Annotated in this window: 182 protein-coding genes and 1 pseudogene (1 of these 183 cut by a window edge); 156 read left to right on the top strand and 27 right to left on the bottom strand. The window is 46.1% G+C overall.

Going from position 1 to position 191,735, the window contains the following annotated elements; all coding sequences use genetic code 11:
• The 4 genes from ACYQ2E_RS01445 to ACYQ2E_RS01430 form a co-directional block, all read left to right on the top strand.
• Window positions 1-537 (top strand): hypothetical protein (locus tag ACYQ2E_RS01445; RefSeq protein ID WP_460016267.1); only part of this gene is annotated, 537 nt, incomplete at its 5' end.
• Complete coding sequence (locus tag ACYQ2E_RS01440; RefSeq protein WP_460016266.1) at window positions 534-1,979, top strand: hypothetical protein; 1,446 nt, start codon at window positions 534-536, stop codon at window positions 1,977-1,979. The genes ACYQ2E_RS01445 and ACYQ2E_RS01440, both read left to right, overlap by 4 nt.
• Before the next feature lie 860 nt (window positions 1,980-2,839).
• A complete protein-coding gene (locus ACYQ2E_RS01435) occupies window positions 2,840-3,223 on the top strand; it encodes a hypothetical protein (RefSeq protein ID WP_460016265.1) in 384 nt (127 codons plus the stop codon).
• Window positions 3,220-4,203 (top strand): type II TA system antitoxin MqsA family protein, encoded by a 984-nt coding sequence (locus ACYQ2E_RS01430; RefSeq protein ID WP_460016264.1) that lies wholly within the window; start codon window positions 3,220-3,222, stop codon window positions 4,201-4,203. Before ACYQ2E_RS01435 ends, ACYQ2E_RS01430 begins: the two co-directional genes overlap by 4 nt.
• Before the next feature lie 72 nt (window positions 4,204-4,275).
• On the opposite strand, the gene ACYQ2E_RS01425 is transcribed toward ACYQ2E_RS01430, so the two are convergent.
• Window positions 4,276-4,554 carry a type II toxin-antitoxin system RelE family toxin gene (locus tag ACYQ2E_RS01425; RefSeq protein ID WP_460016263.1) on the bottom strand — a complete coding sequence of 93 codons (279 nt, stop codon included), beginning with the start codon at window positions 4,552-4,554 and terminating at the stop codon, window positions 4,276-4,278.
• Window positions 4,551-4,769, bottom strand: a complete 219-nt coding sequence (gene relB, locus ACYQ2E_RS01420; RefSeq protein ID WP_460016262.1) for a type II toxin-antitoxin system RelB family antitoxin — start codon at window positions 4,767-4,769, stop codon at window positions 4,551-4,553. The genes ACYQ2E_RS01425 and relB overlap by 4 nt, the downstream gene beginning before the upstream one ends.
• Window positions 4,770-5,064: 295 nt before the next feature.
• On the opposite strand from relB, the gene ACYQ2E_RS01415 reads away from it, so the two are divergent.
• The 44 genes from ACYQ2E_RS01415 (at window position 5,065) to ACYQ2E_RS01200 (ending at window position 46,303) form a co-directional block, all read left to right on the top strand.
• On the top strand, window positions 5,065-6,450 hold the full coding sequence (locus tag ACYQ2E_RS01415; RefSeq protein ID WP_460016261.1) for an ATP-binding protein: 1,386 nt from the start codon (window positions 5,065-5,067) through the stop codon (window positions 6,448-6,450).
• A 315-nt stretch (window positions 6,451-6,765) separates the two neighbouring features.
• The gene (locus ACYQ2E_RS01410) at window positions 6,766-7,020 is read left to right on the top strand and encodes a type II toxin-antitoxin system RelE family toxin (protein ID WP_460016260.1); all 255 of its coding nucleotides are present in this window, start codon (window positions 6,766-6,768) and stop codon (window positions 7,018-7,020) included.
• A gap of 133 nt (window positions 7,021-7,153) precedes the next feature.
• Complete coding sequence (rlmD, locus tag ACYQ2E_RS01405; RefSeq protein ID WP_460016259.1) at window positions 7,154-8,602, top strand: 23S rRNA (uracil(1939)-C(5))-methyltransferase RlmD; 1,449 nt, start codon at window positions 7,154-7,156, stop codon at window positions 8,600-8,602.
• Between the two features lies 1 nt (window position 8,603).
• Complete coding sequence (locus tag ACYQ2E_RS01400) at window positions 8,604-9,308, top strand: B3/B4 domain-containing protein (RefSeq protein ID WP_460016258.1); 705 nt, start codon at window positions 8,604-8,606, stop codon at window positions 9,306-9,308.
• The gene (locus ACYQ2E_RS01395; protein ID WP_460016257.1) at window positions 9,305-9,808 is read left to right on the top strand and encodes an N-acetyltransferase family protein; all 504 of its coding nucleotides are present in this window, start codon (window positions 9,305-9,307) and stop codon (window positions 9,806-9,808) included. The genes ACYQ2E_RS01400 and ACYQ2E_RS01395 overlap by 4 nt, the downstream gene beginning before the upstream one ends.
• 1 nt (window position 9,809) lies before the next feature.
• Window positions 9,810-10,163 (top strand): MmcQ/YjbR family DNA-binding protein, encoded by a 354-nt coding sequence (locus ACYQ2E_RS01390; protein WP_460016256.1) that lies wholly within the window; start codon window positions 9,810-9,812, stop codon window positions 10,161-10,163.
• Window positions 10,163-10,405: a DUF1912 family protein gene (locus ACYQ2E_RS01385; RefSeq protein WP_460016255.1), complete on the top strand. Its 243-nt coding sequence runs from the start codon at window positions 10,163-10,165 to the stop codon at window positions 10,403-10,405. Before ACYQ2E_RS01390 ends, ACYQ2E_RS01385 begins: the two co-directional genes overlap by 1 nt.
• 134 nt (window positions 10,406-10,539) lie before the next feature.
• Window positions 10,540-11,475: a mevalonate kinase gene (mvk, locus tag ACYQ2E_RS01380; RefSeq protein WP_460016254.1), complete on the top strand. Its 936-nt coding sequence runs from the start codon at window positions 10,540-10,542 to the stop codon at window positions 11,473-11,475.
• A 144-nt stretch (window positions 11,476-11,619) separates the two neighbouring features.
• On the top strand, window positions 11,620-12,579 hold the full coding sequence (gene mvaD, locus ACYQ2E_RS01375) for a diphosphomevalonate decarboxylase (protein ID WP_460016253.1): 960 nt from the start codon (window positions 11,620-11,622) through the stop codon (window positions 12,577-12,579).
• Window positions 12,572-13,585, top strand: coding sequence for a mevalonate kinase family protein (locus ACYQ2E_RS01370; RefSeq protein WP_460016252.1), 1,014 nt, complete (start codon window positions 12,572-12,574; stop codon window positions 13,583-13,585). Before mvaD ends, ACYQ2E_RS01370 begins: the two co-directional genes overlap by 8 nt.
• A complete protein-coding gene (gene fni / locus ACYQ2E_RS01365; protein WP_460016251.1) occupies window positions 13,569-14,633 on the top strand; it encodes a type 2 isopentenyl-diphosphate Delta-isomerase in 1,065 nt (354 codons plus the stop codon). Before ACYQ2E_RS01370 ends, fni begins: the two co-directional genes overlap by 17 nt.
• Window positions 14,634-14,700: 67 nt before the next feature.
• On the top strand, window positions 14,701-14,892 hold the full coding sequence (locus tag ACYQ2E_RS01360; RefSeq protein WP_460016250.1) for a hypothetical protein: 192 nt from the start codon (window positions 14,701-14,703) through the stop codon (window positions 14,890-14,892).
• Entirely contained in the window at window positions 14,882-15,565 is a 684-nt protein-coding gene (locus ACYQ2E_RS01355; protein WP_460016249.1) for a hypothetical protein, read from the top strand. The genes ACYQ2E_RS01360 and ACYQ2E_RS01355 overlap by 11 nt, the downstream gene beginning before the upstream one ends.
• Before the next feature lie 68 nt (window positions 15,566-15,633).
• Window positions 15,634-16,251, top strand: a complete 618-nt coding sequence (locus ACYQ2E_RS01350) for a superoxide dismutase (protein ID WP_460016248.1) — start codon at window positions 15,634-15,636, stop codon at window positions 16,249-16,251.
• Between the two features lie 440 nt (window positions 16,252-16,691).
• Window positions 16,692-18,032 (top strand): DEAD/DEAH box helicase, encoded by a 1,341-nt coding sequence (locus tag ACYQ2E_RS01345; protein ID WP_460016247.1) that lies wholly within the window; start codon window positions 16,692-16,694, stop codon window positions 18,030-18,032.
• A gap of 40 nt (window positions 18,033-18,072) precedes the next feature.
• The gene (locus tag ACYQ2E_RS01340) at window positions 18,073-18,810 is read left to right on the top strand and encodes a MurR/RpiR family transcriptional regulator (RefSeq protein ID WP_460016246.1); all 738 of its coding nucleotides are present in this window, start codon (window positions 18,073-18,075) and stop codon (window positions 18,808-18,810) included.
• A 277-nt stretch (window positions 18,811-19,087) separates the two neighbouring features.
• Complete coding sequence (locus ACYQ2E_RS01335; protein ID WP_460016245.1) at window positions 19,088-20,752, top strand: ABC transporter substrate-binding protein; 1,665 nt, start codon at window positions 19,088-19,090, stop codon at window positions 20,750-20,752.
• A gap of 227 nt (window positions 20,753-20,979) precedes the next feature.
• Window positions 20,980-22,083, top strand: a complete 1,104-nt coding sequence (locus tag ACYQ2E_RS01330) for an ABC transporter ATP-binding protein (protein WP_460016244.1) — start codon at window positions 20,980-20,982, stop codon at window positions 22,081-22,083.
• Entirely contained in the window at window positions 22,080-23,060 is a 981-nt protein-coding gene (locus ACYQ2E_RS01325; protein WP_460016243.1) for an ABC transporter permease, read from the top strand. The genes ACYQ2E_RS01330 and ACYQ2E_RS01325 overlap by 4 nt, the downstream gene beginning before the upstream one ends.
• A 1-nt stretch (window position 23,061) precedes the next feature.
• On the top strand, window positions 23,062-24,081 hold the full coding sequence (locus ACYQ2E_RS01320) for an ABC transporter permease (RefSeq protein WP_460016242.1): 1,020 nt from the start codon (window positions 23,062-23,064) through the stop codon (window positions 24,079-24,081).
• Complete coding sequence (locus tag ACYQ2E_RS01315; protein ID WP_460016241.1) at window positions 24,078-25,136, top strand: ABC transporter ATP-binding protein; 1,059 nt, start codon at window positions 24,078-24,080, stop codon at window positions 25,134-25,136. The genes ACYQ2E_RS01320 and ACYQ2E_RS01315 overlap by 4 nt, the downstream gene beginning before the upstream one ends.
• A 31-nt stretch (window positions 25,137-25,167) precedes the next feature.
• On the top strand, window positions 25,168-27,291 hold the full coding sequence (locus tag ACYQ2E_RS01310) for a glycoside hydrolase family 3 N-terminal domain-containing protein (RefSeq protein WP_460016240.1): 2,124 nt from the start codon (window positions 25,168-25,170) through the stop codon (window positions 27,289-27,291).
• Window positions 27,288-28,742 (top strand): 6-phospho-beta-glucosidase, encoded by a 1,455-nt coding sequence (locus ACYQ2E_RS01305; RefSeq protein ID WP_460016239.1) that lies wholly within the window; start codon window positions 27,288-27,290, stop codon window positions 28,740-28,742. The genes ACYQ2E_RS01310 and ACYQ2E_RS01305 overlap by 4 nt, the downstream gene beginning before the upstream one ends.
• Before the next feature lie 17 nt (window positions 28,743-28,759).
• Window positions 28,760-29,689, top strand: coding sequence for an ROK family protein (locus ACYQ2E_RS01300; RefSeq protein ID WP_460016238.1), 930 nt, complete (start codon window positions 28,760-28,762; stop codon window positions 29,687-29,689).
• A 3-nt stretch (window positions 29,690-29,692) separates the two neighbouring features.
• Complete coding sequence (locus ACYQ2E_RS01295) at window positions 29,693-30,133, top strand: hypothetical protein (protein WP_460016237.1); 441 nt, start codon at window positions 29,693-29,695, stop codon at window positions 30,131-30,133.
• Between the two features lie 121 nt (window positions 30,134-30,254).
• The gene (locus tag ACYQ2E_RS01290) at window positions 30,255-31,010 is read left to right on the top strand and encodes a MurR/RpiR family transcriptional regulator (RefSeq protein WP_460016236.1); all 756 of its coding nucleotides are present in this window, start codon (window positions 30,255-30,257) and stop codon (window positions 31,008-31,010) included.
• A gap of 240 nt (window positions 31,011-31,250) precedes the next feature.
• A complete protein-coding gene (locus ACYQ2E_RS01285) occupies window positions 31,251-31,577 on the top strand; it encodes a PTS sugar transporter subunit IIB (protein WP_460016235.1) in 327 nt (108 codons plus the stop codon).
• Between the two features lies 1 nt (window position 31,578).
• Window positions 31,579-31,929, top strand: a complete 351-nt coding sequence (locus tag ACYQ2E_RS01280; protein WP_460016234.1) for a PTS lactose/cellobiose transporter subunit IIA — start codon at window positions 31,579-31,581, stop codon at window positions 31,927-31,929.
• A 2-nt stretch (window positions 31,930-31,931) separates the two neighbouring features.
• Window positions 31,932-33,020, top strand: coding sequence for a DUF871 domain-containing protein (locus ACYQ2E_RS01275; RefSeq protein ID WP_460016233.1), 1,089 nt, complete (start codon window positions 31,932-31,934; stop codon window positions 33,018-33,020).
• Between the two features lie 93 nt (window positions 33,021-33,113).
• The gene (locus ACYQ2E_RS01270; protein ID WP_460016232.1) at window positions 33,114-34,628 is read left to right on the top strand and encodes a PTS sugar transporter subunit IIC; all 1,515 of its coding nucleotides are present in this window, start codon (window positions 33,114-33,116) and stop codon (window positions 34,626-34,628) included.
• Between the two features lie 667 nt (window positions 34,629-35,295).
• Complete coding sequence (locus ACYQ2E_RS01265) at window positions 35,296-36,435, top strand: glycosyltransferase (RefSeq protein WP_460016231.1); 1,140 nt, start codon at window positions 35,296-35,298, stop codon at window positions 36,433-36,435.
• Window positions 36,425-38,494 carry a cysteine peptidase family C39 domain-containing protein gene (locus tag ACYQ2E_RS01260; protein WP_460016230.1) on the top strand — a complete coding sequence of 690 codons (2,070 nt, stop codon included), beginning with the start codon at window positions 36,425-36,427 and terminating at the stop codon, window positions 38,492-38,494. Before ACYQ2E_RS01265 ends, ACYQ2E_RS01260 begins: the two co-directional genes overlap by 11 nt.
• On the top strand, window positions 38,491-38,904 hold the full coding sequence (locus tag ACYQ2E_RS01255) for a thioredoxin family protein (RefSeq protein ID WP_460016229.1): 414 nt from the start codon (window positions 38,491-38,493) through the stop codon (window positions 38,902-38,904). Before ACYQ2E_RS01260 ends, ACYQ2E_RS01255 begins: the two co-directional genes overlap by 4 nt.
• The gene (locus ACYQ2E_RS01250) at window positions 38,901-39,434 is read left to right on the top strand and encodes a DUF6568 family protein (RefSeq protein WP_460016228.1); all 534 of its coding nucleotides are present in this window, start codon (window positions 38,901-38,903) and stop codon (window positions 39,432-39,434) included. Before ACYQ2E_RS01255 ends, ACYQ2E_RS01250 begins: the two co-directional genes overlap by 4 nt.
• Window positions 39,435-39,486: 52 nt before the next feature.
• A complete protein-coding gene (locus tag ACYQ2E_RS01245) occupies window positions 39,487-39,801 on the top strand; it encodes a hypothetical protein (RefSeq protein ID WP_460016227.1) in 315 nt (104 codons plus the stop codon).
• Window positions 39,802-40,044: 243 nt separating this feature from the next.
• Complete coding sequence (locus tag ACYQ2E_RS01240) at window positions 40,045-40,254, top strand: hypothetical protein (protein WP_460016226.1); 210 nt, start codon at window positions 40,045-40,047, stop codon at window positions 40,252-40,254.
• Window positions 40,251-40,424 (top strand): hypothetical protein, encoded by a 174-nt coding sequence (locus ACYQ2E_RS01235; RefSeq protein ID WP_460016225.1) that lies wholly within the window; start codon window positions 40,251-40,253, stop codon window positions 40,422-40,424. The genes ACYQ2E_RS01240 and ACYQ2E_RS01235 overlap by 4 nt, the downstream gene beginning before the upstream one ends.
• Window positions 40,390-40,821 carry a DUF3284 domain-containing protein gene (locus ACYQ2E_RS01230; RefSeq protein ID WP_460016224.1) on the top strand — a complete coding sequence of 144 codons (432 nt, stop codon included), beginning with the start codon at window positions 40,390-40,392 and terminating at the stop codon, window positions 40,819-40,821. The genes ACYQ2E_RS01235 and ACYQ2E_RS01230 overlap by 35 nt, the downstream gene beginning before the upstream one ends.
• Window positions 40,822-42,258 carry a glycoside hydrolase family 1 protein gene (locus ACYQ2E_RS01225; protein WP_460016223.1) on the top strand — a complete coding sequence of 479 codons (1,437 nt, stop codon included), beginning with the start codon at window positions 40,822-40,824 and terminating at the stop codon, window positions 42,256-42,258.
• A 298-nt stretch (window positions 42,259-42,556) separates the two neighbouring features.
• On the top strand, window positions 42,557-43,228 hold the full coding sequence (locus ACYQ2E_RS01220) for a CPBP family intramembrane glutamic endopeptidase (protein ID WP_460016222.1): 672 nt from the start codon (window positions 42,557-42,559) through the stop codon (window positions 43,226-43,228).
• A gap of 122 nt (window positions 43,229-43,350) precedes the next feature.
• On the top strand, window positions 43,351-43,656 hold the full coding sequence (locus tag ACYQ2E_RS01215) for a bacteriocin immunity protein (protein WP_460016221.1): 306 nt from the start codon (window positions 43,351-43,353) through the stop codon (window positions 43,654-43,656).
• 91 nt (window positions 43,657-43,747) lie between these two features.
• The gene (miaA, locus tag ACYQ2E_RS01210; RefSeq protein ID WP_460016220.1) at window positions 43,748-44,623 is read left to right on the top strand and encodes a tRNA (adenosine(37)-N6)-dimethylallyltransferase MiaA; all 876 of its coding nucleotides are present in this window, start codon (window positions 43,748-43,750) and stop codon (window positions 44,621-44,623) included.
• A gap of 46 nt (window positions 44,624-44,669) precedes the next feature.
• Entirely contained in the window at window positions 44,670-45,344 is a 675-nt protein-coding gene (locus tag ACYQ2E_RS01205) for a hypothetical protein (protein ID WP_460016219.1), read from the top strand.
• A 50-nt stretch (window positions 45,345-45,394) separates the two neighbouring features.
• On the top strand, window positions 45,395-46,303 hold the full coding sequence (locus ACYQ2E_RS01200; protein ID WP_460016218.1) for an SPFH domain-containing protein: 909 nt from the start codon (window positions 45,395-45,397) through the stop codon (window positions 46,301-46,303).
• Between the two features lie 97 nt (window positions 46,304-46,400).
• Here ACYQ2E_RS01200 and recF read toward each other — a convergent pair whose 3' ends face one another.
• Window positions 46,401-47,477 (bottom strand): DNA replication/repair protein RecF, encoded by a 1,077-nt coding sequence (recF, locus tag ACYQ2E_RS01195; RefSeq protein ID WP_460016217.1) that lies wholly within the window; start codon window positions 47,475-47,477, stop codon window positions 46,401-46,403.
• Complete coding sequence (gene yaaA / locus ACYQ2E_RS01190) at window positions 47,474-47,860, bottom strand: S4 domain-containing protein YaaA (protein WP_460016216.1); 387 nt, start codon at window positions 47,858-47,860, stop codon at window positions 47,474-47,476. Before yaaA ends, recF begins: the two co-directional genes overlap by 4 nt.
• A 47-nt stretch (window positions 47,861-47,907) precedes the next feature.
• On the opposite strand from yaaA, the gene yfmF reads away from it, so the two are divergent.
• The 9 genes from yfmF to ACYQ2E_RS01145 all read left to right on the top strand — a co-directional run bounded on the left by yfmF (window position 47,908) and on the right by ACYQ2E_RS01145 (window position 57,282).
• The gene (yfmF, locus tag ACYQ2E_RS01185; protein ID WP_460016215.1) at window positions 47,908-49,200 is read left to right on the top strand and encodes an EF-P 5-aminopentanol modification-associated protein YfmF; all 1,293 of its coding nucleotides are present in this window, start codon (window positions 47,908-47,910) and stop codon (window positions 49,198-49,200) included.
• Between the two features lie 30 nt (window positions 49,201-49,230).
• Window positions 49,231-50,493, top strand: coding sequence for an EF-P 5-aminopentanol modification-associated protein YfmH (gene yfmH / locus ACYQ2E_RS01180; protein ID WP_460016214.1), 1,263 nt, complete (start codon window positions 49,231-49,233; stop codon window positions 50,491-50,493).
• A 114-nt stretch (window positions 50,494-50,607) separates the two neighbouring features.
• Complete coding sequence (locus ACYQ2E_RS01175) at window positions 50,608-51,423, top strand: helix-turn-helix domain-containing protein (RefSeq protein WP_460016213.1); 816 nt, start codon at window positions 50,608-50,610, stop codon at window positions 51,421-51,423.
• Entirely contained in the window at window positions 51,424-51,999 is a 576-nt protein-coding gene (gene pgsA / locus ACYQ2E_RS01170) for a CDP-diacylglycerol--glycerol-3-phosphate 3-phosphatidyltransferase (RefSeq protein WP_460016212.1), read from the top strand.
• 100 nt (window positions 52,000-52,099) lie between these two features.
• Window positions 52,100-53,386 (top strand): histidine--tRNA ligase, encoded by a 1,287-nt coding sequence (gene hisS / locus ACYQ2E_RS01165; protein WP_460016211.1) that lies wholly within the window; start codon window positions 52,100-52,102, stop codon window positions 53,384-53,386.
• A gap of 28 nt (window positions 53,387-53,414) precedes the next feature.
• Window positions 53,415-55,172: an aspartate--tRNA ligase gene (gene aspS / locus ACYQ2E_RS01160; RefSeq protein ID WP_460016210.1), complete on the top strand. Its 1,758-nt coding sequence runs from the start codon at window positions 53,415-53,417 to the stop codon at window positions 55,170-55,172.
• Window positions 55,173-55,266: 94 nt separating this feature from the next.
• Complete coding sequence (locus ACYQ2E_RS01155) at window positions 55,267-56,160, top strand: YitT family protein (protein WP_460016209.1); 894 nt, start codon at window positions 55,267-55,269, stop codon at window positions 56,158-56,160.
• On the top strand, window positions 56,157-57,023 hold the full coding sequence (locus ACYQ2E_RS01150) for a YitT family protein (RefSeq protein WP_460016208.1): 867 nt from the start codon (window positions 56,157-56,159) through the stop codon (window positions 57,021-57,023). The genes ACYQ2E_RS01155 and ACYQ2E_RS01150 overlap by 4 nt, the downstream gene beginning before the upstream one ends.
• 52 nt (window positions 57,024-57,075) lie before the next feature.
• Complete coding sequence (locus ACYQ2E_RS01145) at window positions 57,076-57,282, top strand: hypothetical protein (RefSeq protein ID WP_460016207.1); 207 nt, start codon at window positions 57,076-57,078, stop codon at window positions 57,280-57,282.
• Window positions 57,283-57,299: 17 nt separating this feature from the next.
• On the opposite strand, the gene dusB is transcribed toward ACYQ2E_RS01145, so the two are convergent.
• Window positions 57,300-58,304 (bottom strand): tRNA dihydrouridine synthase DusB, encoded by a 1,005-nt coding sequence (gene dusB / locus ACYQ2E_RS01140; RefSeq protein WP_460016206.1) that lies wholly within the window; start codon window positions 58,302-58,304, stop codon window positions 57,300-57,302.
• 40 nt (window positions 58,305-58,344) lie between these two features.
• Window positions 58,345-59,217 (bottom strand): Hsp33 family molecular chaperone HslO, encoded by an 873-nt coding sequence (hslO, locus tag ACYQ2E_RS01135; RefSeq protein ID WP_460016205.1) that lies wholly within the window; start codon window positions 59,215-59,217, stop codon window positions 58,345-58,347.
• A 78-nt stretch (window positions 59,218-59,295) separates the two neighbouring features.
• On the opposite strand from hslO, the gene ACYQ2E_RS01130 reads away from it, so the two are divergent.
• From ACYQ2E_RS01130 to ACYQ2E_RS01105, 6 genes are all read left to right on the top strand, one after another.
• On the top strand, window positions 59,296-60,774 hold the full coding sequence (locus ACYQ2E_RS01130; protein ID WP_460016204.1) for an accessory Sec system protein Asp2: 1,479 nt from the start codon (window positions 59,296-59,298) through the stop codon (window positions 60,772-60,774).
• Window positions 60,775-60,850: 76 nt separating this feature from the next.
• Window positions 60,851-62,293 carry a hypothetical protein gene (locus ACYQ2E_RS01125; protein WP_460016203.1) on the top strand — a complete coding sequence of 481 codons (1,443 nt, stop codon included), beginning with the start codon at window positions 60,851-60,853 and terminating at the stop codon, window positions 62,291-62,293.
• Window positions 62,290-63,798, top strand: coding sequence for a glycosyltransferase (locus ACYQ2E_RS01120; RefSeq protein WP_460016202.1), 1,509 nt, complete (start codon window positions 62,290-62,292; stop codon window positions 63,796-63,798). Before ACYQ2E_RS01125 ends, ACYQ2E_RS01120 begins: the two co-directional genes overlap by 4 nt.
• Window positions 63,788-65,095 (top strand): hypothetical protein, encoded by a 1,308-nt coding sequence (locus ACYQ2E_RS01115; protein ID WP_460016201.1) that lies wholly within the window; start codon window positions 63,788-63,790, stop codon window positions 65,093-65,095. The genes ACYQ2E_RS01120 and ACYQ2E_RS01115 overlap by 11 nt, the downstream gene beginning before the upstream one ends.
• Window positions 65,095-65,802: a hypothetical protein gene (locus tag ACYQ2E_RS01110; RefSeq protein ID WP_460016200.1), complete on the top strand. Its 708-nt coding sequence runs from the start codon at window positions 65,095-65,097 to the stop codon at window positions 65,800-65,802. The genes ACYQ2E_RS01115 and ACYQ2E_RS01110 overlap by 1 nt, the downstream gene beginning before the upstream one ends.
• An 84-nt stretch (window positions 65,803-65,886) precedes the next feature.
• Window positions 65,887-66,357 (top strand): glutathione peroxidase, encoded by a 471-nt coding sequence (locus ACYQ2E_RS01105; RefSeq protein WP_460016199.1) that lies wholly within the window; start codon window positions 65,887-65,889, stop codon window positions 66,355-66,357.
• A gap of 136 nt (window positions 66,358-66,493) precedes the next feature.
• On the opposite strand, the gene ACYQ2E_RS01100 is transcribed toward ACYQ2E_RS01105, so the two are convergent.
• From ACYQ2E_RS01100 to ACYQ2E_RS01055, 10 genes are all read right to left on the bottom strand, one after another.
• Entirely contained in the window at window positions 66,494-67,423 is a 930-nt protein-coding gene (locus ACYQ2E_RS01100; RefSeq protein ID WP_460016276.1) for a class II fructose-bisphosphate aldolase, read from the bottom strand.
• Window positions 67,424-67,496: 73 nt separating this feature from the next.
• Window positions 67,497-68,525: a Gfo/Idh/MocA family protein gene (locus ACYQ2E_RS01095; RefSeq protein ID WP_460016198.1), complete on the bottom strand. Its 1,029-nt coding sequence runs from the start codon at window positions 68,523-68,525 to the stop codon at window positions 67,497-67,499.
• A gap of 12 nt (window positions 68,526-68,537) precedes the next feature.
• Window positions 68,538-69,530 (bottom strand): inositol 2-dehydrogenase, encoded by a 993-nt coding sequence (gene iolG / locus ACYQ2E_RS01090; RefSeq protein ID WP_460016197.1) that lies wholly within the window; start codon window positions 69,528-69,530, stop codon window positions 68,538-68,540.
• Between the two features lie 23 nt (window positions 69,531-69,553).
• A complete protein-coding gene (gene iolD, locus ACYQ2E_RS01085) occupies window positions 69,554-71,473 on the bottom strand; it encodes a 3D-(3,5/4)-trihydroxycyclohexane-1,2-dione acylhydrolase (decyclizing) (RefSeq protein ID WP_460016196.1) in 1,920 nt (639 codons plus the stop codon).
• Window positions 71,474-71,477: 4 nt separating this feature from the next.
• The gene (locus ACYQ2E_RS01080) at window positions 71,478-71,795 is read right to left on the bottom strand and encodes a PTS sugar transporter subunit IIB (protein WP_460016195.1); all 318 of its coding nucleotides are present in this window, start codon (window positions 71,793-71,795) and stop codon (window positions 71,478-71,480) included.
• A 34-nt stretch (window positions 71,796-71,829) separates the two neighbouring features.
• On the bottom strand, window positions 71,830-73,437 hold the full coding sequence (locus tag ACYQ2E_RS01075) for a solute:sodium symporter family transporter (RefSeq protein ID WP_460016194.1): 1,608 nt from the start codon (window positions 73,435-73,437) through the stop codon (window positions 71,830-71,832).
• Window positions 73,438-73,600: 163 nt separating this feature from the next.
• The gene (gene iolE, locus ACYQ2E_RS01070; protein ID WP_460016193.1) at window positions 73,601-74,488 is read right to left on the bottom strand and encodes a myo-inosose-2 dehydratase; all 888 of its coding nucleotides are present in this window, start codon (window positions 74,486-74,488) and stop codon (window positions 73,601-73,603) included.
• Window positions 74,489-74,557: 69 nt separating this feature from the next.
• Window positions 74,558-75,517, bottom strand: a complete 960-nt coding sequence (gene iolC / locus ACYQ2E_RS01065; protein ID WP_460016192.1) for a 5-dehydro-2-deoxygluconokinase — start codon at window positions 75,515-75,517, stop codon at window positions 74,558-74,560.
• 34 nt (window positions 75,518-75,551) lie between these two features.
• Window positions 75,552-76,373, bottom strand: a complete 822-nt coding sequence (gene iolB / locus ACYQ2E_RS01060) for a 5-deoxy-glucuronate isomerase (RefSeq protein WP_460016191.1) — start codon at window positions 76,371-76,373, stop codon at window positions 75,552-75,554.
• A 1-nt stretch (window position 76,374) separates the two neighbouring features.
• Entirely contained in the window at window positions 76,375-77,823 is a 1,449-nt protein-coding gene (locus ACYQ2E_RS01055; protein WP_460016190.1) for a CoA-acylating methylmalonate-semialdehyde dehydrogenase, read from the bottom strand.
• A gap of 172 nt (window positions 77,824-77,995) precedes the next feature.
• Here ACYQ2E_RS01055 and ACYQ2E_RS01050 point away from each other — a divergent pair, with 172 nt between their 5' ends.
• The 19 genes from ACYQ2E_RS01050 to ACYQ2E_RS00960 all read left to right on the top strand — a co-directional run bounded on the left by ACYQ2E_RS01050 (window position 77,996) and on the right by ACYQ2E_RS00960 (window position 101,055).
• The gene (locus ACYQ2E_RS01050) at window positions 77,996-78,748 is read left to right on the top strand and encodes a DeoR/GlpR family DNA-binding transcription regulator (RefSeq protein WP_460016189.1); all 753 of its coding nucleotides are present in this window, start codon (window positions 77,996-77,998) and stop codon (window positions 78,746-78,748) included.
• A gap of 308 nt (window positions 78,749-79,056) precedes the next feature.
• On the top strand, window positions 79,057-80,097 hold the full coding sequence (gene pheS / locus ACYQ2E_RS01045) for a phenylalanine--tRNA ligase subunit alpha (RefSeq protein ID WP_460016188.1): 1,041 nt from the start codon (window positions 79,057-79,059) through the stop codon (window positions 80,095-80,097).
• 5 nt (window positions 80,098-80,102) lie between these two features.
• A complete protein-coding gene (locus ACYQ2E_RS01040; RefSeq protein WP_460016187.1) occupies window positions 80,103-83,387 on the top strand; it encodes a rhamnan synthesis F family protein in 3,285 nt (1,094 codons plus the stop codon).
• Window positions 83,384-85,813, top strand: coding sequence for a phenylalanine--tRNA ligase subunit beta (gene pheT, locus ACYQ2E_RS01035; protein WP_460016186.1), 2,430 nt, complete (start codon window positions 83,384-83,386; stop codon window positions 85,811-85,813). Before ACYQ2E_RS01040 ends, pheT begins: the two co-directional genes overlap by 4 nt.
• Before the next feature lie 76 nt (window positions 85,814-85,889).
• A complete protein-coding gene (locus ACYQ2E_RS01030; RefSeq protein ID WP_460016185.1) occupies window positions 85,890-86,900 on the top strand; it encodes a hypothetical protein in 1,011 nt (336 codons plus the stop codon).
• Window positions 86,901-87,062: 162 nt separating this feature from the next.
• Complete coding sequence (locus tag ACYQ2E_RS01025; RefSeq protein WP_460016184.1) at window positions 87,063-87,815, top strand: MurR/RpiR family transcriptional regulator; 753 nt, start codon at window positions 87,063-87,065, stop codon at window positions 87,813-87,815.
• A gap of 153 nt (window positions 87,816-87,968) precedes the next feature.
• Window positions 87,969-89,333: a PTS sugar transporter subunit IIC gene (locus ACYQ2E_RS01020; RefSeq protein ID WP_460016183.1), complete on the top strand. Its 1,365-nt coding sequence runs from the start codon at window positions 87,969-87,971 to the stop codon at window positions 89,331-89,333.
• Between the two features lie 74 nt (window positions 89,334-89,407).
• Window positions 89,408-90,841, top strand: coding sequence for a 6-phospho-beta-glucosidase (locus ACYQ2E_RS01015; protein ID WP_460016182.1), 1,434 nt, complete (start codon window positions 89,408-89,410; stop codon window positions 90,839-90,841).
• A gap of 150 nt (window positions 90,842-90,991) precedes the next feature.
• Window positions 90,992-91,840 (top strand): ribosome small subunit-dependent GTPase A, encoded by an 849-nt coding sequence (rsgA, locus tag ACYQ2E_RS01010; RefSeq protein WP_460016181.1) that lies wholly within the window; start codon window positions 90,992-90,994, stop codon window positions 91,838-91,840.
• Window positions 91,815-92,021 (top strand): hypothetical protein, encoded by a 207-nt coding sequence (locus tag ACYQ2E_RS01005; RefSeq protein ID WP_460016180.1) that lies wholly within the window; start codon window positions 91,815-91,817, stop codon window positions 92,019-92,021. The genes rsgA and ACYQ2E_RS01005 overlap by 26 nt, the downstream gene beginning before the upstream one ends.
• A gap of 49 nt (window positions 92,022-92,070) precedes the next feature.
• Window positions 92,071-92,724 (top strand): ribulose-phosphate 3-epimerase, encoded by a 654-nt coding sequence (gene rpe, locus ACYQ2E_RS01000; protein ID WP_460016179.1) that lies wholly within the window; start codon window positions 92,071-92,073, stop codon window positions 92,722-92,724.
• The gene (locus ACYQ2E_RS00995; RefSeq protein WP_460016178.1) at window positions 92,724-93,959 is read left to right on the top strand and encodes a DNA recombination protein RmuC; all 1,236 of its coding nucleotides are present in this window, start codon (window positions 92,724-92,726) and stop codon (window positions 93,957-93,959) included. The genes rpe and ACYQ2E_RS00995 overlap by 1 nt, the downstream gene beginning before the upstream one ends.
• 78 nt (window positions 93,960-94,037) lie before the next feature.
• On the top strand, window positions 94,038-94,508 hold the full coding sequence (locus ACYQ2E_RS00990) for an NUDIX domain-containing protein (protein WP_460016177.1): 471 nt from the start codon (window positions 94,038-94,040) through the stop codon (window positions 94,506-94,508).
• Between the two features lie 76 nt (window positions 94,509-94,584).
• Window positions 94,585-95,532 carry a 3'-5' exoribonuclease YhaM family protein gene (locus ACYQ2E_RS00985; RefSeq protein ID WP_460016176.1) on the top strand — a complete coding sequence of 316 codons (948 nt, stop codon included), beginning with the start codon at window positions 94,585-94,587 and terminating at the stop codon, window positions 95,530-95,532.
• A 27-nt stretch (window positions 95,533-95,559) separates the two neighbouring features.
• Window positions 95,560-96,435: an aldose 1-epimerase family protein gene (locus ACYQ2E_RS00980; protein ID WP_460016175.1), complete on the top strand. Its 876-nt coding sequence runs from the start codon at window positions 95,560-95,562 to the stop codon at window positions 96,433-96,435.
• Between the two features lie 90 nt (window positions 96,436-96,525).
• Complete coding sequence (locus ACYQ2E_RS00975; protein ID WP_460016174.1) at window positions 96,526-97,614, top strand: NADH-dependent flavin oxidoreductase; 1,089 nt, start codon at window positions 96,526-96,528, stop codon at window positions 97,612-97,614.
• Between the two features lie 76 nt (window positions 97,615-97,690).
• Window positions 97,691-98,164 carry a GNAT family N-acetyltransferase gene (locus tag ACYQ2E_RS00970; RefSeq protein ID WP_460016173.1) on the top strand — a complete coding sequence of 158 codons (474 nt, stop codon included), beginning with the start codon at window positions 97,691-97,693 and terminating at the stop codon, window positions 98,162-98,164.
• A 48-nt stretch (window positions 98,165-98,212) separates the two neighbouring features.
• Window positions 98,213-98,842 (top strand): uracil phosphoribosyltransferase, encoded by a 630-nt coding sequence (gene upp, locus ACYQ2E_RS00965; RefSeq protein ID WP_460016172.1) that lies wholly within the window; start codon window positions 98,213-98,215, stop codon window positions 98,840-98,842.
• A gap of 194 nt (window positions 98,843-99,036) precedes the next feature.
• Window positions 99,037-101,055, top strand: a complete 2,019-nt coding sequence (locus ACYQ2E_RS00960; protein ID WP_460016171.1) for a KUP/HAK/KT family potassium transporter — start codon at window positions 99,037-99,039, stop codon at window positions 101,053-101,055.
• Between the two features lie 53 nt (window positions 101,056-101,108).
• Here the strand turns inward: ACYQ2E_RS00960 and ACYQ2E_RS00955 are convergent, their stop codons facing one another.
• Entirely contained in the window at window positions 101,109-101,288 is a 180-nt protein-coding gene (locus ACYQ2E_RS00955) for a hypothetical protein (RefSeq protein WP_460016170.1), read from the bottom strand.
• Between the two features lie 320 nt (window positions 101,289-101,608).
• Here ACYQ2E_RS00955 and tuf point away from each other — a divergent pair, with 320 nt between their 5' ends.
• Window positions 101,609-102,805 (top strand): elongation factor Tu, encoded by a 1,197-nt coding sequence (gene tuf, locus ACYQ2E_RS00950; RefSeq protein WP_460016169.1) that lies wholly within the window; start codon window positions 101,609-101,611, stop codon window positions 102,803-102,805.
• Between the two features lie 111 nt (window positions 102,806-102,916).
• Here tuf and ACYQ2E_RS00945 read toward each other — a convergent pair whose 3' ends face one another.
• Genes ACYQ2E_RS00945 through ACYQ2E_RS00935 form a run of 3 tightly spaced genes read right to left on the bottom strand, consistent with a single transcriptional unit; the run spans window position 102,917 to window position 105,383 of the window.
• A complete protein-coding gene (locus ACYQ2E_RS00945) occupies window positions 102,917-103,261 on the bottom strand; it encodes a DUF1831 domain-containing protein (protein WP_460016168.1) in 345 nt (114 codons plus the stop codon).
• A gap of 16 nt (window positions 103,262-103,277) precedes the next feature.
• Complete coding sequence (locus ACYQ2E_RS00940) at window positions 103,278-104,408, bottom strand: cysteine desulfurase family protein (protein WP_460016167.1); 1,131 nt, start codon at window positions 104,406-104,408, stop codon at window positions 103,278-103,280.
• A 6-nt stretch (window positions 104,409-104,414) separates the two neighbouring features.
• The gene (locus tag ACYQ2E_RS00935; RefSeq protein WP_460016166.1) at window positions 104,415-105,383 is read right to left on the bottom strand and encodes a ribose-phosphate diphosphokinase; all 969 of its coding nucleotides are present in this window, start codon (window positions 105,381-105,383) and stop codon (window positions 104,415-104,417) included.
• A gap of 331 nt (window positions 105,384-105,714) precedes the next feature.
• Between ACYQ2E_RS00935 and ACYQ2E_RS00930 the strand changes: the two genes are divergently transcribed.
• The 20 genes from ACYQ2E_RS00930 to ACYQ2E_RS00835 all read left to right on the top strand — a co-directional run bounded on the left by ACYQ2E_RS00930 (window position 105,715) and on the right by ACYQ2E_RS00835 (window position 129,820).
• Window positions 105,715-106,902, top strand: a complete 1,188-nt coding sequence (locus ACYQ2E_RS00930; protein ID WP_460016165.1) for a hypothetical protein — start codon at window positions 105,715-105,717, stop codon at window positions 106,900-106,902.
• Window positions 106,903-107,120: 218 nt separating this feature from the next.
• The gene (pnp, locus tag ACYQ2E_RS00925; RefSeq protein ID WP_460016164.1) at window positions 107,121-109,397 is read left to right on the top strand and encodes a polyribonucleotide nucleotidyltransferase; all 2,277 of its coding nucleotides are present in this window, start codon (window positions 107,121-107,123) and stop codon (window positions 109,395-109,397) included.
• 23 nt (window positions 109,398-109,420) lie between these two features.
• The gene (locus tag ACYQ2E_RS00920) at window positions 109,421-110,215 is read left to right on the top strand and encodes a hypothetical protein (RefSeq protein ID WP_460016163.1); all 795 of its coding nucleotides are present in this window, start codon (window positions 109,421-109,423) and stop codon (window positions 110,213-110,215) included.
• A gap of 138 nt (window positions 110,216-110,353) precedes the next feature.
• The gene (gene cysS / locus ACYQ2E_RS00915; protein ID WP_460016162.1) at window positions 110,354-111,721 is read left to right on the top strand and encodes a cysteine--tRNA ligase; all 1,368 of its coding nucleotides are present in this window, start codon (window positions 110,354-110,356) and stop codon (window positions 111,719-111,721) included.
• A 10-nt stretch (window positions 111,722-111,731) separates the two neighbouring features.
• The gene (locus ACYQ2E_RS00910; RefSeq protein ID WP_460016275.1) at window positions 111,732-112,121 is read left to right on the top strand and encodes a Mini-ribonuclease 3; all 390 of its coding nucleotides are present in this window, start codon (window positions 111,732-111,734) and stop codon (window positions 112,119-112,121) included.
• Between the two features lie 100 nt (window positions 112,122-112,221).
• A complete protein-coding gene (locus tag ACYQ2E_RS00905) occupies window positions 112,222-112,827 on the top strand; it encodes a nitroreductase family protein (protein ID WP_460016161.1) in 606 nt (201 codons plus the stop codon).
• A gap of 85 nt (window positions 112,828-112,912) precedes the next feature.
• Entirely contained in the window at window positions 112,913-114,157 is a 1,245-nt protein-coding gene (locus tag ACYQ2E_RS00900) for an Nramp family divalent metal transporter (RefSeq protein WP_460016160.1), read from the top strand.
• Window positions 114,158-114,376: 219 nt separating this feature from the next.
• A complete protein-coding gene (gene pepV, locus ACYQ2E_RS00895; RefSeq protein WP_460016159.1) occupies window positions 114,377-115,798 on the top strand; it encodes a dipeptidase PepV in 1,422 nt (473 codons plus the stop codon).
• 157 nt (window positions 115,799-115,955) lie between these two features.
• Window positions 115,956-117,908 (top strand): OPT family oligopeptide transporter, encoded by a 1,953-nt coding sequence (locus ACYQ2E_RS00890; protein ID WP_460016274.1) that lies wholly within the window; start codon window positions 115,956-115,958, stop codon window positions 117,906-117,908.
• Window positions 117,895-118,239, top strand: coding sequence for a PqqD family protein (locus ACYQ2E_RS00885; RefSeq protein WP_460016158.1), 345 nt, complete (start codon window positions 117,895-117,897; stop codon window positions 118,237-118,239). The genes ACYQ2E_RS00890 and ACYQ2E_RS00885 overlap by 14 nt, the downstream gene beginning before the upstream one ends.
• Window positions 118,240-118,294: 55 nt before the next feature.
• Entirely contained in the window at window positions 118,295-118,972 is a 678-nt protein-coding gene (gene sdaAB / locus ACYQ2E_RS00880; RefSeq protein WP_460016157.1) for an L-serine ammonia-lyase, iron-sulfur-dependent subunit beta, read from the top strand.
• Window positions 118,973-119,007: 35 nt separating this feature from the next.
• Window positions 119,008-119,874, top strand: coding sequence for an L-serine ammonia-lyase, iron-sulfur-dependent, subunit alpha (gene sdaAA / locus ACYQ2E_RS00875; RefSeq protein WP_460016156.1), 867 nt, complete (start codon window positions 119,008-119,010; stop codon window positions 119,872-119,874).
• Between the two features lie 429 nt (window positions 119,875-120,303).
• A complete protein-coding gene (gene thrS / locus ACYQ2E_RS00870; protein ID WP_460016155.1) occupies window positions 120,304-122,244 on the top strand; it encodes a threonine--tRNA ligase in 1,941 nt (646 codons plus the stop codon).
• A 155-nt stretch (window positions 122,245-122,399) separates the two neighbouring features.
• Window positions 122,400-122,645: a type B 50S ribosomal protein L31 gene (locus tag ACYQ2E_RS00865; RefSeq protein WP_460016154.1), complete on the top strand. Its 246-nt coding sequence runs from the start codon at window positions 122,400-122,402 to the stop codon at window positions 122,643-122,645.
• Between the two features lie 320 nt (window positions 122,646-122,965).
• Complete coding sequence (locus ACYQ2E_RS00860) at window positions 122,966-123,493, top strand: YceD family protein (protein WP_460016153.1); 528 nt, start codon at window positions 122,966-122,968, stop codon at window positions 123,491-123,493.
• Window positions 123,494-123,535: 42 nt separating this feature from the next.
• Entirely contained in the window at window positions 123,536-124,243 is a 708-nt protein-coding gene (locus tag ACYQ2E_RS00855) for a response regulator transcription factor (protein WP_460016152.1), read from the top strand.
• Window positions 124,244-124,692: 449 nt separating this feature from the next.
• Window positions 124,693-126,057: a HAMP domain-containing sensor histidine kinase gene (locus tag ACYQ2E_RS00850; protein ID WP_460016151.1), complete on the top strand. Its 1,365-nt coding sequence runs from the start codon at window positions 124,693-124,695 to the stop codon at window positions 126,055-126,057.
• 156 nt (window positions 126,058-126,213) lie between these two features.
• Entirely contained in the window at window positions 126,214-127,563 is a 1,350-nt protein-coding gene (murD, locus tag ACYQ2E_RS00845) for a UDP-N-acetylmuramoyl-L-alanine--D-glutamate ligase (protein WP_460016150.1), read from the top strand.
• Window positions 127,560-128,651 (top strand): undecaprenyldiphospho-muramoylpentapeptide beta-N-acetylglucosaminyltransferase, encoded by a 1,092-nt coding sequence (murG, locus tag ACYQ2E_RS00840; RefSeq protein WP_460016149.1) that lies wholly within the window; start codon window positions 127,560-127,562, stop codon window positions 128,649-128,651. Before murD ends, murG begins: the two co-directional genes overlap by 4 nt.
• A 5-nt stretch (window positions 128,652-128,656) precedes the next feature.
• Window positions 128,657-129,820 carry a cell division protein FtsQ/DivIB gene (locus ACYQ2E_RS00835; RefSeq protein ID WP_460016148.1) on the top strand — a complete coding sequence of 388 codons (1,164 nt, stop codon included), beginning with the start codon at window positions 128,657-128,659 and terminating at the stop codon, window positions 129,818-129,820.
• Window positions 129,821-129,943: 123 nt separating this feature from the next.
• Here the strand turns inward: ACYQ2E_RS00835 and ACYQ2E_RS00830 are convergent, their stop codons facing one another.
• The 3 genes from ACYQ2E_RS00830 to menB all read right to left on the bottom strand — a co-directional run bounded on the left by ACYQ2E_RS00830 (window position 129,944) and on the right by menB (window position 132,547).
• On the bottom strand, window positions 129,944-130,315 hold the full coding sequence (locus tag ACYQ2E_RS00830) for a PaaI family thioesterase (protein WP_460016147.1): 372 nt from the start codon (window positions 130,313-130,315) through the stop codon (window positions 129,944-129,946).
• Complete coding sequence (gene menE, locus ACYQ2E_RS00825) at window positions 130,315-131,640, bottom strand: o-succinylbenzoate--CoA ligase (RefSeq protein WP_460016146.1); 1,326 nt, start codon at window positions 131,638-131,640, stop codon at window positions 130,315-130,317. The genes ACYQ2E_RS00830 and menE overlap by 1 nt, the downstream gene beginning before the upstream one ends.
• Window positions 131,641-131,704: 64 nt before the next feature.
• Window positions 131,705-132,547, bottom strand: coding sequence for a 1,4-dihydroxy-2-naphthoyl-CoA synthase (gene menB / locus ACYQ2E_RS00820; protein ID WP_460016145.1), 843 nt, complete (start codon window positions 132,545-132,547; stop codon window positions 131,705-131,707).
• Between the two features lie 148 nt (window positions 132,548-132,695).
• On the opposite strand from menB, the gene ACYQ2E_RS00815 reads away from it, so the two are divergent.
• The 5 genes from ACYQ2E_RS00815 (at window position 132,696) to ACYQ2E_RS00795 (ending at window position 135,675) form a co-directional block, all read left to right on the top strand.
• On the top strand, window positions 132,696-133,670 hold the full coding sequence (locus ACYQ2E_RS00815) for a DMT family transporter (protein WP_460016144.1): 975 nt from the start codon (window positions 132,696-132,698) through the stop codon (window positions 133,668-133,670).
• A 12-nt stretch (window positions 133,671-133,682) separates the two neighbouring features.
• On the top strand, window positions 133,683-134,063 hold the full coding sequence (locus ACYQ2E_RS00810) for a nuclear transport factor 2 family protein (RefSeq protein ID WP_460016143.1): 381 nt from the start codon (window positions 133,683-133,685) through the stop codon (window positions 134,061-134,063).
• Window positions 134,064-134,141: 78 nt separating this feature from the next.
• Window positions 134,142-134,399, top strand: coding sequence for a hypothetical protein (locus tag ACYQ2E_RS00805; RefSeq protein ID WP_460016142.1), 258 nt, complete (start codon window positions 134,142-134,144; stop codon window positions 134,397-134,399).
• A complete protein-coding gene (locus ACYQ2E_RS00800) occupies window positions 134,396-134,719 on the top strand; it encodes a type II toxin-antitoxin system RelE/ParE family toxin (protein WP_460016141.1) in 324 nt (107 codons plus the stop codon). The genes ACYQ2E_RS00805 and ACYQ2E_RS00800 overlap by 4 nt, the downstream gene beginning before the upstream one ends.
• 38 nt (window positions 134,720-134,757) lie before the next feature.
• On the top strand, window positions 134,758-135,675 hold the full coding sequence (locus ACYQ2E_RS00795; RefSeq protein ID WP_460016140.1) for a choloylglycine hydrolase family protein: 918 nt from the start codon (window positions 134,758-134,760) through the stop codon (window positions 135,673-135,675).
• A gap of 242 nt (window positions 135,676-135,917) precedes the next feature.
• Here ACYQ2E_RS00795 and ACYQ2E_RS00790 read toward each other — a convergent pair whose 3' ends face one another.
• Window positions 135,918-136,361 carry a flavodoxin gene (locus tag ACYQ2E_RS00790; RefSeq protein ID WP_460016139.1) on the bottom strand — a complete coding sequence of 148 codons (444 nt, stop codon included), beginning with the start codon at window positions 136,359-136,361 and terminating at the stop codon, window positions 135,918-135,920.
• Window positions 136,362-136,511: 150 nt separating this feature from the next.
• Between ACYQ2E_RS00790 and ACYQ2E_RS00785 the strand changes: the two genes are divergently transcribed.
• The 3 genes from ACYQ2E_RS00785 (at window position 136,512) to ACYQ2E_RS00775 (ending at window position 147,460) form a co-directional block, all read left to right on the top strand.
• Window positions 136,512-137,366 (top strand): methionyl aminopeptidase, encoded by an 855-nt coding sequence (locus tag ACYQ2E_RS00785; protein ID WP_460016138.1) that lies wholly within the window; start codon window positions 136,512-136,514, stop codon window positions 137,364-137,366.
• 117 nt (window positions 137,367-137,483) lie between these two features.
• A complete protein-coding gene (locus ACYQ2E_RS00780; protein ID WP_460016137.1) occupies window positions 137,484-138,344 on the top strand; it encodes a YihY/virulence factor BrkB family protein in 861 nt (286 codons plus the stop codon).
• A gap of 533 nt (window positions 138,345-138,877) precedes the next feature.
• The gene (locus ACYQ2E_RS00775; protein ID WP_460016136.1) at window positions 138,878-147,460 is read left to right on the top strand and encodes a beta strand repeat-containing protein; all 8,583 of its coding nucleotides are present in this window, start codon (window positions 138,878-138,880) and stop codon (window positions 147,458-147,460) included.
• 105 nt (window positions 147,461-147,565) lie between these two features.
• On the opposite strand, the gene ACYQ2E_RS00770 is transcribed toward ACYQ2E_RS00775, so the two are convergent.
• On the bottom strand, window positions 147,566-148,003 hold the full coding sequence (locus ACYQ2E_RS00770; protein ID WP_460016135.1) for a GtrA family protein: 438 nt from the start codon (window positions 148,001-148,003) through the stop codon (window positions 147,566-147,568).
• Between the two features lie 77 nt (window positions 148,004-148,080).
• Here ACYQ2E_RS00770 and ACYQ2E_RS00765 point away from each other — a divergent pair, with 77 nt between their 5' ends.
• The 8 genes from ACYQ2E_RS00765 to ACYQ2E_RS00730 all read left to right on the top strand — a co-directional run bounded on the left by ACYQ2E_RS00765 (window position 148,081) and on the right by ACYQ2E_RS00730 (window position 154,547).
• On the top strand, window positions 148,081-148,260 hold the full coding sequence (locus tag ACYQ2E_RS00765) for a hypothetical protein (protein WP_460016134.1): 180 nt from the start codon (window positions 148,081-148,083) through the stop codon (window positions 148,258-148,260).
• Window positions 148,261-148,498: 238 nt separating this feature from the next.
• A complete protein-coding gene (locus ACYQ2E_RS00760) occupies window positions 148,499-149,299 on the top strand; it encodes an SDR family oxidoreductase (protein WP_460016133.1) in 801 nt (266 codons plus the stop codon).
• Between the two features lie 160 nt (window positions 149,300-149,459).
• Window positions 149,460-151,301, top strand: a complete 1,842-nt coding sequence (locus ACYQ2E_RS00755; protein WP_460016132.1) for a BglG family transcription antiterminator — start codon at window positions 149,460-149,462, stop codon at window positions 151,299-151,301.
• Entirely contained in the window at window positions 151,289-151,771 is a 483-nt protein-coding gene (locus ACYQ2E_RS00750) for a transcriptional regulator GutM (protein ID WP_460016131.1), read from the top strand. The genes ACYQ2E_RS00755 and ACYQ2E_RS00750 overlap by 13 nt, the downstream gene beginning before the upstream one ends.
• Window positions 151,772-151,856: 85 nt before the next feature.
• A complete protein-coding gene (srlA, locus tag ACYQ2E_RS00745) occupies window positions 151,857-152,408 on the top strand; it encodes a PTS glucitol/sorbitol transporter subunit IIC (RefSeq protein ID WP_460016130.1) in 552 nt (183 codons plus the stop codon).
• A gap of 10 nt (window positions 152,409-152,418) precedes the next feature.
• On the top strand, window positions 152,419-153,423 hold the full coding sequence (gene srlE / locus ACYQ2E_RS00740) for a PTS glucitol/sorbitol transporter subunit IIB (protein WP_460016129.1): 1,005 nt from the start codon (window positions 152,419-152,421) through the stop codon (window positions 153,421-153,423).
• Window positions 153,424-153,481: 58 nt separating this feature from the next.
• Window positions 153,482-153,853 carry a PTS glucitol/sorbitol transporter subunit IIA gene (locus ACYQ2E_RS00735; RefSeq protein WP_460016128.1) on the top strand — a complete coding sequence of 124 codons (372 nt, stop codon included), beginning with the start codon at window positions 153,482-153,484 and terminating at the stop codon, window positions 153,851-153,853.
• 10 nt (window positions 153,854-153,863) lie between these two features.
• Window positions 153,864-154,547 (top strand): fructose-6-phosphate aldolase, encoded by a 684-nt coding sequence (locus ACYQ2E_RS00730; protein WP_460016127.1) that lies wholly within the window; start codon window positions 153,864-153,866, stop codon window positions 154,545-154,547.
• A gap of 59 nt (window positions 154,548-154,606) precedes the next feature.
• Here the strand turns inward: ACYQ2E_RS00730 and ACYQ2E_RS00725 are convergent, their stop codons facing one another.
• Window positions 154,607-156,709, bottom strand: coding sequence for a Cna B-type domain-containing protein (locus tag ACYQ2E_RS00725; protein WP_460016126.1), 2,103 nt, complete (start codon window positions 156,707-156,709; stop codon window positions 154,607-154,609).
• A gap of 391 nt (window positions 156,710-157,100) precedes the next feature.
• On the opposite strand from ACYQ2E_RS00725, the gene ACYQ2E_RS00720 reads away from it, so the two are divergent.
• The 5 genes from ACYQ2E_RS00720 (at window position 157,101) to cydB (ending at window position 162,472) form a co-directional block, all read left to right on the top strand.
• The gene (locus ACYQ2E_RS00720) at window positions 157,101-158,300 is read left to right on the top strand and encodes a class I SAM-dependent methyltransferase (RefSeq protein WP_460016125.1); all 1,200 of its coding nucleotides are present in this window, start codon (window positions 157,101-157,103) and stop codon (window positions 158,298-158,300) included.
• Between the two features lie 85 nt (window positions 158,301-158,385).
• Window positions 158,386-158,541: a hypothetical protein gene (locus ACYQ2E_RS00715; RefSeq protein WP_460016124.1), complete on the top strand. Its 156-nt coding sequence runs from the start codon at window positions 158,386-158,388 to the stop codon at window positions 158,539-158,541.
• Between the two features lie 44 nt (window positions 158,542-158,585).
• Window positions 158,586-159,776 carry a methionine adenosyltransferase gene (gene metK, locus ACYQ2E_RS00710; protein ID WP_460016123.1) on the top strand — a complete coding sequence of 397 codons (1,191 nt, stop codon included), beginning with the start codon at window positions 158,586-158,588 and terminating at the stop codon, window positions 159,774-159,776.
• 237 nt (window positions 159,777-160,013) lie between these two features.
• Window positions 160,014-161,477 carry a cytochrome ubiquinol oxidase subunit I gene (locus tag ACYQ2E_RS00705; protein WP_460016122.1) on the top strand — a complete coding sequence of 488 codons (1,464 nt, stop codon included), beginning with the start codon at window positions 160,014-160,016 and terminating at the stop codon, window positions 161,475-161,477.
• Window positions 161,477-162,472: a cytochrome d ubiquinol oxidase subunit II gene (gene cydB, locus ACYQ2E_RS00700; RefSeq protein WP_460016121.1), complete on the top strand. Its 996-nt coding sequence runs from the start codon at window positions 161,477-161,479 to the stop codon at window positions 162,470-162,472. Before ACYQ2E_RS00705 ends, cydB begins: the two co-directional genes overlap by 1 nt.
• Window positions 162,473-162,617: 145 nt before the next feature.
• Here the strand turns inward: cydB and ACYQ2E_RS00695 are convergent, their stop codons facing one another.
• The gene (locus ACYQ2E_RS00695; protein ID WP_460016120.1) at window positions 162,618-162,827 is read right to left on the bottom strand and encodes a hypothetical protein; all 210 of its coding nucleotides are present in this window, start codon (window positions 162,825-162,827) and stop codon (window positions 162,618-162,620) included.
• Between the two features lie 249 nt (window positions 162,828-163,076).
• Here ACYQ2E_RS00695 and cydD point away from each other — a divergent pair, with 249 nt between their 5' ends.
• From cydD to ACYQ2E_RS00535, 32 genes and pseudogenes are all read left to right on the top strand, one after another.
• A complete protein-coding gene (cydD, locus tag ACYQ2E_RS00690; protein WP_460016119.1) occupies window positions 163,077-164,780 on the top strand; it encodes a thiol reductant ABC exporter subunit CydD in 1,704 nt (567 codons plus the stop codon).
• A complete protein-coding gene (cydC, locus tag ACYQ2E_RS00685) occupies window positions 164,777-166,483 on the top strand; it encodes a thiol reductant ABC exporter subunit CydC (RefSeq protein ID WP_460016118.1) in 1,707 nt (568 codons plus the stop codon). The genes cydD and cydC overlap by 4 nt, the downstream gene beginning before the upstream one ends.
• Window positions 166,484-166,523: 40 nt before the next feature.
• Entirely contained in the window at window positions 166,524-167,504 is a 981-nt protein-coding gene (locus ACYQ2E_RS00680; RefSeq protein ID WP_460016117.1) for a CAP domain-containing protein, read from the top strand.
• A 169-nt stretch (window positions 167,505-167,673) separates the two neighbouring features.
• Window positions 167,674-168,867: an ATP-binding protein gene (locus tag ACYQ2E_RS00675; RefSeq protein ID WP_460016116.1), complete on the top strand. Its 1,194-nt coding sequence runs from the start codon at window positions 167,674-167,676 to the stop codon at window positions 168,865-168,867.
• Window positions 168,868-168,937: 70 nt separating this feature from the next.
• Complete coding sequence (typA, locus tag ACYQ2E_RS00670; RefSeq protein ID WP_460016115.1) at window positions 168,938-170,788, top strand: translational GTPase TypA; 1,851 nt, start codon at window positions 168,938-168,940, stop codon at window positions 170,786-170,788.
• A gap of 85 nt (window positions 170,789-170,873) precedes the next feature.
• Window positions 170,874-171,110 carry a hypothetical protein gene (locus ACYQ2E_RS00665; protein ID WP_460016114.1) on the top strand — a complete coding sequence of 79 codons (237 nt, stop codon included), beginning with the start codon at window positions 170,874-170,876 and terminating at the stop codon, window positions 171,108-171,110.
• Entirely contained in the window at window positions 171,107-171,553 is a 447-nt protein-coding gene (tsaE, locus tag ACYQ2E_RS00660) for a tRNA (adenosine(37)-N6)-threonylcarbamoyltransferase complex ATPase subunit type 1 TsaE (protein WP_460016113.1), read from the top strand. The genes ACYQ2E_RS00665 and tsaE overlap by 4 nt, the downstream gene beginning before the upstream one ends.
• A 64-nt stretch (window positions 171,554-171,617) precedes the next feature.
• Window positions 171,618-172,316 carry a Bax inhibitor-1/YccA family protein gene (locus tag ACYQ2E_RS00655; RefSeq protein WP_460016112.1) on the top strand — a complete coding sequence of 233 codons (699 nt, stop codon included), beginning with the start codon at window positions 171,618-171,620 and terminating at the stop codon, window positions 172,314-172,316.
• A 99-nt stretch (window positions 172,317-172,415) separates the two neighbouring features.
• Complete coding sequence (locus ACYQ2E_RS00650) at window positions 172,416-172,745, top strand: metal-sulfur cluster assembly factor (protein WP_460016111.1); 330 nt, start codon at window positions 172,416-172,418, stop codon at window positions 172,743-172,745.
• A 70-nt stretch (window positions 172,746-172,815) separates the two neighbouring features.
• The gene (gene liaF / locus ACYQ2E_RS00645) at window positions 172,816-173,445 is read left to right on the top strand and encodes a cell wall-active antibiotics response protein LiaF (protein WP_460016110.1); all 630 of its coding nucleotides are present in this window, start codon (window positions 172,816-172,818) and stop codon (window positions 173,443-173,445) included.
• Complete coding sequence (locus tag ACYQ2E_RS00640) at window positions 173,445-174,404, top strand: sensor histidine kinase (RefSeq protein WP_460016109.1); 960 nt, start codon at window positions 173,445-173,447, stop codon at window positions 174,402-174,404. Before liaF ends, ACYQ2E_RS00640 begins: the two co-directional genes overlap by 1 nt.
• Before the next feature lie 76 nt (window positions 174,405-174,480).
• Window positions 174,481-175,131 (top strand): response regulator transcription factor, encoded by a 651-nt coding sequence (locus ACYQ2E_RS00635; RefSeq protein ID WP_460016108.1) that lies wholly within the window; start codon window positions 174,481-174,483, stop codon window positions 175,129-175,131.
• 25 nt (window positions 175,132-175,156) lie between these two features.
• Window positions 175,157-176,550 (top strand): annotated as a pseudogene (locus ACYQ2E_RS00630) (Cof-type HAD-IIB family hydrolase); the annotation flags it as partial.
• Between the two features lie 54 nt (window positions 176,551-176,604).
• Window positions 176,605-176,973, top strand: coding sequence for a CvfD/Ygs/GSP13 family RNA-binding post-transcriptional regulator (locus ACYQ2E_RS00625; RefSeq protein WP_460016273.1), 369 nt, complete (start codon window positions 176,605-176,607; stop codon window positions 176,971-176,973).
• 37 nt (window positions 176,974-177,010) lie between these two features.
• Window positions 177,011-177,625 (top strand): TVP38/TMEM64 family protein, encoded by a 615-nt coding sequence (locus ACYQ2E_RS00620; protein WP_460016107.1) that lies wholly within the window; start codon window positions 177,011-177,013, stop codon window positions 177,623-177,625.
• 4 nt (window positions 177,626-177,629) lie between these two features.
• Window positions 177,630-178,895 (top strand): FtsW/RodA/SpoVE family cell cycle protein, encoded by a 1,266-nt coding sequence (locus ACYQ2E_RS00615; protein WP_460016106.1) that lies wholly within the window; start codon window positions 177,630-177,632, stop codon window positions 178,893-178,895.
• Between the two features lie 248 nt (window positions 178,896-179,143).
• Window positions 179,144-180,634: a ribosomal protection-like ABC-F family protein gene (abc-f, locus tag ACYQ2E_RS00610; protein WP_460016105.1), complete on the top strand. Its 1,491-nt coding sequence runs from the start codon at window positions 179,144-179,146 to the stop codon at window positions 180,632-180,634.
• A gap of 49 nt (window positions 180,635-180,683) precedes the next feature.
• Window positions 180,684-180,851: a hypothetical protein gene (locus tag ACYQ2E_RS00605; RefSeq protein WP_460016104.1), complete on the top strand. Its 168-nt coding sequence runs from the start codon at window positions 180,684-180,686 to the stop codon at window positions 180,849-180,851.
• Between the two features lie 18 nt (window positions 180,852-180,869).
• Window positions 180,870-181,457, top strand: a complete 588-nt coding sequence (locus ACYQ2E_RS00600; RefSeq protein WP_460016103.1) for an HAD family hydrolase — start codon at window positions 180,870-180,872, stop codon at window positions 181,455-181,457.
• Window positions 181,458-181,503: 46 nt separating this feature from the next.
• Window positions 181,504-181,869 (top strand): hypothetical protein, encoded by a 366-nt coding sequence (locus ACYQ2E_RS00595; protein WP_460016102.1) that lies wholly within the window; start codon window positions 181,504-181,506, stop codon window positions 181,867-181,869.
• Window positions 181,870-181,962: 93 nt separating this feature from the next.
• A complete protein-coding gene (locus ACYQ2E_RS00590; protein WP_460016101.1) occupies window positions 181,963-182,421 on the top strand; it encodes an RNA pyrophosphohydrolase in 459 nt (152 codons plus the stop codon).
• Window positions 182,418-183,152 carry a YwaF family protein gene (locus ACYQ2E_RS00585; protein ID WP_460016100.1) on the top strand — a complete coding sequence of 245 codons (735 nt, stop codon included), beginning with the start codon at window positions 182,418-182,420 and terminating at the stop codon, window positions 183,150-183,152. The genes ACYQ2E_RS00590 and ACYQ2E_RS00585 overlap by 4 nt, the downstream gene beginning before the upstream one ends.
• Before the next feature lie 32 nt (window positions 183,153-183,184).
• Entirely contained in the window at window positions 183,185-185,263 is a 2,079-nt protein-coding gene (uvrB, locus tag ACYQ2E_RS00580; protein WP_460016099.1) for an excinuclease ABC subunit UvrB, read from the top strand.
• A gap of 423 nt (window positions 185,264-185,686) precedes the next feature.
• On the top strand, window positions 185,687-186,268 hold the full coding sequence (locus ACYQ2E_RS00575; RefSeq protein WP_460016098.1) for a TetR/AcrR family transcriptional regulator: 582 nt from the start codon (window positions 185,687-185,689) through the stop codon (window positions 186,266-186,268).
• A 247-nt stretch (window positions 186,269-186,515) separates the two neighbouring features.
• Window positions 186,516-187,169 carry a 3,4-dihydroxy-2-butanone-4-phosphate synthase gene (gene ribB, locus ACYQ2E_RS00570; RefSeq protein ID WP_460016097.1) on the top strand — a complete coding sequence of 218 codons (654 nt, stop codon included), beginning with the start codon at window positions 186,516-186,518 and terminating at the stop codon, window positions 187,167-187,169.
• Window positions 187,153-188,388, top strand: a complete 1,236-nt coding sequence (locus ACYQ2E_RS00565; protein WP_460016096.1) for a 1-acyl-sn-glycerol-3-phosphate acyltransferase — start codon at window positions 187,153-187,155, stop codon at window positions 188,386-188,388. The genes ribB and ACYQ2E_RS00565 overlap by 17 nt, the downstream gene beginning before the upstream one ends.
• On the top strand, window positions 188,378-188,803 hold the full coding sequence (locus ACYQ2E_RS00560; RefSeq protein WP_460016095.1) for an SRPBCC family protein: 426 nt from the start codon (window positions 188,378-188,380) through the stop codon (window positions 188,801-188,803). Before ACYQ2E_RS00565 ends, ACYQ2E_RS00560 begins: the two co-directional genes overlap by 11 nt.
• Window positions 188,800-189,696, top strand: a complete 897-nt coding sequence (locus ACYQ2E_RS00555; RefSeq protein WP_460016094.1) for a hypothetical protein — start codon at window positions 188,800-188,802, stop codon at window positions 189,694-189,696. Before ACYQ2E_RS00560 ends, ACYQ2E_RS00555 begins: the two co-directional genes overlap by 4 nt.
• A 118-nt stretch (window positions 189,697-189,814) precedes the next feature.
• Window positions 189,815-190,567 carry an enoyl-ACP reductase FabI gene (gene fabI / locus ACYQ2E_RS00550; RefSeq protein ID WP_460016093.1) on the top strand — a complete coding sequence of 251 codons (753 nt, stop codon included), beginning with the start codon at window positions 189,815-189,817 and terminating at the stop codon, window positions 190,565-190,567.
• Between the two features lie 130 nt (window positions 190,568-190,697).
• Complete coding sequence (gene fabZ / locus ACYQ2E_RS00545) at window positions 190,698-191,141, top strand: 3-hydroxyacyl-ACP dehydratase FabZ (RefSeq protein WP_460016092.1); 444 nt, start codon at window positions 190,698-190,700, stop codon at window positions 191,139-191,141.
• 23 nt (window positions 191,142-191,164) lie between these two features.
• Complete coding sequence (locus ACYQ2E_RS00540; RefSeq protein WP_460016272.1) at window positions 191,165-191,602, top strand: MarR family winged helix-turn-helix transcriptional regulator; 438 nt, start codon at window positions 191,165-191,167, stop codon at window positions 191,600-191,602.
• Window positions 191,599-191,735 carry the beginning of a beta-ketoacyl-ACP synthase III gene (locus ACYQ2E_RS00535; protein WP_460016091.1) on the top strand. It continues 805 nt past the right edge of the window, so only the first 137 of its 942 coding nucleotides appear in the window; it begins with the start codon at window positions 191,599-191,601; its stop codon lies off the right edge, out of view. Before ACYQ2E_RS00540 ends, ACYQ2E_RS00535 begins: the two co-directional genes overlap by 4 nt.

Genomic DNA, 191,735 nt, shown 5'->3' with positions numbered 1-191,735 from the left:
ATACTTGATATAAGTAATCAAAGGACCAAATATGAAGTGGTTTATCAGTATATAAAAGAATTTTTGGAAAAGGTAAACGATGGGAAGTATAAGAAGGAAATATTTGAACTTTGGACAGGTCAATTTCATAGGAACGCTTCTCAGAAACAGGTGATAAAAAAGAGTGACTTTATTTGGAAGATGATTATAAGACTTTCTGATATTCATGATACGGAAAGATTCAAAGATTTTTTTGATTATGAAGAGGATGAAATCGGAGAAATTGAAGAACGTTTTAGTGATGAAATTGAAAATCTAGCTGATGGATTTGAGCTTTCAAATTCGGTCGTTACAGCCTATACTGCCTATAGACAAAATCATTCTAAAAGTGAAGTGAGGGAGTTTGAATTCATAGAAGAATACTGGCAATCTTTTCAAGACAGAATTATTGAACTCCCTGACAAAGATTGTCAAAAAATTGTTTGTCAATTAGTTATTTGGGAAATGCTAAGAAATAAAACTTTAATAAAAAAAGCAAAGGAGGCTGCTGGATTATGAAATTTATAGAATTAAAAGCAACTTACGGTGAAGTGGAAAGAATCTTCGAATTTTCGGAAGGCACGACATTGATATATTCTAAGGAAAACTCGGTTGGTAAATCAACCCTGCTCAGAATGCTATTCTATTCTTTAGGTTATAACATTCCAAATACTCAAAAAGTTCGTTTTGAAAAAATAAAAACAGTATTAAAAGTGGTTATTGATGGGAGAAGTTTTCTGGTTAAGCGCTTTGATAAACAGCTGGAGGTAAATTATAAAAAAGAAAAACGTGAGTTTGTTCTACCAGAAGAACAAGATGAGCTGCTAGAATTTCTTTTTGCAAATAGTGATTTGAACGTATTGGAAAATATTTTGGGAGCAATTTATTTTGACCAAGATAAGGGATGGATATTGCTGAACAGAGGAGTTGTTATTGGAAATATTAAGTTCAACATTGAAAGATTAGTGGCGGGTTTAGCTAATATTGACATTACTGAGGAGCAAGAGGAACTAGGTATCTATAAAAAGCAATTAGCAAAATATAGAAGTTTGAGTGAAATAAATGTTTATCAGAAAAAATTTCTGCAAGCAGATACTGTGTCTAATCTTTTAGAGGTAGAGAAAATAAACGATAGAATTGCAGTTCTTTCTAGTCGAAAAAAGATTATTGATGTTAAAATTATTGAATTGAACCACACAGCTCAAGGAAATGAAGCATTAGTTTCTCAGCTAGAATCCCTAAGACTAAAAGTGAAGGTTCCTGATAGTGATGAGACTATACCTGTAAATAAAGAAACGATTGACGGGTATGATGATAATGTCGAGTTTATCAAAATGAGAAAGTGGTCTCTTAAGGAAGAGAGGGCAAAAGCAGAGAACGATATCAAGAGATTGCAGCAAAAAAAACTAGAGTTTCAAGGACAGCTTGATTTATTGGGGGACAAAGAGGGACTAGAAAAGGCTGATTTACAGCTCGAGACTATTAGGATTGATACAGCGGTTGTTTCCGCTAAGATAGAAGAATTAACAAGTAAAATCGAATCATTAAATGAGCAAATTTTAAAAAAACTTAGTTCTCGTTCAGCCATAGTTGATGAAATGAGCTTGCAGATTTTGAGCTACGCAAAAAGATTAAATGTAGCACAATATCTTTCTAGCAGATCTAATTTCCTTTTTCTGCACAGATTAGAAGATTTATCAGGGACAGTACTACATAAGCTTGTCTTGTCATTTAAATTAGCTTATATAAAAGCGCTGGAGAATAAGTTGAATGTCAGTTTGCCTATAGTTCTTGATTCGCCTAGTGGTCGAGAGGTGACAATAGATAATATATCTGAAATGATGGAAATACTTGAGCAAGATTTTCCTGAGAATCAAAAAATTATTGCTTCAATCTATGATGATAGAATAAGAGTTGATTCAAAAATAGAGTTGAATGGCAAGTCAAAACTGTTTATGTAAGTATTTATATTAAACTTAAGCAAAAGACATTATACTTCGTTTCCCAAAGAATCTGCATTGTATTGTATTATATACTGTAAAGTTACTTTTTTGAACGGAGGTTAGCTAACAGGAGAAGCGCACAAGACCTTCCATACTGCGAAGCCAAGACACAGAAGCAGCAATGCTCATTTCAAAAAGAAAAGTTACATTATACTTCCTAACTGAGTTAAGTAAACATTTTTGAGACAGAGGAATAGAAGAATTGGTGGACAAATCAGATAATCGGAAAAGAACAGGTAAAACAAATCGTTGATAAATATAACTAAAGCATCGCTGTTTTATCCGATAAAGCGACGGCGAAAGAATTTAAAACGGTAATGACAGGTAATGATATATGTGGTGAATCAACCCAATCTTATGCGCCGTAAACTTGCTGGGATGGAATACGTAATTTGCTTTCTCTGCCACACGAATTGAAAGGCCATAAAAAGAGCTCTGGATCTGAAAAAGGGCGAGCATTCTTCAGATCATTTGCTCCGCGCAAATGGTTTTTCTGTTATTTAGCATAAAAAACCTGAATTTTCGGACAAAATGAATCTCACCATTCTTTCATAGCACGTCTATAATCACAGCTAGAGTGACGATAGGAAACATTCGTCCCCTTCTGGTTTTGAGCAATGGTAGACAGCATTTTCTCGACTTTTCAACAGACCCATGCTGCATCTGGTTCAGATTTTGGAACGCAAATGCATACAAAACACGAAAATCTGTATTTTTTTGCAATCATTTGATTGCAATTTTAATTTTTCTATGCTAGAATAAGTCATCAGAAAAATCTGGCCGAGCGCCTTTGTGAATGTGATTAGAAGGAGAAATATGTGAACCTAGGCGCCGGCAGCGCAACAAAGCATGGAATCAATCAATTTCTTCAGGAGTTTCGCGATTGTCCAAATATCATTTTACTGAGCAATCGGCGAGATGGAAAAAATAAACGTTTATTGGACAAATTGGCAATCTCGACGAAGGATGCGATAGAAATTACTAAATTTTTGCGTGTATGCGATTATCATAAGGGGCCTAAGCCGGATTTTGACAGGGAGCGCCGAAAACGCGGGGAAACAATTTGGGAATTTAAGAAGTCGATTGAAGGGATTCTGGTCTACATCAAAATTCAAGTTCGGCTTCAGCCAAAAGGCCAAGCAGTCATTATCTCGTTTCATGAGGACGAGTATGAAGATGATGGAGGGGAGACAAAATCATGACGCAGTATTATTTTGACGACGGCGCAAATCCTGTTCCTGCAGAAGAAACCCAAGTGATTAAGCGCAAAGAAACACGGTATATGGGACTGGAAGAGCTTCCGATTACACTGGAAATCTCTGTCCGTGTTGATTCTCAGGAAAATCCAGTTGCTGATACAGACTTGGATGATGCACAAGATTGCAGGTTTATTGAAGCCTACCGTAAAGCGAGCGGCAGAATGACTCCCGACGAGATTCGGGCGCTCCGGAAAAGTTTAGGTCTGTCCCAGCGTGGTTTAGCAAACCTAGTCGGCTGGAGTCCGGCCACAGTTGAGCGTTATGAAAGGGGAAGTGCGCCTTCGGCTGCAAATGATAAGATATTGAAATCTCTGAAAGAGCCAAAGATTGTTAAAAACTATTTCGAGAGTTCGGAGAAAAGTAAATTCTCCAAAAAAGACTTTGCAGCCTTATCTCAGAGTTTTCCGGAAAAACAAGCTCGAGCTGAGTTTCTTACGGCAAAACCGATTGCTGACTGGTTTGTCGCTGAAAGCTTGAAAGAACAACTTGTTGATTCTGAAAATAATGATCCGATGACTCAGATGAAGCTGCACAAGCTGGTCTATTTTTCACAAGTGTATTATTTGGGAAGAAATCAGCGCTTGCTTTTTGAGGAAGACACAGAGGCTTTTCAATATGGACCTGTTTATGAATCCATCCGTGGGGGCTACAATTTTCGCGAGCAGCGTGAAATTCATTTGACAAAGAACGAACGACAAAAGATTCTCACAGGGCAAAGGAAAATCGAGAAAAATTCAGCAGTATTGGAAGTGCTCAATCAAGTTTGGCATAAGCTGTCAATCTACACAGCAGCCGGCTTGATGGACTTGACACATCGTGAAGACTCTTCTTGGGAAAAAAACTATGATGGGACGCGTTTCAAAGTTATTCCGAATTCAGAAATTGCAGCGGACTTTTCCATCTTCACTGATTTGTTTGACTAAAAAATCATAAAACCTCTAAAATAGTGAAATCAACTATTTTGGAGGTTTTATGTCTCAATGATTATTGCATGCTTACTTTCTTTTCTGATAAACATCATTTCGTTTACCAGCTTTAATGACTAAAACGAGAAACTCGCTATCACGAATATCGGCAACTATCCGATATTTACCAACCCGATAACGCCAAAGCGTTTTAAAATCCCCTTCTAGTGATTTTCCAAGAAGACGCGGATTCTCACTTCCCTCAATGTGTTGTTCAAGCCACTTTACAATTCTTTTTTGAACAGAAACATCAAATTTTTGAAATCTCTTAGCAAATTTTTTCTCAAAGCTCCAGCTAAATTTTCTCAAAGCATCTCCAAACGTTTCATGATTTCGCTGCGTGAAACACTCTCTCCATTGCTCTCACGCAAAACCTGTATCGCCTCCTGATAATCCTGTTCGTCCTCAAGCTGCTCCAGAATTGCATTCCTCATGAACGTTGTAGGTGTCAGGCCTTGAAAGTCAGCCAGCTCTTTGATTTGCTCATAGATGGCATCGTCAAACCGTAGTGTTGCAGTTGTCATTTGTTTTCTCCAATCTTTTTCTTTTACTTCATTATATCAAAGAACTCAATTGAGTTCAAGCGAATAGAATTCAAATGAATTCTTATACAAAAGTGAAAAAACAAGTATCAGTTCAAGAGAAGAACAGGTTTATATGAAGAACTTCGTGGAGGGATCAGCAGTGCTTGAGTCTGGTGATGTCTTTAATTTCAAGATTCCAGCAATCTGATTCCCTGGGATTTTTGATTTGAAACCTACGTGAATTTATGCTACACTTAACTCAAGTATAACTTAGTAAATTACAAGTGAGTAAAATATGTTTATAAGCAGAGAAAAAGAATTAGACCATCTCAACGAAGCCTATCAGTCTGACAAGTTTGAGTTCATCGTCATGTATGGCCGTCGTCGTGTCGGAAAAACAACACTGTTGAATGAATTTATGAAGGATAAGTGCGGCTTTTACTATATGGCAGTCAAAGAAAAGGACGGTTCAAATCTGGAGGGACTGAGTGCTGCGATTCTGGGAGAGGATTCGGGGCTTCATTTTGAAAATTATGAAAAGGCTCTGTTGAATGTTTACGAGCAGGGAAAAGAGGAACGACTTGTTCTTGTGATTGACGAATTTCCTTATCTTGCGGCGTCTGCACCGGAAATTTCATCTGTTCTGCAAAGAGTGATTGATCATCATTTTCTCAACTCAAAGGTCATGCTGATCCTTTGCGGCTCGTCAATGTCTTTTATGGAGCATCAGGTTCTGGGCTATGAGAGTCCGCTTTATGGACGGAGAACGTCCCAGATGAAGATTCTGCCGTTTACTTTCTTCCAATGCCGGCAGTTTTTCCCAAAAATGGACAAAAAAGAATTGATGGGGGTTTATGGTATCACGGGAGGCATTCCTCAGTATCTTTCTTTTATAGATGAAAAAAAATCTATAAAAGAAAATATCCAGAACACTTATCTCAAAACAACAGCGCCACTCTACGAGGAGCCGGGCAATCTCTTGCTTCAGGAACTCCGGGATCCCTCAAGCTATAATGCTGCACTTTTTGCCATTGCCCATGGTGCCAGCCGAATGAAAGAAATTTCAGATAAAATTAAAATGAGCACGAGTGCAACAACGGTATTGCTGGAAAACTTGATTGAGCTGGGAATTGTTGAGAAGAAAACTCCGATGTCGCAAAATAGAGCAGGTTCAAGGAAAACGATTTATCAAATTTCAGACTCGATGTTTCGTTTCTGGTATCGTTTTATCGGGAGAAACCAGAGTTTAATAGAGCGTGGACGAGGAGAACTGCTTTATGGCAGGATTGAAAAAGAGTTCAATGATTTTTTAGGTCCGATTTTTGAGAAAGTTTGCATTGACTGGATGTGGGATAATGTCCCTTACTCAAATTACTCGGAGGACTATTTTGAAGATTTGGGAGCCTGGTGGGGAACAGATAAGAATAAGAAAACAGAAGTCGAAATTGATATTTTAGGTTTTTCCCCAGAAACACAAGCGCTATTTATCGGTGAGTGCAAATGGCGGAATCAGCTTTCAGGGAGTGAGATATTGAATACGCTGAGTTATCGGGCACATCTTTTTCTGAACCCTCAGAAGTATTGTTTCCTTTTCTCAAAGAGCGGCTTCACTGAGAAATGTCGTGAGCAGGCAGAACAGATGAACGTAAATCTGATTTGCTTTGATGAGATGGCAATATAGGCTTATGGAAAATCAAATCCTACTCCAAGACAATGAGAAATTAGCTGCGGAAATTCAGAGGCGTTACGTGAAGAACTAAGATTTCAGAAAAGGATAAAGACAGAAAACTTGACGCCAACCTACAAATGTAGCAAAACAAACCTACATAAGTAGTCAGGAGGAAGCTAAAATGACTGTAACATCTGTAAGACTAAACGATGCAGAATATAAAGTAAAGAACAATTCGCCGATTTACACGGGAAATCACTGTCGACGATACCCAAAGAAGCCTTTGAGGCGCAAATTGAGGATGAGCTTGGACTTTGGCGTTATCGTGTGGGCAAATATCGTCTGATTGTTCAAATTCTTGATGGTGAATTGCTTATTCTGAGGATTTCGGTGGGTAAGCGCGGGGATATCCATCAGCGATATGGGCTTGTCAGGAATTTAGTTGCAGCAAAATCGGCTGGAGGAAAGAAATTGAATGACTGGTATGACTTGCTGTGTCGCGATGTTTTACTTTATTTGTTTGGACAAGAGCACAGTGATTTTGCAGGGGCAGTGGTTGAATTGAAAGCTCAAAGTGACTGAGACAATATATAGTGCCGCTTCTGAATGATTTAGCGAATCTCTTACTGCGAATTCATCGTGCAAAATTCTTTCTGATGAGAAGTTATTTCAAAACGGGCAGAGTTTTGCCTGTTTTTTATAGTATAATATATCCATGATAAACCTAAAAATCGGCGAAAAAATCCGCCTGCAGATTATGCGTCTCGGCATCAACGGCGAAGGAATCGGCTATTTCAAGCAGCGCTTGATTTTCGTGCCCTATGCCTTGCCTGAAGAAGAGGTGACAGTCGAAATCACGGAAAATGCGCCGCGCTTCAGCCGGGCGAAGCTGGTTAAGATTGACAAGCGCTCGAAATACCGCGTGCCGCCTGAGGATAAAGACTTTGCGGCACTGTCGAGCTCGCATATCATGCATCTGGCCTATCCGCAGCAGCTGGAGTTCAAGCGTGACCTGCTGCGGCAGGCGCTGGAAAAGTATAAGCCGGCGGGCTGGAAAGATTACGAGCTGCGCGAAACGCTGGGGCAGCCGGACTGGAAGGGCTATCGCAACAAGTTGACCTACCAGCTGCGGCGCCTGAAGTCGGGCACGGTCATCGCGGGCCTGTATGAAGAGAACTCGCATCGGCTGGTCAACCTTGAGCACTGCCTCGTGCAGGACCCGGTCACGCAAAAAGTGGCGAACCGGGCCTGTCAGCTCATGACCAAGTACAGGCTGCCGATTGAGGACGAGCGTCAAACCCGAGGCCTGCGCACCATCATGGTTCGGCGCAGCCAGATGACAGGCGAAATCCAGGTGATTCTGGTGACGTCGGCGCCAATCAAGCTAGATGGTCAGACTTGGCCGGTTTTGGGGGCAAAAGGTCCCAGAGGAAAAAATGCCGGCCAGCAGCAGAAGTTCGTCAAACTCGACCAGATGCTGTCTGACCTCACTAAAGATTTCGATGACATCGTCACTGTTGCTGTAAACTACCACCCGAAGAAATCAAGCGAGATTTACGGAGACATGACGCAAATCGTTTTCGGCGAGAAAGAGAAAATCACAGAAGGCTTGTTGGGCTACAGTTTCGAGCTCTCTCCGCGCGCATTCTTCCAGCTGAATACTAAGCAGGCGGAAGTTCTGTATGCTGAGGTGGTTAAAGCGCTGTCTCCGAAGCGGGATGACCGTGTGATTGACGCCTACTGCGGCGCGGGCACCATTGGCTTTGCCGTCGCTAAAAAAGTCAAATCGGTTCACGGAATGGACACTGTGCCTGAATCTGTCGCAGATGCGCGGGCAAATGCTGCGAGACTGGGCTTTAAGAACTGCCACTACGAAATCGGAAAGGCCGAGAAGGTCATGGCTAATATGTACAAGTCGGGGCAGCGCCCGACCGCTGTCATTGTAGACCCGCCGCGCACAGGGCTTGACGACGAATTGCTGAAGATGCTGGTGCATTACAAGCCGGAGCGCCTGGTCTATGTGTCCTGCAATGTTTCGACGCTGGCCAAGGATTTGAAAGTTCTGGCAGAGGCTTACGAAGTTGAATATATTCAATCCGTGGACATGTTCCCGCAGACGGCTCGCTGTGAGGCGGTTGTGAAATTGACAAAGAAAGGTGAATAGTATGTCTAAATTTGTCGTTACTGATGAATTCTGGGAACTCTTTCCAGATGCGCACTTCGGCGTCGTGCTTGCGAAAAATATCGACAATTCCGGCGAATCGTCTACCGCGATTAAGCATCTGCTTGCAGCTGCGGAAGAAGAGTCTGAGCAGTACACGGATGCGGCTGTTTTCAGCGAAAACCCAGCCATCGCTGTCTGGCGCGCCGCTTACCAGAAATTTAAGACCAAAAAAGGTGCGCGTGCTTCTGTGGAAAACCTGCTCAAGCGCGTCAGCAAAGGTAACTCAGTCCGAAGTATCAATCCGCTGGTCGACATTTACAACAGCATCAGCCTGAAATACGGTCTGCCCGCAGGCGGAGAGGACATTGACAGCTTTGTCGGCAACATGCGTCTGGCGCTTGCGGCAGGAGGTGAAGATTTCATCGGCATCGGCGAAGAATCATCTGAGCCTTGTCTGCCGGGCGAGCTAGCCTATCTTGACGATGCAGGCGCCGTCTGCCGCGGCTGGAACTGGCGTGACGGCCAGCGCACCATGTTGACAGAGCGGACAAAAAATGCCTTTCTGATTGTTGAATCCTGCGCGGCAGAGCAGGAAGAATCCGTCCGCAAAGGCACAGCTGAGCTGTCAGAGCTGATTAACCAGTATTTTGGATTGTCAACTGAGCCAATCATTGTTGACAGAGAGAATCCGGAGGTAACACTATGATTTATTTAAGGAAGGCTGAGATGTCGGATTTACCGGCCATCATGCCGATTATCCAGGAAGCACGTCATTTCCTGTCGGGCTTTGACACAGACCAGTGGCAGGGCGAATACCCCGCCGAGATTGACGTATTAAGATTCATCAGTGACGGTGCTGGCCGCGTGCTGATTGTCGACCGTGAAATCGCAGGCTTTGGCGCTGTTATTCCAGGCGAAGACGCGGCTTATACCAAAATCACTGACGGCAGCTGGACGAACGATGAATTCAACTATGTGGCTGTTCATTGCCTGGCCTTTTCCGACAAATACCGCGGACACGGGCTTGCGCGCTTCATGTTCTCAAACATTTTCACGATGGAAAATGCCCGCGGTTGTCATGATTTTCGTGTGGACACACATCCGGCAAACAAAATCATGCAGCGTGTATTCGAGCGTGAAGGATTCGTTTACCGCGGGAATGTCATTATCGAAGGTTTCCGCTGGGCATACCAGCTTGAGTTGTAACATGGCAGTGACGAAAAAAGAGTTACTGGAATTTTGTGAAACTCTGGGTCCAATCTATGAAAACACGCCATTTGCCAAGATGGAAAAAGACAAAAAGGAGCCAACTGTCGCAATTCGCCATCTCAGGAACAAGAAAATTTTCTGTTACTGGTCGCTAAAGGGCGACGGTGAATATAAAATCGCGCTCAAACTAGACCCGGAGCGGGGAGAAATGCTGCGCGAAGAGTTTGAGGCTGTGACTCCGGCTTACCACATGAATAAAACTCACTGGTCGGACATAAAACTGGACAGTGACTTAACAAATGACCAGATTTTTCAACTCATAGAAGAATCCTACGAATTAACCAAAAAATAATGACTAAAAAAACTTACGAACAACAATTTATCGAAGACTTTGCCGCCTGGCTGGAGCAGCAGATGCATATCAACCAGAAGGCAAAAGCTTACGCAGCCGAAGCAAACGAGCATGACGCGGAAATCCGTTACGAATCGCGGCTTGACGCTTATGAATTCTTGACAGGGAAAATTCAGAACTATCGGGAGCATAAGCCTTTCGAGGCCTTGCCGGATGGTATGATGACGATTGAAAAGTATTAGATTGGAATCTTTAGCAGTTTTTTACGCCCTTAATAATATATACGTAAAAAATCAGAGTTTGTTGCATTTTTATTTAGAAAAATTAATATTTTCGCTGCCTTGATTTTATCCGAGAAATCCAGTAAAATAAAGTAATGGAGAACAACCAGAAAATCGGTTTTGGCGAGGCGCATGCGAAACTTATCCTGATTGGGGAGCATGCGGTCGTTTACGGGCAGCCGGCAATTGCGCTGCCGGTCAATCTGCTGAAGATGCGGGTGACTTTTACGAGAAATAGTTATGGCCAGATTATTCAGGATGCTGAGATGCGTAATCGTCTGGACTTGATGGGAGATGATTTTGAGGGGATTCGGCAGCTGATTCTGCGGCTTTTGGCGAAGTTTGATTCTGAGCGGATGCCGTTTTCTCTGGAGATTGATAGTAATATTCCGCGCGGGCGCGGGCTGGGGGCTTCAGCGGCACTGGCTACGGCGATTACAAAGGCTTTTTTTGATTATTTTGATGCAGATTTGTCTGAGGGCGAATTGATTTATTTTGTCAATTTTTCTGAGGCGATTATTCACGGGCGGGCGTCAGGGATTGATGCGGCGACGGTGAATTCTGACAAGCCGCTCTGGTTTATCAAGAATCAGGTGATTGAGCCGATTGAGATTGAGCTGCCGGGGCTTCTAGTGATTGGTGACTCGGGGATTCATGGTTTGACGAGTCAGGCAATTGCGACGGTGCAGCAGAAGCTCGAGGACGAGAAAGAGGTCACGGAGGAGAATATTGCGCGTCTGGGCGATTATACGGCGCAGGCTAAGAAAATTCTTTCTTCGACCAAGATTTACGGTCTGGGGCCGATTTTGAACAGTTCTCAGGAGATTCTGCAGGAGCTGGGCGTGTCGCATCCGAAGCTGGATATGTTGATTGAAACGGCGCGCAATGCGGGGGCTCTGGGCGCGAAACTGACGGGTTCTGGGCTCGGCGGCGTCATGGTAGCGCTGGCGGCGAATGCAACGGATGCAATCCGGATTTCACAGTCTCTGGCAAAGCACGGCGCGCAGAATACTTGGATTTTTAGTTTATAACAAGTTGTTTTATCTCCCGTTTTGCTTCTGAAAGCTAACCTAGCTTTGCGTTTATTTACTCGGCCGTTAGGACGAGCGCCAAAGCGCAGTTAGGTGAAGAAGCAGGGAGACAAAACACGATTAATAACTTTAGAAAGGACTGAAATGCCGAATATCGTCACAGCCAGAGCCCACACCAACATTGCGCTGATTAAGTACTGGGGCAAGGAAAACGCGGAGCTGAACATCCCCACGACTTCGAGCCTCTCGATGACGCTGGACAAGTTTTTCACGACAACGTCGGTGGAATTTGACCAGGCGCTGGCGCAGGATACATTGATTTTGAACGGAAAAGAGGCGGATGCCGCGCGTGTCCACCGTTTTTTGAATATTTTCCGCTTGGAAATCGCAGATTTCGGCCCGGTTCTGATAACTTCTGAAAACCATGTGCCCACGGCCGCAGGCCTTGCTTCAAGCGCTTCCAGTTTCGCGGCTCTGACGGCTGCGATGAACGGCCTCTTGGAGTTGAATCTCATGCCGGAGCAGCTCTCCCGTTATGCTAGGCGCGGCTCTGGTTCTGCGACGCGCTCGATTTTCGGCAATTTTGCCGTGTGGAATAAGGGAGTAGACAATGACTCTTCCTATGCGGAAAGCTTCTTGGACGCGGATATCGGCCTGTCAATGATTGTTGCCGAGGTTTCGGGCAGCGCCAAGAAGGTTTCGTCGACCGAGGGCATGCAGCTCGCCCAAACTTCCCCTTTGTATGGGACTTGGGTCGAAAACTCGGAGCGGCAGCTTCAGGAAATGAAAACCGCCTTGAGCCGCGCGGATATTGAGCACGTGGGACTGATTGCTCAGGCGAATGCACTGGCCATGCACGAGCTGAATCGGACCTGCGCGCAGCCTTTTGACTACTTTGCCGAGGAAACCCGTGCGCTGATTGACTTCACAGAGAGTTGCCGCAAAGCAGGTCTGCTAGCCTTCGTGACGATTGATGCGGGGCCGAATGTCAAGATTATCACAAATCGTACAGATGAGCAGACTTTGTTGAAAAAGCTGCAGGAGAATTTCCCGGCTTTGAAATTTGAGCTGGCGCAGGCTGGGCCGGGGGTGCGCCTTGTTTAATGATTGGAACCATGTACAGCGTTTTGCGGGCGAGATTCGGCCGGTGAAAGTAAAAGTGCCCGGAAAACTGTTCGTTGCGGGTGAATATGCTGTGACGCGTCCGGGCTGTCAAGCTGTGGTTGCAGCGGTTGACAGCGATTTTGACGTGGCCGTCTGGGATTCAGAAGATACTCTGTGCACTTTGCAGACCAATGTCGGTTTGGAGACATTGGCTTTTAGTCCTTATGATTTGTTTAATCTGAAAAAAGCTGAATTTCAGTCTGACTGGGGATTTGCAATGGCTGCGGTAAAACGAGTGTTTGCGGAAGCCGGCGACAATTTCGAATCTAATGTAGATATCGTGATTCATTCAGCCCTCGGCTTCGGAGAAAATAAAAAGGGCTATGGCTCAAGCGCAGCAGTGGTTTGTGGGATTGTCAAAGCTTTGGATAAATTTTTCGGTCTGCACTGGTCTTTGAAGAAACAATTTAAAATTGCAGCGGCAGCGCATTACGAAGTCCAGGGCTCGGGCTCCAGTGGTGATATTGCGGCAATCATCTACGGCGGAGTGGTTTTTTATCGAAATTCGAATGTCATTTGGCAGTTTGATTCGTCAGACTGGGAGACTTATGTGGTGACCACCGGGGAATCCGTTAAGACGGGACAGAAGCTTGAAGAAGCGGCGCTTTCTGACGATTTTTTTGACAAATCAAACGATATTGTAGCGGAAGTATCAGATGCCTATCATTATGCCGATTTTGACAAGTTTAAGCAGGCATTACAAGAGAATCAGCAGCTGCTTCGGGAAAATATTCCTGAGGGCTATGTCACCGAAAAACTGGATTTTGCCTTGAAGGCTGTGAATTCGCATCCGCGTCTGGCCGGAAAGATTTCGGGCTCGGGCTTCGGCGAGAATATGATTGTGTTTTCGAACGGCGCGAGTCAGTCTGAGATGGATTTGCTGGCGCAGACGCTTGAGCAGCATGGAATGAAACTGGAGGTTCTGAAAATTGCCCCGAGGAACTGAAAAAATTAAACATCAGCATCGCAAAGACGAGCACCTGTCATTGGCTCAGAAGTACTGGCGTGATGGGCGCTCGGGCGGGAACGGACTGGAAGATGTCCGTCTGATTCCGAATAATCTGCCGGAAATTTCCATGGATGAAGTGGACATTTCGGCGGAACTTTTTGGACATCGTTTCGAGAAACCCTTTTACATTGAGGCGATGACGGGCGGCTCGCTGCGCGGCGACAAAATCAATGTGCAGCTGGCAGAAATTGCCAGGAACCAGCATATCGCGATGGCGGTAGGCTCGCAGTCGATTGCGCTGAAGTATCCGGATCTGGCGGCTGGCTTTGCCAAGGTGCGTGAGATTCATAAGGACGGCTTTCTCTTTGCCAATATCGGCGCGCATCATGGGCTGGAAGCTGCTAAGCGTGCAGTTGACATGATTGAGGCCAATGCGCTGGAGATTCATGTCAATGCAATTCAGGAGCTGGCAATGCCTGATAATGAAGGTGACCGCGACTTTTACTGGCTGGACAATATCAATGAAATTGCCTCAAAACTGGATGTTCCAGTTATTGTCAAAGAAGTCGGCTTCGGCATGAGTCAGAGGACATTTGAGCAGCTCGAGCAGACAGCTGTCAGCGCAATCAATGTGGGCGGCCGCGGCGGCACGAATTTTGCCTGGATTGAGAAGCACAGAGCAGCCCCATTTTCTCTGTTTCTGGATGAGCAGGGACTGACGCTGGCTGAAAGCCTGCTGGAGGCGAAATTCGCGCGTACCAGCAAGAGTCTGATTGCCACAGGCGGCATTCAATACGCGGACCAGCTTGTGAAAGCACAAATTCTCGGTGCCGGCTTGGTGTCTTCTGCCGGCAATATTCTGGCGAATTTGACGGAGAACGGGGCAGACTATGTGGAGCTGGTTCTCGAAGGATGGGCTTCGGATTTGACGCGCTTTTATACTTTACTTGGTGCGAGAAATTGGACAGAGCTGGAGAAATCTGAGCTGATTTATTCCGGGCAGCTGCTTGATTTTATTGAACAGAGAAGTAATATTTCGAAATAAATTTTATGGACATTGTCTCGAAATTAGTTTATAATAAATTAAGAATTTATATTTATTAGGAGCTAAGATGGATATCAGCCCAATTGTTGCATATATTCTCATGGGTATATGTTTGTATATTGTTATTTTCTTGATTACTGTTTTGATTGTTCGCTGGGTTTTTAGAGTCAATGATATTGCAAATGCTTTGCAAGAGCTTGCTTATTACAAAAAGATTGAGCTGAATGCGAGTCAGAATCAGGATTATTATGAGGAATGATTTAGGTTTTAGGAAGAAAACAAGTTTAACGCTGGTCATTACTATACTGGTTTGTCTATTTATTGCGCTTGTGTGCGGCGCTTTTCTTTTGTTTTGGTTGAACAATAAATTTGAAGAGCAGAAAGCGAATACGGTTTCTGAGCCGTCATCAAGTGTGAAAATTGCAAAAAGTAGTGTTTCAATTTCCAGGGCTTTATCATCATCAGCAGCAGCAGCAGCAGGTACAAGTGAGCAGAGCAGTTCAAATGCCGATTCTTATGATAGTAACACAAATACTGATTTTGTATCCAAATTTGGGTTGAAACTTATTTCTGCAGGTACTTCAGGTCTTGGTGAATATGATGCTGGAGTTTCTGGACTTGGTGGTGCCGGACCAGGACTGGATTATAGCTGGGTTCCAACTGAGGAAAATATACTTGAATATGGGAAGAGAACCATTGGAAGTCAAATCTACACATATTATTATGTAACTCCAAATAATCCAAATAACAAAGACTTGACTATTGATAGCCATGGTTTTTACAAAATAGGAGATTTTTTGCTTGCCAGGTCGGCCATAATCCCAGCAGGTACTGTTATCCACACTTATGCTGGAACGGTTATGGTTATTGATGGTTCAACAACAAATGATTTTCTGGATTTTGCAGTAGACCAAGCTTCTGTGGAAGAGTAAGCAGAACGCTACAGCTTTTCACACATTTGTATTATAATTAAATTATAAACAATTGGAGGAAAATAACTATGGCACACGTTTTACCAGAACTTCCCTACGCATATGATGCGCTCGAGCCCTTTTTCGACGAGGAGACGATGCACCTGCACCACGACAAGCATCATCAGACTTACGTCAACAATCTGAATGCGGCGCTTGAAAAGCACAACGAGTTCGAGAACTTCGGCACAGAACAGCTCTTGGAGGATTTGAACGTTCTTCCCGAGGATATTCGGACGGCGGTTCGCAACAATGCCGGCGGACATCTCAACCACAGTCTTTTCTGGAAATGGCTGGCGCCAAATGCCGGAGGAATTGCGACAGGAGAGATTGGCGACGCGATAAATGCAGAATTCGGCTCGTTTGAAGACTTCAAGATTCAATTCAAGGCCGCTGCGACTGGACGGTTCGGCTCTGGCTGGGCTTGGCTGGTTGTTGACAGAAACGGCAAGCTCAAGGTGACATCAACTGCAAACCAGGACAATCCTATCATGGAAGGCGAGAAAGCTGTTCTTGGGCTTGATGTCTGGGAGCATGCCTACTATCTGAAGTATCATAATGTGCGTCCTGACTATATTGAGGCTTTCTTCAACCTGATTAACTGGGACTTTGTGAATGAACTCTATGCAAAAGCAACAGAAAAATAAGGCGTAAAAAGCTGAAGTAAAAGGACATTGGCTCCTCCGATGTCCTTTTTCGTAAAAAAGTGAGTCAAAGTATTGACATCTTTAAAATTCGTGTTATAATAAGAGTTAAGAAGTCTAGCATAAAGACCATAGTTGATTCCAACAACTATGGTCTTTTTTTCACTCTAGAGAGCGTTATGAGGTCACCTTGGCCCTGATTACTTCTTCCTGTGTTTGACCCAATAAGCAAGAAGAGTGCTGACGACTACCGGAATTACTGCGAGTGCCAGCTGTTCTAAAAAGTCTAGCATGTTGACCTCCTTTCTAGACCTTAGGAAGCCAATAATTATTATATCAAAATTATGTGGATTTCATTAGTTTACCATGAGAAAATCTGTACTCAGACGATTCTAAGAATGGTTAATGGGGAATAAAGCGAGTTTTTCTGTTATAATCATTCTATGAACTTTCAAGACTTTAAATTCAAAAACTTTATCAACCAGACACTGGCGGCAATTAAATTTGAGGCGCCCACACCGACGCAGGAAAAGCTGATTCCGCCGATTTTGGCTGGGCGCGATTTGATTGGTGAAGCGGTGACGGGCTCGGGCAAGACGCATGCTTTTCTGCTGCCGATTATGCAGCGGCTGGATACTTCTAAAGCGGAGGTGCAGGCCGTGATTGTGGCGCCGTCGCGTGAGCTGGCAACGCAGATTTTCAAGGCCGCACAGGAATTCGCCAAGTTCGACACGGAGATGACGCTGTCAAATTTGGTGGGCGGCACGGATAAGGCGCGTCAGCTCGAAAAGCTCCAGCATGCGCAGCCGCAAATCGTCATCGGCACGCCGGGACGTGTGCTGGACATGATTAGCTCGCAGGCTCTGGACGTGCATACGGCCGAGACTTTTGTGGTGGACGAGGCGGACATGACGCTGGACATGGGCTTTCTCAAAGATGTCGACAAAATCGCGTCTAGTTTCGGGAAAAAGGTCCAGATGCTGGTGTTCTCCGCGACGATTCCGCAAAAATTGCAGCCTTTTTTGAAGAAGTATTTGCATCATCCCGTCCAAGAACAGATTCGCAGCCAGCTGCTGGTGCCCGAAAATATTGAAAATTGGCTGATTTCGGCGAATCATCGCAAGTCCGAGGTAACGTTGAATTTGCTTAAGACGCTGAATCCGTATCTGGCGCTGGTTTTTGTCAATACTAAGGCGCAGGCAGATAAGCTGCATGCTTTTCTGACGGCAGAAGGGCTGAAAGTCGCCAAGATTCACGGCGATATTGAGGCGCGCGAGCGTAAGCGCACGATGGAGCGCATCAACAAGCTGGAGTATCAGTATGTGGTGGCGACGGATTTGGCGGCCCGCGGGATTGACATTGAGGGCGTCAGTCATGTGATTAATGTGGAAATTCCGTCGGATTTGACTTTCTTTATTCACCGTATCGGCCGGACAGGGCGTGCCGGTTTGTCTGGAACGACGATTACGCTTTATGAGCCGTCAGACCAGGCTGCGCTTCAAGAACTCGAGAAAATGGGCCTGAAATTCCTGCCGAAAGCTGTGAAAAACGGCGAAATCGTTGACAGTTATGACCGTGACCGCCGCGAGAAGAGGAAGCCGGCCAAACAGGAGATTTCCAGTACCGCCCGCGGCATGCTGGCCAAGGGGAAGAAACATGTCAAGCCAGGTTACAAGCGCGCCGTCAAATGGGTCATGGCCGAGGAAAATAAGAAAAAACGCCGCACCGAGCAGAATAAGAAAGCGCGCAGCAAGCGCAATGCCCGCCGCGACAGCAACAAGTAAGAACGATTTATAGTATCCATTTTTAGTTCAAAGGAAAAATATGGCTTTTTTAGGAAAAACAAATTTTCAGGAATTGTCTGAAACAGAAAAAGCAATTTACGGCTATTTGCGCGATAATTTTGAAATAATTCCTTCGATTCATCTGAGAGAAATCGCTTTGAATGCTCATGCCGGGACTTCAAGTGTTATGCGCCTCATCCGGAAGCTGGGCTATCAGTCTTATTATGATTTCCAGAAGTTTGTCGAGCAGCAGATTAAAAAGACGGCCATGAACAGTGAGACTTATAAGCTCTTGTCGATTGACAACTATCCGCCCGAGCTTATGGAGAAATGCACAGAATTAGTTGAGGAAATCGCAGTTTCAAAAAAGGTTTTGTTTTTCGGGCTAGGCGCAAGCGGCTATATGTGCGAATATGCGGCGCGGCGTTTGTCAACGATTGGTGTCAATGCGTCGGCGCTGACTGATGCCACTTATCCCATTGAGTCCCAGTTGCCGGCGGGGCAGAAAAATCTTCTGGTCACATTGTCCATTTCGGGTGAAACCAGGGAAATTTCTGAGGTCCTGCAGTCAATTAAAGATAAGCGTCATGCAAAAATTGTGTCCATCACGCCGAACTGCAGCAGTACGATTGCGAATCTGAGCAGTCTGTCGATTAATTATAATGTTCAGGAAAAAAGGATTCATTTGTACGGGGACTTGACGAGTCAGCTGCCGGCGCTTTTTATTATTGAAACTTTGTCGGAGAAGCTGGAGAAAAAGTTCAAATTGGTACAATAATTGAAATTTTGGTACAGGTGTCCATAAATTGTGCGGTAAATCTGATTAAATTGTTTATTTAATCAGTTATCTTATAATAATCTTAAACAGAAAAATGGTAAGCGGTACCATTTTTTCTTTTTCCGTGCCATTTTACGCTGAAACTATTGACGCTGTGCCCTTGTCAGCAGTATAATGTAACCGTATTCAAAATACGAATAAATGTTTGATAGCTGAGCACAGCAGGTGAACGTTATGACTTAGCGTTTGTGCGAACGCTATTTAAGGAGGAAAAAACATGAAACTCTGGAGTAAAATTGCTCTCGGCAGCGCAACGGTATTAGCAGCAGCAAGTCTTGTGGCTTGCAGTTCCGGCGGTTCTGGAAAATCGTCTGGCACAGCTTCTGGCGGTCACGTCTTGACTTTTGGTAAACCTGACGGTCCGCAGACGAACAACTCAAATCCGTTCATGGGCACATCAGCAGCGTCAGTTCAAGGTTACCGCTATGCCATTTATGAAACGCTGGTGCAGTACAATGATGTGGATCCGACCCAGAAGCCTCAAGGCTGGCTGGCAACTGACTGGAAATGGAACACAGATTATACACAGGTTGTCTTCACTATTCGTGACGGTGTGAAATGGTCTGACGGCAAAGATTTGACTGCTGATGATGTGGCCTTTACTTTCAATCTGATGAAGAAGACACCGGCTTTGAACACGCAGTCTCTGCCATTTGGCGACATCACGGCTTCCGGCAATAAAGTCACTATCAACTTTACTTCGAATCAGTATGTTCACCAGTCAGCAGTTTATGGACAATTTATCGTTCCTGAACATATCTGGAAAGATCAGGACGCTGAAAAATGGACAAACCAGAAACCGGTCGGCACAGGCCCTTACACACTCAAGACCTGGTCAACGCAAGGCGTTACGCTTGAGGCCAACGAAGATTACTGGGGCGGAAAACTCAGCATTCCAACCATTCGCTACATCGAATATAACGACAATACTTCACTGTTGAGCGCAATGACCTCTGGTAAAGTTGACGATGGCTTTGTTTATATTGCCAACTACAAAACTGCCTGGCTAGATAAACACGAGGCCAACAAGGCCTGGTACCCATCAACTCTGGGCAATACAACACTTTTTGTCAATAATGAAAAAGGTGCCTTCAAAGATTTGAATTTCCGTAAAGCTGTTTCAGCAGTCATTGACCGTCAGCAATTGTCTGACCAAGGCACAACGGGTGCTTCCACGCCAATTAAGAGCGTAACGGGACTGCCAGAATCAGGCAAATCCTTTATCTCAGCAGATTATACTGACAAAGTCTTTAAGACCAGTCTTGATGATGCCAAGAAGATACTGACAGACGCAGGCTACACTGGCGTCGGCAGTGACGGTGCACTGAAAGACCCGGATGGACAAGCTGTTTCAGTTATGCTGACAGACCCTGCCGGCTGGTCAGACTATGATGCAGAACTTCAGCTAATCGGCTCAGAAATCCAGAGTCTGGGCGCCAAAGTGGAAGTGCAGAACCCGACTTATGACACCTGGAACGACCAGATTGCCAAGGGCAACTTTGATGCCGCGCTTCACTGGACAGACTCAGGCTTCACGCCTTACAACATTTATCTGGACACAATGGATGAGTCCTTCTACAAGCCAATCGGGGAAGCTGCCACCTATAACTTCGGACGCTTCAAGAGCGACGAAGCCAGTGCAGCTCTGAAAGATTACGCCAATGCAACAACGGATGACCAGCGTACAAAGGCGCTTGCGACTATCGAAAAAGTTTATGTTGAACAAGTGCCTGCCATTCCTGTTCTTGAAGTCCCTGTCTGGGGCAACTACACAGAGCGTTATTACACCGGCTGGCCAACTAAAGAGAATCCGTATACAAGTATCAATATGACAACTCCGTCTGAAACTTTAGTTTTGACTAAGCTGAAAGCTGTCAAGTGAGCAACATAGAGTAAGTAAAGAAGGGGCTTTAAAGCCCTTTCTTCGTTAATAGGCAGATTCGAGAAAATTTGTACAATTCTAGAAATTTGTCCTAGAAAACAGGAATTTTGTCAAAGTTATTTGTACAATTTTCCGAAAATGTCTAACTGTGATAGACAAATACACAAGTTGAATTTACTTTTATTAAGTTTAAATATTCAATATTAAAGAAGAGAAGAGGTGCAGAATTGTCTACAGAAAACACAAAATCTGAAGTGCCTGTCCTAAGTGCGAAGCACATTGTCAAGCATTTCCCGGTGGGCGGTTTTAAGCGCGGCAGGGTGGTTCATGCGACGGATGACGTCAGTATCGACTTGTATCCGGGCTATGTGATTGCGCTGGTCGGGGAGTCAGGCTCAGGCAAGTCAACGATTGCGAAGCTTTTGAGCCAGCTGATTCCGATTACGAGCGGGACGATTGAGTTGAACGGGAAAGTGGTCAATACACGCTCCAGGCACAATTTTAAAGAGTTTACGCACGAAGTGCAGATGATTTTTCAGGACCCTTTCGGTTCACTGAATTCGATTCATACGGTGCGCTATATTTTGGGACGTGCGCTGCAGATTCATAAAAAAGGCCTGCGCGGCGAGAAACTGGAAGCAGCTGTAATTGAGCTCCTGCAGCGGGTGAAGCTGACACCGGCGGAGCGCTACATTGATAAGTTTCCGCATGAGCTCTCCGGCGGTCAGCGCCAGCGTGTTTCGATTGCGCGGGCTTTGGCGGCAGAGCCGAAAGTTCTGCTGGCGGATGAGCCGATTTCGATGCTGGATGTTTCGATTCGTCTGGGAATTCTGAATTTGCTCAGAGATTTGCGGGATAATGACGGGATTGCGATTTTGTATATCACGCATGATGTGGCTTCGGCCCGTTACTTTGCGGATGAAACGCTGGTAATGTATGCGGGGCGCGTGATTGAGCGCGGGCAGTCAGAGATGGTGACGCAGCATCCGGCACATCCCTATACTGACCTGCTGGTCAATTCCGCACCAGACCCTGACCATTTCAATGCGCTGCGCGGTGAGGCCCATGGTGAGGCGCCGAGTCTGATTGACCCGCCGTCGGGCTGCCGTTTTCGTACGCGTTGCCCATTTGCCACAGAGCTTTGTGCGCAGGAAGTACCGCCGACGATGAGCGCAGCAACGGGGCAGGAAGTCTCCTGCTGGCTTTATACGGACAATCCGGGAGCCATGGTCAATATCGGCACGGAGGGCGAATTGGCCACAATTCATGATATGGATTTGTCCGAAGAGGTGCTGGCCAAAATTGAAAAAAATAAGGAGGCAATCCGATGAAATTTTTTCTACGAAGAGCAGCTTTTTATCTGGTGACGGCCTGGGCGGCTGTAACGCTGAATTTCTTCATTCCCAGGCTGATGCCTGGTGACCCTGTTCAGGCGCTGATTGCGCGTTATCAGGGGCAGATTTCAGTGGATGCGGTGGACTCTTTGCGTAAGTTGTTCGGTCTGCAGGAGAATGTGCCGCTTTGGCAGCAGTACTTTGAATACTGGGGAAAGCTGTTTCACGGGGACTTGGGTGTTTCGCTCCAGGCTTTTCCGACGCCCGTTTCAACCATTATCAAAGAATCTTTGCCTTGGACGATTGGTTTGGTCGGCGTGGCGACGATTATCGCCTTTGTGATTGGAACGATTATCGGAATTATTCTAGGCTGGCGACGCGGAACGAAGTGGGACGCTTTGATTCCGATTACGACTTTCTTCTCGTCAGTGCCCTATTTCTGGATTGGCCTGATTGCCATCGGCGTGTTTGCAACGGGTCTGGCCTGGTTCCCGCAGGGCGGCTCTTATTCGATTGATACGATTCCTGGCTTCAACTGGCCTTTTATCTCGTCGGTGGCCTACTACGGCTTCCTGCCGGCTCTGACGATTGTCTTGAGCTCAATGGCCGGCTGGATTCTGGGGATGCGCAATATGATGGTGACGGTTTCGTCGGAGGATTATGTGACGGTGGCCCATGCGAAGGGCTTGCGCGAATCTGTGGTCATGTTCCGTTATGCGTCGCGCAATGCGATTTTACCGCAGGTTTCCGGATTTGCCTTGTCGCTCGGCTTCGTCGTTTCCGGTACTTTGGTTATGGAACAGGTCTTTAACTATCAGGGAATCGGCTACCGTCTGCTGCAGGCGACGAATAATCATGATTACCCGCTGATGCAGGGAATTTTCCTGGTGATTACTTTATCGGTTCTGGTGGCGAATATTCTGGCAGATGTGGTTTATGCGCTGCTTGACCCGCGGACGCGGAAGGAGGGATAAGATGGCTGAGCAAAAAACTGAAATTACTGAAACAATTGAATCAACTGAGGAAGTCCAGATTGAAAAGAAGCAGCACATGGTCTTCCTGCGCAACAAGAAGTCAATTATCGGCTTAAGCATCTTTGCTTTCTTTGTCCTGGTGGCTATCTTCGGTCCGATTTTCGCGCCTTTTGACCCGAATGAAACTTCGACTTTGGCCAATGCGGCGCCGTCGGCTGCTCATTTTCTGGGCACGACCAATGTCGGGCAGGACATTTTCTCGCAGATTCTGGTGGGAACACGCGGTGTCATGGTGGTGAGTCTATCCGCGGGTGTGATTGCAACTTTTCTGGCGGCGATTATTGGCGTAACGGCCGGCTTCTTATCGGGCTGGGGCGATGAAATCATTTCTATGATTACCAATATTTTCCTGGTCATTCCTGGTCTGCCTTTGATTATCATCATCATGGGGACGATGCAGAATGCCGGGCTGGCTGCGATTGTGCTGGTCATTTCATTGACTGGCTGGGCCTGGGGGGCACGTGTGCTGCGCTCGCAGACAATGTCGCTGCGGACGCGTGATTTCATTGAAGCGGCGCGTGCGAGCGGCGAATCAAGCTGGCGGATTATCATTTTTGAGATTTTACCGAATTTGACGGCGATTTTAGCCTCGACTTTCATTGGAACGGTAACGGCGGCAATCATGTCGCTGGTCACGCTGTCTTATATCGGCATCATTCCGCCCTCGGACTGGTCTTGGGGCACGGTGCTCTATTATGCGCAGAATAACGGTGCTTTTACTTCCGGCCAATGGTGGTGGTATGCGCCTGCCGGTCTCTGTGTCGCCTTTCTAGGCATGAGTCTGGCACTTATCAATTTCGGCATTGATGAATTTGTCAATCCGCGTCTGAGAAATACTGGCATGAATGCCGGCTTGCTCAAGAAACGCGGGATTCGTCCGCGCGTCGGCTTTACACCGATTGCTAATACAAGCCATGACAGCAGCGGAAAAGTTATTAAGAAGCAGGAGGTCAAGTCATGACAGATTTTTCAAAAGCGGAAGTAATCCTGGAAATTAAAAATCTGAGTGTCGACTACGGATACACTGAAACTGCCGCTCACGTCCTGCGCGGTGTGAGTCTGACGCTCCATGAGGGCGAAGTGCTCGGTCTGGCCGGTGAATCAGGCTGCGGCAAATCCACTCTGGTTTACGGTGCCACTCGCCTGCTGCCGCCTCCAGGCCTGATTTCCGGCGGTGAAGTCTGGATAAAAGGCCGAGGCGGCGAGCGGCGGGATTTGCTGACGCTCAATGACAAAGAGCTGCGTGACCAGCGCTGGGTAGATGAGGCCGTTGTTTTTCAAGGTGCCATGAATTCGCTCAATCCAGTTTACAAAATCGGCCGTCAGATTAAAGACGGCATTCAGGCGCACCGTCCGGACTGGGACAAGAAACAGCTGCAGGAGCGGGCCGAAGAGCTGATGGACATGGTCGGCATTTCACCGGACCGTCTGGAGTCTTTTCCGCATCAGCTTTCCGGCGGCATGCGCCAGCGTGTCATGATAGCCATGGCTCTGGCGCTTGAGCCGAAAGTTCTGATTATGGACGAGCCCACAACCGCGCTGGATGTAGTCATGCAGCGGCAGATTGTCGAGCAGATTACTGAGTTACGTAAAAAACTCGGCTTTGCGGTCATTTTCATCACGCACGACATGTCGCTGCTGATTGAAATTGCCGACCGAATCGCCATCATGTATGCCGGTCAGATTATCGAAGACGGTCCTGCCATGGACTTGTACAGGCACTCGCGCCATCCATATACGCGCGGTTTGATTGATTCCTTCCCGCCTCTGCACGGTCCGCGCCGTGAACTCGGCGGAATCCCAGGCACACCGCCGGATATGGCAACTCTAGGTAAGGGCTGTCCCTTTGCTGAGCGCTGCCCATTTGTACAGGACGAGTGCTGGAGTTATGAAGTCAAACTGGAGCCGAGCGGTATTGCCGGAGATGAGGAAAATCATCAGGTAGGCTGTCTGCTCTATGAAGAGCTGAAAAATGGTAAACCATTGCCGGAAAAACTGGCAAAAGACTATAAATAATAAAACTGTCAGATGTTTTTGGAAAACGAGTATGAAAGAAAAAGATTTACATATTTTGTTCGAGTCAATGACTCTTGAGGAAAAACTCGGACAAATGACACAGACGACGGGCGAGCATTTTTTAGGCAAAAAATTCGCAGAAGAACTCGTCGTCACAGGCCCGACAATGGAAAATCTCGGCTTCAATTCCGAGACCATCCACATGATTGGCTCAGTGCTCGGCGTTTCAAGCGCCAAAGCTGTCAATGCAGTACAACGGGCCTACCTGGCCAAGAGCCGCCTGCAGATTCCGCTGATTTTCATGCATGATGCGATTCACGGCTATCGGACAATCTTCCCGATTCCGCTCGCTCTGGCAGGCACTTTTGAGCCAGAGCTTGTAAAAGAAGCAGGAGAATTGACCGCACGTGAAATGCGGGCCTCAGGCATTCAAGCCGACTTTTCGCCTATGACTGACCTCGTAAGGGATGCCCGCTGGGGCCGCGTCATGGAGAGTTTCGGAGAAGATGCGCTTCTCTCCGGCAGAATGGGTCAAGCCATGATTGAAGGCTACCAGGGCTCAGACAATGGACAGATTACAGATAACCATGTTGCCGCCTGCCTCAAGCACTTTGCCGCCTATGGCGCGCCGGATGCCGGCCGTGATTACGCCAGTGCCGACATGAGCAACAAGGAATTCTTCGGATTCTATGCCAGACCCTATGAGCTCGCTCTGCAAGCCCATCCGAAAATGGTAATGGCCTCATTTAACTCCATAAACGGAGAACCTGCAACCGCCAGCGAACAGCTGCTGAATGACATTTTAAGACAGCGCTTCGGATTTGACGGCCTGCTGATTTCCGATTGGGGCGCAGTGGCAGAGCTGCAGAATCACGGTGTGACCGCAGATGAAAAAGAAAGCGGCGAGCTGGCAATGAAAGCCGGCATTGAGATTGAAATGGTTTCAAACAGTTTTCTGAAATACGGCACAGAATTTGCAGAAAACTCACCCGAACTGCTGCAGAAAATTGACCAGGCTGTCTGGAAAATCCTGAGCCTGAAAAATGAGCTGGGACTATTTGAAAATCCTTATGTTGACGAAGCCGAAGAAAAAGTCGTCATCCGCTCAGAAGAAATCATCCGAAGCGACCAGAAAATCGCCGAAGCCTCCTGTGTGCTGCTGAAAAATGAAGACAAATTGCTGCCTTTGTCCAAAGACCAGATGCTCCTGATTATCGGCCCTTACGCGAAAAGCCAGGAACTGCTCGGCAACTGGAACTGTAAAGGCCGGACAGCTGAGACAGTTTCAGTTGAGCAGGGATTCAAAGCACTGTCAAACCAGGTTTATGCCTACGAGTATTTAGACGAAGTACCAGAAGATGTTCTAAAAGCAGTTTCCAGCGTCATCGTCACAATCGGCGAAGCCTGGGACAAATCAGGCGAAGGCCACTCTTCCGTCAATCTGGAGCTCGAAAACGCCCAGCAGTCGCTCATCTTTGACCTGAAAGCCCTCGGCAAAAAAGTCATCGGTCTCGCCTTTGCCGGGCGTCCCCTGGCCCTCGAATCCGTGATAGCCGACCTCGACGCCCTGCTCTGGACCTGGTACCTCGGCAGCGAAGCAGGAAATGCCATTTCCTCGCTTGTCTTAGGGGAGCAAACGCCGACAGGTCGGCTGGCCATGAGCTTTCCGCGCGTCACTGGCCAGACACCGCTTCGTTACAACGAACTGCGCTCGGGCCGCCCAGCCAATGCCAGCAGCTACAGCAGCCGTTACCAGGACTTGGAAATCGGCCCGCTCTTCCCATTCGGCTACGGCTTACGCTATGGCGCGGTCAAAATTGAAAATATTAGGACATCAAGTCCAATTATCAGTGATGATTCTCCCGTAGAACTCAGCCTTGAAGTCACAAATGAGAGTAAATACGAGACCTCAGAAACACTGATTCTATTCATGGAAGACCCGATTTCAAAACTTGTACGCCCTGTCCGGGAACTCATTGATTTTCAGAAAATTCCATTGAAAATCGGTGAAACAAAGACAGCAAAATTTGAAATCAAAACAGAAGATTTGGCCTACATTAACAATCAAGGGCAAAAAGCTCTGGAAAATGGCACCATTAACTTTTACATCAACGATTTGACACAAGTTCTGGCGACGATTGAGGTGAAAAATTGAAAAACGAGACAACATCAAACACAAAAAAGTTTCCTGAGAATTTCCTCTGGGGCGGCGCCGTCGCTGCCCATCAGATTGAGGGCGCCTACAACGAAGACGGCCGCGGCCTCTCCATCGCTGACGTCATGACCGCCGGCAGCAACGGCACCGAGCGCGAAATCACAGACGGCATCCAACCGGGAAAATATTATCCGAATCACGAAGCAATTGACTTCTACCACCGCTACAAAAGCGACATCCAGCTCTTCCGCCAGCTCGGCCTGAAAGCTTTCCGGACCTCCATTTCCTGGAGCCGGATATTCCCGAACGGCGACGATGAGCAGCCGAATGAAGCCGGCCTGAAATTTTACGACGACCTGTTTGACGACCTCCTTGCCAACGGCATCGAGCCCGTCATTACCCTGTCGCACTTTGAAATCCCCTACCACCTCTACGAAAAATACGGCGGTTTCCGCAATAAAAAGTTGATTGACTTTTTCGTCAAATATGCCGAAGTTGTCATGAAACGCTACAAAAACAAAGTCAAATACTGGATGACCTTCAACGAAATCAATAACCAGGCAGATGACCAGAACCCGCTGCACGTCTGGACCAATTCGGCCATGAAAATCTCCAGTGTCGAAGACAAGGAGGAAGTCGTTTTCCAGGCCGCTCTGAACGAGCTCATTGCGTCAGCCAAGGTTGTCAAGCTCGGGCATGCCATCAATCCCGACTTTCAAATCGGCTGCATGATGGCCTATGTGCCGGTCTACGCCTATTCCTGCGCCCCGCTAGACGCCATGGCCGCACTAAAAGTCATGGAGCGCCGCTATTTCTTTAGTGATGTCCATGTTCGGGGACATATTCCGCGTTATGCATTGAACAACTGGAAAAGAAAAGGCTTCCGGATTGACTACAGCGAAGAAGAGCTGAAAGCACTGGCTGAAGGGACGGTTGACTACATTGGTTTCTCTTACTACATGTCGACCACAGAAACCACGCTGTCTGAAATTGCCGGTCAGCCGATTCCTGATTTTCCAGAGGCTAAACTGGCCCGAAATCCTTACATAAAGGCCAGCGACTGGGGCTGGCAGATTGACCCGGTTGGTCTGCGCTACATTTTGAATGCAGTCTATGAGCGCTACGAAAAGCCGATGTTCATCGTCGAAAACGGCTTCGGCGCCTATGATAAGAAAGAAGCGGACGGCAGCGTCCATGACCAGTATCGGATTGATTACCTGAAAAGTCATATCGAGCAGATGGAAAAAGCCGTCAACGAAGACGGTGTCGACTTGATTGGCTATACACCCTGGGGAATCATTGATATAGTCAGCTTCGGCTCCGGCGAAATGGAGAAGCGTTATGGTATGATTTACGTAGATAAAGACAACCAGGGTCACGGCACACTTGAGCGCAGCCTGAAAGACTCTTTCGGCTGGTATCAGACGGTGATTCGGGAAAATGGGCTATAAAGACAGGAGAGGATTTTATGTACATTGCATTTGACATTGGCGGAACAAGCATTAAATATGGACTTGTCGGTGATGATGGCGAGATTTTAGAAAAGGATAAAGTACCGACACCACTGGAAGAAAAAACTTTTCTGGCCGCATTGACCGAAAAAGTCAAAGATTTTCAAGGAAAATATACGGATATCCGCGGCATCGGAATTTCGGCGCCAGGAGTGCCCTCAAAAGACGGTGTCATGACCCTTTTCGGTGCATTGACAGACTTATATGGCCTACCCTTGCAGGCACGCTTAAACGAACTGACAGGCCTCCCAGTGGCTATTGAAAACGACGCCAATGCAGCAGCTATCGCCGAGCACTGGCTGGGCGGCGCACAGGATTTGGCCGACTATATCACAATCGTTGTAGGAACCGGCCTAGGCGGCGGAATTGTCCAAAACGGACAAGTCTATCACGGCGCACACGGTGCAGCAGGCGAAGTCGGCTGGCCGCTCTACCACGGCCGCAACCGCGCCGGAAATCTGGAGTGGTGCTCTGAAACCTTCCGCTCGCCGACCGTGCTCGGCCTCATGCGCCGCTACAATAAGGCAATGGAGTCTCTCCATCAGGAGGAAACCGACGATACGCCTGCCGTGCTGGCACTGGCCGAATCGGGTGACACGACGGCTTTCAACATTTTTGACGAATTTGTCGGCGATTTAGCCCAGAACCTGCTCAATCTGACAGCCGTTTATGACCCAGAGGCCATTCTCATCGGCGGCGGCATTTCAGAAAATCCCTACTTTATGGACGCGCTGCAAAATAAATTCTCCGCTTTTATAGAGCGCCATGAAGCCCTGTCACGTCTGAAATCTTACGGTTTACTGGGAGAAATCCGCCGCGCCGAATTAGGCAACGACGCCGGCATGCTAGGCGCAGCTTACATCATCAAAACGAAGCTGGGCCAATAAGCAATGTACGAAGTCCAAGCAGATTCACGCGAAAGCTATTTTGCAGCGGCAGCCAAGCGGGAAACAGACTTACGCAAATTTGATAAATTTGTCCAGAAAGCCGCACCAGGACTGAAGCCCTATTTTCACCCAGGGACACCTGCCGGACAGCCAGGCATGCGCGTGAAACTGCTAGGCTACGGCGAAACATTTTACTCGGCCGCTGACGGAAGTCCGGTTGAATGGCCGGTAATCGCTGTGGCTCTGCAGAAAAACTATATCAGCGTCTATGTTTTCAGTGAAGTGAATATTTCAGAGTTTATCGGCAAACTCGGCGAGCATAAAGCCGGCAGGAGAAATAATTTCTCTTTCGTGAAATTCGATGATTTACAGCTTAATCCTCTTGAAAAATTACTCAAAAAAGCAGAATACATCTACACGAAATCACAAAAATCACAAACGTAACAAAGTGTTGCCAAATGCAGCACTTTTTGCTAAAATAAAATCATCAATTCATTGGAATCTGCTGTTTTACACGCCTTTTCAAAAGGTCTTATTATTTATAATTATCAATCAAAGAGAACATATGTTTGAAGCTAAAAATATCAGTCAGCTGAATGAGCTTGAAACCCAGGTATTCAATGCCCTGGTTAAAGACCCGAACCGTTTTTCTAAGTTGACGATTCGCCATTTCGCTGAAGAATTGCACCTGTCAACCTCGACCATTGTGCACACCTACAAAAAGCTCGGCTTCGACGGCTGGACTGAGCTTAAGTATTACCTCATAGCACAAGGGACACAGCGTACGCCTGAAGAGCAGCACTATGACAACATGCTGGAGTTTTCTTTTTTCCTCAAGCGCTTGAACAGCGAAGCTTATCAGGAGCGCATCAACCGCGCGGCTAAAATGATAGCGGCCGCTGACTACAGTGTCTTCTGCGGCGTCGGGACTTCCGGCTCACTCAGCGATTACGGCAGTAAATACTTCGTCAACATCGGCCTGTGCGCCTTTGCGATTCCAGACCCCTTTCAGGCGATACAAATCAATGGAAACAAAAATATTGTCGCCCTTGTCCTGTCCGAGTCCGGCAACACAGAGCAGGTGGTCAATAAAACCATTGAGTTTAAAAGCGCCGGCGCCAAAATCATCACCATCACGAACAACGAAAACAACAGTATTGCCAAATTGGCCGACATAAGATTATCTTATAATCTGGCCGATGAGTGGTCGAAGCAGTACCCGCTGGGAAATCTGACCACGCAGCTTCCCACATTGGCCATTGTTGAAGCACTCGCTCATAAGGCAATTATTACCCAAATTGAAGAAAATCTTAAGGAATAGACAGAAAATCTAATCTTTAATTTCTTATAATATATTAATTTTCTAATAAATTAATATTTCAAATATTCCCCCAAAAAGCGCTTAACTACGCGATTTAATCGAATTTAACTTGTTTCTAAACAGAGAAACAAGTTTTTTTTGATTTTTTAAACTTGCAAAATTTTAAAGAAAACGGTATCATTGGATTGTACCAATTTAAGAAAGGAAAGTTGACGGCAACAACGTCAATAAATGATTAATATGGCAGATAAAATTATCGCACTTGCCTGCTCCGCAGGTATGTCCACCTCACTCCTCGTATCCAAAATGCAAAAAGCAGCCGAGGCTGAGGGAAAAGATTATGAAATCTTTGCAAAATCAACATCTGAAGCAGAAGATATGCTTCATGCAACACCAAAACCAGACGTACTTCTCTTAGGCCCTCAAGTTGCCTACGAAAAGAAACGTATCGGCGCCATGGGTGCAGAACTGGGCGTTCCGGTTGACGTTATCAACATGCAGGACTACGGCCTCATGAAAGGCGAGAAAGTTTTGAAATTTGCTGAAGGCTTGATGGGAATTAAATAATATGGCAGATAAATACGAAAACCCGACCAGTGACGAATACATGGAAGTTGTCATGGGCATCATCATGGCAGGCGGCAACGCCAAAGGCTTGGCTTTCAATGCCATACAGCAGGCAAAAACAGGTGATTTCAAAGCGGCCGAAGAGTCATTGAAAGAAGCCAGCGATGCTTTGAAAGACGCACATGATGTTCAGACAGACCTTCTGACGCGTCTGGCCCGCGGCGAGCAAATCGGCTGGAACCTCTACATGGTTCACGCACAAGACCATCTAATGACAGCTATCACTTTCAAAGACATGGCTGTTGAAACAGTTGAGCTTGAAAAACGCCTATGGGCATTGGAGCATAAATAATCATGGGAAAACTCGGAATTTCTATTTATCCTGAGCGCTCAGACTATGAGGCAGATAAAGCTTATCTTGATTTGGCTCACAAATACGGATTCAAGCGTGTCTTTACAAGCCTTTTGGAAATAAAAGGCGACAAAGATGAAGTTCTCGCTGGCTTCCGCTTACCAATTGACTATGCCAACAGCCTCGGCATGGAAGTGATGATTGACATCAACCCAGCCCTGTTTGAACAATTGGGAGTCAGCTATGATGATTTAAGTTTCTTCAACGAGCTTGGTGCAGACGGCGTCAGACTTGACCTCGGATTCACAGGAGCAGAAGAAGCCAAGATGACGCGCAACCCCTACGGCCTCAATATTGAAATCAATATGAGCCAGGGCACAAGCTACGTCGATAACATCATGGACTTCAACCCAGACCGCAGCCACCTTTACGGCTCGCACAATTTCTACCCGCACCGCTATTCAGGACTTGAGTACAATCACTTCCTGCGCTGCACTGACAAGTTCAACAAATACCGTCTGAACACAATGGCTTTCATCAATTCACATGCAGCCACATTCGGCCCCTGGCCGACACAAGACGGCTTATGCTCATTGGAAGACCAGCGTGATTTACCGGTTGCCACCCAAGTCAAGTGGTACAAGCTGATGGACAACATTGACGATTTGACCATTGCCAATGCTTATGCCAGCGAAGAAGAACTCAAAGCCATGTCTGAAGCATTCTTTGCAGACATGCCTGAGATAAAAGTCGTGCCTCGCGAGACAATCACCGAGGACGAAGCGGCCTGCTTATTTGATAACATCCACAGCTACCGCGGCGACCGCTCAGCATACATGCTGCGCTCAACCCAGACACGTGTCAAATATAAAGACCTGCCGTTCCCGGCGCATGACTGCGAGCAAATCAGCCGCGGCGACGTCCTTATCGACAATGTCGGCTACGGCCAGTACAAAGGCGAGACACAAATCGCGCTGAAAGAAATGAAAAACGACGGCCGCGTCAACGTGGTCGGACGCATCTCAGATGACGAGCTTTTCCTGCTTGATTATCTGCAGCCTTGGAGCAGCTTTAAACTCATCAAGGCATAAAATTGTTTGTATATAATTCGGAATTAAAAAATACAGACATACTAACTTTTGGTAATAATTTATTATTATAAAAAAATTTTTTAGGAGGTTTCTATGAACGGAATTACCGCGTGGATGGAGAAATATCTCGTCCCCGTCGCAGCTAAAATCGGATCCCAAAAGCATCTGGTTGCACTGCGTGACTCATTCATCGGCATGCTGCCGTTGACACTGGCCGGTGCGTTTGCAACAATGATTAGCGCAATCATTGGTACATTCCCGCAAGCCATTCAACAGCTCAGTCTCGGAGGAGAAAAATTTCAGACTCTCTCGGCTGAGCATCCTGAACAGCTTTGGACATTGGCGAAAACACCGGTATTCGAGCAACTCAATGGAATTGCAGGGCTCGTAAATACAGGAACATTGACGATTATAGGTCTGATTTTCGCATTTTCTTGGGGGTTCAATCTTTCCAAAGCTTATAAAGTCAACGATCTTGCTGGTGGACTGCTTGGTGTTGCAACGTTATTTGCAGGTCTTCCTGATATGAATGCCAAGATTACAGCGGCACTCGGTACAAGTAAAGCTGGCGTAGCAGCAGCAGGTAAAGTTTCTACGATGCTTGGAAACGAAGGCTTTGCCTCATGGAAAATGCTCTTTGCTGGGGGACAACTTGACGCCGGTGCATATTTCACCGTCATGATTATGGTTGCCATTTCTGTCATTATCTATGCGAAACTGATGCTGGCTGACATCACAATCAAGATGCCTGATACAGTACCACCTGCAGTAGCTACAGCTTTCCTTACAATCATTCCTACCATCATTGGTCTGTTCGTATCATCCGTTATCTATTATATCTTTAACATAGCAACAGGTCATCCATTAGTTTATCTGATTGGTGAGTACATTGCAAAACCGTTCCAGGCTTTGTCACAAAATATTTTCTCTGTCTTGATTGTGTCACTGTTTGTTTCTATTCTTTGGTTCTTTGGTATCCATGGTCCAAACGTTCTTGCGCCAGCACTTGATGGTATCTGGGGTCCTCTTGGTCTCTGGAATAATCAGATTTATAAAGAGTTTGGTATCTCTGGTATTCACGATTTGATTTCCAAAGGAGCAACTTCAGCGTCTAAGGCTATTGATGGTAACTATGTCAATATGTGGGTGCGTGGTTCTTGGGATGCATTCTCTTGGTTCGGCGGTTCTGGCGGTACGATTACTTTGGTTATTGCAATCCTTGTCTTCTCGAAACGTCAGGACTACAAAGTTGTTGCACGTTTGGGACTCGCGCCAGGCCTTTTCAACATTAACGAGCCTGTCCTCTTCGGTCTTCCTATCGTGTTGAATCCTGTATTCGTGATTCCATTTACGATTGCTCCACTCATTTCTGTTATCATCGCTTATGGTGCGACGATGGCGCATTTAGTCAACCCAGTTGTACTGCAGACTGTATGGGTTACTCCGCCAATTTTGAACGCTTATATGGCAACCGGTTTTGACTGGCGTGCTATTATCCTAGCAGTTATTAACTTGGCTATTACTTTCTTCATTTGGGCACCATTTGTTATCTCCGCGAATAAGTTGGAGGAAGCAGAGCTTGAATCTGAAGAAGCAGTATTGGATTAATGATCTAACTCATAGTTGAGGTATATGAGTTGAAAAATTTGAGAATCAAGGAATGTATATTTCTTGATTCTTTTTTATATTTTAATTGATTGTTTTTATAAGTTTTTGTTCATAATTCGTTATATTGTTTAAAATCCAATTTTTAAAAGTGTCACTTTATTAGAGAAGTGATAGAATGAAATTAAGGGAGCAACCGCTTACAATGGCTGAAAATTTTTCGCCAGCGGTCTTTAATTTCAAATTTCCATTTAGAAAGAAAGTCACTGTCCCTTTCAGGAAATTTTATATTTAATTATCAATGATACTAAAAAATACTATCATAATCGGATGGTTGATAACACAACATAAACAAATAAAAATAAAAAGGAGAATTTAAAAACCATGAGTAATTTATTACACGAATTAACAGATGAGGAAGTTAAAGTGTCGTTATCAAACGGGGGATCAACTTGTAGCACTTATGCTAACGCCATAGCAGGCTTAATGATTTCTTGCCAGATGAGTCATCTATTTGGCGGAGATAGTCAATGTTCTGAGTTGAGAACTATGCAGAATTGGTACAATGCGCATTGCTGATAAACAGTAAAGCACAAAGAAGAGTAGTTACGTAAAAAACAGTATTTTTTAGCAAGTTATCAACTGTCCGTATTTTTAGGGGGTTATCTATATGTATCCTACATTTTCTCTAATTATTATTTGTAGAAATGAAGAAAGAGTGATCAAACGATGCCTGAATGCAATATCAAAGGAATTGGGGATTGATGACGAAATAGTTGTTGTTGACACAGGTTCAACGGATAAAACGTTAAATATTATTTCAGAATTCGGTAATACTGTCCATCTTTACCATTTCAAATGGATTGATGATTTTGCTGCTGCAAGAAATTTTGGAATAAATAAAGCAACTAAAGATTGGATTTTTTTCATAGATTCAGATGAGGTGCTGCGGAAAAATGGTCTTGGTCACTTAAGAGAGTATATCAAAAAAGTAGAGGAACGGTCACTTTCTAGCGAAGAGATTGTTTTTTCTCCCAAAATAGTAAATACTAACGATACTATAGGTTATAATTCACCAAGTATTATGAAGAATAATGGGAACGTGATATTTGAAGGTTGTGTTCATGAATATCCCATTTTATTAACTGATAGCAAGAAAATGGTACGTTTAAAGTTACCAGATGTCATTTTAGATCATGATGGTTACGAAGAATCAGTGGTCGAGGATAAGGACAAGGCGAAGAGAAACACAAAACTTATCAAATCCATTCTTGACAAGGATCCAAACAATGCGCGCTATTATTATTTTTATTACCGCGACGCTCGTCCCTTCCTCACAGATCAGGAGTATGAAAAGGGAATGGAAGATTTTTTTGAAAAATTCCCAAATGATCCGTATGGCAGTAAAATTGCAAAAGATTTTGCACTTTATTGGATTCAAAAAGGTGAGAACGAGGAAGCGGAAAAGTATATCAGATTTCTTCTAAAAAACACCAGCTCAGAAAATAAAGAGGATCATTTTTCTGCCCTATTACTTACTGGAGTCAATGAAATAGGGAAAGTCAAAGTTAAGCAAAAAGAAATATTACAGCTCCTTATAGTTTCACAAGAGAATATGTTGAAAGATGAACAGTCCATTTTTGAAAAAGGTTATGAATTTGATGCGCTCATTGGTTATTTGTTTTTTCAGTTAGAAAATTATCAAGAAGCAAAAAAAATATACAAAAAATTATCCGAAAATAATTATCGGTCTCATCTTGACGAGATGTTTGACAAACTTAAGGAATCGGGAGTGGCGGATGAAGTATAAAGTTATTCCACAAATAGGTAAGGAAGACTGTGGTGCTGCATGTGTTGCAATGATTTTAGAGAATTACTTTTCTCGGAAAGCCTCTATTTATGAAATAAAGCCCTTGATTAAAAGCACCCCCTTAGGAACCTCTTTTTACGATTTAAAAAGAGGGATAAAGAAGTTGGGGATTCAAAGCAAAATTTTCCAGGCAGAGAAACAAAAAGAAGTTTTTGATGAAATGACTTATCCCAGCATTACTCAAATTAGTACAGAGGCGGGAATACATTTCGTCGTTATTTTTGAAAAGAGGCACGGTTCTCTTATTGTTGGAGATTCCAGCGGTAATAAAATTCATAAATCTTCCATAAAAAAGTTTATGAAAGATTGGATACCCTATATTTTAGAAGTTGATTTGTCTGAATCACGACTTACATTAGAAATTGAACAAGAAGTCAGGGCAATTAGTGTGCCCAGGATTCTTTGGCTTGTGAAATTACCATTGATTTTTTCATTTCTGTTATCTATTATCATTTATGCTGCTGGAATAGTAATCGCAAATCTTTATACACTTTACTTTAATTTTTTGATTCCGCAAAAACTGATAGGACTTGTTTTTGGACTTATGGTTGCCTATCTTATCATTAATCTCGTGAATACCATTCTCTCGTTTGTCAATAATTTTCTTTATAATTTTATGTGCAAAAAGATTGATGCAACAATCATTTCTGCTTACTTTCAAGGTTTACTCGGTAAGCCTAATATGGCAATAGAATCTTACGATGTTGGAGAGTTGCTGACAAATCTTTCGAATATCTTATTGATTAGGCAAAGATTTCTGACCTATTTACAAATGGTTCCTATAAATGTTCTGACAATGGGAGCGAGCTTCTTTCTTTTGTTTGAATCTGACAATTGGTTAGCAAGTTTTGTTTTAATTGTCGTTTTTGTTTTAGGATTTATCATTTATTTGTCTCAGGAACGTTACCAGAAATTAAGCAAAACTTTGATTAAAACAACACAGGAATTTAATGCGATGGTCATTAATATTTTCAAAAATATACGCATTATTAAACAATTTAGTCTTGAAAATGAATTTTCTGAAAGAGGTATAAAAAAGCTATCCGGATATATAAATACACGGACCAAACTGTTTAACTTCGATTCTGTGCAAAATCAACTGAAAACATTTGTTTTATCCTCTTTCAATATTGTTTTATTTTCTTCCGGAGTTTATCTTATTATCAAAGGCAGTTTATCCTCGGGAGTTTTATTAACTTTTAATTCAATATTGTCCTATGTGACTAATCCAATACTAAACATTGCAAATCTTCAATCAACTTTGGTCCAGGGAAAAGTCGCGCAAGGTAAAGTTTATAACATTTTAGAGTCGAAAATCAAATTTTTTGGTGACAAAGACCTTGATTTAACAAAAAAAGCAGTAAATATTTCTTTTGAGAATGTCGCTTTTGATTACGATTCAAAAGCAACAGTTTTTGAAAACCTTTCTTTGGAAATATCTGGAAGTAGTATTGCAGTGGCAGGTGCGAATGGTTCCGGAAAGTCTACTTTCGGAAAAATGTTATCGCGTTTATGCATTCCTGATAAAGGGCTTATAAAAATTAATGGAATAGATTTAATGGATCTTTCTGATAAAGCAATAACCCAAAATATTATTTATGTTGACGGACGTGAAGGTTTATTTTCATCAGATGTTTTAGATAATATAAAGTTGGGGAGAGAGATAGGTGACGCTCAGATATTTGAAACTTTAGATCAGTTAGGTGCAATGTCAATTTTTCCAAATTTGGATTTCGAGAATATTGATGATACACAGCTTAGTTTGGGACAAATGCAAATAATAAAAATTCTGCGTTCAACTTTAGTAAAAAAGAAAATTTACATTTTTGATGAAATAACAAATGGACTTGATTCAGACCTTAAATCGAGGATTATCAAGTATCTCCAAGGCTTAGAGGGGATGAAGATTTTTATTACACATGATAAAGATGTAACTAGATTGTGCGAACAAGAATTTGTTGTTCAAAATAAAGATATTACAGTGAGGAGTTTGAAATGAAAAAGGTTATTATTGGTTTAATTGCACTACTATTAGCCGGTGGAATATTTGCATACGTTTATCACGGAATGACAACAGAAAAAACTTATTACAGCTTTATCAATTTTTCTGATGTTCCAAAAACTGTAAAAAACAATGAAGAATCGATTATATTTATGGTACAAGACGGTTGTCCTCATTGTAAAGAAGCAGAGCCTATTGTGAATCAGTATGCAAAAAATCATAAAAATATTGTCCATTCAGTTGTAATCAACAAACAGAAAAACTTAGATGAAGGAATGAAAAAGTACAATATCAAAGGTACTCCCACTCTAATCTATTACAAAGACGGCAAAGAAATTTATCGGACAGACGGCGGTTTCACTTCGGATGCTTTTGATAAAGTCATAAAAAAGGTAGGCTTTGAATGAAGAAAAATAAAATAGCTTTTCTTTCTGCCATTGCTGTATTTCTTGTGTTTGCAATTGTCCTCATGGTTCTACTTGTGAACAACAACTCACAGAAAAAGAAAATTGAAAATCTTGAAAATGAAAAGCAGATTTTAGTTAGTAATACAACAACTTTTGCTTTGCTTAATTCGCTCACAGTTGATTCTTTTGAAAAAAGGGTTAATTCTGGAGATTCACTATTTGTCTATATAGGTAATTCAGAATGTCCAGACTGTTCTTTCTTCTCAAAGACTTTGGAACACGAGGTAAAAACTTTCCCACTTGCAGATTCCCTTTATTTTGTCGACGGAAGAACATTACATCAGAGTGAAAAGAAATGGCTGGCTTTCAAAGAAAAATATCATTTTAACCAGACACCTGCTTTCTTGTTATTTTCGAAAGGGAAAGAAGTGAGCATTATTCAATGGGATGAAAAAAACGGGCTTAGTGAAGAGGATTTCCATAACTGGTTAATTGAAAATAAACAACTAATTGAACAAATTGGTCAGTAATTTAATTTGGCGGTACAATTTTAGAAAGAAAAACAAACGGAGGAGAAATGAAATGACGAAGTACTATCTCAAAAACACCGGCAATTACGGCTTCACAGGTGCTTATAACATCAATGCTGAAGACAAAGGCATGAAAGCCGTTTACCTGGAAGAGCTTTTCACAGAGCTAAAAGACAGCGACGGAGAAAACCAGGAAATTTACCTATCAAAGTTTATGAAGCCCTATGAGAAAACAATCAAAGATAAATACCCCAAGGCTCATGTCGAAGTGGCTGATCAATTTGACGAAAACACGAAACTCCATGATTGGTTCCCGGGTACTCAGCCTTTCAGAGATGTGCTGAAAAAAGAGAAAAATAAGCGGTAAACAATTTCGTAAATTTGTAACTTTAGTATGTCAAAAATTTGAGTTTTGTCAAATTTTGTGTGAATTTTCGGAAATGCCCAACTGATAATGATTACAATTTGACCGTCAGTTTTTTTAGCAGAAACAATGTAAATTTTCGGCATTTTTTCTGCTTTAAATTTATAGAATATTAGAAAAAATGGTATAATAGAAGTGGCTGATAAGCCAGTCTTATCTATATTTTAAGAAGGGAAAAACACTATTATGATTCGTATCAATCTCGCTCAAGAACAAGAAGAAATGAAAGCTGTCCTTGCAGAACACGGCTACACTTTCGTCAAAAAAGAGGGCATTCGCCTGTATTTTGAAACGCCGAACGGCGATGATGAAAAAGCACAGAAAGAGGCGAAGCAGATTATCAAAGCAACGCCGCACGGTGCTGTGCTCTATTTCAATGTTGAGATCGTAAAATGAAAGCATGGGGCTGGGGATTCATAAGTCTTGCGGCTCTTCTTCTGGTAGTATTAGGTTTTAAGAGCTGGCAATTCATCCTGCTCGTTCTTATCATCGGTATCGTAATGATTGTACGTGGAAAGGAGACGCCAAAAGATGGAGATTCAAAAGACGATAAAAGCGTCAAATGATTTTGTGTTTGATTGTATGATAGAGTCGGCGCTGAGCGACATCAAGAAGCAGACGCACCGCAATCCTGGTGCGACAAATCTGAATGGTTTTGAGTACACAAAGACTTTTGCGCAAAATCGTCGCGGCCGTATCAAATATGATGAAGTCACACGACCATCTGTTTATGCTTTTTCAACTTTCACAAATCGTGCGAGTTTTCATACCCGTTGGGATTTAACGGCTGTGGACGCTGAAACGACGCGTGTTAAAATTACTGAAAGTCAGGAGTCAAACGGCTTTTTCCAGAGATTGAATGACATGGCTGTGGGCTTTTTGCTCGGACGGACGAAGAAAAAACAGATGATTGCGGTTCTGAACGAAATGGAGCGGCTTTACGCTTCAAAAGAAAGAAAATAAATGGAACATAAAAAACTAAAAGATTTCCCTGCAGATTTTCTTTGGGGAAGCGCTTCCGCCGCCTATCAGATTGAGGGCGCACCGTTTGAAGACGGCAAAAAAGCCAGCGTCTGGGACAATTTTGTCCGCATTCCGGGCAAAACCTTCAAAGGCACAAACGGCGACATCGCGGTCGACCACTATCACCGCTACAAAGAAGACGTTCAGCTCATGAAAGCACAAGGCTTGAAGTCTTACCGCTTTTCCATAGCCTGGACGCGGATTCTGCCGGATGGTCGCGGAGAAGTCAATCAGGCTGGCCTGAAATTCTATGAAGACCTGGTAGATGACCTGATTGCCAACGGCATTGAGCCGATTATCACAATCTATCACTGGGATTTGCCGCAGGCCCTGCAGGACTTGTACGGCGGCTGGGAGTCGCGTGAAATCATCGCAGACTTTGTGAATTACGCGGAGGTCTTGTTCAACGCATTCAAAGGAAAAGTCAAGTACTGGGTGTCGCTGAACGAGCAGAACGTCTTTACCAACCAGGGCTGGGCCATTGCCACGCATCCGCCCGGAAAGACAGACCTGAAGCTCTTCTACCAGGTCAACCACATTGCCAACCTGGCAAACGCAGCAGTCATCAACAAATTCCACGACATGAAAATGCCGGGGCAGATTGGCCCGTCATTTGCCTACACGCCGCAATATCCTGAGGATTCGAATCCGATGAACGTGCTGGCAGCCGAAAACGCCGAAGAAATGCAGGCAAATTTCTGGATGGATGTTTACCTCTACGGCGAATATCCGATTGCGGCCATGTCTTACCTGCGGGAAAACGGCTTAGCGCCTGAGTTCGCTGACGGAGACGCTTCGCTGCTGAAGTCAGCACATCCGGACTTCCTAGGTATTAATTATTACCAAAGTGCCACAGACGCATGGAATCCAGTAGAAGGCGGCGTCGGCGCCGCCGAATTCAACACCAGCGGCAAAAAAGGCACCACCAAAGAGTCAGGAGTGCCTGGTCTCTACAAAAAGATTCCAAATCCATTCATTGACCGGACCAACTGGGACTGGGAAATTGACCCAGAAGGCCTGCGCATTGCCCTGCGCCGGATTACCAGCCGCTACCGCATTCCGGTCATGATTACCGAAAACGGACTCGGCGAGTACGACAAGGTCGAGAACGGCGAAATCCACGACGATTACCGGATTAAGTATCTGGAAAGCCATGTCAAAGCCATCAAAGAAGCAATCAGCGACGGCTGCCAGGTCATCGGCTACCACACATGGAGCTTCACAGACCTGCTGAGCTGGCTCAACGGCTACCAGAAACGCTACGGCTTCGTCTACGTCGACCAGGACGAGACCATGGAAGGCTCGCTGAAACGCACGCCGAAAGACAGCTATTACTGGTACCAGAAAGTCATTGCAAGCAATGGTCAGGAACTTTAAAACATTACAAATTCATTCTAACTCATTTTCATTTTATTTTGAAAATGAGTTTTATTTTTATATGAATAAATAAAATTTTCTAAAAACATGACAGTTTGTCTCGCAAAAATGAGAATGAAATGCTTAAAAATCGTGGTCTTATCATAAAGCGCTCAAAGAAAAAGGACAAATTACTTGACACGATGTCACGATTTCACCACTTGTAGGGATAATCACAAAGTGCTAGGATATGAATGATAAGTGAAAAGCGCCAGTTCATCCGAGATTTTCGAACTTATCCGTATGTATAAAGAGGAAAATGATGAAGCGAACTTTATTGAATATCCCGATACTACTAGGGTTAGTTGTAATTGACCTCATAACCCCAAATGTAGAGCGGGCTTTTACCAGAGGCGGTCATTCTTTATCTCCTTTACAAATTGTGATTGTTGCTGTCGTGTCCGTCTTGTCAATCGCTTACTTTGTGTATTGGGGGAAAACGCAGAAGTACGCCGAATGGTCGTTCAAAAACTTCTGGAAGAACAAAGGCAAAATTATTCTGGGCTTATTATCCGTCTACGCAGCTTTAATCGTCGTCGGGATAATAATGGCGGGATTAAAATTAGAGCATACCGTGTCTGCCAATCAGCAAACGCTCAATGGCCTTGTAAAACTGGAGCCGTTTCTGCTGATATGGTTTACAACAGCGATTGCCGCTCCGATCATGGAAGAGACAATTTTCCGGCTCGGTATTTTTAAACTGCTCTTTCCTGATAAAGACAAAATTGCACTGGTTGTCTCGGCGATTCTGTTTGCAGGCGCTCATATGACCACAGAAATCACTAATTTTACAGCCTGGCTGCCTTACCTCGCCGCAGGCCTTATTTTAGGCTTTCTCTACTACAAAACGAAGAAAATTGAGGTCACTGTGTCTGTTCATGTTCTGTGGAATACCCTTTCGATGATTTTTTCAGCATTATTAATGAGATGAGCGGAATGTAATGCAGGAGGATAATCAGAGGCCTATTAACAAATTATTAAAAAAGTTGTATAATTATTTTATACATAAATTTTACGCCGGCAGTTAAATCTGCCAGCTAGAAAGAGGGAAAAATGAAAAAATCAGCTCAGTTAGGACAAAAAGAAATTATGGACAATATTCATGAACTTGTCCAGGGAACAGACATTTCTGCAGAGGAAAGAGAAATTCTGCAGAAAGCGCTAACTGCAATTGAGAAAGGCGGAGGTTTTGAATCACACATGGTTGATTTGCGCAACTGGCTGCTGCCGCTCGTGGTAGGAAAGAAAATAACGCCGAAAACATTAGAGTTTTATAAAAAGTTGCGGGCGGATAGAAAAATCGGCATAGGACAAGGAGATTCATTGTTGACTGGGCTAGCTCAAGAACCGTTTTGTTAAGGAAAGCTCTGAAAACTCAGATTTTGAATTACTGTGATTGCCGGACTTTCGTCTGATTTTCTTTTAATTGATGTTATAGTATAATCTAGCTATGGAAAACAAAGTTTTAGTGGTGGTCGGGCCGACAGCCGTTGGAAAAACAGCCCTCGGCGTAAAGCTGGCACATGAATTCGACGGGGAAATCATCTCCGGCGATTCTCAGCAGGTTTACCGCGGACTTGACATTGGGACAGCCAAAGTTACGCCGCTTGAGATGGAGGGGGTAACGCACCATCTCATCGACATACGTGAGATAACAGAAAATTTTTCGGCGCATGATTTCGTCACTGCCGCAAACACCGCTATCACAGACATCACAGCGCGCGGTAAGCTTCCCATCATCGTCGGCGGCACCGGCCTCTATATTCAGGCGCTGATTGAGGGCTATCATTTAGGGGGCGAGGAAAATCACCAGCAAATGCAGCGTCTCCGTGAAACACTCGAAACCCTCACTAACGACGAGCTTCAGAGCCGTCTGAAGCAGCCCCTGCCGGAATTCAACCGCCGTCGAGCGATTCGCGCTCTAGAGCTAGAGACTTATGGTTCTGGGGAAAACAAGCCCACTGGCGATGAGTTCTGCCTCATCGGACTCACAACCAGCAGAGAACAGCTTTATGAGCGCATTAATTTGCGAGCAGAGAAGATGATTGATGCTGGCCTATTGACAGAAGCGGAGCTTCTGTACAAAAATTACCGAAGTGTCCAAGCCGCCAAGGCCATCGGCTACAAGGAGTTTTTTCCCTACTTTGCGGGTGATATCACGCTGGAAGAGGCAGTTGAGAGGCTCAAGCAGGATTCCAGACATTATGCAAAGCGTCAATTAACCTGGTTCCGCAACCGGATGAAAGTCGATTTTATTGACATCTTTTCGCCGAATTTCCCAGAAAATGCTATAATGATTGCAAAAGAATTTCTTAAAATTTCTTAATTGAAAAACAGACATTACCTGAGTAAAGCTGTTTTAATGAGGTACAATGATAGAAAAGACTGATTATATTGCACTGGCTCTTAAATACGGCGGTTATATGGAGACAGACCGGAACTTTCTGGAGAATCGCCTGGCAGCCATGACCGTAGAGCAGAAGTTAGAGTTGCTGCTGCCGGCACCGTCGGTGATTAACGCTTATTTTAGCGAGCTTTATCAAAAGCGTAATCCCAAAGAAGCAACCGATTATTTCTTCGGCATGTCCCAAGCTTTCGGCATGTATTTTGACAAGCCCAAATTCGGCGTAGAAGGTAAAAAAGGCTACGAGCTTTTTCGCTTCATTCGTTTAAATATCGACGGGAAAGCCTACGGCTACTGCTATACAAATAATTCAGAAGAGAGCATCGTTTTCTCTGAATTGCCGGAGAAATTCGACCAGAAATTCATGCTCAACATGGCGCGCATCTTCCCGCAATACGTCATTTTTGAGGTCAATCGCCAGATTCACATGAAACCGAAGAAATTTGAACGCTTTACGAATCAGCGCGATTTGACCCAATTGACATCGGCCGCAGAAAATACGACCTACATTAAATTTTACGGATATAACATTGATGAACTGATAGAAGAGGCAGAAAAAAGCTTCAGCTCAGAGACACTAATGCAGTATGACCCGTCACTTAAACAGTTCATTATATATCAAAATAAAGGCTCAGTTCTTTAGTTCAAAAAATGGGGATTGAAACAGGCAAATAAATTTCAAAGGAGATTTTTATGGCACCGCTTATTACACTTCTGGTTGTACTTCTGATTATCTTTATCGTTGTTATAGCCAGCATTTCATCACTTTTCTTCGTGGTGAAGCAGCAGACAGTGGCCGTTATCGAGCGTTTCGGAAAATTTCAGTCACTCGCCAATCCAGGTTTTCACATCAAAGCACCGTGGGGAATTGACCGCATTGCAGCGCGTATCCAGCTGCGTATGATTCAGGCAGATATGGTTGTTGAGACAAAGTCGAACGACAACGTCTTCGTGACAATGAACATTTCCACTCAGTACCGCGTCAACGAGCAGAACATCATGGATGCCTACTACAAACTGATGAATCCTGCCGAGCAGATTAAGGCCTACATCGAAGATTCACTGCGCTCAGCCGTACCAAAACTCTCGCTCGATGACCTCTTCGAGAAAAAGGACGAAATCGCCCTTGAAGTACAAAAACAAGTTGCCGAAGAAATGGCCACCTACGGCTACGTTATCGTCAAGACGCTGATTACCCGTGTCGAGCCGGACGCCGAAGTCAAGCAGTCTATGAATGAAATCAACGCCGCTCAGCGTAAGCAGGACGCCGCTCAAATGCTGGCCAATGCCAGCAAGATTCAAGTCGTCACAGCCGCCGAAGCCGAGGCCGAAAAAGACCGTCTGCACGGTGTTGGTTTAGCCGAGCAGCGTAAAGCCATCGTTGATGGACTGGCCCAGCAGATCAACGAAATGAAGTCGACAGGTGTCGGCCTCTCAGAAGAGTCAATTATGTCTATTCTGCTGATTAACCAGTATCTGGACACGCTGAACCAATTCGCGGGCAAAGGCAATTCTACATTGTTCCTGCCGGCTGGTGCTGAAGGAATCGAGGACCTGCGGACACAGATGTTAACAGCGCTGAAAGCTGCAAAAACTAATTAGTGACTAATTAGGAACGAATCAACGTGTAAAACGACAAGAGAAAATCCAACTTGAATTTCGGCTGGATTTTTTCGTCGTCTTACATCATCTTGTCTATTTATTCTGAGCCTACAATCTGCCCTGCCTCAACCGTAAATATCTTCAAATCCTCAGGCAGATTTTTCAAATGGTCAAGTGTCGTTGTCGTCAGGAAAGTCTGCGTTTTCCCGATGGAAGTCTCCAGAAGATTGAGCTGGCGCTCATTGTCAAGCTCGCTCATGACATCATCAAGCAGCAGAATCGGATACTCGCCGGTTTCAGCCTGAATCAGCTCAATTTCAGCCAGTTTCATTGAGAGGGTGACGGTGCGCTGCTGGCCCTGACTGCCGAAGCTGGCGGCGTTGATGTTATTGACGAGAAACTGCAGGTCGTCGCGGTGAGGGCCAATTGTGGTCTGGCGGCGGGCGATATCTTTCTGGCGCACGGCTTTTAATTCGGCCGCAAAATCTTCCTTGACGGACTTAACATACAAAATGTCCAAATTCTCAGTTTGATGCGTGAGCTGCAGATGAATCGCAGCCGCTGTCTTTGCCAGATTTTCGACAAATTTTGTCCTTGCGTCCATAACTTTACAGCCGAAGTTGACAAGCTGTTCATCCATAACATCAAGAAAAACAGGGTCAATTTTCTGGCTGAATTCTTTGAGATAGGCGTTCCGTTCACGCAGGGCACGGTTGTAGCGCATAGAGTCATAAAGATAAATGGCCTTGATTTGTCCAAGTTCCATGTCGATGAAGCGGCGGCGCTTGGCAGGTGCACCTTTGACCAGTTCAAGGTCTTCAGGGGCAAACATGACGACATTCAGCTGGCCAATGTAGTCCGCGATACGTTTCTCCGGAAGATGATTGACCTTAGCTCTACGCCCGTGTTTGTCCAGCTGGATTTCCAGCGGAATCTTACTGCCGCGCTTTTCGATTTCACCGCTGACACGCATTCCTTCGCTTCCCCATCTGATGAGCTCGGAATCGTGACTGGTTCTGTGACTGCGAGTGAGCGCCAAAAAATAAATGCTCTCTAGAATGTTGGTTTTACCCTGAGCATTTTGTCCGAGAAATATATTCAGATTCGGATGAAAATTCAGCATGAGATTTTCATAGTTTCTGAAATTTTTCAGTTGTATCTTATTGAGTTTCATTTGTGGAAGGGCGATTTCGGTTTTTTAGGCTGGCTCTGTTTTACTGAATTTAACTGTTCTCTGATTTTGAAATTTTTCTCGAGCTGCTTGATTTCTGCACGTTCGGCCAATTCTTCGGCGTCGGCCTGCTCAAATTTCACGGTAAGTTCGTACCCTGGCAACTCTAAACGGTCTCCTGCGTAGATTTTCTTGCCGCGGCGATTTTCAGCCTCACCGTTATAAAAAATCTCCCCGGCATTTTCCGCCAGAAAAAGCTTGGCCTGACCGCCGGTTTCAATGAGCCCGAGCTCCTTCAGCGCCTGCCCTAAGGTAATGTAGTCGTCATAAATTGTAATGGTTTCCATGGGAATGGAATCGGCCGATGCCAAGTCAATATTTCTCATAAGATGATTGTAGCAAAAAAGTCGTGAAATATGCTAAAATAGAGGCTATGATAGACGCTAAGACGAAAACTGTAAAATTAGCGGAAGGCGTGAATCTGCACCTCCTGCCGAGTGAGAAATTTAAAACTATTCACATGATGGTGCGCTTTCGCGAGCCGCTTTCACGGGAAACGCTGGCCGAGAGGGCATTGCTGTCAAATCTTTTGACGCTGGCGGACGCGAAGTATCCGAATCCTAAGGATTTTCAGGCGGCGCTGTCCATGAATTTCGGGATGCGCCTGGGCGCGGGCGTGACTTCAAAAGGACGACAGCACAATCTGACTTTCGGCGTGAATGTGGTCGAGCCGCGATTTGTCGGCGAAGATACGCTGAAAATCGGCTTAGAGCTGCTGCACGACGCGATTTTTGAGCCGCTGCTGGCTGACGGAAAATTCGAGCCGCAGCTTTTCGAGTTGGTCAAAACCAACGGCCTGCACGATTTGGAGTCGCTGAAAGATGATAATGCCTATGTGGCGGCCGTCAAGCTAGAGGAGCTGTTCTATGCGGATGAAAATATGTCAACGCCGTCTCACGGGACAGTTGAACTGTTTAAAAAAGTAGATGCTGTGCGGCTTTATGACTATTATTTGACCATGCTGGCGACGAATTCAGTGGATATTTTCGTGTTGGGGGATGTCGCAGAAGCAGAGCTTATCAGGGATTTTGAAAGCTGGAAATTTGCCGACCGGCCGGCACTGGATGAAAATAAGATTTTTTACAGTCAGGCAGTAACTGACGAAAAAGTTAGTATTGAAAGCAAGGAGGCCTACCAGTCACAGCTTATCATGGCCTGGTCAATGCCGATTCAATACGGCGACAGCGATTATGCGGCGCTGCAGGTCTTTAACGGGCTTTACGGCAGTCAGCCGAATTCCAAGCTCTTCAGTGTTGTCCGCGAGCAGGAAAGTCTGGCTTACGGGATTGGCTCACGTTTTGACAGCTTTACCGGCATGATGACCGTGACGGCCGGCGTGGATGCAGAAAATCTGGAGCATGTGCGCAATCTGACCTTGTCTCTGCTTGAAGAGATGAAAAGTGGCGATTTCAGCGCGGCAGACCTGGCACAAACCAAGGCACTCTTAAGAAACGGCTACATCGCAGGACAAGACAGTGCTGCGTCTCAGCTGGAGCTGGCCTTTGTCTCAAATATACTGCCCGAGCGCACGAAGTCGGCTGAAGACTGGCTGGCCAGCTTGGAAGCGGTCAGTGCTGAAGATGTTCAGCGGGTGGCGCAGAAACTGATTCTGCAGGCGACATACATGCTGAAAGCTCAGCTTGAGGAGGCTGAAGTCAATGAATAAATCTTGTGGAGAAAAAATCGGAGCTGGCAAATGATTGAAAAATATTATGAACATATCGATGAAACTTTGTTTACGGACAAGCTGTCCAATGGTCTGACGGTTTATTATCTGCCAAAACCAGGCAGGAGCAAGACCTACGGCATTTTCCGGACAAATTTCGGCTCTTTGGACATTTCTTTTGACGGCAAAACTTATCCGGCCGGCATTGCCCATTTTCTGGAGCATAAGCTTTTCGAGAAAGAAGAGGGCGATGTGATGCTGAAGTTCGGTGCGCTGGGTGCCCAGACGAACGCCTTTACAAGTTTTAGCCGGACGGCCTATCTTTTCATGGGCTCTGAAAATATTCCTGAAAATGTTGAATTACTGCTGAATTTTGTTCAAGAGCCGTACTTTACGGAGGCTTCTGTCCATAAAGAGCAGGGCATCATCACGCAGGAAATCCAGATGTATCAGGATGACCCGGACTGGAAGCTCTACGCGGGTCTGCTGGCCTCACTCTATCCGAATTCGCCGCTGGCCCAGGACATTGCGGGAACGCCGGAATCAATCGCCGAGATTACGCCGGAGATGCTCTATGAGAATTACCGGACCTTCTATCAGCCCTCCAATATGTCCCTATTTTTGACAGGGCCATTCGATGTCAATGAAATTTCTGCGCTGGTGCGTGAAAATCAGGCGGACAAGGAATTTTCGTCCGTGAAAATAGAGCGTGCGCCGCTGGCTTTTGAGCCTGCTGTTCCATTTTCAGAAATTTCCATGGAAGTTTCTGATACCAAACTCGGACTGGGCTTGCGCGGCAATAATGCGGTTGAAGATGAAGAAGCACTGGAATATCGCATCTCAATGCTGATTTTCTTCGCTATGATTTTCGGCCGGACAGGGGAATTTTTCGAAGAAGCCTACAAAAGCGGCCTACTTGATGACAGTTTCAACTATGAATTTGAGTACAGTCCGCAGTTTCAATGTCTGCTCATCACTCTTGACACAAAAAATCCTGAAAAGCTGTCGAAAATCTTGCAAGAACAATTGAAAAAGTATAAAATGAGAAGTGACACAAACTTGGCCCATTTTGAGCTGCTTCGCCGTCAAATGCTCGGAAACTACATTGAGTCACTGAACTCTTTAGAGCATATTGCCAATGAATTCGTGGCAATGCCTGCAGATTCAAGCAAAACTTTATTTGATGTTTTGGACGTCTTGTCAACTATCACTTTTGAAAAGACGCTGAAATTTGCAGAAAAGTTCCTGAAAGACGCTGAAACTTCAATATTTATTATTCGGCCAAAAAATTAAGACAGAATCGGCAATTTTGTCTGAGAATTTATCGGTGTTCAGAGAGCTTTACCAGCTTTTGCCAGGTAAAACTCAGACGCACACCGAAAGGTATTAAAAGACAAAGGAGGGAAAATGGTACAAAAAGCTATTGGTACATTGCTCAAAGAGCGACGAACCAAGCTGGACTGGAGCCTGGACAAGGCAGAAAAACAGACTTCAATCAAAAAAATTTATATCAGCGCGCTTGAAACAGACAATTACAGCGTTTTTCCCGGTCCTTTCTACGTACGCGCCTATCTTAAGCAGTATGCCCAGCGTCTGGAGCTCGATGTCGATGCGATTCTTGATGCGTTTGACAAAGGCATTCCAGTCGAAGTCGAAGGTCCTTTTGAAGACACGGGTAACTACCGCTTCATCCGCCCGGACGAGCGCGAGCTCCTTCCCAGCGAGGAGGATGAGCAGCCGCAGAACTGGTTTCAGCGCTACCTGCCGGTTATCTTGTTATCATCATTTGCAATTATTATTCTAATCGCGGTCACTGCCATTGTTTTAATCAATTTCCCGAAAGAGGCAAAGGTTCTACCTGAAAATTACAGCATGTCGCAAAGCTCTACCAGCTCGAGCTCCAGTCCCGCGACAGGCATCAGCCATTCCGCCGACGGTGCCAGCATCCAAGTCAAATCCGGCAAAAATCCGCTTGTCTTAACCTTTAGGCTCAATGGCGGCTTATCAGCCGCGACAGTCAATGTTTCAGGCACTGTGAGTCAGACAGCCAGTCTAACGGCTGCGGCGCCGAGTGCAACCATCACACTGGAAGAAAATGTGACCACAACGACTTTAACGCTTAGTGATTACAGGTCTCTCAGCATTCTGATTAACGAGCAGCCCCTCAGCCTCGCGGATGTTCCCAATCCGCCGAACACGCTTACTTTGGAAATAACTTACTAAATGAAAAAAGAAAAATTACCAAATCAGTTAACGATGATTCGAATCTTCATGATTCCGGTTTTCGTGATTCTCTTCTATCTCCCGCAGGGCAGCAGTTTTCAGGGAATTCTGTCTCACGGCCATAGCTCTGTCATTTGGGTCATCGCAGCCATTGTTTTCGCTCTGGCCTCCTTTACGGACTGGCTTGACGGACACTTGGCGCGCAAATGGCATGTGGTCAGCAACTTCGGCAAATTCGCCGACCCGCTGGCGGACAAAATGCTGAATATGGTGGCCTTTGTCGTCCTGGTGGCGGTGAATATCGTGCCCATCTGGGCGGTGGCAATCATTGTCTGCCGTGAACTGGCAGTGACGGGTCTGCGTTTGCTTCTAGTCGAGCAGGGCGGCGTTGTCATGGCAGCTGCGATGCCTGGAAAAATTAAGACAGCGACGCAGATGACCTCGGTGATTTTCCTTTTTCTGGGAAATCCCTTCTACATCGGGACTGTTCTCTTTTACATCTGTGTTTTCTTTACAATATATTCAGGCTATGACTACTTTGCAAAGAATATGTCAGTGTTTAAAAATCCAGACTGACGATAATGTTTCCCGCAGTGCTTACATTCTAACCGGTAACCACTGTCAAATCAGTTAATAGAATCGCCAGCGGCGATTTTAAATATAGAAGCAGGAATTTATGAAATTACAAAAACCCAAAGGCACACAGGATATTTTCGGAAAAAATGCAGAGCTGATGACGCAGATTAATGCGCTGGCTGCGGCAACTTTTGAGAATTATAATTTTAAGCAGATTGAAACGCCGGTTTTTGAGGACTATGAGCTTTTCAGCCGCTCCTCCGGCGAGACTTCGGATATTGTCACGAAGGAAATGTATGATTTTCAGGATAAGGGCGGCCGTCATATTGCGCTGCGCCCTGAGGGAACGGCTTCGGTTGTTCGGGCTTATCTGGAAAATAAGTTTTTTGCGCCCGAAATCCAAAAGCCGGTGAAACTCTGGTACTCTGGCCCGATGTTCCGTTATGAGCGTCCGCAGTCCGGGCGTTTGCGCGAGTTTCATCAAATCGGCGTGGAAGTTTTCGGCGCAAAAAATCCGGCAATTGATGCGGAGACAATTATCATGGCGGCCGATTTCTTTAACACACTAGGGCTCGCAAATTTGAAAATTCATCTGAATTCTATCGGCGACGGTGAATCCCGGGCGGCTTACCGCAAGGCGCTGGTTGATTATCTGGAGCCGTTTCGAGACCGGCTTTCGGCTGATTCTCAGCGTCGTCTGGACGAGAATCCTCTGCGCATTCTGGACAGCAAGGACAAAGAGGATAAGGTCTTCCTGGAAAAGGCACCGTCAGTGCTGGATTATCTGAATGAAAATTCGAAAAATCACTTTGATTCTGTCTGTGAGATTCTTGAGGCAGCAGATGTCGAGTATGTGATTGACAGTACGATGGTACGCGGGCTGGATTATTATACAGACACTGTTTTTGAAATCATGGCTGTGGCTGATGGACAGGAGATGGCAATCTGTGCAGGCGGGCGTTATGATAAGCTGGTTGAATATTTTGAGGGGCCAGATACGCCTGCCTTCGGTTTTGCACTGGGTGTTGAGCGCCTGCTTCTGATTCTGGACACGCAGGATGTTGACTTAGCGGCTGAGGCTGGTTTACATGCTTATGTGGCTGTGTTGGGCGATGGGGCGAATATTGAGGCGAGCAAGCTGGTTTCGTCGCTTCGGACGCAGGGCTATAGTGTCGACAGGGATTATCAGAACCGCAAACTGGCTGCACAGTACAAGTCGGCCGATGCTTATGGGGCGGATTTGATTATCACCCTAGGCGAAAATGAAGTGCTGAAAAGGGTTGCAAAGGTCAAGAATTCGCAAAATCGTGAGGAGCATGAGTATCCTTTGGCCGAGCTTTACTCAGACTTTGCCTCGATTTACGAGGCGCTGGTTATGGGCGAATAAAAATGAATAGAAATTCGGAGATTATTTTATGAAAAGAACATGTTATGCTGGCCAAGTCAAGCTGAGTCAGGTCGGACAGGAAATTACGCTGAAGGGCTGGGTCGACCGTCGCCGCGACCTCGGCGGCCTGATTTTTGCGGATTTGCGTGACCGTGAAGGGATTATGCAGATTGTTTTTAATCCGCGTCAGGTTTCGGAGGAAGTAATGGCGCAGGCCGAGAAGCTTCGGGCCGAGTTTGTGATTGAGGTGACAGGAACTGTTGTCAAGCGTGACCAGGTCAACGAAAAGCTGGCAACTGGTGAAGTCGAGCTGCACGTGTCAGAATTGACTGTTCTCGCTGCTTCGCAGACGCCGCCATTTGAAATAAAGGACGGCAATGAAGTCTCGGATGAATTGCGCATGCGCTACCGCTACCTTGATTTGCGCCGTCCGGACATGTTGTCGAATCTTCGTCTGCGCCATCATGTCACGCACGAAATCCGCAATTACATGGATGAATCCGGCTTTATTGACGTTGAGACGCCTATGCTGGCGAAGTCGACGCCGGAGGGGGCGCGTGACTATCTGGTGCCGTCCCGTGTCAATAATGGGCATTTCTACGCTCTGCCGCAAAGTCCGCAGATTACCAAGCAGCTTCTGATGGGCGCTGGTTTTGACCGTTATTATCAGATTGTCAAATGTTTCCGCGATGAGGATTTGCGCGGCGACCGTCAGCCGGAGTTCACGCAGGTCGACCTTGAGACCAGTTTTCTGGATGAAGATGAGATTCTGGAGCTTACCGAAGGACTTTTAGCACATGTGATGAAAAAGGTAATGGGTGTAGAATTGTCCTTGCCTCTGCCGCATATGACTTGGGCGCATGCGATGAATTTTTACGGCTCAGACAAGCCGGATACACGCTTTGAGATGCTTCTGACTGATTTGACCGAGGACCTGCATGGCTTGGACTTCAAAGTCTTCAGCGAAGCTGAAGCGGTCAAGGCAATTGTGGCTAAGAATCTGGCGGATAAATATTCTCGAAAAGACATTGATAAGCTGACAGAGCTGGTCAAGCAGAACGGCGCGCATGGTCTGGCCTGGGTCAAAGTCGAAAAGGGCGAATTGTCCGGCTCTGTGGCGAAGTTCCTGACTTTGTCGGATTTGGCAAAGCTGGACCTTGCTGACAATGACCTGGTCTTCTTCGTGGCGGATAAGCTGGATGTTGCCAACAATGCTCTAGGTGCGCTGCGCCTGCATATTGGACGGACGCAGGGCTTGATTGACCAGAGCAAGTTTAATTTCCTCTGGGTTGTGGACTGGCCGCTCTTTGAATGGTCAGACGAGGAAAACCGTTATATGTCAGCGCATCATCCATTTACGCTGCCGACGGAAGAAACGGTTGAATTTTTGACGGCAGATGGAAGCCGTCAGGATTCTGATTTGAGAAAAGTGCATGCGCATGCTTATGATATTGTTTTGAACGGCTATGAGCTGGGCGGCGGCTCGCTTCGTATTCACACGCGCGAGCTGCAGGAGAAGATGTTTACGGCGCTTGGATTCAGCAAGGAATCGGCTGAGGAGCAGTTCGGCTTCTTGATGGAAGCTTTTGACTTCGGATTTCCGCCGCATGGTGGTCTGGCGATGGGCCTTGACCGTTTTGTCATGCTGCTGGCCGGTAAGGACAACATCCGCGAGGTCATTGCCTTTCCGAAGAACAAGCGCGCGGTTGACCCGCTGACGCAGGCACCGAGTCCTGTGGCGGACAAGCAGCTTGATGAGCTTCATATTGAAGTGAAGACAGATTGATTTAATTTGTACAGATTTTGGCGGCGCTGTATGATGTAATGTGTTGTGCAGTGCGTTTACTCCTAAGAATTGGGCAAACTGATTTCTACAAAACATGAAAAATAAATTTCTAAATTCTGCTGATTTTGACCTTTCACGCTTTATTGACAGAACTTCAGCAGCTGTGGTTTACGGGATTGTATCGGCGATTGCACTGAATTTTTTCCTGCAGCCTGGTGATGTTTACTCCAGCGGCGTGACGGGTATTTCACAGATTGTTTATACTCTTCTGGTACGCGGTTTCGGCTCAGAGCCAATTCCGATTTCGCTGATTATCTGGCTTTTGAATTTGCCTCTCCTGATTTTGGCTTGGCTTATGCTGGGTAAAAAGTTTACACTTTACACCTTTATGTCAATTAGTCTGAGCTCGGTCTTTATTCAGCTGATTCCGAAAATGACGCTCACCACAGACCCGACGATTAATGCGATTTTCGGCGGTGTGCTGATGGGGCTTGGAGTGGGCTATGTCCTGCGAAACGGTATTTCCAGCGGCGGAACCGACATTGTCAGTTTGATTGTCAAGAAGAGAACGGGGATGACGGTCGGTTTTCTGAGTACGATTGTCAATGGTGTGATTATCATTACAGCAGGGGCGCTCTTTGGCTGGCCGCACATGTTTTATTCGCTTATTTATGTTTTTGTTAACGGCCGTCTTGTGGATGCAGTTTTCAATCGTCAGAAGAAGATGCAGGTGACGATTGTGACGAAGTATCCTGATGATGTACGTGACGCTATTTTTAATCATTTAAGCCGCGGTGTGACTTTTATCCGCGGTGCCGAGGGAGGCTACACGCATTCCCGTGAAACAGTGATGCTGACCGTGGTGACGAATTCTGAATATGCGGAATTCAAAGAGGCCATGAGAGAATCAGACCCGCAGGCGTTTGTGACGCTTGCTCAAAACATCCGAGTGCTCGGAAATTTCGACGAAGAAAAAAATACTGAATGAAAAATTTTATTTTAAAACATTTTGTGAATCTGCTCTGGATTACGCTGGGGACGGGGATTTATTCTTTTGGCTTTGTAAAGCTGAACATGGCGAATCACCTGGCCGAGGGCGGCGTTTCTGGTATTAGCCTGATTGCGCATTTTCTGGCTGGCATCAATCCGTCAATTACGACGCTGGTGCTCAATGTGCCGCTTTTAATCATCGGCTATCGCTTTTTAGGGCGCCGTTTATTTACTTTTACAGTCTACGGCATCGCGGTTCTGGCAATCTGGATTTGGCTCTGGCAGCTTGTGCCTTTTCAAATCAAAGTGGACGGCGATTTCCTGATTGCGGCTCTGCTGGCCGGTATTTTTTCCGGCATTGGTCTGGGACTTGTTTTCAGAAACGGCGGGACAACGGGCGGAACAGATATTATTGCCCGGCTGATTCAGGATAGGAATGGTGTGCCTTTGGGGCGGACAATGATGATTGCGGATTCCTTTGTCTTGGCGGCTTCGCTGAGTTATGTTGACTTAAAGCACATGATGTACACTTTGATTTGCAGCTTTGTGGCCAGCCAGGTGCTGGAATTAGTGCAGTCAGGCGGCTACACTGTGCGCGGCATGCTGATTGTGACACGCTTTCCGGAAGAACTGGCGAAAAAAATTCAGACAGATATGGGACGCGGTGTGACTTTTCTGAACGGTCAGGGCGGCTTTTCCCGTGAGGATATGAAAGTGATTTATGTCGTACTGAACCCGCGCGAAATTCAGGAGACCAAGCTGATGATTCAAAAGATTGATGACAAGGCCTTCACAACGATTATCAACGTGCACGAGGTAATGGGCGACTTTGTGCACTCAAACAGCCGCTATCGGGTGTGACAGCAGCTGGAGCGGCCCCTGCAATAAGAAAGGCTAGAGGTACTCTAAAATCATGGACATTTTACAAAATCAGAACAATGGTTCAAAAGTATTTGAAAAGTTAGGCGTTGAGCTTCCGCCGGAAAATTTGAAGCTGAAAAAGGTTGAATCTCCAGCAGTTTCAGAGAATAATCTGCGCCTGAAGAAGCCGCCTGTGGATTTGCCGGCTGAGGCTAAGATTGAGAAGAGACCAAAGGATAAAATAAAAAAGAAAAAGTAAAATAAAAAGAGCAGCCGTTAAATCTGCTCTTTTATAAAATCGTCAAAAATTTGATTGACTTGTTCAGGATTTTCCGCCTGATTGACTGCCACTTTAATCTTAGCGGCGCCTTTGGCGCCCTTTAAGTAGTAACTGGCCTGAGAGCGAAATTCGAGCGTCGCCAGGTGCTCGCCGTGGAGCTTGACGAGCCGCTCCAGATGAAGCTTCGCGGTTTCCAGCTTTTCTGTGAGCGGCGGCTCTGGAAGAAGTTCACCGCTTTCAAAATAGTGTGCTGTACGCCGGAGCATCCAGGGATTGCCCAGGGCAGCACGCCCAATCATGACGGCCGTAACGCCGGTCTCATCAATCATGCGTTTCGCATCTTCGGGCGTTTTTACGTCGCCGTTGCCGATGACGGGAATTTTCACAGCGTCTGTGAGTTTGGCCAGCCAGTGCCAGTTTTCCTGCGCACTGCCTTTGTAGGCCTGAGCCTTGGTGCGTGTGTGCATGGCGACAGCTGCGCCGCCCGCCGCCTCAATGGCTTTGGCGTTCTCGACAGCATAGAGGTGGTCAGCGTCCCAGCCGATGCGGATTTTCACGCTTAAAGGAATGGAGATGGCCTGGCTGACGGCGGAAACGACGCGATAAACCTTGTCCGGGTCAAGCAGTAAACGGCTGCCGGCCTCATTTTTCGTGACTTTCGGCACAGGACAGCCCATGTTAATGTCAATGATGTCAGCCGTTGTGTTGGCTTCAACAAATTTGGCCGCTTCAATCAGCGTGTCGGCTTCGCCGCCGAAAATCTGAATGCTGAGCGGATGCGGTACGCCTTCGAAATCAAGCATGTCGAGGGTTTTTTTATTACGAAATTCGATGCCTTTGTCAGAAATCATTTCTGAGACAACAAGACCAGCGCCGAATTCTTTCGCGGTGGTAAGAAAAGCTTTATTCGTAATCCCTGCCATCGGCGCGAGCACAATGCGGTTGGGAATCTCGACACTGCCGATTTTGTAGCTGCCGGTGTATTCTGTATTGCGAGTCATAAAAAATATTTTAGCATTTTCTTTGCAAAATGACGAGAAACTAGTTTTCAGTTCTGTTTTCATCAAGAATCAGGCCATTTAGTTCTTCCTCCGAGAAATCATAAGTCCGCCCGCAGAATTGGCAGACAACTTCAGCCCCGTGATTCTCTTCAATCATGGCAGTAATTTCAGCAGGGCCGAGCGAGCGGATGCCTTCACGGAAACGGGTCTTGCTGCAGTCACATTTGAAGGCCAGAGGGCTTTCTGTCAGAACTTTATATTTCATATCGCCGTAAATCGCCGGCAGGATTTGCTCAATCGTCAGATCTGACAAGGCCGGCATCGCTTTAATCTGTTTCTCCATGTTAGCAATTTCTTCGTCGCTCGCTTCCGGTAAGGCCTGTAGAAGAAAGCCGGCGGCTGATTTGACGGAGTCAGAATCTTCATTCAGTGTAACATTGACGCCGACAGAGCTTGGTGTCTGCTCAGACTGCAGAAAATACCAGGCCAAATCCTCACCGATTTCTGCAGAGATAAGGTCGACTTGACCAGTGTAGCTAGTGCGCAGCCCCATGTCCTTGCTGACAATCAGCTGGCCGTTGCCGATGAGCCCGCCCACCAGAATTTCACCCGTTGAAGTCCGCCGGTAATCAAGGTCAGGATTTTTGACATAGCCTTTGACATTGCCCGACGCATCAGCCACAGCCAGTGTATAGCCCATCGGCCCATCGCCGATGACTTTGACAGTAATCTTGGCATTGCCTTTTTCCAAAGCGCCTAAAATCTGCGCCGCAATCAATGTGCGCCCGAGTGCAACTGTCGATGAGGCCATTGTCTCGTGACGTCGCTGCGCTTCGGCGACAGTTTCTGTGGAATCTAGTGCAAAAGCACGGAAATGTCCATTTTCAGAGATTGATTTAATTATTTTGTCCATGTGTTTCCTTATTCTGATTTATCTTAAGCATAAGAGCATTATAACAAATTCGGCGGAACTTTGATATAATTAGTTAAAATGATGAAGTTTCTGCAAATTAATTTTGAGAAGTTTAACGGTATTGATTCGATTAGGGTTGATAGTTATTTGCAGTCACTGCCGTTTGCGAATTATTTGCTCATGGACTGCCGCAGTATCACATCTGCGGAGCTGTTGCAGTTGTTAAGGCAGGTGCGGACACGCTATATTATTTATGCTTACCCGAGTCAGCAGCAGTCGGCTGAATTAGAAGTTTTAGGGCATTTTGATTTGACGGAAATCTGGGAAGATTCTGATTTCATCGAACGTTTGACTTTTATGTTTGACGATTTGCTTCAAACGCAAGGATTTTCGGCTTTGCCGGATGAGGCTGCTCGTATAAGAGATGATTTTCCTGGGCGTATCGAGCGTCTGGGACGTTATGAAATGCTTGTTGAAGGCAGTTTTCCGGAGGAGACGGTTTTGCTGGATTTTCAGCGGATGGTCAGAAATTGGGGAAAAACTGTATTTGTGATGCCCTTCCGCCGTTTTTATAACGCACCTGGTCTGCATCGGCTGACCTTTGATTATGCGACGACTGGCGACTTGCAGATTATCTACATCATTTATACGCTGGACCATACTGGAAAATTACTGAAAACAGATAGAATTACAAGCAAAGAATACATTTTTGAAGCCATGAAAAATGTGGAATTTCGCGGGCAGATTTTGTTAAAAGGCACGGGAGAAGCGCGTTTGGGAAAGGTCTGGACTTATAAGGATAAGCTGAACCTGGGCTGGTTCCAGGCGGGTGACCAGCGCACGGAAACTGAGGACGGTGAATTTATTCATTCTTTATATTTGCCGGGGAAGCGGCGGGGAAAGCTGATTGTCGGCTTTTCGGGTAATTTATCTGAGCTGCCGCATTATGAACGGCAGTCGATGGCGAATTACGGCTTTCCAGTCCTGTTGTTCTGTGATTTGCGCGGGCGGGGCGGTGCCTTTCATATCGGGAAAATTGATGATAAGAGTTATGAGAAATCAGTCACTGGTTTGATTGATGCAGAACTCATCCGTCTGAAATTAACTCGTGGTGACTTGGTTATGGTTGGCTGGTCAATGGGCTCATTTCCGGCAATGTATTATGGTATGAAAATGCAGGCCGGTGATGTGATTGCGGCAAAACCTCTGCTTCATATCGGCAGCATTACTGAAAAAGTTGAAGTGGCTTTTCGGACCGAGCCGTCTATGATTGCGGCGCGTGAATATCTGAGCGGCCGTTATGTGCCTGAGGATACGGAGCAGCTAAATCAGATTATCGAGAGTTGTCTGGGTCAATCAGATTTATCGAAGATTAGATTTTATAGTTTTATCATGAAAAATGATGAACTTGATTATTGCAAGCCGTTTTTTGAAAAATTGCAGAAAACTGCAAAGTCTGTTGAGATTGTTGAGGAAGCAGGTTTTCATCCTGAAAAAATTCCGGAGATGAGTCGCTGGATTGATAGAATTCTGGATAATTTAACCGAGGGTTTGTGATATAATTATAGTTATACTTTGTGGAGCAGTGCCCTTAAGGAACTTATCTATCTAAAAAGCAGGACATGGAGGAAAAATGATTTTTATAATCGGGGAGTATGGGGTTTACAACCGTGATGCGGCGATTTTCGGAATAAAGTCGTTATTTGATAAAAAGGGAATTGACTGCCAGGTTATCACGCCTTCTATTGACATTAAGCAGCAGAAAAACCGGGCAGCGGCTCTCTCAAATTTTAAACAGGGAACGATCTGGTCAATTTATGATTGTTTTACCGGCCGTACGATGCTTGATGAGGAAAGGCTGACGCCGGCAGATTTTGAGGTGCCTGAGGGCTTTTTGGCTGAGACGGGCTTTGCTTCGCTGCGTTACCAGAAAAAAGGGGAAGCTCTGGAGCTGAAGCTGCGTGCGGACGGCAGTATTGAATCCGTCGAGCATTTTGAGCGGGGGGAGCTGGTCAGCCGGGATGTTTATGATGACGGCGGCCAACTTGTCGCTTATGAGTACCCCATGGGCGAGGACACTTTGTCAAAACTGCTGGACATGCGTGGCGACACTGTTTTTGAGCTTTATTTGACGGGGAAATACCGTAAGGTTACGAAAATCAGATATGTCCGTGAGAAATTGGATTTCTTGTCGGAAACGGCATTTTGGGAATGGGCATTTTTACAGCTTCTGAAAAATAAACAGGACAATGATTTGTTTTTCATCATGAATGAAAGCTTTAGAAAAGCGATTGTTACCAGCAATTTCAGTAAAATCGGAGTTTGTCTTCTGGTCACTCAGCCTCTGGATGAAAATAAACTCCAGGATATTCAGTTTGACCATTATGAGAAACTCATTTTCAACAGCCATGATGAACTGAATAAAATCGCAGTCAGATTTGATGAGAGCACCAGCAGTAAGCTTTATTGGAACAATTTCATTGCAACTGAGCTGCTGATGCCGAATTATGAGTTAGAAACTTTTCCTGTTTTTCTGAATTTGGGCAGTCCGTCCGATACTGTCAATTTTGAAGAAGTGGCGGAATCGCTCATCGAGATTCTTGAAACAGAAGCTAAAGTGAGCTTTACGATTGAGTTTTCACTGCTGCGAGACCAGGTCGATTTTTTAAATCTGCTTAAGAGCAAGGGCTTGACGGATGAGGAGATTAAAGCGCGCATCACTGCACTGACACGGCCTTTCCCTGAAAATCGTGCGACAGCGATGGCAGCTTCGATTCTTTATATTCATTATCAAAATTCTGAAATAATTTCTCAGCCTTTAATGCTGGCGATTGCAGGGGAGAAGCCAATTCTAGCTCTGAAGGGGGACCCGCTGCTGAATGATTATCTTGAAGATAATAACGGCAAGATGATTTCTGAAACCTCATTATCGCGCTTGATTAAGCAAATCGTTTATGATGTGGAATTTATCAAGTACGTGGCGCCGAATCCGGATTTAACGCGCGAGAAGTTTTCAGATAAGCCGACTATAGAACGCTGGCTTGAAATTTTTGATGACAAAGGACAAAAAATTTGACAGTTTATCATATCAATAAGGGCATTGGACCGTCATCGAGCGGCATTGAGTATGCCCAGAAATATCGTTTTGATTTGGTTAAGGATTTTCCGGAGCGTCAATTCTTTGTGTTCTGTGACTATATTTACAGCAACTATACTCGTTTTACGGATAATATCGGCATTGACATGGATTATACGCTGAATGCTTATAAGTTCTTGGCGGGACAGGAAAATCATCGTTCGAGCTATACTGTCGGGGATTTCGCGGCTGAGATTCCGGCTGATTTTGAGCGTGAGCAGGAAAATAATCTGTCTGTTACTTTCAAGAAAGGCAGTCTGCATTATAAGGTATGGCTGATTCCTGCTTTGGGCGAGGGTATCGTTGACCGGGTGGACACGATTGTAGGCGGGCGTCTGCTGCAGGTGGCGCATTATAGTGACCGTCTGACAAATATTGATTATTATAACGGCAAGGAGGTTTTCTGCCGTTATTTCTACAATGAAGCGGGCGAATTGACGCTGCGCCAGTTTTTACATGAGGGAAAAATTGTTCTGACTTTGCTTGATGACCTTGTTCTGCAGGGAATCAGTGAATTTTACAATGAATTTTTCCGCCGCCTGAACTTTGGCAGCCAGGATATTGTCATCATTGACCGCAGTACGGATTTAGGTGCTGAGCTGTTAATGAATAAAAATGAGGCCAAGTTTGTGGTGGTGGTACATGCGGAGCATTTCAATACGCGTATGAGTGATGAAAACTGGGTGCTTTGGAATAATTATTACGAGTATGTTTTTACAAATTATCAGTTTATTGATTATTTTGTCGTTTCGACGGATAAGCAGAAAGAGCGTTTGTCTGCTCAATTTGCCAGCTACGGCCATCCAGAGTCAAAAGTTCTGACGATTCCGGTGGGAACGGTGGCGGCTCTGTCGGACGGCACTCTGGTTGAAGCGAATAAATATAAATTTCTGACCGCAAGTCGTTTGGCGAATGAAAAACATATTGATGTGCTGGTAAAGGCAGTCGCGCAGGCGAAGAAGTTCCTGCCGGAGCTGGAGTTCCATGTCTACGGTGCAGGCGGTCTGCAGGGCAATTTGTCCGAGCTGATTAAACAGCTTGATGCTGGAGATTTTATCAAAATGGAGGGTCATCAGAAGATGACTGCGAAGCTTTACGAGCAGTACGGCGGTTATTTAACTGCTTCGGGCTCTGAAGGCTTCGGCTTGACCATTCTTGAAGCGGTCGGTGCCTGTCTGCCGATTATCGGTCTGAATGTGGATTACGGAAACACAGAGTTCATTGAAGATGGCGTCAATGGCTATCTGCTTGAGCGCGGCAGTGAGGAAGAACAAGTTCAGCTTTTTGCTGCATCGATGACGAAAATGGTCAATGAATTGGATTATTCCGCCGCCGTCAAATTTGACCAGGAAAAGGCAGCTCCTTATTTATCTGAAAATGTCAGCCGTGACTGGCGCAATTTATATGATTTATGCTTGAGTGGAGGCCATGCGAGTGATGAATAAAAAGACTGCAGCAAAATTAGTTCTGACTGACTTCTATCATCAGCCGACGCAGCGTTTTCTGGCAAGTTTGACATCGGCGGGAATCCCCTACAGGCATGTTAACATTAACTATGACGGTTTTATGCCGAATGAGCTGATGAATCCTTTTGCGCACCTTATTGGCGCTGAGGGTCTGCCTGACAAGGATTTGCACTATAATCAGGTCAAAGTGCCGGAATATGATGAAATTCGCAATCTTGACGGCAGCAAGGCTGAAATTCTTCGCGGCGACAGAGTTGTGGGCTATATCTATTATGCGCCGCACAGCTGGCGTTTAGTTCGGGAAGTGGTCTGGCTGAGCCGCTCGGGCAAGCCGACGATTGCCTATCGTTATAATCGTCAGGGCTTCAAGTTTGCTGAGCTGCTCTACGATTATGAGGGTAAAGAGGTGAAGACGCTCTATTTCAATGCTGAGGGCAAGCAGGTTCTGACGGTGGATACGGCGAGCCGGGTCATGCTTGGGGAAAATCAGATTTTTCCGACTTTGACCGACTTTGTCAAGGATTATCTGTCAAACTTTTTAGACGGAGTGGACGAAATTTTGATTAATTCAATGTCGACGCCTTTCTTTGCGGTGAATCAGCTGCCTGAAATCAATTCCAGCCTCTACTTTCAAGAAACTATTCACAAGGAAATTCCCGGAAACATGCAGCAGATATTGGCCGGTAAATCTTCAGTCAAACGGATTCTCTTTGAAAATGCCCGGGAAATGGCCAAAGTTCAGCATTTGTCGCCGGAAAATGCTGTCCGGATTGATTACTTGGGCGCAATTGAGAAATTCACACGCGAAAACAAATTCCGTCCGGCTGCACTGACCGTCACCCGCAGCGACCAGATTCTTTACGATGGGACAATTGCCAAAGTTCTGTCCGAAAACAACATCAAATGGACAATTGCGGCACCCTCTGAAATTTCAGACAAACTGCGGACTTTTGCCAGCCGGCACGAAAACGTTCATGTCCTTGAAGCAATCAGCAGTAAAGAGCTGTCGAAATTATTATCTGACAATGATATTTATCTCGACCTGAATCAGGGAGGAGACTGGGAAAATGCCGTGCAGCGCGCTTATCTTGAGGGCCTGCTGGTCATTACCGACCTGAAAACCGTCAAAAACGCCGGCTATGAGCTGATTCTCGAAAAAGAGCAGGAAATTGTCGACGTGCTCAAGCGTCCAGATAAAAACCGGGCCTTGCGCGTGCTCCGCGAGAAAAAAGGTAAAACAGCGACCGCAGCAGATTATCAGAGGCTTTTGAAATAATGGGAAACTTGCAGCGCGTCTATTGGCGTCAAAACTTCGTCAAATCCGAGCAGCTTTACTTGCTTGACGGCGCACGTGTCATCTATGACGAACAGCCGGGAATCCTTTATGAGCACTGGATGATACGTGATAACATGCCGATTTTAGTGAAGCCGCAGGCGCAATTTCAGAATCTGCCCATTGGCGAAACCGTTGAATTCACCCTAGATACAAAGGATGACGGCTTATTTAGTTTTCTGGAAATTCGTTTTTTTAAACAAATGAGCCTAGTTGCCAGTTTTGCCGAGACAAAACAAAAGTCCGTCAAATTTGTTGTTCCAGAATATGACGACCTGACTGTCAGAATCAGGGTGCGAGGAGCCGGCAGCACGAGACTGCTGAGCGTAACCGCGCGTGTTACAAGCCTTGACTGCTTGCTTTATGCAGGTGACCAAGCCCTGTCGGAAACTACCGGACTGCTGGAAATTAGCGGCAGCGGCGAAACATTGCTCGTCAGCTTTTCTAAGAAACAGCGCTACCTGGCAGCAGAATTTTTCAACGAAACAAAACCCCAAGTTCACTTTGCCAGCCTTGACGGAACCTTTGATGCTGACATTATCACAAAATTTCTTCGACAGAAAGAGCAAAAATGTCTGAAAGTCTTTCAGGCACCGGCCGACATTCTGTCCAATTTATCAGCTTATAAGACAATAACAATTCTTGAATGAGATTTCAGCTCAATTCAGTATTTTGAGCAAAGTTTGTTACTTTGTGTAAAATTTGTATTATAATTGCTTTATAAGGAGGAGATTATGGGATTTTATGATTACAAAGCCATGAAAATGAACGGACAAGAAGTCAGCATGAGCGATTATGCCGGAAAAGTCGTTTTAGTCGTCAATACAGCCTCAAAATGCGGCTTCACCCCTCAGTTTGCAGGGCTCGAGCTGTTATACAAAGATTATCGGGACAAAGGACTGGAGATTCTCGGTTTCCCCTGCAATCAATTTGCTCACCAGGATGCAGGCACCAACACTGAAATCGAAGAATTCTGCCAGCTCAACTACGGCGTGACTTTCACCATGTTCCAGAAAATTGAAGTCAACGGCGCAAACGCCCATCCTCTTTACAAATTCCTCAAAAAAGAGAAAGCCGGTATCGGCGGAGCCATCAAATGGAATTTCACGAAATTCCTGATTGACCGCGACGGCAATGTTGTTGCGCGCTTTGCACCTGCTGTGAAACCTGAGGAAATGAAAGCCGAAATTGAGAAGCTGCTCTGATTCACCACTTTCGATTAGACTTTGACTTTATACTGACAATTCCCCAATTTGTCACAAAGACAGTTAAAAAAATCTCCGAAATCATTTCCTATAAAGGATTTCGAAGATTTTTTGTTTTTATCTGATAAAGTCGGGATTATTGTGTGACAAATGCTTGTTTGCCGCGGACTTTTGCACTAGGTTCACAGAGGTATTTTGAGCTCTCAAAAACTTCGATTCGCTCTGAAATGGTTTTTTCGATTGCTTCAAAACCAGGCCTGAGAAAAGTTCTTAAATCGTAATATTTTTTATTGAGATATTCAGTTTTATGACGCTCAAAGTCGTGGACAGTGTCAATCGTTGCTTCAGCAAAAGCAAGATGGCATTCAGTGTTAACATTGATTTTGGCAACGCCGAGTGTGATTGCTTTTTTGATTTGTTCATCGGGAATTCCAGAGGCGCCGTGCAGGACAAATGGAAGGTTGGGAAGCAGCTGTTTTAGTTTCTTTAAATGTTCGAAATCCAATCCTTTCCAGTCTTTTGGATAAGGTCCATGGATATTTCCGATACCGATGGCTAAAAAGTCCACTCCGAGTGCTGCCATTTTCATTGCGTCTTCAATAGAGGCAAGTTTGCCCTCGCCGTAAATTCCATCTTCAGAGCCGCCGATAGCACCTATTTCACACTCGATAGAGACGCCTTCAGCGTGGGCAAGTTCAATGAGCTCGGCTGATTTGGAGAGATTTTCTTCGATGGGAAGCATTGAACCGTCAAACATAACTGAGCTGTAGCCGATTTTGATGCATTCTTTTACGGCTTCATAATTTCCATGATCAAGATGAAGCGCGACGGGAACGGTGATTCTCATGTCTTCAACAAGAGAAGTAATGAAGCGCTGACAAGTGCGGTACCCTCCCATATATTGAGCAGGTGCCATTGAAGTCTGCAGCAGAATCGGTGCTTGCTTTTTTTGGGCGGCGCGCAGGATGGCTTGGGTCCATTCTAGATTGATGGTATTGAATCCGCCGACTGCATACGCACCATCGTGTGCAGCTTGTACAAATTTTTTTGCTGATGTAATGGTCAGATTTATCTCCTTTCTTTCTGAACGATAAAGCAAGATGTTGAAATGCTTTAACTTAGCTTTTTGCGTGTGCTTATCATAAGTTAAGCTGGATAAGCTTTCCGCTTTCGGCAGATTGTTTGCAAGCTTTAGCGATTTTCAGCGTTGCAATTCCTGCGTCAACTCCTGCAGCGGTTTTTGACGGCGAGCCTGATTTAACAGCTTCGACAAATGCTTTTAACTCGGCAGTAAAAGCTTCTGCAAAGCGTTCAGGGAAGGATTGCATATAAGGTCTGACAATGCCCTGACTTGTGAATAAAGTGTTGTAATAAGGGTTGGCTTCTTGTCCTACACGAATCCAGCCTTTGCTTCCCATGATTTCAAACTCGACATGGTTGCCGTGAGCGGCTGAGCGGCCGCCGACCAGCGTTGCGACCATATTATTGTCAAACCGTAAGGTCGCAACACCTGTTTCGTATTCACCGATTTCAGCCAGCTTCGGCTCAACAATTGTATTACCGACTGCCCAGGCTTCTACCGGATTTTTACCGGCAAACCAGCGCACAAGGTCAATGTCGTGAATGCACATGTCAAGGAAAACCCCTCCGGAATCATTGTCGCTTGCAAATTTGACAAAACCGTCAAAGTTTTTAATCGGATCAATGCCATAACCGCGCATATAAATGATATCGCCTAACTCACCGTTCTCCACCATACGTTTGGCTTCCTGATAAGAAGAATCAAAGCGGCGCATGAAACCGAGCTGAAAAATTTGTTTGGGGTGCCGTCGAATGACTTCGGCCATTTTTTCAACTTCCGTCAAATCCAGACCCATCGGCTTTTCGCAAAAGACATGAAGCCCTGCTTCTAGAGCATAAATCGTCATTTCCGGGTGAAAACCTGTTGGAGAAGTGATGATGACTGCGTCTAAATCCTCTTTGTCAATCATTTCTTTCCAGTCTTTGTAAGTTGTCACTCCAAAATTTTCTTCAGCAAAATGCAGCTGATTGTCGTCGAGGGCAAAACTTGCTTTGAGTTCAATATCATTTACCATTGCGGCGAGATGTTCTGTGTGAACCATTCCTAATCTTCCAAGCCCGATGGTTGCCGTTTTCAGTTTTTTCATTTCAGTTTCCCTTTAAATTTTTTCAATTGTAATTGTTTTTCCTGATAAAAAGGCTTCTTTGGCTGCCTGTGCTATCTTGACAGCCATGATGCCGTCTTCCATCGTGCAGGCGACTGGTTTGCCTTCTAGAATACTTTCTGCAAAATAATTGAGTTCGGTGTTGTAAGAGTTCAGGTAACGTTCCAGAAAGAAGAATTGTGGTTTTTCAGAAAGGACGTTGTTTTTCCCTGAAAAGACGATGTTTGATTGTAGATGATTGGCATTTTGCAGCATACCTTCGGAGCCAAAAGCTTCCAGGCGCTGATCATAGCCGTAAACGGCCTGGCGGCTATTATCAATCACACCTAGTGCGCCATTTTCAAAAGTTAAGGTGGTGATAACGGTGTCAACGTCTTCGTACTGTGTAATCTCCGGATCAACCAGTCCTGCTCCCTGTACGGAAATTGTCTTGACTTCACCGAACATATACCGTGCCATATCAAAATCGTGAATTGCCATATCCATGAAAATTCCGCCGGAATTTTTTAGATAGGCAGCTGGCGGCATCTCAGGGTCACGCGATGTGATTTTCAAAATTTGCGGTGCTCCGATTTCCGAAAGCCGTGATTTAATGGCAAGGAAATCTTCGTCAAAACGGCGATTGAAGCCTACTTGCATGACAACACCTGATTTTTTCACGGCTTCATGAGCTTCTAAGATTTCTTTCATGTCTGAGCCTACAGGTTTTTCGCAGAAAATATGTTTTCCTGCTTCAGCTGCGGCTTTGATTTGAGCAGGGTGAAATGGTGTCGGTGTTCCAATCAGCACGGCATCGACTTCCGGATTTGCTAAGACTTCAGCGTAATCAGTGACGAATTGAATATCGGGAAAGTCTTCTTCAAAATGTTCTGCTTTTATGATGTCACAGACCATTTTCACCTCGAAATGAGGATTGATGAGTAAGTTTTTCATGTGAACTTTACCGATGCGGCCATAGCTGATGATTGCGATGTTAATTTTAGACATTTTTTTTGCCTTCTTTCTTTTAATTAATATGTTCGAGCGTTTTTACGCTCTTTGATTTTCTGCTGCGACATTTTCTGAATGGCCTCGATGCCTGAAATTTCCGAAATTCCGACATTCCACCAAGAGCCGACATTGTCAGCGGACATCGTTTTGGGAAGAACTTTTATGTCAAACAGTGTTGAAAGATTTTGCTGCTTTGCATCTTCCAGCGCTGCTGAGAGTTCTGCGCGTGTGTGAATGCGGTAGACCTTGGCGCCATAGCCTGCAGCAACTGCTGCGTAGTCAATATTCATGATTTGGCCGTCTTTATTTAGCCACTCGGTGCCGTCTGATTTCAGTCCATGCTCCATTTGCAGGTTGTTGATGCAGCCGTAGCCGGCATTGTCAAAGAGCATGACATTGATTTTTTTATCATATTGTAATGCTGTGACTAACTCAGTGTGCAGCATCAAAAATGAACCATCGCCGACCATGGCATAAACTTCCTGCTCTGGTGCGGCTAATTTTACCCCTAAGCTTCCAGCAATTTCATAACCCATCGTAGAATAACCGTATTCTAGATGGTTGGTGTTTTCAGATTTTGAGCGCCAGAGCCGCTGGAATTCTCCAGGGAGTGAACCTGCGGAGGTCACAACGATTGCATTGTCATCTACGAACTCATTGATTGCAAGAAAGACCTCAGTTTGGGTTAATCCGGTGTTTAATACTTCAGCATACTGAGCCAAGTGTTCTGATGAAAAATGTCCTGCAATTTCTGGGGCAAAATCCTGATTTTCATAATGAATGTTAGACAGACGAACACGTTCAGTATGCCATTCTTTCTTCCAGGTCAGGAACTCTTGTCCCCAGGTTGTCTGATAACCTTCAAGGATTGGTAATAGGTCTGAAAGAAACTCTTTTACATCTGCGACAACGGCTGCGGCATCTAATTTATAGGCTTGAAAGCGGCTGACATTTATATTTAAAAACTTGGCTTTATCGAAATTGTAGATGGTTTTTGAGGAAGTAATGAAATCATTGTAGCGTGTGCCGAGTCCGATGATTAAATCAGCTTCCATAACGGCTTTGTTTGCGGCAGAAGTTCCAAGGACGCCGCATCCTCCAAGGTTATATTTATAATCCGAAACTAAAGTGGATTGACCTGCATGTGTCATGACAAGAGGCGCATTGATTTTCTCGGCTAGAGTGCACAGTTCTTTTTGGGCTCCAGAGTATTTTGCTCCGCCGCCGACTATGATGACAGGTTTTGTACTGGCTTGAATTAATTCGACGGCCGCTGTGATTTCGCGTGCACTCGCTTTATGACGGTCTAAATAATGGACTCGCTTCTGGAAAAACTCCACCGGATAATCATAAGCCATCCCCTCGACATCTTGCGGCAGACAAATCGTTACAGGGCCTGTATTTTCCCAGGATGTCAAAACTTCAAAAGCCCGGATTAAAGCCGACATCAATTGTTCAGGGCGCTCAATCCTGTCCCAGTACTTTGAAAGCGGCTTGAAAGCATCATTAGTAGTGATTGCTGCACTCAAAGGATTTTCTACTTGCTGTAAAACCGGGTCTGGCTGACGTGTCGCCCAGGTGTCCGCTGCTAGGAGCAGAACAGGCAGGTTGTTAGCGTAAGCAGTTGCTGCAGCTGTTATCATGTTTGCGGAACCGGGTCCGGATGAGGCAGAGACTGCAAAAATTTTACGCCGCAATTTTTGTTTTGCAAAGGCGACTGCTGCTAAGGCCATGCCTTGTTCATTTTTTCCAGCATAATGTTTCAAGTGCCCAGGAGATTCTTCAAGAGCAGCACCGAGTCCAAGCACGATTCCATGTCCGTAAATATGGAAAATTCCTTCGACAAAAGCTGTTTCTTTCCCGTCAAGTGAAATATACTGCTGGTTTAAAAACTTAACGAGGGCCTGTGCAACAGTGAGACGGATTGTTTCGTTTTTCATCAATTTATACAACCTCCTTAATGACAGTTAAAATGTGAGGGACATTCATAAAATGGAAATCATCCTCTCCGATGGTAATGATTTTTGCGCTTGTCCCATGCTGGTCTAGGGCAGTTTTCAATTCGCTTTCATGGCGTGCTGCCTGCGGTGTGATGACGAGCAGGTCATATTTCTTTTTGCTCAATTTTTCTTTCAGTTGTCCAAAAGGTGCATAATCAATATCTAAATCAAGCTTTTGTTCATTGATTTCCTTTGAAAGATTAAAGAGAAGATTGCTGGCGGTAATCCCGCGTTCACTGATAATCAAGACTGATTTATTCATTGTTTTATTTTCGATTTCCTTTCATTTTTAGAACTTATAGTTTGCCGATTCCTAATGGAGAGAAGAAGGCGTAGACGAGGACCACTACAATAATACAAATTGCCCCGACCAATTTTGCGTGTTTCCAAGGTTTCATGTCAACTTTTGTATTGAAAGTCTCAAGTGAAAATTCGCCGTCAGGTTTGATTTTAGGGATAAGCCACATTGCAATTGCTTCAAGAACAAACAAAACACCAAGAACATAAAGGAAATTGATTTGCGGGAAGGCAAAGAGGGCAGTCACATAGAGGATGATATGGATGGGAATAATCAGTTTTGCTGAAAAAGTTGTGGCTTTTTTTGACCAGAAGGCAAAGAGTATAATCACCAGTAAGGGAACATTATAAAGCCCGTTGAACTGCTGGATGAACTGATAGAGGCCGGCCGGCGCATAAGTAATAAAAGGAGCAATTGCGATACAGATTATGCCGACAACGATTGTGGCAATCTTACCATTGCGCGCCACTTGTTCATCTGTGGCTTTTTTGTTAAACATTCCCCGATAAAAATCCAGTGAGAATAATGTGACCAGAGAATTTAGAGCACCAGAGAAACTTGAGAGAACAGAGCCTAAAATAATCGCACCATAAATCCCGGTAAGCACGCCGGGCATGACTTGGACGAGCAAGGCAGGGTATGAATTGTCCGGATTAGAGAGGAACTGATCACCAAAAATATTACGCGCGATAACGCCTGGAAAAACGAGAAACAAAGCACCGAAAATCTTGTAAGTTCCAAGAATCATTGTCCCTTTTTGAGCAGATTCAAGATTTTTCGCTGCAAAGGCTTTTTGGACAATCATTTGATTGGTGCACCAGAAATACAAGTTATTGACCAGCATACCGGAGAAGAGAGCCGGCCAGGGAACAAATTTGGAGTCAAGCGGACCGATTGAGTTCAGCATTCCTGAAACAGGTGAATGGTAAACCACGTGACTCACACCTCCGATGAAACTTCCATGACCAAGATAAATCAGACCAAGAAGAGGAATGAGCAGCCCGCCGAGCAGAAAACCGACAGAATAAATCGTATCCGAATGTGCCGTTAAAGCAAGGCCGCCCATGAGTAAGTAGCCGATGGCGACAAGTCCGACAATAATACAAATGGCAATGACAGCTACCAGCTGTGTGGTGTGAAAAACCTTATCCATATGGAAAATTTCATTGAAGACAAGTGAGCCGGAATAAAGTAAAACAGGAAGAAAAGAGGCAATATAAGTAAAGATGAAAAGGGCAGACATAATTCGCTTGATAGTTGTATCATAACGAATCTCGAGAAAGTCAGGAACCGTATCAATACCATATTTAAAGTATTTTGGAATGAAAATCAGACCCAGTGCAACGATTGCAATGGTAGCGGTCACTTCCCAGGCCATCACTTGCATGCCGACTTGATAAGATTGTGCGTTTTCTCCGACCATCTGGTCAGTAGAGAGATTCGTCAGAATAATTGCCCCGGCAACATTAAAAGCGCCAAGCGAGCGGCCGCCCATAAAGTAGCCTTCTGCAGTTTGAATATTGACTTTCTTTGACTGACGATAGGAATAAAACCAAATCCCCGCGACAATGACAAAAAAGCTTATGATTGTCCATGTTTCTTTCATAGAATGTACCTCGTAATTTTTCTATTTTCGATAAAAACGCTTACATTTCAAGGCGAGCTTTTTACTCTTGAACAAAATATTAGAGAAGCCGCAAAGTTCAGAAAGCGATGTGAATAGAGTAAGTATGATATTTGCCGGCTTCTCTAGAGGCTGTGTGATATTTTTATAAACCAGTAATTTCGTTGATGTAAGCACGGGCTTTCTTCGCATATACAAAGGGGTTAGCCTTAGCTGGATCCTGTTCGGCTTCAACCATTATCCAGCCCTCATAGTCAGAATTTTTGATGGCTTCCCAGATTGGCCGGTAATCTACCATCCCTTCCTCGTCGCCCGGAACAGTGAATACGCCTTCTTTTACGCCTGTCAAAAAACTCTTGTGTTTGGCGCGGACATCTTCCATGCGCTCTTTTCGAATATTTTTTAAATGAATATGTTTAATTCGCTCGGCATATTTGTTAAAGACGGCAATCGGGTCTTCACCTGAAAAAGTGAGGTGTCCGGAGTCAAAAAGGAGTTTCACCTTATCCGGGTCTGTTTCACTCATTAAACGGTCAATTTCGGCTGTGGTTTGAACGCCTGTCCCCATGTGGTGATGATAGACAATTTCCATTCCTTTTTCATGGGCAAGGTCTCCCAGTTTTTCGAGCCCGCGCTCCAGGAGTTCCCATTCTTCTTCGGTAAAAACTGGTTTATTGTCATAGACTGGCTCGTCTAAGCCTTGAATCGAGTGCCCTTGTTCAGCCACAACAATGACTTCTGCACCCATGGCATGAAGAAAATCACGATGTTTGATAAAAGCGTCTGCAGTTTCTTGAAAAGGTTTTGTGGTTAAAAAGGCTGAAAACCAGGCAGAGGCAATACTCATCCCTCTTGGTTCAAGGTATGATTTTAATTCCTCAGCATCTTTCGGATATTTATTTCCGATTTCAGTGCCAGTGAATCCGGCAAGTGCCATTTCACTGACTGCCTGCTGAAAGGTATTTTCTGCGCCAAGTTCTGGTAAGTCATCATTTGTCCATCCGATTGGACAGATTCCTAGTTTAATCGTCATAGTTAAGTTGTGAGTCCGGACGCTCTGAAATAGAGTGCGAACTCACCTCCTTTCAATATTTTATTTTTGTTAATTTTGTTGAGCGATGAGTGTTTTGATTTCATCAATAGTCGGCATGGCCTCAGAGGAAGAATGACGGCTGACGACAATTGCTGCAGAGGCTGCGCCATAGTTGAGAGCAGTCGGGATATCTAAGCCCTGTCGCAGTGCTGTGATAAATGCAGCAGCATAAGAATCGCCGGCGCCGAAAGTTTTAAGTACTTTCGCTTTATAAGATTTGCCGATTGTGACGGTTCCGTTTTTTTCATAAGCATAAGAGCCTTTTACCCCATGTTTGATGACAATGAGTTTTGGAGAGTGCTTGAAAAGTTTTGCTGCTGTCTCATCATCTTTACCGCCTTGGTGAAATTCAAGAACATCAAATTCATCACGTGTACCAATCACAATATCAGCCTGACGGGCAGTGAGCTGGTAATAAACGGCTGTTTCTTCGGGCGATTTCCAAGTATAATCACGGTAATCAAGCTCGAAAATGATTTTTACATCATTCGATTTTGCTATTAGAAGCGCTTTCAGAACAGCTTCGCGAGAAGGACTCTGTGCAAGCGCCGTTCCTGAAATAAGCAGATAGTGTGCTTGTCTGATGTAGTCTTCGGAGACTTCTTCCGGCTGGAGATAGAGGTCAGCAGCGCCTTGACGATACATTAGAATGCTGCATTCTTCAGGACTTAGAATCTCTGTAAAAGCAAGTCCTGTTCGATGTCCCTCCTGATCGATGACGATTCCCTCTGTGTTGACACCTGATAAGTCCAGGTAGTTTGTGATGAATCTTCCATGCTGATCGTCAGAAACTTTTCCGATAAAACCAGTTTTTAGTCCCATTTTGCTGGCACCGATGACAATATTGGCAGGTGAGCCCCCGACATATTTGCTGAAAGTTCTTGTTTCTTCCATCGGCCGGTTGTATTCTACAGCGTTAAGATCCAGAGCTGCCCTGCCAATCGCGATGACGTCAAATTTCTTTTCCAATTTTTATCCTTTCGTAAAATAAATATTTGCTGAATCATTTTCGGCTGATAATCCATTCATACTCAGGCGCATTGTGGAATTTCCAGAGCTTTACAGGACCTGCCATGATGTTCAGATAGTAGCTTTCATAGCCGTCAGGGACTGCAACAGGGTGATAGCCTCTGGGTACAAGCACCATTTCCTCGTTATAAACAGTCATGGTTTCATCAATTAGGCGGTCGTCCGTGTAGACGCGCTGAAAGACAAAACCGTTATCGGCATTCATTTCATGGTAGTAGGCCTCTTCAAGGAAAGATTCATCCGGAAGATTATCCTGATCGTGTTTATGAGGCGGATAACTTGACCAATTAGCCTGGCTGGTATAAACTTCGACAATCAGGAGCTTTTCAGAAATCGTACTTTGGTCATCTAAAATATTATGAACCTGCCGCTTGTTATTATATTTGCCTCTTTGCTCAATCGAATTACTGCCTGCCGGAATAAAAGTGGTTTTCCGATTTTCACTGCTTGCCGGCGCAAAACATAGAATAATTTTGCCGGCTTGAGTGCAAGTGATGGTAATCGTTTTGTTTGCAGGCACGTAAACACTGTCAGTCGGGACTTTTTCAAAGACAGATTGACGTGTGCCGACTTCATCAAATTTGACAGAGCCGTCAGAAATGCTGTACTTTCCAGTCAAGGCGACGGCACAGACTTCTTTTCCGTCCAAAGCAAGCGAGTAGCTGCCGCCAGCTTCCATTTGAAAAACTTGCGCTTCAATATAGTCAAACAGACTGTTTTCTTTTGTAATATGATGAAGCAGTTTGACTTTGTCAGTGACAGGAAACTGAATTTTTTCTCTTTTTAATTGAACCATTTTAAATATCTTCCTCCAGGTAACGGGCTGTTACGACTTTGCGGTGTGTGTAAAACTCGATGCTGTCTTTACCGTTGGCATGCAAATCACCGTAGAAGGAATCTTTCCAGCCGGAAAAAGTAAGAAAAGCAACGGGAGCAGGCACACCAAGATTAATGCCAATCATTCCCGCGTCAATATTTTCACGGAAGTAGCGGACGGCGCTGGCATTATTAGTGAAGAGACAGGCTCCGTTTGCCAGATTGTGCGAATTTGCTGTTGCAACAGCTTCTTGAAGATTCTTGATTTTCATCACTGAGAGAACCGGGGCAAAAATTTCATCTTTCCAAATACTCATGTCGGTGGTCACATTTTCAAAAATCGTTGGTGCGACAAAGTATCCTTTGTCAAATTTAATAGCACGGCCGTCAAGTGCCAGTGAGGCGCCTTCAGCAATTCCTTTTTCGATGTAGGAGAGCGTGCGTTCCTGATTTTCACGGCGAATGACTGGTCCTAAGAAAATATCTTTATCAAGGCCATTACCGATTTTGAGAGCTTTTGCCTCTTGGATAAGTTTCTGCATGAATTCATCGTAAATGTCTTCTTGAACTTCAAGCACAGCGCATGCCATGCAGCGTTCTCCGGCAGAGCCGAAAGCCGCCGAAATCACATTTTTTACAGTCAGCCCGATATTGGCATCTTTGAGAACAACTGTGTGATTTTTTGCACCGGTTAGCGCTTGTACACGTTTCAGATTAGCCGTCCCTTTTTTGTAAACATATTCACCGACTTCTTTTGAGCCGACAAATGAAATCGCTTTGACATCTTTATTTTCGAGCAAGCCGTTGACAACATCAGCAGCACCGTTGACAATATTAAACACACCATCAGGAAGACCAGCTTCTTTCAATAATTCGGCTAACTTTTGAGTAAGTAATGGTGTTTTTTCGGAAGGCTTGAGAACGAAAGTATTGCCGCAGACGATTGCCATCGGAAACATCCAGCAGGGCACCATCATCGGAAAATTGAAAGGGGCAATTCCTCCGACAACGCCAATCGGGTATTTGTAGTTCGCCGCTTCAACGCCGGTGCCCACAGCCTGGAGGACGTCTCCCATAATCAAACTTGGTGCAGCAGCAGCAAATTCAACATTTTCAATCCCGCGTCCAACTTCACCCAATGCTTCAGAAAGTGCTTTTCCATTCTCCATCGTAATGATTTTCGCCAGTTCGAGTTTATGTGCGATTAAAAGTTCATGGAAAGTAAACATGATTCGTGCACGTTTGATAACATCCACGTTTTTCCAAGACTGAAACGCTTTTTGTGCGATGCCGACGGCCGTGTCAAGTTCATCACGGCTAGATAACGGCACTTCCGCCAAAGTTTCTTCGGTTGCCGGATTATAGACAGGTTCGAACTGTGATGCCTGACTATCAACCCATTGACCGCCGATAAAGTTCTTTAATTTCATAATTTTTCGTCCTTCTTTTGTTTCTAGGCTCATTATAATTTTCTTAGAGAGAAAAGTCAAGGAAAATGGTTAAGTTTTGGACATATTATGAACATGTGATGATTTTCTATTGAAAACTTTTGACATTTTATCATCTTTTGTTTTATAATATAAGCAAAGAGGTGACTCAAACATGAAATCAAAAAGAATAGAAGAAATAGAAAATTACATTATAGAAACAGGAAACGTTTCATACGACGAACTTATCCAAAAGTACAAAGTTTCGCTCAACACTCTGAGGCGCGACATTAATGAATTAGTCAAAAAAGGAAACATTGAAAAAGTATACGGTGGCGTTCGCTCGGTGCAGGATGTTCTGGTTGACTATGAAATCCGCAACACAATAAATCAGGAATTGAAAAAGAAAATCGGGGCTTCCGCAGCTTTGCTGATTAATGAAGGCGACATTATATTTATTGACTCAGGAACGACCACAGTACAACTTTTACCTTTTCTAGACAAAAATATTCACTGCACCATCTTGACGAACAACTTTGATGTTGTTGATTTTTGCACACATTATCCGCAGTTTGATGTATTTATTGTCGGCACCCATTATAGGTTTTCCACCCGGTCATTCGTAGAAATTTCTAATCAGGACTTGGATTCAATCAATATTAATAAAGCTTTTATGGCAGCGACTGGGATTAGCATTCAAAACGGATTAACGAATTCGGATGTGCTTGAACAGCAAATTAAAAGAAAAATTTGCCAAAAGAGCCGGGAAATTTATCTTCTCGCCGATCATACGAAATTCGGCCATACAACACTGATGACCTACAGTTCACTCGAAAGTGTATACACCGTAATCTCTGATAAAAATCTTTCCGACGAATATTTACAGTTTTTCAAAGAACACAATATTCAGTTCTTAACTGGAGAATGATAGTCGTAAACATTAGAGCTGCCTTTTAGACTGAAAAATAAGAATTGCTAAAAGCGCAGGAATATGCTACAATAAAAACAATTGAATAAAGTCTCAGCAAGAAGAGTAAGCAGATAGAAATTTATAGGGAGCGCGAGTCACAGACTGGAAACTCGCACATGGAAAATCAGCTGAAGTTCACCTTGCGTATCATGAGACAAGTCAAATCAAGTAAAAAACGAGGATGGTACCGCGGTTTCGCTCCTTTTCTGTATAGGAAAAGAGCTAGAACTGCGGTTCTTTGTATTTTGAAAGTAGGTAACCAACGAATGACGTCATTAAAAGAAAAAATTGAAGAGCTGAGTGGGCATGCATTAGTAAAGCTGCCGGAGCTGCCGGATGAAGCGGCTTTGAATGATTTTCGCGTGTCAATGCTCGGCAAAAAAGGTCAGCTGACAGAAATTCTAAAAGGAATGAAAGACCTGTCAAATGAAGAACGCCCTAAAATCGGCGCACTGGCAAATGAATTCCGCGACAAAATCACGCTGCTGATTGAAGAGAAAAAGCAGGCGCTTGAAGCTGAGCACCTGCAGGCAGAGCTTACCAAAGAGACACTGGATGTGACGCTGCCTGGAAAAGTCCGCAAGAAAGGCATTCGCCACATTCTCACACAAACTCAGGAAGAGATTGAAGAAATTTTCCTGGGAATGGGCTATGAAGTCGCAGACGGCTACGAGGTCGAAACAGACCACTACAACTTTGAGCGCATGAATCTGCCGAAAGACCATCCGGCGCGCGACATGCAGGATACCTTTTATATCACGGAGGATACGCTGCTGCGTACGCACACTTCGCCCATGCAGGCGCGCGGCATGGATGCGCATGATTTCAGCAAAGGCGGTCTGCGCCTGATTGCACCGGGTCGAGTTTACCGCCGCGATACCGATGATGCCACTCACAGCCATCAATTCCACCAGATTGAGGGCATCGTGGTGGACAAAAACATTACCATGGCTGATCTCAAGGGCACACTTGACCATGTGATGAAAAAAATGTTCGGTCAGGAGCGCAAGCTGCGCTGGCGTCCAAGCTATTTCCCCTTCACCGAGCCCTCTGTCGAGGTTGACATCAGCTGCTTCAAATGCGGCGGCAAAGGCTGTAACGTCTGCAAACACACAGGCTGGATTGAAATCCTCGGTGCCGGCATGGTGCATCCGAATGTGCTGGAAATGAGCGGCCTTGATTCTGAAGTCTACAGCGGCTTTGCTTTCGGCTTAGGCCAGGAGCGTATTGCCATGCTGCGTTACGGCATCAATGATATTCGCGGATTTTATCAGGGCGATGTGCGCTTTCTTGAGCAGTTTGTGTAATGAAAATGAAAAAAACAATTTTATTTCTCTCTCCCACAGCGACGCTGGACAACGGAGCAGAGATTTCAATTTACAATTTCATGAAACTGCTGAGACAGCGCGGCCATGAAGTAATCAATGTGGCGCCTGACTTCTCGCACGCAGCGCGTTTCAGCTATGTTGCAGCTTTTGAAGCGCTGGGCATTAAAACCTTTCTGCTGCCCTCAATCAAATGGTGGTGGGCAGACGCACCAGGGCGTAAAGTTGACGAAAATGAACTGGCCTTCAACCATCGTGCACAGATTGCCAAATTGCGCCAGATTATTCAAGAAAATCGTGTAGATGTAGTTATTTCAAATACTGTCAATGTCTATCAAGGCAGTGTAGCCGCAGCAATAGAGAACATTCCGCATATTTGGCTGATTCACGAGTTCCCGGAGGACGAGTTTGAGTATTATCTGGAGAAAATTGATTACATTGACCAATATTCCACTGAAATCTTTTCGGTTCAGGGAAATTTAAATAAAGCCCTGCGCAGCTATTTTCCAAACCGCGAAGTCAAAACTTTCATCCCATTTTCAGAGCTTAAGGTAAATGGTTTGCAGCATGGTGAAAAGACACGCCTAGTCTGCATCGGCCGCCTATCTCCCCGCAAAAATCAGTTAGAATTAATCCGGGCGTTCCACAAATTGAATCGCCCAGACCTTGAATTAGTCCTAATCGGCGAAATTGAAGAAGACTACAAACCGCTGCTGGACAAGTATCTCAAAGATTATCAAGTCAAGAATGTCACTTTCACAGGCAACATGAAAGCCCCCTGGTCAATCGTAACCGACAAGGACATTTTTGTGACCACCTCCGGTAAAGAAACCTTCGGCCTAGTTGTCATTGAGGCGCTGCTCAACGGTGTACCAGTCATCATGTCTGACAACCCTGGATATGAAACAGTTTACGACATCTTCAAGCTCGGCAGGATGTACCATCTCGGGAATGTCAAACAGCTTAACGAGCAAATCACCGAAGTAATGCAGAATTTTGACGCGGAAAAAGCAGCAAGTCTGGCTGCGGCACCGTTTGTTCAAGAAAAATACCAAGTTGAGAATGCCTATGCAGAGCTGGTAAACACGGTTGAATCGGCCCTGACAGCAAAGCCCAATCCAGTGGCCACAATTGGCGGCCTGCTGAGCCTGAACGGCTATAAAGGTTACGTCAAACGCTCAACTAGAGTAAAATCTAAGATTTACGACACGCTGCACATAAACCCTGGAAAAGTAAAGAAAATCCTACGCCCGGCCTACCATGCCTTTAAAGACCCGAAAAAAGCTTTGAAACGCTTGACTTGGTACGCTAAACGTCCAATTTTCCTGGCCCGCAAAGCGATGTATCACAAAATGCGCGACAATTCACGCGCCAAATTGGCCAAGCCTGAACATCCGCGTCGTTTCTTAATTTACGTGATTTATGAAGACCAGCCGCGCATCCAGCAGTATAAAATTCTTTTTCTCGAAGCACTGTCCAAAATTGCTGAGCAGGTCATGATTGTGGTCAATGGACAAATTTCAGCCGAAGATCGGACGATTTTGTCTCAATACGGCACGATTGAAGCGCGTGAAAATCAGGGCTACGACGCAGCGGCCTTTCGCTATGGCATACTTAAAGCAGGAAAAGACACATTGTCTAAATTCGATGAACTAGTCATGGTAAACGACACGAACGTCGGTCCATTCATTGATTTGGCAGAAGTCTTCCAGAAGATGGATGAGAAAACACTTGATTTCTGGGGAATTTCCTACGGTGAAGAACAAGGGGATCCGCTGAAAATGAACCCTTACGGCATGATTCCAAAACACCTGCAGAGCTATTTTCTGGTCATCAAGAAAAATCTGCTGAATTATGACGGATTCTGGCGCTATTGGGAAAATTTACCAGACACAAATTCCCGTGAGCGCGCAATTCTCCTGCACGAAACAGTCTTTACACAAAAATTTGAAGACTTGGGCTTCCGCCATGATGCTGTCACAAATAATAACTATGACAGTGCAATTTACATCCACCCGCTGGAAATGGTGCTAGAAGGCGTACCGCTGGTCAAATACACAGCTTTCATGAATGACAGCGACGAGAAATATGAATGGCAGGGCATTGACCGGGCCTCCGAGATTCCAGAGCTGCTGCATTATATCAAAACTCAGACCAATTACCCAATGTCCGCGATTGATGAAGTATTTGCAGTCCAGAAAAAGAAACAAGAACGCCGCTACATCCTGATTATAGACGGTGTGGAAAATAAAATCCCGCAGTGCACGCGTTATCGTGTGCTTAACAAAGCTGAACAGCTGCGCAGTCTAGGCTTTGCGGTAAAAGTTGTCAATCAGTCTGAATTTAAACTTCCCGATGCTGAACTTTCCAGCCACATCATCATTTACCGTGCAGAATACAACATTGTTTTCAAAGAACTGCTGCGCCTGGCGCACAAGTACAATAAGCCAGTTTATTATGACATTGACGACCTCGTTATTGACCCTGTTTATACCAATCAGCTGTCCTATACACAGAGCCTGTCGCCGCGCGAGAAGAAAAACTATGACGCAACCGTGTTAGGCTACGGCAAACTGCTTAAACTCTGTGACGCAGCCATCACCACAACCGCAGTTCTCCAAGAAGAACTGCAGCATTACCAGCAAAGCGTCTTCCTGAACAGAAATCTGGCCAGTGCCGAGCTGGTCGAGTTGAGTGCCGAAGTGATGAAAGACTACAGTATAAAAAACAATGTCGTAAATATCGGCTATTTCTCAGGCTCAATCACTCATAACGAGAATTTTGAGCTGATTAAACCAGCAATTCTGGCAATTTTAGAAAAATATCCGCAAGTCAGGCTGAATCTGGTTGGACACTTAGACATCCCCAAAGAATTGGCCCCATACAGCAAACAATTAATCACGCATGATTATGTGGACTGGCAAGAACTGCCGAGTCTGCTGGCCAAAATGGACATCAACCTGGCTCCGCTAGTCGACAGCATCTTTAATCGTGCTAAATCTGAGATAAAATGGATTGAAGCCGCATTGGTAAAAGTGCCGACACTTGCCAGCAAAATAGGCGCTTTCGCAGAAATGGTGGAAGATGGCGTAACAGGATTATTAGCTGCCGAAAATGAATGGCAGACAGAATTAGAAAAACTGATTGAATCAGCAGATTTGCGTCAGCGTTTGGCTGAGCAGGCCTATTCAAAGGTCATAAAAGATTGTGTGACAGATAAGCACGCAGATGACCTTTCTCAGGCGCTGAATATTGAAGAGGTAAACAAATGAACGTAAGTTACAAATGGTTAAAAGAACTCGTGCCAGGCTTGGGTGAGCAGGCGAGTGCAAAAGAACTAGACAGCAAAATGTCGACCACCGGCATTGAAGTCGAAGGCGTGACAACACCAGCTGACGGCCTGTCCAAGCTCGTCGTGGGCGAAATCATCTCTCATGAAGACATCCCGGAAACACATCTGCATGTCTGCAAAGTCAATGTCGGCACGGAATCAGAAGAGCCGCTGCAAATCGTCTGCGGCGCGCCAAACGTCAAGGACGGCATGAAAGTCATCACAGCACTGGTCGGCGCTCGTATCGGCGGAAACACGAAAATTAAAAAAGGCAAAATGCGCGGCTACGAATCCCAAGGCATGCTCTGTGCATTGGATGAGCTCGGTGTACCGGCCGACATCAACCCGATGAAGCACGAAGAAGGAATCTATGAAATGCCTGTGGACGCGGCGCCTGGCGAGAGCATTTTCCCTTACCTCGACATGGATGACGAAATCCTTGAGCTGTCCATCACACCGAACCGTGCGGATGCACTGTCAATGCGAGGTGTCGCCTACGAAGCCGGCGCAATTTATGATTTACCGGTAAACCTGCACGAGCCGCACCTGCATGAAAGCCTGACAGAAACCGATAAACCCGCATCTGATGCAGTTTCCGTCAAAGTCGAGACAGACAAAGTCCCGACCTACAAGATCCGCATCATTGAAAATGTGAAAATCGCGAAATCACCGCTCTGGCTGCAGAACCGCCTGATGAACGCAGGCATCAAGCCAATCAATAACGTAGTCGACGTGACCAACTATGTCCTGATGTATTACGGACAGCCGCTTCACAGCTTTGATTTTGAAAAATTCGGCTCCAGCGAGATTCTAGTACGTCAAGCTGAAAACACGGAAAAAATCGTGACACTGAACGGGGATGAGCATGAACTGTCAGCAGACGACATCGTCATTACTGCAAACGGTGTGCCTGTCGGCCTCGCAGGTGTGATGGGAGGCTTAGACTCTGAGATTACCAATAGCACGACAACCGTCGCGTTAGAATCAGCCTTGTTTGACGGCAAGTCCATCCGGAAAACCTCACAAAAGTTCAATCTCCGCTCTGAAGCCTCTTCCCGTTTTGAAAAAGGCATCAACCAGGGAACCGTCCGTGAGGCGCTGGACTTCGCAGCCGCCATGATTGTCGAGCTCGCAGGCGGCCAAGTCCTCAAAGGCGTCGTCGAATCCAACGATTTTCAGCCAGTTTTACCGAAAGTCTCAATCACACTGAGCCGCTTGAACGCAGCCCTAGGTGTCCAGCTGCCGTCAGAAACCGTCAAAAACATCTTTGAAGCACTGGGCTTTGGCCTAGAGATAGACGGCGAGAAATTCACCTGTGAAATCCCCTCACGCCGCTGGGACATCAGCATCGAAGCAGACCTCGTCGAAGAAGTGGCGCGCCTCTACGGCTACGACAAACTTCCGGCGACACTCCCAGCTAGTCAAAACGCAGGCGAGCGCACGCCGATGCAGAACTTCCGCCGCAAAATCAGAAACCGGCTCGAAGCAGCCGGACTCAGCGAAGTCATCGGCTACAGCCTGACCACGCCTGAAAAAGCCGTGCAATTCACAGAAAATTCAGCCCTTACACCAGTCAAGCTAATGATGCCCATGTCCGAAGACCGCAGCACACTGCGCCTCAACGTAATTTCAAGCCTGCTTGACATCGTCAACTACAACCAGAACCGCAAGAACGCCAACCTGTCAATTTACGAAATAGGCACAGTTTTCCTGCCCGCAGCCAGCGAGGACGGCCGTCCAACGGAGATTCCAACCCTGGGCTTTGCCATTTCAGGCAGTGTGACGGACAAAACCTACGCCCAGAAAGCAGTTCCGGCGGATTTCTTTGCTGCGAAAGGCATCGTTGAAAGTCTTCTCATGGCTTACAAAAACGTCGAATTCGAGGCCTACAGCGAGATTCCCGAGATGCACCCGGGCCGGACTGCCAGGATTCTGCTCAATGGCCGACAAGTCGGCTTCGTGGGACAGGTCCATCCAGCAACGGCTAAGGCTTATGACATCAAAGAAACCTACGTCGGAACGCTTGATTTAGCCGCGTTACTAGAGCTTTCCCCCGCACAGGCAGTCTTCACAGAAATTCCGAAAATCCAGCCCGTCACCCGCGACATTGCCATGCTGGTCAGCGATAAAACTACCAATGCGGAAATCGTTGCAGCGGTTAAAAACAGCGGTGTCAAGCGTCTGACAAAGATTGAGCTCTTTGATGTCTTTGATGAAGCCGCCAAACTGGGTGCAGGCGTCAAGTCAATGGCCTATACGCTGACCTTCCAGGCGCAGGAGCAGTCCCTCACAGACGAGGAAATCACAGCTGCTATGTCTAAAATCGTCAAAAATCTGACTGAAAAACTCGGTGCAGAAATCCGTTAAATCAGTTTTCACAGCAACTTTGCCAAAATCCGAAAACTATGGTAAAATTTGCAGGAAGATTTACAAAAATTATAAAATGAGTAAAACGAGCCAAAAAACATCGAAACTGATGCTTTTAACCCTGGGAACACTAATGTTTTCAGGATTTTTGGCGAATATCCCGGTTAACGCCGACAGCAGTTCCACCGCGCAGCAGATTGATGACTACAAGAAAAAACTGAACGATTTAGCCGCCGAACTGACTCAGAACACGATAGATTCAGCCAAGCTAGAAACTGACCTATCAGCCCGCAAGCTGATTGTAGCCGACCAGATGCGCAGCGTACAGCTGAATTCGCAATATGCGAACACGAATATTCTTTATCAGATTTTCTTTAATCATCTGTCGCTTGAGCAGGCAGTTGCCATGTCTCGCGTCGTCAACCAGTCGATTGACAACGTTGAGCGCCTGAAAAAAGACGAAGCCAGACTAGCTCAGGAAAAAAAGGACATCACAGACCAGGAAGCCCAGATTCAAGTCGTCCTGGACACCCTATATTCGAAATACAATCAGGAACTTGCCGATGCCGAAGCAGCCAAACAGGCCACGCTTGCCGCACAGGCCGAATCAGCTAAAATAGCAGCACCAGCCGCAACAGCTGCCAACACAATTGCAGTCTCTGTTCCGGCACAGACCTCTTCTGCCAGCGCTGCCAGCGTTACAAGCTCAGCCGCCGCGCCGTCCTCCTCCTCCTCCTCAGCAGCCTCATCATCTGCGCCCTCAGCATCCGCTGCACCGCCTGCAAGTTCAGCTCCTGTGACCGCCTCAGCCGACTGGTCAGGCTGGTCCCCAGCCGCCGCCGCACAGTACGTCTCAAACGGCACCGGCGTCTCCGCCGAATGGTGGCTGACCATCCTCTACCGCGAGTCCGGCGGCAACCCGACAGCCGTCAACCCGTCATCCGGAACCTACGGCTATTTCCAGATGAACGGCGCAGCCCACGGCGGTGTAGATTATGCCGCAATGAGCCCGCAGCAGTATCTGGACTCAGTCGTCGGGCTCTATCAATCTCAAGGAGCCGGCGCCTGGGTGGCCACTAACTATTGATTAGACTGCTCTAAGCCAAACGACAAAACCCTGATAAATACGAATTTAACAGGGTTTTTGCTTGGAAAAAAACAGTTATTCTGTTAAAATAGAATTTCAGAAGCCCCATTTAATTATAAAAGAATGAGAAAAAAGCCAAATGCTATTTCAACGAGGTAAAAGATGTTTAATGCGGATTCCATAAAAAAGCTCAATGATTTAGAAATTCTAGCTTTTGATTATATCAATTGTGAGCCGAAAAAAGTTCAGAACATGACCATCCGCGAATTGGCGGATACAATTCATACCTCGACCACCACCATCGTACGGCTTGCAAATAAGTTAGGCTTCAATGGCTGGGCTGACCTGAAGTATTATCTCAAATCGAAAGAAAACGGATTTACCAAGATTGATGACGATTATGAGCCCAGACTCTCCCTTGATTTATTCTGGAAAGAACTTGAGAAACCTGAAACACAGGAAAAACTCAATCGTGCGGTGAACTCTATCGCAAACTCCAAATATACAATTTTCCTGGGACTAGGTGCGTCTGATGCGATGGGTCAATATGGCGCGCGTTACTTCAACAATTTAGGACATTCAGCATTTACATTTAATGACATTTTCCGTCCAATCAGTGAAAATGAGTTTATTGATACCGTCGTCATCGTTTTATCCGTATCCGGCGAGACGCCGGAAGTCATTGGAAAAGCCGTCGCAATGAAGCACTCCGGCGCTTTTCTCATCACAATTTCCAATAATGAAAAATCAACCCTTTCAAAGATGGCAGATATTACATTATCTTACAATGTACCAGACAAATACGCAGTAGAAAATACAGGGATAACATTAACCACACAGCTCCCGGTGATTGCGCTGCTGGAGCTGCTGGCTTACCGGACGCACCAGATATCCAGTCATTCGATAATCTTATGAGTCCAGAACTGAGCGTTGACTCAGTTTTTTGTTAGCCAAAATTTGTTACGTTTGTTGAAACATATTTCTTCTGCTCAAAAACGTCTTGAAAAAGAAAATGGAAAACGGTATCATAAATTTGTAATAAATTTAAAACACTATTAGGAGAAACTAATGGAAAAAGAAGAAAAGCAAAGCTGGGTCATGACGCATATTATGCCGCCGATGATGAAGTTCTTGAACACTAAAGCCGTTACGGCAATCAAGAATGGAATGATATATCCAGTACCGTTCATTATTGTCGGCTCAGTTTTCTTAATCTTGGGACAGTTCCCTTATCAGCCGATTCAGGATTATTTAAACGAAATCAAGCTCGGTCCGCTATTTCTGCAGATAAACAACGCATCATTCGGCATAACAGCAATTCTGGCCGTGTTCGGCATTGCCTATGTCTGGGTGAGAAATGAAGGCTTTGAAGCTGCGCCAGCCGGCATGGCTGCGATAATTTGCCATATCCTGCTCCAGCCGGATACAATTAAATCTGTCACAAATATTGCAGATTCCAGTAAAGTATCCACCGCTTGGCAGGTTTCAGGTGTGATTGACCGTCAGTGGCTCAGCGGCAAAGGAATCATTCTTTCAATCATCGTCGGCCTCCTGGTGGGATGGATTTACACCGGCCTGATGCGGCGCAAAATCACAATCAAGATGCCTGAACAGGTGCCGGAGAATGTTGCAGCTTCATTTACAGCCTTAGTTCCTGCCGGAATCATCATTACCCTTACAGGCATTGTGCACGGAATCTTTACAATCGGCTTCAATACAACCCTGGTTGAGCAGGTTTATAAGCTGATTCAGATGCCCTTACAACACGTTGTGGACGGCCCTGCCGGTCTGTTCGTCATTGCTTTTCTGCCTGTGTTCATCTGGTGGTTTGGTGTGCACGGCTCGACAATCATCGGCGGTATCATGGGTCCGTTGATGTTTGCAAATAATGTGGATAATCTGGAACTCTACAAAGCACATCATCTGGATTTAGCACACGGTGCCCACATCATCACACAGCCTTTCATGGACCAGTACTTGACCGTTACAGGTGCCGGTATGACGATTGGATTTGTTATCTTCATGCTTGTCCGGGCAAAATCGGCCCAGATGAAAACAATCGGCAAGCTGGAAATAGGCCCAGCCCTCTTCAATATCAATGAACCGATTCTATTCGGTATACCTGTCGTTCTGAATCCAATGCTTGCGATACCATTCATTTTGCAGCCTGTACTTTCAGGAGTCTTGACATATCTTGTAATTTTAGCCGGCATTATTCCTCCGCTGAACGGACTGCCCATTCCCTGGACAACACCGCCGATTATTTCAGGCTTGATTGTAGGCGGCTGGAAAGGCATGATTTGGCAAATTCTGATGCTGGCAATGTCGGTCGTCGTCTACTGGCCTTTTGCAGTACGCTATGACAAGATTCTACTCGCACAGGAAGCCGAAGTTGAAGCAGAAATTCAAGAAGAAAAAGCTGCCGGCAAATAACGCTGCCGAAATTGACCAATAAATAGAAAATAAAAATAGGCGCGCCCTTGGGTGAACGCCATAAAAGGAAAAAAATGACATTACGAAAAGACTTTCTCTGGGGCGGTGCAGTTGCGGCCCATCAGCTTGAAGGCGGCTGGAACGCCGACGGAAAGGGTATCTCAGTTGCTGATGTGATGACAGCCGGCAGCCACGGTGTCTCACGCCGTATCACAGATGGCGTGCTGCCGGGAGAAAACTATCCGAATCACGAAGCCATTGATTTCTATCATCGTTACAAAGATGATATTAAGCTCTTTGCTGAGCTGGGAATCAATTGCTTGCGCACCTCTATCGCCTGGACGCGAATCTTCCCCAACGGCGATGAAGCAGAGCCGAACGAAGCAGGCCTGCAGTTCTATGACAACCTCTTCGATGAATGCCTGAAATACGGTATTGAACCGGTTATCACGCTCTCTCACTTTGAAATGCCTTATCACTTAGTAACAGAATACGGCGGCTTCCGTAACCGCAAGCTGATTGATTTCTTTGTCCATTTTGCCGAAACTGTCATGACGCGATACAAAGACAAGGTCAAATACTGGATGACCTTCAACGAAATCAATAATCAGACCAACTTCGAGTCAGATTTTGCGACTTTCACGAATTCCGGCTTGAAGTTTGCTCCTGGGGAAGACCGCGAAGCACTCATGTATCAGGCCGCTCACTATGAGCTCGTAGCAAGCGCCAAAGTTGTTGAAATCGGCCACCTCATCAATCCGGATTTCCAGATTGGCTGCATGATTGCGATGTGTCCGATTTACCCGGAAAGCTGCAGGCCAGAGGACATGATGGCAGCGACAGTAGGCATGCAGCGGCGTTACTGGTTTGCCGATGTACATGTTCGCGGACATTACCCTGCCTATTTGGAAAAATACCTGAAGCGCAGAGACTTCCAGCTTGATATTACGGAAGAAGACCTGGCAATCTTGGCCGCAGGCCGTGTTGACTATATCGGTTTCAGTTACTACACAAGTTCAGTTGTTTCAGCCCAGAAAACAAATGGCAAGCCATATTTCGACTACAACGAGAATCGCAGCCTGGTCAAAAATGACTATGTCGAAGTTTCTGAGTGGGACTGGCAAATTGACCCGCTGGGGCTGCGCTGGAGTCTGAACTGGTTCTACGAGCGCTATGAAAAGCCGCTCTTCATCGTAGAAAATGGCCTTGGCGCGATAGATGAGGTCGAGCCTGACGGCAGCATTCACGATGCTTACCGTGTGGCATATCTCAGCTCGCATATTGCGGAAATGAAAGATGCCGTCAATATTGACGGTGTGGACCTGATTGGCTACACGCCATGGGGATTCATTGACCTCGTTTCAGCGGGCACAGGCGAGATGAAAAAGCGTTACGGCCTTATTTATGTCGACAAAGACAACGACGGCGGCGGAACACTGGCACGCAGTAAAAAAGACAGCTTTGACTGGTACCGGAAAGTAATCGCCACAAATGGTAAAGAGCTTTAAAGGCAGAGCAATCAATACGCCACGGCAAAGCACCAAACTGTCCAGCAGAAATGAACGGGAAAAATCTCTGAGATTCGCTTATTAAAAGCATTTCGGAGATTTTTAATTGATTTTATCGGATGAAGCCGGGATTTTCTGCTATAATAAAGTATGCAAAGCGGATGGATAATCAGACTTTTAGGCGGCTTCTACACCGTCGAATCAGACGGGCAAATCTTTCAGACCCGGGCGCGGGGAAATTTCCGCAACAAGTCCATAAAACCGCTGGTTGGAGATGATGTGGACTTTGAAAATGACTACATCATGAAAGTGCACGAGCGCAGGAATTCGCTGATACGACCGGCCATTGCCAATATTGACCAGGTTATCGTCGTCATGTCTACCGTCGAGCCGGATTTCAACCGCAATCTGCTGGACCGTTTTCTGGTACTCTTGGAACACCGTCATGTCCTGAGCAAGATTTACCTGACCAAGACAGACCTGAAACAGCTGGATTTGTCTGATTATGAAAAAATCGGCTATGAAGTTTTCTCAGACCCGAACCAGCTTTTGTCAGATTTGAAAGGCAAAGTGACTGTGTTCATGGGTCAGACAGGCGTCGGCAAGTCGACCTTATTAAACAAAATCGCACCGGACCTGGATTTAGCCACGGCTGAAATCTCCGCAGCCCTAGGCCGCGGCCGCCACACAACGCGCCACGTCGAACTCTACCATGTCGATGCCGCAGACGGCTGGATTGCCGACACACCAGGCTTTTCATCACTTGACTACGAAGTGGACAACATCCCCGAACTCAACCGCTGCTTCGTCGAAATTTACCAGACCAGCGCCGGCTGCAAGTTCCGCGAGTGCACCCATACCCATGAGCCCGAATGCGCCGTCAAAACGGCCGTTGCGCAGGGAAAAATCACCCAGTCACGCTATGACAGCTTCCTGCAGCTGTCGTCAGAAATCAATAAAACAAGAGAAGTTTATGTCAAAAAATCAAAAAAATCGTAATCGGGCAGTCATTCTGCACACAGTTGGGATATTTGTCCTATTACTAATCTGGCTTATCCTAATTGTCTTCAAAAATTCATTAGGCAGTCTAAAAATTCCGGTATTTGTCGGAATGCTCGTAGTCACTGTCGCAGGGCTTTATTTTCTGACAAAACTGCTAGTAAAAGGACTTAAGCACTGAAAAAGTTTAACTCGCTAAACAGAGTTTTGCATAGAAAGGCAACATCCAAATGACGAATTATTATATCGCCCCCTCTATTCTCTCAGGCGACTTCGGCAAATTCACTGAAGAAGCACTCCGACTGGAAAAAGCCGGTGCAGACTGGCTGCACATCGATATTATGGACAACCACTTCGTACCCAACCTGACCTTTGGCGCCGGCGTAGTTGCGGCTATGCGGCCCCACAGCAAGCTCTTTTTCGACTGCCACCTGATGGTTGAAAATCCCGAAGACTACGTAGAATCCTTTGCCGCAGCCGGCGCAGACAGCCTGAGCATCCACGTAGAGGCCACACGCCATATCCACGGTGCCCTGCAGAAAATCAAAGCCGCAGGTCTGCGAGCCAGTGTGGTCATCAATCCGGGCACGCCCGTCAGCGCCATTGAGCCCGTCCTTGGCCTCGTCGACATGGTGCTCGTCATGACCGTCAATCCAGGCTTCGGCGGCCAATCCTTCCTGCCCGAATGCCTGGAAAAAGTAGCTGACCTGTCCATGCTCCGCAAACTCCGCGGCCTGGATTTCAATATTGAAGTCGACGGCGGCATCACCGACGAAACCATCTCAGCCGCCAAAGCTGCCGGCGCCAACGTCTTTGTGGCCGGCTCATTCACATTCACGGGCGAGCCTGCTGAACAGATTCAAAAATTACGAGAGAAGTTATAATGCCATTAATGATATTTTTAATTGTCTGCATGCTGATTGCGATTGTGCTCGGCTTAGCCAACTTTTTCAAGAAGCCGCCGCATGATGAAAAAATGGTCGGCAGAATTGAGACACTTTCTTCAAATTTGACCGAAATTCGCCAGGATTTGCGTCAGGAATTAGGACAGAACCGTCAGGAAATTAACGGTGCGCTGAACCAGGTCATTGACATCACCAGCAACAATATCCGCGAATTTTCTGAGACAAATAATAAAAAAATGTCCGAATTGACCGAGCAGATTAACAGCAAATTTGACCGCCAGTTCAAGGATTTGCAGGAGTCAAATGAGAAAAAACTTGAACAAATTCAAAAATCTGTCGACGAAAAGCTCCAGGAAACGCTGAAAAAATCAATCAGCCAGAGCTTTGAGCAAGTTCAGCTGCAGCTCAAGTCAGTCGAACAAGGCCTCGGCCAAATGCGCAATCTAGCCAGCGATGTGGGCAGCCTGTCCAAAGTCATGTCAGGCGTGAAAACTCGCGGCATTATCGGCGAACTGCAGCTCAATCAGATTCTCGAGGACATCATGCCGCGCTCGCAGTACCGCGAGCAGGAGAACATCCAGGGCGCAAATAAAGTTGACTTTGCGGTCGTTCTGCCCGGCAAAATCGACAATGAAGAAGTGCTGCTGCCGATTGACTCGAAATTTCCGCTGGAAGATTATCAGCGCCTGTTGGATGCCCAGGAAAGCAATGACAGCGTGCTAGTCGAGCAGTTCCGTAAGGAACTTTTCAAGCGAATTAAAGATTTTGCCAAGGATATCTCCGGCAAATACATTCTGCCGCCGAAAACGACAGATTTTGCGATTATGTTTCTTCCGACAGAGGGACTTTTCATGGAGGTCGTGAACGCTGAGCACGGCAGTTTCATTGACCAGATTCGCCGCGATTTCAAGGTCAACATCACAGGACCAACAACCATGACAGCAGTCCTGAACTCGCTTCAAATGGGCTTCAAGACCTTGCAGATTGAGAAAAAATCCACCGAAGTCTTCAATCTGCTGACCAATGTTAAAACTGAGTTCGGAAAATACGGCACAGCCCTTGAAGCGATTCAGAAAGACCTTCAGAAATCAAACAAGGACATTGACCACCTCATCAATACCCGCACCAACATGATGAACCGTCAGCTGAACAAGCTGGACGCGCTTGATGGTGGTGAAAGTGCGCACTCTGACTCAGACTCGGACGAAAAGTAAAACTGGAGCTTAAAATCTTCAGTTTTTGAGTAAATTCCGCAGATTCTGTTATAATGGCTTATAGAAAGATAGCTGAAAATGATTGATAAACGCTTAGCCGAAATTACGGACTGCCTCTACCGTGTTGCTGTCAAAGCACTCATTGTCCGTGAGGGGAAGCTTCTGATTTCAAAAGAAGAAGAGAAACAGCTTAGTGATTTGAATCTGCACGGGATTCCCGGAGGTGGAGTGGACTACGGCGAGAATTTCCAGCAGGGTCTGATTCGAGAGCTCCGCGAAGAGTTGAAGCTCGAGCTTCTGCCGTCGCAAATTGAGGAGCAGCCTGTGAAGGTTTCTTTCGGCGAGTTAGCCGATGGGAGATTTGCAGGTGACAGGAATGTTCCGACAGTGCTTTTCTATTTCCCGGTGCGGCTTTTGGATAATCAGCAGCCTGTCGCAGGCGAAAACGGCTTTGAGTGGGCCGATGCGGCAGAATTGCAAACTGTGAATTTTGTTTCTCAAACTGCGGTGGACCGAGAATTTTTAATTGAGTTTTTGAATAATTATTAGAACAAATTTGCCCAGAATAGGTGACATTTCTGGAACATTTGTCCGAAAAAAGAACGTTAATCCAGGAGGGAAAAGGATGACTCTTATAAAAGACATGAAAGTAAACCAGAATTTTGAAGGTTTCTACCTGATTAAGTCAGTTGAGCTCAAGCAGACGCGGGCTGGTAAAGACTATCTGCAGATGGTTTTTCAGGACCGCAGCGGCACAATCGGCGGCAATCTTTGGGATGCTCAGGCGCATAACATCGAGACATTCACAGCCGGCAAGGTGGTGCATGTGGAGGGCAAACGCGAGGTCTACAATAATACGCCTCAGGTTAATCAGCTGACGCTGCGCCTGCCTGATTTCGGCGAGCCGTCACTGCCCTCGGATTTCCGTGAGAAATCACCTGTCAATGAAGAGGAGCTCCGCGAATACGTCACGTCGATTGTTTTCAAGATTGAAAATGCTACCTGGAATCGTATTGTGCGCGCGCTTTTGAAGAAATTTGACAAGGAATTTTACGAGTTTCCGGCTGCCAAGACCAATCATCATGCCTTTGAGGGCGGACTGGCCTTTCATGAGACGACCATGCTGAAACTGGCCGAAAAAATCTGCGAGGTTTATCCGCAGCTGAACAGTTCACTGATGTTTGCAGGGATTCTGCTGCATGACCTGGCAAAATGTCTTGAATTTACAGGATTTGAAAATACAAGTTATACTTTGAAGGGCAATCTGATTGGCCACATCGTGCTGATTGATGAAGAAATCACAAAAGCTGTCATCGAGCTCGGATTAGACGAAAACTCCGAAGATGTTTTATTACTGCGCCATGTTGTTTTGAGCCACCACGGTCAGCTTGACTTCGGCTCGCCTGTGCGGCCGCAGATTATGGAAGCTGAAATGATTCATCAAATCGACATGATGGATGCCAGCATGATGATGATGTCAACGGCCCTTTCGACAATTCCGAAGGGACAGCAGACCGCTCGCGTCTGGCCGATGGACAATCGGAGCTTTTACAAACCTAGTTTTACTGAATAATTATAAAAATAGAAAGAAGTCTAAAACATGGAAAACACACTCAAAAACGATCAGCTGGAAATCACAGTTGACACTTTCGGTGCAGAGCTGCACAGCATCGTCAAAGACGATATCGAATACCTCTGGCAGGCTGACAAAGCTTTCTGGGCACGTCATGCACCAGTCCTTTTCCCGATTGTCGGCAAGCTGAAAAACGGCAGCTACCATATCGGCGAAGACGAAACCGAGTACAAGATGGGCGGCCATGGTTTTGCACGCGACAATGAGTTTGAACTCGTCAAAGCTGATGATGACGAACTGATTTACGAACTCACACAAAATGAAGACACACTGAACAAATATCCCTACAATTTCGTCTTTAAAGTCGCTTACAAATTGACTGACAACAAGCTGCGCGTCCGCTATTATGTTAAAAACCAAGACGAGAAAACCATGTATTTCGGAGTAGGTGCACACCCGGCTTTCAACGTGCCGATTGCACAGGGCGGTTTTGAAGACTACACGCTGATGATTTCGCCACTTGAAAAGCGCACATTTATCCCGCTAGACCCGCCGTCCGGACTGATTTCTCTGGATGACCAGGAAGAAGTTGAAGTGCATAAAATTCCGCTTTCACGCGATTTATTCAAAAATGACGCACTGGTTTATACTTCAAGCCCCGAAATGGAAGTTTCTCTGACAAATTCTTTGGACGACCGCTCCGTGCGCGTCAGCTGGGAAGACATGCCTTTCTTCGGCCTCTGGAGCCCCTATCCGTCCGAAGCACCATTTGTCTGCATCGAGCCATGGTGCGGTGTTACGGATGATGACGGCACAGACGGCGACCTGTCCACCAAATTCGGCATCAACGAGCTGGAGCCTGAGGGTCATTTCGAATGCGAATACACGATTGAAATCAATTAAATTGCCTCACCAGAATTCTGGTGAGTTTTTTTCGGACAAATTTATCCCGCAGATTGGAGTTGTAGTATAATAAAGCTAATGGAGGTCGAAATGACAGATTTTAGAGAACCCTTAACACTACGTTCAGGTATTACTTTGCAGAATCGTCTGATTATGTCGCCGATGACAGTTGTTTTGAGCTTTTATAACGGCATCGTCACCAGTGAAGAGATTGAGCATTATGCAGCGCGCTCAGCCGGACTAGGCGCTGTTATCACAGGCACGGCCAATGTTCAGCCAAACGGGAAAGGCTGGCCCGGCGAATTAAAAATCAGTGATGATGAGGCAATTCCGCGCTTGCATGACTTGGCTGCGGCCATTCAGTCCAAAGGCGCCAAAGCCATTCTGCAGATATTTCATGCCGGCCGGATGACTTCCGCGCGAACAATCGGTGAACAGCCGGTTTCCGCAAGCAGTGTGGCTGCAGAAGTCCCAGGCGCAGAAATACCGCGTGAATTAACAGAAGCCGAGATTTTAGAAATTATCGAAGCCTTCGGCCAGGCAACACGCCGTGCCATTGCAGCAGGCTTTGACGGCGTCGAGATTCACGGCGCGAATATGTATCTGATTCACCAGTTCTTTTCGCCGCACAGCAATCGTCGCACTGACGCCTGGGGCGGGAGCCTGGAGAAAAGAATGAAGTTTCCGCTGGCCGTCATTGACCGTGTGAATGAAGAAGCCGACAAGGCCAATCGACCCTTTGCAGTAGGCTATCGTTTTTCACCGGTTGAAGGCACAAGGCCGGGCATTCGCCTGGAGGACACACTCAAATTTTTGGACGTCTTGCGTCAAAAACCGCTGGACTATTTGCACGTCTCGCTGAAAAATTACGCAAGAAAATCAAATTCTCCTGATTATCAGGAAAAATCAGAGCTGGCCTATATTCATGAAGCGCTGGCTGGAAGCAACATTCCATTGATTGGCGTCGGCAGTGTGCGGACGCGTGCAGATGTGAATGCTCTCCTGCAAGAGGCTGAGCTTTGTGCCATCGGCCAGCAATTGCTGGTAGACCCTGAATTTCCATTGAAACTGGCTGAAAACCGTGACAGTGAATTTGTCCAGAAACCATTTGGTGAGGCCATTTACGATGTCGCCATGCCGAATCCTGAGCTTAATTACCTCAAAGCACGCTACAATTAGACTGAAATTGTCAATAAAGGAAATGTACAGTCTAACACTTTTTGTATAATATAAAAAACCCAGTATGGAAAAAATTATGAATCTGAAAATTCGGCTGATTGAAAGTCAAGATGATCCCGCAGTAAAGCAGCTCGTTCAGGAAACCCTGTCGGAATTCGGCTTAAATCTGCCAGGCACTGCCTTTTTTGACCCTGAACTGGCTACCATGGCCGAGCATTATCAGGCAGCCGAACATGCCGGTTACTGGGTTTTGACAGACGGCAGGAAGATTTTAGGCGGCGCGGGTATTTTCCCGATTGACGCATTGACCTGTGAAGTTCAAAAGCTCTATTTGAAACCGGAGTTGCGCGGTCAGGGTTGGGGCGGAAAACTTCTGGAGCAGGCGCTGGGCTTTGCCCGGCAGCATTATCGCTACGCTTATCTGGACACCCGCTCCGAGCTGTCCGCTGCCATCGGCATGTACAAGAAATTCGGTTTCACCGAGCTCAAGGCGCCGCCAGAACATGCCACTCATAATTTTATGGACCATTGGTTTATCAAAGAATTATGAGCCAAAAAATGTTAAAATAGATGAAATTCAGAAAGGCTAACTTTTTATATGTCAAATTTTATAGTTGTTGAACATCCGCTCATTCAGCATAAGCTTTCAATCCTGCGCCGCAAAGAGGTTTCCTCCAAAGAGTTCCGTGAACTCGTTGATGAAATCGGCATGCTCATGGCGTACGAAGTCTGCCGCGATATGCCTTTGGAAGATGTGGAAATCGACACGCCGGTTGCCCATATGACGGCCAAACGTTTGGCCGGAAAAAAACCGGTGATTGTGCCCATTCTCCGGGCCGGTATCGGTATGGTGGACGGCATGAACAAGCTCATGCCGGCTGCGCGCGTCGGCTTTATCGGCATGTACCGTGACGAGGAGACACTTCAGCCGGTTGAGTATCTGGTAAAGCTTCCGACGGATGTTGCCGACCGTCAAGTGCTTCTGGTGGACCCGATGCTTGCTACCGGGGGTTCGGCCATTCTCGGCGTTGAGACGCTCAAGAAGCGCGGTGTGAAGAACATCAAGTTTGTCTGCTTAGTTGCCGCTCCAGAGGGCGTTAAGGCATTCCAGGAGGCCTGCCCGGATGTCAACATCTACGCTGCAGCACTTGATGACCATTTGAATGAGCACGGTTATATTGTACCTGGTCTTGGCGATGCCGGCGACCGTTTGTTCGGTACGAAATAATCGTTTAAACAAGCGAATTTTCCTGAATCTGAGAATGGCGGCAGCACTTGCTGCGTCAACGATTACAAGTTTTCTGGCAGCTGTTTTTGTCCAGAAACTGCTGAAATGTCAAAGCTAAATTAACAAAAACTCGCTATTAAGGCGGATTTTTGTTATGATGGAGTCATTATTATCCTGAAATGAGAAATAATATTTTGAAAAAGAAAAAAGTTCCCAGTAAATGGTCCAAAGCATCAGTCGGCGGTTTCATCATTGCCCTAGGCGTCGTTTACGGAGATATAGGTACCAGTCCGCTCTACACGATGAAATCCATCGTGACAGGCCAGGGCGGCGGCCGATATATCAACGAAGACTTTGTTATCGGCGCGGTTTCACTGATTTTCTGGACATTGACGCTGATAACGACCGTCAAATACGTCCTGATTGCCCTGAATGCAGATAACCACAAGGAAGGCGGCATTTTCTCGCTCTATACACTGGTGCGGCGCTTTAAGAAATGGCTGATTGTCCCAGCGATGATTGGCGGCGCGGCTTTGCTTTCTGACGGCACCTTAACGCCGGCGGTGACGGTGACCTCTGCCATTGAAGGACTGCACGGCGTTCCAGGCTTTGTCTCGACATTCGGCACAGACCAGAATGTCGTCGTGGTCATAACAGTGTCAATCCTGGCGATTCTTTTCCTGATTCAGCGCTTCGGCACAGACGTCATCGGCAAGCTTTTCGGACCCATCATGACGCTCTGGTTCGGCTTTGTCGGCGTTGCCGGCTTCTTCAACATGCTGAGCAACCTTTCCATCTGGCGCGCCCTGAATCCCTGGTATGCGGTCAACCTGCTTTTCAATTCGTCAAACCATGCCGGCATCTTCATCTTGGGCTCGATTTTCCTGGCCACGACCGGTGCAGAAGCCCTCTATTCAGACCTCGGCCACGTCGGCAAAAACAATATCTATGTCAGCTGGCCTGTCGTCAAAGTCTGCCTTTTCTTGAACTACGCAGGCCAGGGAGCTTTCCTTCTGCGGGCGGGGGACAAATACGGCTACGCAGCCGAGTTTAACCCATTCTTTGACATGCTTCCCAAATCAATTACGGTTTACGCTGTTATATTGGCAACTTTAGCAGCCATTATAGCCTCTCAATCCTTGATAGCCGGCTCCTTTACCTTAGTCTCCGAGGCCATTCGCCTGAAAATGCTGCCCATGTTTAAGATTCTCTATCCGGGAAAAACTTACGGCCAGATGTACATCCCAGCGATTAATTTCTGCCTCTGGTTTGTGACAACGAGCATCGTTCTGCTTTTCAGAACATCCACTCACATGGAAGCGGCCTACGGCCTGGCCATTACCGTGACCATGCTGATGACCACACTGCTTTTGTCCTTCTATCTGATTACAACAGGCGTCAAACCCTTTCTCTCGCGGCTTATCATGGGCTTCTTCGCCCTTATCGAAAGCGTCTTCTTTATCTCGTCGGCAGTTAAGTTTGTGCACGGCGGCTACGTCGTTGTTATCATTGCTGCTGTCATCATCTTTGTCATGTTTGTCTGGGTGCGCGGCTCCAGCATTGTCCAGCGCTATGTAAAGAAATTGGACGTTTCCAATTATATTGAACAACTTCAAGAACTCAAAGATGACCATGAAGTGGACATGTACCAGACAAATGTCGTTTATTTGACCAGCCGCATGAAGGGGACAAAGCTTGACATGTCGATTCTTTATTCGATTTTGGACAAAAAGCCCAAGAGGGCAGAAGTCTACTGGCTGGTGAACGTTCAGGTTACAGATATGCCTTATACCAACGAGTACGAAGTCGACATGATGGGAACAGACTTTGTCGTGCATGTCACGCTCTACCTCGGCTTCCACATGCCGCAGGAAGTCCCGCGTTACCTGCGCGCCATTGTGCAGGACCTGATGGAATCCGGCCGTCTGCCCAAGCAGCATCAGAAGTATACAATTAAGCCTGGCCGCTCAGTCGGCGACTTCGGTTTCGTTGTCATAGAAGAGCATTTGAACAATGCGCGGACAATTTCACCTTTTGACCGTTTTATTCTGCAGACAAAGCTGTCCATCAAGAAAATCACCACATCGCCTGCCCGCTGGTTCGGCCTGCAGTTCTCTGACTACACGGTTGAGCACGTACCGCTGATTCTTAATGATGTCAAAGTTATGAAAGCAATTGAGCGCAAGCATGAGTCTGAGCCCTTAATACCGTAATAAAAAATGCTCTGAGAAGGGCATTTTTTGTAAAATGATTTCTGCCAGTGGAATTAATCTTCCTGCTTCAGACTCTCACTTTGCGGCGTCAGCCACTTTGCATAAGGGTCTTCGGACTCAGAAGCAGCCATGCTCTCAGAACCTGGTATCACAACGCCGTCAGGCATTTCCAGAACCCCTAAATCGGCCAGAAGGCTGTCTACATCGTTACGTTTTTTTGTCTGCATTGCCATTTTTTTATCTCCTTTTGGAATAGCATTCGCGCCGCGGCAGTGTCAAAAGCGCCTGTATACGGCTAAAGTCGCAACAGTCTGCTTAAGCAAGCGCTCGGCATTTTGAATTTTTTAGCTGAAATCAAGACTTTCATTTGCCGGTTTTATCTGCATAAATCGCCTGTCATTCAACTTTTCCTTAATTTTACACTTTTTTACAATTTTTTGGGTGAAAAAAAGCACTGAGACTTGATTTTTTAAGATAATCTGATAAAATGGTTCAGTACGGTATCGCCATGCTGCGATCACCACAATATTTTATTAAGGAGACATTTTAAAAAATGGCTAGAGAAAAATACGATCGTAGCAAACCACACGTTAATATTGGTACTATCGGTCACGTCGATCACGGTAAAACTACTTTGACTGCAGCAATTACTAAGGTTCTTGCTGAAAAATATCCTTCAGCAACAAACGTTGTAAAAGATTATGCGTCTATCGATGCTGCTCCAGAAGAGCGTGAGCGTGGTATCACCATCAACACAGCCCACGTTGAGTATGAGACGCCTGCTCGTCACTATGCCCACATCGACGCCCCTGGACACGCGGACTACGTTAAGAACATGATTACTGGTGCTGCCCAGATGGACGGAGCAATCCTCGTTGTGGCTGCTACAGACGGCCCTATGCCTCAGACGCGTGAGCACATCCTGCTTTCACGTCAGGTTGGTGTTAAATACTTGATTGTCTTCTTGAACAAGGCTGACCTTGTTGATGATGACGAGCTGCTTGAACTCGTTGAGATGGAAGTTCGCGACCTCTTGACTGAATACGGCTTTGACGGTGATAACATCCCTGTTATCGTTGGTTCAGCACTTGGTGCTTTGAACGGCGAGCAGAAGTATGTTGACGCTGTTCTTAAGCTTATGGAAACAGTTGATACATACATCCCGACTCCAGAGCGTGATGTTGACAAACCATTGCTTCTTCCTGTCGAGGATGTCTTCTCAATCACAGGTCGTGGTACAGTTGCTTCAGGCCGTATCGACCGTGGTACTGTTAAAATCAATGATGAAGTTGAAATTGTTGGTATCAAGCCTGAAACTAAGAAGGCTGTTGTTACGGGCGTTGAAATGTTCCGTAAGACGCTTGACATGGGTATTGCCGGCGATAACGTTGGTGTATTGCTCCGTGGTATCCAGCGTGATGAAATCGAGCGTGGACAAGTCTTGGCTAAGCCAGGTTCAATCACTCCTCACACTAAGTTCAAGGGTGAAGTTTACGTCTTGACAAAAGAAGAAGGCGGACGTCACACTCCATTCTTCGACAACTACCGTCCACAGTTCTACTTCCACACAACTGACGTTACTGGTTCATTGAAGCTGCCTGCCGGCACTGAAATGGTTATGCCTGGTGACAACGTAACAATCGAAGTTGAATTGATTCACCCAGTTGCCGTTGAGCAAGGTACAACTTTCTCAATCCGTGAAGGCGGACGTACTGTTGGTTCAGGTATCGTTGCTGAAATCGAAAAATAATCTCGTTTGAGATTTTAAAAGTCTGTCAGATTTGGCAGGCTTTTTTGCTGGGCTTTAGCGACAAATTTGAGGCAAATAAAAAATCCCGAGTCAATCAGGATTTTTTTGGAATCAAATTTCAGTCTCAGTAAAGACTTCTCGGTCAACAAAGAGCTGCATCTGGAAATAAAATTTTTCGACAATCATCGGGTCCGCGTTTTTGAAAATGTTGACATTGCGCAGCCCGGATTTGTCAGTAACAGAGAGCTTGAAGCCTGTCAAGTCAGAATTGACGATAATCTTCAACAGGAAGCCGTCGCCTGAGTTGGGCGAAACTTCCAAGAGCCTTGAGAACTCATACTGGCCGAGCTTCGTCGGGATAAAGGTCACATCGCGTAGTGTGTATTTTTTGATGTTCGGTGAGATGCTGTATTTGTATTTGCAGCCGGCAAGCTGCTTTTCTTTGACAAAGGCCATTATTTTGTCCTCCTTGCTATTTTAAACAGGTCTTTAGGGCTGCAGTAAACTGGTCAATTTCTTCGATTGTGTTCAGTTCTGACAGTGAAATTCGCAGGTTTTCCTCTAGTTTGGGTGAATCTGGCCCATAGACAGCGTCCAGTACGTGGCTTGGCAGAACGGCACCGGCAGTGCAGGCAGAACCGGTTGAGACGGCGAAGCCTGCTAAATCAAGTTTTGTCAGCAGCAGCGCATTATCAGCACCAGGAAAACCGAGGTTCAGAACGTGCGGCAGATTTTCAGAGCCGAAGCGATTCTCGTAGTAATCAATATTTTCAGCCGCCAGGTTGGACAGAAGCCGCTCGCGAAGTTTTTCTACTTTGGCGTAGTTTTCGTCCAGATGCTGGTAATCGACTTCAAGCGCTCGCGCCATGGCTGCAATGCTCGCCAGATTCTCAGTGCCTGCGCGATGATTGTCTTCCTGTCTTCCGCCATGTATCAAGCGGTCAAACTTGACTTCCGGCGAATGGTACAACAGACCGACACCTTTAGGACCATGAAATTTATGCGCGGAGGCGCTCAGGAAGTCCGCACCGATTTTCTGCGGCAGAACCGGAATTTTGCCCATGGCTTGGACGGCATCTACGTGAAAGGCGATGTTTTCAATCTGCGAGAGCATTTCGCCGATTTCTTGAACGGGAAGAAGCTGTCCAGTCTCGTTGTTGGCCATCATGACGGATACGAGGATGGTATCGGCTCGGACAGCAGACAAGATTCGGCCGGCTGACAGATTTCCCTTGCTATCAGGTGTAACTGTGGTAATCTCGAAGCCGAAACGCATCTCAAGGTAGCGCATAGCTTCAAGGACGCTGGGGTGCTCAATCGCAGTTGTGACAATGTGGCGCCCCTGCTCAATATTGGCTAGTGCATAACTGATGATTGCGGTATTATTGGCCTCCGAAGCGCCGGAGGTGAAAACGAGAGAACTGGCCGGAACTTCAAGGAGCTCAGCAATTTTCTCGCGCGATTCGCGCAGCAGTTTCGCCGCAGAACGTCCGGGTGCGTGTATACTTGAAGGGTTGCCGTAGACCTCAGTCAGACTGGACAATAGAGTCTCGGCGACTTCAGGCAGAACCGGCGTTGTTGCAGCATTGTCAAAGTAAATCATTAATATTTAATCCTGTGCCTTATCATATTCGAAAAGTGGTGAAACAGGCCGGCCTTCATGGATGCGGATAATAGCGTCGGCCAGCAAATCAGAGCAGCTGATAAACTTGACATTATCAGGCTTCAGATTGCTTGAATCAACCGAGTCAGTCACAAGAACTTCCTTGATAGGACTGGCATTGAGCCGCTCAGCAGCACCCGGCAGGAAAAGTCCGTGACTTGCACAGGCATAAATCTCGGCTGCATTGTTTTTAGTAAGGACAGCTGCCGCATTTGCAAAAGTAAGACCAGTTGTTAAAATATCATCAATGATGATTGTTTTCTTGCCCTCAACTGAGCCAATCAGATAACCGTTCTCACGATTGTGTTCGTCTGCATCACTGTAATCAACGATGGCCAGAGCTGAACCCAGATGTTCAGCCAAAGAACGGGCTCGTTTGATACCTGAATTTTTCGGCGCCACAATCACCGTATCGTCTCCGCCAAGACCTAACGCCTTATAATAATCAGCAAAAAGCGGAACGGCAAACAAATTATCGGCCGGAATATCAAAGAAGCCCTGAACCTGTACAGCGTGCAGGTCAAGCGTCAAAATACGGTCAATGCCGGCCTTAACCAGCATATTGGCCACCAGCTTTGCAGTAATCGGCTCGCGCGGATTCGCAGTGCGGTCCTGTCTAGCATAGCCGAAATAGGGCACGACGATGTTGACCGTGTGGGCCGAAGCGCGTTTGCAGGCATCAATCATAATCAGAAGCTCCCACAAATGGTCGTTAACCGGGAAATTCGTTGATTGTATGATATAAACATCGTGATCACGAACCGATTCCTCGATGTCAACGTAGATTTCGCCGTCGGCAAACTGTTTTGAAGTCACCTCGCCAAGGCGTACGCCAGTAATCTTTGAGACTTTTTCAGCTAGTTCGCGGTTAGAGCTCAATGAAAAGAGCAGCAGTTTTGGATCTTGATACACCATTATTGTCCTTCAATTATCATTATTTTCAATAATAATATTTTATCATCAAAAAGCTTACTTTACAAGCTGTACCATCTGAATCTTCAAATAATCAGAAAATGTTTATGTACATTTGTACATTTTCAGCAGTAATGTGAGACGAGCAGTCAAACACATTGTGCAAAGCCGTGTGAAAAGTCTAAATGTTTTTATCGTCAAATTGTGAGAAAATGTCTACTTTTTAACTTTGTGAGTTTGTGAAACAGAAAACAAAAAATTGACAAAATGGCCTTAGAGTATTATAATAGCTGTATACCAAATAAATAAACAAAACTAGGAGATTTTTAGAAAAATGAAAAAATCTAAAATCATTACTTTGCTTGCAGTTTCAGTACTCTCTGCAGGAATTCTGACTGCTTGCTCATCAAGCAATGATACAAGCACAAAAACTTCATCATCATCATCAAAAGCTGCAAGTTCATCTTCAACAGATGCGTTTGCAGGTGCAACTGTAGCCGCACCAGACTTTGACACACTTCAAAAAGGCTTCGCTGCAAACGGCGCTTGGCTGAATGCAATCAACAAAGATATGGATGCCACTGGTAAGACATTGACAGTTGACGGCGTGTTCTTGACAAACGGCGACACAGGTGAGGCAGAAACTGCACGTAAACTGGCCATCTACAATCAGAATGACAACCACCAGGTGACTGAGCAGTACACACTGACAGTAGATAAAATCGTTGTTAAATCACCAAGTTTCTATATCTCCAATGGTACTGTAAAGGGTGACGTTGATGTTCTCGCAACAGGCTTCCATGCGCAGAACGGTAAGAAACCAGACGGTTCTGTATCACAGGCAACAATTGACGGCAACCTCGTATTTGCAAGCCAGGATTTGCTTGATGCTTACAACAAGCTGGATGACACTGAAAAAGTTAAAGTTACAGGTGAGACCAAAGTTGACGCTTCAATCGGCACTGCAGTTGAAAACAAAATCGGTGCAGTCACTGTGAATGCACACGGTGGTGTCACTTATGCCTTTGAAGGCAACGGCTCTGATGTTAAGGCCGGCGCAACAACTGGTACAACTGATGCATCAGTTTTGGGCTCAGCATTGGGTGAAAAAGGTGCTTGGCTGGTTTCTTCAAACGGTGACGTTGACGCTTCAGGCAAGACTATCACTGTTGCTGGCATCTTCCTAAACGAAAATGGCGCTGTTCAGCGTACACTTGCACTGATTGCCCAGAATGACAGCCGTCAGGTCACAAAAGTATTCACATTGACAGTTAGCAAACTGATTGTGAATTCACCAAAATTTGACTTTGAAGGCGGTAACGTCAAGGGTGACGTTTATGTAGGCGCAACAGGCTCTATTATGTCACGTGAAATGAAAGACACGACTGGCGCTTCAATCAAGTCTAAGATTGACGGCAACCTTTACTTCGCGACTCAAGACCAATTGGATGCTTATAACGAACTTCCAGACGCTAATCACTTTGATGTGACTGGCACAGTTGCAGTTAAAGCTGCCAGCTAATTTAAGTAATTGAATAAATATGTGAAAAGTCCCTTCTAGGGGCTTTTTTGCTATTGTGAGAAAAGTTCATTTACTGACTTTTACATTTATACTGCTTTGTTCCCGGAAATAGTGTATAATGTCCTTATGCGTGATTTTTCTACGCAAAGTAATGAATTTGCAGTGCGAGTTTATTACTTTGTATAGAAACACGTAAAAAAATATTGTAAAAGGATTTTATGTCTAAAGAAACATTTTCAATGCAATTTGCCGGCCGTACTCTGACGGTTGAAACAGGCGAAGTCGCAAAACAGGCAAATGGTGCTGTCGTTGTCCGCTACGGCGATACAACCGTACTGACAGCCGCTACAATGGGCAGAATGTCACTCGGTGATTTCTTCCCGCTCACCGTCAATTATGACGAGAAATACTATGCTGCCGGCCGTTTCCCAGGCGGCTTCATGAAGCGCGAGGCGCGTCCGTCAACAGATGCCACGCTGACAGCCCGTCTGATTGACCGTCCGATTCGCCCAATGTTCGCGGAGGGCTTCCGCAACGAGGTTCAGGTCATCAACACTGTCCTCAGCTACGACCCTGACTGCAGCCCGCAGATGTCGGCCATGCTCGGCTCATCCCTGTCTCTGGCAATTTCCGATATCCCTTTTGACGGGCCGATTGCTGGTGTTCAAGTGGGTTATATCAATGGTGAATATATCATCAACCCGACAAAGTCCCAGAAAGAGGAATCTCTTTTAGAATTGACAGTTGCAGGTACTGATGAAGCCATTAACATGGTGGAGTCAGGTGCCAAAGAGCTGGACGAAAATGTCATGCTCGGCGCCTTGATGGCTGGACATGATGCGGTGAAAGAGCTGATTGCCTTCCAGAATGAAATTCAGCGCGCTGTCGGCAAAGCCAAATCTGAGGTTGAACTTCTTCATGTGGATGCAGATTTGCAGGCCGAAGTGATTGCTGCTTATAATGCCGAACTCCAGGCTGCTGTGAAAAACCCGGACAAGCTGCAGCGCGAGGCAGATACTCAGGCAGTCAAAGACAAGGTTATTGCTGACTATGAAGCGCGTTACGCGGATGATGAAGAAAACCATGATACAATCATGCGTGATTTGCCCGAAATTCTTGAGCAGATGGAGCATGCTGAAGTTCGCCGTCTGATTATCGAAGAAAAAATTCGTCCGGATGGCCGTGCGACCGATGAAATTCGTGCGCTGGACGCGCAGATTGACTTCCTGCCGCGCAATATTGTGCATGGGGATGGCCTCTTTACCCGCGGTCAGACGCAGGCGCATTCGACGCTGACTCTGGCGCCGATGTCCGACACGCAGATTATTGACGGGCTTGACCCAGAGTACAGGAAACGTTTCCTGCACCATTATAACTTCCCGCAGTTCTCAGTCGGCGAGACTGGACGCTATGGTGCGCCTGGCCGCCGTGAAATCGGTCATGGTGCTCTGGGTGAGCGCGCATTGGCGCAGGTGCTGCCTTCATTTGACGAGTTTCCTTATGCGATTCGTCTGGTGGCCGATGTCTGGGAGTCAAACGGCTCTTCTTCACAGGCTTCAATTTGTGCGGGGACTTTGGCCTTGATGGCTGGCGGTGTACCAATTAAAGCGCCGGTTGCTGGTATCGCCATGGGACTGATTTCTGACGGGGCAGATTATACTGTCTTGACGGATATTCAGGGGCTGGAAGATCACTTCGGCGACATGGACTTCAAAGTGGCTGGGACTCGTGAGGGAATTACAGCTTTACAGATGGATATTAAGATTCAAGGCATCAATGAGCAGATTTTACGCGAAGCTTTGGCCCAGGCAAAAATCGCCCGTATGCAGATTCTGGATGTGATTGAGGCGACGATTCCTGAGCCTAGGAAAGAACTGGCGCCTTCAGCACCGAAGATTGAGTCCTTCCGTATTCCGACAGAGAAGATTCGTCTGGTTATCGGCAAGGGCGGCGAGACGATTCAGGCGATTACAAGCGACACGGGCGTAGCCATTGATTTGACCGAGGACGAAAATGGCGGTCTGGTTGCGATTTACTCGAATAATCAGGCGGCTATCAATGAAGCGCGCCGGCAGATTGAGGAAATCATCCGTGATGCTAAGGTCGGCGACGTTTACGAAGGAAAAGTTGTCCGCATGCTGGATTCGGCCGTCTTTGTCAATCTTTTCGGCAAGGTGGATGCGCGCGTGCATATTTCTGAAATGGCTTGGGGACGTACCGGCAAGGTGGAAGACGTTGTCAAGCTCGGTGATACTGTCAAAGTTAAGGTCATCAAGATTAGCGACAAGGGTGTTGATGCTTCAATGCGCGAGCTGATTGAGAAGCCTGAGGGATATGTCGAGCCGGAGCGTAAACCGCGCGGTGACTTTAACCGCCGGCCGAGACGTGATGGAGACCGTCCGCATCGTAGTAATGGTAACGGCAACCGTAATTTCGTACAACGTGAGCGTAAATCAGGCGATTTCCCCGAAATGTCGTCAAAACGGCCTGACTAATTCGCTTTCCAAAGGAAAATGAAATGACAACAAAATTTGATTTAAGTCCGGATTTAGACGAACGCCTGCGCGATTCAATCAATCATCAGGACGATTTTCTCAACAATGTCGGTTTCGTGCTGGCACTCTTGAACTTTAAAGTGATTGCGCCCAATCCGCTCTTTTCAGTGACTGTGAATGAACATGAGGTACTGCCGGTTTTCACGACTGAGTCGGACTGGGAAACTTTCACTGCGGAACTTTCTGCTCTGCCTGACGGCGTTGAATGGCAGGCGAATCCTTTCACCGGCGTTTTCAATGCGGTTATGCAGACGCCGATTGATTCGATAGGTTTCAACCTGAAGACCATGCAGGATGAACAGACGGGCAACCTTTATTACTTTGACAAAGAAAAGCTGCGCGAGTTCATTGATGTACATAGTCGTCTGGTCAATGATTTGATGAGTGACGAGAATCAGGCGGCAGACCGTTTGGAGAAAGTCTACCTGGTGCCTGTTTACATCGCTTCACCCAGCTACGGCGAGCTGATACGCCTCTTTCCAACGCTGGCTTCGTCTAATTATGACAATAAAGAAGTCATTCCAATTTTCGACAATCTTGAAAGTTTTGTCAGATGGTACCGTTATCCGGATTTCGGCGGCACCTTTAAAGAAAATAACGGCCAGGTACGCGGCATGCGCCTGACAGAATTGCTTCATCCCAGCTTAGGCGAAAATCAATTCGGCAACAGCGTAGGCGTTGTTATTAATCCGATGGAAGTTGAAACGGTGAAACAGGAGGAATCAATTCTGACATGGGAGAGTTTGAAAGACTTGTGAAAATCCGAAAACTGAAAATTTATCCGTCACTGTAAGATTCAGGCAGTGGCGGTTTTTTTGAACAAAAATTAAGGGAACCTCTAAGATAAAGTAAAGCCACTTGTGGAAATTTCAGCAAGTAAATCGTATAATTAAGTAATGATAAGAATTTATAATACCTATACGCGCCAGCTGGAAGCGCTCAAACCGATTGAAGCGGGGAAACTGAGAATGTACGTCTGCGGCCCGACTGTCTATAATTACATCCATATCGGCAATGCCCGCTCAGTGGTTGCTTTTGATGTGGTGCGACGTTATCTGGAATGGCGCGGTTTTGATGTGGACTATGTGTCTAATTTCACAGATGTAGACGACAAGATTATCAATCGGGCGCGTGAAGAGGGCATGTCGCCGGCTGAGCTGTCGGAGAAGTATATCAAGGCTTTTTACGAGGACATTGACGCGCTGAATGTCGAGCGGGCCAGCCATAATCCGCGTGCGACCAATTATATTGACAAAATGATTGATTTTGTCCAGGATTTAATCAACAAGGACTTTGCCTACATTTCTGAAGGCGATGTCTATTTTCGTGTGGCCAAGGCGCAGGATTACGGAAAATTGGCCAATAAAAACCTGTCTGAGCTGCTGGAAGGTGCTTCAGGCCGAACAGACGACGAAACAGAGCTTAAGGAATCCCCGGCAGATTTTGCCCTCTGGAAATCCGCCAAATCAGGCGAAGTCTCCTGGCAGGCCCCCTGGGGAAACGGCCGTCCTGGCTGGCATCTGGAATGCTCCGTAATGGCAGGTGCGCTGCTCGGCAAAACGCTTGACATCCACGGCGGCGGTGCTGACCTCGAGTTTCCGCACCATACCAACGAAATCGCACAGTCCGAAGCACACACTGGCCAAAAATTCGTCAATATCTGGATGCACAACGGATTTGTCAATATCGACGGCGAGAAAATGTCCAAGTCACTTGGAAATTTCAAAACAGTCCACGAAATGCTGGAAGCCGGCTACGAGCCGCAAGTGCTGCGCTTCTTCCTGGCCACCGCGCATTACCGGCGGCCGCTGGATTTCACAGACGATGCACTCGTGCGCGCAGAAAACAATCTGAAAAAGATTGAAAATGCCTATCGTCTGCTCCATGAAAATAGCAAAGCAGCTGAAGCGGATGAAAGTGGACTTGATGTCTTCATTGCACGATTCAGCAAAGCCATGGACGAAGACTTCAACATTGCAAATGGACTGACCGTCTTTTATGACTTTATTGCCGCAGTCAATGTCGGCGCGCTTCATGGCAAGAAAACTGAACAATTTTTCGACGATGTCATAAAAATTATCGGCCTGAAATTCGATTTAAGCCCCGAGATTCTGGACGAAGAGATTGAAAAACTGATTGAAGCCAGGCAGATTGCCCGCGAAATGCGCGATTACGCCAAATCTGACCAAATCCGCGACCAGCTGAAAGCCCAGGGAATCATTCTCGAAGACACAGCCCAGGGAATGAGGTGGCATCGTGAGTGAAGCCAGGAAACTGCCGGCTGACAAGGCCAAGCTCCTGAACGGCATTGCCCTGGCCTATATCGGTGATGCCGTCTGGGAAGTCTACGTGCGCGACCATTTGCTGGCACAGGGTCTCACAAAGCCGTCACAGCTGCAGAAAGAAGCCACTAAATATGTTTCGGCCAAGGCTCAGGCGCAGCTCATCGAAAAAATGGAACAAGAAGATTTTCTTAACGAAGAAGAAAATCTCTATTTCAAACGCGGCCGCAATGCCCACAGCAAAACAACCGCCAAAAACACAGATGTGCTGACTTACCGTATCTCCACAGGCTTTGAAGCAATCGTGGGCTTTCTGCACCTGACTGAGCAGACGACACGCCTTGAAGAATTTGTCAAATTTTCCTTTGAGCAGATTAGTTGATTACAAGTGTAAATTTTGGTAAGATTACAACCGTAAACAATAAAATTACTTAGAAGAATGGCCGAGCCCTTGGGCGAACGCCATTTAAGGAGATAAGAAAATGACATTTCTAGAGACACTGAAAAACCGCCGCAGCATTTATGCTTTAGGAAAAAACATCGACGGCGATAAAGCCATTGAGACAATCAAAGAAGCTGTACGCCAGTCACCGACAGCCTTCAACAGCCAAAGCAGCCGTGTGCTGATCGTTACCGGCGATGCGCAGGACAAGCTCTGGAACACAATCACAGCGGCCGATCTTGAGGCGGCGATGCATGAGCAGGGAGTACCGGAAGAGGCGATTGCTGCAACGAAAGGCAAGTTAGCAGGTTTCGCCGCAGCGCATGGTACAGCACTTTTCTTTGAGGATATGGATGTTGTAAAAAATCTTCAGGAGAACTTCGCGCTTTATGCTGAAAACTTCCCGCTCTGGTCAGAACAGGCAACGGGCATCACAACAGCGAATGCATGGACAGCCCTGTCAGAAATCGGCATCGGCGCCAACCTCCAGCACTACAACCCAGTTATTGACGCCAGTGTAGCAAAAGAATTCAGCATTCCAGCCAGCTGGAAGCTGCGCGGTCAGCTGGTATTCGGCTCAGTCGAAGCTCCAGCAGGTGAAAAGACCTTTATCGCGGATGAAGAGCGCTTTAAAATTGTAAAATAAAAAGACAAAAATTTTGAAATATTTCAATTTGTAAAAAAATCCCTCAGTATTTGGGATTTTTTTGCTATAATTAAATGTAATATTTATGAAAAATTTTTTAAAAGATAAACGCCAGCCCGCTCTGGACTTTCTCCGTTATATCGGGCCAGGACTCATCGTAGCAGTGGGATTCATTGACCCTGGCAACTGGGCGGCCAACTTGGCTGCAGGTTCACAATTCGGCTATAAACTCCTCTGGGTCATCTCGCTGTCAACCATCATGCTGGCCATTCTACAGCATAATGTCGCCCATCTGGGCATTGTCACCGGCAAATGCTTGTCGGAAAATACGCGCCAGTTTTTAAATCCTGTGCTGAGCCTGATTGTGCTGGGAACGGGTATTCTGGCGGCGGTTTCGACAGCCGTGGCTGAGATTTTAGGCGGCGCGATTGCCATCAACATGCTTTTTAAGCTGCCGATTTGGCTGGGCGCATTGCTGACAGGCGCACTGGTCACCTGGTTCCTCTTCTCGAACTCCTATCCGAAAATCGAAAAAGTCATCATCGGCTTTGTCAGCCTCATCGGCATCTGCCTGCTCTTTGAAATCCTGATTATTCCAAACATTGACTGGGCCGCGGCCGGCAAAGGCTGGGTGATTCCGAGTGTGAGCACAAAAAGCCTGCCGATTATCATGTCAGCGCTCGGCGCCGTCGTCATGCCGCACAACCTCTTCCTGCATTCAGAAGTCATCCAGAGCCGCCAGTGGAACCTCAAAGACGAGGCCGTCATGAAACGTCAGCTGAAGTTCGAATTCATGGACACCGTCTTCTCGATGTTTCTGGGCTGGGTCATCAACTCAGCGATTATCATCATTGCAGCAGCGGTTTTATTCCCCCATGTGGTGGACGAAATCAATGAGGCGCAAGCCATGCTGAAACCACTGTTGGGACCGGCCTCGGCAATCATTTTTGCGGTGGCTTTCCTGGGGGCTGGACTGGCTTCATCAGTGACCGCAGGAATGGCTGGCGGCTCAATCTTTGCAGGTATGTTCAGAGAACCCTATGATATTTCCGACCCGCATTCAAAGCTCGGCGTGATGATTACCATTTTCTTAGCAACGATAACAGTTTGTGTGCTGTCGCTTTTCAGCGACCCTTTCCAGATTCTGATCTGGTCGCAGGTCATGCTGAGTGTCCAGCTGCCGATTACCATCTTTACGCAGATTTACCTGACCTCCTCCGGGCGCGTCATGGGCAAGTACAAAAATGTGCTCTCGACCAAGATTATCATCCTGGCCATTGGCATTTTTGTCACCATCTTGAACGTCGTTCTGGTGGCGCAAATGTTCTGATTTGGTGATTTCGCTCGAAATTGATAGCGCATTCATGCGTTTTCAGTCATTTAATGTTATACTAATTATTGGGGAAGATTAGCGCCGGCTTTGGCCGTTTAACGGCTTCTCTGAAATCACACATCACCTTATTTATCAATCGTTTACAAAATTTTACAAATTTTATAAAAAATCTAATAAAAAGCGCAGAAGCGATTCTGCCGGAAAAGGAAGGTCAATATGACTCAAATTGATTGGGAAAAAGAAGTTGCCGCACGCAAAGATGATTTGTTCGCAGACTTATTCGAACTCTTGAGAATCAGCTCTGTGAAAGACATGGCGCATGCCACAGAAGAATTCCCCTTAGGCCCTGGGCCCGCAAAAGCTTTGCAGAAGTTCCTGGAGTTAGCAGAACGTGACGGTTTCCGCACGAAAAATCTGGACAATCTGGCCGGCCACTTTGAATACGGCGACGAGAACCTTGAAGCTTTCGGACTCTTAGGCCACATGGACACTGTGCCGGTTGACGACAACTGGGTGACTGACCCTTTTAACCCGGTTATCAAAGGCGAAGGCGAAGAAGCTAAGCTTTACGCGCGCGGCGCCTCAGATGACAAGGGTCCTTCAATGGCGGCCTACTATGCGGTTAAAATCATCAAAGAGCTTGGTCTGCCGATTTCCAAAAAAATCCGCTTCATCGTAGGAACTGACGAGGAGTCAGGCTGGGCCTGCATGGACCATTACATGGCTCACGAGGAAATGCCTAAATACGGCTTCTCTCCAGATGCAGAATTTCCGATTATCAACGGCGAAAAAGCCATCATCGGTGTGAAGACTATCTTCCCCGATTTAACCGGCGAAGGCGATTTCAAACTTGAGAGCTTCAAGTCAGGCATGGCTCTGAACATGGTACCGGCCGCAGCAACAGCCGTTGTTACTGGCGACGTTGCAGGCCTGGAAGCAGCTTATAATGACTTCCTGGCTGCCAATGGTCTCAAAGGCTCAGTCAAGATTGAGGGAAATACAGCAACATTTGAGCTCCAAGGTATTGGCGTTCATGCCATGGACCCGACGCTCGGCAAGAATGCAGGCACTTTCCTGGCAGCTTTCCTGAACAACTATAAATTTGATGCGACAGCTGCGAATTATCTCAAAGTCATCACCGACTATTACCATCTTGACCACGACGGCGAGAAGCTTGGTATCGCTTATGTACACCCAGTTATGGGCAATGTCACAACACCAGCTAATCTCTTTGAGTACAGCCCAGAGGGCGAAAAATACGTCACTCTGAACGTACGTTACCCTGACGGTATCACCTGTGAAGAAATTGAAACTAAAATGAATCAGACGCTGAATCCGTTCGGCGTGAAAGCTGAAGTTGAAGAAGGCGGACACCGCGAGCCTCATTACCTGCCTGGCGATGACCCAATGGTTCGTACGCTGCTGGACGTTTATGAGCAGTATACAGGTCAAAAAGGCGAAGAAGTTTCCATCGGCGGCGGAACATACGGCCGTATCCTGGAGCACGGTGTGGCCTACGGCGCACTCTTCCCATGGCGCGAGTCAACGATGCACCAGCCGAACGAATACATGTACGTCGACGATATTCTGAAAGCAACCGTCATCTATGCAGACGCTATTTACAGATTGATTAAATAATTAGATACATTCACACAACAAACGGTATGGACTTTTACAGTCTGTACCTTTTTCACCCGCGTACTCGTCTGGTTTGCTTTTATTCAGCTGAAAGCAAATGTAAGCAGACCGTAGAGTACACATTTACAAGTGAAGCACGATTGCTTCTTAGAGGAAAATTTTGAAAAAGTTATCAAAGAACGCTTACGGCGGGGTACCCGGCAAGGAATATGTACCCTATGAAGATGGCCGTAAGACGAACACAGGAAATCCGATTGTCTTAATAATCGGTACACTTTTGGCTGTCATCTTTGCAGCATCAACTGCTTATTCCGGCATGAAAGCCGGTTTAACAGTCGCAGCCGGTATCCCTGGCGCTATTTTGGGCTCTGGGATTCTGTCGCTCTTTATCCGCAAGAACACTTTTCTGAAGAAAAATATTCTTCAGTCGATGGCATCTGGTGGTGAATCAATTGCGTCCGGGATTATTTTCGTACTACCGGCCGTTATCCTAATCGGCGGGAAAGTCGATTTCTTCCAGGGACTCCTGGTCGGCGTGGCGGCTGTTTTCTTCGGCATTGGCGTATTGACCTTTGTCCAAGACTACCTGCTGATTGAAGAGCATGGCAAGCTGATGTATCCTGAGTCTATGGCCATCTCCGAGTCGCTGGTGGCGCTGAACGGGACGGGCGGCTCCTCTCTCAAATATATGGGAGTCGGCTTTGGAATCGGCGGTATCATCACGGCTTTGACAGGTTCAGTCTTCGGCATTTTGAACAATGTCGTGACATATGTCAACGAAAAATTCTACAAGTGGAGCTTTTCGATGGAAGTCAATCCGATGCTGGCAGCCATCGGCTTCATTGTGGGGACAGACGTCTCTGTGATGATGTTTGCGGGCTCCATCCTGGCCAGTCTGGCAGTTGTCCCTCTGGTGGGCTATTTCGCGGCCATGGCTGAAACAGGCTCCTTTGTCTGGAATAATACGGCTGTCCATATTTCAGCCATGCAGGTGGCCGATATCGCAGGTTCATACGTTAAATATATCGGTGCAGGCATGATGATTTCCGGCGGTATAATTGGTGCTATCAAGCTCATTCCAACCATTGTCAATTCAATCAAAGCCACGTTAGCTGGACGCAAAAGCGCAGAAGCTGGAGAACATGATTATGTGGGCGTGATTGCGCTGATTATCGGCGTGATTCTGACCTTTGTCTTCGGACTGGTGATTTCGGGCGGAAATGTTGCTATTGCTGCGCTGGCAGGGATTATCGCGCTGATTCTGGGGCTCTTGTTTGTGATTGTCTCCGGCCGTTTGACTGGAACAATCGGAACTTCAAATCTGCCGGTTTCCGGGATGACAATTGCCGCGCTGGTGATTCTGACGCTGGTCTTTCTGATGATGGGCTGGACGAGCAATCATGATATTCAGACGCTGCTGCTTTTCGGCACTTTCATTGTGGTTTCAATCTCTGTTGCTGGCGGATATACGCAGTCGCAGAAAGTAACTTTCATTGTCGGCGGGCGCCCCAGCGAAATCCGCAAATATTACTTGCTGGCAGGCACTGTTGGCGTGATTATCGTGGTTGCCGTCATCAAGCTTTTGTCTGGCCAATTGGCTGTAACAGGTGCCAATCCGCCGTTTGCGCTTCCGCAGGCGAATCTGATGGCGACTTTGACCAGCGGAATTATCCAGGGCAACCTGCCTTGGCACATGATTATTGTGGGGATTGTCTTCGGTATTGTTTTGTACATGATGGGCGTTTCTGTCATGACCTTTGCCATCGGCTTCTATCTGCCGCTGTCAACGACCTCTATTATCCTGGTGGGTGCGCTTCTGCGCGTCCTTGTTGATTACCTTTCTAAGAAAAAGGCTGAAGACATCCGGAATGAGCGCATCTCGGCCGGTGTTTCCCTGTCCTCAGGTTTGATTGCAGGTGCCTCAATCATTGGACTAATCGGGATTATTCTGCAGGTTTCCGGTGTCATCAAAGCGGGCGTGCCGACAGGCTTTATGAGCGGAAATGCGATTGCCTGGATTGTATTGGCAGTTTTAGCAATTGCAGTCCTTGTCCCAATCCTGTCCATTAATAAAGCGCCTAAATCCGAGGAAGAAGATGCCGAAGCATAAAATTTTAGATTTGACCGAAGTTTATGAAATACGGCCTTCTATCAAATTTGATGAACTTGACGGGCACGTTCAGGTTATCAAGGAGCAGAATCACTGGTCGCAGCGTTTTATGCGAAAACTCGGCGTCAAGATTCCCTTAAAAAGTTACAAAGAACTTGATGATTACGGCACTTTTATTTTTACGCGCATTGACGGCAAAAAAGATGTCAGAGAATTAGGCCGGCAATTGGCCGAAAAATATGAAGAAGCTGGAGACCAGCTCTATGAAAGGCTGGTTCCCTATCTGGAACATCTTGACAAAAATGAAAAATGGATTCAGAAAAAGATGTGAAACACGCTATAAAATGGCGAAGATGAACTCAGTTTAAATAAGAAAGTGTGAAAAAATGGTTGAGAATCTACGGTATAAGTCTGTTTTTGACATTATCGGACCGGTCATGGTGGGGCCTTCTAGCTCCCATACAGCCGGCGCCGCCCGAATCGGCAAAATTGTACGCTCGATTTTCGGCGAACTGCCGGAACAGCTGGAAATTCATCTCTACGAAAGTTTTGCCAAAACCTATCGCGGACACGGCACAGACGTTGCGATTGTGGCAGGTGTGCTGGGCATGAATCCGGACGACCCGGACCTGCCGAATGCGCCGCAGCTGGCCTATGAGCAGGGTATGGAAGTGAGTTATGTGCTTCATCTGGATGAACAGACTGATTTTCCCAATACGGCGCGTCTGATTTGCCGGAAAGGCAGCCGCTCAATGGCGATTACAGGCGTTTCCCTCGGCGGCGGCTTAATAAAAGTCACAGAGCTCAACGGCTTTGAAGTCTCAATTTCTATGGGCATGCCGACCTTTGTGATTGTCCAGAAAGATGTGCCGGGCGCCATTGCCAAAGTCACGTCGATTTTGACGGACAATGACGTCAACGTCGCGCAGATGAATGTGACGCGAACCGCCAAAGGCGATAAATCCATCATGATTATCGAGGTGGACACCACGCAGAATGTGGATGCCGCAGCAGAAAAAATGAAGACCATCCCAGAACTCTATGACGCGACGTTCTTCATGTAAATTCAATGTGAGTGATGCTGATAGTTGGAGGAAAAATGTACGCAAATATTACAGAATTGATTGAACAGGCCAAGGAAATAGGCTCAGTGGCCGAATTGGCCATTCAAACTGAAATTGAAGTGACAGGCCGTTCGCGCGAAGAAATCATTGAGCTGATGGAGCGGAATCTTCAGACGATGAAAGACTCCATTGTCAACGGCCTAAAAGGCAAGAAGTCCATTACAGGCCTGACGGGTGGCGATGCCGTAAAAATTGACAATTATATCAAATCGGGCAAATCTCTGTCAGGAGCAGGCATTCTGTCAGCCGTGCGCAATGCGCTGGCAGTCAATGAAGTCAATGCTCAGATGGGTCTGATTTGTGCCACGCCGACTGCAGGCTCAGCTGGAACCCTGCCGGGCGTGTTAATGCTGGCGATTGAAAAATTGGGTCTGACGCACGAACAGCAGTTGGACTTTCTCTTTACTGCGGCTGCATTCGGGCTGGCAATTGCCAACAATTCGACGATTTCAGGCGCTGAGGGCGGCTGCCAGGCTGAAGTCGGCTCGGCCTCGGCCATTGCGTCAGCCGCGCTTGTGATTGCGGCTGGGGGAACGATTGATCAGGCCGCCCAGGCGATTTGTCTGACGCTCCAGAACATGCTGGGCTTAATTTGCGACCCTGTGGCCGGACTCGTAGAAGTGCCCTGTGTGCACCGGAATGCCCTAGGTTCTTCTCAGGCGCTGGTTTCTGCCGATATGGCCCTGGCCGGCATCGAAACGATTTTCAATGCAGACGAGGTTGTCGCAGTCATGTACAAGGTTGGAAAAAGTCTACCTTCTATGTACCGCGAAACCGCAGACGGCGGCTTAGCACAAACACCGACAGGACGTGCAGTTATGGAAAAACTTTACGGAAATTAAACAATGTATCGATGATTGTCTAAAAATGTTGCTGACAAGATTGTCAAATTTGACAAAGTTTAGACGATGCGTTAAAATGTCACTAGAGACAAGTTGAACGGAAAACTTTCAAGAGAGCAAACGGCTGGTGTGAGTTTGCAGGTTGGAATCTTCAATACCACTCGTTTAAATGCGTTTTGTAAACAAAGCGGTTTAGATAATTTCTGATGTGAACATCAGACGCCCCCAGCACGATACGCTGATGATGAGAAGTTCCAGCCTTGCTGGCGCTTGAAATAAGGTGGTAACACGCATTTTGCGTCCTTTGTAGGGATAAGCAGAATGCGTTTTTTGTTTTCTGTTTATTGATGCTCAATTAGTAAAAACAAATGAGCCGGGAAATCGGCTTGTAGACTGAATCAGAAGCGATTCAAGTCGGAAAGGAAAATTATGATTAAAATTACGTTTCCAGATGGTGCAGTGAAAGAATTCGAGGCCGGTGTCAATGCCTTTGATATCGCCAAATCCATTTCTCCCAGTTTGGCCAAAAAGACTCTGGCAGGAAAATTCAACGGCAAGTTGATTGATGCCCGCCGTGAAATCACGAGCGATGGGGATTTCGAGATTATCACGCCGGAATCCGAAGAGGCACTGCCATTGCTGCGTCACTCCGCAGCACACCTGTTCGCACAAGCGGCTCGCCGCCATTTCCCCGACATTCATCTAGGTGTCGGTCCAGCGATTCAGGACGGCTTCTATTATGACACTGACAATGCGGCTGGGCAGATTACTGCTGAGGATTTGCCGGTGATTGAGGCCGAGATGCACAAAATTGTCAAGGAGAATTTCCCTTCAGTTCGCCGCGAGGTGGCAAAGGCCGAGGCCAAAGAGATTTTTGCGCATGACCCTTACAAGCTTGAGCTGATTGACGAGCACAACGAAGATGAGGGCGGATTGACGATTTACTCGCAGGGTGAGTATACAGACCTCTGCCGCGGCCCGCATGTGCCTTCAACGGGTATGATTAAGTACTTTAAGCTTCTGAATGTGGCGGGTGCATACTGGCGCGGAAACTCCGACAATGCCATGATGCAGCGTATTTACGGCACTGCCTGGTTCAGCCAGGAAGACCTGGACGCCAATCTGAAGTTCCGCGAAGAGGCCAAAGAGCGCGACCACCGCAAACTCGGCCGGGAGCTCAATTTGTTCTTCAATGATGCTGCTCTTGGCGCAGGAACGGCTTACTGGCTGCCTGACGGCGCAACGATTCGCCGTATTATCCAGCGTTATGTCGAAGACCAGGAAGTCGCTAACGGCTACCAGCACGTCATCACGCCGATTCTGATGAATCTGGACATTTACAAACGTTCCGGCCACTGGCAGCATTATCACGAGGACATGTTCCCGCCAATGGACATGGGCGACAATGAAGAGATGGAGCTGCGTCCAATGAACTGCCCATCGCACATCGCCATCTACCAGCACGACGTGCATTCCTACCGTGAACTGCCGATTCGTATCGCCGAGTTCGGTATGATGCACCGCTACGAAAAGTCCGGCGCCCTGTCAGGCCTGCAGCGCGTGCGCGAGATGACGCTCAATGACGGGCACACCTTTGTGACGCTGGATCAGGTACAAGAAGAATTCGGCAAGATACTGCAGCTGGTTCTCGATATGTACCGCGACTTCGGCATTGACGAATACAGCTTCCGCCTGTCTTACAGAGACCCTGAGGATACTGAGAAATACTTCCCGGATGACGAGATGTGGGAAAAATCGCAGAAAATGCTCAAAGCCACAATGGACGACCTCAAGCTGAAATATGTTGAAGCAGAGGGCGAAGCAGCCTTCTACGGACCAAAACTTGACATTCAGGTGAAGACGGCGCTGGGCAACGAAGAGACACTGTCCACCATTCAGCTGGACTTCCTGAACCCTGAGAATTTTGACATTACTTATATCGGCGCAGACGGCGAAAAACACCGCCCTGTCATGATTCACCGCGGCGTTATCTCAACGCTGGAGCGCTTCATCGCCTACCTGATTGAGCAGTACAAGGGCGCCTTCCCAACATGGCTCGCACCGACTCAGGCAACGATTATCCCCGTCAATGAACAGGCACACGGAGATTATGCCTGGAAAATTGCCAAAACCCTGCAGGACAAAGGTTTCCGTGTCAAAGTGGATGACAGCAATGAAAAAATGGGCTACAAGATTCGCCAGTCTCAGACCAAGAAAATCCCATATCAGATTGTTATCGGCGACCAGGAATTGGCCGACGGCACAGTCAACATCCGCCGCTACGGCTCGACAGATACGGAAGTTTTGCCGCTTGACGAATTCCTCAAAGCATTGGAAGCTGACGTGGCAAACATGAGCAGAAAAGCTTAATTTTCGCGGAACTGAAAAATTTTATAAACAAAACTAGTGTTTTTGCTTGCAAATTTGAGACAAATTTGATATATTTTGTAAGTACGGCTTTAGGCCTTCAAAAACTTTGGTTCGGCAGATTTGCTAAAAATAAGAGCCAAGGCAGAAAGGAAAAAATGAAGAAAGATATCCATCCTAAATATGGACCAGTTGTGTTTATGGATACATCAACCGGTTACCAGTTCTTGAGCGGTTCGACAAAATCGTCGAAAGAAACGGTCAAGTGGGAAGACGGCAACGAGTACCCGCTGATTCGCGTGGAAATTTCATCTGACAGCCACCCGTTCTACACCGGCCGCCAGAAATTCACACAGGCAGACGGACGTGTTGATCGGTTCAATAAGAAATACGGTCTTAAATAAGATTTTTGGATTCAGCTATTATGCGAGAATTAGAAGTCACGATAGAAGATACTTGCTAAATAGCGATTCAGCTGTTTTCGTAGCTTTTGCAAAATTCAAGATTCTATCAAAACTTGATAGAATCTTTTATTAAGTGAAACAGTCAGAATATTTTGTCCTCTTTGCATAAATCAGTATTTTCTAAAGTGGGCTGCTGTAAAATACAGCATAAATGCTATAAATTGCCAATTTAAAGACTTTGTGATAAAATAGTTGCAGAATTTGATTAAATTTCGAGTAAATTTCATTGGAAAATGAAAAAAGAATGATATAATTAATTTATGAAGTGGCGAATTGATGAAATTCAAAAGCAAAAGTTAATTGATTTTGATGAAGTGCTTGATTTGAAGGATGAACTGACGGCGCGCAACCCGGACATCTTAGATTTAACAGATGTGGCGGCGGCGGGCTCGATAAAATACGATGACGGTTTTTATGACTTGCTGGCCGATGTCAGCTACATCATAACATTGCCGTCTTCGCGGAGTCTGAAGCCGGTGCGATTGCCGGTGACACTGGAAATCTTTGAAACTTATGCTTTGCCTGAAAAGGTTGAAGAAGCGGATAAGTCCGTGATTTTCCCGTTAGAGTCTGATGAAATTTCACTTGATGAGATTGTGGCAGATAATATTTTGCTGGAGATTCCTCTGCAAATTCTGACGGATGAAGAAAAAGAAACTGGCGCGATGCCGCATGGCAAAGATTGGAAAGTCTTATCAGAGGAAGACTATGAACAATCGAAAGTCGACCAGAAAAAAGCGAACTCTCCGTTTGCGGCCCTTGACGGCCTAGCTAATACGTTTGATTAATTTTAACACTGTAAATGGTGAATTATAGAAGAAGGACAAAAAATGGTTGGAACAAAAAAAATACTAATTATCGAAGACGAAAAAAATCTAAGTCGCTTTGTATCATTAGAATTGGAACACGAGGGCTATCAGACTACTGTGGTAGCAGATGGCCGCAAAGGCTTGGAAGAGTCTCTGACAGGCAAATATGACCTGATCCTGCTGGATCTCATGCTGCCTGAGCTTGACGGCTTTGAAGTGGCGCGTCGTGTGCGAAAAGACGGCGTGAACACGCCGATTATCATCATGACAGCCCGTGATTCTACGATGGATCGTGTCGCCGGACTTGACATCGGTGCAGATGACTACATCGTCAAGCCGTTTGCGATTGAAGAGCTGCTGGCGCGCGTGCGGGCATTCTTCCGTCGTGAAGATCAAGTGAAGAAGCTCAATAGCGTCTCAGATGACGATAATACTTTCCGTGATTTGAAAATTGATCGGATTAATCGTACCGTCGTCCGCGGCAATCGTGTCATTGACTTGACTAAGCGTGAATACGAGCTCTTGCTGACGCTGATGCAGCATCACGGCGATGTAGTGACGCGTGAGCATTTGGTGTCTGAAGTTTGGGGCTTTCCTAACTCGGAAACGAACGTGGTTGACGTCTATGTGCGTTATCTGCGCAATAAACTTGACGAGCCGGGTAAAGAGTCATACATTCAGACAGTACGCGGTTTGGGCTACGTGATGCGTGACAATACGCTGAAATAATCATGCTGCAAATAAGGGCAGCTCTAACAAGCTCAGATTTTGTGATTTTGGTCAAACACCCCTGCTGGGGAAAGCAATCTGTCAGCGGCTAAAACCGCAGCAGCCTGTTGCCAACTTTCTTTATCAGGACTTCTAGACTTACTATTGTAAGCCGTTGTCGCCCGTTCTTGACTTTCGAGAATTTGCCATTTCGCCTTGCACTTTAGTTGTTTTGTGCGAATGGATAGTATTATGCAGGCGCGTAGGACAGATTGAGAGTCACAAGTAGCAGTTTGTTAGAGCTGCCCTTAAAATAAATTATGTCAAAAATAAAAAAAAGCGAAAAAAACTTTGCCAGTCAGAATAAATTTAAACGACTGAATAGTTCAATTCTGTGGCGTTGGTCTGTAGCTAACGCTGCTTTTTTCTTTGCGGCCATCATGCTTGTGGCTTTAATCAGTTATTTTATCATGCACACTTCAATTGTTGGTTCAAACAAATCGAGTATGAACGATTCTCTTAACGAAACTGCCGTGCAGTTTTCTAAAACAGATCAGCCGCTTTCAACGACTAATTTTCCGAGAGTTCTGTCGACGGTAAAAGGAACTGAGGAAGATGGGACGGAAGAGTTTTTGCAGACTTCAGAAACGTTTAGTCTGATGATTTCTTCTCGTAACTTGAATTTCTTTGTCTTCAGCAATTCACAGCGGCTGCTTTTCAGCTCAAATATGAAGCATATACCCTTTCATGCGAGCACAAACGGCAAGATTATTTCTTATAAACTCGGCAGCAGTTCGGGATATTTAAGTGTGAAGCCGATACGTTCAGAAAAAACGGGTGAGATTATTGGTTATCTGATGGGCTATTATGATTTATCAAGTTTCAATAATTTGAGTAAAAAATTATTAATGGCCTACTTTTTCCTTGTGATTGTTGCGCTGATTGTGTCTGTTTTCTTTGGCTTTCAACTGTCTAAATATTTCATTAGGCCTTTGCATGCAATCGGCAGTTCGATGAGGAAAGTGGCGGCTCATCCAGAGGAGCCATTTGAGGCCGTGAAAATTGATACTAATAAGACGGACGAAATTACACAAATCGCTGATTTTTATAATCAGATGATGGGGCATGTGAATTATTATGTCGAGCAGCAGCGCGGATTTGTGTCAGATGTGGCGCATGAACTGCGGACGCCGCTGGCTGTGATAGATGGCCACATACACCTTTTGCAGCGCTGGGGTAAAGATGACCCTAAAATACTTGAAGAGTCAGTTCAGGTCATCATAAATGAGGCCTCTAACATGAAAGAAATGCTGGAAAGCATGCTGGTTCTGACACGGCTTGAGCAAAATCAGGCAATTATAGAATTTCAGAACCGGACGACGGATCCAGTAGAAAAAATCGAGCTTATTCTGCCTAATTTTGAACTGCTGCACCCTGAATTTAAGGTTAATTTTAAAAGTTTTCTCCCCGGAAACTGCCTGATTCGCATAGATGAAGGGCATTATGTCCAGGCTTTGATGATTCTGCTGAACAATGCTGCAAAGTATTCTCCAGATTCACGCAAATCTGTTACAATTGAATTACATGAGGATGGGGACTTTGTCGCAACAAGCATAGCAGACCAGGGCATGGGCATATCTAAAGAAGATGCCAATCTCGTTTTTGAGAGATTCTTCCGTGCGGATAAGGCACGCAACCGAGAAATCGGCGGAACAGGTCTAGGGCTTCCAATTTTAGCTAATATTGTGAAACAATTCGGCGGCGGGCAAGTCAAGGTTGAATCAGAGCTCAATAAGGGCTCAAAATTCACTTTCAGAATTCCTAAAGCAAAATAGGCTGAATTCAATAAATTTTTTCTTATAACATGACGTTTTCTTTTGGAAAGCGTCGTTTTTATTTATTGGACAAAAACCTATGTACTGTTTATATTTTCTCATGTTTGGAATTCGGTTACATTCAGAATTTTGGCATTTTTGTGATAAAATAAAGAGATGAAGAATTATCAAGAATATACCGACAAGAGAGTCTTGGTACTTGGCTTAGGACGAGCTGGTACAGCTGCAGCTAGAGTGCTCCGGGAGCTGGGAGCTGATGTAGTTGTGAATGATAGCGAGCTGCAGAAAGCTCCTGAACTTGAAAAACTCGGCATCAAGGTGATAACGGGTTCACATCCTCTGGAACTTTTGGACGGTATAGACTTGATGGTAAAAAATCCGGGGATTCGTTATGATAATATTTTAGTAGCAGCAGCTGAAAGTCGCGGGATTCCTGTGATTACAGACATTGAGCTGGCCGGCCAAATTTCGGAGGCGCCGATTGCGGCAATTACGGGTACTAACGGGAAAACTACGACCACTACCTTGATTGGGCTGATTTTAAATGAAGCGGGTCTTAATGCCAAGGTTGCCGGAAATATTGGTATCCCAGCCTCTGAAGTCGCTTTTGAAATCAATAAATCCGACACGCTTGTGCTGGAGACCTCCAGCTTTCAGCTGATGGGAACGCGCGATTTTCACCCGCATATTGCTGTTATCACGAATATTTACTCGACGCATCTGGATTATCATGGCTCACAGGCCAATTATGAAGCGGCCAAATGGAATATTCAGAAGAATATGACGGCTGAGGATTTTCTGATTTTGAATTTTAATCAGGAGAAAATGCGTGATTATGCGGAGAAAACTCAGGCGACGGTTGTGCCTTTTTCTACTCAGGAGCTTTTGACGCAGGGGGCCTATCTTCTGGATGGCAAGCTTTATTTCCAGGGGGAATATATTCTTGACGCGGCGGAGCTTAGTTTGCCTGGTGAGCATAATGTTGAGAATGCGCTGGCGGCTATTGCTGCTGCGAAGCTTCAGGGTGCTGACAATGCGGCAATTATAAAAGTTTTGACTACTTTTGAAGGGGTGAGACATCGTTTGCAGTTTTTAGGGACGGCTCATGGTCGCCGCGCTTATAATGACACTGAGGCAACTAATATTTTAGCGACTAAAAAGGCTTTGACTGGCTTTAATCACAGCAAGCTTTGGTTATTTGCCGGCGGGCTCGACCGCGGGAATGATTTTGATGAGCTTGAGCCTTCGCTCATCGGTCTGAAAGGTCTGGTAATCAGCGGACAGACAACGCCTAAGTTTGTTGCCCTCGCTGAAAAGATGAATATTCCCTATATTACAACGGAAAATGTTGTGACGGGACTGAATGAAATTTTCCCGCGTACGGAGCCTGGGGACACGCTGCTGCTGAGTCCGGCTTGTGCGAGCTGGGACCAGTATAAAGACGCGGAGCAGCGCGGTGACATGTTCATTGAGGCTTTTGACGCTTTGAAGGAGACGGTGGAATGAGAGTTGTACTTACAGGAGGAGGAACGGGCGGTCATATCTACCCGGCTTTGGCTTTTGCAGAGTATCTTCGCAAGGTTGAGCCGGAGACGGAGTTTCTTTATATCGGCACGAAAAATGGCCTTGAAAGTAAAATTGTCCCGGCGGCTGGCTTTGTTTTCAAAACGGTTGATGTTCAGGGCATTCGCCGCTCGTTGTCGCCTGACAATATTCGCACGGCATGGAAGTTCCTGCATTCTACTTTGGATGCGCGCAAAATCATTGCCGACTTTAAGCCGGATGTGGTTTTCGGGACGGGTGGTTATGTTTCGGGGCCGGTGGTATATGCCGCGACACGGCTCAAGATTCCGACGATTATTCATGAGCAGAATGCGGTGCCTGGGATTACGAATAAATTTCTGGCCAAGCGCGTGACAAAGGTGGCTGTGGCTTTTCATCATGCCGAGCAGAATTTTCCGGCTGACAAGGTGGTTTTCGTAGGAAATCCGCGGGCGCAGGAAGTGGCTGACATCAAGCCTTCAGACATTTTAAAGACTTATGATTTGAATCCGGAGAAGCCAACGGTAGTGATTTTCGGTGGTTCACGCGGTGCTCTGACGATTAACCGGGCGGTTGTGGCTGCTCTGCCGGAATTGGAGCATCAGGATTATCAGACGCTTTATGCTTCGGGTGAAATCTATTATGACGACTTCAAAAAAGAGTTCATCAAATACGACGCAAATCCGAATATTGCGATTCGTCCTTATATTGCCAATATGTCGGAGGTTTTGTCTTCGGCTAGCCTGATTGTGGCCCGTTCCGGCGCGACGACGATTGCAGAGGTGACGGCGCTTGGTCTTCCGGCTGTTTTCATTCCTAGCCCGAATGTGACCAATGACCAGCAGACAAAAAATGCGCAGGAATTGGTCGAGGCAGGCGCAGCAGTTATTATCAAGGACGCCGATTTGACAGCAGACACGCTTTTACAAAACATTTCAGAAATCCTGTCAAATAATGTAAAATATAAAGAGATGAAAGCTGCAAGTCTCACTGCAGGCGTTCCAGACGCTTCTGACAGGCTTTACAAAGTTATCAAGGAAATCACCAAATAAAATAAATGGCAGAAGAAGATTTTAAAAGCCCATGGCAAATCGAGCACGAGAAGATGCTCGCTCAGCAGGAAGCTGAAAAACGCGCGCAGGCGAAGGAAAAGCGCCGCGAATTTTTGCGCGGTTTGAAAATTACGCGTAAATCTGAGCAGTCGCTTCATGAAATCATAGCGGCGGAAGAAAGGCAGAACAAAGAGAATCAAGCTTCAGCAGATGCAGATATCAATCAGACTGTTCTCAGCTATGAAGATGGAAATGTTATTGATAACACCTATGCTGACGCTGAAAATGAAAGTGCCAAGTCTTCTGTCTTTTCTGCTTTTAAGCCCCTCGGCAGAATTTTGCGCCGAATTTGGCCGATTCTGCTCATTTTCTTTATTGTTTTTGTCGTCAGCATATATAGTCTGTCGCCGCTCAATCGCATCGGCGCGTTTAGCATCACTGGAAACACCATTGTCAAGTCCAGCGACATTGCGGCCGCTTCTAGGCTGAATATGCAGAGCTCAATTTACCAGATTTTTACACATAAGGCAGCGATTGAGGCGGATATTTCTAAAAGTTCGCCACGTATTGAGAGCACAGCTGTCAGTATTGCGCTTCCTAACAAGGTGAATATTTCTGTCAAGGAATACGGAAATATTGGTTTTGTCGAGCAGAAGGGCAAAGATTATGTCGTTTTGGCCAATGGTACCATCATTTCCGAGACGGTTGTGCCAAGCGACAAGCTTGGGGCCAATCCGCTGCTGCTGAAGGATTTCAGTGACAGCCAAACCAAGCAGTTTGCGCAGGCATATGAGACACTGAAGCCGTCTCTGCGCAGCCTTATCCGCACGGTGACACTGACGCCAAGCCAGTCGACAGCCGACTTTATCACCTTGGAGATGTCAGACGGGAACTCGGTCAAAGTGCCGCTGAGCCAGATGAAGCAGAAGCTCCCCTGGTATCCAAGCATTGCCAAGCAGGTAAGTCCGCCGACAACGGTTGATATGGAAGTCGTTTCGGCAGGAATTTTCACAGCTCCAACGGCACAGTATAACGACGTTTTCGCCGATGACAATCCGGCTGGTCTATCCAAGAGTCTTTCGGAAAGTAAAGCTGCCGCCAGCACGGCGAGCACGTCGTCTGGTGAATCAAGTACAGCGGCTGATTCTTCAGCTCAATCCGCTCCATAATAAGATATTAGACAAAAAACAGAATTTCGTCAATAAAATTCTGTTTTTTCACATAAATGGGCGGACATTTTCACGGTTTTTGTCCTATATCTATCCGGAAAATGAATTCACCATAAATTCGGATTAACGTTTGACAATATGATTGGTGACTGTCGCATGGGAAATCAGTTCATTTTTCTCGTCAATCATTTGAATATCCCAGACATGCGTTGATTTTCCTTTGTGCAAAAGTTTGCCTTTTGCACAAATTTGTCCCTGGGATTTTTTGGCGCGCAGATGCTCGGCGCTGATGGATTGACCTACTGCGAAATACTGTTCATCAGCCAGCAAATGGTTAGAGGCCATGCCCGCTGAGATTTCCGCTAGAAGCAGGCTGACGCCGCCGTTGAGATAGCCGAGTGCCTGCGCGTGAAAGTCAGTTAAGGGCAGACAGACTTCAAATTCAGTGTCGCTGAGTTTGGCTGCAACGAGGCCTAATTCGTCAATCAAGGTCATTATTTCAAGTCCTTTCGCAGGATTTTTCCGGATGGATTTTTTGGGAGTTCGGCTAATTTGACAAAGGTCTTCGGCTGTTTAAATTTCGCCAGTTTGTCTGATAAGTATTTTTGAATTTCAGTTTCTGTCAGATTTCCGGCATAATAGAGAACGGGTATCTGTCCCCAGCTCTTGTCAGAACGTGGTATTACGGCGCATTCGCTGATTTCCGGCAGGCGGTAAAGTAAATCTTCAATCTCTTTGGGATAAATATTTTCTCCGCCGGAAATGATGATGTCCCGGCGACGGTTGAGAACGTAAAGGTAATCGTCCGCGTCCAGCCAGCCGACATCTCCTGTCATGAAATAGCCGTTCAGCGGGGGCATGTCGAGATAGCCTTGCATTAACATGGGCGAGTGCAGGCTTATTTCGCCGATGCCGTTCTGGTCGGGCTGCTGGATGCGAATCTTGACCCCGGGCAGTGCCTTGCCGGCAGAGGCGATTTTTTCTGGTGCTTCTAGGACATTAAAAGTTGCAGACTGTGAGAATGTCTCTGTCATGCCATAGGTCTTGAAAATCGGCAGATTCTTGGCGGCAGATTTTTCGACTAGGCTCAATGGAATGGTTTCGCCGCCGAGCAGAATCATGCGTAAACTATGGCGCTCCAGCGGCTCAATTAAACGCTTCAGCTGCGTTGGTACGAGCGACATCATGGTCAGTTTTTCAGAATTTACTAGTTCTAAGACTTGTTCTTCGCTGAATTTTGACAAAAGTGTTAATCTTGTCCCGTTATAAAGGCTGCGCATGACGATTGACAGACCGCTGACATGGAAGATTGGCAGGACACAGAGCCAGTTATCATCGGCTTGGACGCCGACAACTTGAGCAGAAGCTTTGACCTGGGCAGAAATCATTCTCCAGGTAATCGGAACAGTTTTGAATTTGCCGGAAGTTGCACTGGTGTTCATGAGAACGGCAATTTTGTCGGCGGCTGGCTCCCAATTCAGTTTTGGAATGTCTTTGGCCAATAAAGGGGAGAAATCTGTTAAAATTGTCTCAGGACGCACGACGACACTGATGTTTAAATGTCGGGTCTGCTCAGCAATCTCAGCCTCAGTCAGCGCAGGATTGAGCAGCAGCACTTCCTTTTCCAGCAGCAGTAGGGCAAAGAGCACCAGCAGACTTTCTTGCCGATTGCCTGCCAGCAGTGCCACACGGGTGTCAGTGATGGAGGCTAAAGGGCGGACATATGAGCAGGCTAAATCATAGGCTTGACGAAATGTCAGTTTATTGATGAATTTGGTATCCGGCTGACTGGAAGCCCATTTTTTTAAGTATTGCAGCATTATTTTTCCTTACTAGAATGTTTGCGCGTGATTTGATAATGAGAGCTGAAAATGGATGCCCGCATTAAGGGAATTTCGGAAATTGCTGGAAATCCGGCTGGCGCTTTTCAACAAAGGCGTCACGTCCTTCCTTGGCTTCATCCGAGGTATAGAACATCAAAGTGGCGTCGCCGGCAAATTGCTGCAGGCCTGCTAGACCGTCGGTAGCGGCGTTGAACGAGGCTTTAAGCATGCGCAGGCTCATCGGAGAGAGCTGCAGCATTTCCTCCGCCCATTTGACCGTTTCTTCTTCGAGTTTGTCAAATGGGACGACGGTATTGACCATCCCCATGTCCAGTGCTTGCTGAGCGCTGTACTGACGGCAGAGGAACCAGATTTCACGGGCTTTTTTCTGTCCGACCATGGCAGCCAGCAGCCCAGTGCCGTAGCCAGCGTCAAATGAACCGACACGGGGACCGGTTTGGCCGAATTTTGCATTTTCGGAGGCGATTGAAAGGTCGCACACGAGGTGCAGCACGTGTCCACCGCCGATGGCGTAGCCGTTGACCATGGCAATCACGGGCTTTGGCGTGATGCGAATCAGGTGCTGCAAGTCAAGCACATTCAGCCGCGGAATCTGGTCTTCGCCTACATAGCCGCCGTTGCCGCGGACTCTCTGGTCACCGCCGGAGCAGAATGCTTCTTTTTCGACACCTTGTCCATGATTGGCGCCGGTTAAAATAATGACGCCGATTTCAGTGTCATCGCGTGCTTCTGAAAAGGCGTCAATCAGCTCAACTACGGTCTTCGGCCGAAAAGCATTGCGGACCTCCGGCCGGTTAATCGTGATTTTTGCGATGTGATGATAAGTTTCATAAAGCACATCTTCATATTTGCGTTTGCCTGCAGTCCAGTTATATTGCGTCATTTGCCGCCTCCTTTTTATCTCAATTTAAATTATAACATGTGTTAGATTTTTATGATAAAATCATGTGTCAAAACTTTTTTTGCTGTAAGAAAAAATTTTCATGCAATGACAAAAGCGGGTACAAATAAAAAATAGTTTAGGAATGTTTATGATTTTTATTTATGTTTTTGCCGGAATATTTGCAGGCTTCGCAATTGCCAACATGACGCCGATAAACGCGCGGCTGCGCAATAAGATTGAATCGCCTTTTGTCGCAATCGTCATCTCAATTCTTGTCTCGACAATTGTCATGGCTGTTGCGACATTGCTCACAAGGCAGCCGCTTTGGCCGACGGCAGATTTTGTCGGCAGCCACCCGCCCTTTATCTGGCTGGGGGGAATCATCGGCGCTGTCTATGTGACATCAAATGTGCTGATGTTTCCAAAACTCGGCTCGATTGAAACGGTTGTTTTGCCTTTGCTTGGCCAAATTCTGACAGGAATTGTCATTGACAGTTTCGGCCTGTTCAACTCGCCAAAAGTAGAGCCTGCTCTGGCGAAAATTATGGGCGTTATTCTCTTGATTGTCGGACTTTGGATTACGATTGTTCTGTCGGAAAAAAGCCGTCAGGATAGGCTTGGGAGTGCAAGCGGCGTGCAGCGCTGGAATTGGCGGATTTGGGGGCTGATTGTCGGCGGTATGACGGCCGTTCAGCAGACGATTAACGGTAAGCTGGGAGGCATGCTGGCTGCCGCTTCAAACATGGTTAAGGGAACAATTCAGGGCTCTTTCTTTGCTTTTTTCATCGGTCTCATCATTATTCTTGTGATTGCGCTTATTAAAGAGCGCCGTGTTCTGCCGACTAAAGAACAGTGGAAAAACTTGCGGCCGACGGATTTTCTGGGCGGTTTCTTTAATGGAATTGTGGGAATTGTGCGCATGTGGCTCCGGATTGTGCTTTCACAGACAATGGTGGTGGCACTGGTTGACTTCGGGCAAATCACTACAGGGCTCCTTGTGCAGCAGTTCGGCTGGTGGAAATCGCCTAAGCATAAGGTGAATACACTGCAGATTGTCGGGCTTCTGGTCATGTTTGCGGGTGTGCTTTTGATTGTCGGCGTTTTTAACGTTTTTAAATTTTAAGGTGGTAAGAAAATGTATGAAGAAATTTTTCAGAGCTATTGCCAAACTTGGCTGGACAAGGATTTGCCAGGATTTCTGAATTTATTATCGGATGATATTTTGTACACAGAATGTTATGGTGCCCAATATCAGAATAAAAGCGAGTGTGAAAGCTGGTTCCGTCACTGGTTCAGTCAATCCGAGAACCAGGTTTTGAGCTGGAAAATCGGCTCGAGCTATTATGATGAAAAACAGCAGACAGGCTTTTATACCTGGACTTTTGAATGCTTTTACAAGGGTGAACGCAGCAAGTTTGACGGCAGTTCACTTGTTAAATTTGACGAGAACTGGAAAATTCTAGAGATTCAGGAATTTGAGCAGACGCATGAGAAATTTCGGCCTTTTGCAAAATAAATTGTCTTGTGTTTTATTACTTGACAAAATTTGAAAAATAATATATACTCAATATATATTAAGCCAAAGGAGAATAAAATGTCAGCTGTCAAACAAAGAAAAGTCGGCACTTCGTATGTTTTAACCGTCCCCAAAGAATTTGCCGACGGCGGGCGTGAATACGAGGCCCACGTTGAAGACTCAGGCGTGATTTATTATGTCCCCGTTCAAAGCAATGAAGAAGTCTTTCGAAACAAGATTGAAGAAGATTTCAAAGCGATTGCAGAAGAAAACTTCGTCACAGAGCAGCAGCTGAAGAAAAAATTCGGCCGTTACGGCTGGGGAAAAAATAGATGATTGAATTTGAACTGGTCTACTTATCTATTTTCATGAAAAGTTTGGATGAAATCGTAAGCTATTTTGAATCAGAATTTTCATTTTCAGAAGCTCAAATTGAAGCTTTTGTGACAAATATTGAGCGGAAAATCCAGAGTCTGAGCTTTCAGCCGGCACATCATCAGGACGTTGCCGCGGTTTACGGATTTTCAGAGGCGACTTACCGGATTGACATCGGGAAATATTACCGCCTGTTTTATCGAGTCGATGAACTGGAGAAGAAAGTCTATATTGGCCGTGTTTTCAATCAGGGTCAGATGAAATTGAATTTTGATGACTAATTTGACTGATTTGGGAATGAATTGAGGGCAAATGAACCATGTGTACAAGTATTAAAATGCAGGCAGCAGATGGCGGATTACTTTTCGCTCGAACCATGGACTGGCATGCCGACTTTCACCCCGCTGCATTGACGGTTCCGCAGAATTATGCCTGGAAGAGTGTCTACAAGGGTGAGCCGATTATCAATTCCTATGCTGTTCTTGGCGTGGGTCGTGATTTACCGGGACTTCACGCGGACATTTCAGATGGTGTGAATGAACACGGTTTTTCAATTCAGAAACTGACTTTTTCAAATAAGTCAGAGTATGCCTCGTTTGTGCCTGACAAGTCTGGCGGCTTGCAGCAGCTCGCACCTTTTGAATTTGTGCTGTGGGCGCTGGGAAACTGCAGCTCGGTGGCCGATTTAGCTGCGAAACTTGACGGCATTAGTCTCATGACGGATGAGTATTCAAATTATAAATTTGGCCGGAATGATTTGCATTTTGCGGCTTGTGACAGAACTGGACGAATGGTTTCAATTGAGCCTTTAGACGGAAAGCTGACTGTTGTTGAAAATCCGATTGGCGTGGTCACTAATGCACCGAGATTTGAGCGGGAAATTGAGAAGCTAGGGACTTATCTGGATTTGGCTGATTTGGCTGAGGAGGCCTCTGGGCCGAATAAGATTTCGACAGGAAATTTCTCTGGAAAACCGGTGTGGCCTGGCGGATTTACACCGACGTCGCGATTCATCCGTGCGGCAGTATTGCGCGAGCGTGCAGTTTTTCCGGACAATGAGCAGGCCAATGTCATTGAAACCTGGCATGTACTGAATTCTGTGACAGTGCCGCGTTCAGACGGACGCTCTGAAATTTCAACGATTTATCGGAGTGCTGTGGCTCTTGACAGTTGCACGCTTTATCTGCAGAAATACGATGATTTCGGTATTTCGAGTTATAAGCTGGCTGGTAATTAGAAGGATTTGGTCAATTCGGCTGAACTGTCCAATTAAGTTGGGTATTTCTATAAAGTTTTTGGACAGGCCGGCCAGTTACATGATTTCAACCGGATATTCAACTTGAATAAGTTGAACAGAGAAGCTCTCGTCCGTTAAGAATAAAAAGTGCAAACAAAAGACTGACTCATCATCATGTAAGCCAGTCTTTCGATTAAGGTGCGGCAGGTCGATTCTGCCAGAGTTCTGCAGCGCAGAAGTGATTAAATTTTGCTGGCAAGCTCTTCCGCAAAAGCCTCCAGATGTTTTTTATCCTCTTCCTCAGGGTAGAGGTCAACTTTGACCAGCTCAGCACCGCGAGTGGCACCGCAAGCCTCAAAAGCGCGGTCGAAGTCTTCGACATTACGGCAGAATTCCTCGTAGAAAGTGTCGCCAGAGCCGAATGCCCCGAAAATCTTGCCTGTCAGGTCCATCTCCTGCATATCCTCGTAGAAATCAATGATTTCATCCGGCATGTCGCCCTCGCCGTATGTGTAGGTGCCCACGATGCAAAGCTCCGCATCCTCAAAGACATCCTCCGGGTCTACCGTTGTGCAGTCGTGGATGTCCACATCGACACCGAGCTCTTTTAGTTTCTCATAAACGATTTCCGCGCAGGCCTGCGTGTTGCCTGTCATTGAGCAGTATACGATTTCAGCTTTAGCCATATTGATTAAATTTCCTGCCGTGATTTTTGGAAGTAAAGCTCAGACTGAGTCTGCCTATCGGAATCACGGCCTATTGCGGCGAAAAAACCGCAATATTCCCTTTCTTTTTGATATACCGATTATAGCAGGAATTTGTGATAAAATAAAGTCATGATTACATTAAAATCTCAGCGCGAAATCGATCAGATGCAGCGCTCAAGCAAAATATTAGCAGACATTCACATTCATTTACGCGACATGATTAAGCCCGGCCTTGACATGTGGGAAATCGAAGAGTACGTGCGCGGCGTCTGCAAAGAAAAAAATGTCCTGCCTCTGCAGATTGGCGTCGACGAGGGCTATTACAACCCTTACCCTTATGCGACCTGCTGCTGTCTGAACGACGAAGTGGCGCACGCTTTTCCGCGGCATTACATCCTTAAAGACGGCGATTTGCTCAAAGTTGACATGGTGCTCGGTTTGGTTGAGGATGATTATGTCAATGTTGCAGCACTTGATTTCGACGATGCGGAGGCGATGCAGCCTGTGATTGAAGGCTTCCGCGGCGGTGTGGCCGATTCCGCCTGGGCTTATAAAGTCGGCCAGGTCTCTCAGCAGGTCAGTGACCTCTGGGACGTCACCCGTGAGTGCCTCTACCGTGGGATTGAAGTCTCCAAAGTCGGAAATCGAATCGGCGATATCGGCGCAGTCATTCAGGAATACGCGGAAAGCCGCGGCTACGGTGTTGTCCGTGACCTCTGCGGTCATGGCGTAGGCCCAACCATGCATGAAGACCCGCTCATCCCGCATTACGGTGTGGCAGGGCACGGTTTGCGCCTGCGCGAAGGCATGGTGCTCACGATTGAGCCTATGATTAATACCGGCAGCTGGGAAATCAAGCATGACGGCGAGCGCGGTTATGTGACGGCGGACGGCAGTTTGTCCTGTCAGATGGAGCATCAGTTTGTCGTGACGAAAAACGGCCCTGTCATCCTGACTTCACAAGGCGAAGAGAGAACTTATTAGGAAGCGTTTTGTCGGCGTTCCGATAAAACGGCAGTTCTCGGCATTTAGCACAATATGAAGAAGTTTTTAAACAAAATCACCCATTCTGAACAGTTAAATATTTTTATTTCTCTGTTTATGAGTTCTGAAATGGGTTTGTCTTCAATTGCAGTGGCTTATTATTTGCTACTGTCCATTTTTCCTATGCTTCTGATTGTCGCCAATGTCCTGCCCTATCTTAAAATCAATGTCTCTGAAGTCCTGGAGTTCATGCAGAAAAACCTGCCCAAAGAGTTCTACAGTATGACGGCGGGCTATGTCAAGCAGTACTTGTCAACGCCGAATTCAGCCCTCTTTGCTGTGGCTATCATCCTGGCGCTCTGGACTTTCTCCAAGTCAATGTCGGCGCTGGAGATGGCGATGAACAAAGCCTACGGCGTCACCAAGCACCGCGATGTCATTATCAGCCGGATTTTCGGTATTACGGGCGGTCTGATTATCATGATTCTGCTTTATCTGGCCGTGGCAATTTCGACTTTTGGACAGACTGTCCTGACACAGATTTATCAGCGCTATCAGTTCAATACGACGGTCTATAATTTCCTGGAAAATTCGACGCTGCCAATCGTTGCGTTTGTTACTTTTGTGGTTCTGATGATTCTTTATTCGCTGATGCCGAATATCAGAATAAAAAAACTTCGCTATATTATGCCGGGTACCCTGTTTTCCCTGTTTGTTCTGGTCTTTTTGACCAGCTTTGTCGGACAGTATGTCGCTCACTTTGTTGATTCCTGGCAGGACTTCCGACTTGTCAGCTCGATTGTTATTTTTGCAGTCATGATTTGGTTTATCTTTATTTCGCGTGTCCTGATTCTAGGCGCCATGCTGAACGCGACTTATCAGAGGCGCAAGGAAGGGCAAATCGAGACAAGACGCGGCGACATCATTGAGCTGATAAAAGATTTACGCAAGGACGAGGACGAAAAAAAGTCGGTTTAGGGGCTTGTGGGCAATGGCATAGCTTTGAAGCTGATCTGTTCTGGACTTATAAAAACACTTAGTGTCTAAAAATGGACGCTAGGTGTTTTTTGATTTAAATTTATACGTTATTCAGTTATCATATTTGATAAAAAATCATGTTAAGGAAAATTTAAGACTAAATATTTGACAAAAATAGACAAAGTGTTTATAATCTAAACTGTTAGATAGTCTGACTAATTAAATCAAGCAATTAATTGTAATTGTTGTCCAATTATTGTAAATAAAATTATGTTTAATCAATATTAAAGTGATTAATTATAATAATAATAATTGTACAGTCAGTCTGATTAATCTCTCTATTCAATAAAAAAATGAACAAATTATACGACAAAAAGGACAAAGGTCCATGAAATGCTTAATTACTATGTAAATATTTGATAATTCAAATATTTATGCAGAAAATAAAAGCAATTAAAATTGTAAATCTATACTTTCTTAACAGAAAGCAGTGCGAGTATAAAAAGAAAAAGAACAAAAGGAGATCATGAATCATGATTAAAAAAAGAAAGAAAGCGACATTCTCTCGAAAAGTCTCAGTTTTCCTACTGGGAGCAACCGCAACAACAGTAGCATTGACAGCACCTGCAGCTTTATCGCACATAATTTTGAACAGTGACGGCCTAGTCGCATATGCTCAAACCGTTAGCTCGGATAATATTTCAAAGACAGCAACTACACCTTCCGGTCAAGGCGTGCCTTTTACGCTAAACAATAGTGCTGCTTATGCCACTTCCACAGCGTATAGAGATGCAAGCAAAGATTCCGGCGGAACAACGGATGCGGCAGGCGGAAGGTGGATGAATCTTATTCCGAATTCGCCGTATAAAGCCGGTTATGTGATGCAGAATCAGACCTTTAGTGCCTATGCAGATTTCCATATTGATGGTTATTTAGGTGCAGATAGACTGACAAATAATTCCGGAGACTGGGTCGGTATTGATTTGATGGGTAACACGACACCAGCAGATGCTGCAAGTAAAGGAGAAACAGGCGGCGGACTAGGAATTAGAGGTATCGCTAATTCTATAGGCTTCGGTTTTGACCTTCACCAAAATGTTGGCGGACCATATTACGACCCTGCTACTCCGTATGTTGGAATGCGCTGGACAGGTGATGGAACTGCTTTAAATAACTTCACCAACAGAGAAAATCTATTTAATAATAACAATATAGCGGGATGGAATTCACATAATATTAAATATACGCTTGATTACCATTACCCCGGAAATCCCGGCGGTCAGTATTTTACAGGAAGCTTTGATGACGGTGCTGGTCACACTTGGAGTTTTGATACGCGTAATTCAGGCTCCGCCGGTGCGCTTGGAATAGCTATTCCGTCAGACGGCTATTGGTCATTAGGTCTTGGTGCAGCAAGCGGAGAGCAATATCAAGGATTTTATGGCAGTATTGATAACGTGAGCGGAACTGCTGCAACTTCAACTGGTACTGTAAGCTATAAGGTAGACCCAAACGTGACTACTCTGCCTGCAGGCACGACGGGAAATTCTACCGTCGCACCGAATTCAACAGTGAAATCAGGATTAGCTGATACAATCGGTATTGCGGGTGTTTCTGACGGTGCAAAGAATGGAATTGATACTTACACCTATACGGCAGATGCCGCAGCATTGACTGGGGTTAATGCTCAATACGCTTCCGGCTGGCATCCTTCACGCACAATCAATACATCCACAGGTGCCCATGGGACCTGGTCAGACCTTTACTTCGAAAAGAATGCCGCCAATAATACGTGGACAATTTTTTACGCACCTGATTATCAAGAATCTAATGTAGTGACAGATGCCACTGACCCGACAGGCGCAAAGACTCTGGATACCGTCAAGGGAATAACCGGCGGAAACATCAGCGGTTGGACAAAGACAGATGCAGATTTGGCACGTACAGGATACGGATATACAGTTAAAGGACCAGACGGCAATATCTACAGCACTTTAGCCGCTGCTCAAGCAGCAGCTGCGAATAAGACATTTGATAGTACAAGCAACGGCGCAGCCGCAACAGACAGCGCACCGCAGAATTTTGTTGTCACTTATAACAGAGGCTTCCAGCAGGCCATCGTCAAGAGCATCAGCAATGGCGACAGCTCAACCTCTAAAACTATTGCGACTTACGATACGACCACGACACCAGACAAACCTCTGGAAAACGGCACGACCGGTACACTGATGTCTAAAGTGGATGATTCTGCACTTGCAAAATCAGGCTATACCTACACAGTCACAGCGCCTAACGGCACGACTTATCCAACGATGCAGGCAGCCTGGGCAGCCACGAACACTTGGGATTTAACGCCGAATGGGCCTGGTGCAACGACTGATAGTAATCCGCAGGTCTGGACAGTCAACTATACGGGTCAGACACAAACAGCTGTCGTGACCCAGTCATCAACTGACGGCAGTATTCCGGACGGCACTAAAGAAACAGCGACCGGCCCAAGTGACACAAATATCGCGTTTAATACAACCGACAATAATCTGGTAGTAGTAGGTTATAACTACGTTGTGAACGTTTATGACGGAAATGGTAATCTGCTGGGCACTTATCAGACACTGAGCCAGGCCGTTACAGCCAATCCTAAGTTTGACAGCAGCGCAACGGACGGAACCAGTGACAAGCAGTCGCAGAAATTCTCTGTTCTCTACACACCACTAGATGACAATATCACCAACAACTTCGTTGACAATAAAGGAAATGTCATTCTGCAGCCGACAACCAGCCAAGGAAAGACCAACAGCACGATTGACACCAGCAATCATCCGACAATTCCAGGCTACGTCTTTGTCCAGGTTGACCCAAGCTCAGATACAAGAGTTAAGTCAGATGGAACATCACAAGTTACTTACATTTACCAGATTGACCCGGCCATCATCACAGCAGCAAATAACGCTGAAACAGCTGCGAAGACCTCAAACGTCAACAACGAGCCATCTGTTGCAAGCGCAGAAAATAATCTGCAGAGCATCTTAGACAATCCGAAATCTACACCACAGCAGATTCAGGACGCAACGACTGCCTTGAATGACGCAGTTACACAGGCTAAAGCCGACCGTCAAACAGCAGTAAATGATGCTAATTCCGCAAATACAGCTGCAAAAAATTCTCCAGTTGCGAATGAACCTGGTGTTCAGCAAGCTGAGCAGAATCTGCAGAACGTCTTAAACAATCCAGCTTCAACAACACAGCAGATTAAAGATGCAACCAGTGCCCTGGAAAGCGCCGTTGTCAATGCCGTAGCCGATAGAAATACAGCAATCAACAATGGGGAAAACGCAATTGAGAGCGCAAAGAGCGGTTCAGTTGCCAATGACCCGAATGTTGCCAACGCTGAGAACAATCTGCAGAACGTCATTAACAATCCGAACTCAACCACACAGCAGATTACCGATGCCACTAATGCATTGACCAATGCAGTTTCTCAAGCCGGCATAGACAAAGGAACAGCAATCGCGAATGCCAGTGACGCTTTGGGTAAGACAGCACCCGTTTCCAACGAGCCGGCAGTTAAAGACGCCGCTTCAAATCTGAAAACTGTCCTGAATAATCCAAGTTCATCCGCACAGCAGATTACCGACGCAACCAATGCGCTTAACACAGCCGTTGCAGCCGCAAACACCGCACGTAACGGGGCAAACACAGATGCAAATACGGCAGTCACAAACGCAAAGAGTTCAACTGCACAAAATGACCCAGCTGTTCAAGACGCCATTCAGAAGTTGCAGCAGATTCAGCAGGCCGCCGCAGGTGACAGTGCTAATGACTTGACTCAGAACATTAAAGATGCCACTTCAGCATTGAATCAGGCAGTTTCTGATGCCGTAGCTAAGCAGTCTGCAGCTAAGCAAAACGCTCAAACCGCTATTTCGAATACTAAGCCGGTCTCTAACGAGTCAAATGTTAAATCAGAACTCACTGATTTGAACAATGTCTTGAACGATCCGAATGCCACAGACACAGCAATTCAGACTGCAGTAGACCAATTGAATTCAGCAGTTCAATCTGCCAAGACAGACCGTGATGCCGCCGTTTCCGCTGCCAATGCCGAAATCAGCCACATTCAAGCTGATCCGACAGACAGCGCTGACCCGACCGTTCAAGCTAAAATCAAGGCTCTGCAGGACATCATGACAAATGCTGCCAACGATGACCCAGCAGCCCTGACTCAGCAAATTATTGACGCGACAAGAGACCTTGATACAACTGCATCAAGCGTCACAGCTGCACATACAGCCGCAGTTGCCAATGCCACAAGCACGATACAAAAAACAGCACCCGTCTCAAACGAAGCCGCTGTTAAACAGGCAATTACAGATTTGAACAGTGCCATAAGCGACCCGGCGCATCAAACAGATGATATCGTAGCCAAGACAACTGCACTGCAAAATGCAATCGATACGGCTAATACAGCAAGAACTGCAGCAAATACCGCAGGAAACAATGCTATCACAGCCGCACAAGCTGACACAACAGCCGCCAATGACCCAGCCGTTAAAGCTGCCATCACAGACCTGCAGAACACCATCGCAGAAGCAGCAGCCGACAGTCCGACGGATTTGACTCAAGATATCATTAACAAGACAAATGCGCTGAACACAGCTGTCACAGCAGCGGACTCTGGTAATGGAGATGCCCGTACAGCTGCACAAACTGCCATTGCTAACACATCACCAGTTTCAAATGAACCTGCCGTCTCCACTCTGAAGCAGCAGCTCCAGGCAGCATTGGATGACCCTGCCAGCACCACAGACCAGATAAAAGCATTGACCGACTCCCTGACATCCACGACCGCAGCTGAGAAGTCAAGACGTGACCAGATTATCACAGACTCTCAAACTAACATCACAGATGCGCAGAAATCTCCAGTCAGCAATGAACAGCCTGTCCAAGATGCTATAACTGCACTGCAGAATGTTATTGACAAGTCGAAAACTGATGTACCTGATGCCTTGACGAAAGACATTGCTGCAGCTAAAACTGCTCTCCAGGAAGCTCAGACTCAGGCTCAGGCCGCTCGTGATAAAGCCGTCAGCGATGCCAATACAGCGATTGACAATGCAGAAGGTACCGGCCGTACCGACGAGACGAACGTCTCAAATGAACAGCCAGTCAAAGATGCAGCCGATAATCTGCAAAAAGTGCTTAACAATCCAGCTTCAACAACGAAGCAGATTCAAGATGCCACAACTGCATTGAATGACGCAGTGACGCAGGCACAAGCAGCTCGTCAGAATGCAGTTGACGGTGCCAATCAGGCCATCACAAATGCTGACAACTCCAACGTTTCGCAAGAGCCAGCAGTTACCGGCGCAGAAACTGACCTGAAAAATGTCCTGAATGATCCAAACTCAACAACGCAGAACATTCAGACTGCAACCGACGCTCTGAACACAGCTGTTACACAGGCACAGACAGACCGCCAGGCCGCAGTTGACAAGGCTAATCAGGCAATTGCTGATGCAGACGCCTCAAACGTTGCCAACGAGCCATCAGTAGCATCTGCTGAGGACGCGCTGAAGAAAATCAAGGATGACCCGACTTCTACTATTCAGCAGATTACAGACGCCACAAATGCATTGAATAACGCAGTTGCTCAGGCCAAAACAGACCGTCAAAATGCCGTTGATAAAGGTAATCAGGCAGTCACAAATGCAAACAATTCACCAGCTGCCAATGACCCGACAGTTACCCAAGCTAAAAGTGACCTTCAGGCCGTTCTGGACAATCCAGCATCAACGACTCAGCAAATCACAGACGCAACAAACAATCTGAATAATGCAGTAGGCGATGCTTCATCTGGCCGTGACCAAGCAGTGACAGATGCCAACTACGCGATGGATCCGGCAAATACTTCGCCAGTTTCCCATGAACCAGCCGTAGCACAAGCCATCAGCAGTCTGCAGGCGCTTGTTGCAGACCCTAATTCAACTGCAGCGCAGATTCAAAATGGCACCAGTGCATTGACTGCAGCAGTTGCAAATGCGAAAACTGCGCGTGACAGTGCGATTACAGACGCAAACACCGTAGAAACTACAGTTAAAAATTCTACCAGCGCGCAAGAGCCAGGTGTTGTAGCAGCAATGAAGACGCTGGATGATTTGATTGCGAAATCACAGACAGACAGCTCAGACGCTTTGACAAAAGACATCACAGCAGCGACTCAAGCACTTCAAGACGCTCTAAAAACAGCCCAAGACGCCCGCGATAAAGGTGCTCAGGCTGTCACAGATGCAAATAACTCGCCAGCTGCCAACGACCCGGCAGTTACCAAAGCCAAAGATGACCTTCAAACCGCTCTGGATAACCCCGCTTCATCGACTCAACAAATCACGGATGCGACGGACAATCTGAACAATGCAGTAAGTGATTCCCAAAAAGGCCGTGATGCAGCTGTAACAGATGCTAACACAGCCATCGCAAATGCTGCGCCAGTTTCTTATGAACCGGCAGTCGCACAAGCCATCAGTGACCTCAAGACACTTGTCAACAATCCGAACTCCACTGTTTCACAAATTGAAGACGGCGTAAGAACACTGAATACAGCCGTAACAGCTGCCAAAACAGCTCGTGATGCTGCAATTACAAACGCCAACACGGTGGAAGATTCAGTTAATAAATCTAGCAGCGCTCAAGAGCCAAGCGTTGTCGCAGCGATGAATAATCTGAATAATGTCATTGCGAAGTCGAAGACAGACGACGCAACCGCTCTGACAAAAGACATCACAGCCGCCATTCAGACACTTCAAGATGCACAGAAAGCTGCTCAGGATGCTCGTAATAATGGAGCTCAAGCCATCATTATTGCGAAGGATTCGCCTTTGGCAAACGACCCGACAGTCGCCAAAGATATCAGCGATTTGCAGACCCTCTTGGATAATCCGGCTTCACCAACCCAGGCAATTATCAATGCGACAAATACACTGAATAACGCAGTCAGCGATGGCTCAAAGAGCCGTCAAGACGCAGTGAATGACGCTAATACAGCCCTGGCGAATACTTCACCTGTTTCTTATGAGCCGGCCGTCGCACAAGCCATCACCGATTTGAAGACTCAGGTCAGCAATCCAAACTCGACTGTTACACAAATTGAAGATGCCGTAAGAGCATTGAACGCAGCCGTAACAGACGCCAAAACAGCCCGTGATGCCGCCATTACAGCAGCGAACGGCGTAGAAGATACAGTAAGAAAATCTTCAAGCGCCCAAGAGCCAAGTGTAGTGTCAGCAATGAAGGCGCTGGATGACCTGATTGCGAAATCCAAGACAGACAGCTCAGACGCCCTGACAAAAGACATTACAGCTGCTATCCAAACACTTCAAAACACGTTGAAAACAGCTCAAGACGTACGTGATAAAGGTAATCAGGCAGTCACAGATGCTGATAAGTCACCGGTCGCAAATGACCCGGCAGTAACTTCAGCAGAGAATAATCTGAAGAACGTTCTGAATAACCCGGCCTCAAGCAACCAGCAAATTACAGACGCGACAACCGCATTGACGACAGCCGTGAACACTGCAACAGACGCAACGAAGACACGTGATGACGCAGTGAATGATGCAAATACAGCCATTGCCAACACCTCGCCAGTCTCTTATGAGCCGGCCGTGGCACAGGCTATCAGCGCTCTGAAGACCCAGGTCAGCAATCCAAGCTCTACTGTCACCCAAATTGAAGATGCCGTAAGAGCATTGAATACAGCAGTTGCAGATGCCAAGAAAGCCCGTGATGCTGCCATTACTACGGCAACCGGCGTAGAAGACACAGTAAGAAAATCTTCAAGCGCCCAAGAGCCAAGCGTAGTATCTGCAATGAAGAACCTGGATGACCTGATTGCGAAATCCAAGACAGACAGCTCAGACGCCTTGACAAAAGACATCACAGCCGCCATCCAAACTCTTCAAAATGCTCTTAAGACCGCTCAGGACACTCGTGATAAAGGTAATCAGGCAGTCACAAATGCTGACAAGTCAAATGTTGCCAAAGAGCCGTCAGTCGTCACCGCTGAGAATAACCTGAAGAACATCTTAAATGTTCCGACTTCAACAAACCAGCAAATTACTGACGCAACAACCGCATTGAATACCGCTGTTACCCAAGCACAGACGGATAGACAAAATGCCGTTGATAAAGGTAACCAGGCAATTACGAATGCGGACAAGTCAAATGTTGCCAAAGAGCCGTCAGTTGTCACAGCTGAGAATAATCTGAAGAACACACTGAATAATCCAGCTTCAAGCACTCAGCAAATCACAGATGCAACAACCGCATTGAACACCGCCGTTACCCAAGCACAAACGGATAGACAAAATGCCGTTGACAAAGGTAATCAGGCAGTTGACAATGCGAACAATTCTCCAGTAGCAAATGACCCAACAGTCGTCAAGGATAAAAATGATTTGCAAGTCATCATAAACAATCCTGCCTCAAGCACTCAGCAAATCAAAGATGCAACCGACAAACTGAATAACACCGTAAACGATGCCTCGAAGAATCATGATGATGCTGTGAACGATGGAAAGACAGCTCTAGAGCCGTCAAACACTTCACCAGTTACATATGAGCCGACAGTTGTAATCGCCATTACCAATCTTCAAACGCTTATCAACGACCCAAGCTCCAGCGTTTCACAGATTGAGGACGGCGTAAGAGCACTGAATACAGCAATCGCAGACGCGAAAGCTGCACGAGATGCCGCAATTGCCGCCGCAAACACCATCAAGACCACAGCGAGTCAATTTTCAGTCAGCCAGTCATCAGCAGTAACTGATGCGCTGAATAAGCTGAACGACCTGATTGCAAAGGCGCAAAAAGGTGACCCATCTGCCTTGACCAGCGATATCAAGAAAGCTTCGCAGACACTTCAAGATGCCGTGACCGCGGCAACGGCTGGTACCACAGGTACCACAAGCGGCACGACAACCAGCACAACCAGCGGCAAAAACCTTCCAAATACAGGTGACGCAAGCGAAAATCTGGCAATGGGTCTAGGACTTTCATTGCTGGGAGCCACTAGCTTCAGCATGGTAAGAGGAAAACGCCGCAAAAAAAGAGAAAATTAAAAATCTAAGTTAATCTTTTCCCCCTCAAAAAGAACCGGGCTCAGGCCTGGTTCTTTTGAATTTTCTTAAACAGAAAACGCTCAATGCCTCTGAGCGTTTTTACCTTTATTCAGCTTTCTTGCGGAAAACCACAAACTTACTATAAACATAATTCACCAGAATCGTAAAGACCTGCAGCGCCAGATTCAGCCAGACCACCAGCGCATTTTTACTAATCCCGAAAGCATCCATCAGAATCTCAGGATGCGCATCGACCAGCCAGGCATTCATGCCGATTGAAAACAGCAGCAGCGCAATCCGGCCCAGCACAAAACTAAGAAATTCTTTCCAGACACTATCCGATTTATGTTGAAAAACGAACAATTTATTTGTGAAGAAGGCGAAGACAATGGCCGTTGCTTGCGCAATGGCCTCAGAAATCCAGCCTGACTGCAGCGCCTGATAACTCAGGAACTTAGCACTTGTATAGACCACGGTTGCTAGGCCGCCAAAGAATAAGTAACGAAAGCCCTCTGACAAAATCAGCTTTTTGATTTTTTCCATGTTCATATTTTATCAAAAAAAACAGAAATAAGCGTAATTTTTCTGGAATTTTCCGAGAAATCTGCTATAATGAAATTATGCCGAAGCGACAATTTTTCTTATTAGTTTTCTACACCGTGATACAAAGCGAGCTCCTTGTCTGGTCTATGAACATAGGCTCAACCTTTTTCACTGTCATTTTAGCAATCATGCTCGCCAGCAACATTATGCGCGCATACAGAGTCGAGAAATTCGCCCGGAAAAACGGACTGATTTAGCGCGTCAATCAATAACTGTAAATAAAAAAGAATAGGTCACAAATGGTCAGAAAGACTGATAGACCTGTTCTTTTTTTATACGCGTTTGAAAGAATTGGACAAATATTTCCTCACCCACTGAAAAAAGATGACCTTAACATTCTGAAAATTTTCCATATAATGAAAATGTAAGCAAGAAAACAAAACGCTTTCAAAAATCGAGCGCTCGCGCGAACATTATTCAAAAGGAGAAAATGGAATGGTAGATTGGTTGAACATCAAAAACAAAGTTTACGTTGTAACAGGCGGAAGCTCAGGCATCGGTGAAGCGGTCGTCACAGCTCTGCTTGCTCAAGGCGCAAAAGTCGCTAATTTTGACATTCAAGCATCAAAAGACAGAGATGAAAACCTGTTTTTCGTGAAAACAGACATCACGAATCAGGACAATGTCCGGGAATCTGTCGCAAAAGCTCTAGAACATTTTGGTAAAATAGAAGGTCTGGTCAACAACGCCGGCATCAACCTCCCCGGCCTGCTGGTCGACCCGGAAAACTCCGGCGGTCCGTACGAATTGAACGAAAAAGCCGTAGACACAATGTTCAATATCAACGTAAAAGGAACCTTCTTCCTGACACAGGAAATCGGCAGAATTTTAGTCAAAAATGAGTCCGGTGTCATTGTCAATATGAGCTCAGAATGCGGCTTGGAAGGCAGTGAAGGCCAAAGCATCTATGCTGGAACCAAAGGCGCCCTGAACGCACTCACCCGCTCCTGGGCAAAAGAACTCGCCAAGCACAATGTGCGCGTCGTCGGCGTCGCCCCTGGAATCATGGAAGCAACCGGACTCAGAACACTGCCCTACGAAGAAGCGCTGGCCTATACAAGAGGCAAAACCGTCGAAGAGCTCCGGGCAGGCTATGACAACACCAGCACAATCCCGCTCGGCCGCAGCGGCAAACTCAGCGAAGTTGCCGACCTGGTCTGCTACTACCTGTCCGACCGGGCAAGCTACATCACAGGCATAACAACAAATGTTGCAGGAGGTAAAACAAGGGGGTAAAACAAGATGTGAAACACGCCCGTTAAGAAGCGTAGAAATTTATGTAATTTCCCCCACAGTGGTGGGGAAAGCGACTTCTAAGCGCTAAAGCGCTAAGAATCTGCTTACTAGCTTCTGGTGTGTTGAACTCAGTTAAAACCTCAGGAAGTAAGGAGTATAAATGAGTCTAGCCATTCATCAGAGAGATTTACTGTACCTATTAGGCGCAAACCAGAAACTTTCCTATCGTGAACTGGAAAACAAGTTAGGCCTGTCCAAACGCTCAATAAAGCTGGTAGAAGAAAGCCTAAACGCGTACAAAAACATTTTTACCATAAATGTACGAGAAAACCTGCTTTCACTCGTTGTCCACAAAAAGCGCGAATACGAAGAAGTCATTTCTGAGCGGCTGCTAGTCAACAGCGACCTGAACTCCTTTCACAAAAGGCAGGGACTCATCATCGAAAAACTTCTGACGGCCGAAAACTACCTCACCGCTGACCAGATGGCAGACGACCTGCTCATCAGCCGTCGCACATTGACACGAGATTTGTCCAAAATCAAGACATTAGCCGCCAAGTACGACGTCATGATTGAGTCGAAACATGGCGTGGGCCTAAAGCTCATCGGCTCCGAACTAAACAAACGTCTATTATATCTTTACGAATCAATGAGCTACATTGACGCTAAAAATGACCTGCCCGAAGAAATAGAAATCATCTGCGAGCAGATTATCCGCTCGCAGCGCGTGCCGCTGGACATTGCCAAGCTCTTGCTCCAAGTCATCCGGCTGACAATCCTAAGAAAAGAGCACCCCTTTGCAGCCGGAGAACTCCAGGGCATTACCAGCCGAAAGAGCGATTCAAACGTCAGCTCCCTCTACCTCGCACTAGAGTACTACCTGGGCAGAAAACTGGACAAAGATGAAGAATGCTTTATCGCCTTCCCCCTGAACCTAGGCGTTGTCCCCGTCAAAATCAAAAGCCCATTCATTGAACAGCTCACTGAGCAGATTCTACTTTCAGTTGAAGTTGAATTCGGCCTGAACTTCCAGATTAAAGAAATATCCGATTTGCTGAATGACCATCTTGTCTTTCTAGTCAACCGCAGCCGCATGAAATGGCACTTCACAGATGTTTCCCTGAGAGAGCAAATCCTGAGAAATTCATTCTCCTACGTTGTTTCACAGTTCTTCGTCGAGCAGCTGGAAGAAAAATTAGACCTCATCATTGATGCGACAGAAATCACACTTTTGTCCACCTGGATTGAACTGATTTTTGCCCAGAAGAGCAAGCCACTCGTCAGGAAAATCGCCATCATCACACAGGGCGGCATCTCCTTCAACGGCCTGATAAAACGAGAAGTCGCGAACTTCTTTAACTCCGACGTCCAAATTGACTTTTTCAACATGATGACGCATCCCTCCTATCAGGAAATGAACAAAAACTACGATTTAGTCTTTGAAGACAATCTGATTTTTGATGATAACAGCACGGTCCAGCCGCTGTTTTCACTATCAGTAGTCACGCAGGAAAACCAGGCAGAACGTGAACGCATTGAGCAAAAAGTCCTAGGCAAAAGAATTCAGCAAGAGTGTCGAATAATGACCGTCCACTTTGACAATCAAAAGAGTTATGAAGAAAATCTGCTCAATCTTCTTCGCCAGTTGAAAAAATCAGGCTTAATCGACGAAAACTTTTTGTACTCACTGTTGAAAAAAGAACAGACAAATCCGTCAATTTCGTCTGAAGGACGTGCCTTCCCTCACTTTATCAACAAATTAGAGAAGAAAATTTTCCTCGTCATTCCTGAAAACTCAGATTTTCGGCTGAAAAGTGAAAAAGGCGTGCTGATTAAGGACTTCATTCTAATTGCCGTTCCGGAGATTCTGGACGAAGACGCACAGGATGTACTAATAAAAATCTTCGACAACACATTTCAAGGAGAAGACGGACGCAGCATGAACGAACGTCTAGGAATTAACCACATGAAAGAAAGGAGAAAAATCATATGCCTTCAGTAATATTGTTAGGAATACTATTTGTCGGCCTCTACATCATTCAAAGCATTTTTTCCATGATACAGATAAAATCCTTCAACAGAGCATTTCAGCAGCTCAGAAAAAAAGGAAAAGTCGTCGTCGGAAAGAAAAGCGGACACCTAGCCGCCGGAACCATCCTATTATTTTTAGTCAGTGACGAAGGCGTAATCCAGGAAGCCATCAAAATGCAGGGAATTTCCGTCTTTGCCCGCTTCAAAAAATTCGAGCAGTTCAACGGACTCGAACTACTCAGCCTGAACCCCAGCCACCCGCTAGTAAAAAAGCAGATGAAACTCACACGCCTCGCCATAGAAAACGGCCGCGAACTCTACGTCCGCTTCCTGTCCGGCGCAATGGAGCCAGAACACTACTCGGCCCTCACCCCGTTCGGCGTCAACATTTCCTATGCTTTTGGAAAACTAAAAAATAAAATAAAATACAGACAAAGTTAAGCGCTTTGTCAATAAACCGAACATAATCAACATTAACAGAGAATGGCCGAGCATTTACGCAAAAGCTATTCCAAAGGAGTGAAAAATGGATACAATCGTAAAACTCGCCGAAAGCTTCATAGGCCTGTTTAAACAAGGCGGCAACACCTTTATGGGCTGGATGACCGGCATCGTCCCCGTCGTTCTGATGCTTCTGGTCGCCATGAATGCACTGATTGCCCTCATCGGGCCGAAACGCATTGAAACACTGGCCAAACATGCAGGAAGCAACCCTTTCACCCGTTACCTCGTCCTGCCCTTTGTCGCCGCATTTATGCTGGGTAACCCGGCCTCATTCACAATGGGCAGATTTCTGCCGGAATACTACAAACCCGGCTACTTTGCCGCATTAGCACAATTCTGCCATACCTCAAACGGCGTCTTCCCGCACATCAACCCGGCGGAACTCTTCGTCTGGATGGGCATTGCACAAGGTATCCAGAAACTCGGTCTCAATCAGATGGACTTGGCAATCCGCTACATGCTGGTCGGTATCGTGATGAACTTCATCGGCGGCTGGGTGACCGACTTCATGGTCGCCTTCGTCAGCCGGCAGCAGAACGTGAAATTGAGCAAAGAAGTAAAAGCGAAAGCATAAGGAGCAGAAAATGAGTAATTATAAAGGAATTCATGTTGTAAAAGGAAACGGCGGATACGGAGGACCGCTGGACATTATCCCGACAGAAGAAAAGCACAAAGTCCTCTACATTACAGGCGGCGGGCAAAAGCCTGCCATTGTTGATAAAATCGTAGAACTGACCGGCATGGAAGCTGTGAACGGCTTCAAGACCTCAATTCCGGACGACGAGGTAGCAGTGGCCGTCGTTGACTGCGGCGGAACCCTGCGCTGCGGCATTTATCCGCAGAAAGGCATTCTGACCATCAATATCGTCGCAACCGGTAAGGCAGGGCCTTTGGCAAAATATATCACAGAAGACATTTACGTCTCAGCAGTTGGAGTAGATGAGATTACGCCATTGAGCGCAGACGAGACAGCAACAGCGGTAGAATCAGCGGCCTCTGATGAAAAGAAAGCTCCGACATATGATACGACCAAGAAAATTTCAGAACAAAAAGCAGAACAGGGAAATATTCTGGCGAAAATCGGTATGGGCGCAGGACGTGTGATTGCCACACTGAACCAGGCAGCCCGTGATGCCGTGCAGACCATGATTTACACGATTCTCCCATTCATGGCCTTTGTTGCCATGCTGATAGGCATCATCCTAGGCTCAGGTCTGGGAAACCTGATTGCCCACACACTGGCGCCGCTGGCCTCAAGCATCATAGGACTGGTAATCATAGGATTTGTCTGCTCGCTGCCTTTTCTCTCGCCATTCTTAGGCCCAGGAGCCGTCATTGCACAGATTGTCGGCACACTGATTGGTGTGGAAATCGGCAAAGGACACATTCCGCCGCAGCTTTCACTCCCAGCCCTATTCGCGATTAACACACAAAATGCCTGCGACTTCATCCCAGTCGGACTGGCTCTGACCGAAGCAGAATCTGAAACAGTTGAAGTCGGCGTCCCAGCGATTCTCTACTCACGCTTCCTGAATGGCGTACCGCGTGTCATTGTCGCATGGCTGGCAAGCTTCGGCCTGTATCAATAATAAACAGAGCCCATTTTACAAAATAACTAAAAAAGGACAGATTGGAAAGAGAAAGCGCGTGACAGAAAAAATATTCGAGACAAAAGTTGTGCAAGTCGGCACACAGGCCCCAACACTGCTGCAGGAAGCAAATATGATTATTCTATTTGGTCTGGAAGCACCCGCGGATTTGGCAGAATACTGCTACAAAATCACTAATAAAAATCTATGCGATTCCATAGAAAAAAATGATATGCTAATGTTAGGCGGCAAACGCTTTCAAATTACCGCAGTGGGCGCCGTCGTTGAGCAGAACCTCAAAACACTCGGCCACATTACAATCTCATTTGACGGCGCAGAGCTAGCGACTTTACCAGGCACGCTTCATGTCAAAGCAGAGCAGGAGATTGAAATTGGACAGGACTCAGTTATTCAAATCATAAAACCTTAAGGAGATAAACATGGAACTAATGCTGGACACAGCCAACCTTGACGCCATCAAAAAAGGCGCAGAGACGCTGCCCCTCAGCGGAATCACCACGAATCCGTCAATCATCAAAAAAGAAGGCAAAATCAATTACTTTGAGCATCTGAAGGCCATCCGCAAAATTATCGGTTTTGACAATTCGCTGCATGTTCAGGTCGTGGCAAAAGATTTCGCAGGCATGATGGCAGACGCCGAAGCAATTCTTTCCTCAGTGGACAAGGAAGTCTTCATCAAGGTCCCAGTAACCGAGGCAGGTATCAAGCTCATCCGCGAATTAAAGCGACAAGAAGTCAACGTGACCGCAACCGCGATTTACTCCAATTTCCAGGCCTATCTGGCAATTGCTGCAGGTGCTGACTATATTGCCCCCTACTACAACCGCATGGATAATCTGAACATTGACCCTGCCCGGGCGATTTCCGAAATGGCCGGAGAAATCAGCCGCACACACAGTGCAGCCAAGATTTTAGCTGCCAGCTTCAAAAACATCGGCCAGGTCAATACAGCGATTGAAAACGGCGCCCAGTCAGTTACGATTGCGCCGGAGATAGTCACTCAGGCGCTGATGATGCCATCAGTCCTCAAAGCTGTGGATGATTTCAGTGCAGACTGGGAGAGTGTCTTCGGCGAGAAGAAAGATATTGCTTCGCTTTTGTGAAAAATTAAACAGAAAAATAGTGCCGGTTTGTCTGCCGACACTATTTTTTACATAGAACATCAATTTTTTCTGGGCTTATGAATAATTTCCGCGATTGCTGACAAAACCAGAACGATTCCAAGCCAAAGCAGGAAATCTGTCGATTGGTCGTTTGTGCTCGGCAGCATCGTCGACTTATCTGGCTTCTTATCCGGATTGGAAGGAGAAACCGGTGCCGGCGTTGAAGATGGCGGAGACGGAAGTGTATTATTCGGTACCGCGGGTTCATTCGGTGCTGTTGTAGTCGGCGTGCGGGTGTTGGTAATATTCATCCCGTCAACAGCGGCCGTATAACCTGGAACAGCCTCTTCACCGACCGAATAGTTGATGAGCTGGCCGTTTGCATCATACCTAGGCAGTTGGGTAAATGTATACTGCCAGTTATCTGCAGCACTCACCTCTTTGCTCAATACAGCTTTGCCGTCGGCCAGCAGACTCACCGTAATTGAATCTGGCCGCAGCCCGTCAGCGTTATTGTTATCGTTCCAGGTTTTGGTACCTGAAAGACTGATGACATCGTCGGCTGGTGAAGTTGGAGGCGTAACAGGTGGTGCCGCCGGTGTGCGGGTGTTGGTAATATTCATCCCGTCAACTGTAGTCGTATAACCTGGAACAGCCTCTTCACTGACTGTGTAGCTGATGAGCTGACCATTGGCATCATACTTAGGCAGCTGGGTAAACGTATACTCCCAGTTATCGGCTTCCGTAACAATTTTGCTTTGTCCATTCACTGCCTCGCCGTTTGCCAGAAGCTGAACCGTAATTGAAGCTGGACGCAGGCCGTCAATATTATCATTGTCATCCCAGGTCTTCACACCAGAAACAGAAGTCAGCTCATTTGCAGTATAAGTATTTGTGATACTTGTGCCGGAAACACTACTGCTGTAGCCAAGCGGCACGTCTTGTTCCGCAACAGTGTAAACATAAGGATTATCAGAGGCATCGTCGCGCGGAACATTGGTGAAGTCATAATTCCAGTTTCCTGCAGCATCTGGCGTGACGATTTGCTCTTTGATATAAATTCCATTTTGCAGCAGCTCAACTTTAATGCTTGACGGACGACTATTAAAAGCATTATTGTCATCATTCCAGATTTTATTTCCCTTGATGCTAATCATCTGGTCGCCCGCTGCAGAGCCGCCTTGACCTGTATAAGTGGCTGAAGTATTGACAGAATCAATCAGCTGACTGCCGTCATAGGCGGAAGCTGAGTTAGGATAGCGGCTGTCATCTGGAACGTACAATAATTTTGTCTGATAATGAATCAGAACCGAGGTAGCGGCACCATCATCTTCCATCGTCGCGCTTGTCAAAGAACCGAAATCCAACTTGAAAGTCTGTGAGCCGTCAGCTTGCTGTACAATAACGGGATTACCAGGCTCTGAGCGAACCGTGTGCAGCTGCCAGTTTCGATAAGTAATCGTCATTGAGCCAGGAACGTAAAACTGCGCGTTTTTCATGACATCATAGTATTGGGAGTCTGCGACTGCGTCACCTCTTCGATTGACAACCACAGTCCAGTTTGCAATTGTTGCGTCAGGCGTGCCGTATCTCACATTTTTCGAAATAGCGCTTGTTCCAGAAGATTCACCTCCGGATGATTTTGAAAAATTGATGTGTACCGTATGATTCGGCTCACTCTGAGTCGGGAAAATCAAATCGTTCCCGTTTGTATAATCCAGCTGAGTCTTGTCAAATCTTGACGAGAAGAAGAAATACGCCGTCACATTTGTCAGCGTTTTTACCTCAGAGTCAAACTGAATTGAAATCAGGCCATTGCTGATTGTCACCGCACCAATAATGGTTCCGTCACTTGTCTCCAGCTGAATCGGCTTTTCCGTCGTATAATTGAGCTCTTTAGGCAGAGCCATCGTATAAGGCTGCGACAAATCAAGCGCACTGCCGTCGCCGAGGTTTAAGCTGTAACCCGCACGAATAGACGAAGAATCAGAAATTTTGGCGCTAGTAATTGCCTCGTTGTTGCTGGCTGTTACAGACACCGATGTCACAAACTGACTAGCATCCAGATTTGCGGCCGCAACAGCTGTTGCCGTTCCCGAGAATCCCAGCGAGTTTACCAGCATAAACAGAATAGTAAAGAAGTTAAAAAGTTTTCTTTTCATTTTTCAAATTCCTTTCTGAAACGCGTTGACATCAGCGCTCTGCTCTGAATACACAGCATTCAGCGAGCACTCAGTCAAGAAATAGTATTTGCATAAAAAACGAATAATTATAACTTAAATACATAACGATTAAAATTCAAGAAATAATTATTAGCTCTAACTCTTTATACTATAATAACATTATGAAACACTTTAATGCAAGCGTAAATTTGAAAAAATCAGCTATTTGCACACTTAGCAGCCGTATGTACAAAAACGTTTTCATTAGAAAACAATAATTCTCTAATATCATTATTTTGAGATGAAAATTACGACAGAATTTTTGACAAATTCATAATTCAGGTTTAAAATTGAAGCTGAGTAAATAAACACGAGGAAGGAAATTTACCAGATGGTATTTGAGAAAACAGTTTTAAACAAAGCAATGTCTCAAGCATTCGACATTCCAGTCGAAGTCACTTATTGGGACGGCAAGACCGAAAAATACGGCGAAGGTGAAACTCAAGCGAAAATCAAGCTGAATAAGAAATTCTCTTTCAGTGATTTAGCCGGTACACCGACGCTTTTTTTGGCCGAAGCTTACATGCACGAAGATGTTGAGATTGAAGGCAGCATCCAGGAATTGATTGCCTCGGCCTATCGCAAGTCCGGCAGCTTTCTGACCGACCAGACAGGATTCGGAAAAGCCGCCTTAAAGCTCATGCACGGCCACAGCCAGAAAGAAACGCGCGAAGACATTCACAGCCACTATGACATCGGCAACGACTTTTACGAGAAGTGGCTGGATGAAACCATGACTTATTCCTGTGCCTACTGGGCGCGTGACGACATGACGCTGGCAGAAGCCCAAAAGGCCAAAGTGCATCATATTTTAGACAAATTGTACACAAAACCCGGCGAACGCCTGCTGGACATCGGCTGCGGCTGGGGAACCATGATTTTCACAGCTGCCCAGGAATACGGCCTAAATTGTGTGGGGGTAACCCTGTCAGACGAACAGTATTATTATGTCCGGAAAAAGGCCGAGGACCTCGGCCTGCAGGATAAAGTCAAAGTTTACCTTGTGGATTACCGTGACCTGAAAGAAAGCGATTTTGATTATGTCGTGTCTGTCGGTATGTTTGAGCACGTCGGAAAAGAAAATCTGGGCATGTATTTCCAGAAAGTATATGATTATCTGAAGCCGCATGGGCGGGCGCTGATTCACGGCATCACAGGCCAGCACTACGGCGCAGGAGTAGACCCATTCATTGAGAAATACATTTTCCCCGGCGGCTACATTCCAAACGTAGCTGAACAAGTCAATCATATCCTGACTGCCGGCCTGCAGCTGGACGACCTGGAGCCGCTGCGCCGCCATTACCAGAAGACGCTGGAAGTTTGGGACAAAAACTACAAAAAAGTCTTCGGCGAAGTCGTTGAGCAAATGGGAAAACCTTTTGCCCGCATGTGGGACCTTTATCTTCAAGCCTGCGCCGCCAGCTTTGAAGCGGGAAATATTGACGTCATGCAGTTCTTGCTCACAAAGGGAGCTTCAGGAGAAGGACTTCCTATGACAAGAAATTATATGGACGAGTCAGTCAAATTGTGATAAAATTACCAGAGCAGCTTTAGCGCCCCGACTTTTGTGATTTTGCGCTGAATCTCTTTTCACGGAAGAGAATTTAGTCAAAATCATGAAATCTGTGTTGCTGAAACAGCTCAATAGCTACGAGAAGTTACGAGTCCCGAAAGGACAGCCGCAATCGTGCTGCTGGCGCCTTGTAACCAATAAGTCAATCATGTACAGCATTATTACGCTGCGCGAGGCAGAATTCAGCGATGAAGACTGAATTATGGCCGAACGCGCGAATGCTATTCCAATAGGGGGACAGAAATGTCAAAAGAAAAACGTTTATTTACCTCAGAGTCAGTCTCTGAAGGACATCCAGACAAGGTGGCAGACCAGATTTCTGATGCCATTCTTGATGCCATTTTAGCTCAGGACCCGCTAGCGCATGTCGCCTGCGAAACCGTTGTGTATACCGGCACGGTGGAGGTGTTCGGTGAGGTCACAACAACCGCTTACGTCGATATTGCCAGCGTGGTGCGTGAGACCATCAAAAAAATCGGCTATGATGACAGCGAAAACGGCTTTGATTACAAGTCAGTCGGCGTTCATGTCAGTCTGGTTGAGCAATCGCCTGATATTGCCCAAGGCGTCAACGAAGCCGAAGAAGTCCGCGGCAAGTCGGATATCGACCCGCTTGATTTAATCGGCGCCGGCGACCAGGGCATGATGTTCGGCTATGCCAGCACTGAAACACCCGAATATATGCCTCTAGCAATTTCACTGGCGCATCGCCTGGTGAAAAAACTCGCAGATTTGCGCAAATCAGGTGAAATTGCCTACTTGCGTCCAGATGCCAAGTCTCAAGTAACCGTAGAATACGATGAAAACGGGACAGCGCAGCGCATTGACACCATTGTCATTTCCACCCAGCACGCCGCCATTGCAGCGAATGAAGAAATTCGCCGTGATGTGATTGAGAAAGTGATTAAAGCAGTCATTCCCGCTGAGCTTCTGGACGATGAAACAAAGATTTTCGTCAATCCGACCGGCCGTTTCGTCATTGGCGGTCCTCAGGGCGACTCAGGTCTGACCGGCCGTAAAATCATTGTTGACACCTACGGCGGCTATGCACCGCACGGCGGAGGCGCCTTTTCAGGCAAAGACCCCACGAAAGTCGACCGTTCTGCCTCCTATGCAGCTCGCTATGTGGCCAAGAACATTGTGGCCGCAGGCCTGGCGGAAAAAGCTCAGGTTCAATTATCATATGCAATCGGCATGGCGCATCCCACATCCATCAATATCGAAACTTTCGGAACTGGAAAAGTAAGTGACGAAGCGCTGCTGGCAGCCATTCGCCAAGTTTTTGATCTGCGCCCGGCCGGCATCATCAAAATGCTCAATCTCCGCCGGCCGATTTACGCCCAAACCGCAGCTTACGGCCATTTCGGCCGAACAGATATTGATTTGCCTTGGGAAAAATTGGACAAAGTAGAAGAACTGTTGAAATTTTTCTAATAAAAATTCTGGAGAAAATCAATTTTATAAGACAGATGCAGTGAAAATGTATTTTTTCTGCCCTGTCTTTTTGTTTATGAAAAGAATTTCAAGATTTTTAGGACAAAAGAGGCAAAATGCTCTATTTTACATTCCTACGATGTGTAAATTTGTGAAAGAAAAGTTATAATAGAGTAACGTAACAAGTATCTTGGGAAAGTGTAAAGAACTTGTGAAAAAATTTTTTAAGGAGGTTTTATGACAATCGTTAATTTAGCACGTTTTCAATTTGCAATGACGACGATTTTCCACTTTTTCTTCGTGCCGCTAAGTGTCGGAATGGTGTTCATGACTTTTCTCATGGAAATCATCTACGTCAAAACCGGCGATGAAAAATGGAAAAAACGCACCAAGTTTTTCGGCTCAATCATGCTCTTATCTTTTGCCGTTGGTGTCGTAACAGGTATTATCCAGGAGTTCCAGTTCGGCATGAACTGGTCGGACTACAGCCGTTTTGTAGGGGACATCTTCGGCGCACCGCTCGCAGTTGAGGCCCTGCTGGCATTCTTCATGGAATCCACCTTCCTGGGCATCTGGCTCTTCGGCTGGGACAGACTGGGCAAAAAGCTCCATCTTGTCGTCATCGGCCTGACCTGGTTCGGCTCGACCTTATCCAGCCTTTGGATTCTTGCGGCCAACAGCTTCATGCAGAATCCGGAAGGTTACAAAGTCGAAGGCGGACGGGCAACACTGCAGAGTTTCGGAGCTCTGCTCACAAATCCGCAGACCGTTCTGGAATTCGGCCACGTCGTGACAGGATTCTTCCTGTTGGGCGGTATGGTTGTTGCTGGCGTTTCAGCTTTCCAGATTTTGAAGAATCGCAACGTAGACCTATTTAAGTCAACGTTACGTTTAGGCTTGCTCATTGCTCTAATCGGCGGCATCGGGAATATTGGTGCCGGAGACCAGCAGATGCTGGAAGTCAAAAATTCACAGCCGATGAAGTTTGCCGCAATGGATGGCGTGACAAAAAATGAAAAAAGTCCTGCAGAATGGGAGCTTATCGGCTTCTTCAATACTGCTGATAAAGAAGAAGTTTTCGGCATTCGTATCCCTTACATGTTGTCAATTTTGACTTATCACAACACTTCGTCAAACAATCCGGACATTCAAGGTGTGCAGGAGCTCGACAAGCAGCTGGCAGCTGAGCATCCAGACGTAGCAGAAAAACTCAAAGCCAACGGCGAAAGTTTTGTACCGCCGATGAACACACTGTTCTGGGGCTTCCGCGTCATGGCGGGACTCAGCGTTCTGATGATTCTGCTTTCGGCCTTCGGACTCTTCTGGACACGCAAAAAGAAAGCCTGGCTCTTTGAGAACCGCGGCTGGCTTCATGTTTACGGCTGGTCTCTGTTCTTTCCTTTCATCGCCATGAGCTGCGGCTGGCTGATTACCGAGCTTGGACGCTGGCCATGGACAGTTTACGGCGTCTTCACCATGCAGGATTCCGTTTCACCAAACGTTTCCGTCGGCTCACTGATTTTCACAAATATCGTATACTTCCTGCTTTTCTGCGGACTAGGTGCAGTCATGGTTGCCTATACGGTACACTTGATGCGGCAGAATGCGGAAAACATTGACACAGCCTATGCGTCAATTGACCCATTCAACAAAGACGCCTTTGCAGCAAAAGAATTAAGTCGTGAAGGAGGTAAAGACTAATGTCAGGTTTACAAATTTTCTGGTTCATCGTCATTGCCGTATTATTCAGCGGATTCTTCTTCTTTGAAGGTTTCGACTACGGCGTAGGAATCTCCTCACTCTTCGTCGCCAAAGACGAGCGCGAAGTTGACCAATGCGTGGCCAGCATCGGCCCTTTCTGGGACGGCAATGAAGTCTGGCTGCTGACTGCGGGCGGGGCCATGTTCGCGTCTTTCCCTTACTGGTATGCCTCACTTTTCTCCGGCTATTACCTCATTCTCTTCCTGATTCTAGTCGGCCTGATTTGCCGCGGCGTCTCCTTTGAATTCCGTCACCGCGCCATTACCCAAGGCCAAAAGAACCTATGGACAAAGGTTTTGGGCTGGTCTTCACTCTTTGTACCGTTCATGCTCGGCTTATTGTTCACTAGCTTTATCCAGGGCATGCCGATGGACGCAAAAGGAAATATTTCAGCCGGCTTCTTTGATTATGTCAACTTATTGTCAATCGTCGGCGGTGTAGCCGTTGCGCTTCTGTGCTGGCTGCACGGCTTGAACTATCTTGCTTTGAAAGTAGACGGCCCTCTGCGTGAAAATGCGCATAAGCTGGCCAATATTCTCTACTTTGTGCTTTATGCAGGCGAAGTCGTCTTTGCGATTCTGCTGGCAGTGTTCACAGACTTCCTGAAGGAACATGCCGTTCTGACTCTGCTCCTGCTTGTTGTCATCGTTGCTCTGTCAGTCCTTGCGCATCTATCAGTGCGTGCAAAGAAAGAAATAATCGCTTTCATCAGTTCCGGTCTAACTTTCGTGGCCTTGGTCGCCCTGCTTTTCCAGGGCATCTTCCCACGTGTCATGATTGCGAATAACCCTGTCAACAGTATTCTCATCAAGAATGCCAGCTCAACCAGCTACACGCTGACAGCTATGACAATCGTTGCGCTCTGCATCCTGCCGTTTGTACTGGTTTATATCGGCTGGAGCTACTTCATTTTCAGAAAACGAATTGCGAAGTAAGTAACTCAACTAATAAGAGTACCCAACTCATCTCCAATTTAACTTGGAGGTGAGTTTTTTGTACAAATACTGTTTTTCTGTCTCCATATGAAAAAGCGCCTGACATGTGACAAACGCTTTGTAGCTGGTACGCAATTAATTATTACTATAAGACTGTTAAATTTTTCATCGGACTAGTAGCAGACATCAGAGCAGTAAAAGACTTCGACTCCTCGTCCCAAACAGCTAAAACATCAGAAACATGACAAAAAATAAGCTTATCACCATTATCCAGATAAAACTCTTTTCCTCTCATGTCCGCAATAGTACCTTTTGTTCCATCACGTAAGATTACATAGTCAAATTCCTTAACCATTTTTTACCTTCTTTCTGCCCGGATATCAGGACTAACGCTATTTATTATACCCTTTTTTATCATTCATGTAAATTGTTTTTCCCGTAAGTTTTAATTGTTTTATCCCCCATACTTATTAATACGTAAAAGATAGGAATTTGTTTCAGCACAAAAGTAAAGTTGATGTTGATTATTGACATACTTAGACAAAACGTAAAAAATCGGTTTCCCGTTCCAGCACGATAAGAGCAGAGATGTTATAATTCAGTAATGATTGATAAATCTCTATTTGCACTGCCCGGCGTGCGGCGAATTTTCCCGCTGCTGGGACTGCTGGCCTTTCTTCAGGCTGCTTGTATTACCGGTCAAGCTCTTTTTTTATCGGCAGCTTTGACGGGACTTTGGGAGCATCAGACTTTCCCGGAAATCTGGCAGTCAGCTGCGGGCTTTGCGTTGTGCTTCATGGCGCGTGAGGGTGTCAATTTCCTGCGCCAGAAGCTGCTGGACGGTTTTGCCTATAAAACGGCCTCCAATCTGCGCGAGGAGCTGCTGGAAAAGATGTTTCAGCTTGGCCCTGTTGCAGTGCAGGAGCTGGGTACAGGAACGGCGACGAGCACGGTCATCACGGGAATCGACCATGTCGAGGCATATGTCAAGCTCGTCTTGTCCAAAGTCCTGAACATGATGATGATTCCGGTCTTTCTTTTGCTGGTAATTGCCTTCCTGGACTGGCGCAGCGCCCTTGTCCTGCTGATTGCCTTCCCCTTTGCAATTATTTTCATGATTCTGCTGGGCTATGCGGCGCAAACTCGTGCGGCAAGGCAATATAAGAGTTTCCAGCTTTTAAGTAATCATTTTCTGGACTCGCTGCGCGGAATATCTACGTTAAGGTATTTCGGCAAATCAAAAGATTACGCCAATTCGATTTATAAAACCAGCGAGCGCTTCCGCAAGGCAACCATGAGCACCTTGCGCATGGCCATGCTGTCGACCTTTGCGCTGGACTTCTTTTCGACCCTATCAGTTGCGACGGTGGCACTGTTTCTGGGCCTGCGGCTGATGAACGGGCATATCCTGCTTTTTCCGGCCTTGGCAGCTTTGATTTTAGCTCCAGAATACTTTCTGCCCTTACGCGAGTTTGCTTCCGACTACCATGCGACACTGAACGGGAAGAATGCGCTGGAGTCTGTCAATCAAGTTCTGGCCATGGAGGAGAACATTTCATCTGAATTGACAAAAACCGTCCGCTGGTCTGAAAATTCCCGGCTGGATTTGTCGAATTTGACACGAACTTATGAAAGCGGCCGTGGCGTATCTGACGTGAGCCTTGAGTTATCCGGCTTCAGAAAAATTGCGCTGGTTGGCGCTTCAGGCGCAGGAAAAACGACATTATTGTCAATGTTGTCCGGCTTCTCTTCGCCGAATTCTGGACAAATTTCTTTAAATGGACAAATTCTGTCAAGTCTGGGCCTGAAGGAAGAGAACTGGCGGCGCTCACTGTCGTTCATTCCTCAGTCGACTTATATTTTTTCAGGCACTTTGCGTGAAAATGTGGCTTTTTATGAAAAACATGCTGCAGACGCGGAGCTTCAGGAAGCTCTGCGCTTAGCGGGTCTAGCGGATTTGGACATTTCGCTGGATGAAAAAATCGGTGCCGGCGGGCGTGTGCTGTCGGGCGGGCAGAAGCAGCGTGTAGCTTTGGCGCGAGCCTTTTTAGCAAAAGACCGGAATATTCTCTGTCTAGACGAGCCCACGGCGCATTTGGATATTGAAACCGAGCTGGAAATTAAGGAAAATATTCTGCCCTTGTTTGATGACAAGCTGGTGATTCTGGCGACGCACCGCCTGCACTGGCTGCCTCAGATGGACGAGATTATTTTACTGAGCGAAGGAAAAGTGATGGGAATCGGCTCACATGAGCAGCTTTTTCGTGAAAATGCCTATTATCGGCAGCTGCTGGAGGAAATGTCATGAAATTCTTAACTTCTGAATGGATTCTGCCATTTTTCAAAAAATACAAAAAAGGCCAGATTCTGGCAATTTTCCTGGGACTTTTAACCATGCTGGCTGCGGGTCTCTTGATGTTTTCGGCCGGCTATGTGATTTCCCGCTCGGCGACTCTGCCGGAGAACATTCTGATTATCTACGTGCCGACGCTGATGATTCGTATTTTCGGAATTGCCCGCCCGGTTCTCAGGTATATCGAACGGCTAACCAGCCACAACTGGATTCTGCGCATTACCTCAAGTCTACGCAAAAAACTCTATCTGCGTCTTGAGACACAAGCCATCGAACTGTCCAATCGTCATCGCCTGGGTGAAATGCTGGGCCTGCTGAACGAAGACATCGGAAACCTGCAGAATCTCTACCTGCGCACCATTTTCCCCCTGCTCATCGGCGGAAGCCTTTCCGTAACGCTGCTGATAATTTCCGGCGTCTTCTCACTCTGGCTCGCACTTGGCCTGGCAATTATTCTGTCCGTGCTCTACTTCCTGTTCCCGCTTGTTTCCCTGAAAATGACGGTCAAATCCGACGAAAAGCTGAAAATTTACCGCAACGACCTCTATTCGGACCTGACGGACAATATCTTAGGCCTGCAGGACTGGCAGCTGTCCGGGCGAAAAGAAGATTTCCTGTCAATTTACAAGTCGGCAGAAGCATCCGTGCGCAGCGAGCAAGGACACCTGTTCGCCTTCAGCAGAAAGCGGAACCTGTCTCTCCAGGCGGTCTATACCGTCCTGATTCTCTTCCTGATGCTCTGGGCCGCGTCAAACCTAACCACAGGCGACACGCCGAACTACATCGCAGCCGTCGTCCTAGGCGTTTTTCCGCTCTTTGACGCCTTTTCACCCCTGTCTGATGCCGTCGTCGAAACGCACCGTTACCAAGATTCGGTCAAACGGCTAGACGCCTTACCCAAAAAAGAAGAAGAAACGCGAGACCAGAGAATCACAGGAAACGGCATACTCCTAAAAGACATGAGTTTTTCCTATCAGAATGGGAAACCGATACTAAAAGACCTCGACCTGAACATCCCAGCAGGTCAGCACGTCGCAGTCATCGGACGCTCCGGCGTAGGAAAATCCACACTCGCGGCCCTCATCCGCGGTGACCTGAAGCCAAGCTCAGGAAGTCTTACAATCGGAGGCACTGAACCCTCAGAAGCCCAGAACATCGAAGAAAAAATCGGTGTCATCAACCAAGAACCTTACATCTTTAACACAACGCTGAGAAATAATCTAACACTGGCAAATCTGGACGCAACAGACGAGGAAATCCTGACAGCCCTGAATGCCGTCGGCCTCTCGCAGATGGTTGACCAACTGCCCGAAGGACTTGACACGCTGGTTGACGAAGCAGGACAAAGCTTTTCCGGAGGAGAAGCGCATCGCCTGGCTTTAGCAAGAATTCTCCTGTCTCACGTTGACATTGTCATTCTGGACGAAGCCACTCTGGGCCTTGACCCAATCACAGAGAAGCATCTCTTGAACGAGACCTTCCGCCTGCTCTCCGACAAAACAATTCTTTTCATTACCCATCACCTTCTAGGCGTGAAACAGCTTGACCGCGTGCTTCAGCTGAAAAACGGCCGCATCGCAATCGACGGAAAACCCTCTGAACTGATGGAAAATAGCATAGAATTTATCCGTCTCTACCAGCTTGATAAAGGCTTCTAGTTTTGTTAAAATAACTTTATTATAAATCCATAGGAGAATTATGAGAAAGTTATTGATTTCTACAGTTTTCTTCGCAGCGACTATTACTGCGAGTGCAGTCACTGCCAAGGCTGACACCGAAATGTACCGCATGTATAATCCGAATTCAGGCGAGCATTTTTATACAGCCAGCCACGATGAGGCCGCCAGCTTGCAGCAAGTCGGCTGGAATTACGAAGGCATCGGCTGGATTGCGCCAGAGTCAGGGGCAGAGGTATACCGCCTCTACAACCCTAATGCGGGCGATCATCATTATACGGCAAACTCATATGAGAAAGAGCAGCTAATCAAACTCGGCTGGAATTACGAAGGCATCGGCTGGCGCTCAGGCGGAAGCAGACCGGTTTTCCGCAGTTACAATCCAAATGCCGAAGCAGGCACGCATAACTATACAGCCAGCCAGTCAGAAGCACAGTCATTGGTAAATGCCGGCTGGCGGGACGAGGGAATCGCCTGGTATGCGGTGAATCCCAAGACACAGCAGACAGGACTTCCAGCGGATACAGGGAAGCGGCTTGACAGACTGAATCAATGGCGCGCAACGACGCGAAAAGATGTCCTCACAGCAGCTGACGGTGCCCCTCGTGCCCCTTTAACACTAGATGCGGACCTGACAAGTTGGGCACAGATACGCGCAGAAGAACTCGCAGCCCAATCCACAGGCTTTAGTGTAAATTTGTCGCATGAGAACAAGAAAAACGGCATGCCCGCCTGGGCAGACGGCTCACTCTTTCGCTCGCCGAATTACGACCATAAAAGCATCGCCTGGGGACCAGAAGCACTCTATTACGAATTTGATGTAGACGCAGACACAGCCTTTGACAACGCCGTCGACTTCTGGTGGGATGAATACAATACAGCCTATGCCAATTACAGCCATTATCTGATTTTATCCAGCCCGCTGGCGAACCGCATCGGTTTCGGCGTTGCACGCGCTCATAACGGGGCTATTATTGTGGCAGCGGAGATTGCCTATAGATAATGATTTTTGATAAAGCTTCCAAGGGCTAAGACTTGTTGGAAGTTTTCTTATATTTTGGAAAATGCTTCGAACTGAAGATATAATTTCAATTGTGCTATAATATATATAAATTGAAAGTATAGTTTCAATTTATCGCGTACATTATCAAATTGAAAGCGAGGGAAGCAAAATGCTGAGAAGACAAAGTTATCTTCAAAAAATCATAGATTTTAAAGACAGTGAGTTTATTAAGGTCATCACAGGAGTTCGACGTTCTGGAAAGTCCTATCTTCTCATGATGTATAAGGATTATCTACTCGAATCAGGAATAAACGAAAATCAAATTATTTACATCAATTTTGAAAAATTTGTGACTGAACCGCTTCAAACGGCGCAGGCTTTGAATAATTATTTTAATGAGCATATTGATAAGCAGCAGAAGACTTACCTTTTACTGGATGAAATTCAATATGTGGAAGATTGGCAAAAGGTCATAAATAGTGCACGTATTGAGTTTGACTGCGACATCACTATTACCGGAAGTAATGCAAACATGTTGTCAGGTGAACTTGCGACGCGGCTTTCTGGACGTTATGTTGAAATCAAAATTTATCCATTTTCATTCAAAGAGTTTCTGGCAGCAAAATTCGGCGACAATATTGACCAGCGTTATCTACCGCGCTATTTGCAGGAATATATTCGATTCGGCGGCTTTCCCGCTGTCGTATTATCTGATGAAAATATGAAGGAAACGATTCTTTCAGGAATCTTTGATACCGTGATTTTGAACGATATTGCCAGCCGCGGGGAAATCAGAGATATAGAAGTTCTAAAGCGTGTCGTAAGTTATCTGGCGGGGAATGTCGGACAAATCGTTTCCACGCTGAATATCAGCAACACACTCACTTCTTCAAATATCAAAATAAGTCACCCGACTGTCAATAAGTACATAGAACTCATGAAAAATGCCTATTTGCTTTATGCTGCACAGCGCTACGATATTCGAGGAAAACAGTATTTGTCAAAACAAGAAAAATATTACTTTGTTGATTCAGGACTTCGTCACATCTTGCTGGATAAAAAGCAGGATAATCGCGGGCAGGAGCTGGAAAACCTGGTTTATCTTGAATTGCTGCGGAGAAATTATACTGTTGAAGTCGGAAAATATGGCGAAAAAGAAATTGATTTTATTGCCAGAAAGTTTGATGAGCTGCTTTATGTTCAAGTCACTTACCAATTGCCGGAGGTTTCAACGCGGGAAACGGATAATCTCCTTCTAATAAAAGATAATTTCAAGAAAATTATTATCACACAAGTCTATGAAGACCGAACAGAAATTGCCGGAATTCCAATCATCAACATCATTGACTGGCTACTCGATTAAACAACGTTTTTTTATATTTTCATGAAAATATGCTATAATATTTCAGCTAGACAAAAAAGAGGAAATTAACTTGACAAAATTAAGAGAAGATATTAGAAATATTGCCATTATTGCCCACGTCGATCACGGAAAAACGACACTGGTAGATGAACTTTTGAAGCAGTCGTCGACACTTGACGCGCGCACCAAGCTGCAAGACCGTGCCATGGATTCCAACGACCTGGAAAAAGAGCGCGGCATCACGATTTTGGCGAAAAATACCGGCGTTGAATACAAGGACAAACGCATTAACATCCTTGATACGCCCGGACACGCGGACTTCGGCGGCGAAGTTGAGCGTATCATGAAAATGGTTGATGGTGTCCTTCTCGTAGTAGACGCTTACGAGGGGACAATGCCGCAGACCCGTTTCGTGCTGAAAAAAGCACTGGAGCAGAATCTGACGCCGATTGTGGTCGTAAATAAGATTGATAAGCCGTCCGCCCGCCCAGCCGAAGTGGTTGACGAAGTACTTGAGCTCTTCATTGAGCTTGGTGCCGACGGTGATCAGCTGGACTTCCCAGTTGTTTATACATCCGCGCTGAACGGCACATCCAGCCTGTCTGACAATCCAGCTGACCAGGAACATACAATGGACCCTGTTTTCGAGACGATTCTTGACCATATCCCTGCGCCGATTGACAATTCTGATGAGCCGCTGCAGTTCCAGGTTTCACTGCTGGATTACAATGACTATGTCGGCCGTATCGGTATCGGCCGTATTTTCCGCGGACAAATCAAAGTCGGCGACAATGTGACCCTGTCAAAACTGGACGGCACAACGAAAAACTTCCGTGTGACGAAAATGTTCGGATTCTTCGGGCTTGGTCGTGAAGAAATCCAGGAAGCTAAAGCAGGCGATTTGATTGCCCTGTCCGGTATGGAAGACATCTTCGTCGGCGAGACCGTTACACCGACCGACTGTGTTGAGCCGCTGCCATTGCTGCACATTGATGAGCCAACCTTGCAGATGACTTTCCTGGTCAATAATTCACCATTTGCCGGCCGCGAAGGCGACTGGGTAACCGCCCGTAAAATCGAAGAGCGTCTGGAGCAGGAGCTGCAGACTGACGTTTCACTGCGTGTCCAGCAGCTGACGCCAGACTCATGGCTCGTTTCAGGACGCGGCGAGCTGCATTTGTCCATTCTGATTGAAACAATGCGCCGTGAAGGCTATGAACTCCAAGTTTCACGTCCAGAAGAAATCCTGAAAGAAATTGACGGTGTCCTCTGCGAGCCGTTTGAGACAGTTCAGGTTGATACACCGGCAGAATATCAGGGCTCTGTCATTCAGGCCCTAGCCGAGCGCAAAGGTGAAATGCTAGACATGGTCAACGAAGGCAACGGACAAGTCCGCCTGACATTCCTAGCGCCAGCCCGCGGCTTAATCGGCTTTACCACAGATTTCTTGTCGATGACGCGCGGATATGGTATCATTAATCATACCTTCGAAAAATATGCGCCATTAATCAAAGGAAATATCGGCGGACGCAGCCGCGGCGCCATTATTGCCAACGAAACCGGCCAGACCACGCACTACGCCATGATGAGCGTGCAGGAGCGCGGGACATTGTTCGTAAATCCCGGCACAGACGTTTACGAAGGCATGATTGTCGGTGAAAACAGCCGTGAAAACGACCTGACCGTCAACATTACCCGTAAAAAGGAGCAGTCCAACGTCCGCTCTTCAAATAAAGACTCAACAGTTGTCCTGAATGCGTCTAAAATCCTGTCACTTGAAGAATCACTTGAATTCCTGGCCGACGACGAGTATCTGGAAGTGACGCCAGAGTCGCTGCGCCTGCGCAAACAGATTCTTGACAAGTCAATGCGCGCTAAGGACTCTAAGAAAAAGAAATCCGCAGACGCTGAAGAGGCCTAAGAACACTTGAAGAAGCTGCAGATTTTCATGTAGCTGATATTACATCAAAGAGTATGGCCGAGCGCTATTCAAAGGAGGTTTAAGCATGTTTTACTTTTTGCTGATTATCCCGGCGGGACTGGCTTATTTCCTGCTCATGTCGCCGGAAGTCAAAAAAACCCTCAACATCTTCTTTGTCCTAGGCGGCATCACCCTCTTTGTCACGCTGATTTTCTCATTCATCTTCAACTACCACGCAGGAATACTGGAGCTCCTGATGTATCTGGCCGCAGCAGCCCTGCTCGCCCAGTGCATCCGCGAACTCGAAAGGATGAAATCTTGAAAAAGACCGCTCCACTGAACGAAAACGATTTGACGACCTTTGCTGAAAAACTAGGTCGTCTTTTGCAAGCCGGCGACATCCTCATCTTGACCGGTGATTTAGGCGCAGGGAAAACCACCTTCACCAAAGGCATTGCGCGAGGCTTGGGCATCACGCAAATGGTAAAATCCCCAACCTTCACCATCGTCCGTGAATACAATGGGGGACGGCTGACACTGTACCACATGGACATCTACCGCATCGGAGACGACCCGGACAGCTTCGACATGGAATCCTACTTTGAAGCCGGCGGCGTCTCCGTAATCGAATGGGGCGAACTCCTAGAAGCCGACCTGCCGTCAAATTACCTGCACATCAAGTTTGAAAAAACAGCCGATGACAGCCGCAGGCTCATTTTAGAGCCGCACGGCAGCCGGGCAGAAGAGTTAGTAGAATCAGTCTAAAGACCGATTGCCTTTTACAAACAATTCTGATAGAATAAGATTATAAATTTTGGAGGATTTCAAAATGCAAAATAGTAACATCATTTATGACGACAAAAAAGAAGGCCTCACCGCTTTCTATAATCGTATATACGCGCTGATGGGCGTGGGCGTGCTGGTTTCAGCCCTCGTCTCCTGGATTATGATTGCCTTTTTCTCGGCGAACCTCATCAGCATTATCCAGACCGGCGGTTTCGCCTTTCTATTACTTTGGCTTATCCCAATGTTCCTGGTCTTTCCGATGCAGAGCGCAGCCATGAAAAACTCACCGATGGCATTGCCGCTGTTTATAGGCTTCTCCGGCTTCTTCGGCTTCCTTATCAGCTTTACATTGCTGATGTACAGCGCAGAAAACATCGCCATTGCCTTCGTGACGGCTGCAGGCATGTTTGTCGGCTTATCGGTCTACGGGCGCGTAACCAAGCGCAACCTCTCAGGCATGGCCAAAGCCATGATGGCTGCCTTAATCGGCGTAATCATTGCAAGCGTGGTAAACATGTTTGTCGGCAGTTCTGCAATCATGTATCTGATTAGCTTCGTCTCAGTCATTGTATTCTCAGGCCTCATCGCCTGGGACAACCAGAAGATTGAGAAAGTCTACAACTCCGTGAACGGGCAAGTACAGGACGGCTGGGCAATTTCAATGGCACTGTCGCTTTACCTTGACTTCATCAACTTATTCCTCTCACTCCTGCGCATCTTCGGCATGGGCAGCCGCGACTAAAACTGGAGAAGTTCCGCAAGTCACGGGACTTCTTTTTTTACACAAAATTTGTTACAATGTGATGTAAAATAATTTTGACAATGTAGCTAAGGAGATGAAATGGCTGAATATACAGAAGAACAAGTAGAAGACATCAAAAACCGCATTCTAGCAGCGCTGGAAAATGTGATAGACCCTGAGCTCGGTCTTGACATCATCAATTTAGGCCTGATTTACGGCATTGAGTTTGACGACGCCGGCAACACACAAATCAGTATGACATTGACAACCATGGGCTGTCCATTGGCTGATTTGCTGACCGACCAGATTCACGCAGTGCTCAAGGAAGTGCCGGAAGTCACAAATATCGAAGTCAAACTGGTCTGGTCGCCGCAGTGGACTGTGGACAAGATGAGTCGCTATGCTCGCATTGCTCTGGGAATTCGATAAATTTGCGGAAATAAAATAAATAGGACCTTAGGCGGAGGTATTCCGCCTATTTTTTTGTTAGAATGGAAATATGAACAGGCGATTAACTTTTTTTGCAGTGATAGAGATTATAATTCTGCTTTTTCTCTGTGTTGCACTGTTTCGGAACGGTTTTGTCCTCTTTCTCGGGTTGGCGATTCTTTTCAGCTGGCTGGCAAGCCGCAGTCATAGCCGTGTCCTGGGCGTCATTTGCGGGGTGCTTTGGCTGTTTACCGTAATTAATCTGATTCGCTCGGGCTATTTCTGGCTGGCGGTTGCTTTCCCGATTGTCATGGGAGTTATCTATTATCGGCATCGTGACGAATATTCTGAAAGAGGGTATCATCATTCAGGGCAGGCTCAAGATGATGCGGGATGTTTTTCAAAGGCTCAGTGCTCGGACAATGAACTGATTGACCTGGCGGATTTGCATTATCATCCGGACGGCAATAATCTGACGATTCGCAAGCTGGCGGGAAATACCAAAATTATTGTCCCGGAGGATGTTGAGCTGGCGCTGAGTGTGCAGGTTCATTCAGGTGTTGTCAAAGTTTTTGAGCAGACGACTGAAATCAATGATGTCAATTTGACCTATTTCACGCCGGATTATGCGTCGGCTGAAAAGCGTGTTGCCCTTAACATCAAAGTTGAAACCGGAAATGTAGAGTTGGTGCACGGCTGATGACGAAGAAAACGATTATTACAACTCTGACTGTCAGCTTTATCTTGTCCTTCTCACTTTCTCTGATGCTTCTGGCATTTTTTGAGCCAAGTGATGGCCCAGGACTTTTGACGCTTTTTTCAGACAATCTTTTTAAGGTTTGGGTGTTACTGGTCATCTCGGGGCTTGTTGCTATCATCATCACCGTGTTGAACTACGCGGACAACCAAAGAATTCAGAGAGAGTTTGCCGTTGACGCCGAAAAACTGCTGCTCAACGTCGAGCCGTCAAACCCGGAATTAATCCGTGTTTCAAAATACATTTCCGAATTATCCGCTGAAATGCAGCGTCTGTCAAATCCGACAACAGAGATGCGCGCAAGCATCGTAGAAGAAGAGCGCAAGCGGATTTCCCGCGAGCTGCACGACTCGGTCAGCCAGGAATTATTCGCCGCCACCATGATTTTGTCCTCGGTCGAAGGCTCGAACGACCTGTCCGTTGTTCGCTCGCAGACGGCACTGGCCTTAAAAATTCTGCACGAAGCGCAAAATGAAATGCGCGCGCTGCTCCTGCATCTCCGGCCGATTGAGCTGGCCGGTAAATCCCTCAGCGTCGGCTTAACTGCTCTGATAAATGAGCTCAGCGCCAAAATCTCGGCCAATATTAATTACCGCCTGGACGAAGTCAAATCAACCAGCACTATTGAAGATAACCTTTTCCGCATGGCTCAGGAAGTTCTGTCTAACACGCTGCGGCATGCCCATGCCGAGAACATTGACATTGTCCTGCGCGAAAATGCCGGCAATATTCTTCTGACCATTCGGGATGACGGCGTCGGCTTTGAAAAGTTGGACGAGAAGACAACCAGCTATGGACTGGCCAATCTCCGTGAACGCGCCTTGCTGCTGGGCGGTGAATGCAAAGTGATAACTGCCCCGAATCAAGGCACCACCGTGGAAATTCGTATACCAAAATCATAAATTAAATAATTTACAAATAAAAAAGATTAGGAGAAGTTGAGGTCGTGCAGGCGCACGATTGCAATTCAATGCAAAAATGGGAAAAATCAAAGTAATGATAGTGGATGACCACCAAATGGTGCGGCTTGGTCTCTCAAGTTTTCTGAATGTTCAAGACGACATCGAAGTTGTCGCTGAAGCCTCAGACGGACAAGTCGGCGTCCTCAAATATGATAAATACAAGCCGGATGTGGTTTTGATGGACCTGGTAATGGATAGGATGGACGGCATCAAAGCGACGACAACCATTCTGGAAAAGAATCCGTCTGCGCGAATTTTGATTTTGACTAGCTTTCTGGATGACGAGAAGGTTTTTCCGGCGCTTGCGGCAGGCGCCAAAGGCTATATTCTTAAAACCTCGCAGGCGCATGAAATTGCCGAAGCTGTGCGCAAGGTGGCAAACGGTGAAGATGTCCTTTCCGAGAGCGTCAAAGAGCGTATTAAAGAGCACAATCACCGGCCGCATGAACTTTATGACGACCTAACCAGCCGCGAAATGGAAGTCCTGCGGGAATTGGCCAAAGGTCTGTCCAATCAGGATATCGCTGACACGCTTTTTATCTCGCTCAAGACCGTGAAAACTCATGTGTCGAACATCTTCACAAAGCTGAAAGTAGAAGACCGCACGCAGGCGGCCATCTATGCCATGAAGCACAGACTGGTGGAAATTGATGATAGTGAAAATTGACACTAAATTTGATACAATAGACCTTATGAAAACTTTACAAGAACGTGCTGAACTTATTAAAATTATTCTTTTCGACATTGATGATACGCTGCGGGTCAAGGATACGGAGTTTATGCCTGATTCTGTGGCGCTGGCTTTCGATAAGCTGCGTGACAAGGGAATTCTGACAGGGATTGCTACTGGGCGGAGCTTCGCGGGTGTGATTCCAGAGATTAAAGCACTGAAGCCTGATTTTTTCATCACGGCCAATGGTGCCTATGTCGAGGACAAGGACCAGAACATTGTTTACGACAAGCACTACAGCAGTGAATTCGTGGAGGAGCAGATTGACTGGCTGAAGTCGGTTGATAGTGACTATGTTTTTTACGGCAATCATTCGGTGGCAATTTCACGGTGGACTGACTTGAATCGTGAAGTTTTTACGGGCATTTATGGGGATATGGCTGTGAATCCGGACTTTTACAAGGAAAATTCGGTCTATCAGCTGGTGTCGGTTTCTGACCATGATGATCAGATTGTTTTGCCGGAAAAGTTTAAAGACAAAATCCGTATGGTGCGCTGGCATCCGCTGTCGAGCGATTTGGTGCCGATGGTGGGCTCGAAGGCTATTGGGGCAGAAAAAGTTCTGGAGCATTTAGGGCTGACGGCTGAAAATCTGATGAATTTCGGCGATGAGCTGAATGACCGTGAGCTCTTTGATTTTGCGGGCTTGTCGGTCGCTATGAAGGTCTCGCATCCGGAGATTTTGGACAAGGCTGACTACGTTACCGATGCAGTCGAGAATGACGGTGTTTATAAAGCACTGATAGAGTTAGGAATTATTGAATGAATTATCCGCAGCTACAATTAAATTTTGCTAAATACAAGGGAACAAAGGTCGTGATTCATACGAATCGGGGCGATTTGTCCATTCAGCTTTTTGATAATCTGGTGCCGAAAACGGTCAAGAATTTCGTCGAGCTGGCGAAAAAGAATTACTATGATGGTGTGATTTTTCACCGTGTCATCAAAGACTTTATGATTCAGGGCGGTGACCCGACGGGGACTGGGACAGGCGGTACGTCAATTTACGGGAAGCGTTTTGATGACGAGTTTTCTGACGAGTTGTATAATTTGCGAGGTGCTTTGTCAATGGCGAATGCGGGGCCGAATACGAACGGCAGTCAGTTCTTCATTGTGCAGAAAAGTGATGTGGATTATCGGACAGAGGATTTAGAAAGTGCGGGCTGGCCGCGTGAAATTGCCAAAGCTTATGTTCAACGCGGCGGTACGCCGCACCTTGATAGGCGGCATACGGTTTTTGGACAATTATACGGCAAGACGTCTTACGAGATTTTGGACAAAATTGCCAATCTTGAGGTTGATTTTCACGATAAACCGCTAAAACCTGTTATCATAGAAAGTATAGAGATTCTTGATAAGAAAAAGAAGCCGAAGCTCAAGACAGAGGAAATTGTTGAGCGGACGCACAAATTGAAAATCGGCGACATTGTTGAGGGAGAAGTGATTGGGATTCAGCCTTATGGTGCTTTTGTCCGCTTTGACAAAGAGCAGAAAGGGCTGGTTCATATTTCTGAGATTCATTCGGGCTATATCAAGGATATTCATGAGGCGGCGCATATCGGGCAGAAGATGCGGCTGCAGATTATTGATTTTGATGAATATACAGGAAAAATTTCCTTATCTGCCCGTGCACTCGAGGAAAATCCGGAAGCCCGCAGGATTCAGCGCAAGCACTTTGCAACGGACAGCCGGTCTAAAATAGGTTTTGACAGTCTGGCAGATGAGATGTCAGGCTGGGTAAAAGAGTCTGAGAAATATCTCAAAGAAAACACACAGTGACAGGATAAGCTGGGAATAACAGCCGGGAAAGGAGAGCATGAGTCCGCAAGTTGCAAAGCTGGTTAAGCGCGTTTTTAATATTATCTCCATTCTGGGTATTGTGGCGACTGTTTTTGGTGCCTTCTATCTCTGGCATTCGGGGATTTTGACGGATGAAACGATGCTGAAGGAGCTGATTTTGGCCCACAGGATTCTAGGTCCGTTCATTTTCATGGCGATTCAGATTATTGGAATCGTGGTGCCGATTATTCCGGGCGGGATTACGCTTGCGGTTGGTGTGCTGATTTTCGGGCCGGTCTGGGGCTTTATCTATAATTATATTAGTATTTGTATCGGCTCGATTTTGCTTTTTTCTATCGGCCGATACTATGGCACGAGTCTGATTCGGACTTTTGTCAAGGAGAAGACTTATAATCGTTTCATGGGGGTTTATGAGCGCAGCCGCAGGCGTTATGACTGGATGTTCTTTGCGCTGATATTTGCGCCGGTGGCGCCGGATGATGCGCTGGTTCTGATTTCTAGTCAGACGAAGATGACTTATAAGTTTTTCTTATTTTCAATTCTTGTCGGCAAAGTCCCTTCAATTCTGGCTTATTCTTATGCTCTGATTTATGGCGGCGAGCTGCTTAGAAAGCTCTTGGGCGGTGGTTAACACGATGGAAAGAACTCAACGAAAGAAAAAGTTTTATGATTCACCAATTGATTATGCACTGATTTTACCTGTGCTTTTGCTGATTATTATTGGTTTTATTGCACTCTGGTTCTCACTGACGACGGATTATCCGGCGAGTGCGAAGACGATGCTTGTGCAGCAGGGAGCCTGGCTTCTGGTTGGTCTGGCCGCGGCTTTCTTCGTGATGCATTTTGATGGTCGGGCTTTGTGGATGCTGTCGCCTGTTTTGTATGGAATCGGGCTGGTTTTGATGATTGTGCCTGTCTTCTTTTATGACCCGGCTGTTTATGCTTCTACGGGTGCGAAAAGCTGGATTTCAATCAGCGGAACGAATTTGTTTCAGCCTTCAGAGTTGATGAAGGTGGCCTATATCTTGTTTCTGGCACGCTTAATCACGAATTTTCATCAGAAGCATCCGATGGGCTCTGCGGTGACGGACTTTTTCCTGATTTTCCAGATGCTGGCTGCAACGGCGCCGATTGTTTTTATTCTGATTGGTCCTAAGATGCAGAATGACTTTGGTACTCTGATGGTCTTTCTGGCGATTTTCGCGGGGATGCTGCTGATTTCTGGCGTGACTTGGAAGATTATGCTGCCGCTGATTGTTCTTTTCCTGGTGATGCTTGGCGGGCTGATTTATATGCTGATCACGCCGAGCGGGCAGGATTTTCTTTCTAGTCTGGGGTTCCAGGCTTATCAGTCGGCGCGTTTTCAGGCTTGGCTGCACCCATTCGCGGATGTGCAGTATAATTCTTATCAGCAGTCTCAGGCGTTGATTTCGACGGCGGTGGGCGGTATTTTCGGGATTGGGACGGGTGTTGGTGCCATTGCGGTGCCGGTGCGCGAATCGGACATGATTTTCACGGTAATCGGCGGAGGGACAGGCTTTTTGGGCTCTGCTGCGGTGATTTTCCTTTACTTGTATTTGATTTACCGAATGATGCGTGCAACACTGAAGGCCAATAATCAGTTCTATACTTTCATTGCCGGCGGGTTTACGATGATGCTGCTCTTTCACGTGTTTGAAAATATCGGCGCGACGATTGGAATTCTGCCGCTGACTGGTATTCCGCTGCCATTTATCTCGCAAGGGGGCTCGAACTTGATTTCCAACATCATCGGAATCGGCCTGATTTTGTCGATTAAGTACAATCAGGAGACGCCGACCAGCCGTGGAAAGACGCGGGACAAGTACCGGCGGATGCTGGCGAAGCGTATGGAGCGGAATGGTAAGCTTGGCGAAGAATAGGCAAGTTATGATGATTGACAGCTGAGCCTGTTTTTGCTAGAATAAAATTATCATTGAGTACATTTTCGGATGTATTCTAATCAGGAGGTACAGTCTATTGAAATTTTAAGCCCAGTCTTTTAGTATCACTAAAAAACCACGGCTTTTAATGCGCAATAGATTGTTAAAATATGTTTCTCTTTTTTTGATAACTCTTTTTCGCTCGTCGTGGAAGAGTTATTTTTGTTTTGTTTTAAAGAAAGGGACACATGAATATCGAAATAAAAAACTTGACATTTTCGTACGGCGACCAGCTGATTTTTGACAAGGCGGACATTAATGTCGATGACGGCTGGCACTTGGGGCTGGTCGGGCGCAATGGGCGCGGCAAGACGACTTTGCTGAAAATTCTGCAGGGTGAACTGCCGATTTCTTCGCCGCTGAATTCGCGTAAGACTTTTGTTTACTTTCCGCAGGAGCTGACTGACACTTCAAACTTGACGCTGTATCTTCTGCAGGAATTGGCCGATTTTGAGCAATGGCAGCTGGAGCGGGAATTGACGCTGTTGTCGGTGAATACGGAGGATGTGCTCTGGCGGCCTTTCGACAGTCTGTCAGGCGGTGAGCAGACGAAGTGTCTGCTGGCTTTGCTGTTCTTGGATGGCGAAAGGAATTTTCCGCTGATTGATGAACCGACAAATCACCTGGATTTGTCTAGTCGGCAGATTGTTGCGGATTATTTGAAAAAGAAATCTGGTTTCATTGTGGTGTCGCATGACAGGAATTTCCTGAATCAGGTGACTGACCATACGCTGGCGATTGAGCGCCAAAAGATTTCACTTTATCAAGGCAATTTTGCCATTTATGAGCAGGAGAAAAAATTGCGTGACGACTTTGAATTAACTGAAAACAGCAAGCTGCGTAAAGAAATTTCCCGCCTTAAGGAAACTGCGCGAGAAAAAGAGGAGTGGTCGAAAAATCTTGAAGCCACCAAATCCAGAAAGAAACGCGGATTTGATAGCGAGACAAAGCGGGTGGATAAAGGTTTTATTGGTCGAAAAGCCGCAAGCATGATGAAAAAATCAAAGAATCTTGAGCAGCGGATGCACAAGGATATTTCTGAAAAGGAAAAACTGCTGAAAAACCTGGAATTCATAAGTCCTCTGGCCATGTGCTTTCGGGCAGATCATCACAGAGTTCTAGTAAGTTGTGAGCATTTTAGTCTGGGGTATTCGAGCCTGCTTTTTGAGCCTGTCAGTTTCGAGATGGAGCGAGGGCAGATTGTTGCATTGACGGGCGTGAACGGAGCTGGGAAGTCGAGCTTTGTGCAGGCTTTGACCGGAGGATTTTCTGGACAGATGTCGGGGAAATTTACAATTCCGCGGACGATTACAATTTCGCGCGTACGCCAGATTTATGACAATCGCGGCGCTCTGAAAGACTTTGCACAGGCTGAGAAGCTTGACTATGAGCTCTTTCTGTCGAATCTGAAGAAGCTCGGCTTGGAGCGCGAAGTTTTCCGGCAGCCGATTGAAACGATGTCGCAGGGCCAGCAGAAAAAGGTGGAGCTGGCGAAGTCACTGTCGCAGGAGGCGCAGCTTTATGTCTGGGATGAACCTTTGAATTATCTGGATGTTTTTAATCAGGAACAGATTGCTGAGCTGCTGATGTCTGTCAAGCCTAGTATGATTCTGATTGAGCATGACCAGGCTTTTATTGCGAAAGTTTGCGACAAAATTGTCGAACTGCACAAAATTTGATAAAATAGTGGTAGCTAAATGGTTACTAATGAAAGGATTAAACACAAATATGGATAAGAAACAAATGCAGGAAAAGCTCGCGGCGATTCGCGAGGCAAAGACGAAGAATACTTTCCCGAACATGAAGGGCGGAAACCCTTCCGGCAAGAAAGCGACAGGAACGAACTCACGCGGCGGCGCTGTGAGCGGTGTGCGTAAGGTCGGCTCCGGCGACTAGAAATCGGGTGAATCAGTCATGATTTACAAAAATTACATCTGGGATTTAGGCGGCACGTTGCTGAATAACTATGAATCATCCGCGCATGCTTTCGTGGTCACGCTTTTTCACCACGGCAGGGTTTTTCTGCACGATGAGGTTTACGCAGCTCTGAAAGTTTCAACGGCGCACGCTGTCGAAACTTTTGCAGCTGATATCCCCGGTTTTCTTGAGGAATACAAGGCTTTGGAGGCAATTTCGCTGAAGCAGCCTTCACTTTTCCCGGGTGCTAAAGAAGTGCTGAAAGCTGTAATTGCTGACGGGGGGCGGAATTTCATGATTTCTCATCGTGATAATCAGGTTTTGTCCATCCTGAAAGCGGCTGGAATTGCGGACGATTTTACAGAGGTGGTTACGAGTGACAACGGCTTTCCCCGCAAGCCTGCGCCGGATTCTATCAACTATCTTGTCAATAAATATAATTTGACAGATGCTGTTATGATTGGTGACCGGCCGATTGATATTGAGGCTGGGAATGCAGCGGGGATTAGTACGATTTTCTTTGATTCGACTCAAACGAATGCTGAGGCGACTTTGAACATTAAGTCGCTTTTTGACCTGTTATAGGTTGTGTAAGTTTGCCAATCGCTGCTAGATATGATAAAATCAATTTATGTTAAAGAGGGAAGATTTTGCGAATATCTCAGACTTTGACTCGGCTTTCGACTCAGAGATTTTTGAGGAGTCTGAGCTTAGTCTGAGTCTGACTTCGGACAATGATTTTCTTTCGGAATCTGGCGAGAAAGTTGAATTCCGGCTTTCTACAGCTTCTGATTTTGATTTTGAAATTTTTAGTGAGTCCGGTAAAATTTTACGTGACTTTCAGATGACTTCAATGGCAGAACAGTTTCCTGATATTAGTTTTGTGGAGGAAGAGGAAAGCTTTGAGTCGGATTCAAGCCGATTGAATTTGACAAGTTTGACAGAAGAGGAAAAAATTTCAAATTTTGCTTTTCGGCTTTTGCACAGTGAATATTAAAAAATTGATGAGCGGAAATAGGAAAGCAAAGCCTACTTCTTTACATCTAAAAATGATAAAATAGTCCTATCAGTTTGTTTGATAGGACTATTTATGGAAAAATACAGAAAAAATGTGGCGGCGGTTGTTTTAGACGCTGAAAATAATATCTTAATCTTTGAGCGCTCTGACCACACAGCCTGGGGCTTCCCGCAGGGCGGAATCGAAGCTGGCGAATCAAGTGAGGCCGCGCTCGTGCGTGAGCTTTCAGAGGAATTGGGAATTACGGCGGATGATTTTGAGATTGTGGCGAAGGCGCCTGAGTTGCTGCGCTATGATTTTCCGGCGGACATGGTTTTTCGTGACTGGACTTTTGTCGGCCAGGAGCAGCAGTATTTCCTGGTCCGGCTTCATGCCGGCGTGGCGCTTGATTTCACCAGTTTTCCAGAGGAAGTTGAGTTTCTTCAGTATAAATCAGTTAGCCTTGACACGGTGAAAAAGATGGATTTCGGCTTCAAGAATAACGTCTACCATGCGGCTCTGAAGTTTTTTGAGAAAGATATGCTGAAATGAATTCATTTCTGATTTCTACGAACAATGCAAAAGGTCCTGGCTTCGGCATGTTCAGCTTGACGCATCTCGTGACTCTGGCGGTGCTGGCCTTGCTGATTGCAGGAATTGTCCGGAGTTACTGCAGGGCGGATGAAAATCAGCGCAGACGTTATCGGTGCGGGATTGCGGTGCTTGTGCTTGTGATGGAGCTGATTAAGGATTTGCTCCTTATGCTGACGGGCCAGTTCACTAATGCCAACTGGCCATTTGAGCTCTGCGGTCTGGCGCTTTTCATGATTGCTGCGGATGCGCTTCAGTCTAGCAAGACGACGCGGGAGCTGCTTTATAGTCTGGCGCTGCCGGGTGCCCTAATGGCGGAGCTCACGCCTAACTGGGTCAAGAATGATTTTGTCAATATTTTCGTCTGGCAGTCTTTTCTGATTCATGCCTTCATTATTGGCTACGTGCTGATGCGTTTGTTCGCGCGTGAAATTGTTCCGAGCTGGCGGAATCTCTGGCGTTGTGCTGTATTTCTCCTGATTGTCTGTCCGCTGAATTTCTGGCTGAATTCAATCTGGGGCACGAATTTCATGTTTCTGGACACGCCGTCGCCTGGGAGCCCGCTTGAACCGCTGGGGCAAATTTTCGGCAGTTATTATCTGCTCGGATTTGTCGGACTGCTGCTAGTCTTCTGGCTGGTCATGTATCTGCCCTGGGAAATTGTAAGAATCTGGGCAAAGCGCAAAAATTAAAAATAACTCAATGAGTATTTAGAGGAAAAAATATGTTTGAAAGAGAAGATAAACACAGCTTTGACCTAGTTTCAAAGTACAGCCCCACAGGGGACCAGCCGCAGGCCATTGAGGCGCTGGTTGACGGCATCGAAAACGGCGAGAAAGCGCAGATTCTGCACGGGGCGACGGGTACGGGCAAGACCTTTACCATGTCCGAGGTGATTGCGCGCGTGAATAAGCCGACCCTGGTGATTGCGCACAATAAAACGCTAGCAGGCCAGCTCTACGGCGAGTTCAAGGAATTCTTCCCGAACAATCGCGTCGAGTACTTCGTCAGCTACTACGACTATTATCAGCCCGAGGCTTACGTACCAAGCTCTGACACCTATATCGAGAAAGATTCGAGCGTCAATGACGAGATTGACAAGCTGCGTCACAGTGCGACTTCTAGCCTGCTTGAGCGGAACGATGTCATCGTCGTGGCATCCGTCTCTTGTATTTATGGTTTAGGCTCGCCTAAAGAATACCAGAACTCAGTCGTTTCAGTCCGTCCAGGTCAGGAAATCTCGCGCGACCGCCTACTGAATGACTTGGTGATGATTCAGTTTGAGCGCAACGACATTGATTTCCAGCGCGGACGTTTTCGCGTGCGCGGTGACGTGGTAGAGGTATTTCCAGCTTCAAATGATGAACATGCCTTTCGTATTGAATTCTTCGGTGACGAGATTGATAGAATTCGGGAAATAGATGCTCTGACGGGTCAGGTGCTGGCAGAAGTCGATCATCTGTCCATTTTCCCCGCCACCCACTTTATGGTTGGTGATGAAGGCATGGAAGAGGCGATTGGCCGTATTGAAGATGAGCTCCAGCAGCAGCTGAAGTTTTTCCGTGATGAGGGCAAGCTTCTTGAGGCGCAGCGTCTGGAGCAGCGCACGAACTATGACATTGAGATGATGCGCGAGCTGGGCTACTGCTCAGGTATCGAGAACTACAGCCGCCATATGGAGGGACGCGCCGCGGGGGAACCGCCTTATACGCTGCTTGATTTCTTCCCGGACGACTTTCTCATCATGATTGACGAGAGCCATATGACCATGGGGCAGATTAAGGGCATGTACAACGGGGACCGCAGCCGTAAGGAGATGCTGGTGAATTACGGTTTCCGCCTGCCGTCTGCTGTGGATAACCGGCCGCTGCGCCGCGAAGAGTTTGAGGAGCATGTGCACCAGATTGTCTACGTGTCAGCCACGCCCGGCGACTATGAATACGAGCAGACAGATACCGTGGTTGAGCAGGTCATTCGTCCGACAGGTCTTTTGGACCCTGAAGTTGAAATCAGGCCGATGATGGGCCAGATTGACGACTTGCTTGGGGAGATTAATGACCGTGCTGAGCGCAATGAGCGTGTCTTTGTGACTACGCTGACCAAGAAAATGGCCGAAGACCTGACGGAATACTTCAAGGGAATGGGCGTCAAGGTCAAGTACATGCACAGCGACATCAAGACTTTAGAGCGGACAGAGATTATCCGTGACCTGCGGCTCGGTGTTTTTGACGTGTTGGTCGGAATTAATCTGCTGCGTGAGGGCATTGACGTGCCGGAGGTTTCTCTGGTGGCGATTCTCGATGCTGACAAGGAAGGCTTCCTGCGTAATGAACGCGGCCTGATTCAGACGATTGGCCGTGCGGCGCGTAATTCTCGCGGTCATGTCATTCTTTACGCGGACATGTCAAAGCCGCTGGATGCTGCAAGTCCTGACGATAAGGAGATTCTTGATTCGGGTTATTACACGGAATACAAGGGCGAAAAATATAAGATTACCCGCTCCATGAGGAATGCGATAGATGAGACGGCCAGACGGCGTGAAATCCAGATGGCCTATAACGAAGCGCACGGCATTGTTCCCGAAACCATTCATAAGGAAATCCGCGACTTGATTGCTGTGACCAAGAAGCTTGAGACGGGCGAGGTTGTGGAGCTTGACCACCCTGAGGATATGACCAAGAAGGAACGCAAGGCGCTGATTAAGAAGCTGGAGCGCGAGATGTCGGAGGCGGCAGGGCTGCTTGACTTTGAGGGGGCTGCGCAGCTTCGGGATATGATTCTTGAGATTCGGGCGATTGATTAAAATGTGAAACACGCCCGTTTTGAAGCGTAGAAATTAAGGAAATTGAGGTTCTGCCGTCAGGCAGGTTCTCAATTTATCCCACAGTAGTGGGGAAAGCGATCTGTAAGCGGCTGAAGCCGCAACAGCCTGCTTTTCTAATTTCGTAGCTTCAGGCGTGTTGAGCTTGATTGATTGAAAATGACGTTGTTTCGGGGGCAACCGCAATTTTCTAGTGAAGAGTTTTCTTGCCTTTGCTTGATTAAGCCGAGTTCAAATGCTATCTAACTGTTATTTTAAAGACAAATATTTATTTTGTCTTTTTGTTTAAAATTCAGAAAAAAATACAAATTTGTAATCAAAAATATGCTTTTCATGGCCAGAGCAAGGGAATATCCGGAAAAAACATGGTATAATCATTCAAAAAGATTAGAAGGGAGAACTATATTGCACTATATTTCAGACCGTCAGCGCCAAATTATTGACGCCTTTCTCATTCTTGTCGCAGAATCTGATGAGCCTAAAAAAATTACGATGAGTATGGTTGCTGAGCGTGCGGGACTTCGCCGTCAAAGTATTTATGAAAAACATTTTACCAGTATTGCGGATATTATCCAAACCACTCACACAATCGTCAGTGAAGAATGTGAAGAAAAAATGCAGGAATTTTTTGCAACAACTTACAACGATTATAACGGAGATTTTTTCGTTTTTTTCGAGCAGGAAATTCTCCCTTTACTTTACGGTAAACGTGACTGGCTCAAAATTTTGTACAGCGCGGTACTTGATGCTGCCTGGGCGGACTACGCGCAGAAAGTCTATACGCCCTATATTGAGCTCTATCTTACAAAAAGGGGCAATAACTCCGGCCTACCTGACGATTTCATTTGTAATCTCATTACTCGTCAGGTCATTGCGATTGTTGCAAACTGGCTCACGGGTGATTCGCCTGAACCGGCTTCGCTTTTTCAGAAGAAATTTGATTATCTTATAAAAACTTCAACTTATGATTTGCTTTTTGCCAAATAAAAATCGCCAAATGGTGATTTTTTTATATACATCTTGTGCAAAAAAACTGACAGTTTGTCAGGCTTTTTAAATTTCAAGTTTTTATTAAATGGCTTATTCAGAAAGGATTAAGCGCCTTCAAAAAGCCTGCTTTGCCTGTCAGTCTGTCCTCCCTTTAGTGTGGAAATTCACTTGACAATGTGTTAAGTTAAATTTTGTAAACAAGAAATAAATCTTGTTACAGAAAAAAGAAAGAGGTAATTACCTAATGAAAACAACAATTGAAGAAGCAGTTCGTCATTTAAAAAATGGAGGACTTGCAGTTGTATCAGACGATGAAAATCGCGAAAACGAAGGAGACTTAATTGGTCTTGGAACAAAAATGACGCCAGAAAATGTTAATTTTATGGTTACACAAGCCCGTGGACTTCTATGTGTTCCAGTGTCGAAAGATATTGCCAAACAACTCCGACTCACACAAATGGTGGAGAACAACACCGAATCAAATGGTACAAAATTTACTTATTCTATTGACGGCGCATTTGATGTAACAGGTGTAACAACCGGAATTTCCGCATTTGACCGCTCAGCAACTATTCGTAAGATGGCAGAGGCAGATGTAAGTGCCAGTGACTTTGTTCATCCGGGTCATATTTTCCCTCTTGTTGCTGAGGGCGGCGGTGTTCTGGTACGCGGAGGTCATACTGAAGCGGCCGTTGATTTAGCAATCCTTGCGGGAGAACCAAAAGTAGGAGCCATTTGTGAAATTCTTTTACCTGATGGACACATGGCGCGCATGGACTTTCTTGAAAAATTTGCGGAACATTTTGACTTACCATTCATTACGATTGAGCAGCTTACGAATTATTTGCAGAACCATGCTAGAGAGGATATTACGAAACAAGATGTCCTTTACAAATAAAGTATTGTCATTTTCAACGACAAAACTGACAGAATGGTTTCTGCTGGGAAGTATTGAAGGGAAAGAAAATTTACAATTTGACGGTCCCAAAATTATCATTGCGAATCACAGTAGCTACTTAGACCATTTTGTTATTTTAGAAACTTTGCAGAGGTTCAATCCAAAACAAAAGGTCTATTATTTGACAAAGCAGGAAGCTTTCGATAAACCTTTCTCAAATTGGTGGCACACAAATTTGAATTGTATTCCTGTAGATAGGGACGGAAATGCGACAACTGCAATGAAGACGTTGAAAAACAAACTTCTCAAAGAGAACGCGGCCGTTGTCATATACCCAGAGGGAACACGAACACCGACAGGAGAAATTTATCTTGGAAAATCAGGCGCAGAAGTTCTTGCTTTAATGACGGGCGTGCCAATTATTCCGATTGGTATGCATGGTTTATTTGATGTATTGCCGAGAAAAACCCTAAATCCAGCATTTATCAGAGTAAATGTAGCAATAGGAAAGGAGCTACACGTCAGCAAGCAAGATAAGCGCAATATTGAGGTTTTGACTGATTCGCATATGAAAATTATTGCGGATTTAGCTCATGAACGTTTGAGTGATAAGCGAGTAGGAGAATTTGATGTAAAACAGGAAATGTTAGATATGCTCGTCAAACTAAATGATGATGGATTGAGGAATTATCCTAAGTCTCTACATTCTCCAAATGAATACCATAAACGTGCTCTATACATAGGTAAGCGGCTTCTTTCTGAAGCATTACTTGATAATGAAGAGAAAATATTAGTACTAGTTGAAATGGCGCGTTCTGAGGGGAGAATTGCAGCAAATATAGGTTTAAAGACTCATTCTGCAAGAGTAAGAATGAAACGCGCAAAAGTTTTATTAGATAAAGCAAAAAAGATAGACGCTGAAAATTCCGAAGTTTTGTATGTTGAAGGTAACTATTATAACTTCATCAAAGAAAATCAGCAATTTGTTAACTGTTTAGAAAGAGCAGTTAAAAATGAGCCTGATAATATTAGGTACATGTTGTCTCTTGCTAAAGCCTATGAATCTGTCGGACGTTTAGATGAGATGCAGGAATTACTATCAGAAATTGGTCAAAAGCACGCAGATAATCAAGTAGATTTACGCCGCAAGGTGGAAGCTCTTGCTTTACTTATGCGTCTTAATCCTATACTAGAAGCGGAGTTAAATTATGTCAGCTAAACTTTTTACAAACACAATAGTTATCAACAAAAACAAACAAATCGTCAAATCCTTACTCGAAAATGTCCAGAATATTTTGAAATGGGATAATGAAATCATAGATGTAGCGGAAATTGATGCACAAGAATTTATGGTTTTGCGTAACCAGGCGGCTTTCAATCATCAAGAAACAATCAAGGTTTTGGCAAATGATGACGAGATTATTTATAACTCAACGGAGGGAAGAATCGAATATCGTCTCGTTTGGAAAATTAAGGAAATAGATGAGAATACAACACGACTCAGTCAAAATCTTTATCTTGAAAAAGGAATTTATGGTGGAGTGGCGCGACTTATGAAATCTGTCGTTAAAAGTGCCTTTGCCGGAAATTTGCAAGCTTTGAAACGCATATGCGAATTGGGGATTGTCGTATGAAAATTATCTCACAAACAGGCTACACAGGCAGTAGTTCAGCAGAAATCACAGAAGTTCCAGAGGATAAGCTGCTGCCGAGTTCTCTTGAAATCACAACAACATTTGTGCCGCTCTTGCCTTATGATGTTTATAAGTTAAACGGGAAAATACCTGTCAATATACCAAGTGTGCTGGGTTATGGCGCGCTCGGGAAAGTAACGAAGACCGGCGCTCTGCGCTCCAAAAAGCATTTGGGTGAGCGGGTACTGGTGCTGAATCCTGCAGGGACATTCAAGGAAAAAATTGTGGTGAGCATTCCGCCGCTCACGATAGCAATTCCTGATGAGGTTAGCGATGAACAAGCGGGAGCGATTATCGGCGGACTGGATACTGCACTTACTTTGGCCAAAAAGATTAGGGAAAGTGGTGTGGAGACAATTGTTCTGACGGGCGCAAACTCGGTGATTGGTCTGGCTTTGCTGCAGCTTCTGAAAGACAGCGGGCTGCAGATTTTACCGATGGTGAGGAAAAAGTCGCAGGATTATTTCGAGGCCAAACGGGAAGAATTCGGCCTGCCTGATTATCCGGAAATTACAGATATTTCACCGCAAAATACGCTTGTGGTTGACATTGCTGGGCAGGAAAATCTTTTAGCGTCTTATTTGAGTAGTGGTTTTAAAGTCCTCAGTATTGCGCTTCAAAGCACGCCGGGTGTGCGTTTTGTCAGCGAGTTCGTTTTTCCCGGTGAATATGTTAAAATGTTTGATTGGCTTAAATCCGGAAAGGTTGTACTGCCGATTGACCGGGTATTTTCTTACAAGGAAATTAGAAAGGCGGTTGACTATCAGGCTGAAAATCCCAGCCGGGGACGAAATTTGATTGCTTTTGGAGAGGATGTGCCAGTAATGCAGTGACAGTGGGAGAAAATGAAAAAGTTTGATTGTCAAATAAATACTTTGAATATAAAAGTTTGACAATCAAACTATTTTGTTATAAAATACTCAAGTCGTAAAAAATTACTTGGAGAAACTTATGTTTTTAGAAGATAAAAAAATTGTGGTCATGGGTGTGGCTAATAATAAGTCAATCGCCTGGGGCTGTGCCAAGGCTCTGAAGGCTCAGGGAGCTACTCTGATTTATACTTATCAGAATGAGCGGATGGAGAAGCAGCTGGCCAAATTGGCGAGCCCTGAGGATTTGCTGCTTGAGTGCGATGTGTCGTCTGATGAGTCCATTCGCCGTGCCTTTGCTACAATCGAAGCGCGTTTCGGTAAGATTGACGGTCTGGTTCATGCTATTGCCTATTCTAAAAAAGAAGAGCTGAGCGGAAATATTTCGGATGTGTCGCGTGATGGTTATGCGCTGGCGCAGGATGTTTCAGCTTATTCACTTCTGGCTGTGGCCAAAGCGGCTAAACCGCTCCTGAAAGCCGGCGGCGGTATCGTGACGCTGACTTATATGGGCTCTGAGCGCGCCATTCCTAACTATAATGTCATGGGAATTGCTAAAGCTGCGCTTGAAGCGGCTGTCCGTTATTTGGCGGCGGAATTCGGCAAAATCGGTGTGCATGTCAATGCGATTTCGGCGGGGGCGATTAAAACTCTTGCGGTATCTGGCGTTGACGGCTATAAAGGTCTAATCAAAGAATCTGACAGCCGCACGGTTGACGGAGAAGGTGTGACCATTGATGAAGTCGGTGAAGTTGCGGCCTTTCTGGTGAGTCCTCTGGCTGCGGGCGTTGTTGGCGACATTATTTATGTAGACAAAGGTGTACATTTAACTTAATCAGTCAAAATCTGATTATGGGTTGATAATAAAGGCTCTAGCAGTTTATTGAGCTGCGGAATTAGACAAAATTCTAAAAATGTTGAATTGAGCGGCTACAAAAGCCGGACGCAATTCAAAGGAGGTAAATTTGCCAGTACTTAATGCACAAGAAGTTGCAGAAATCATTCCCAACCGCTATCCCATTCTTTTCATCGATTATGTCGACAGCCTCGAAGAAAACAAAATCGTGGCGACAAAAAATGTCACAATCAATGAACAGGTTTTCAACGGCCATTTTCCGGGAAATCCGACTTTCCCTGGTGTGCTGATTCTTGAGTCCCTGGCTCAGGCCGGCTCAATTCTAATTTTGAAGAAACCTGAATTCGAAGGGAAAATGGCTTATATCGGCGGAATTAACAAGGCGAAGTTCCGTCAGAAAGTCGTACCGGGCGATGTCATGAAGCTTCATTTTGAAATCACTAAATTCCGCGGAAAAGTCGGTATTGCTGACGCAGCGGCCTATGTTGACGACAAAAAAGTGGCGGAATGTGAATTCACTTTTATCGTAGATGAGGCGGCAATACAGGGATGACAGGCAATTCGGCAAAAAATCTTATTGAATATGACAAAATCAATGATTATTTGACGGATATTTTTAACTGTGTTCTGATTATCGAAGAAGAGGCATTGAGAAATTCAAAGTTTTCTGATTTGACGGTCAAAGAAATGAACACAATTAATGTCATCGGCCTGAAAGGCACGGCTATTGCCAGTGAGATTGCGGAGAAGCTGATGGTGACGATTTCGACGGTGACCACTTCAATCAACAATCTTGAGCGCAAAGGTTATGTGGTGCGTGAGCGCTCGGCGAGAGACCGCCGGGTGGTTCATATTCGCCTGACCAGGCGCGGCGAACTGGTCAACCGTATCCATCGCAAGTTTCATCGTGCGATGGTGAATCGTTTTGTTCGGGGAATTTCCGAAGAAGATATCAAGATTTTATCAACCGGATTGAAGAATTTGTTTGATTTCTTAGAGGAGCAGCGTCAATGACAGAAGTGACAGATTCTACTAAATATACTAAGATAAGAGCGGTAGCGCATGCGGTGCCTGAAAAGATTGTCACCAATGATGAGCTCGCGCAGCACATGGACACTTCAGATGAATGGATTCGTTCCCGAACTGG

The organism is Lactovum odontotermitis (genome assembly GCF_054658595.1).
This window is presented reverse-complemented; position numbering and strand designations above follow the sequence as displayed.

What these genes read in the sequence shown, in the direction of transcription:
- ACYQ2E_RS01440 (WP_460016266.1), top strand. Translation starts at nt 534, where the DNA reads ATGAAATTTATAGAATTAAAAGCAACTTACGGTGAAGTGGAAAGAATC.
- ACYQ2E_RS01430 (WP_460016264.1), top strand. Translation starts at nt 3,220, where the DNA reads ATGACGCAGTATTATTTTGACGACGGCGCAAATCCTGTTCCTGCAGAA.
- relB (WP_460016262.1), bottom strand. Translation starts at nt 4,769, where the DNA reads ATGACAACTGCAACACTACGGTTTGACGATGCCATCTATGAGCAAATC.
- ACYQ2E_RS01415 (WP_460016261.1), top strand. Translation starts at nt 5,065, where the DNA reads ATGTTTATAAGCAGAGAAAAAGAATTAGACCATCTCAACGAAGCCTAT.
- rlmD (WP_460016259.1), top strand. Translation starts at nt 7,154, where the DNA reads ATGATAAACCTAAAAATCGGCGAAAAAATCCGCCTGCAGATTATGCGT.
- ACYQ2E_RS01400 (WP_460016258.1), top strand. Translation starts at nt 8,604, where the DNA reads ATGTCTAAATTTGTCGTTACTGATGAATTCTGGGAACTCTTTCCAGAT.
- ACYQ2E_RS01395 (WP_460016257.1), top strand. Translation starts at nt 9,305, where the DNA reads ATGATTTATTTAAGGAAGGCTGAGATGTCGGATTTACCGGCCATCATG.
- ACYQ2E_RS01390 (WP_460016256.1), top strand. Translation starts at nt 9,810, where the DNA reads ATGGCAGTGACGAAAAAAGAGTTACTGGAATTTTGTGAAACTCTGGGT.
- ACYQ2E_RS01385 (WP_460016255.1), top strand. Translation starts at nt 10,163, where the DNA reads ATGACTAAAAAAACTTACGAACAACAATTTATCGAAGACTTTGCCGCC.
- mvk (WP_460016254.1), top strand. Translation starts at nt 10,540, where the DNA reads ATGGAGAACAACCAGAAAATCGGTTTTGGCGAGGCGCATGCGAAACTT.
- mvaD (WP_460016253.1), top strand. Translation starts at nt 11,620, where the DNA reads ATGCCGAATATCGTCACAGCCAGAGCCCACACCAACATTGCGCTGATT.
- ACYQ2E_RS01360 (WP_460016250.1), top strand. Translation starts at nt 14,701, where the DNA reads ATGGATATCAGCCCAATTGTTGCATATATTCTCATGGGTATATGTTTG.
- ACYQ2E_RS01355 (WP_460016249.1), top strand. Translation starts at nt 14,882, where the DNA reads ATGAGGAATGATTTAGGTTTTAGGAAGAAAACAAGTTTAACGCTGGTC.
- ACYQ2E_RS01350 (WP_460016248.1), top strand. Translation starts at nt 15,634, where the DNA reads ATGGCACACGTTTTACCAGAACTTCCCTACGCATATGATGCGCTCGAG.
- ACYQ2E_RS01345 (WP_460016247.1), top strand. Translation starts at nt 16,692, where the DNA reads ATGAACTTTCAAGACTTTAAATTCAAAAACTTTATCAACCAGACACTG.
- ACYQ2E_RS01340 (WP_460016246.1), top strand. Translation starts at nt 18,073, where the DNA reads ATGGCTTTTTTAGGAAAAACAAATTTTCAGGAATTGTCTGAAACAGAA.
- ACYQ2E_RS01335 (WP_460016245.1), top strand. Translation starts at nt 19,088, where the DNA reads ATGAAACTCTGGAGTAAAATTGCTCTCGGCAGCGCAACGGTATTAGCA.
- ACYQ2E_RS01325 (WP_460016243.1), top strand. Translation starts at nt 22,080, where the DNA reads ATGAAATTTTTTCTACGAAGAGCAGCTTTTTATCTGGTGACGGCCTGG.
- ACYQ2E_RS01320 (WP_460016242.1), top strand. Translation starts at nt 23,062, where the DNA reads ATGGCTGAGCAAAAAACTGAAATTACTGAAACAATTGAATCAACTGAG.
- ACYQ2E_RS01315 (WP_460016241.1), top strand. Translation starts at nt 24,078, where the DNA reads ATGACAGATTTTTCAAAAGCGGAAGTAATCCTGGAAATTAAAAATCTG.
- ACYQ2E_RS01310 (WP_460016240.1), top strand. Translation starts at nt 25,168, where the DNA reads ATGAAAGAAAAAGATTTACATATTTTGTTCGAGTCAATGACTCTTGAG.
- ACYQ2E_RS01300 (WP_460016238.1), top strand. Translation starts at nt 28,760, where the DNA reads ATGTACATTGCATTTGACATTGGCGGAACAAGCATTAAATATGGACTT.
- ACYQ2E_RS01295 (WP_460016237.1), top strand. Translation starts at nt 29,693, where the DNA reads ATGTACGAAGTCCAAGCAGATTCACGCGAAAGCTATTTTGCAGCGGCA.
- ACYQ2E_RS01290 (WP_460016236.1), top strand. Translation starts at nt 30,255, where the DNA reads ATGTTTGAAGCTAAAAATATCAGTCAGCTGAATGAGCTTGAAACCCAG.
- ACYQ2E_RS01285 (WP_460016235.1), top strand. Translation starts at nt 31,251, where the DNA reads ATGGCAGATAAAATTATCGCACTTGCCTGCTCCGCAGGTATGTCCACC.
- ACYQ2E_RS01280 (WP_460016234.1), top strand. Translation starts at nt 31,579, where the DNA reads ATGGCAGATAAATACGAAAACCCGACCAGTGACGAATACATGGAAGTT.
- ACYQ2E_RS01275 (WP_460016233.1), top strand. Translation starts at nt 31,932, where the DNA reads ATGGGAAAACTCGGAATTTCTATTTATCCTGAGCGCTCAGACTATGAG.
- ACYQ2E_RS01270 (WP_460016232.1), top strand. Translation starts at nt 33,114, where the DNA reads ATGAACGGAATTACCGCGTGGATGGAGAAATATCTCGTCCCCGTCGCA.
- ACYQ2E_RS01265 (WP_460016231.1), top strand. Translation starts at nt 35,296, where the DNA reads ATGTATCCTACATTTTCTCTAATTATTATTTGTAGAAATGAAGAAAGA.
- ACYQ2E_RS01260 (WP_460016230.1), top strand. Translation starts at nt 36,425, where the DNA reads ATGAAGTATAAAGTTATTCCACAAATAGGTAAGGAAGACTGTGGTGCT.
- ACYQ2E_RS01255 (WP_460016229.1), top strand. Translation starts at nt 38,491, where the DNA reads ATGAAAAAGGTTATTATTGGTTTAATTGCACTACTATTAGCCGGTGGA.
- ACYQ2E_RS01250 (WP_460016228.1), top strand. Translation starts at nt 38,901, where the DNA reads ATGAAGAAAAATAAAATAGCTTTTCTTTCTGCCATTGCTGTATTTCTT.
- ACYQ2E_RS01245 (WP_460016227.1), top strand. Translation starts at nt 39,487, where the DNA reads ATGACGAAGTACTATCTCAAAAACACCGGCAATTACGGCTTCACAGGT.
- ACYQ2E_RS01240 (WP_460016226.1), top strand. Translation starts at nt 40,045, where the DNA reads ATGATTCGTATCAATCTCGCTCAAGAACAAGAAGAAATGAAAGCTGTC.
- ACYQ2E_RS01235 (WP_460016225.1), top strand. Translation starts at nt 40,251, where the DNA reads ATGAAAGCATGGGGCTGGGGATTCATAAGTCTTGCGGCTCTTCTTCTG.
- ACYQ2E_RS01230 (WP_460016224.1), top strand. Translation starts at nt 40,390, where the DNA reads ATGGAGATTCAAAAGACGATAAAAGCGTCAAATGATTTTGTGTTTGAT.
- ACYQ2E_RS01225 (WP_460016223.1), top strand. Translation starts at nt 40,822, where the DNA reads ATGGAACATAAAAAACTAAAAGATTTCCCTGCAGATTTTCTTTGGGGA.
- ACYQ2E_RS01220 (WP_460016222.1), top strand. Translation starts at nt 42,557, where the DNA reads ATGATGAAGCGAACTTTATTGAATATCCCGATACTACTAGGGTTAGTT.
- ACYQ2E_RS01215 (WP_460016221.1), top strand. Translation starts at nt 43,351, where the DNA reads ATGAAAAAATCAGCTCAGTTAGGACAAAAAGAAATTATGGACAATATT.
- miaA (WP_460016220.1), top strand. Translation starts at nt 43,748, where the DNA reads ATGGAAAACAAAGTTTTAGTGGTGGTCGGGCCGACAGCCGTTGGAAAA.
- ACYQ2E_RS01205 (WP_460016219.1), top strand. Translation starts at nt 44,670, where the DNA reads ATGATAGAAAAGACTGATTATATTGCACTGGCTCTTAAATACGGCGGT.
- ACYQ2E_RS01200 (WP_460016218.1), top strand. Translation starts at nt 45,395, where the DNA reads ATGGCACCGCTTATTACACTTCTGGTTGTACTTCTGATTATCTTTATC.
- recF (WP_460016217.1), bottom strand. Translation starts at nt 47,477, where the DNA reads ATGAAACTCAATAAGATACAACTGAAAAATTTCAGAAACTATGAAAAT.
- yaaA (WP_460016216.1), bottom strand. Translation starts at nt 47,860, where the DNA reads ATGAGAAATATTGACTTGGCATCGGCCGATTCCATTCCCATGGAAACC.
- yfmF (WP_460016215.1), top strand. Translation starts at nt 47,908, where the DNA reads ATGATAGACGCTAAGACGAAAACTGTAAAATTAGCGGAAGGCGTGAAT.
- yfmH (WP_460016214.1), top strand. Translation starts at nt 49,231, where the DNA reads ATGATTGAAAAATATTATGAACATATCGATGAAACTTTGTTTACGGAC.
- ACYQ2E_RS01175 (WP_460016213.1), top strand. Translation starts at nt 50,608, where the DNA reads ATGGTACAAAAAGCTATTGGTACATTGCTCAAAGAGCGACGAACCAAG.
- pgsA (WP_460016212.1), top strand. Translation starts at nt 51,424, where the DNA reads ATGAAAAAAGAAAAATTACCAAATCAGTTAACGATGATTCGAATCTTC.
- hisS (WP_460016211.1), top strand. Translation starts at nt 52,100, where the DNA reads ATGAAATTACAAAAACCCAAAGGCACACAGGATATTTTCGGAAAAAAT.
- aspS (WP_460016210.1), top strand. Translation starts at nt 53,415, where the DNA reads ATGAAAAGAACATGTTATGCTGGCCAAGTCAAGCTGAGTCAGGTCGGA.
- ACYQ2E_RS01155 (WP_460016209.1), top strand. Translation starts at nt 55,267, where the DNA reads ATGAAAAATAAATTTCTAAATTCTGCTGATTTTGACCTTTCACGCTTT.
- ACYQ2E_RS01150 (WP_460016208.1), top strand. Translation starts at nt 56,157, where the DNA reads ATGAAAAATTTTATTTTAAAACATTTTGTGAATCTGCTCTGGATTACG.
- ACYQ2E_RS01145 (WP_460016207.1), top strand. Translation starts at nt 57,076, where the DNA reads ATGGACATTTTACAAAATCAGAACAATGGTTCAAAAGTATTTGAAAAG.
- dusB (WP_460016206.1), bottom strand. Translation starts at nt 58,304, where the DNA reads ATGACTCGCAATACAGAATACACCGGCAGCTACAAAATCGGCAGTGTC.
- hslO (WP_460016205.1), bottom strand. Translation starts at nt 59,217, where the DNA reads ATGGACAAAATAATTAAATCAATCTCTGAAAATGGACATTTCCGTGCT.
- ACYQ2E_RS01130 (WP_460016204.1), top strand. Translation starts at nt 59,296, where the DNA reads ATGATGAAGTTTCTGCAAATTAATTTTGAGAAGTTTAACGGTATTGAT.
- ACYQ2E_RS01125 (WP_460016203.1), top strand. Translation starts at nt 60,851, where the DNA reads ATGATTTTTATAATCGGGGAGTATGGGGTTTACAACCGTGATGCGGCG.
- ACYQ2E_RS01110 (WP_460016200.1), top strand. Translation starts at nt 65,095, where the DNA reads ATGGGAAACTTGCAGCGCGTCTATTGGCGTCAAAACTTCGTCAAATCC.
- ACYQ2E_RS01105 (WP_460016199.1), top strand. Translation starts at nt 65,887, where the DNA reads ATGGGATTTTATGATTACAAAGCCATGAAAATGAACGGACAAGAAGTC.
- ACYQ2E_RS01095 (WP_460016198.1), bottom strand. Translation starts at nt 68,525, where the DNA reads ATGAAAAAACTGAAAACGGCAACCATCGGGCTTGGAAGATTAGGAATG.
- iolG (WP_460016197.1), bottom strand. Translation starts at nt 69,530, where the DNA reads ATGTCTAAAATTAACATCGCAATCATCAGCTATGGCCGCATCGGTAAA.
- iolD (WP_460016196.1), bottom strand. Translation starts at nt 71,473, where the DNA reads ATGAAAAACGAAACAATCCGTCTCACTGTTGCACAGGCCCTCGTTAAG.
- ACYQ2E_RS01080 (WP_460016195.1), bottom strand. Translation starts at nt 71,795, where the DNA reads ATGAATAAATCAGTCTTGATTATCAGTGAACGCGGGATTACCGCCAGC.
- ACYQ2E_RS01075 (WP_460016194.1), bottom strand. Translation starts at nt 73,437, where the DNA reads ATGAAAGAAACATGGACAATCATAAGCTTTTTTGTCATTGTCGCGGGG.
- iolE (WP_460016193.1), bottom strand. Translation starts at nt 74,488, where the DNA reads ATGACGATTAAACTAGGAATCTGTCCAATCGGATGGACAAATGATGAC.
- iolB (WP_460016191.1), bottom strand. Translation starts at nt 76,373, where the DNA reads ATGGTTCAATTAAAAAGAGAAAAAATTCAGTTTCCTGTCACTGACAAA.
- ACYQ2E_RS01055 (WP_460016190.1), bottom strand. Translation starts at nt 77,823, where the DNA reads ATGAAATTAAAGAACTTTATCGGCGGTCAATGGGTTGATAGTCAGGCA.
- ACYQ2E_RS01050 (WP_460016189.1), top strand. Translation starts at nt 77,996, where the DNA reads ATGAAATCAAAAAGAATAGAAGAAATAGAAAATTACATTATAGAAACA.
- pheS (WP_460016188.1), top strand. Translation starts at nt 79,057, where the DNA reads ATGACGTCATTAAAAGAAAAAATTGAAGAGCTGAGTGGGCATGCATTA.
- ACYQ2E_RS01040 (WP_460016187.1), top strand. Translation starts at nt 80,103, where the DNA reads ATGAAAAAAACAATTTTATTTCTCTCTCCCACAGCGACGCTGGACAAC.
- pheT (WP_460016186.1), top strand. Translation starts at nt 83,384, where the DNA reads ATGAACGTAAGTTACAAATGGTTAAAAGAACTCGTGCCAGGCTTGGGT.
- ACYQ2E_RS01030 (WP_460016185.1), top strand. Translation starts at nt 85,890, where the DNA reads ATGAGTAAAACGAGCCAAAAAACATCGAAACTGATGCTTTTAACCCTG.
- ACYQ2E_RS01025 (WP_460016184.1), top strand. Translation starts at nt 87,063, where the DNA reads ATGTTTAATGCGGATTCCATAAAAAAGCTCAATGATTTAGAAATTCTA.
- ACYQ2E_RS01020 (WP_460016183.1), top strand. Translation starts at nt 87,969, where the DNA reads ATGGAAAAAGAAGAAAAGCAAAGCTGGGTCATGACGCATATTATGCCG.
- ACYQ2E_RS01015 (WP_460016182.1), top strand. Translation starts at nt 89,408, where the DNA reads ATGACATTACGAAAAGACTTTCTCTGGGGCGGTGCAGTTGCGGCCCAT.
- rsgA (WP_460016181.1), top strand. Translation starts at nt 90,992, where the DNA reads ATGCAAAGCGGATGGATAATCAGACTTTTAGGCGGCTTCTACACCGTC.
- ACYQ2E_RS01005 (WP_460016180.1), top strand. Translation starts at nt 91,815, where the DNA reads ATGTCAAAAAATCAAAAAAATCGTAATCGGGCAGTCATTCTGCACACA.
- rpe (WP_460016179.1), top strand. Translation starts at nt 92,071, where the DNA reads ATGACGAATTATTATATCGCCCCCTCTATTCTCTCAGGCGACTTCGGC.
- ACYQ2E_RS00995 (WP_460016178.1), top strand. Translation starts at nt 92,724, where the DNA reads ATGCCATTAATGATATTTTTAATTGTCTGCATGCTGATTGCGATTGTG.
- ACYQ2E_RS00990 (WP_460016177.1), top strand. Translation starts at nt 94,038, where the DNA reads ATGATTGATAAACGCTTAGCCGAAATTACGGACTGCCTCTACCGTGTT.
- ACYQ2E_RS00985 (WP_460016176.1), top strand. Translation starts at nt 94,585, where the DNA reads ATGACTCTTATAAAAGACATGAAAGTAAACCAGAATTTTGAAGGTTTC.
- ACYQ2E_RS00980 (WP_460016175.1), top strand. Translation starts at nt 95,560, where the DNA reads ATGGAAAACACACTCAAAAACGATCAGCTGGAAATCACAGTTGACACT.
- ACYQ2E_RS00975 (WP_460016174.1), top strand. Translation starts at nt 96,526, where the DNA reads ATGACAGATTTTAGAGAACCCTTAACACTACGTTCAGGTATTACTTTG.
- ACYQ2E_RS00970 (WP_460016173.1), top strand. Translation starts at nt 97,691, where the DNA reads ATGAATCTGAAAATTCGGCTGATTGAAAGTCAAGATGATCCCGCAGTA.
- upp (WP_460016172.1), top strand. Translation starts at nt 98,213, where the DNA reads ATGTCAAATTTTATAGTTGTTGAACATCCGCTCATTCAGCATAAGCTT.
- ACYQ2E_RS00955 (WP_460016170.1), bottom strand. Translation starts at nt 101,288, where the DNA reads ATGGCAATGCAGACAAAAAAACGTAACGATGTAGACAGCCTTCTGGCC.
- tuf (WP_460016169.1), top strand. Translation starts at nt 101,609, where the DNA reads ATGGCTAGAGAAAAATACGATCGTAGCAAACCACACGTTAATATTGGT.
- ACYQ2E_RS00945 (WP_460016168.1), bottom strand. Translation starts at nt 103,261, where the DNA reads ATGGCCTTTGTCAAAGAAAAGCAGCTTGCCGGCTGCAAATACAAATAC.
- ACYQ2E_RS00940 (WP_460016167.1), bottom strand. Translation starts at nt 104,408, where the DNA reads ATGATTTACTTTGACAATGCTGCAACAACGCCGGTTCTGCCTGAAGTC.
- ACYQ2E_RS00935 (WP_460016166.1), bottom strand. Translation starts at nt 105,383, where the DNA reads ATGGTGTATCAAGATCCAAAACTGCTGCTCTTTTCATTGAGCTCTAAC.
- ACYQ2E_RS00930 (WP_460016165.1), top strand. Translation starts at nt 105,715, where the DNA reads ATGAAAAAATCTAAAATCATTACTTTGCTTGCAGTTTCAGTACTCTCT.
- pnp (WP_460016164.1), top strand. Translation starts at nt 107,121, where the DNA reads ATGTCTAAAGAAACATTTTCAATGCAATTTGCCGGCCGTACTCTGACG.
- ACYQ2E_RS00920 (WP_460016163.1), top strand. Translation starts at nt 109,421, where the DNA reads ATGACAACAAAATTTGATTTAAGTCCGGATTTAGACGAACGCCTGCGC.
- cysS (WP_460016162.1), top strand. Translation starts at nt 110,354, where the DNA reads ATGATAAGAATTTATAATACCTATACGCGCCAGCTGGAAGCGCTCAAA.
- ACYQ2E_RS00905 (WP_460016161.1), top strand. Translation starts at nt 112,222, where the DNA reads ATGACATTTCTAGAGACACTGAAAAACCGCCGCAGCATTTATGCTTTA.
- ACYQ2E_RS00900 (WP_460016160.1), top strand. Translation starts at nt 112,913, where the DNA reads ATGAAAAATTTTTTAAAAGATAAACGCCAGCCCGCTCTGGACTTTCTC.
- pepV (WP_460016159.1), top strand. Translation starts at nt 114,377, where the DNA reads ATGACTCAAATTGATTGGGAAAAAGAAGTTGCCGCACGCAAAGATGAT.
- ACYQ2E_RS00885 (WP_460016158.1), top strand. Translation starts at nt 117,895, where the DNA reads ATGCCGAAGCATAAAATTTTAGATTTGACCGAAGTTTATGAAATACGG.
- sdaAB (WP_460016157.1), top strand. Translation starts at nt 118,295, where the DNA reads ATGGTTGAGAATCTACGGTATAAGTCTGTTTTTGACATTATCGGACCG.
- sdaAA (WP_460016156.1), top strand. Translation starts at nt 119,008, where the DNA reads ATGTACGCAAATATTACAGAATTGATTGAACAGGCCAAGGAAATAGGC.
- thrS (WP_460016155.1), top strand. Translation starts at nt 120,304, where the DNA reads ATGATTAAAATTACGTTTCCAGATGGTGCAGTGAAAGAATTCGAGGCC.
- ACYQ2E_RS00865 (WP_460016154.1), top strand. Translation starts at nt 122,400, where the DNA reads ATGAAGAAAGATATCCATCCTAAATATGGACCAGTTGTGTTTATGGAT.
- ACYQ2E_RS00860 (WP_460016153.1), top strand. Translation starts at nt 122,966, where the DNA reads ATGAAGTGGCGAATTGATGAAATTCAAAAGCAAAAGTTAATTGATTTT.
- ACYQ2E_RS00855 (WP_460016152.1), top strand. Translation starts at nt 123,536, where the DNA reads ATGGTTGGAACAAAAAAAATACTAATTATCGAAGACGAAAAAAATCTA.
- ACYQ2E_RS00850 (WP_460016151.1), top strand. Translation starts at nt 124,693, where the DNA reads ATGCACACTTCAATTGTTGGTTCAAACAAATCGAGTATGAACGATTCT.
- murD (WP_460016150.1), top strand. Translation starts at nt 126,214, where the DNA reads ATGAAGAATTATCAAGAATATACCGACAAGAGAGTCTTGGTACTTGGC.
- murG (WP_460016149.1), top strand. Translation starts at nt 127,560, where the DNA reads ATGAGAGTTGTACTTACAGGAGGAGGAACGGGCGGTCATATCTACCCG.
- ACYQ2E_RS00835 (WP_460016148.1), top strand. Translation starts at nt 128,657, where the DNA reads ATGGCAGAAGAAGATTTTAAAAGCCCATGGCAAATCGAGCACGAGAAG.
- ACYQ2E_RS00830 (WP_460016147.1), bottom strand. Translation starts at nt 130,315, where the DNA reads ATGACCTTGATTGACGAATTAGGCCTCGTTGCAGCCAAACTCAGCGAC.
- menE (WP_460016146.1), bottom strand. Translation starts at nt 131,640, where the DNA reads ATGCTGCAATACTTAAAAAAATGGGCTTCCAGTCAGCCGGATACCAAA.
- menB (WP_460016145.1), bottom strand. Translation starts at nt 132,547, where the DNA reads ATGACGCAATATAACTGGACTGCAGGCAAACGCAAATATGAAGATGTG.
- ACYQ2E_RS00815 (WP_460016144.1), top strand. Translation starts at nt 132,696, where the DNA reads ATGATTTTTATTTATGTTTTTGCCGGAATATTTGCAGGCTTCGCAATT.
- ACYQ2E_RS00810 (WP_460016143.1), top strand. Translation starts at nt 133,683, where the DNA reads ATGTATGAAGAAATTTTTCAGAGCTATTGCCAAACTTGGCTGGACAAG.
- ACYQ2E_RS00805 (WP_460016142.1), top strand. Translation starts at nt 134,142, where the DNA reads ATGTCAGCTGTCAAACAAAGAAAAGTCGGCACTTCGTATGTTTTAACC.
- ACYQ2E_RS00800 (WP_460016141.1), top strand. Translation starts at nt 134,396, where the DNA reads ATGATTGAATTTGAACTGGTCTACTTATCTATTTTCATGAAAAGTTTG.
- ACYQ2E_RS00795 (WP_460016140.1), top strand. Translation starts at nt 134,758, where the DNA reads ATGTGTACAAGTATTAAAATGCAGGCAGCAGATGGCGGATTACTTTTC.
- ACYQ2E_RS00790 (WP_460016139.1), bottom strand. Translation starts at nt 136,361, where the DNA reads ATGGCTAAAGCTGAAATCGTATACTGCTCAATGACAGGCAACACGCAG.
- ACYQ2E_RS00785 (WP_460016138.1), top strand. Translation starts at nt 136,512, where the DNA reads ATGATTACATTAAAATCTCAGCGCGAAATCGATCAGATGCAGCGCTCA.
- ACYQ2E_RS00780 (WP_460016137.1), top strand. Translation starts at nt 137,484, where the DNA reads ATGAGTTCTGAAATGGGTTTGTCTTCAATTGCAGTGGCTTATTATTTG.
- ACYQ2E_RS00775 (WP_460016136.1), top strand. Translation starts at nt 138,878, where the DNA reads ATGATTAAAAAAAGAAAGAAAGCGACATTCTCTCGAAAAGTCTCAGTT.
- ACYQ2E_RS00770 (WP_460016135.1), bottom strand. Translation starts at nt 148,003, where the DNA reads ATGGAAAAAATCAAAAAGCTGATTTTGTCAGAGGGCTTTCGTTACTTA.
- ACYQ2E_RS00765 (WP_460016134.1), top strand. Translation starts at nt 148,081, where the DNA reads ATGCCGAAGCGACAATTTTTCTTATTAGTTTTCTACACCGTGATACAA.
- ACYQ2E_RS00760 (WP_460016133.1), top strand. Translation starts at nt 148,499, where the DNA reads ATGGTAGATTGGTTGAACATCAAAAACAAAGTTTACGTTGTAACAGGC.
- ACYQ2E_RS00755 (WP_460016132.1), top strand. Translation starts at nt 149,460, where the DNA reads ATGAGTCTAGCCATTCATCAGAGAGATTTACTGTACCTATTAGGCGCA.
- ACYQ2E_RS00750 (WP_460016131.1), top strand. Translation starts at nt 151,289, where the DNA reads ATGCCTTCAGTAATATTGTTAGGAATACTATTTGTCGGCCTCTACATC.
- srlA (WP_460016130.1), top strand. Translation starts at nt 151,857, where the DNA reads ATGGATACAATCGTAAAACTCGCCGAAAGCTTCATAGGCCTGTTTAAA.
- srlE (WP_460016129.1), top strand. Translation starts at nt 152,419, where the DNA reads ATGAGTAATTATAAAGGAATTCATGTTGTAAAAGGAAACGGCGGATAC.
- ACYQ2E_RS00730 (WP_460016127.1), top strand. Translation starts at nt 153,864, where the DNA reads ATGGAACTAATGCTGGACACAGCCAACCTTGACGCCATCAAAAAAGGC.
- ACYQ2E_RS00725 (WP_460016126.1), bottom strand. Translation starts at nt 156,709, where the DNA reads ATGAAAAGAAAACTTTTTAACTTCTTTACTATTCTGTTTATGCTGGTA.
- ACYQ2E_RS00720 (WP_460016125.1), top strand. Translation starts at nt 157,101, where the DNA reads ATGGTATTTGAGAAAACAGTTTTAAACAAAGCAATGTCTCAAGCATTC.
- ACYQ2E_RS00715 (WP_460016124.1), top strand. Translation starts at nt 158,386, where the DNA reads ATGAAATCTGTGTTGCTGAAACAGCTCAATAGCTACGAGAAGTTACGA.
- metK (WP_460016123.1), top strand. Translation starts at nt 158,586, where the DNA reads ATGTCAAAAGAAAAACGTTTATTTACCTCAGAGTCAGTCTCTGAAGGA.
- ACYQ2E_RS00705 (WP_460016122.1), top strand. Translation starts at nt 160,014, where the DNA reads ATGACAATCGTTAATTTAGCACGTTTTCAATTTGCAATGACGACGATT.
- cydB (WP_460016121.1), top strand. Translation starts at nt 161,477, where the DNA reads ATGTCAGGTTTACAAATTTTCTGGTTCATCGTCATTGCCGTATTATTC.
- ACYQ2E_RS00695 (WP_460016120.1), bottom strand. Translation starts at nt 162,827, where the DNA reads ATGGTTAAGGAATTTGACTATGTAATCTTACGTGATGGAACAAAAGGT.
- cydD (WP_460016119.1), top strand. Translation starts at nt 163,077, where the DNA reads ATGATTGATAAATCTCTATTTGCACTGCCCGGCGTGCGGCGAATTTTC.
- cydC (WP_460016118.1), top strand. Translation starts at nt 164,777, where the DNA reads ATGAAATTCTTAACTTCTGAATGGATTCTGCCATTTTTCAAAAAATAC.
- ACYQ2E_RS00680 (WP_460016117.1), top strand. Translation starts at nt 166,524, where the DNA reads ATGAGAAAGTTATTGATTTCTACAGTTTTCTTCGCAGCGACTATTACT.
- ACYQ2E_RS00675 (WP_460016116.1), top strand. Translation starts at nt 167,674, where the DNA reads ATGCTGAGAAGACAAAGTTATCTTCAAAAAATCATAGATTTTAAAGAC.
- ACYQ2E_RS00665 (WP_460016114.1), top strand. Translation starts at nt 170,874, where the DNA reads ATGTTTTACTTTTTGCTGATTATCCCGGCGGGACTGGCTTATTTCCTG.
- ACYQ2E_RS00655 (WP_460016112.1), top strand. Translation starts at nt 171,618, where the DNA reads ATGCAAAATAGTAACATCATTTATGACGACAAAAAAGAAGGCCTCACC.
- ACYQ2E_RS00650 (WP_460016111.1), top strand. Translation starts at nt 172,416, where the DNA reads ATGGCTGAATATACAGAAGAACAAGTAGAAGACATCAAAAACCGCATT.
- liaF (WP_460016110.1), top strand. Translation starts at nt 172,816, where the DNA reads ATGAACAGGCGATTAACTTTTTTTGCAGTGATAGAGATTATAATTCTG.
- ACYQ2E_RS00640 (WP_460016109.1), top strand. Translation starts at nt 173,445, where the DNA reads ATGACGAAGAAAACGATTATTACAACTCTGACTGTCAGCTTTATCTTG.
- ACYQ2E_RS00635 (WP_460016108.1), top strand. Translation starts at nt 174,481, where the DNA reads ATGGGAAAAATCAAAGTAATGATAGTGGATGACCACCAAATGGTGCGG.
- ACYQ2E_RS00620 (WP_460016107.1), top strand. Translation starts at nt 177,011, where the DNA reads ATGAGTCCGCAAGTTGCAAAGCTGGTTAAGCGCGTTTTTAATATTATC.
- ACYQ2E_RS00615 (WP_460016106.1), top strand. Translation starts at nt 177,630, where the DNA reads ATGGAAAGAACTCAACGAAAGAAAAAGTTTTATGATTCACCAATTGAT.
- abc-f (WP_460016105.1), top strand. Translation starts at nt 179,144, where the DNA reads ATGAATATCGAAATAAAAAACTTGACATTTTCGTACGGCGACCAGCTG.
- ACYQ2E_RS00605 (WP_460016104.1), top strand. Translation starts at nt 180,684, where the DNA reads ATGGATAAGAAACAAATGCAGGAAAAGCTCGCGGCGATTCGCGAGGCA.
- ACYQ2E_RS00600 (WP_460016103.1), top strand. Translation starts at nt 180,870, where the DNA reads ATGATTTACAAAAATTACATCTGGGATTTAGGCGGCACGTTGCTGAAT.
- ACYQ2E_RS00595 (WP_460016102.1), top strand. Translation starts at nt 181,504, where the DNA reads ATGTTAAAGAGGGAAGATTTTGCGAATATCTCAGACTTTGACTCGGCT.
- ACYQ2E_RS00590 (WP_460016101.1), top strand. Translation starts at nt 181,963, where the DNA reads ATGGAAAAATACAGAAAAAATGTGGCGGCGGTTGTTTTAGACGCTGAA.
- ACYQ2E_RS00585 (WP_460016100.1), top strand. Translation starts at nt 182,418, where the DNA reads ATGAATTCATTTCTGATTTCTACGAACAATGCAAAAGGTCCTGGCTTC.
- uvrB (WP_460016099.1), top strand. Translation starts at nt 183,185, where the DNA reads ATGTTTGAAAGAGAAGATAAACACAGCTTTGACCTAGTTTCAAAGTAC.
- ribB (WP_460016097.1), top strand. Translation starts at nt 186,516, where the DNA reads ATGAAAACAACAATTGAAGAAGCAGTTCGTCATTTAAAAAATGGAGGA.
- ACYQ2E_RS00565 (WP_460016096.1), top strand. Translation starts at nt 187,153, where the DNA reads ATGTCCTTTACAAATAAAGTATTGTCATTTTCAACGACAAAACTGACA.
- ACYQ2E_RS00560 (WP_460016095.1), top strand. Translation starts at nt 188,378, where the DNA reads ATGTCAGCTAAACTTTTTACAAACACAATAGTTATCAACAAAAACAAA.
- ACYQ2E_RS00555 (WP_460016094.1), top strand. Translation starts at nt 188,800, where the DNA reads ATGAAAATTATCTCACAAACAGGCTACACAGGCAGTAGTTCAGCAGAA.
- fabI (WP_460016093.1), top strand. Translation starts at nt 189,815, where the DNA reads ATGTTTTTAGAAGATAAAAAAATTGTGGTCATGGGTGTGGCTAATAAT.